The following is a 230686-nucleotide window of genomic DNA, read 5'->3' as shown; positions in this document are numbered from 1 at the left end:
AACCTGGCCGGAGCCGACGAACTAACATTCCTCGACGTCACCGCATCCAGCTCCGATCGCGAAACAACTTTTGAAGTTGTACGACATACTGCGGAAGAAGTTTTCATTCCGTTGACCGTTGGCGGGGGAGTACGCGCCGCAGAAGATGTAGATCGTCTGCTGCGCAACGGTGCCGATAAGGCCTCGATCAACACCGCAGCGGTGGCTCGCCCTGAGGTCATCAACGAAATTACCGAACGTTTCGGCTCGCAGGTATTGGTTCTGTCGCTCGATGCACGTCGTACCGATGATCCAAACATCGCTTCCGGCTACGAGGTCACCACTCATGGTGGCCGCAAAGGCACCGGTATGTGCGCGGTGGCTTGGGCCAAAGATGCGGCAGAGCGCGGCGTCGGTGAGATTTTGTTGAACTCGATCGATGCCGATGGGACCAAGGACGGGTTCGATCTGGAAATGATTCGTGCCGTGCGTGCCGCGGTGAAGGTTCCACTGATCGCTTCCGGCGGCGCGGGTAAGCCCGAAGACTTCCCGCCTGCGATCGAAGCTGGAGCGGACGCGGTATTGGCTGCCTCGATCTTCCACTTCGGCCCAACCGACATGATCGCCAAGGTCAAGGATAAGATTCGCGAAGCCGGTTATCCGGTCCGCTAATAGGTGCTTCTAAGATGGGTCAGTTTTCCGTGAACTGGCCCATTTTTTATACGCTGATCATTGTTGCTGTTGACCAACTAGTCTCGTGCGATGAGTTCTTTCTTGGTTCTCCAGACATCGATTTCAATTGGGTCGCTAGGCACCGCAGCTTGGCCTGGGATTGACTGCCAGGGGCCGCCATCAACACTAAATTCGCCTCGGAACAATGTCGTGAGACCGACACTGTAAGTGCCGGTTTCCTTGTAGGAATGGCTTGTTGGTGTCTCGTCGCGGAGCGTATGGTTTGGAGCCGGCTCACCGGGGAAATCTAGATTCCTCGTAGTCCCATCGCCGTACTGCCAATTCCACCCGTCAGGAATTGCTTTCACTCTTACTGGTTCACCATTCATACTTATATTGAAATTTTGGCGCACAGCATCGGCCCAGAAATGTGAGTTTCCATTGCGAAGAGAGAACTTTTCGGGATCACTTTTAACCTTGGAAGCTAGAATCGGTAAACTTCGAAATTTCGAAGGACTGATTATGACTTGTTCTTGGCGCAACTCAGCGTCGGGAATATTTGGCGGGGTTTCCTCTCCCGGACAGAGCCCGTGGGTGATTATCTGTTCACCTTTTCGCGGCCCTTCTATGAAACGAATGATACGCGTGTATGGAGAAGAGCCGTCTTCGCACAAAATAGCGTCAGGGTTTTGGTGACACCCACGCATATGCTCAATGCCAACAGAGCAGGGGTTGAGATATTGGATTTCGTACAGCGGTTTTGGTGGATTTTTATCTCGCTTACGTTCATCATTATTGTCGTTGTAAAAACGATCCTTCTCAGGGAGAGTCTCGCGACATTCTCTCTTTTTTGTTTCTCCATGGTCCTCTATGAATTCAATTACTTCCTTACAATCACTGAGAGCGAGGTCTTGCTGGAATCCAGTGAAGTACGGTGTGGTAACCATTGCCATTAAGAGCAGGACTTTTAGCATTGGAGATCACTTCGAAAAATCTACTTGAGACATCATCCAAGCTTTATCCCACTGGAGAGTCGCGATCCCCAAAGCTTCCTTTTTCCTTGCAGGGCTGTTAGCAACTTCTAGCGCAGGCGCTGAATAAACTGCTACTTCGTCTGTTCTCGTACCGAACTCGACTAGGGCCTCATCATCAGAGGTTAGCTTTACCCCGTAAACATTGGTTCGGTACTCTCCATCAACTTGCCAGTATTTCTTTTTTGCGTGGCTCTGGATTGGATCGATAAAGTTATCGCCGCATATACGACAAGTCCGGTTCGTAATCGCGATCAAATCGTCGACTGAGTAGGTTTCCAACGAGTAGTTCATCACGTCAAAGTAGTACTTGACGAAAGCGATTGCGCCTTCCTCATTGTGTTCCTTAGCAAGCTTTGGCATTTCAGGCTTTGGAACATTCTTTGCGGGACCTTTAGCCGTCGCAGGCTGATACTTGGGCTTCGTCGGAGATGGCGATGGTGTCGGCGAGGGGGATTGTTCAACCGAGGGTGAAGCCGATTCTGGAGGCTGCGGTGGAGAAGCGCCACCGGTGCAGGCAGTAACCGTCAACGCACAGGCCAAAAGGATCGATTGTGCCATTGCATTTTTCCGAGTGTTCATCAGAACTCTCCGAGCATGTCGAGGATAGCGTGTGAGCGTTAGCCTAGACCCATTGCGCGGCTATTGGGAGAGTTAAACCGAAACCTGTGGATAGCGAAAGTTAGACCTTCGGCTAGGGAAAGTGCCCATCGGAGTTAAAGCGAAGGGTGATATCCGCGGATAATTTGCAACGCGCTCTCGCCAGCTTCGAAGGTGACTAGGGCTTCCGAGGTGCGACCCGAGGCATACATGGTCAACTCGGTCACCGGACCATTGACCGAAACCGCGTTAGGTGCTTTCTTCGCCACATGACGCTGCCCATCAGGGCGGCAAAGAATGATTCCGACCGGAGCCTTGCGGAAAAAGTAACGCGAGGTTTTGAGCAGTGACTGCCACAACAGCTCGGTGTATTCCTTGTCCAGTACGCGCGGGGCCCACTGACTGCGTGCGCGTCGAACATCTTCGGTGTGAATGAAAAACTCGTTCAGGTTCAGCGCCTTATCAAGTTTCTCGAATGCGAACGGAGAATAACTTTTGGGCCCAGAACGGAAACGTCGCACCAGAGCAGCGTAGCGTTCGGGGGTTTGCGATTCATCGGCGAGCTCTTGCAGGCGCGCTTCAAGTTTCGAAGCAACGGGCTTGAGCACAACGCCAGCGCTGAGCAATGAATTTTCGCGGAGAACGAGGTGCGCGGCGAGGTGCCGAGTCTGCCAACCGGCGCACAGGGTATCGGCGGTGGGGCCTGCAGCGAGCAGGGTCTCGGCCAACGCTAAACGGGAAGCTTGAACTAGGTGCATCACCTCTGAAACTAGCACGTGCAGCAGGTTCTTGCGCGTTCTATACGGCGGGTGTCGCCCAACGGTTAACTTTGGCTTCTAGCGGTGCGTCATGCTCGGGCACATGGTCGGTGAAACCCAGTATGCTAAAGGGGATGTCTACTTCGCATAGTGGCTCGAATTCGAGCTCCGAAACAGAAAAACTTGACCCGCAGATCGCGCAAAAATTAAAGCGCGATGCCAATGGGCTCTTCGCCGCGATCGTGCAGCAGCATGATACCGGGATGGTGCTCATGCTTGGCTGGATGGACGACGAGGCATTGCGCCGAACTCTATCTAGTGGTCGCGTCACCTTCTACTCGCGCTCGCGGCAGGAATATTGGCGCAAGGGCGATACCTCCGGGCACGCGCAGTATCTGAAGTCTGCCGCGCTGGATTGTGATGGCGACGCGCTGCTGCTCACGGTTGATCAGGTGGGAGCCGCTTGCCATACGGGCACACAATCCTGCTTCACCGATCGTGAGCTGCCGGCCACCATCGGCCACCGCCCGAGCTAGTTCTGCGCCGGTAGTACGGTCGCGCCCGGGCCGATTTCGGGCGGCATCACCAGGTTTAAGCGTTGAAAAGAAGTTGAATGAAAACCCTAGGCAAGATTTCCCCGTCCCGCGAAGCCTTTTTGGCCATGGCACCTACCCGCCGCGTCATTCCGGTCACCATTTCGGTGCTGGCGGATTCGCTGACTCCGATCGGTTTGTACCGTTCCTTGGCCGGCGGACGCCCGGGCACCTTCTTGATGGAGTCTGCCGCCCCCGGCGGGGTGTGGAGCCGCTACTCCTTCGTGGGGGTGAACTCTCCGGCGACGCTCAGCACCCGCGGCGGCGAAGCGTATTGGCAGGGGCACGTGCCCGAGGGGTTGCCCACCGGCGGGGTGAGTGTCGAGGTTTTGCGCGACACCGTGCGCGCGCTACACACCGAACCGATCCCGGGGATGCCGCCCTTGACCGGCGGCATGGTCGGCTTCATCGGCTGGGAATGCGTCCGGCACTGGGAGCATCTGCCCAATCCGCCGATCGATGACCTGAACATCCCGGAACTGAGCATGAACCTGGTCGCCGATATGGCCGCCCACGATGCGACCGAGGGGACCGTGACGCTGATTGCCAACGCGATCAACTTTGACGGCAGCGCGCAACGTGTGGAGCAGGCCTATGACGGTGCGGTGGCTCGGCTTCAGGTGATGCTCGATCAGCTGGGCAGCCCACTAGAAACGACCGCCACCACCTTGCAGGGTACCGATGTGCCCCGCGAAAAATTGATGGAAGAGGTCACTCATTCCTGGGCGGAAAACGAGTACCTGGACGCGCTCGCCAAATCAAAAGAGGCGATCGTGGATGGGGAAGTCTTCCAGATCGTCGTTTCGCGGCGCTTTGAACTTCAGACGCAGGCCGATGCGTTGGACGTCTACCGGGTGTTGCGGGCGACGAACCCGAGCCCGTACATGTACCTGTTTAACTTTGAAAACGAGGATGGCGAGGCGTTCCAGATCGTCGGTTCATCCCCGGAAGCGCTGGTCACGGTCAACGACTCCCACGTGGTCACGCACCCGATCGCCGGATCCCGGCCACGCGGGGCAAACTACGAGGAAGACCAGCTGTATGAAAAGTCTTTGCTGGCCGATGAGAAGGAACGCGCCGAGCACCTGATGCTGGTGGATCTCTCACGCAATGACCTGTCCCGTGTCTGCCAGGCCGGCACCGTGGAGGTCACCCAGTTTATGGAGGTCGAACGCTTCAGCCACATCATGCACCTGGTCTCCAATGTGGTCGGTAAGGCGCGTGCGGACGTCGACGCCTACGACGTGCTCGCCTCCACCTTCCCAGCCGGCACCCTGTCCGGGGCTCCCAAACCACGCGCCCTGCAGCTGCTCGATCAGTACGAGCCGTACCGCCGGGGGGTGTACGGTGGCGTGGTGGGTTATCTGGACTTCGCCGGCGACATGGATATGGCCATCGCGATCCGTTCCGCATTGCTCAAAGACGGCCGCGCCTATGTGCAGGCCGGAGGCGGCATCGTGAACGATTCGAATTTCGCCGATGAGGCGCTAGAAACCGTGAATAAGGCCGCGGCTCCGCTGCGTGCGGTATATGCCGCCGCGACGATGCGCCAAGCCCAAACCGAAATTGGTGAAAGCAAGTGAACAAACACCTATCTGCCCGCAATACCGCGCTGCTTGGAATGCTCGGTGCGTTGCTGGGCCTCTGGACCGCGACGCGCACCTGGATTACCGTCGACGTGGAATCGGGTACCGTGCAGGTCCCGCAAATTATCGTTGATGGGTCCACCGCCGCAGCCTCGGTCACCGCCGTCTGTGTGGCGGTGCTGGCCGGAGCGCTGGCGCTGCTGATCGCCGGAAAGATCGCCCGCTATGTCATCGGGGTCATCACCGTGCTGGCCGGTGCCTCGGTGATCACCTCCGGAATCAGCGCCTTGGCTAACCCGCAGGCGGCGGCGGCCAGTGCCGTGGCCGAGGCCACCGGGCTGACCACTAGCGCCGGAGAATATGCGGTGTCCGTGTGGCCCACGATCACCGTGCTGGCCGGGGTGATCATCGTGCTCCAAGGCCTGCTAGTACTGGTGATCAGCGGGCGCTGGAAGAAGAGCTCGAAGTACGACCGGAAGGTCAGTACCGCCGGGCAGCCGCCGGCGGATGCACAATCGCGTGGCATTTCCGATTGGGAGCAGTTGTCCAAGGGGGAGGACCCCACCACTGGCGAACGCTAAGTGATGCCCAACACCTGCTTGAAATGAAGCGCCGTGGAATAGGCCAACTGCGCGGGCAAGTGGCAGAATAGTATTCGAAGACCAAAGCGCTGACCGTCTCACGCGGACGGAGCGCACCCCCAGAAGAGCAAAGGGACACATCTAGTTATGTCGCAAAACACCGAGATTGATCCTGTCTACACCGAAGAAATCGGCCACGGCAACTCGATCGCAGCCTGGGCCTGCGTCGGCATTATGACCATCGGCTTCATCATCGGCGGGATCGCTTTCGCTTTCCACAACGCCACCGTGGTGTACGCGAGCATCGGCGTCGTAGTGCTCGGCTTGATCGTCGGCTGGATCATGAAGAAGGCCGGTTTTGGTGTGGGCGGTTCGCGCAGCGGAGCAGCACACTAAATTGAGCGTACTTGATGACATCATCGCGGGCGTCCGGGAAGACCTGGGCGCCCGTCGCGCCATCCTGAGTCTGGACTCGGTCAAAGCCGCGGCGCAGGACACCCCGGCAGCACTCGATGCCTACGCTGCGCTCGGTGGACACGCCGAGCCAGGCGCACGAGACACCACTTTAAAGGTGATCTCCGAGGTGAAACGCAAGTCCCCTTCCAAGGGCGCGCTCGCGCAGATCCCGGAACCAGCGGTGCTTGCCGCGGCCTACCAGGCCGGCGGTGCGTCGGTCATTTCGGTATTGACCGAAGCCCGGCGTTTTGGCGGTTCGTTGGCCGATCTGGACGCGGTGCGCGCAGCGGTGCAAATTCCGGTGCTGCGCAAGGACTTCACGGTCGATGAGTACCAGATTTACGAGGCCCGCGCCCACGGTGCGGACCTGATATTGCTAATTGTTGCGGCCCTAGATGATGAAACCTTGGCCAGTTTCCTACAATTAACTCACCAGCTAGGCATGAATGCCCTGGTGGAGACGCATACCGAAGAAGAAATCGCCCGGGCCGTGAAGGCCGGAGCGAAAATTATCGGTGTGAACGTGCGCAATTTGAAAACGCTCGACGTGAACGTAGACACCTTCGCACAGCTGGCTCCACTGTTGCCGCTCGACGCGGTGATCATCGCCGAATCCGGTGTGGAATCGGTGGCACAGGTGCAAACCTATGCGGCGGCCGGCGCCGACGGTGTTCTGGTAGGCGAGGCGTTGGTGAAACACGCTGACCCGCAGGCTACTGTTGCCCAGTTCATCGCCGCCGGGACAGCTGCCAAGCCGGCACGCTAACCACGGCGCATCCAGTTTTTGATGCCCCGCCAAGGAACGCTCCTTGGCGGGGCATCGCCCAACATTTTCAAGAAAGAGGGAGTCGATGAACGCATCGGATGACTCATTGAAACATGCAAGTGGACCTTACTTTGGCCAGTATGGGGGACGTTGGATGCCCGAATCCCTCATGGCCGCTATGGACGAGCTGACGCAGACCTTTGAGGATGCGAAAGCCGATCCAGCGTTCATTGAAGAGGTCAAAGAGCTGAACCGGAACTACTCCGGACGCCCCTCACTGCTCACCGAGGCAAAGCGTTTCTCCGCACAGGCCTGCGGCGGGGTGCGGATTTTCTTGAAGCGTGAAGACCTCAACCACACCGGCAGCCACAAGATCAACAACGTGCTCGGCCAAGCACTGCTGGCCAAGCGCATGGGTAAAACCCGGATCATCGCGGAAACCGGTGCCGGCCAGCACGGCGTCGCCTCGGCTACCGCAGCGGCCTTGATGGGGCTCGAATGTGTGGTCTACATGGGCGCCGAAGACACCCGCCGGCAGGCGTTAAACGTCGCGCGCATGCAGCTGCTCGGCGCCACCGTGATCCCGGTGACCGTAGGCTCCCAAACGCTAAAAGACGCGATCAACGAGGCGTTGCGCGACTGGGTCGCGAACGTTGATAACACCCACTACCTATTGGGCACCGCTGCCGGCGGACACCCATTCCCCGCCATGGTGCGTTACTTCCACCAGGTCATCGGCGAAGAAGCCCGCGAACAGGTGCTCGCGCAGACCGGACGCCTACCGGACGCCGTCACCGCCTGCATCGGCGGTGGCTCGAACGCCATTGGCATTTTCCACGGCTTCCTGGACGACAAAGACGTTGAACTCTACGGCTACGAGGCCGGTGGCGACGGTGTGGATACCGACCGCCACGCCGCGACCATCACCCTGGGCAAGCCCGGCGTGCTGCACGGCGCGAGGAGCTACCTGATGCAGGACGACGACGGCCAGACCATCGAATCACACTCGATTTCCGCCGGGCTGGACTACCCCGGCGTTGGCCCGGAGCATGCCTACCTGGCCGACATCGGCCGGGTGCACTACGAACCGGTCACCGATACCGAGGCGATGGACGCGTTTAAGATCCTGTGCCGCACCGAGGGTATTTTGCCGGCGATCGAGTCCGCTCACGCACTGGCCGGAACCATCCGTTTGGCCCAGCGCAAGCTCGCCGAAGGTGCAAAGCCCGAGGAAACGATCATCATCGCGAACCTCTCGGGGCGCGGGGACAAGGATGTCTCCACCGCCGCGCAATGGTTCGGAATGCTCGAAGACGACGCAGCTAACACCCCGGAAGGCAACTAAATGTCGCGTGTGACAAGTGCAGAAAAGATCGCGGCGGCACGTGCCGAAGGACGTCCGGCACTGATCGGCTACCTGCCAGCGGGCTTCCCAGATGTGGAAACCAGCATCGAGGCGGCCGTCGCGCTAGCCGAGAACGGTGTGGACGTCATCGAAATGGGCATCCCTTACTCGGATCCGGTCATGGACGGGGCGGTGATTCAGGAAGCCACGGTACAGGCACTGGCCAACGGTTTCCGCGTCGCACAAATTTTTGACATCGTACGCGGAATTACCGCGCGCACTAACGCCGCCGTGATGGTGATGACCTATTGGAACCCGGTGCTCAGCCTGGGCGTGGACGAATTTGCCAGGCGCTTCGCCGAAGCTGGCGGTGCCGGGCTGATCACCCCGGACCTGGTGCCCGACGAAGCCGATCAATGGTTTGCCGCCAGTGAAAAGTACGGTCTGGAGCGGGTCTTCCTGATCGCCCCAAGTTCCACCGAAGCCCGCGTGAAACGAACCGTCGAGGCATCCAGCGGATTCGTCTACTGCGTTTCGCTGATGGGTGTTACCGGCGCGCGCGCTGAGGTGTCCTCCGCCGCTCAAGCGGTAGTGGACGCGGCACATGGCGCCGGGGCAGAAAACGCCTGCGTCGGTTTGGGCGTCTCGCGCCGCGAACATGTGCAAGAAATCGGCAGCTACGCCGACGGCGTGATCGTCGGCACCGCACTGGTCGCCGCGCTACGCGACGGGGGAGTACCGGCGGTGGGCCGGTTGGCCGCACAGTTGAGCGGGCGGGCCTAAGAAATGTTTCCGGCTTCCATCCCGTCACCGCCGGTCGAGTTTTCAAAGTTTTCGATCGGCCCACTGACCATCCACGCCTATGCGCTGTGCATCTTGGTGGGCATCGTGCTGGCGCTCTGGCTGACCAGCCGGCGAATGCGCGCCCGCGGCGGGGACTCGGATCAGCTCTGGGACATCGTTATTTGGGCGATCCCTTTCGGCATCGTCGGCGGACGTCTTTACCATGTGCTGATTACCGACCCCGGCTACTATTTTGGGCTCGGCGGGCGGCAATCGCACTGGGCCGAGATTCCGCAGTTGTGGCTGGGCGGATTGGGTATTATGGGGGCGATCTCGCTGGGCATCGTCGGCGCCTGGATAGGTTGCCGGCGCACCGGGGTACGGCTCTCGGCGTTTATCGACGCGGTAGCGCCCGGCGTATTGCTGGCCCAAGCCGCCGGCCGCTGGGGCAACTGGTTTAACCAAGAGCTCTTTGGTGCGCCGACCACCCTGCCCTGGGGACTGCAGATCGACCCGGAGCACTACAATTTCCCGGCCGGGCTCCCGGCAGATACGCTCTTCCACCCCACGTTCCTCTACGAATCAATGTGGAATGTACTGGGCGTGGTGGTACTGCTCGCGCTGGACAAAAAGTTCAAACTGCGCCGCGGGGCGATGTTCTGCTGCTACGTGATCTGGTACGGCATCGGCCGCACCTTCACCGAGTCGCTACGTCTGGACCCGGCAGAAATCATCACCATCGGGCCACTGTCCCTGCGCATCCACCAGTGGTTGGCCATCGGCTTGGTAATTTTTGGTTCGTTGGCGCTGAGCTATGTGTTGGCAAAGCTACGCCCCGAGGGCAAAGATTCGCTGTTCGCCGAGGGCCGGGAACCGGCGGCGGTGCAAGCGTCCGCGTCCGCAGAGAAGCATAAATCTCCCGGAGTCGAGAAAAAATCGAGCTCCGACGATGAATCCCAACCGCTAGCCTAAGCACTAGGCCGCGGCGAAAACCGGGGAGCAGACACTGAGACAGGGTGTCGGCTCCCCGGTTTTTTGTGTCCGCTGCAACACGCATTAACATTTTCGAAACAAAACTGCGTGCCAGCAAGAAACATAACGCGCGTACTGTGAAGCTACACGTCCGGACGAGCCGCACCGTCGGTGAGCCCGATCGGACGTCAAAAAGAACCACAGCGCGGTGGATTCCTGCACCCTGCAATGCAGGTATGGCGAGCGGCAGTAATTACCGATCAACGATTTATCGGCCCGGCCCGGCTCGCCTTTCACCGTACACCCCACGAAAGGCACGCTCATGAGCACGACCGGAGTCCAGCTGAACGCCTCCCCAGGTTTAGGCGGGGAAGTTACCTCGCCCTACACCCGATTCTCCGCGATTCCACCGGCTCAGGGTTTATATGATCCGGCCGCGGAAAAGGACGCCTGTGGTTTAGCGATGATCGCTTCGCTGAAAAATGCTGCCTCGCACCAGATCGTCACTCATGCACTGACCGCGTTACGCCGGCTGGAACACCGCGGCGCGATCGGCGCCGATGAAGGCACCGGCGACGGAGCAGGCATTCTGCTGCATCTGCCCGACGGATTTTTTCGTGCGGTCACCGAGTTTGAACTGCCCGCCGCCGGAACCTATGCCGTAGGCATGGGCTTTTTGCCGGCCGAGCCCGGCGAAGCCGAATTTGCCCGCCACGAGCTGGAAGCGCTGGCAGCCGAAGAACAGCTGCGCGTGCTCGGCTGGCGTGAGGTGCCCGTTGATGCCTCGGTACTCGGCGCCTCCGCGCGCAAGGTGATGCCGAAGATCACCCAATTTTTTGTCACCGGCTCCGCTACCGCGTTGAGCAGTCGTGAGCTAGATTCCGCGGCCTGGCGTATCCGCCGCCGCGCGCACAACAAGATCGGCGTGTACTTCGCCTCATTCTCCGCGCAGACCATCGTCTACAAGGGCATGGTTTCCACCGCGCAACTCGAACCGTTTTACCCAGACCTGTCCGATGCGCGTTTTGCTAGCCGCTGCGCGATCGTGCACTCACGCTTCTCTACCAATACCTTCCCTTCCTGGCCGCTGGCCCAACCCTTTCGGAGCATCGCGCATAACGGCGAGATCAACACCGTGAAGGGCAACCGCAACTGGATGCGCGCCCGGCAGTCCACGCTGTCCTCGTCGCTACTTGGCGAGGTACCCGAGGAACTATTCCCGATCTGCACGCCCGGCGCCTCGGATTCGGCCTCCTTCGACGAGGTCGCCGAGATGCTGATGCTCTCCGGCCGCAACGTCAGCGAAGCGATCATGATGATGATCCCGCAACCATGGGAAAACGATGAGACCATGGACGCGGACCTGCGCGCCTTTTACGAATACCACTCGATGCTCATCGAACCGTGGGATGGCCCGGCCGCGGTGTGCTTTACCGATGGGCAGATGGCCGGCGCCGTGCTGGACCGCAACGGTCTGCGTCCGGCCCGCTGGTGGGTGACCGACGATGACCTGGTGGTGCTTGCCAGCGAGGTCGGCGTCATCGACACCGCAGAGGAGCATATCCTCGCCAAGGGCCGCGTGGCCCCGGGCAAAATGTTCGCCGTGGACCTAGCCGGTGGACGCATAGTCCCCGACGCGGAAATTAAGGCACAGGTGGCGGCCGCGAAACCCTGGCGTGAATGGGTGAGCGCAAACCTGAAGACGCTCGATGATTTTCCGGATCTTGAACATGTGCGCCACTCCTCGGCCTCGGTGCAATTGCGCCAGCTGACCTTCGGCTACACCACCGAGGAACTGCGCATCCTGCTGGCGCCGATGGCGAGCACCGGCGCCGAACCACTAGCCGCGATGGGCACCGACACGCCGATCGCCGCGCTAGCCGATCGTCCGCGACTGCTCTTTGACTACTTCACCCAGTCCTTCGCCCAGGTGACCAACCCGCCACTGGATGCGATCCGTGAAGAACTGGTCACCTCCATGGGCACCAGCATTGGCCCGGACGGCAACCTGCTCTCGCTGGATCGTGTGCCGCAGACCCATATCTCGCTGGACTACCCGGTGCTCTCCAACGACCAGCTGGCCAAGATCGTGAACCTGCGCGATGAGCAGGGGGAGAAGTACTCGCTGAAGGTGCGCGGGCTGTACCGTCCGGCCGGCGGCGAGTCCGAGCTACGGGCCCGGCTGCAAGAAATTTGTGAGAAGGTCTCTGCCGCGGTGAACCGCGGGGTGCGCTACCTGGTGCTCTCGGACCGTGATTCTTCCGCCGCGTGGGCTCCGATCCCGTCGTTGCTGCTGACTTCCGCGGTGCACCACCACCTGCTGAAAAGCTCAAACCGTACCCGTGTGTCACTGATTATTGAATCTGGCGATGCTCGCGAGGTGCATCATATCGCCGCGCTAATCGGTTACGGCGCCTCGGCAATCAACCCGTATCTGGCCCTGGAATCCGTGGAAGAAATGGCCGAGCAGGGCGAACTGTCCGGGGTTGACGGTGCACTAGCCAGCTCGAACCTGCGCAAGGCCCTGGGCAAGGGGGTGCTGAAGATTATGTCCAAAATGGGCATTTCAACGGTCTCCAGTTATTGCGGTGCGCAGACCTTTGAAGCCATCGGGCTGTCCCAGCGCGTGGTCGATCAGTACTTTACCGGTACCACCACGAAGCTTTCGGGCATTGAACTGGAGGTGGTGGCCGCGGAGGCTGCCGCCCGCCACGCGCGGGCCTACCCGGAAAACTCCGGTGGCGCCCAGCCCAACGAGTTGGAAACCGGTGGTGAATACCAGTGGCGCCGTACCGGGCCACCGCATCTTTTTGATCCGCAAACCGTGTTCCGCCTGCAACACGCAACACGCACCCGACGCTACGACGTGTTCAAGCAGTACACCCAGGCGGTAGATGACCAGGCAACGCAGCTTAAAACCTTGCGTGGCCTGCTGGAATTCGACACCTCCGGGATCACCCCGATCGACATCGACCAGGTGGAACCGGTTAGCGAGATCGTGAAACGTTTCGCTACCGGGGCGATGAGCTACGGCTCGATCTCCGCCGAGGCCCATGAGACGCTGGCCATCGCGATGAACCAGCTGGGGGCAAAATCTAATACCGGCGAGGGCGGCGAAGATCCCGAACGCCTGCTCGATCCGGCGCGCCGCAGCGCGGTGAAGCAGATCGCTTCGGGCCGTTTTGGGGTGACCAGTCTCTACCTGACGAACGCCGATGACATTCAGATCAAGATGGCCCAGGGTGCCAAACCCGGCGAGGGTGGCCAGCTGATGAGCCAGAAGCTCTACCCGTGGGTGGCGAAAACGCGTCATTCCACCCCCGGCGTGGGACTGATTTCTCCGCCGCCACACCACGATATCTACTCGATCGAGGACCTGGCCCAGCTGATTCACGATGCGAAGTGCTCCAATCCTTCGGCGCGGGTGCATGTGAAGCTGGTCTCCGAGTCAGGCATTGGCACCGTGGCCGCCGGGGTGGCGAAGGCCAAGGCCGACGTGGTGCTGATCTCCGGTCATGATGGTGGTACCGGTGCTAGCCCGATGAATTCGCTCAAGCATGCAGGAACCCCGTGGGAGCTGGGCCTCGCCGAGGCGCAGCAGACACTGATCCTCAACGGGCTGCGCGACCGGGTGACCGTGCAGGTTGACGGGCAGCTGAAGACCGGGCGCGATGTGCTGATCGGTGCGCTACTGGGCGCCGAAGAGTTCGGTTTCGCCACCGCCCCGTTGGTGGTTTCCGGTTGCATCATGATGCGCGTATGCCATCTGGACACCTGTCCGGTAGGCGTCGCCACACAGAACCCTAAGCTGCGTGAGCGCTTCACCGGCAAGGCCGAATTTGTGGTGAACTTCTTCGAGTTCATCGCCCAGGAGGTACGCGAGTTATTGGCCTCATTGGGTGCGCGCACGCTGCAAGAAGTGATCGGCCGAGTTGAACTATTGACCGGTTCCGCCACGCAGCTAGCCGCGCACGAAAAGATTCAGGGATTGGCGCTGGATGCGATCACTCATGTGCCGGGCGTGGAACTGGCAGCGCGCAGCCGCCGGATCGGCCAAGATCATGGGTTGGAAGCGCACCTGGACCAGAAGTTGCTAGCTGCCGCGCAACCGGCGTTGCGCGATCGGCTGCCGGTGGTGCTGAATGCACAGATCGTGAACACCGACCGTTCGGTGGGTACGCTGCTTGGCCATCACGTGACCAAAACCTTCGGAATCCAGGAGTTGGACGCAGACACCATCACGGTGAACCTGACCGGTCGCGCCGGTCAGTCGTTGGGCGCGTTCCTGCCCGCCGGGATCACCGTGCACCTGGCCGGAGACGCCAACGACTACGTGGGCAAGGGCTTGTCAGGGGGCCGAATCGCTATTCATCCGCCGCACACCACCTTGTCTCAACCGGAAGAGCAGGTGATCGCCGGAAATGTTGTCGGTTACGGGGCAACGAGCGGCGAATTGTTCATCAACGGCATGGTGGGCGAACGCTTTGCGGTGCGTAACTCGGGAGCGGTAATCGTTACCGAAGGCATCGGCGAACACGGTTGTGAGTACATGACCGGCGGTCAGGTCCTGATTTTGGGGCAGACCGGGCGCAACTTCGGCGCCGGGTTCTCCGGTGGTACCGCCTGGGTGCTGGACTTTGACCCGGCCAAACTTAACCCGCTGGCGGCCGAACAAGGCGATGTGCTCATCGGCGCCATCAGCGATGCGGAAGCTGACATCATTTTTGCGCTGCTCACCGAGCATATTGCGCTGACCGCCTCACCGTTGGCGCAACGTTTGGTGCTCGATTGGGAGCACACCCGCACCCGGCTAAGCAGTATTATCCCGCGCGATTTTGCCGCGGTTCAACAAGTTCGTGCCCAAGCCGAAGCGTCGGGGGAGAACCCCGATTCGCCGCAGGTGTGGAGCAAAATTCTGGAGGTGACCCGTGGCTGATCCACGAGGATTCTTGAAGGTGACCGAGCGTGTCACCCAACCTAAACGCCCGGTGCCGATCCGCCTGATGGACTACAAAGAAGTTCTGCAACGGCAAACGGCGGGCACGCTCACCGAGCAAGCTGGCCGTTGCATGGACTGCGGCGTTGCCTTCTGCCACAACGGCTGCCCGCTGGGAAACCTGATCCCGGAGTTTAACGACTTGACCTACCGGGGCCGGATGGACGACGCTGCCGCTAGGCTGCTGAGCACCAACAATTTTCCAGAGTTCACCGGAAAACTGTGTCCGGCGCCCTGTGAAGCGTCCTGCGTGCTGGGCATCAACCAGCCTGCGGTGACGATCAAGCAGGTAGAGGCCGAGCTGGCCGAACATCTGATGGAGCAAGGCGATTTTGTGCCTTACCCACCGGCACGTCATACCGAGCACCGCGTGGCGATCGTCGGTTCGGGTCCGGCCGGACTGGCGGCCGCGCAGCAGCTGACCCGCGCCGGTCACACCGTGGCCGTGTACGAGCGTGACGAGGCGATCGGCGGACTACTGCGCTTTGGCATTCCTGACTTCAAACTAGAAAAGCAGGTGATCGACCTGCGCCTGGCGCAAATGGAAGCCGAAGGGACGATTTTTCGCACCGGCATCGAGATTGGCAAGGACATCAGCTGGGAGCAACTACGCCGCGATTATGATGCGGTGATCGTTGCCACCGGGTCCACCGTTGCGCGTGAGCTGCCCATAACCGGGCGTGAGCTGGGCGGGGTGCATCATGCGATGGAGTACCTCACCGAGAGCAATCGTGTGGTTTCCGGTTCGCAGCAGAGCACCAGCATCGACGCCAAAGGCAAGCATGTGATCGTGCTTGGCGGAGGTGACACCGGTTCGGATTGCATCGGTACCGCGCTGCGCCAGGGGGCCGCCACGGTGACCACACTGGCGATCGGTGTGAAGCCGCCGACCGAACGTGGCGAAAATCAGCCGTGGCCGATGATGCCGTTGCTCTTTGAGGTGCAATCTTCGCATGAGGAAGGTGGGCAACGTAATTATCTTGCCTCAACGGTGAACTTCGTTTCCGGCGAGGGAACCGAGAAAAATAAGGTGATCGGTGTTACAGTTGCAGAGACAGAGATCGTTGCTGGCAAGCGCCTGCCGAAGCCTGGAACCGAACGCGTACTCAAAGCGGATCTGGTACTGCTGGCTCTTGGCTTTACCGGTCCGGAACCTTCCGGACTCACCGAGGCGCTGAGCATCGATTTTGACAACCGGGGCAACGTCGCCCGAGATGGCTACTACATGACAAATACCGAAGCGGTATTTGTCGCCGGAGATGCTGGTCGGGGGCAGTCGCTGATCGTTTGGGCTATCGCCGAGGGTCGCGCATGCGCCGCCTCGGTCGATAAATTCCTGACGGGAACGACTAACCTTCCTGCACCTGTTGCTCCAAATGATAGAGCCATCAGCATCATTTGAATGGCATAAGCTTTGATGCGACGAATCCACCACGGGTTCGTCGCATTTTGCCTATGTAAACATGAAAGGCATTTGGCTGACGGTATGAGACGCGCAAAAATTGTGGCAACATGGGGCCCGGCCCTAGCAAGCTATGAAAACACAGTAGCGGTACTCCAAGCGGGCGTTGACGTAGCCCGACTAAATATGAGCCATGGGGATTACTCCATGCATGCTCAATCCTTGGCGAATGTGCGTAATGCAGCCGCCGAGGTGGGACGTGCGGTCGGCATCTTCGCCGACCTGCAGGGCCCTAAAATTCGTTTGGGACGCTTCAAAGACGACGCCAAGTTCATCTTGGAGGTCGGCGAGAAGTTCACCATCACCATTGAAGACATCCAGGGCACACGCAACCTGTGCTCCACCACGTTTAAGGGCTTGCCAACCGACGTGAAGCCCGGAGACTTCCTGTTGATCAATGACGGCAAGGTCAAGCTCAAAGCACTTGAGGTGACCGACACCGAGGTTCGCTCCGAGGTTGTCGTCGGCGGCGAAGTATCGAACAATAAGGGTATTAACCTACCTGGCGTTGCGGTTAATGTGCCGGCGCTGAGTGAAAAAGACGAAGATGATCTGCGTTGGGCGATTCGCGCCGGCGTGGACATGGTTGCTTTGTCCTTCGTGCGAAACGCGAGCGACATCGAACGCGTGCACGAAATCATGGACGAGGAAGGCCGACGCCTGCCGGTGATCGCAAAGATCGAAAAGCCGCAGGCAGTCGCCGCCCTAGAAGAAATCATCCACGCCTTCGACGCGATTATGGTCGCCCGTGGCGATTTGGGTGTGGAGCTGCCACTGGAAGAGGTTCCACTGGTGCAGAAGCGTGCGGTCGAGCTTGCTCGCCGCTGGGCTAAGCCGGTCATCGTCGCCACCCAGGTGCTCGAATCGATGATCGAATCGCCAACCCCAACCCGTGCGGAAGCTTCGGACTGCGCCAACGCGGTGCTTGATGGCGCCGACGCGGTCATGCTTTCGGGGGAGACCTCCGTTGGTGCTTACCCGGTGGAAACCGTGGAGACGATGTCACGCATCATTTCCTCCACCGAACAGCACGGACTGGACCGCATCCCACGTCTTGGCTCGCAGCCAAAGACCCGAGGCGGCGCGATCACCCGCGCCGCGGTGGAGATCGCCGATCAGCTCGACGCGAAATACATCGTCGCTTTCACCCAGTCCGGTGATTCTGCCCGTCGCCTATCACGTTTGCGCCCGAAGAAGCCTGTGCTGGCTTTCACCCCGCTGCAGCAGACCTACAACATCATGACGCTGATGTGGGGCGTGCAGGCCCGTTTGGTCGCTTACGCGGATCACACCGATAAGATGACCGCGCAGGTTGACGAGCAGCTGCTCAGCGAAGGGTTGGCGCAGATCAATGATCTGGTCTGCATCGCTGCCGGTTCCCCTCCGGGACAGGCCGGTTCGACCAACTCGCTACGCGTGCACAAGGTCGGTGACCTGGCCGATGCCGGACAGCTGGTTGACGGTAAGCCGATGCCAGTACGTGAACATGTTGGGCCGTGGGCACCATCAAATGTTTCAACACCTAAGGACCTGTAAACAACCGTTTCGGGTAGTTAGCTAAAAACCTGCCCGCACGCCTTCAAATTTGAGGCGTGCGGGCAGGTTTTTCCGTTACCGCACAGTATTGGGTGTTTTTGCGAAATGCATCACATTTATGCTCAGAGGTTAACAAAAAATGCCGTCGAGCAAAGTTTTCACTTTGCCCGACGGCATCTGCCTTGTGCCCAAGGTGGGACTCGAACCCACACATCTTTCGATACTGCATTTTGAGTGCAGCGCGTCTACCGATTCCGCCACTTGGGCGAGCACATTGACGAGTTTACTAGAGGTTTCGTAGATTTCCTAATCGAGAACCTCGCGTCATCGCCTCGATAATCGTACATGCAAGTAGGCTTAGAAAGGAAACCGGAGCAACGCGGCTCGCGGAGAAATAATTCTTTACTTCTGTCAGCACCCCGGCAGAAACGCAGACCACGAAGGAAGGCGCCCTATGAGCGAGCTACCAGAAATCACCAAAATCCCCTCCAAGGCGCCCACCAGTGCGCGCCGGGTGCTCGTGGCCGAGGACGAGACGCTGATTCGCTTGGACATCGTCGAAATCCTCCGCTCCGAAGGCTACGACGTGGTCGCCGAGGTCGACAATGGGCAAAGCGCGCTAGAGAAGGCACGCGAATTGAAGCCAGACCTGGTTTTGATGGACGTGAAGATGCCGGTGATGGACGGTATCACCGCCGCAGAGGCGATCATTAAGGAACGCATCGCCCCGGTGGTTCTGCTCACCGCGTTTAGCCAGAAGGAACTGGTTGAGCGCGCTCGCGAGGCCGGTGCCATGGCCTACGTGGTTAAGCCCTTCACTCCGGCGGATCTGACGCCGGCCATTGAAATTGCGATCTCCCGCAACGATGAGCTGCGTGCCTTGGAATCCGAGGTGAGTAACCTTGCCGAACAGTTCGAAACCCGTAAATTGGTCGATCGAGCCAAATCGTTGCTGATTACCAAGATGGGGCTGACCGAACCAGAGGCGTTCCGTTGGATCCAGAAAACCTCCATGGATCGCCGGTTGAGCATGCGTCAGGTCGCAGACACCGTGATCGACCAGGTTAAGTAACCGAAGCAAAGTACCCCAACGCCGGGAAATCCGGCCATGTGCGCCAAGCCACCTATGGTTTGGCGCACATTTTTTGGTTAAAAAATAAAATAATCCGGCCAGTTTGCGCGAGTTTGATCAAAACCCACTAACTGTTCACCCAGATTTATACGTCTAGGAGTTGACAGTTCAGATTGACGTATCTGCTCAGGGGCATAAGATTGAAATTGCGCTTTGAGCCCAATCTGGCACGACACTATTTGCACCGGATTTTGTCACTCTAAGCCCAAGTTCTTTTTCCTTGCCGTTCGACCCTCAGGCTGGTATTCAATGGATTTGACGCTAATCGTCGTCCTTGTCATCGCCTTGGCGTTGTTTTTCGACTTCACCAATGGTTTCCATGACACGGCCAATGCGATGGCCACTCCAATCGCAACCGGAGCAATCACTCCAAAAAAGGCTGTAGCTCTTGCCGCAATTTTGAACCTTGTTGGAGCGTTCCTCTCCACCGAGGTAGCAAAGACAATTTCAGGCGGCATCATTAACGAAGACCCCACTACGGGCGTGCAAATCATGCCCGAAATGATTTTTGCGGGTCTGATGGGTGCCGTGGTCTGGAACGTATTCACCTGGTTGCTTGGACTTCCTTCGAGCTCTTCGCACGCATTGTTTGGTGGTTTGGTGGGAGCGGCGATCGTCGGTGCCGGGTTTGGCGCAATCGATTATGGCGTGCTGCTGTCAAAGGTGTTGCTGCCAGCACTGTGCGCTCCGCTGATTGCTGGTATTTCCGCCTACCTGTGCACGAAGCTGGCGTATTCGATTACCAAACGTCAGAACGGTGTCTCGCCTAAGCGCGGAGGCTTCCGTTACGGACAGATCTTTTCCTCGTCGCTCGTGGCACTTGCCCACGGCACCAACGATGCGCAGAAGACCATGGGCGTTATTACGCTGACCCTCGTGGCCTCCGGCCTGCAGACCGCAGGCACCGGCCCGCACCTGTGGGTTGTAGCAACCTGTGCGATCGCGATCGCACTTGGCACCTACACCGGTGGCTGGCGCATCATCCGCACCATGGGTTCGGGACTGACCGATGTTAAGCCAGCACAGGGCTTTGCCGCTGAGGTTTCCACCGCATCGGCGATCCTCACCTCCTCACACCTGGGCTTTGCACTGTCAACCACGCAGGTCGCCTCCGGTTCCGTGATCGGTTCCGGACTGGGACGAAAGGGCGCCGAAGTGCGCTGGGGTACCGCCGGTCGCATCGCTTTGGGCTGGTTGTTCACCCTTCCAGCGGCGGCCATCATCGGCGGCCTAGCAGCCTGGCTCACGCACACTGGTGCGGTGGGCGTGGGCATCGTCGCCGTAGTCGGTGTCGGAATGCTCTTGCTCTTCTGGTACCTGTCACGCAAAAACCATGTAGGACATGAAGACACCCTGTCAGACATCGATAATTCGGGTGCCGCGGTGAACATTCTGTCGAAGAAGGAGCGTCGTGCTCGTGCTAAGGCTGACGCGAAGGCTGCCCGCAAGGCTGCCCAGGAAGCCATGGACAAGGAGCCAGATAACTCATGATCGATTGGTCAGCTTTTCTTATCGTCGCGCTGGTTAGCTGGGTTGCGGCCCTTTGCATCGTGACTGCCTATTCCTTTGGCGTTCGGCTACTTGCCGTGGCTCGCGACGAAGACAGTAATACGTCGGTTAATAAGTTCGGCGCGTACCTGTGCTTCGGCGTGTGCGGCGTGATCGTACTCTTTGGCGTGGTGCTTATCGTTCCACAATTGAGCCGGGCAATTCTGGGTGCGTAGCAGCGCCTCACCGGTAGTGCGTAACAACTAAATATTGCCTTCGATGGAGGCACCCCTAGACTGGAGCTATGACTAGCTTCAAGTACTACGTGGGTGCCTCCATCGACGGTTTTGTGGCCGATGAGGCGGGCGATACGCACTGGCTCCGCCCATTTCGCGAACTCGCTGGCTTCCACGGCGACCTGCAAGAATTTTTTGACGGCATCGGCGCGGTGGTGATCGGCGGGAAAACCTACGAAACCATCGTCCGAGATGTCAGCGAAGGGCACCTGCAGTGGCCTTTTGGCACCAAGCCGGTGTGGATTTTCACGCATCACGAACTGCCTACGCTGCCCGATACCGACCTCACATTTATCCGCGGTGAGATTAGTTTCTGGAGCCGGGATATCGCCAAAAGTGCCGGGGCGGGAGATGTCTGGCTGGTCGGTGGAGCGGATCTGGCCGGTGGTTTCATTCAGGCCGGGATACTTGATGAACTGACGGTCATCACCGTGCCAGTGTTCCTGGGTAGCGGAGTGAACATCTTTGGGCGCAACGCTAAGGCGCAACTGTCGGAACTGAAAATTCGCGAGCTCGGAGACGACATCTTCGCCTCCAGCTACGCGATTTCCTAAGTACCAGTCAGCTCTCGATGGGCAGGAGCATGTTGGTGATTCGTGCGGTGGCCACCCGGTGGCCCTCGTCGTTGCTGATGATGATTTCATGGGTGGTGATGCGCCGGCCCAAATGTATCGGCGTGCACACACCGGTGACCAGCCCCGCTCGTCCGGCCTTATGGTGGGTGATGTTCAGATCAACACCGACCGGGTTGGCCTTGCCCGCGCCATGCAACGCGGCGGCCATCGAGCCTAAGGTCTCGGCCAAAGCGGCCGAGGCGCCGCCGTGCAAAATTCCCACAACCTGCGTGTTGCCAGCCACCGGCATGGTGGCCGAAACACGTTCGACGCTGAATTCGGTGAAGTGAATATCCAGCTTTTCTACCAGCGTGCCGACTCCGTGTCCGTGCAACGCAGGCCACATCGTTGCGGGCACACCGTGCGTGGTTAGTTGGGCCGCAAATGGATGTGCTGAAGATTGCTCGGCGTGAGAAGTGTAATTGTCGCTCATGACAACTAGGCTAAAAGGCGTGAGCGAAACTACCAAAACGACTTCTGCGTCGGATAAGAAACTGCTGATCATCGATGGGCATTCGATGGCCTTCCGCGCGTTCTATGCGCTGCCAGCCGAAAACTTTGCGACAAGCACCGGCCAGCATACAAATGCCGTCCACGGATTCGTCTCCATGTTGTTGACGATGATCCGCCAACAGAAGCCCACGCACGTTGCGGTGGCCTTCGACCTTGATACCCCCACCTTCCGTTCCTTGGAGTACACCGAGTACAAGGGCGGGCGCAATAAAACACCCGAGGAGTTCTACGGCCAGATCGACCTCATCGCGCAGGTGATGAAGGCGATGAACATTCCAAACATCACGCTGGAAAGTTTTGAGGCCGACGATATTCTGGCCACCATGGCCACCCGGGGTGAAGAAGCCGGCTTCGAGGTACTGGTGGTTTCCGGGGACCGTGACGCCTTCCAGCTGATCACCGACAGGACCTTAGTGCTCTACCCGAAGAAGGGTATTAGCGATATTCCGCCGATGGACGCCGAAGCGGTGGAAACCAAATACTTTGTACGCCCCGAGCGATACTCGGACCTGGCCGCATTGGTAGGCGAAACCGCCGATAACTTGCCAGGGGTGCCCGGGGTAGGACCTAAAACCGCTGCGAAGTGGTTAAACCTCTACGGGGATCTGGACGGAATTCTGGAGAACGCGGAATCTATCAAGGGCAAGGTCGGCGAATCTCTGCGCGCCCACGTGGATAACGTGACGCGTAACCGTCGGTTGAACCAATTGCGCCACGATTTAGAGCTACCGGTGAGCTTGGAGGAAACCGAGCTGGTGGCACCAAACCGCGAAGAGATTGAAAACCTCTTTGACGCGCTGGAATTTAACACCTTGCGTAAGCGCCTCTTTGACCTGTTTGCAGCAGACGAGGATGAAGAGCAGCCCGAAGCGGCGGTTTTTGAACGTCTGGAAGCGAAAGACGCGGGCGCTTTGGGTGACTTTATCGCTGCCGGTCAGGGCGCGCCGATTGCGGTGCAGCTGGCGGTGACCGGCGCAGAAGCCGTGGGTGTAGCGCTGTTCCGCGAAGGTAAGGCGATCTGGCTTGAACTGGCCGGACTGGATGAGGACAGCGAGAAGGTGCTGGCCGATTTCTTGGCCGATGCGCAGGCTCCGAAGATCTTCCACGATGCCAAGCTTGCCAAGCACCGGTTGATCGAACGTGGTTTTAACGTTGCCGGACTCGGCGATGACACGCTGATTAGCGCGTATCTGATTCAGCCTGATCGTCGCAGCCACGAGCTGGTTGATCTGGTGCAGTACCACCTGAAGTACACGGTGCCGGTGCTGAAGCCGGCGAAGAAGGGGGAGCTGGATCTGGGGTTGACCGCGGATCTGGCCGAACCGACGCTCGCGCAGGCGCAGGCAATCTTTGACCTCTCCGCGTTCTTGGCGATTAAGGTTGCCGAGAAGCATGCCGCGCAGCTTGCCGCCGAGATGGAACTGCCGCTGATCGATGTGCTCTTTGACATGGAACGTGCGGGTATTGCGGTGAGCCGTGAACGTTTAGATGAGCTCAACGCGCACTTCACCGGTCAGGTTGAACAGGCCACGAAGGAAGCTTACGAGTCGATCGGCCACGAGGTGAATCTTTCCAGCCCGAAGCAGCTGCAGGTGGTCTTGTTTGAAGAGCTGGATCTGCCGAAAACGAAAAAAATCAAAACCGGTTTCACTACCGATGCGGAATCCTTGCAGGATTTGTTGGTGAAAACCCAGCACCCATTCTTGGTCGCGCTGATGGCGTACCGCGAGGCGATTAAGCTACGTCAGACCGTGGAGGGTTTGCTGAAATCTATCGGCGACGACGGGCGGATTCACACTACTTACGCGCAGACCGTGGCGGCCACCGGACGGCTGTCCAGCCTGAACCCGAACCTGCAGAACATTCCAATTCGCTCCGAAGAGGGCCGGCGTATTCGCGACGTATTCATCGTCGGCGAAGGCTACGAAACCCTGCTGACCGTGGACTACTCGCAGATCGAGATGCGTATTATGGCGCACCTTTCCGGGGACGAGGGGCTGATCGAAGCCTATGAAAGCGGCGAGGACCTGCACCGCTATGTCGGTTCGCACGTCTTTGGGGTGAGCCCGGCGGAGGTGAGCTCCGAGATGCGCTCCAAGGTCAAGGCAATGAGCTATGGGCTGGCTTACGGGCTGAGCTCCTTTGGGTTGTCCAAGCAGCTGAAGATTTCCGTGGATGAGGCGCGCACGTTGATGAAGGACTACTTTGCACGCTTTGGTGCGGTGCGTACTTACCTGCGTGCGGTGGTCGATCAGGCGCGCAAGGACGGGTACACGGAGACCATCTTCGGCCGACGCCGGTACCTGCCGGAACTGAACAGCTCGGATCGGCGTTTGCGTGATATTGCCGAACGTGCGGCGTTAAACGCACCGATTCAGGGTTCGGCGGCGGACCTGCTCAAGGTGGCGATGCTGAAGATTTCGCAGCGGTTGCGCGAAGGATCGTACAAGTCGCGGATGCTCTTGCAGGTGCACGATGAGTTGGTGCTCGAAATTTCCGCCGGCGAGCTGGACGCGGTCCAGGAGTTGGTCACGCACGAAATGAGCCAGGCTGCGGACCTACTGGTGCCGTTGGATGTCCAGCCGGGCGTCGGCAAGTCCTGGCACGAGGCGGAGCACTAAAGCCCGTTTAACATATTCGGAGCCGCCGGGGTGCCCCTGTTATTAGGTGCGCACTGGCGGCTTTGAACTCATAGCAGTGAGGGTTGCCCACATGCTGGCCAGCGAAAGGTACAAACCATGAGTTCTGCGACACCCCAGGGCATTAACCTTGAATTTTTTGCTGCCGAACAAGCAGCGAAGGAACCTGAGCAGCGTTGGGTGTCCTTCTCGCGTGCCGTCGGGCGGGGTTTTCATGACCCTGGCACCGATGCGGACAGCGATAAGATTCTGGCCGAGATGGATCTCCAAGACGGTGTGCAGTACATCGGGGCCTACGATCGGTCGGCGCTCGCGCCAAGTTTGCATGTCAGCGACCCGGTGGGCACGTACCAGTATTATCCCGGCACGCTCAATGTGGGTGGGCAGAACTGCCTGACGGTGCACCAGATCACCGCGGTGACCGTGAGCCCGACACATCGCCGGCGCGGAATATTGCGCTCGATGATCACCACCCACCTGCAGCAGGCCGCTGGTGCAGGGGTGCCGGTGGCCGTGCTCACCGCCACCGAAGCCACCATTTACGGGCGTTTTGGGTTTGGGCTGGCTGCCGAGCAGTGCCGTTTTGAACTGAATGTTGAACATGGGGCACGGCTACGCCGGCCACACACCGGAAGCGTGGTGGCCGTGGAACCGGCGAGCATCAAAGAGCAGATGCTGGCGCTGCGCCACGAGCACCAGCAGGTCACAGTTGGAGCGGTCAGCCACCGGGCCTTCGACATCGGGCGCGATACCGGAGCGTGGGAAAACCACGGCAACCTCAAACCGGTCAAAAACCTGCGCGCCGCGGTGCATTATGATGCCCAGGGAACCGCCGACGGGTATCTGACCTACACCTTTGAGGGTTGGGCCAAGGAAACGGCCACGATGTCGGTGAAAACCTTGTGCACGACTAATGGTGCCGCGCGACTAGAACTGCTGGACTATTTGGGCGCGCACGATCTGATTAAACGCGTGACCGGCTCGGCTCCGGTTGATGATGTGCTGCCGATTGCGCTTGAAAACCCGCGCGCCTACCGGGTGCTTGGCCGTGATGATCATCTGTGGTTGCGTATTTTGGATCTGCCGGCCGCGTTTTCGGCGCGCAATTATCACGGTGACGCGCAGCTGGTGATCTCGGTGAGCGACGAGCTGGGTTATACCGCTGGTACGTGGCAGCTGCAGGTTGTCGACGGGAGGATGTCGGTGCAGCGTGTCGAGGGTCAAGACCCCGAGGCCTGGCTTGACTGTCGCGAACTGGCCAGCCTCTATTTGGGCACTCGCAGTGCCACGCAGTTGGCCGAAGCCGGATTGCTAGACACCGCTACACCGCAGCTTCTCACCGTGCTTGATCGGCTCTTTGCCGGCCGGCAAGCACCCTATTGTCAGGTGGATTTTTAACCCCTATGCAGTCAAATACACGAGTAGTGAACGCTGGGCTGTCACGTCGCCGGTTGTTACGCTTCGCTTTGGACGGCGGCGCCGGTGCGGTGGGACTGCTGGGTTTGGCGGCGCTGAGCGGATGTACCGAGCTGCCCGAAAGCTCAGCAACTTCAGCTACCGGGCAGGCATCTGCACCTGCGACAGCCAGTGGGTCTGCGCCGGCTTCCGGTCCGGCGAAGGCCAGCCCGAGCGCCGAACCGTTGTTTAGCCCTAATTTGAGTAAAAAGGAAGCGACGGCCGAGTTTGCTCGGCGTGCACCAGGGCAATTCGGACTGGAGGTGCCGGGTATTCAGCTCGCGCTACCCTCCGGGGCGCGGGGCGTGGCGCTCACCTTTGATGCCTGCGGGGGAGCCCATGGCAGCGAAATGGATCACCAGCTGATCGAAGTATTGCGCACACACAAAACCCCGGCCACGTTGTTCGTCAATCAACGGTGGGCACGGAGCAACCGGCAACTGCTCACCGAACTGATCGCGGATCCCTTATTTGAGATCGCAAATCACGGCACCAAACATGCCCCGCTCAGTATTGCCGGGCAGCAGGCATACGGGATACCAGGCACCGGGTCCGTGGCGGCGGCCTATGACGAAATTGTGCTCAATCAGCGGTACTTGGCGCAGGAATTTGGCGTGGAGGCGCGCTTCTTCCGTTCGGGGACGGCACATATGGATCGGGTGGGTGTTGCCCTCTGCCGAAAACTCGGGTTGGTGCCGATGAACTTCACCGTGAATATGGATGCCGGGGCGACGTTCCCGGCAGCTAGTGTGGCCACACAGGTGAGCGCGATGAAGGCCGGCGACGTGGGGATCGGGCACTTTAATCAGCCAAAGTCGGGTACCGCCCTGGGAGTGGATCGTGGGCTGAAGAAGCTGGCGGACACCGGGATAAAAGTTGTCCGGCTCACCTCTGCCTGAGTCGGCCGCGGCCCTGGTGGGTGAGTGGAGGCCTGAGGATCGGACGCCAGAAAAGCCAAAACGTAACGAACCTCACAAAGTGAGGCTGTCGATCTTAGACGTTTACGCTTTGACCCGCACTTAGCTCGGCGCGTAGACTGAGGAAGGCGTGTCATGGCTTTGTCATGTCCGCAGGTAAACTTTACCCACTCGAAACTCCGGGACTTCCGGGGTCTCGACTGATCAAATCTATCCACAACGGAGTCCCTACTACATGACCATCACCTCGAACGAGAACAACAGCGCACCAGTCGTTGCGATTAACGACATTGGATCTGCTGAGGACTTCTTGGCCGCAGTCGACGCCACCATCAAGTACTTCAATGATGGTGACCTCGTCGAAGGCGTCGTTGTTAAGGTTGACCACGACGAAGTTCTGCTCGACATCGGTTACAAGACCGAAGGTGTCATTCCTTCCCGCGAGCTTTCCATCAAGCACGATGTTGACCCAGGCGACGTTGTCGCTGTTGGTGACAACGTCGAAGCCTTGGTTCTGACCAAGGAAGATAAGGAAGGCCGTCTGATCTTGTCCAAGAAGCGCGCTCAGTACGAGCGTGCCTGGGGCGACATCGAGAAGATCAAGGAAGAAGACGGTGTCGTTACCGGTACCGTCATCGAGGTTGTCAAGGGTGGCCTCATCCTGGACATCGGCCTGCGTGGCTTCTTGCCAGCATCGCTCGTCGAGATGCGCCGTGTGCGCGACCTGGCACCGTACATCGGTCAGGAAATCGAAGCCAAGATCATCGAGCTGGACAAGAACCGCAACAACGTTGTGCTTTCCCGCCGTGCATGGCTTGAGCAGACCCAGTCCGAGGTTCGCTCGACCTTCCTCAACAAGCTGGAAAAGGGCCAGGTTCGTCCGGGCGTCGTTTCCTCCATCGTCAACTTCGGTGCATTCGTGGACCTTGGCGGCGTAGACGGTCTCGTCCACGTTTCCGAGCTGTCCTGGAAGCACATCGACCACCCATCAGAGGTTGTCGAAGTTGGCCAGGAAGTAACCGTCGAGGTTCTCGAAGTCGATCTGGACCGCGAGCGCGTTTCGCTGTCGTTGAAGGCTACCCAGGAAGATCCTTGGCAGACCTTCGCCCGCACTCACGCGCTGGGCCAGGTTGTACCAGGTAAGGTCACCAAGTTGGTTCCTTTCGGTGCGTTCGTTCGCGTCGAAGACGGCATCGAAGGCCTTGTTCACATCTCCGAGCTTGCAGTGCGCCACGTTGAGTTGGCCGAGCAGGTTGTCTCCGTGGGCGACGAGCTGTTCGTCAAGGTCATCGACATCGACCTGGAACGCCGCCGCATCTCGCTGTCGCTCAAGCAGGCTAACGAAGGCGTGGACCCAGAGGGTACCGAATTCGATCCAGCTCTCTACGGCATGGCCGCAGAGTACGACGAAGAGGGTAACTACAAGTACCCAGAGGGCTTCGACCCAGAGACCAACGAATGGCTCGAAGGCTTCGACACCCAGCGTTCGGCTTGGGAAGCACAGTACGCTTCCGCTCAGGAGCGTTGGGAAGCTCACAAGAAGCAGGTTGTTGCTGCAATCGCTGCCGACGCAGAAGCAGAAGCAGAACCAGCCGCTACCGGCGGTTCGTCAGCTGCTGCTCCAGCATCGTACTCCTCGGAGGCGCCAGCCACCGACGCAGGCACCCTGGCTTCGGACGAAGCACTGGCTGCACTGCGCGAAAAGCTGACCGGCAACTAATTTCGATTGGTGCTAGTGAGCTTGGCGAAGAGCTAAGTAAACGCTGAATGAAAAGGTCCAACCCATTGCGGGTTGGACCTTTTCTGCGTCATCAGGTGCTTAACCGCAGGGGTGGTGGTTCTTAGTCATCCTTCGTGCTGAGTGTGAAGCCTGCAGATCGACCCAAAGGTGCAGTGCCCGCAGAATGTAACAGTTATAGACTAAATCCTGTAGGTCTCCAAGTCGGGGCCGGTGAGGGATAAGCATGAAGCAGGCAAAGAGCGGCGACGCGTTGATTGGTGATCGTATCGGTGAAGGGAAAATGGTACCTTTTTACTCGGTCGGCATCGATGAGTGGCGCGAGGTCCCTGGTGCGCTGCCCAATATGCTGGTGATCCTTGCCAGTTGGGTTCCGCTAATAGCTTTGAACATCTACCTGTTCCGCTTCGCTTTCCCGCAACGACCAGAGATGGAAGTCGGAAAACTGCTGACTTTCTCGGTCATTGCAGCCTGCATCGCGATCATGTGGGCCGCCGCGCGGATCGCCCCGTGGTTGGCTTTAGCCGCGACCTCCATGCTCTACGTCATCTTGCAACCAACGGGAACCGCGCAACTGGTGGTGTTGGCATGTGCAAGCTGGTTTGCGCTCCTGGCCCTCAGCGGAATGATCAACCAGTGGCGACTGATCCTCAGACTGCGTCGATGGCGAGCTCATGCAACCTCCACGGTGCTCATCCCGAGCGAACAATTACGACAATTGCGCATCTACCGGCAGCTGCCGACCACGCTCTGGTATCTGGCTTTAGGCTCGATCCTCTACCCGCTACTGAAGCTCACCTGGCAGTTCCTCACCGACGCCGAGCAGGTATTTTCTAGCCTGGATCGGGAGCGCATCGACGGGTTCTTGATCGGAAGCGTCGCGCTGGGACTGTGCTTGATCGTGTTATTGGTGCGTTGGGTCGAACAAGGCATCGTGGGGCATATTGCTCTAGAAGTCCCGTTGACCAGCGATTTTGGTCCGCTAAGTTTTGTGGCGATCGGCGCCTCGGTGGCACGCGAACCGGAAAACGGTGCGCGATGTGAATGTACCGACCCAAATGAAGATTCCAAGAGCAGCGAATATGAGCAGTTTGTTGAATGTTTGGATCGCTGTTCGGTGCACGGGGTTGGTGCGGTCAACGCGTTGAGCGAGGCTGAATTTACCCGGATTGCCGATCAGCCTTGGGTGTACGGCGAACATGCCAATGACCGGTTGCTGCGCAAATCAGCTCGACTGGTGATCGCCGGGTTCAGCGGGTGGGACTCCAAGCCGGTGCGTTTGCAGGTAGACACGGTGTTCGGGCAGGGCAGCGTTGCACCAGCAAACTACCTCCCGAAACGGGCCACCGAACCGCTCTGCCGGGCCAAGCGCAGACTGTCGTGGCGAAACTGTGCTGATACCCCGCTGGTGGTAGAAGAGTTTAACCCCGCGACGATGCGGGTGTTGGATCAGATTCCACTGGGCACGCTGGGACTGACTGGCTATGCGGTGCGCGTGGCGGGTCGACGACCATTTCTTGTTGACCACCCGGTGCGCTAAACCTCGGGGCGGTCACTGATCGTGTTGCGACGTGGTCTTTGGGTGGGATCCATAAATTTGGGCAGGATCACCTGGGGTAGGCCGCCATTGGAGATGACCTTAAGGATTCCCGCATGCACGTCGTGATGATGCGCGGTGCACAGGCAGCAGCCAAGATGCACGGCGGTCGGCCCGCCAAGTGACCACCACCAAATATGGTGTAGTTCGCAGTGTTCGGGCACAACGGTGCACCCGGGCACAATGCAGCCGCGGTCTCTGGCCTTGATCGCCCGGCGCATATACGCCGGGAAATTTCGTTGTTGGCGGCCGATATCCAAAATTTCTCCGCGGCCACCGAGTACCAGCGGAATGATTTTTGCTCTGGCCAGAGCCTGGCGTAGTTGGGCGGGGCGCAGCGTGAAGCCATGTTCGGTTACCCCGTAGGTTGTGGCCAGGCCGGTGAGTTCGGCTAGGGAAAGGTGAACCATGATGGTGGGCTGGACTACCGGGATTTCTGCTTCTTCCGGTTCCGTAAGCTGCGCTGCGGCTGGAGTTTCGTGAATTTTGTTGAGCAACTGGTTCAGCTTTTTGCCGTTGACCTTCAGCAGCATCAACAAGGCCTGCAATCGTCGCCTGGCAACGCTTGCCTCGGTGAGCGGGTTCCAGGTGGCACTGGCAGCTTCGGCCTCGGTTACAAAATCAGGATGTTCGGCGGTGCTGCCTGGGGAATGCTCGGCGGCCACCTGCTGGCTGGCCGCACCGGCTGCGGTGCGTGGGTTATTGGCCTGAGTGAGCAGCGACTCGAAGCCGTCGGCGTCCAGCGGGGTCAGGCGCACCTCATAGATGATCAGACCGTCTCTTTCGCCTTTGCGATAGACCCCGGCTTCGGCTTGTGGGTCCGCTAATGCGTGTTGTTCCTTGGCGGATTTGATCAGCCGGTTCAGTTTTTTGGTGCGAGTTTTAGGTTCTGGCTCGGTCAGTACCTCAAGCGCTGCGTCTTCGAGCAGTTGGCCGGCGGCATTCTGGGCGCTGGCGGTGACGGGGGAATCAAATTCACCGGTAGTCGGTTCGAACTTTTCTAAGCGGCGAGCTGCGCTCAGCGACTCGCGCGGGTCCGGGCCAACGGTATTAAACCGCTGGGCAAGTGCCGTGAATTGTGCGGGGCAGCGGTTACCTTGGGCATCGAACTGGCAAATCATCAGGTGGGAGTCGTTCACCCTGCGTCGGGCTTCAAAAAAGTCTAGGTTCAGCCAAGCGGCGAGCACCTCGGGCGCGCCCTTAAAGCTGGGGCGGGAAGCGGTGAGAACCGGCGGCGCTGCTAGATCACAGGCGTTGGCACGCAAGGCGTCAAGCTCGGTGATGTCTAGTTGGTGGGCGCCGGTGGCCTCGATCAGGTGGGCGCAGTGAATTTGGGTGCGCACGGTCTCATGAGCTAGCGCCTCGGTGTCGGAGGCCAGTAGCAGTGCGGCCCGGGGCTCGGCCAAGGAAGTTAGCTTGGTGCGAATGGCGGATTGAAGTTCCGGGGCATACGCGGACAGGGCGAGCAGCTCGGAGGTGGAAAGCGCCTCCAAGTCGGCCAAGGTTGTGTGCAGCTCGGTGAGCAGCTGCATGATCCGCGTTGTCATAAAGCTAGTGTGCGCGCAGCGCCGAGCCTGGGATTTAGCTGCGCTGCCGGATGTGGAAAAGACTAACGGCGGCGGATAGAACGGGTCACGGTGAAGGTTGCATTGCGCGCCAGCTGTGTGGTGGGGCCGATGCGACGGGTCAGCTCGCTGCGGTAGCGCAGGTGTGAGTTGAACACGCACAGTAGCTCGCCGCCGTCGGCAAGGACGCGGGCGGCCTCATCGAACAACTTTAACGCGATCCCCGCGTGCACGGTGTTGCCGATGTGAAACGGCGGGTTCAACGTGATTAATGTGGCGCTGGCCGGTGCATGGCGGCTCAGTCCGTCGTCTTGCACCGCGGTGATCCGCTCGGATAGTCCGTTGGCGTGCGCGGATAATCCGGAGGAGGTGACCGCGGAGGCCGAATGATCCGAGGCGTCGATGAGCAACCGTGGGTGGGTGAGCGCCGCATAAACACCGATGGAACCGTTGCCGCAGGCAAGATCGAGCAAGCTGGCGTGCCCGCTGAGATCTGGAAGGTTTTCCAACAACAGTCGGGTGCCCGGATCCAAGCGTTGTGCCCCGAAGGTGGCGGCCCCGGCACGCAGCGTGAATTCGGTCCCATTAACCGTGTGGGTGGCGCTGCGTGGGTAGTCGCGGGTGGACGCGTCCGGCTGCGGGGTACTGGCGGAAAGTACGCGCGCCTTCTGCCGGGCTAGGGATACATCGAGCGTGGAAAAATATTTGCTGAGCGTCTCATTCATCGCGCGGTTCATATGCTTGAGCATCCCGCCGGCATGCACGATGACCGTGGGGTCGCAGGCGGCGGCGATGGCCGCGGCCTGCTCGTCGAGCACGTCAAGACCGCGCGGCAGGCGTAGCAACACCAACGACGCATCTTGGGCCACGGAATCGAGAGGAAAAAATTCCACGAAGTTGACCGCGTGCGGGGCGAGGGCTTGCAGATTGGCGGTGATCGCGCGCCGGGAAGTCAGCGAATCGGTATGCACCCGCAGCGCGGTGGCACCGGCCGCTAGGGCACCCAGGGTCAACGCGCCGTAGTGATCGCCGATGATGGACACGGTGTGTGGCCAGTGCGTGACGGTATCGAGCATAAGCCGGTCCGCGGCGTCGTGGGCAAAGAGGTTTTGTCCCTCAACCTCGGGCCAGCGGCGCAGTGTGTTCAGCAGTTCGTGAGTCATGAATCCAGCCAGGTGGTGTGGCCGGCGCGGAGCAATCCGGCGCCGGAGGTGAGTGTGGCGATAAAAGTGTGTAGTTCTTCGGTGGCGGCCGGTTCATCGTTGATGCCGATGCTCAGTACCGCATGGGCGTCGCCCCAATGGGTGTCGCCGAGTTGATAGCCGGCGGAGCGCAGCTCATTTTCCCAGCGTGCGGCCCACCCATGATCGGCGGACAGCTCAAAGATGCGTAGTCGCTGTACGGTGCAAAGGCTCGCGTGGGCTAACGCCTGAGAGACCGAATCCGAGTACGCGCGCACCAGTCCGCCGGCGCCGAGCTTGATGCCGCCAAAGTAGCGTACGGTCACCGCGAGGATATCGGAAAGATCTGTCCCACTGCCGGTGTCGCGTTTTGCCAGCGCTTCAAGCATCGGCAGCCCGGCGGTTCCCGAGGGTTCGCCGTCGTCGTTGGAGCGCTGAGTCATTCGATCCGGACCAAGAATGAAGGCGCTGCAGTGGTGGCGGGCGTCAAAATGGGTTTTGCGTAAGGCCGCGATGTGGGCGCGGGCCTCGGCCTCGGTCTGCACCCGGTATAAGTAGGTGATGAAGCGCGAACGCTTAATTTCGATCTCATGCACCGCGTCGACACGAAGCGTCGTGTAGCTAGTCGCGGCCGAGTCGTTGGTGTTCATCGTACTTAGTTTATAGGGTGGTAGACATGATCCATGTGGGACTGACCGGCGGCGTGGCTTCCGGCAAATCGGCAGTAGCAGCACAATTAGCCAAACTGGGCGCGGTAGTGATCGACGCGGATAAGCTCGCCCGTGAGGTTGTGGCGCCCGGAACTGACGGGTTAGCCCAGATCCGGCAGGCCTTTGGCCAAGCAGTTTTTAGCCCTGACGGTTCGCTGGACCGGGCGGCCCTCGGTGCGCTGGTCTTCAGCGACGAGGCGCAACGACTGACGCTGAACGCGATCGTGCACCCATTGGTACGCGCCGAGGCTAACCGTCTGCGTGCGGCCGCCGCCAACGAAGCGGTGGTGGTCGAGGACATCCCATTGCTCGTCGAATCTGGGCAAGCGGATCGTTTTGATCAGGTTCTGGTGGTGCAGGCACCACCCGAAGCACGGATTCGCCGGATGGTTGAAGACCGGGGGTGGAGCGTGGCCGAGGCCAAATCCCGGATGGCCGCGCAGGCCAGTGACGCGGATCGCGCGGCGATCGCCGATCATTTGCTGATAAATGATGGCACACTTGAACAACTCCAAGCGCACGTGAGCGAACTATTTGAGAAGGAACTAAACCGCTGATGCAGAAAATTTCGAAGTGGACGATGCTCGCCAGTTTTGCCGTGGCACTGGTGCTCTGGTTGGGCTTTGGCGGCCGCGCCGAATTTGTTGCCTCGGCCGGTCCTTACTCACCGGTGGTTTATATCTCCGGATGGATTGCCCTGCTCGGATTGCTCGCTGCCACCGTGCTTACCGTGGGTTTCTTCGGCGCTCAGATCCGCCGGACCGCTACGCGCAACGCGATTCGCACCGGAATGCGCCTCGGCGGCAAGTAATTTCACGTTCAGCGTGCACACAGGCGTAGGCGAGTGTCGGTTGCGCTGGTTATGCTGGAATCATGAGTCTTGCCCAGCCGATTAAACGTGTAGTAGCTCCCTTCGAAGTCATCAGCGATTATGTTCCGGCGGGGGACCAGCCCACGGCGATTAAAGAGCTGACCGAACGGATCAACGGCGGCGAAAAAGATATCGTGTTGCTCGGTGCCACCGGTACCGGTAAGTCCGCGACCACCGCCTGGCTGATCGAACAGGTACAACGCCCCACCTTGGTGCTGGTGCAAAATAAGACGCTCGCCGCACAGCTAGCCAATGAATTCCGCGAGCTGATGCCAAATAACGCGATCGAATACTTCGTGTCTTATTACGACTACTACCAGCCCGAAGCGTATGTGGCACAGACCGATACCTTCATCGAGAAAGACTCCTCGGTCAACGAAGAGGTAGAACGGCTACGCCACTCGGCGACTAACGCGTTGCTTACCCGCAGAGACGTGATCGTGGTGGCAACGGTCTCCTGCATTTACGGCTTGGGTACGCCGGAAGAATATGTGGCCGGCATGGTGACGGTGCGCAAAGGCGAAGAATTAAACCGCGATGCGATGCTTCGCCAGTTCGTTAACATGCAGTACACGCGCAACGACATGGACTTCCATCGAGGAACCTTCCGGGTGCGTGGGGATACGGTGGAGATCATCCCGATGTATGAGGAGCAGGCGCTACGCATCGAGTTTTTCGGTGACGAAGTCGAAGCAATCTACACCCTGCACCCGGTGACCGGTGAAGTGATCCGCGAAGAAACCGAGATGTACATTTTCCCGGCTAGCCACTATGTTGCCGGTGCCGAGCGCATGCACAAGGCGATTAAAACTATCGAAGATGAGCTGGCGGCTCGGCTTAAAGAACTTGAATCGCAAAATAAGCTCGTCGAAGCCCAGCGGTTGCGCATGCGCACCACCTATGACCTGGAAATGATGGAGCAGATGGGCTTCTGCAATGGCATCGAAAACTATTCACGGCATATTGATGGACGTGAATCGGGCAGTGCACCACACTGTTTGCTAGATTATTTCCCCGATGATTTTTTGATGGTCATCGATGAGTCTCATGTCACCGTGCCGCAGATTGGTGCGATGTATGAAGGTGATATGTCGCGTAAGCGAACCTTGGTGGAGCACGGCTTCCGACTTCCTTCGGCTATGGATAACCGACCTTTGAAGTGGGACGAGTTCTTGGAACGCATCGGGCAGACCGTGTATCTTTCGGCGACCCCGGGCAAATATGAGCTGGGCAAGGCCGATGGTTTTGTGGAACAGATTATTCGCCCAACAGGCCTGATCGACCCTGAAATCATCGTGAAGCCAACCAAGGGTCAAATTGATGACCTGCTCGATGAGATCCGCATGCGCGTGGAACTCAATGAGCGCGTGTTGGTGACCACACTGACCAAACGGATGGCCGAGGACCTGACTGACTACCTCACCGAACATCAGGTTCGTGTGCAATACCTGCACTCAGACGTTGATACGATCCGCCGTGTGGAGTTGCTGCGTGAATTACGCATGGGCTCCTACGACGTGTTGGTGGGAATTAACCTGCTGCGTGAGGGGCTGGATCTACCTGAGGTGTCCTTGGTCGCGATTCTGGATGCCGACAAGCAGGGGTTCTTGCGTTCGGCGACCTCGCTGATTCAGACCATCGGCCGTGCTGCGCGTAACGTGTCCGGCCAGGTGATCATGTATGCGGACAAGATCACCGATGCGATGGACAAGGCCATTGACGAGACCAATCGTCGACGCGAGATCCAGCGGGCACATAATACGAAGCACGGCATCGATCCGACTCCGTTGCGCAAGAAGATTGCCGATATCACCGATCAGCTGGCCCGTGAAGATGCAGACACTCAGGAGTTGCTGAACAACAACCGGCTGGCCAAGGACGCGAAGCGCACGAAGTCCTCGAAGATTCGTCAGGATGGTTTGGCGGCCGCCCCGGCGGAGGACCTGTTGGGTCAGATCGAAGAGATGACCGCTCAGATGCATGCCGCCGCGGCGGAACTGCAGTTCGAACTGGCGGCACGTATTCGCGACGAGGTGGGCGAGCTAAAGAAGGAATTGCGTCAAATGAAAGACGCTGGCCACGCGTAACACGATGTTAACCTTAGCTAGTTAAAGCGTGTTTGATAAGTGATTATACCGTTTTGTCAGGTTAACAGAGAGGAGCTGGAAGTGCGTGATGGCACGTATCACGCGTCATGGATAAGGCTTGTGCGCTAGACTTAACTCTCGTACGTAGGGGAGTATCCCAAATGCTGTGAACGTCAACACGCGAACCATCGAAGCTTCGCCGGGCGCAGCAGCCGAACAAGAACTAGTTCTTGACGGCGGAGAGACTTGCGAATCTTTGTCCTAACCTTACGACGAAAGGCTACTCTTCTATGGGTGCTTCAGGGTTAACACTCCAGTTTGAAATCATTGCCTTGGTGGCGCTCTGCGTTGTCTTGCTGCTTGATTTGCTCTATGTGGTCAAGCGACCGCACGAACCATCGATGAAGGAAGCCGGAATTTTTGTTGGCTTCTACATCGCTCTTGCAATAATTTTCGGTGGAATTGTCTGGTGGCAGGCAGGCTCACAGCTTGGTCAGGAATTCTACGCCGGCTGGATTACCGAATACTCGTTGTCGATTGACAACCTCTTTGTCTTTATTATCATCATGACCCGCTTTGCTGTGCCACGTAAGTACCAGCAAGAGGTGCTGATGTTCGGCATTATCATCGCGTTGGTGCTGCGCGCAATCTTCATTATTGCCGGTGCCGCGATGATCGAACACTTCTCCTGGATCTTCTACATCTTCGGTGCTTTCTTGCTCTGGACCGCTTGGCACCAGCTGAAGGACGACGACGACGAAGAAGAAGACAGTGATAGCGGCATCGTTAAGAAGCTCACCAGCAAATTGCCATTTGCCAAGGAATACGACGGCAACAAGCTGCGTACCGTCGTGGACGGCAAGAAGCTGTTCACCCCTATGGTGATGGTCTTCATTACCATCGGCATGACCGACCTGCTGTTCGCAGTGGACTCGATTCCAGCGATCTTCGGTCTGACCAACTCGGCGTTTATCGTCTTCACCGCGAACATCTTCGCGCTGATGGGTCTGCGTCAGTTGTACTTCCTGCTCGGTGGGTTGATGAACCGTCTGGTCTTCCTGAAGCACGCACTGAGCTTCATCTTGGCGTTCATCGGCGTCAAGTTGGTGCTCCACGCACTGCACACCAACGAACTGCCATTCATCAATGGTGGTGAAGGCTTCGCTTGGGCTCCAGAAATTCCAACCAGCATCTCGCTGATTGTTATTCTGGCGACCATCGTGATCGCTACGGTCTTGTCGCTGTGGACCCCGCTGGGTCGTAACGCGGCAGCCAAGGTCGAGGCAGCAGAGGCCGAGAAGGCAGCTGCTAAGGCTTCAATCGAAGGTGAGCAGGAGTCGGGCAAGTAACGACAACAAGCTATAAAGAATACCCACCGTAGCTGCTTCTCCAAGCAGCTACGGTGGGTATTCTTTTGTGTTAAATGAATCTGGAGCGTGACTCACCGATGCGGCTGAGTCACGCTCCAGACTGCTGTAAGCGGTGTTAGTTCGTCGGGGTGAGGATGATGCGCAGTGGTGCGAGCAGTGCCTCTTCCTCGGCTGGGAGTCCGAAGGTCTCGGCCAGCATCACGATGAACGCTGAACCCATGGTCGGGTGCAACATGTGGTGGTTGGTGTAGACCAACGGGATTTCGTCTTCGTCCTCGTCGGGGTCCACCTCGTAGGCTTCGGTGTCGATTGGACGTGCCAGCACCAAGTGGTCGCCGTTTTCTACGAACAGTAGTTCATAGCGGTAACCATCTTCGTAGAGCAGAATGCTGTTTGGCTTATCTGAGGGACCGAAGTACTCAGGGTTTTCGGCAACGAATGGCAGTTCGGAAACTTCTTGCCAATTTACCGCCAGGTTCACGAAGTCGGTGAGCCGCTCGGCGAAGTCCTCGGCGGTGAGTGGGTACTCAGGGTCGAAGGTGTATACCGGTTCAAAATCGGCGTCCGAATCGTCTAACGCTGGGGTGGTGACAAAGAATGCCTCGCCATGGAGCACGAGTGCGAAGTCGATGTCAGAATCTACAAACTTGTAGACCAATCCATCTTCATCGGCGCGGTCTAAAGCAATGTTGTATGGCACGTGGGCGGCTGCGATGATGCCGTCCAACTCTTCGACCTTCGAGACCAGATCGGCTGGAACATCGACACCATTAATACTGTTTCCCATAGTGTTCCTTTCGACCTTTATGACGGGCAAGATGCCCTTATGCGAAACCTAGCACGGCGGTAGTGGCAACGTGTAACAAGCCACTCCGTGCGCTTGGTCTGACGCGAAACAAGAACCGAGAAGTTGCCCCTCGCTCTTGCTTGTGTGCCAGTCTAACCATGTGCTGGCACCTGCGATAGCCACTAGCCTGCGTTGGCGGCCGCCTCGGGATCTTCACCGTTGGTCATTGCTAGTAGGCGGCGGAAGATTGCAGGTCCTTCGTCGCCGATTCCATCGTGGTGGAATTCCTCGGTGACCCAGGCCTGCAGCCCGTTGACTTGGGAAGCGGTGCGCAAGGAAAGTTCGCGGTCCACATAAACATCGTCGTGATAAACCGCAGCCGCCACCGGAACCGTATTCTGCGAAAGGACATCCAGATCGTAGAGTGGCCCGAAATGTTCGTGCTCAGCTAAAATTCTTGCCACCTCTTCGAAGGGCCGGAGTACCGGATCGTCGGTGAAATGCCAGCGATAGATCATCTCTCCGGTCAAAAGTGGGGTGTCCGAATGTTCTGTGAAATCCGGGAATTCTTCCATGACGGACTCGGCGGCCCAATTGGTAGCCGCGCCTTGCGCATAAATGGTTTCATGCATCAGTGCGTAGAGCGGGTTCGTAGCGAAAGAGGCCTGAGCGTAGAGGGTTGCCAAGAAGGTGTCGGAAAGTCGTTCTCCACCTGGAGTCGATACGAAGGCTTCTTCAAAGACATGGTGCAACAGGTGTACTCGAGTATTGCCACCTAAGAACATTCCCAGCATCTGCACCAAAGGCACGGTGACTTTGCGACCGTCGGGCAACAACTCGTCGTCGTTGTGCCTCAGGTGCTCATAAATTTTGTGCAACGTATCAAAATCCTGCGGGTACCAGGAGAAGTACTCACGGTTACGTTCGGCCATGCGCTGATAGGTGGAGCGGTAGACAGTCTGCGCATCACCGTCCAATGAAGCCAGGCCCCCGGTGACTAAACACCGCTCCAACGAGTGAGGGAACATGGAGAGATACGTCAGCGTGCAGAAGCCACCATAGCTCTGACCCAAGGTGCTCCACTTGTTGATAGCTAAGTGTTCGCGCAGTGCCTCTGCATCACGAACGATTGAGTCCGCGCGGAAGTGTGACAAGTAGCGGGCCTGAGCTGCTGCGTCGCCGCGAAGCCCCAAAGACTGGCGGTTAGCAGGGGTGGAGAGGCCAGTGCCACGCTGATCTAGTAGCAGTACGCGGAAGTTTTTGGCAGCTTCGGCTAGCCAGCCCGACAAGGAGCCGGGGCGCGGTGATTTACCGCCGGGGCCGCCTTGCAAGAATAGCAACCAAGGCTTTGACTCATCGGTGCTAATTTCGCGGGCGAAGACGGTGATTTTTTCACCGTTTGGGTCATGATGATCTAGGGGAACTTCAATACGGTGTTCGGTGACATCCATGCCGCGGTAGTGAATCATCGAGCCATCTCCTGTAGTGCGTCGCCGTCCAGCCGGCGGGTGCTCCAGCCGTCCATGGTGGACGAACCGATCGAATCATAGAATCCAATGGCTGGAGCGTTCCAGTCAAGAACGGCCCATTCCATTCGGCGGTAGCCGCGATCTATGCAAATTTGTGCGAGTGTCTTCAACAGTGCGGTTCCGGTTCCTTCACCACGTTCACTGTCACGAACGTAGAGGTCTTCCAAATGAATACCGTGACGCCCTTCCCACGTGGAGTACGTCAGAAACCACATCGCGATACCGACCAGCTGGCCTGACTCATCCTCGGCGACGTGCGTGAATACCTTCGGGTCTGCGCCGAAAAGGTGCTTTTCCAGCTCGTCGACGGTGTTTTTGACCGCGTCTGGTTCCTTCTCGTAGACCGCTAGTTCGTGGATTAATTCCAGGATCTGGGGGCAGTCTGTAAGGCGCGCTTCTCTGATTGTGCTCATGTGTTTAAGCTTACCGCCGTCATGTAGCTATATCGTCGGTGACCAGTCCTAAGGTTGAATTCATGATGGGTGGACACCACGCCATGAGCGGCGCGGCCGCCTGGCTTGCAATAACAACTCCGGTAACGGTTGGTTCGATGAATCTTGGATTCGGCGTACTCCATATGGAGCGGTGGGAAACCTTGGCCGGCGCGATCGTTTGCGCCGGGGCAGCGTTGCTTCCCGACGCGGACCATCACAAGGCGACGATTGCGCGTTCCTTGCCACCGATTTCAAATATGGTGACTCGGATGATCGGTAAGGTTGCTGGCGGACACCGTAACGGTACCCACTCAATCTTGGGGATCTTGTTCTTTATATTTATTGCCTGGTTGGCTGATTCTTGGTCAACGGAAGTGGACCAACTGGGGGTGGTCTATCCCGGGGCAGCGCTCTTCGCGATCTTGCTGATTTCCTTCGCGGTAAAGAGCGTGAAGTTCATGCCTCCGCTTTTGTGTTGGGTGATTGCGTTGGCTGCTGGCGCGTTTGTTGGAATGAACGCACCGGATGAGAGAGCTTGGTTTCCGCTGGCGGTCACCGTTGGGGTGATCGTTCACATCGTGGGGGATATGCTCACCATTGGCGGTTGCAACCTGTTGTGGCCGATCAAGATTGGCGCGCCTCGCTGGTTCCGCAAGCTACCGGTGATCGGTGACTGCTGGAAAGCGAACGGACGCGTAGCACTTCCGATCCTTGCCGAAACCGGATCGAAAGCGGAATGGATCCTTGCCAGCCTCCTGACTTCCTATGTCGCAGTTGCGATAATTCTGACCTAGCTTGAGCGTTCGTATTCGGTGATGCTGACTCCCGATTCGAAGTTTCGGGTACGGGTGTGGCTAAACGGAAACGGCTGGTAACTTGCCTGCCCGAACAGCGCAATGCCCGAGCCAAAAACCAACGGGTTGCGTTTGAGGACGAGCCGATCAATTTCAGGTAGCAGCTCGCCTGCTAGCGCTCCGCCGCCACAAAGGTAGATGTCCAAGCCGGATTCCTGTTTCAACTCGCGGATCCTGGCCAGTGGATCATGAGTAAGTTCGACATTCTCCGGCACGGTGCGCGCATTTCTGGATGCGACGATCTGATGCAAATGCGCGTAGGGGTTATCTATTCCGCCACTGATTTCTGGGTTGTAGGTATTCCACCCCATGATGACGGTGTCAAAGATCGTGTGGGGAGCAGCGAGCCCCAAAGCTTGCTGCACGTGGGAAGGAACGGCATCGGTGTATTCTCCGAGCACCACGTGCATATGGTCACCTTCGACAGGGAAAGCTGAAGGATCGCCATTAGGCGCGGCGATGTATCCATCGAGGCTCACCGCTACATAGTAAACGAGCTTGCGTGGCATTTTTGGCTCCGCCCAATAGTGGATAAAATCCACGACAAATCCTAGAGCAGGATTCTTAAGGTGTACAGAGAACGACAAAAAAGGACATCGATTTCAACTTTGACTTCATACCGTCCCGTTAAAGTTTCCACCTACGGCCGAAACCAGTAACGGTTGCGCTGGGCGGTGGAAACACCCTTAGAAACGGCTCAGTCTCAAGAGGAATTACGCCAACGTTCAGTAGCAGTTTGGCTTGACGGAGCCGCCACGCATCGAGGATCTATCGCGACCAAGATTAGAAATCTATATGCTGCCCGGGGCAGCGACTTTCGGTACTGTTCATCAGTCGATGTGCTGATAGTCCATGGCAGGATTAATCTTGTGAACAACATCTTTCTGACGGGACAGCTGATTTGCCACGACGTCGATGAAATTGCAATTGTTGTGGAATTTTTGCCTAAGCATATTGAGCTGACACGTGCTGAGCTTGGATGCGTCTTCTTCGAGGTGAACCAAACTGACGACCCGATGGTATGGGATGTCGCGGAGTGTTTTCGCGACGCAGCATCCTTTGAGCTGCATCAAAGCCGAGTGCAATCCAGTGATTGGGGACGAGCCACGACAGGAATGAAACGACAATACTCAGTGTCAGGATTTTAGAAGCAGTGTCCTCGCTGCCTGGCCCTTGTTGGAGGCTTCAGAATCTTCAGTGACCGAAATGGCTACTGGTTTGAGGCGTGCACGGCCGGTGAATTTGTCGCTCACAACGGCGCAGCTTAAAACCTGGTCGGTTGGCTTCGCCCGGTCCTCGTTGGCCCCGGAGTGCGAACAGCTAGCCATGCGTTGCCGAACTATGGAGAATCGAAGCGGCTCCTCTTGGCCTCATCAGAGTGTTCAGGAGCAGGAGTGCCTGCACAATTACTCGGATGGATCAATGACACGGCTGGGTCTTAGGAATGTCGCCGACCTGCTTTGCGTGACTGCCAACAGTTACGCTTTTAGAATGGTTCCTTTGATTCAGCCTGCCTTGGATGCTTCGGAATATCGGCTGCGTCCATTTACATTGCAAGATGCTGGATTGGTTCGGCAAGCTTCGCTCGACCCACTGATTCCGCTCATCACTACTGTTCCCGCCAACGCTGCAGATGAAGAAATAGTCGATTACATCGGACGGCAACATCAGCGACTTGTTACTCATTCCGGATACTCTTTCGCCATCGCGGATGCAAAAACCGATCAAGCCGTGGGCCAAATCGGCCTGTGGCTGAAAAACATCGATCAGGGTCGGGGCAGCGTTGGCTACTGGGTTGGTGCGGCTCACCGGAATAAAGGGATAGTCTCTAGTGCCCTAGATGCCTTATCAACGTGGGCAATTGCCCGGCGGGACATTCACCGTCTCGAACTCTATGTGGAACCATGGAATGAAGGCTCTTGGCGAGCGGCGGAGCGGTGTGGATACACGCGTGAAGGGCTGCTGCGTAGCTGGCAGGAAGTCGGCGGGCTGCGTAAAGACATGTACATGTACTCACGCCTCAAATAAAGAGCATTCAAGCGGTGCCACTTGAAAAAGCTTGAGTTCGTGCCATGGCCTTGCTGTCTAAAAAGTTTCCCTCCGTTTCCACTGGCTGCTCAGAAGATCCTGTGAGCCATTACGCAGGACCCTCAACAGAGGACAGTCTTCAGCGATTGATCTTGGCTGTAAAGTGAGGTGCTATGCCGCTGGGACGAGAGTATCGGAAGCTTTGGGCTGGAAACGCCGCTTCAAATTCCGGGGATGGCATAAACTTCGTTGCCATTCCACTTCTGGCTACCGCACTTACCTCTGATCCCGTGCTGATTGCAGGCCTATCGATGGCCTATACGGCGGCAAAGCTCATGGTGGTTCTGCCCATCGGCGCGTTTGTGGATCGGCTAGACCGCAAAACCATTCTGTGGATCGCCAATCTCAGTCGAAGCATTCTCTTGATCGCACTGGCGGTAGTAGTAGTAGTTAGCGGGGCAGGGTCAATCGCCGCACTCTACGTAGTCTTTAGCCTAATAGGCATCCTAGAGACAGCAGCAGACAACTCGGCACTATCGATATTGCCGTCAGTTGTTGGTAGCAAAGACTTGGATAAGGCCAACAGTCAGATTACGGCGACTCAACTTATCGCTGATGAATTCATTGGACCACCCACGGGGGGCCTATTATTTGCTGCCGCAGTATCGTTACCCATTGCAATCACGGGTAGCGCCTACGCTGCGGCGGCGCTATTTTTCTTGGGAATGACCGGCACCTTCCGAGCTAAGCCCCGAACGAAACAGCCTCCTTCGTTGCGCCGCGAAGTGTTCGAAGGTGGTGCATGGCTCGTTCGACACAAGTTATTACGTTCCTTGGCTATCGTCAGCGGGTTAGTCAGCATCGCATATATGATGCCGTTTTCTATCCTTGTCCTCTTCGCCGAGGACGTCTTGGGGCTTGGCTCCGCGGGCTATGGTCTTTTACTTTCTGTATCGGCGCTCGGCGGACTTCTTGGATCAGCCATTGCCTCAAGGCTGCGACGTAAATTCGGATACGCGGCCATGACGACAGGAAGCTTATGCCTTGGATCAGTTAGCCTGTTTGCCATCTATCTGACCGATATTCCATGGTTGGTGGCAGCGCTACTGGCCGTTTACATTTTGCATGCCGTGCTTTTTGGTATCTGTGTCAGTTCGTTGCGCCAACGGTTGGTCCCGGATGAACTACGTGGAAGGGTCAACGCCGTCACCAAATTGTTTGGACTTGCTGGTCTTACTATCGGCGCTGGTCTCGGAGGGATATTGGCAACGGTGGGCAGTCTGGCAACTCCGTTCCTCGCTGGAGCGCTTGTCTTTATCGTTTGTGCACTGGTTGTATGGCCGAGTCTGCGGAATTGGGAAAATAGAAGTTCTTCGCTCGAATGACATTCGTTCGACACGAAGGTTACTTGTAGCAGAGGAGGTTCTTAAATTTTCGGGGTCCCGATATTGACGAGATAATGGCTGAGGGAGACTCCCATGTTCTTTGGATCGAGATGAGGGCCACTCTGCGCGGGGTCTGACCACACAGGTGAAGCTGCGCCTCGTTGCAGTTCGAGTGCGGAAAGAATTCATTAGGCAGTCGCGCTCCGCATACGCATTGTCCCGGCGGTCTCCCTGGGGCAACACGGCGATATTGATAGCCACAAATGAAGAAACTTCCATGTGCCGCAGTAGCATCCGGGAGCCGCTGGTATCTACGTGTCATGTCTGAGAACGGTACCGGCCCTGTACCTTCGTCTAGAACACTACTGTTGTCTTACTCGTCCCCAAAAAACCGAGTTAAGAGTATGGCATGAAGCAACAACGGACATATCACGTTGATTCGTGGCGCCACCAGAGTAAGAAGTAGCTTCAGAGTCGGAAAAGCACCCGTCTGCCGCAGTCGAGTCCGGGAAGCCAGCGCCTTTACGGATCTCAGATGAGAACTGTGCCGGACGTATTTCTTCATGCCATAAGTATCTTCGAACATCTGATGCCGCGAAAATTTTTTTCGCGTGGGGACATCAAACGAGACAAGAGCACTGTTGGAAGGTAGCCGGCAAAGTCTGGGCAGATAGGAATACCGAGCACGAGAAGTAGCTCCTATATGCCGCAGCAGTCACCGGGATCTTACGTCCTTGACTAAGAAAGGTATCGGTCGCGTTGCTTCTTCATCCACGACTGTCCAAAACCGTGAAACGCCTAGCCCACGGGAGGGAGGCATAAATCCGGGTTTAAGGTTGGTTGCCGTCCACCTTCGGAGCCCAGCTCACATAGAGTAATCCGGTGCCAACGAGCACCAGTCCCACCTGGAGAAGCGTGGGGATGAAGCCTTCAACGGTGAAGAGCACTGCGTAGTTGCTGATCAGGGCGAGCCATGCGATAAACATGACGAGGCTGCCGAGCATGCGCAGTCGAATGCGATCCATGGCCACGACCATACCGTCGCGGAGGCACGAAAGTACTCCATATTAAGCGAATATTTCGTGAACTGTGAACGTCTAATCCATGCGTCCTACGCCGGTCACCGTGACCACCGGATATCCGGCCTCATCCGAGGCGTCTAGGGAGATGGTTGCGTTGATTCCCCAGTCGTGGTTTTCTTCCGGATCGGCAAAAATCTGACGTACCTCCCAGATACGATTTGGCTTCTCATTGATCACGAAGAGGTTCGAGCCGCGGCCGTTAGGGCCATCGTCGATATCTTCGTGTTCTTCGAAGTAGCTATCCAGCGCCTCGGCCCAGGCATCTGAATCAAAACCGTTGTGCCCATCAAGTTCGCCCAGCGCCTGATCCTGCTCGTCGGCGAAGAGCTTGACGCGGCGGAACATTTCGTTGCGAACCATCACCTTGAAGGCACGCACATTGGTGGTGAGCTTATCCGGTGCTGGGGGAGTGATCTCGGTTTCTTCGTGCAGCTCACCGCGCGAGAGTTCCTCCCACTCATCCAGGAGTGAGGAGTCGATTTGGCGGATCAATTCGCCGAGCCACTCGATGAGGTCTTCCAGATCTTCGCGCAGCGAATCCTGCGGCACCGTTTGGCGCAAGGCCTTGTAGGCGTCGGTGAGGTAGCGCAGTAGTACGCCCTCGGAGCGAGCCAGCTGGTAATACTGAACGAAGTCTGAGAAGCCCATGGCCCGCTCGTACATGTCTCGCACCACGGACTTCGGCTGAAGCTCGAAGTCTGCAAGCCACGGGGCACCGGACCGGTACTGTTCGAAGGCCGCTTCAAGCTTTTCGGCCAGTGGCTGAGGGTAGGTGACTTCTTCCAAAGCTGCCATACGCGCGTCGTAGTCCAGCCCGTCCGCCTTCATCGCGGCAACGGCTTCACCGCGGGCCTTCTTCTCTTGGCCAGAAAGCACCTGACGCGGCTTCTCCAAGGTTGCCTCGATGACCGAAACCACGTCTAATGCGTAGCTTGGAGAGTCGGGGGAGAAGAGCTCCAGCGCTGCCAGAGCGAAAGGCGAGAGCGGCTGGTTCAGTGCAAAGTTCTGCTGAAGGTGCACCGTCAGCTCGTAGTAGTTGCCGTAGACATCGGGTTCATTGCGGCGAACCACCACACCGGTGGCGATCAGCTCGCGCAGAATGCCTAGGGCGCGTAACTTCAGCTTCCGCTGAGACGCCGGTGTTTCATGATTCTCGGTGAGGATGCGCTTGGCTGCTTCGAAGGCGTTATCTTCGCGTTCCAGCAGGTTCAGTAGCATCGAGTGGGAGACCTGGAAGGAAGACTTCAGCGTTTCCGGATCCGCATGCACGATTTTGTCGTAGGTTTTCTCGCCCCAGGTGACGAAGTTCTGTGGTGGCTTTTTCTTGGGGATCTGCTTGAGTTTGGAGGAGCCTTCGCCGTGCTTCTTCAGCGCCTTTTCCATGGCTTTGTGATTTTCAATGGCATGCTCGGGAGCCTGCACCATTACGGTGCCCGCGGTATCGAAACCTGCGCGTCCGGCGCGTCCGGCAATCTGATGGAATTCACGGGCGTTGAGGGTGCGGGTACGCGTGCCGTCAAATTTGGACAGCGCGGTCATGAGCACGGTGCGGATTGGCACATTGATACCGACACCCAGGGTGTCGGTGCCGCAGATGACCTTGAGCAGCCCGGCCTGAGCGAGCTGCTCAACCAACCGGCGGTACTTAGGCAGCATGCCTGCGTGGTGCACTCCGATGCCATGGCGGACCAGACGGTTCAGCGTCTTACCGAACCCGGGTGCGAATCGGAAGCCTGCTACCAGCTCAGCGATGCGGTCTTTTTCCTCGCGGGTGCATACATTGATGCTCATCAGCCCGGTGGCACGATCGATCGCGTCCAACTGCGAGAAATGCACAATGTAGATGGGGACCTGCTGTGTTTTGATCAGTTCCTCGACGGTTTCCTGTACCGGGTCCAACGAGTAGTAGAAATGCAGGGGGATGGGACGCTCGGAGTGGGCAACGGTGACCGTAGTCTTCCCGGTACGCTCTTCGAGCTCCTTTTCGAAGCGCGAGACATCGCCCAAGGTGGCGCTCATCAGCAAGAACTGCGACTGCGGCAGTTCAATCAATGGTAGCTGCCAAGCCCAACCACGCTGTGGGTCAGCGTAGAAGTGGAACTCATCCATGATGACCACGCCGACATCGGCCCGTGAGCCTTCACGCAAGGCGATGTTAGCCAAGATCTCAGCGGTACAGCAGATGATCGGAGCGTCGGCGTTCACCGAGGAATCACCGGTGACCATGCCAACGTTTTCGGCACCGAAGATCTTACATAGGTCGAAGAACTTCTCCGAGACCAGTGCCTTGATCGGTGCGGTGTAGAAGCTGATTTCATCGCGGGCCATTGCGTAGAAGTGCGCGGCAATGGCGACTAAGGACTTACCTGAGCCGGTGGGCGTCGCCAAAATGACGTTGCTTCCGGCGGCCAAGGCCATGGATGCCTCGTCCTGGGCTGGGTACAAGTCAATGCCACGGGTGGTTACCCAGCGGCCAAATGATTCGTAAATCTCGTCGTCGGAAACGTTCTTGGCATCTGCAGGCAGGTAATCGGTGAGCAACATGATGTTCTAAGCCTATCTCGTTGAGAAGTGTGACCGGGCGCTAGTGCGGTAAGTAGTGTGGGGCTAGGCTGACAAACATGAAGTGGGATCCGAGCAAATACACCGAATTCGCCAATTACCGAGGACGTCCCTACGAAGACCTACTAGGTCAGTTAGGCGAAATCACACCCCAAAGGGTCGTAGACTTGGGCTGTGGGCCAGGCAATAAGACGAGCCTATTGGCGCAGCGTTGGCCCGCCGCACAGGTAACCGGGCTGGATTCCTCCCCGGAGATGATCACCCAGGCTCAAGACACGGCACGTCTAACCAATCTGGACTTTGAGCTGGTTGATGTCCGCCAGTGGCACCCCAACGACGAAGTTGATTTGCTCTTTTCAAACGCAATGCTGCAGTGGTTGCCTGAACACCGCGACTTATTAAAGACGTGGCTCAAGGATTTGAAGACCGGAGCCCACGTGGCTATACAGGTGCCGGGCAACTTCGGCTCTGCATCACACGTGGTGATGCGGCAGCTAGCGGACTCGCATAAATGGGCGGACAAGCTTTCCGGAATACTTCGCCACGACGACGCTGTCAGTGAGCCAGAGGTCTATCAGCGCCTGTTGCTGGATGCAGGCTTCCAGGCCAACGTCTGGGAGACGACCTATCATCAGGTGCTGCTGGGCGAAGACCCAATTCTTGACTGGGTACGTGGCACCGCACTGCTTCCGGTCAAAGCGGCACTCACCGAAGGTGACTACGTGGACTTCGAAGCTGACTATTCACGCGAGGTCGCTGGGCATTACCCGTCGGTTAGCGCACCAGACGGGGCGAAACTCACAAATTTCCCTTTTCGGAGAATCTTCATGATCGGGCGCAAACTGGGCTGAAGAGTGCCGGGTAAGAATATTGCCTGAGATAAGTGCCGGGGCCCGCGGATGAGAACATCCATGGGTCCCGGACTCTAGGTAGAAGTAGCGCTAAATTGGCGCTCACCGGTGGTTACCAGCCGCGCTGGCGCCACTCGTTCAGGTGCGGGCGCTCGGTGCCCACTGTCGTGGATTCACCGTGGCCGGGTAGTACACGCGTCTCATCCGAGAATTTCTCGAATATACGTTCGGATACGTCGTTGATCAGCGACTCGAAACGTTCCTGGTCTTTCTCGGTATTACCTACGCCACCAGGAAAAAGGCTGTCGCCGCTGAAAATGACCTGTTCGCCCGAAGAATCACGTAGGGCGTAGGCAATCGATCCCGGGGTATGGCCGCGAAGGTGAATCGCTTCCAACACCACTTCGCCTACCGTAACGCGGTCGCCGTGGTTCAAACCATGGGTAATCGACACCTCCGCCTCTCTGTTGATACCGGCAACGTCGTCGACTCCCGCATAGGTGGGTACCTTGTAGGTTTCGACGGCAGCGGATAACGCCCGCACATGATCCCAGTGCTGGTGTGTCGTGGCGATGCCTATGACCTGTGGCGGAGGGCCATCCGAAGCGGCGCTGGCAACAAGTCCTTGAATCGCCGGCAGGTCATCTGCAGCATCGATGATCAACTGTTTTCCGCTGGTACGCTCGGTGACCAGATAAACGTTATTATTCATTTCCGAAACGCTCACCGAACGAATCGTGACGTCAGTTAGGAGAAGTTCGCTCATAGGCTTTAGCCTACGCGGGGCAGCCGCCCGAACACGATAGGCTCAGTTAATCACCTCAAGCATTGCACCGAATGGAGCGCCCATGGCTAATCTGGATTTCATCCGCATCGACCCGACGTCGGCAGTGGCCCCATACCAGCAGGTACGCGAACAAATCTTAGCCAGCATCGCCCACGGTGACTTGGCGCCAGGAACAAAACTACCTTCGGTTCGGGCGCTCGCCGGCGAACTTGATCTTGCGGTCAATACCGTGGCAAAAGTCTACAAGGAGCTTGAAGCGCAAGGCGCCGTAGTGACCCGCGGCCGTCATGGCACGATCGTGCAAGCAACGCAAGACCGTGGCGAACAAGAGGTCAGCGATGCCGCCGCCGATCTGGCACGAGTATCCCAGACCTGGTCGGTAAATGAAGAGACCGCGGTAAAGTACCTGCGTGCTGCTTTTAGTTCGCTACCGCGCTAATCAGCTTCCTTCCGGTCACAGGCGGCATTTGAATGCGCCTAGTGCGCAGGCGCAACTTCACCAGTGGTTACCCTTTTTAAGATGCTCAGTTCACAAACGCCGCAGAACCTGTGGCTCATCGCAATTAAAAAAGTATGAAAAATGCTGGCTAACTAGCGGGTAATCAACGAGTACAAAAAAATTGAACCGGCTAACTGTGATCAGATAGCCGGTTCAATACTCGTTATAACTATTTTGCGTCGTGACGGATCTGTCCGACTAGTTCTTCGAGCAGGTCTTCTAAGGTGACCAAACCGGTGACCGCACCCGTCGTTGAATCTCTGACTAGTGCCAGGTGGGCGCCGCTGCGCTGCATTGACTGCAGTGCCGGTCGAACACTTTGCTCCGGAGCGAATTCAGGCAGCACACGGACCACTGCCTCTTCCAAAGGCAGCAAGCGCGAAGTGCCCTTGCGCCCTAGAACATCCTTAATATGCACATATCCAACAGGTTCCCCTGCGCCATCCCTTAGTGGGAAACGAGAGAACCCCAGAGCCGCTGCTTCCTCCACCTGCGCGACGGTCGCGTTAACTGGGAGGGTCTTCACCTGAGCGAAATCGATCGCGACTGAACCGATAGTTCTCGCATCAAAGCTCAACGCTCCCAGAAGCAGGCGTTCATCTTGCCCGTCCAACAATCCACCTTGACGCGATTCGGCAACCATATTGGCTACTTCGTCACGGGTAAAGGTGCTGGCCACCTCGTTCTTGGGTGTCACGCCCATGGCGCGGAGCACCAGGTTACCCATGGCGTTCATGGACCAGAGCACCGGACGCAGGACCTTGACCAAGACAACCATGCTGGGAGCAAGAATCAAAGCCATGCGTTCCGGTCCGGCCAACGCCATATTCTTCGGGACCATTTCCGCAAGAACCACGTGCAGGTATGTCACCAGAGCCAGGGCAATGGCATAGGAGAGCGGATCGATCCACGACACAGGAATACCGATCGATTCGAACGGTCCTGCCACCGCATATTTCACCAGCGGCTTGGTGACGTAGCCTAGCGCGAGCGAACAGACGGTAATGCCAAGCTGGGCGCCAGCCATGACCAATGAAACATTCTCAATGGCCCACAGGGTCATCTTTGCGCTTCGGCTGCCATGCTCGGCCTTCGGCTCGATAATGCTTCGACGTGCCGAGATCAGAGCAAACTCTGCCCCGACAAAGTAGAAGTTCGCTAACAAGAGCAAAATTGTGACGATTATTCCTGTCAGGTCGCTCATCGTGCCTCTTCCTCGTCGAATAGCTCAATAGCGGTGACGTCCAGCGTGGCGATTCTCGGTCCATCGGTGGCATGAACCAGCAAGGTCAGCTCCTTGTGGGGCCTTCCAGGTAAGCCGGGAACCGTGAGAGTTATTGAGTCGCCGATTTGTCCAAGCCGGCCCAGGTGTACCGTGACAAGGCCTGCAAGAGTTTCATAGTCGGAGTCATCCGGAATCTCGCAGCCAATGATTTCATTGGCTTCATAGGAGTGCAGTGAAGCGTCCAGGCGCCATGAGTTTTCAGACAGTGCTTCGGAGGTACTCTCTTCACGGTCATGTTCATCACGCACCTCGCCGACGATCTCTTCGACAAGATCTTCCAGCGTTAGCAATCCTGCGATATCTCCGGTTTCATCGATGAGAATCGCCATCTGGGAACCGGTCTGGCGCAGTTGGTCCATGAGGCCATCAAGTTCAACGGTGTCGGGTACCAAAGTGGCCTGATCCTGGTGTTCGCCTACTGCGGTGAGGTCTCGTTGGTCATGTGGGATGCCAAGAAGCGTACGAATATGTACCAGGCCGTGTACCTCATGCCCATCGGCATTAACCAGTGGGAAGCGAGAGTGGCCAGTTTTCGCGGCCAGCTCAAGCACCTGGTCGACGGTATGAGCGGCATTGACGGTGACCATTCGAGTTCTTGGGGTCATCACATCGTGCGCTCGCCGATTTCCAAAGGCGACCGTACGGCGCAGCATTTCTGCCGTTTCCGAGGGCAGGATTCCTTCGCGTGCCGAGTGTCCGACTAGAGCTACGAGTTCTTCAGCCGAACGCGTGGAAGCGAGTTCTTCCTTCGGTTCGATGCCAAAGCGTCGCACGATCCAGTTGGCGTTGCCATTAAAGAAGGACAACAAAGGTTTTGTCACCGTGGAAAATCCGCGCTGGAATCCCACTACTGCTTTGGCCGTAGCAAATGGTTTGGCAATAGCGAGGTTCTTCGGAACTAATTCCCCGAAGACCATGGTCAGAATGGTAGCAAGCACTAAAGCCAGGCCGATCGAAATTGAACGAGCCATTGCTTCGGAGAGACCGGCCGATTCAAGCGGCCCATCCAGAAGTGCTGCGATAGCTGGCTCGGCGAGAAAGCCGATACCCAGATTGGTCAGGGTGATGCCTAATTGTGCTCCGGAAAGCTGGGTAGACAACGTGCTCATTCCTTTGAGCACTCCGGCTGCGCGCCGGTCTCCCTGATCTGCGGCGTTTTTCACCTCATTGCGGTTGACCGTGATGAGGGCGAACTCGGCAGCTACAAAAAGTCCGCAGGCGAGAATTAGAACTACAGCAATAAGCAGTGAGAACCATTCCATTATTTACACCCCCTGCCGGATTGCGTTCCTGTGGTTTGCATACCTAACAGGGGGATCGGACTGTGATAGCGACTGTCGCTTGTAGCGTTCATCATTCCCTTCTGGTCGGAGTATCTTCCTCCGGCCCAATTACTGACATCTATTATCCGGTAGTTCCCTGTGCGATTCTCCAAAGGAAGCGGGAGTTAACCGAATACCCCACAACCTCACAGAATATTCATAAGTTGCGGATTCGAAGAGGAAGCCAAGGAACGCGGGCTACTTAGACATCAGCAGATAGTCGCGCCGCGCTTTGATCGGATTATGCCGCCGTCGGAGTTCGGGGGTTGCCTGGTGACGAGTCTGGCACCAACGGGGCCGCCCGTATCGACGGGAGGCTCATTTGGTCCGCGGACCCAGAGTCAGCAAGTCGAGCGCTAGTCCTTTGGCATATATGTGACGATTCGGAACACTCATGTGCCAGCGCGCAGAGCGACCGCCACGCTCCCTAAGGCTGCGCGGTTCTAACTGTGGCTCGGGAGCGCCCGGGCCCACCGCAAAGTTTCTTCCGATGGCTGGTCGAGATTCTGACCTGAAGGGTTTGATGTACAGGAGCGCCGCGGGGTTGGCGATCGGCGTGCTATCTCGGTAGTGATGGGGCCTAGAAGGACTCTCGTTGTTCCTGGCCATGGACGCCGGCTTCGGTGTGGATTGCGCGCGGTTAGTTGTCGTCGAAGACGTAGTTCGAATTGCAGGGGAAAGAATCTGTTGATGTTCGCGGGAATGCACCCCACCAAGCCTGCACAAATTGTAGATTCGACCTAGGCGGCACGTCGATTTTGACCCGTTAGCTACCCTAAGGCGGCCGGCAGCGCTTGCTCGAGTGTTTTTAGTGCTTACTCCTGAATTCCTGAAGCGGAGTCAATAAGAGGCAAACGACGCGTAGCCGGTGTCAGCTCAGGCACCAAAGCGATCAACGGATGCGTCCGAGTTTTCCTAAGCCTCGCTCAGATCCGAAGGCAGAGCAATTCAAAGCAGTGAGTCCGAGGCGTTCCAGAGTTGTTCTGCAGTCTGCGAATTGTGCATTTCCGGATTGACCTTCGTCGCAATCCTGCGCGATTCGTAGTAGGCGCCGGGGAGGAAAGTTACTCCAGGGGTACCTTCGGCTAGCCAAACGAGCTGATCTGAACCCTGCGCGGGAGTGACGGTAAAGAGACGCTTGAGCGGGCCATGGTAGATGTACCGCATGAAGTGTGTGGTTTCGCTGGCGAAGCTGCTGGCAACGATACCCGGGTGGAAAGCCACGGCGGTGATGCCTCGTGTTCCGAATCGGTGCTGCAATTCCTGGGTGAAGAGGATATTGGCGAGTTTCGCGTTGCCGTAGGCCCGCTGCGGGGTGTAGCCATCCGCGTTTTGCAGGTCTTCGAGGTTAAGCCGTCCGAAGATCCGCGCAGCCACACTGGCTGTCTGGATAATCGTTGCGCCACCGGCGATGAGTGCCGGCATGAGCAAACGAGTCAGCAGGAATGGGGAAAGGTGATTGACTTGGAAAGTTTTCTCATAGCCAGCGGTGGTCAGGGCGCGCTCGCCCATGATGCCGCCCGCGTTGTTCGCCAGCACGTTGATCTCCGGGTACATCTGAAGAAGTTCTTCGGCGAGCCCTCGTACTTGGGCCAGGTCAGCGAAGTCCGCAACATAACAAGGGATACCGAGCTCTGCGGCGATCTTTCTGGTTTTGCTTTCCGAACGGCCGACGATGACCACTCGATGTCCACGGTCAACCAGCGTGCGTGCAGCGGCCGCGCCTATGCCGTCGCTGCCACCGGTGATGATGATGGTTTTGCTCAAGTTAAACTCATCCCTCATGGTCGACTCTGAAACTCGGCCTCCACTTCCGGAACGACCAGCAGGATCATCCTAACCGAAGAGCGGAGCGGCGGTCAGCGCCCTGCTCCGAGTTTGCGGGCTTGGTCGTCAACGGTTGTTCGCTGCCTTTGGTCAGGTCCTCATGGCATTGCTGCGCAGTGGAGCCGATGCCAGAAGTGCCATTGGGCCAGCACTCCGCTGAACCCGGAATACCGACGAATATCGCCCTTCGTGAAAGTCACCCCGATATGTGCCACATGCCATGTTTATTCGAAGTAGTTTTCGATTAGTATTACCTCGTGGCTATTACTGCAGAAAGCAAAAAACTCGATTTGTCCCGTCTGATCGTTAAGGGTGCGCGCGAGCATAACCTGAAGAACGTGGATGTGGATCTACCTCGTGACGCGATGATCGTCTTTACCGGCCTGTCCGGTTCGGGCAAATCATCACTGGCCTTTGACACGATTTTCGCCGAAGGACAGCGACGCTACGTGGAGTCCCTCTCCGCCTATGCGCGCATGTTCCTCGGGCAGGTCGACAAACCGGACGTAGACTTCATCGAAGGTCTTTCCCCGGCAGTGTCGATCGACCAGAAATCCACGAACCGCAATCCGCGTTCAACCGTTGGCACCATTACCGAGGTGTACGACTACATGCGCCTGCTCTGGGCCCGTGTAGGACACCCACACTGCCCTGAATGCGGTGAGCCAATTTCTAAGCAGACACCACAACAGATTGTTGACCAGCTGCTGGAAATGCCGGAGAAAACACGCTTCCAGGTGCTCGCGCCCGTGGTTCGTGCGCGCAAGGGAGAGTTCGTTGACCTGTTCGCTGAGCTATCCTCCAAGGGCTTTGCCCGCGCGCGAGTAGATGGCAAAACTATTCAGCTTTCAGACCCACCGAAGTTGGGCAAACAGATCAAGCACACCATCGAGGTAGTGGTTGATCGCCTAGCGATTAACGACACGGTGCAACAGCGCTTGACCGACTCGGTAGAAACCGCATTAAACCTTGCCGAAGGCCGTGTGCTGGTGGACTTCGTTGATCTTGAAGAAGATGATCCGAAGCGGGTACGTGCATTCTCCGAGAACCTCGCGTGCCCGAATGAGCACCCGTTGGCTATCGACGAGATTGAGCCGCGCACTTTCTCCTTTAACAACCCCTTCGGCGCATGTTCGGCCTGTAGCGGCATCGGCACCAAGCTTGAGGTTGACGAGCATCTGATCATCCCGGATCCAGAGCTTCCATTGACCGAGGGCGCCATTGCGCCGTGGTCCCTAGGTAAGGCGACTACCGAGTACTGGAACCGTCTGATTGAAGGTCTAGGTAAGGAGCTGGGGTTCACCATGGACACCGCCTGGCAAGACCTTCCGGCTGCCGCGCGCCAGGCAATCTTGCACGGCAAGGATCATAAGGTGGTCGTGCAGTACAAGAATCGCTTTGGCCGCGAACGTAAGTACTCCACCGGCTTCGAAGGTGTCATCTCCTATGTTCACCGTAAGCATCAGGAGACCGAGTCGGATCACGCTCGTGACCGTTATGAGCAGTACATGCGTCAGATCCACTGCCCGACCTGTGGTGGGGCGCGACTCAACCCGGCCTCACTGTCGGTGCTGATTGGTGGCAAGTCGATCGCCGCGGTGGCAGCAATGGACCTGCGTTCGGCCGCAGAATTCCTGACGAGTCTGGAACTGAGCGAGCGCGAGGCGCAGATCGCCAACCAGGTTCTGAAGGAAATCGGCGCCCGCATGAAGTTCTTGCTAGACGTGGGGTTGGAATACTTGACCCTTGAACGTGCAGCCGGCACCTTGTCCGGTGGTGAAGCTCAGCGTATTCGTCTAGCCACACAAATCGGTTCCGGGCTGGTGGGTGTCCTCTACGTTTTGGACGAGCCATCCATTGGATTGCACCAGCGTGATAATCGCCGGTTAATTGAAACTTTGTTGCACTTGCGTTCGCTGGGCAACACTCTCATCGTGGTTGAACATGATGAGGACACCATCGCCGAGGCCGACTGGATCGTTGACATTGGGCCGGGCGCCGGTGAACACGGTGGCGAGGTAGTGCACTCAGGCTCGCTGGAAGATCTGAAGAAAAACACCCGCTCCCTGACGGGTGACTACCTCTCGGGACGTAAGCAGATTGAGTTGCCGGCCAAGCGCCGAAAGATCGATAAAAAACGTGTACTGAAGCTGGTGGGCGCGAAAGAAAACAACCTGCAAGATGTCACGGTGGACTTCCCTCTGGGCGTGCTCACCGCCATTACCGGTGTCTCTGGTTCGGGTAAGTCGACTCTCGTTAACGACATCTTGTACAAGGTGCTGGCCAATAAGCTCAATGGCGCCAAGCAGGTTCCCGGCCGCCACACCCGTGTGGTGGGTCTGGACCAGCTGGACAAGGTTGTGCATGTTGACCAGTCGCCAATTGGCCGAACCCCGCGTTCAAACCCGGCCACTTACACCGGTGTGTTTGATAACATTCGTAAGCTTTTCGCAGAAACTAACGAAGCGAAGCTACGCGGTTACCAGCCTGGTCGGTTCTCCTTTAACGTCAAGGGCGGACGCTGTGAGTCATGCTCGGGTGACGGCACGCTAAAGATCGAAATGAACTTCCTTCCTGACGTGTACGTACCGTGCGAGGTCTGCCATGGAGCGCGCTACAACCGCGAAACCTTACAGGTGCTCTACAAGGGCAAGAACATTTCAGATGTGCTGAACATGCCGATTTCAGAGGGCGCCGAATTCTTCGCTGCCTTCACCCCGATCGCCCGCCACCTGCGCACCCTAGTCGACGTGGGGCTTGGTTATGTGCGTCTGGGGCAGCCGGCCACCACGCTGTCCGGTGGTGAAGCGCAGCGCGTGAAGCTTGCCGCAGAACTGCAGAAACGCTCTAATGGTCGCTCCATTTACGTGTTGGACGAGCCGACCACTGGGTTGCACTTCGAAGACATCCGTAAGCTGCTCAAGGTTCTGCAAGGATTGGTCGACAAGGGTAATACGGTGTTGACCATTGAACACAACCTTGATGTCATCAAGTCCGCTGACTGGGTGATCGACTTGGGTCCTGAAGGCGGTTCCGGCGGTGGCACCATTCTGGCGACCGGTAGCCCGGAGCAAGTGGCGAAGGTTGCCGCTTCACATACTGGAAAGTTCCTTTCCGAAGTTCTCTAGTTCAACAATTCACTACTGAAGCGGACCCACTGAATATGCGATTTCAGTTATGGATTGCTTACGTGAGTCCGCTTCATGGGAAGATGTCTAGGTGAATATGTCGGTAACAAGTGTGCTCTTTGATCTGGACGGGACTCTCGTGGACCCGGCAGGTTCCATAACATCCGGAATTCGTCATGCCCTAGTGGCCAATGGCGTCACCGATCCGGGGGAGGAAGCTGTCGAAGCGTTAGTGGGTCCACCCCTGCAAATCGGGTTGCGCACTCTGGACGGTGTCACCGATGGGAATATCGACCAGATCATCGCCGATTACCGGGCCCGATACGCCAAAGTTGGCATGGCAGCGTCCCGGGTTTATCCGGGTATTCGCGAACTTTTGAAAGCTCTGCGAGAAGCCGGGATCTATGTGGCGGTCACTACCGCCAAGCCAGAACCTATCGCGCGAGAGCTGATTAGCAAGCAGAACCTCGGCCCGTCGCTAGATGCAATCTTTGGCAACGCATCAGAGCACGGTTCCATGGGATCGAGCAAAACCCATATTGTCCACGCCGCGCTCACCGCAGGTAAGCTGGACCCGGCGCGCTGCGTGGTTGTGGGGGATCGGTACTACGATCTCGACGCCGCTCGTGAAAATTCGGTTGCCTCTATTGGTGTCAGCTGGGGTTTCGCGCTTGAAAACGAATTAGACGTGGCCGACCACCAGGTAGCTACCGTGCAAGAACTTGCGGTGCTACTGCTTGGTGAAGAACGTGCGGCACGGTTTGAAGGACAATTGATGCAGGAGGGCCAGAAGTAATGAGTCTTTACACTATGACCCGCTCATCTATTCGCGGGATGCTGCACACCCTGTGCCGCCCGGAAATCACCGGCCTGCATAACGTGCCCAAGGAAGGCGGCTTCATCGTCGCCTCAAATCACCTCTCTTTTCTGGACTCGATTATCGTCCAGGCACTCACCCCACGAGATGTCGCTTTTTTTGCGAAGGCGGAGTATTTCACCACGCCGGGTCTTAAAGGCAAAGCCATGAAGACCTTCTTCGAGTCTGTAGGTTCTATCCCTGTGCAGCGTGGTGAGCAGGCAGCTTCCGTGGCAGCCTTGGACTCGTTAGTTGAGATCGTTGAAAGCGGAAGCGGAATCGGTATTTATCCAGAAGGTACGCGTTCCCGTGACGGGAAGCTGTACCGAGGCCGTACTGGCGTGGGATGGTTGGCGCTGACCACAGGTGTTCCTGTGATCCCCGTGGGATTGATCGGCACAGAAAAGCTTCAGCCTGCGGGTGCGAAGGGGATTCGCCCCACCAAATTCTCCATTCATTACGGCGAACCGTTGTACTTCGAGCAGTTGGGACGTAAACACCCGCTGCCGGAGCGTCGTCGTGCCACCGACAGGATTGTCGACGCAATTGCCGAACTAAGCGGACAGGAACGCGTCGACTCGTACAACCAGCTGCCACCGGACGCGAAGTAGTTATGGCAGATCCAGCCACTTACCGTCCCCAATCATCGGATATCCCCACTAAACCCGGTGTCTATCGTTTCCGCGACGAGCACGGTCGGGTAATTTATGTCGGCAAAGCCCGTGTGTTACGCAACCGGTTGGCCTCCTACTTCGTTAACCCACAGCGGCTAACGGCTAAAACTCGTGCGATGGTATTCACCGCGGCGAGTGTTGAATGGACCACCGTAGGCTCGGAGCTTGAAGCACTGCAGCTGGAATACACCTGGATCAAGGAATACACCCCACGCTTTAACATCGTCTTCCGAGACGACAAAACCTACCCGTACCTGGCAATAACGATGAATGAGAAGTTCCCTCGTGCCTTGGTGATGCGGGGAGACAAACGTAAGGGCGTCAAATACTTTGGCCCGTTTTACCCAGCCAAAGCAATTCGCGAAACGCTCGACACTCTTTTGCGTGTATTCCCGGTCCGCACCTGCGCACCGGGCGTTTTTAAACGCGCCGAAGCGTCGGGCCGCCCTTGCCTGCTGGGCTATATCGACAAGTGCTCCGCGCCCTGTGTGGGTCGTATCAGTCCCGAGGAACACCGGGAACTAGCAGATGACCTTTGCACTTTTATGGGTGGTGAAGCAGGGAAATTCACGCGCCAACTCACCAGTCAAATGCAAGAGGCAGTGGGTAAGCTCGAGTACGAAAAGGCCGCGCGCTACCGTGATGACATTGCTGCGTTGAATAAGGTCTTCGAACGTAATGCCGTGGTTCTTGCCGAGAATACCGAGGCTGATGTTTTCGGTATTCATGCAGATGAACTCGAAGCTGCCGTGCAGGTCTTCCACGTACGAGACGGCAGAATTCGTTCACAACGCGGCTGGGTCGTGGAAAAGGTTGCGGACCTAACCGACGCCGAATTTGTGGAGCAATTACTCACTCAGGTTTATGCCGATCATGCGGACCGGATCCCACGCGAGGTACTGGTCCCTACCTTGCCTGACGATATTGAAGACGTAACAACCTGGCTGACCGAACTGCGTGGATCCAATGTTTCACTGCGGGTCGCACAGCGCGGTGACAAAGCGGCACTGGCCTCGACCGTGGTTGAAAACGCCGAACAAGCATTACGTCTGCACAAGTCCAGACGCGCCGGAGATATTTCGACTCGTTCGGCCGCAATGCAAGAACTCCAGGAAGCCCTGGGTGCGGAAACTGCGCTCTTACGTATCGAATGTTACGACGCTTCGCATACGCAGGGAACCAACGTAGTCGCCTCGATGGTGGTCTTTGAAGACGGGCTGCCGAAGAAGAGCGAGTATCGAAAATTCTCTATCACCGGCGACGCGGCGAGAGATGATACGGCCAGCATGTATGACGTCATCTACCGTCGTTTCAACAGATATCTGAAAGAAAAACTTGACCCGGATACGTTTAGTACCGGGGAAGTTGAGGCTGGAACGACCGAGAAGAGAAAATTCGCTTACCCCCCGTCGTTAGTGATTGTTGACGGTGGTCCGCCACAGGTAGCGGCCGCTCAGAAAGCCCTAGATGACTTGGGTATTGATGATATTCCGGTGGTCGGTCTAGCGAAACGTCTCGAAGAGCTCTGGTTGCCTGAAGATCCGTTCCCGGTGATTCTGCCTCGTGCTTCAGCAGCTCTATATCTAGTACAGCGACTGCGCGACGAAGCGCACCGTTTCGCCATTACGTTCCACCGGGCGAAGCGTTCTAAGTCGATGATTTCTTCGGATTTGGACGCTATTAACGGTTTGGGCAAGTCCAAACAGGAAGCGTTGCGTAAACATTTCGGGTCCATGAAAAAGATCCGTACTGCGACGCTGGAACAACTTATGGAAGTCCCCGGAGTCGGGGAAAAACTTGCGACTTCCATCAAGGAATCCTTAGAAGATACTTCACGTGCGGGTGTGAACATGACTACCGGTGAAATTGTCGACTAGCCTTGAGTTATGACCACCGAGTATGAAGCTGTAAAACCTCCGGAATCCGAGCTCGTGATCGTCACGGGCATGTCTGGCGCGGGACGAACCACTGTTGCCCATGCGCTAGAAGACCTTGGCTGGTACGTGGTGGAGAACCTCCCACCATCGATGCTGGGCATGCTCACCGAGCTGATGAGTCGATCGCGTGGAACCATTGCACGGCTTGCAGTGGTCATGGACGTTCGCTCGAAGGATTTGTTCCCAGAGATTCGTGAATCTTTGGCCCTGCTGACCAGTGGCGGGGTGAAGTACCGCATGGTTTATCTGGATGCCAGCGACGAAGTCCTGGTTCGCCGGTTCGAACAGGGTCGCCGCCCGCACCCGTTGCAGGAAGACGGGCGTATCCTCGACGGTATTCAACGTGAGCGTGACGTTACAGGACCACTGCGTGAAGCTGCCGAACTGATCTTGGACTCGACCTCAATGTCGGTCCATGACCTTGCGCGTTCGGCCACCGAGCTGTTTGCTGAATCTGGGCCAATTATTCTGCGTATTAACGTGATGAGCTTTGGGTTCAAATATGGTCTTCCTACCGACGCCAACTACGTGGCGGATGTACGTTTCATTCCGAATCCACACTGGGTTCCCGAGCTACGCCCGCAGACCGGAAAAGACAAAGAAGTCTCAGATTACGTCTTGAGTCAGCCGGGGACCAATGAATTTATCACTAATTACCTGAAGGCACTTGAACCTGTATTTGAGGGCTACCGCCGCGAAAACAAGCACTATGCCACCATCGCTGTGGGTTGCACCGGCGGTAAGCACCGTTCAGTCGCGACTACCATCGAATTGGGGCGTCGCTTGGCGCAGCTGCCAAATGTGCGAGTGAATATCACGCACCGTGATCTAGGCCGGGAGTAGTCTTCGATGGCATTCGCAACGGGACCGATCCCGATTCAGGGTCTTACCCGGCCCGATGATATGCGCAACCCTTCGGTGGTTGCGTTGGGTGGAGGACATGGTCTGTCCGCCTCACTTTCGGCACTTCGCCGACTAACTACCGAATTGACCGCGGTAGTGACGGTAGCAGACGACGGTGGCAGCTCAGGTCGCTTACGCGGCTCCTTTGACGTCTTGCCTCCAGGAGATTTGCGCATGGCGCTCGCAGCGCTCTGTGACGATAATGACTGGGGCCGCACTTGGCGCGATGTCATGCAACACCGGTTTAAATCGGATGAGCATCCCGAAGAACCGCTCAATGGTCACGCGGTGGGTAACCTGCTGATTCTCGCACTTTGGGAACTGCTGGATAATCCAGTGGCCGGCTTGCGCTGGGCCGGTGCGCTATTGGGCGCACGCGGTCAGGTACTTCCGATGAGCACCGTTCCTTTGTCCATTCATGGTGAAGTCCTTGAAGCGGACGAAGTGACCGATACCTTAATTAAGAGACGCATTGACGGGCAAGCCCGACTGGCAGCTGCCGGGGGTGGGGGACTGGTCGCTAACGTTCATCTCGAACCAGTTGATGCGCCTGCTTGTTCCGAAGCGTTGGACGCGATTGAGCTGGCCGACTGGGTCATCCTTGGCCCAGGGTCTTGGTATACCTCGGTGTTGCCACATTTATTGCTACCCGATATGCGTCAGGCCCTTGCCGACACAACCGCTAAAAAACTGCTGACGATGAACTTGGCCACGGACACCGCGGAAACCAGTGGAATGGACGCTGCAGCGCATCTTGAAGTATTAGGACGCTACGCTCCAGAAGTAAAATTTGATGCGATTATCGCAGATGAAGCGCGGATTCGTAACAAGGAGAGATTTGAGCTGGCAGCGCAAAAACTCGGTGCGCGTGTCTTCTTTAGTAGAGTAGGGGTATCTGACGGTCGTGCCGAGCACGACCCGTTGCGCTTAGCGGCGGCCTATCATGAGGTGTTTACCGCAATAGGGTCCTAATCGGATCTATGTAAGGGAGTTTGATTCATGGCATTGACGGCTTCCGTCAAAGACGAGCTGTCGCGGGTTGAGATTCGCAAGCCATCGGTACGTAAGGCCGAGGTTTCGACCATGCTCCGCTTCAGCGGCGGACTACATATTGTCTCCGGGCGAATAGTTATCGAGGCCGAGGTTGACTTGGCTGCGACCGCTCGCAGACTCAAGGTCGCCATTGGCGAGCTCTACGGGCACGACGCAGAGATTGTCATGGTCTCTGGTTCCGGAATCCGCAAGGGTAGTCGATACATCGTGCGCGTTGCCAAGGATGGCGAAGTTTTAGCGCGGCAGACCGGCCTGCTAGATCAGCGTGGACGTCCCGTGCGTGGGCTTCCCTCGGTGATTGTTAACGGTTCCACCGCGGATGCGGAAGCGGTCTGGCGCGGTGCGTTCTTATCGCATGGTTCGTTGACCGAACCTGGACGCAGTTCCGCATTAGAAATCACTTGCCCTGGGCCGGAAGCCGCACTGGCTCTGGTCGGTGCTGCTCGACGTCTTGACCTCACCGTTAAAGCGCGCGAGGTACGTGGCGTGGACCGCGTGGTCATTCGCGATGGCGATGCTATCGCTCAGCTTTTGACCCGTATGGGTGCACATGATGCACTCATGGTGTGGGAGGAACGTCGGATGCGTAAAGAGGTTCGCGCAACCGCGAACCGCCTAGCGAACTTCGACGATGCTAACCTGCGCCGCAGTGCACAGGCCGCCGTAGCTGCCGGCGCCCGTGTAGAGCGGGCGCTAGAAATTCTTGGTGACGAGGTGCCCGAGCATCTGCGTTACGCCGGAGTCCTGCGTCTGGAGCACAAGCAAGCGTCATTGGACGAGCTGGGTCGCATGGCCGAGCCGCCGATGACCAAAGACGCGATCGCCGGTCGCATTCGCCGCCTTTTGGCGATGGCTGATAAAAAAGCCGGTGATATGGGAATACCTGGCACTGAGTCCAGTGTTCCAGTAGATGAACTGGAACAGTAAAAATTGTCCCCGCGGGAGACCTTCCGCGGAGATTCAACCAATTGAGAAGATTGAGGAGAATCATGGCTGTTTATTCACTGCCTGAATTGCAGTACGACTACGCTGCACTAGAGCCGAACATCTCGGCTCGCATCATGGAGCTGCACCACTCGAAGCACCACGCAACCTACGTTGCTGGCGCAAACTCGGCGTTGGAGCAGTTGGCAGAAGCTCGCGAAAAGGGCGAATTCGGTAACATCCCGAAGCTTTCGAAGGACCTGGCGTTCCACTTGGGTGGACACACCAACCACTCGATCTTCTGGAACAACCTCTCCCCAGAGGGTGGCGACAAGCCAGTCGGCGAGTTGGCAGCAGCCCTGGACGAGTTCTTCGGCTCGTTCGACGCTTTCCGCGGCCACTTCACCGCTTCGGCCATGAGTCTGCAGGGTTCGGGTTGGGCAATCTTGGCTTACGAGCCACTGGGCGGCCAGCTGGTCATCGAGCAGCTCTACGATCAGCAGGGCAACGTTCCAGTCGGAACCATCCCACTGTTGATGCTGGACATGTGGGAGCACGCCTTCTACCTGGACTACGTCAACGTTAAGGCTGACTACGTCAAGGCCTTCTGGAACATCGTGAACTGGGCAGATGTCCAGGCACGCTTCGAAGCAGCCCGCACCGGCGCCGCTTCGCTCATCGTTCCAGGTAAGTAATTTTCATTGAATTAACCTTCGGGTAATTCACCTCACATTTTCCGCGTTTATCGCGTAGAATGTTTCAAGTGTGTTGCGGACCTCGCGTCTAGCGAGGTCCGCAATCACGGCACAACGGAGTGTCCTCTTAGATAAGCAGGCCACCTCCGTGAAAAGCACGGTTGTGGCAACGTCATCCCATTTAGAGGAGATAGTCACGTGACAACTCGTGTTGGAATCAATGGTTTCGGTCGAATCGGACGCAACTTCCTGCGTGCAACTCTTGCACACAACGCAGACATCGACATCGTCGCCGTCAATGACCTTGGTTCAATCGATTCCCTTGCTCACCTGGTGAAATTTGATTCCGTGCTCGGCCCAGTCGGCCAGCCGGTATCCGTAGACGGCGATACCATCGTCGTCGGAGAACGTCGCATCAAGGTTCTGTCCGAGCGCGACCCGGCAAACCTTCCATGGGGCGAGATGAACGTCGATGTCGTCATCGAATCGACGGGCTTCTTCACCAAAGCCGAAGACGCCAAGAAGCACATTGCTGCTGGCGCAAAAAAAGTCATCATCTCGGCTCCGGCCAAGGATGAAGACATCACTATCGTGATGGGTGCCAACCACGAGAAGTATGATCCGGCAAACCACCACATCATCTCCAATGCTTCATGCACCACCAACTGCTTGGCCCCTATGGCCAAGGTGTTGAATGATGAATTCGGCATTGTTGACGGTCTAATGACCACCATTCACGCCTACACCGCAGACCAGCGCCTGCAAGATGCCCCGCATAGCGATCCTCGCCGTGCGCGTGCCGCAGCGCTGAATGTCATCCCAACTTCCACCGGTGCCGCCAAGGCCATCGGTGTGGTCCTGCCAGAGTTGAAGGGCAAGCTCAACGGTTACGCCATGCGCGTGCCGGTTCCAACGGGCTCAGCTACCGACCTGACGGTCAACCTGGCACGTACCGCCACCGTGGAAGAGATCAACGCGGCCTTCGAGAAGGCTGCAACCGAAGGCAAGATGGCTGAGTACCTTGAGTACTCGACCGATCCATTGGTTTCCTCGGATATTGTGACGAACTCTCACTCGGCTATTTTTGACTCTGGTTTGACTACGGTGATCGGCAATACCGCCAAGGTTGTGGCATGGTACGACAACGAGTGGGGTTACTCTTCGCGACTCGTTGACCTTGTTGAATTCGTGGGATCAAGCCTCTAGTCGATAACCTAGAGACATGACTTCTCACACTCTCGACGATTTACTCGCTGACGGTGTCCGCGGGCGGTACGTTTTGGTTCGTAGTGACCTGAATGTACCGCTCGACGGGGCGACCGTAACTGATGACGGACGCGTACGCGCGTCCCTTCCGGTGATCACCAAACTGACCGAGGCTGGCGCCAAGGTCATTGTGATGGCGCACCTGGGCCGCCCAAAGGGTCAGGTCGATTCGAAGTATTCCATCGCTCCGGCAGCACATCGGTTGAACGAGTTATCCGACTTTGAGGTCAGTGTAGCAACCGACGTTGTGGGCGATTCTGCTCGCGAGTCCGCTGCAGCGCTGACCGAAGGTTCGGTTCTCGTACTTGAAAACGTGCGTTTCGACGCTCGCGAAACCTCCAAGGTGGATGCCGAGCGCGAGGAATTCGCTAAGGCCTTGACTCTGCTGACCGGCGATAACGGCGCGTATGTGAACGATGCCTTTGGCGCGGTTCACCGTAAGCACGCTTCGGTCTTCGACATTGCGGCTTTGCTGCCTAGCTATCAGGGCGATCTCGTCGCTACTGAGATCAAGGTTCTCAAGACCCTAACCGAGGCTCCGAAGCGTCCCTACGTTGTCGTTTTGGGCGGTTCAAAGGTTTCGGACAAGCTTGCGGTCATTGACAACTTGCTTGGCAAAGCAGATCAGTTGCTGATCGGTGGAGGCATGGCGTTCACCTTCCTGAAGGCTCAGGGGCACGCTATTGGCGGATCCTTGCTTGAAGAAGATCAGATTTCTGTCTGCCAGGAATACCTGACCCGAGCTGAAAAGCTTGGCTGCGACATCATTGTTCCTAGTGACGTGGTGGTGGCCAGCAAGTTTGGTGCCGACGCCGAGCACGAGGTGCTTGACGCCGACAAGATCGAGGACGCAAGCTTCGGCGCTAACGGTTTGGGCTTGGACATTGGTCCAAAGTCTGCGGAACTGTTCGCCAGCTACATCACGAGTGCAAACACGGTGTTCTGGAACGGCCCAATGGGCGTCTTTGAAATCCCAGCTTTTGCCGAGGGTACCCGTACGGTGGCCCAGGCTCTGGCTGATTCCGAGGCGTTCAGCGTAGTTGGCGGTGGCGATTCTGCTGCTGCGGTACGTGCATTGGGCTTCTCTGAGGATGATTTCGGCCATATTTCCACTGGTGGCGGAGCGTCACTTGAATACCTTGAAGGTAAGACCCTGCCCGGTGTTGCCGCTTTGGAAGGCTAAATTATGACGATGTCGAATAACGGCGCCTATGTGCGTCAGCCGCTAATTGCCGGCAACTGGAAGATGAACATGGACCACGTCCAGGGCATCACTCTGGTGCAGAAATTGGCGTGGACTCTGAAGGATGCACAGCACGACTATGATCGCGCTGAGGTTGCGGTGTTCCCACCGTTTACCGACATCCGTGGTGTGCAGACCCTGACCCTTGGCGATAAGCTGGATGTCGTTTATGGCGCTCAGGATTTGTCCGCCCAGGATTCGGGTGCGTACACCGGAGAAATTTCCGGTCAGTTCCTGAACAAGCTCGGTTGCAGCTATGTGCTGGTTGGCCACTCGGAGCGACGTGAGTACCACAACGAGACCAACGCAGTGGTGGCCGCGAAGCTTACCGCCGCTTACCGCCACGAGGTGACCCCGGTACTTTGTGTTGGGGAAGGCCTTGAGGTGCGTCAGGCAAGCGAACACGTTGCTTACACGCTGACACAGCTTGCCGAGTCGTTGGAGGGCATTACCGCCGAGCAGGCAGCAACCCTGGTTGTAGCCTACGAACCGGTATGGGCCATTGGAACCGGTGAAGTTGCCGGACCAGCAGACGCTCAGGAAATGTGTTCCGCGATTCGTGGGGCACTGACGGAGCGTTTCGGTGAAGAAGTTGCGCAGAAGGCGCGCCTGCTTTACGGTGGCAGTGTCAAGGCTGCAAACGCCGCCGCAATCATGCGCGAACGAGATGTTGATGGCGTGTTGGTCGGTGGTGCTAGCTTGGATGCCGAAGAATTTGCTAATATTGTAAGGTTCGAGCACCATCTGGTCACCGACTGAATCTAATTAAGGAACCGTCGACTTGGATATCATCAAGATCATTCTGCAAGTACTACTGGGCATTACCAGTGTCTTGCTAACCCTCCTGATCCTGCTTCATAAGGGTCGAGGCGGCGGTATGTCCGACATGTTCGGTGGCGGCATGACCAGCTCGATGGGTTCGTCAGGCGTTGCCGAGCGCAACCTGAACCGAATCACCATTATTTTGGGTCTGGTCTGGGGCGCCGTCATTATCGGTCTGGCGCTAGTGATGCGATTTAGCGTCGAGTCATAAGCGACTAAAATTTGAGGGTCTCACGTAAGTGGGACCCTCAAATTCGTTAAGCTTGCGTGCATCCTGTTAACGTAGCTGCCCAAATCGATCAGTATCTACGGTGGAGCCGAGCACCAGCACCCGATCGCCTTCATTGAGCACGGTGTCTACATCGGTGTTCTGCCAGATACCTGTTCCGCTGGCCTTGGCCGCGATGGTCACCCGGTACTTTTTTCTTGTCTGAGTTTCGCTCAACGGAATCCCACAGAGAGACTTTGGCGCCAGCATCTTAACCATGGCGTATCCGGGGTCCACTTCCAGGTAATCCATGATTGACCCGCGGACCAGGTGGGCCACCCTGCGGCCCATGTCTTTTTCTGGATAGACGATATGGTTAACGCCGAGTTGCTCAAGTATCAGCCCATGCCTGTCATCTTGCGCCTTCGCCCAAATCAGCGGAATCTTCATGCTCACAAGTAGAGAACAGCACAAGATTGAGGACTGCAGGTGGCTGCCCACGGCAACAACTACTCGGTCAAAGTCATGGATGGCTAGCTGTTCAAGAACCTCCCGGCGGGAGGCATCGGCCTTGACTACCTGCGTCAATTCGCCATTGAGCGCCTGAACATTGTCCTCATGCTGGTCAATACCCAATACATGAGTGCCGGTTTTCATCAGCTCTAACGCAAGTGAACTGCCAAAGCGGCCCAACCCAATGACAGCCACCGAATCGGCAGTGGCGGCAATCTTCGATTCTGAACGGAAATTTAGTAGCTTAGCCAATGGCCGGCCTTTCTTTGGGGAGCTCATAGAGAGCGTTTCGATTGCGCAGGGCTAGTGCAGAGCCTAGGGAAAGCACTCCCACGCGCCCCAGATACATCAGAGTTATCAACACTGCTTTGGCCGCGTCGGGCAGGTCCGCGGTGATGCCCGTACTCAGCCCGACGGTACCAAAAGCCGACGACGCTTCGAAGAGGCAACGATCCAGTGAGTAGTCGGTAAACAACACCAAGCACATAGTCCCGGCAAAAACTGCTGCGGCACCCAGTAATGCAACGGTGAGCGCTTGGCGATGGACCGAACGTGAGAGACGTTTGCCCAACACGTTCACGGCAGCATCTCCACGTAGCTCAGTAATGATGATGAATGCCAAGACCGCAACCGTCGTGATCTTTATGCCACCAGCAGTACCAGCCGGTCCGGCGCCGATAAACATGAGCACATCCATGCCTAGCCAGGTTGCCGGATGCATGGCTCCGATGTCGATGGAGTTGAAACCCGCGGTACGCGTCTGCACTGATTGGAAGAATCCGGCCAAGAGGCGGCCTGCTGGATCCAGTGCTCCGAGCGTCTTGGGGTTGTTCCATTCCATTATTGTGATGAATGCGGTGCCGCCGACGAGCAGAATCGCTGTCATCAGCAAGACCAGTCGAGTATTCATACTCCATTTCAGGGTGTTCGAACCGTAACGGCGCAGCTGTACGAGCACGGGGAATCCTAGACCGCCGAGGATGATGGCAAAGCTGATCGGTAGGCTAATCCACGGGTCGTCAACAAAGCCCATGAGATTATCCGAATACAAGGCAAAGCCGGCATTGTTAAAGGCCGAGATCGAATGGAATGCGCCATGCCACAGGGCCAACGGCAAGCTGTGGTCGTAGCTGAGCCAGAACCGGATGGCCAACACACAGGCCGTGAGTGCTTCGATGGACAGGGACAGGAATAACACCGTCTTCGCGGCGGTGCGGATATCCTGCCCACTGAGTGCGCTGCTTTCGCGTTGACTGGAGAGCCGGGTAAGCGTGCCAATTTTTCCCATCAACAACATGCTCAACAGCGACGCGACGAGCATGATCCCTAAGCCACCGAGCTGGATGAGCACAATGATGATGATTTTGCCGAAGAGCGTGTAGTAGGTCGCCGTGTCCACCACGGTCAGCCCGGTCACGCAGACTGCGGAAGTCGCGGTGAAAATCGCATCGACCAAGGAAGTGAATTGGCCTTCGCTGTTCGCCCACGGACTAGCTAGCAATAAGCCGCCAACAAGAATCGCACCTAAGAATCCCAATGCGACGACCTGGGCTGGTTGTGCCAGTGAAATTTGTCCCCGGCTGTGCGGGGGTCTAGATGAATTTGCGCGCATAGTTTCACATCGTTCGAAGTTGCATCGTGCTTATGCGCGTGCGGGAGTAACGAATGAAATACTACGCCTGAACCGTGTTTTGTCTAGTGTGATTTGTAGCGCATATTAGCGGCTCAAAAAGCGAAGGGACCAAGCGTAGCGGAAGCCCCGATTGTCACCCCTCTGGGTTGTTTTCGAGGGGTGACTAATCGTCGGTTTTGTGCCCGACTACGCCGCGGAGACACGCTTACCAGGGCCCATGTTGTGGGTCAACTAAGTGCGCTGTCCACGAGTTCAGCAACGCGTTGTGCCGTACCCCAGGAGAGGGTCACTCCCGCACCACCATGGCCGTAGGCAGCCACCACTGGCAGCGGGTGGCCCGAGACGAGTTCTAAACGGATGCTCGCTCGTGCCGGACGCAAGCCAACCTTATGCTCGAGAACTTGTAGTCCTGCCAGTTCCGGCACCAGCGCGGTGGCACGGCACAGGATTTGTGTTGCGGTAGCTGGGTCAACTTCTTGGTTCCAGTCATGGGCGGTGTCGGTGCCGCCGACAATAATGTCGTCACGCCGCGGAATAATGTAGCTAACCCCATCCGGATAGTCATCGTCGCACAACCAACTTCTCAGGTTATTCGGGTTCGCCAGTCGGAGGACCTGGCCACGAATTGGGTACACCGTATCGTCATCGCCCAGTAGCTCGCCGCCACGCAAGCCGCCGGCGATCACCACTACGTCGGCGTCATGCTCCAGCTCTTTAAGTTCCTTGATGGTCTCATGGATGAAAGTCACTCCCAGCTTTTCCACCTCGTGTTTCAGCCACAACAGATAGGTGCTCATTGTGATGATGGGAACCGTTGCATAGGCTCCGGCGAAGGCGCCTTCGGGCAGATCTGCTGGGGGTGCCTCACTCACGTTTGCCACGATTTTTGTCCATGAGCGGTCGGCTCCAGGCACATGGTCGACGTTTAATCCGGTGCGCAAATCCACCCCGGTCTCGGCGATGTCAGCTAGCTGTTCAAAGCGCGCCAGGGAGCGGGCAAGTAACAGGTCCGCGGCGGGGGAGTTCTCGGAATGGTAGGGGAACCAGATGGCGGCGGCTACCGCCGAGACGGTTTCTAAGCTGTCTTGATCGGCGATCACGGTGACTTGGTGGCCGGCACTTGCTAACTCATGGGCGCTGGATAACCCGATGACGCCGGCGCCGATCACCGTAATTCGAGTTGGCTGTTCTGAATGTGCGAGGGAACTCAAGGGAAGTCCTTTCAAATCACAAAAACCGGTGCTTCCCACACATGGGAAACACCGGTTTTTGTCTGTGCTTAGAGTAGCGTGGCCGCGCTACGGTCAATCAACCAGCGAGTTGCTTCGGTGCCTTGAACGGCGCTAGCCGGCACCGCCAGCTCGTTAACCTCGTGCTGGGCTGCTGCCAAGGCCGGGGCTTTCTCCGCACCGGAGACCAACAACCAAACCTCACGGGCGGTGTTGATGGTGCTCATGGTCAGCGACACCCGATGAGGTGGTGGCTTAGGGGAGTCATGTACCGCAATCGCGCCGAGCTCATCGGAACGAGTGTGATTCGGGAACAGCGACGCCACGTGCGAGTCCGGGCCCATGCCCAACATCAATACATCAAACACCGGATTTGCGGCACCATCGCTGGCTTCCTCGGCCAGCAACTGCGTGTAGGCAGCTGCCGCGTCCTCGGCACTAGCGTAGGAGTCACTGTCACCGGTCATGTGCACGTTAGCCCGCTCAAGCCCTAGTGAGTCTAAGGCAGCGAATAACGGTTCGGCCTGCACCGCATTGCGGTCCGCACTGTCGGCAGCGACAAATCGTTCATCACCCCACCAGAAGTGGACGGCGGACCAATTCACCGCGATGTTTGCAGGGTTTTGTGCCACGGCAACCAACGTCGCAATGCCCAGCGAACCGCCGGTCACCACCACGTGGGCCACTCCGCGAGCGGCAATAGCGTCGGCGATCGAGGTGATCAATCGCGCGGCGATACCTTGCGCGGTCGCATTAGCATCTTCATGGATGACAATTTGTCTAGCGATCACTGGAACGGATGCTCCTTAGGTTGGTCAAGGCAAGTCCACGGGTGATGACTTCGCCAAAGACGTCGTCGGCGTCGAGTCGGCGCATTTCTTCGGCCAGGCACTCGGCCACCGAACGCCGTGGCAGCGAGATTCGCTGGGGAGCTGAGCCAGGTAGGTACAGGTGAGCCACCGCACCGGAAGGACGCGAAAGTTCCACGTCCCCGGCCTCGCGGGTTAGTCGGACACTAGATAGACCACCGGTGGACTTATCTGCCGCGATGGTTACCGGAACCTCCAAGCACATAGTCAGCCAGGCTGCCAGCAGTGAGGTGGACGGTGAATTGTCCGAACCCTTCACGGTGATGCCGGTCAAGCCTTCGGGGCCGATCAAATCAATGATGCTGGCCAGCTGCGCGCGCCACAGGGTGATGCGTGTCCACGCAAGGTCGGTGTCTCCAGCCCGGTAGGTGCTGGCCCGTTGGAACAGCGCCTCGGTGGGGTCACTAGTCTCGTTGGAGTCCGTGATCCGTCGGTGTGCAAGTTTGCCCAGCGCGGTGTTATACGGATCTGCTGGAACCCCATGTGGCCACCAGGCAACAATGGGGGCATCTGGCAGTAACAGGGCCGAGATCAACGCTTCATCCGCGACCATATTAGGGCCGTGCGTACGCATCACGATGACTTCGGAAGCTCCGGCGTCTCCGCCGACGCGGATCTGCACGTCTAGGCGATTTTCGCCCTTTTCCGAACCGCGCACCACCACAATAATTCGGCAGGGGTGCTCGCGGCTGGCCAAGTTGGCCGCCTCAATGGCATTCTCAGCGAAACCCTCACGAGTAATGACCACCAAGGTCAGTACCCGAGATAGCGCCACCACACCGTGGGTGCGGCGCGAGGAGATCAACTTCTTGGCCACCTTATTGGTGGTTGTATTGGGAAGATCAATCATCATGGTCGTCGCCACGTCCTTCCATCTTTAGCCATCAACTCATCCGCGCTGGCCGGTCCCCACGAACCTGGCAGATAAGGATCTGGCTGTTCGGGTTGCGCGGCCCAATACTCTTCGAATGGGTCAAGGATGCGCCAAGACTGCTCAACTTCTTCGTGGCGGGGGAACAACGGTGGTTCACCCAGTAGCACGTCGAGGATCAAACGCTCGTAGGCCTCGGGGGAAGACTCGGTGAACGCGTTACCGTAGCCGAAGTCCATGGTGACATCGCGGATCTCCATCTGGGTGCCGGGTACCTTGGAGGAGAAACGGATAGTTGCCCCCTCATCTGGCTGGACTCGGATGACAAACGCGTTCTGACCAAACTCGTCATCAGCGTGATCTGTGAACAGCAGGTTTGGTGCCCGCTTAAAGACCACCGCAATCTCGGTGACTCGGCGGCCCAAACGTTTGCCTGCACGCAGGTAGAACGGGACACCATTCCAACGACGGGTATTGATGTTCAGCCGGACCGCAGCGTAGGTTTCGGTTTTGGAAAGCGGGTTAAAGCCTTCTTCATCCAGGAATCCGACTACTTCCTCGCCACCCTGCCAACCGGAGGTGTACTGGCCGCGAGCGCTTGCCTGCCCCAGATCCTCGGGTAGCTGAACCGCGGTGAGTACCTTTTCCTTCTCGCTGCGCAGATGATCCGCATTGAAGGAAATAGGTTCCTCCATGGCGGTCAGTGCGAGCAGCTGGAGCAGGTGGTTCTGGATGACGTCGCGGGCTGCGCCCACACCGTCGTAGTAGCTTGCACGTCCACCGATGCCGATGTCCTCGGCCATGGTGATCTGCACGTGGTCCACGTACTTGTTGTTCCACAGTGGCTCAAACATCTGGTTGCCGAAGCGCAGTGCCAGTAGGTTCTGCACTGTTTCTTTGCCCAGGTAGTGGTCAATGCGGAAGACCGAATCGGCGGGGAATACCGATTCAACGATTTGGTTCAGTTCCCTGGCACTTTGTAGGTCATGGCCGAAAGGTTTCTCAATGACTACGCGTTCCCAACCCGGGTTCTCATCCTTGGCGAGTTTATGCTCGGAGAGCTTCTGGCAGACTACGTCGAACCAGCTCGGTGGGATGGAAAGATAAAATGCGTGGTTTCGTCCGGTGGACCGGGACTCTGCCAGCTCGTCGAGGGTTTCGGCGAGCTTTTCATAGGCATTGTCATCATCAAAGGCGCCGGAAATGAAACGCATTCCAGCGGCCAGCTGGTCAAAGACCGTCTCGTTAAACGGGGTTCGCGCGCTGGCCAAGATCCATTCGCGAGCCTGATTGGCGAAGTCTTCTGCCGTCCAGTCGCGGCGGCCGAAGCCGACAATGGCAAAGTTTGGGGGTAGTAGGCCGCGGTTGGCCAGGTCATAGACCGCGGGCATAAGTTTTTTGCGGGCCAGGTCGCCGGTGATTCCGAAGAACACCAGCGCGCCCGGACCGGCGATGCGGTTAAGCCGCCGGTCGCGGGCGTCGCGAAGTGGATTACTCATATTTTTTGTTAGCTCGCAGCCTCAAGCAGCGCCGCGATACCCGCGGCGCGGTCGGTTAGATTCACGCGCAGTACCGGACGGCCATGTTTTGCGTCCGAGAGCACCGCACCATCACCGGTCGCCTGAGCGGTAATTAAACCGCCAAAGCTGAAGGGACGGCCCGGGATCTCTAGATCCTGCTCGTGGTTTGCGGTGACCTGCAGGAAGACTCCCTGACGGGGGCCACCCTTATGGTACTGGCCGGTGGAGTGCAAGAACCGTGGACCCCAGCCGAAGGTCACCGGGCGTCCGGTGCGTTCGGCCAGTAGGTCGCGTAGCGCTTCTAGGCCAGCGTCCGCATGGCGGTCCAGATAAGCGTGGATGGATAGGTATCCGTCCTCACCCAACTGTGCAGTCAACTCGTTCAAGGCGCCAGCTAGGTTAGTGGCTTGCGTGCCGAACAGTTCAACGCTGCCATCCACCGTGTCCGGGGAACCGGCGGTTGGAGCGTCCAACAGTGAACGAGCGGCAACCTTAGCTGCCTCCACATCTGGCTGGTCGAACGGGTTGATGCCCAGCAGGTAGCCGGCGACCGCAGTTGCATATTCGAAGATCATGAAGCTGGTACCCAGTGGCGCACTGATGTGAATCGCCGTGGCTGCTTCATCAACTTCTTCGGGCAACTGCTCGTGGAGGTAAAGCGGCAGGATGTCTGCTGCGATATTCTTCAGCTCCGGTGCGTTCGCGTCAGCGACCACTGGAAGAACACCCTTGCCGAGCTTGCCGGTGGATTCTGCGATGAGCTGTTCGGCCCAGTCGCCGAAGCCCGGAAGCGCGTCACCAATTTCTGCAATGACTAGCTTGTCGCGTCCTGCGGTCACCAGCGCTGCACCCAAGTGCAAGGCGATATTGTCTTCGTCGTCGCTGCTCAGCAGGTCGGAGATTAATCCTGCCTCCTCGATAAGCGCTTCAATATCTGCCCCGGCAAGACCGCTTGGTACTAGACCAAAAGCGGTGAGCGCCGAGTATCGTCCGCCAACGTGAGGGTCGGCATTGAAGATCGCGCGCACACCTTCCGGGTTATCCATGGGGGAGCTCGGATCGGTGACCAGCACTAGCCGCGTGGCAGGATCGATGCCTGCGGCTTCGAAAGCCGTGGTGAAGGCCCGACGCTGTGAATCAGTTTCCACGGTGGAACCCGACTTGGAGGCGACAACCACTACGGTGCGCTCCAGATCGGTGTTCACGATGGTCGAAACCATTTGTGGGTCGGTCGTGTCGCAGATGACCAGGTCTACCTCGTCATGCGCGGCAATCACCTCGGGTGCTAGCGAGGAGCCACCCATACCGCACAAGGCGATCCGAGTAAGACCTTCAGCCAGCAACTGCTCGCGCAGCTCCAAGATTTGTGGAAGCAACTTTTCGGCCGCTTCGAAGGGCTGTGCCCAGCCCAAACGGATTGACGCCTCAGACTTTGCTGATGCACCCCACACGGTTGGGTCCTGATTGGCGATACGGCTGCCAATCCGGGCTTCGATCAGCTTCGGCAGAAGCTGGTCAACCGACGCGAGGGCCTCCCCGGAAGTTACCAGGCCCAATTCCATTTACTTGGCCTCTTTCAAGGCCACCGACATGTCTTCCAACAGTTCGTTCCACGCGACGTCAAACTTCTCAACGCCCTCGACCTCAAGCAGAGACACAATCTCGCTGTAGTCGATGCCCTGGGCTGCCAGTGCGTCCAGCACGCCGTTAGCCTGGGCGTAGCTGCCCGAAACCACGTTGCCGCGAATCTCAGCCTCGGCCGCGGTAGCGTCCAAGGTCTTCTCCGGCATGGTGTTCACGGTCTGCGGTGCCACAAGTTCGGTGACATACAGGGTGGACGGGTAGGCAGGATCCTTCACGCCGGTCGAGGCCCACAGTGGGCGCTGGACGTTGGCGCCGGAGGCAGCCAGTGCCTCGAAGCGTGCGGAAGCGAAGGATTCTTCGAAGACCTGGTAAGCCAAACGGGCGTTAGCCACACCGGCCTGGCCGCGAAGGGCCAAGGCTGCTTCGGTGCCAATCGCATTCAGACGCTTGTCGATTTCGGAATCCACGCGGGACACGAAGAAGGAAGCAACCGAGTGAATCTTGGACAAGTCAAGGCCCTTAGCCTTGGCCTTCTCCAGGCCGATCAGGTACGCGTTGATGACCTCGCGGTAGCGTTCCAGCGAGAAGATCAGGGTGACGTTGACGCTGATGCCCTCGGCGATGGTTTCGGTGATTGCTTCGAGACCGGCCAGTGTTGCTGGGATCTTGATCAGTACGTTTTCACGGTCTACACGCTGGTACAGGGCCTTGGCCTGGATGATGGTCTGTGCGGTGTCGTGGGCCAGACGAGGGTCAACCTCGATGGAGACACGGCCGTCAAAACCGTTGCTGGAATCGAAGATCGGACGGAACAGGTCGCACGCTGCGGCCACGTCGTCACTGGTGATCTCGGTGATCGCGTCCTCGACGGACTTGTGACGCTGCTCGGCGATAGCTTCGCCGTACACGGTCGCGTTGGACAGCGCCGCGGCAAAGATGGACGGGTTGGTGGTGACACCAACTACGTTCTTCTCTTCAATGAGCTTGGCTAGCGAGCCGCTGGTCAAGCGTTCGCGGGAAAGGTCGTCGAGCCAGATGGATACGCCGGCGTCGGACAGGGCCTGGGTGTTTGGGTTAGACATATTGTGTACCAGTTCCTTACTTAACAACTTTTTGGGCGGCTGCGACAACTGCTTCGGTAGTGATACCGAATTCGCTGTAGAGCTTCTTGTAATCTGCGGAGGCACCAAAGTGATCCAGCGAGATAATCTCGCCTGCGGAACCAACTAGTTCACGCCATCCCTGAGCGACTCCGGCTTCCACCGAGACGCGGGCGGTGATGGCTTCCGGAAGAACTTCTTCACGGTAGGCGGCGTCCTGCTTGGCGAACCATTCGAAACTTGGCAGTGAAACCACGCGGGCTGCAATACCCTTGGTTGCCAGTTCTTCGCGGGCTTCAACGGCCAACTCAACCTCGGAGCCGGTGGCCAGCAAGATGACATCTGGGGTGACTTCTGCGCCGTCGCGGACAGCTTCGGCCAGAATGTAACCACCCTTCAAGGTGCCCTCGGCGCCGCGGAAACCGGCGGCCGAACGGTCGTAGATTGGCAGGTTCTGACGTGAAAGCACGATGCCCGATGGGGTGTCGGTCAGTTCCAGCATTCCGCGCCATGCGTAGGCAACCTCGTTGGCGTCCGCTGGGCGGACGACGTCGAAGTTCGGGATGATGCGCAACGATGCCAGCTGTTCTACTGGCTGGTGGGTTGGGCCGTCTTCGCCCAGTCCAATGGAGTCGTGGGTCCACACGAAGATCGATGGAACACCCATCAGCGCTGCCAAGCGGATAGCCGGGCGCTGGTAGTCCGAGAAGATCAGGAAGGTGCCGGAGAATGCGCGAGTCGGCGAGGACAGCACGATGCCGTTCACGATCGAAGCAGCAGCGTGCTCACGGATACCGAAGTGTAGGACGCGGCCGTATGGGCTGGTATCCCACGAGTCCGTGGAGCGACGCTCTGGAGCGAAGGACTTCGCGGTATCGATGGTGGTGTTGTTTGAGCCTGCCAGGTCGGCCGAGCCGCCCCATAGTTCTGGCAACTCGTCGGCAATGGCGTTGATGACCTTGCCTGAAGCCGCGCGGGTAGCCATCGTGGAACCTGGTTCGAAGGTTGGGATCTTTTCGGTCCAGCCCTCGGGCAGTTCGCCAGCCTGCAGACGCTCAAGTAGAGCAGCCTCTTCAGGGTTGGCGCTCTTCCAGGCGTTGAAGGTTTCATTCCACGACTCGTGCAGTGCCGCGCCACGGGTAACAACCTCGCGGGCGTGAGCCAACACTTCGTCTTCGATATGGAATGACTGTTCTGGGTCAAAGCCTAGAACCTTCTTGAGCCCTGCAACTTCTTCAGTACCAAGCTTTGAACCGTGAATGCCGCCGGTGTTCTGCTTGGTTGGTGAAGGCCAACCGATAATGGTGCGCAGAGCGATGATCGAGGGACGCGAGGTCTCTGCCTTGGCGGCACGGATCGCTGCGTCTAGGGCTGCCATATCTTCGACGTACTCGCCGGTGACGGTCCAGTCCACACGCTGGGTGTGCCAGTTGTAGGCGTCGTAGCGACCCAGAACATCTTCGGTGAACGCGATGTCGGTGTCGTTCTCGATAGAAATTTTGTTGTCATCGTAAATTACGACGAGGTTGCCAAGTTCCTGGTGACCTGCCAACGAAGATGCCTCCGAGGTGACACCTTCCTGCAGATCGCCATCGGATGCAATTACGTAAACCGTGTGATCAAACGGGCTGGTGCCAGCTTCTGCGGCAGGATCCAGCAGGCCGCGCATGCGACGCTGTGAGTAGGCGAAGCCAACGGCTGAGGCAAGACCCTGGCCCAATGGGCCGGTGGTGATTTCCACGCCGGCGGTGTGACCGACCTCTGGGTGACCCGGGGTCTTAGCGCCCCAGGTGCGTAGCGCCTCAATATCTTCCATCTCTAGGCCGTAGCCGGAAAGGAAGAGCTGTAGGTACAAGGTCAGCGAAGTATGACCGGGGGAGAGCACGAAGCGGTCGCGACCGATCCAGTTCGGATCCTTCGGGTCGTGGCGGAGGTGCTTCTGGAAGATTAGATATGCTGCCGGAGCCAAGCTCATGGCGGTACCTGGATGGCCGTTGCCAACTTTTTCTACGGCGTCGGCTGCCAAGACACGGGTGGTGTCGATGGCCTTACGATCCAACTCGGTAAGTGAGAACTCTTCTACTAAGGATTCAGTCGCCACTGCGGCGTTCCTTCCATTGAGGCTTGGACGGGGATAATCCCGCTGACACGCAATACGCCGTCGACCCTCCTACCCGAAGTCGAGCTTATTTGGGGTATTTGGTGGCGACGGCGCGATTACTGTCCACTCTATCGCGAATCGGGCATTGTCTGTATGGCTTGAACAAACATGACACGCAGAATTTGAATCTATCTTTGACCCCTCGAACTTCGCGGAGCGCAGAAACCTGGTGTCCTAACTCGAACCTTGAGCCCGCCACGGCAGTAGTAATTTCGACCGAGAGTTGAGAAAAGCCCGCCACAGAGGTGTTGCGTCATGCTAAATGGAGGTTGGAGAGTCGGTTATGGAACCGCCAAACGCCATCAGCCTACAAATTGTAAACTTTGTTGAAGGTCAGATAACAAATCTATAAGCATGTGATTAGCGTGCAGTGACTGCGGAACTGAAAACCCAGTGGCCCGGTGAAAGTCACCCTGTATACACCTGAGTATTGGGAAGTCAGTGACTGCGCGTTGATGTATAAGATGACTGGAATCACGCCGATATTCGGCAATACTTCCTCAAGGCAACTACCGCCCGACTTCTATTCGTCGTAGAATAAAAGATGTCTGTCTTGTACCCGTGTAGAACTGAGTGCGTTTAATTGAAGACTCTTAATGTCACCGGAACGTCAGTGCCGCGCTCGTCGCGTCAACCTGATGAAAGCACCGGGGATTTTGTCAAGCGTAAGGCCGGTTCCTATGTGGCGTTGACTAAGCCTCGCGTCATAGAGCTGCTCCTGGTGACCACCCTGCCCACGATGATTTTCGCGCAGCGCGGTTTCCCCGATGTCTGGCTGATGATCGCAACCCTTGTAGGTGGCGCAATGTCCGCAGGTGCGGCAGGATCGTTTAACTGTTATCTGGATCGCGACATGGACAAGCTGATGAAGCGGACCAAGGGTCGCCCGTTGGTTACCGGTGATGTCACCCCTCGCGAAGCATTAATCTTCTCTTGGGTATTGGCAATTGCTTCACTCGCGGTGTTCTGGTTCGGCACCAACCCGCTCACCACTGCACTTGGTCTTGCCGCGATTCTTCTATACGTGGTTCTTTACACGATGATTCTTAAGCGTCGCACCTCACAGAATATCGTCTGGGGCGGAATTGCAGGCTGCATGCCAGTGCTGATCGCCTGGGCAGCTGTGACCGAAACCGTCGAGTGGCCGGCGATCATCTTGTTCCTGGTGATCTTCCTCTGGACTCCGCCACACTATTGGCCATTGTCAATGAAGTACGCCGATGACTACAACGCTGCTTCGGTGCCAATGCTTGGTGCTATCGCCAATGCACGTCGAGTCTCGGTTCAGGTTGTACTCTACGCATGGGCCACGGTCGTTTGTTCGTTGCTCTTGCTTCCTATGGGCTATGCAGGCATCGTCTACACTGCGGTTGCCGGCGGGGCGGGCATTTGGTTCGTTTATGAATCGCACGTTCTTTACCGCGAGACCCAGCGTGACCATAGTCCTGCTGAGATGAACCGTAAGGCCATGAAGGTCTTCCATATCTCGATTACCTACTTGTCACTGGTCTTCGTGGCTCTGGCATTCGACCCATTCGTGGGCAGTCCGCTGTTTGGCTAAAAGTCCTGAATAGATCCCCGTTTCCGTTGCCGGAAGCGGGGATTTTCCATTTGCCCTGGTTACTGTCTGGAAAATCGGCGTAGTGGCAACGGACGTGGCGCTGATGAGTTGGTAAAGAATAGCTAACGTTTAGCTCTCTTGCTATACAAGACTTGTTACGCAAGGTAAGTTCAATGTATGAATCTCAACGCGGAAAAGATCGCCACGAACCTGCGCAAGGGAGTGCTTGAATACTGCGTTCTTGCGTTGTTGTCGGAGCGGGATATGTATGGGCTTGAGATTGCGAATCAGCTCGTTGAGTTGGAACTGACAGCCAGTGAGGGGAGCCTTTACCCCCTGCTAGCCAGAATGAAAGACGCGGGAAGTGTTGCGACGCGCTGGGAACAAGTCGACGGTTCACGCTCTCGCAAGTATTACGCAATTACCGGCAACGGTAGGCAATCACTAGAACTCTTTGGCTCGGTCTGGGGTCAGCTGAGTTATCAGGTGGACGGTTTATTAGGAGGACATCATGTTTAGTACCAAGCCGGATGTGACTGCCAAGCGCTATGTACGTCAACTTAGCGGATACTTGGCGGACCTGCCTGAAGCTCAGCGACGAGTCATTCTCCAAGACATCTCCGAGCATATCGAGGAGTCAAGACTGAGTGGCCGTACCGAATCGGAAGTCATCAGTGCCTTGGGGGAGCCCAGAGAAGTGGCCAAGGCATCTCGCAGTGAGCTGGGGGTCCCCGAACCGCGTGGAACGGGTCCCTGGCCGGTAGGGAATACTCTCATTGGCGTTGCTATCGCACTGGCAACTTTTACCGCGGCGATTGTAAGTTTCTTTCTTCGTAACGCGGAGGGCCAGCATCCGGACTACACGAGTTCAACCGAACGTTCGCTAACAGCGCTTGTGGAACTTTATGGGCCCGGAATAGCGGTGCTCACACTGGTGCCGGCTGCTCTGCTAGCGGTGCTCTTACTGGTGCCATTGAGGATGCGTCGCTGGGCAACATTGATCTGCGCCGTGGCAGCTTCCGCATTAGTTGTTTCTGATCCAATTGACGCTGGACTGTTCTATGTTCCGATGGCAATCGTAATTTGGTTGGCCACGATGCTGCCCTTTGCTAAATCTTTGCAGGCGGGGAGAAGAGAATCGCTTGTCCTGCGAATTATCGGTGTGCTGATTATGCTTCTTCCCGTTGTGCTCGTCGCAAGTGGGGTCGAACGCGGCAATATTGGAGTTTTCATGCTTCCCGCGCTGATCTGGGCCGTTGCTTGCTTGGCGATAGCAGTCGGGATCATACTCAATTTGCGTATCTCTTACTGGGCCGTGTTGGCATACGGAGTGTTGGCCCTGATCGTCGCGGTATTCGATAGTGGAATGCTCGTGGGGGCGATCTGGCTGTTTGGCGGGATTGTTTTGTCTTTCGGAATTTATGGGCTGCTGCGACTGCGCCCTAGAGCAGGCATCACCCGCTAGAACGACCACAGCGGCAGGGCAAAGCAAAAGCGGCTGGATCCCCCCGGGGATCCAGCCGCTTGAGTCTTAGATAGCGTTTAGCGCTGTTCTACGCGTTCGCTCCGAGGAAGCCGGACGGCACAGTCCCACAGGTTGGTGGCCGCCACCAGCAGCAGGCTAGCGCCGAGCATATGTAGCAGTACCAAGGTGATAGGTAAGCCAGTGAAGTGCTGGGTGTATCCGATGGCCGCCTGCGCGAGGATGACCACTACCATCCACCAGGCAGCTGTACGGACCTTTGAGTTGCCATCGGCGCGGTAGGCCAAGACGAGTACTGCAATAGTGGCCACAATCAACAGGTATACCGGTGCGGTATGCATGCGAGTGACTAGCAATGGATCAAAGAGGTGACGAGGTGCAGAAGCGTCACCTGCGTGTGGGCCGGTGCCGGTGACGATGGTGCCCATAATGACTGCGAGCATGGACAATATCCAAGCGGCGGTGGCGAACTGACCAACCGATTTCGTCGAAGCTTGGTGATTTTCTTGCTTTAGCTCTCGTCGGGTGCGGTTGACCAAAATGGTGGCCAAGCAGACCAGCGTTCCCGAAAGAATGAAGTGCAGGGACACAACCCAAGGGTTTAGGTCGGTCAATACGGTGATGCCACCGATGACGCCCTGAGCGGGAATGCCTGCCAAAAGAACCCAAGCAAGGGTGAAGATCGAGCGATGAGTTTTGCGCATATTCCAGACGGCGATAAAAAACGCCACTGCAATAGCCAGCAACACAAAGGTGAGTAGGCGGTTACCGAACTCAATGAGGCCGTGCACGCCCATCTCAGGGACCGGGGTCATGGAACCCGGGACGCAGTTTGGCCAGTGTGAGCAGCCCAAACCAGATTTGGTCAGTCGTACTGCGCCACCGGTGATGATGATGCCAACCTGAGAGATCAAGGAGGCGATCGCCAGACCGTGAACAAGCCGGGTGACGTGCGTCGGCAACCTATCGGCCCAGCTTGGGGTGACTAGGTTTGAAGACATGGAAATCTCCCTTACTTTGTGTTGGTTAGTTCCATTTGAAAAGTTTGATGGCGGCAAAGGAGCCGGCAGCGGCCCAAAGCACCAAGAAGATCACGCTGGCAAGGCTGAAATGCCCCTCGATGAGCGCCGCGCGAAGGGCGTCACCGAGTGCAGCCGAAGGCAAAGCATCTAGCGTTGGCTGAAGCCAGGCCGGGGCCATCGTTAAGGGGAACAGCACTCCGCCGACTCCGGCGAGGAGGACCCAGGCCAAGTTGGTGATAGCAAGTGTCGCTTCGGGGCGAACCGTACCGGCAATAAGCAATCCCAAAGCAGTAAACGTCGCAGCGCCAAGGAGTAGGAACAACACGGCGGGAATGATTCCCAAAAGGTTTGGCTCCCAGCCCAGAAGTAAGGCCACGATGGTAATCAGTACTACCTGGATAGCTAATACGGTGAGTACCGCAATTACCTTGCCGAAGATCAAGCCTGCTTTACCCAATGGGGTAGTAGAGAACATTCGCAGTACGCCGTAGCGTCGGTCAAAGCCAGTGCCGATGCCTTGACCGGTGAAGGCTGTGGAAATGACGCAGAGGGCCAACACTCCGGGCACTGCTGCATCAATGCTGCGTGGTGCCACACCTTCCAGAATATCCGTGAAGGTCAGTCCAAACAGGGCAATAATGGGCAACACTACGGCGAGTACTAACTGCTCACCGTTGCTGAGCATCATCAGTGTTTCGTATTTGCCCTGTAAGGCGATGCGCTTGGGCATGGACACGGCGTTGGATTGGCTCATTGTCGGGCTCATACCGTTTCCTCTTTTTGCGCAAATTCCAAGAAGACATCTTCGAGGCTGCGTGCCTGCAAGTTCATGTGGGTCGGCAAGATACCTTCACGGGCCCACCAGCTTGTCAGCCAGTTAAGATGCTCCGCCGAACTGACGCCTGTTAGATGGTATTCGCCAGGTGCGGTCTCGCTCAGATGTAGTCCGGCTGGCGGTTGCGGCAATTCTAAGGATGGGCTCGCGCCAAAGTTCACCGGACGGTTTTCGTGCTCAGAAGCGGCCAAAGTTGTCAGCTCGGTGACGGTGCCCTGTGCAACGCTTCGGCCCTTGTCGATAATGTACACATAGTCACTTAAGCGCTGTGCATCATCCATCAGGTGTGTGGTCAGTACGATGGCTTTACCGAGGTCGCGTTGTTCGCTGATTAGATCAAAGACGACCTGACGTGATTGCGGGTCTAATCCGGCGCTCGGCTCGTCTAAGAAGAGGACTTCAGGGTCGCCGGCTAGCGCGAGGGCTAAGGCGACACGTTGTTTTTGTCCCCCAGAGAGCCGGCGAATAGTGCGGCTACCGAATGATTCAAGATCCAGCCGAGTGATCAGCGCATCGATATCGATGGGTTTTTTGTACATTCCAGCCACGTGGCGCAAAAGCGGAATCGGTCGCATTGACGGAGGCAATCCTCCATCTTGCAACATCACGCCGACCCGCGAACGAAGGTCGGGGTTGTCGCCAAAGGGATCTTGGCCGAGCAATTCAATCGTTCCACCCTCGGGTCGCAAAAGGCCCTGAGCGCAGGCGAGCGTGGTGGACTTGCCGGCACCATTAGAGCCCAAAAGGGTAGTGACTTGGCCGGGGAGGGCTTTGAGGGAGACGGAATCCAGGACCCTGAGCATGCGATTATTCAGCGCAGGAACCGGTCCCAAATCCTTGCTCAGCTCACTAATAATGAGGCTGGGAGTAACTGAAGACACCACAGCATTCTACGTCATGTCGAAGTCGTAAGGGCTGAGTCTTTAGTCACGAAGGCTCGATTTAGGTTTCGGCGCGGAGGATGATAGCCATAGGGCACGAAATCCCTGAGATTCCCGGAATGACTAGCCCTACCTTAGTAAGTCCTTCCTTACTAGACGTGGGGGAAAAATATAGGCATGCTTGTGTTGTGTATTCATCTAATTCAGACACAGCTAGTACCGCAACCGGCACTACGGTTGGCACGGTTGGGGATACTGAGGAGCGCACGCGAGACCGAGTTCTAAACGCGGTGCTCGAAGACGGACCGGTCAGTGCGGCCGAGCTTGGCAGCAAGCTCGGGTTCACGCCAGCAGCGGTTCGCCGTCACCTTGACGCGCTGTCAAAAGCAGGGCTTGTTGAGGTAAAGCTGGTAGCAAATCAGAAGTCGGGCGCAGGTCGGCCGTCCCGCAGGTACGTACTATCGCACCGCGGACAGACGAAGCTGGGCAACGATTACCTAGACATCGCCACCCAAGCACTGAAGGTGCTGGGAGATGCGGCCGGCGAAGATGCGATTCGCAAATTCGCGCGGGACCGCTTCGCGACGATGGAAATCCGTTATGCGAAGGCAATGGACGGTATAGAAGGACTTGAAGAACGAGCAACGAAGCTTAGCGAGTTGCTCAGTTCCGACGGTTTTGTGGGGTACACCCGCAATGTCGAAGCGAAAGTTTCGAAAGCACTAATGCGCAGCGTTCAGCTGTGCCAGGGGCATTGCCCCATACAAGATTTGGCACGCGAGTTTCCGGTGTTTTGCGACATGGAGACTGAAATGTTTGCTCGACTGGTCGGTGTTGATGTGCGAAGGCTCTCGACATTGGCCGGTGGCGGACATGTGTGCACGACCCACATTCCAGTGGGTCGCGGAAAGGCGCCGTTACGCGCTGAGAAGAGAACTCGAATTCAGTTCACGAAGATGGAGAGGCCGCGATGACGGATCAGATTGCACAGGAGTCTGCTGACCCAGGTGTAATTTCCGAAATTCTGGAGAAGAACCCCGAACTCCAAGGAATCGGTAATTACGAATACGGCTGGTCAGATAAGAACGACGCGGGTGCAAATGCACGCCGTGGCGTTGACGCTGAAGTTGTAGCCAACATTTCCAACCTCAAGTCAGAACCTGAGTGGATGTTGGAACTACGCCAGAAGGGCTTGAAGTACTTCGATCGCAAGCCAATGCCAACCTGGGGTCCAGACCTCTCGGGCATCGACTTCGACAACATCAAGTACTTCGTTCGCTCGACCGAGAAGCAAGCCACCTCGTGGGAAGACCTTCCGGAAGATATCAAGAACACCTATGACAAGCTGGGAATTCCAGAGGCTGAGAAGCAGCGTCTGGTTTCCGGCGTTGCCGCGCAGTACGAGTCCGAGGTTGTTTATCACCAGCTGCGTGAAGACCTTGAAGCTCAGGGTGTGATCTTCCTCGATACCGATACCGCGTTGCGGGAACACGAAGATGTCTTCAAGGAATACTTCGGCTCGGTCATCCCGGCAGGCGATAACAAGTTCGCTTCGCTGAACACCGCGACCTGGTCCGGTGGCTCCTTCGTGTACGTTCCTAAGGGCGTCCACGTAGAGATCCCACTGCAGGCCTACTTCCGTATCAACACGGAAAACATGGGTCAGTTCGAACGTACTTTGATCATCGCCGATGAAGATTCCTACGTTCACTACATTGAGGGTTGCACCGCTCCGATCTACCAGTCGGACTCGCTGCACTCGGCAGTAGTCGAGATCATCGTGAAGAAGAACGCTCGCGTTCGCTACACGACGATCCAGAACTGGTCGACCAACGTGTACAACCTCGTGACCAAGCGTGCCATCTGTGAAGAAGGCGCCACCATGGAATGGGTCGATGGCAACATCGGCTCCAAGGTCACCATGAAGTACCCAGCCGTATACCTGGTTGGCGAGCACGCCAAGGGTGAAACCCTGTCCATCGCCTTCGCCGGCGAAGGCCAGCACCAGGACACCGGTTCGAAGATGGTTCACATCGCTCCGAACACCTCTAGCGCCATTGTCGCTAAGTCGGTGGCCCGTAACGGTGGCCGCTCCGCATACCGTGGCTTGGTCCAGGTCCGCGAAGGTGCCAAGGGTACAAAGAACTCGGTCGTGTGTGACGCGTTGCTGGTTGACCAGATCTCGCGTTCGGACACTTACCCATACATCGACGTCCGCGAGGATGACGTGACCATGGGCCACGAGGCGACGGTTTCCCGTGTTTCTGAAGAACAGCTGTTCTACCTGATGTCCCGCGGCATGGCCGAGGACGAGGCGATGGCAATGATCGTGCGTGGCTTCGTTGAGCCAATCGCACGTGAGCTTCCAATGGAATACGCGCTGGAACTGAACCGCCTTATTGAACTCCAGATGGAAGGATCGGTCGGCTAAGAATGTCGGAGACCACCACTCAGATTCCCGAAGAGAAGGCGCGCATTGGCGCCCCATCGATTCCGGGCTTCACCGAAGAGGGCGAAAACCTTTCGCCACTAAACGACAGCGCTTCCTCACCACTAGCCGGGGCTTCTTCCAAGAGCCACAGCCATGGTGGCGGCGAAGGTGTCACGGATTCTTCGCGTGCAGGCCGGTTGACCAGCTACAACGTTGAAGATTTCCCAAAGCTCACCGGTCGTGAAGAAGACTGGCGCTTTACCCCGCTGAAGCGTATCGGTTCACTGCACACCGCAGAACTGACCGGTCAGGCACCAAAGGTCGAGCTGACCGGCTCAGAGAACGTCACGCTGCGCACCGTCGCGGCAGATGACGCGATCCGCGGCAACGCTTTCACCCCCGATGACCGCGTGTCGGCCAACGGCTGGAAGTACGCCGATGGCGCACAGGTTCTTACCATCCCGGCTAACGCCGAGAACACCAAGAGCATCCTGCGCATCACCGGTGAGTCGCTGGAACCTGCAGCTCAGCACCTGATCATCGTGGCCGAGGAGAATTCCGAAGCCATGGTCGTTATCGACCACGTTGGTTCGGCAGTGCTGGCACAGAACATCGAATTTGATGTTCGCCAGGGCGCGCGCTTGCGTGTTGTCTCCCTGCAGGCTTGGGAGTCGGATGCAATCCACGCTTCCTCGCAGCAGGCTGTGGTAGCCAAGGACGCAACCTTCAAGCACATTGTTGTCACCTTCGGTGGCGACTTGGTGCGTGTGAACCCATCGGCTCGTTTTGCTGGGGAACACGCAGAGATCGAGCTGTACGGCCTGTACTTCGCCGACGCTGGTCAGCACCTGGAACACCGCTTGTTCGTTGATCACGCGGTTCCTAACTGCAAGTCGAACGTGCTTTACAAGGGTGCCTTGCAGGGCAAGGGCGCACACACGGTCTGGGTTGGCGACGTGCTGATCCAGAAGGCCGCTGTGGGTACCGACTCCTACGAAGCAAACCGCAACCTGGTGCTCACCGACGGTACTCGTGCCGACTCGGTTCCTAACCTGGAAATCGAGACCGGCCTCATCGACGGTGCCGGACACGCTTCCACCACCGGACGCTTCGACGACGAGCACTTGTTCTACCTGATGGCCCGCGGTATCGATGAGAAGACCGCCCGCCGCTTGGTGGTTCGTGGCTTCCTGAACGAAATCGTCCAGCAGATCGGTGACGAGCAGCTCGAAGAGCGCTTGACCGACACCATCGAAGAAGAATTGGCAGCTACTCACCTTTAAGTAGCGCCGGTTCTACCAGCCTTTTAGATATAGAAACGGAACGACGTATGTCTACTCTGGAAATCAAAGACCTGCACGTCTCGATCGACACCGAGCAGGGCGAGAAGGAAATTCTCAAGGGTGTTTCGTTGGTAATCAACACCAACGAAACCCACGCAATCATGGGCCCTAACGGCTCGGGCAAGTCCACCTTGGCTTCGACCATCGCCGGTCACCCACGCTACAAGGTCACCTCGGGTTCGATTACCCTTGACGGTGCCGACGTACTGGAGATGAGCGTTGACGAGCGTGCCAAGGCAGGCCTGTTCCTGGCCATGCAGTACCCAGTTGAGGTCCCAGGCGTGACCATGACTAACTTCCTGCGTACCGCCAAGACCGCAATCGACGGCGAAGCGCCGAAGCTGCGTACCTGGACCAAGGACGTCAAGGAAGCAATGGCGAAGCTGAAGATCGATGCGGACTTTGCTAGCCGTAACGTCAACGAAGGCTTCTCCGGTGGCGAGAAGAAGCGCGTTGAAATCTTGCAGATGGAACTGTTCAAGCCTAAGTTCTCGATTCTGGATGAAACCGACTCGGGCCTTGACGTTGACGCGTTGAAGACCGTTTCTGAGGGTGTCAACCGCGCTCAGGACGAAAACCAGATGGGCACCTTGCTGATCACCCACTACACTCGCATCCTGCGCTACATCAAGCCAGACTTCGTGCACGTGTTCGTTGATGGTCGTATCGCTGAGCAGGGTGGCGCAGAACTCGCAGACCGTTTGGAAGAAGAAGGTTACGACCGCTTCCTTAACGTTCAGGCCTAGTAAGGTATAACCCATGAGTGAAATAACCGAACAGAGCACAGGAGCCAAAACGACTCCGCTGGAAGATGTCGAAGAGGCGCTCAAAGACGTGATTGACCCGGAACTCGGCGTCAACATTGTCGACTTGGGTCTGCTTTACGGAATGAAGTATGCCGAAGACGGCGTGCTAATTCTCGATATGACGCTCACCACCGCAGCATGCCCGCTCACCGATATTATCGAAGAGCAGGTCGCCCAGGCTATGGAAAGCGTTGTCGACGAGCATCGTCTGAACTGGGTCTGGATGCCACCTTGGGGCCCAGAACGTATCACCGATGATGGTCGCGACCAGATGCGAGCACTTGGTTTCAACATCTAAGTTGTATTGCTAAAGGCGCCTTTCGAAATCCGCTACGGATTTTGGAAGGCGCCTTTTCTTTGCGTTTAAAGTGCTTATCGCAAGCCTTAGCGATCTGGTGTGTGTACCGTTTCAAAGGCCATTGCGGTGCCGGTACCACCGGCTGCCGCCATCAAAGCCAAGCACAGCTCGTCTTGAATCTTCTTTTCTTTAGCCTGCCAGAACAGCCTGGTGCTCAGAATGGCACCACTGGCCCCGTAGGGGTGGCCCAGTGCCAACGCCCCACCCTCACGATTTACATCTTCAGGGGCTATGCCAAGTTGAGTCAGGCAGGCGAGGGCCTGTACAGCAAAGGCTTCGTTAAACTCAATGAGTCCAGCCTGGGCCAGTCTGCGTTTGCCCAGGAACAGCTCGAGTTTTTGATACGCGGGAACGGCTGCCATGCCCAAGATTTGTGGGTCGCACGCGCCACTGCCGGTGGACAGATAACGCAGCGCAAAATTTGCGCCCAACTGATTGAAATACTCGGCGTCAACGATTAGCACCGCTGCGGCGCCATCATTAATGGGACAAGAATTACCTGCAGTCACCGTGCCACCCGGAACAAACGCCGGGCGCAACGCCCCAAGCTTTCCCTCCGTGAGTCCCGGTCGCGGACAAGTATCGCGGTTGACCAGACCGGTAGCGGTGTGAACTTCCACTATCTCGTTATCGAATCGCGCGGTTTGCTGAGCCTGGACCGCACGTTGGTGGCTTCGTAATGCAAAATCGTCTTGGGCTCTGCGTGAGATGTTAAACTCTGTGGCAATGTTTTCTGCCGCGACGCCCATATCTGGGTCCGCGTGAGGGCGTGGGGTAAAACGAGCTCGTGAATAGATGCGTGGGGGAGAGCCGGGCACAACATTCTTTTCCATCCGCCACGGCGCAGTACTCACCGATTCGACGCCTCCGGCGATGACTGCGCGCGCTTCGCCACACTGAATCATTCTTGCGCCAGCAGCAATGGCTTCTAAAGCGCTGGCACACTGCGCGTCTAGCGTGGTGGCTGGAACGGACAGGGGTAGACACGATGCCTGAGCGGCTACTCGGGCTATATTTCCGCCCGGGCCGGCAGCGTTTCCGGCAAAAACGTGCTCTACCGCGGCAGGATCTAAGCCTGAATCTTCGAGCAACGCGTTAAAAACCTTTGCTAGCAGGTCCTCGGCGCCTAGCTGCGCGAACTCTTTATTCGACCTCACGATGGGCGTGCGCCGAGCTGCGATAATCAATGCTTCATTCATCGTAGACGCAGCTTTCTTAGACCCGCGGTCGTCGGTAAGGGAAGGTTGAAAACATCCCGCTTTCCACTGTTCGTTAGTGGCCAGTCAGATAAAAACACAAGGTCATGGGGAATCTTGTAGGTAGGAAGTAAGTTTTTCAGCTCGCCGTGCAGTTCCAGCGTATCGGGAAGCGTTCGTGGATCAGGAAGTAGACAATAGGCGGTAATTCTTGCCTTGTCCGTAGCATCGCGATAAGCCTGAACCACTGGTTGGATAAGCCCGCATTGTTCTAGGGCGGCGCTAATTTCTGCCGGGTAAATATTGTTCCCATTAATATTGAGCATCTCACCGTGACGCCCCAATATTTGGACCCGGTTTTCCGGTAGTAAGCGGGCAAGATCTCCCACCCCGGTTGACTCTTTGCAGCGTTCCAACTCGCCTGGACCTCGTGGGTCATAACCGGTGGCATTAAAGTCGCTAGCAATCATGAGCCGTCCAACGCCGTTGCGTTGTGGCGCATGTAAATGAGCTCGGACGCCGTCGAAGAAGGTCCCGATGAATTCGGGCATCGAATACCTGGCCGAGCGTTGATGCGCCCGATAGGCAATGAGGCTGTGCTCACTACTCCCGTAGTATTCGGTGCAAGTGATCTGTGGAGAGACTCGCAAGATCCGTTGGGCCAGCTGCGAAGCCAACGGTTCACCGCCAGTAACCACGTGACGAAGCGTGGCAAGTAAATTCGACTCGAGCTGGTCAAGCATGAGCCGTACCAGCGAAGGAACAGCGACGACCCTATTGCAATTTTCGGTTTCTAATAGCGTGGTCACGTCCTGAGCTTTCCAGCGCCCGGGTGCCACGATTGTTCCCCCGGTGGCGATCGATTCCACAAGAGCGTAGAGGCCAAGCCCGTGGGCCAGTGGGCCGGGCACCATCGTTCGTGCGTCCTTGGTGGCACCGAGGGTCGTGGCACACCTAGCGATCGACTGCTCCCACGAATCGCGACTGCGCATTACTGCCTTCGGAGATCCGCTAGATCCAGAAGTGAACACGACCAACAGCTCGCACTGTGCGTCGTAGGAGGCCGTTAAAGCCGGTACGGCAGCTACGTCGTCAACATCTGATGGCACTCGCACCGGGTTCTGGCCTAAGGCCCGCAGAACTGCCTCCCCGTCGCGGTCGCAAAGCAGGGTGGGTGAGTCGAAGAGTTCCAGCATTTGGAGAAGCCGTGCCGAAGGCCATGCCGGATCTAGGATGATCGCGCTAATACCTGCCAGCATGCACCCGTGGAAGGAGATAGCCAGGGCGATGGGGTCGGTGCAGTAGATACCAACACGGTTTCCGGGTAAAACTTTCTGGCGTAGCTTGCCAGCCAACGCATTGCTGCTCGCAGCTAAGGAAAGATAATCCAAAACGTGAGTTGTGCTGATGACCGCGGGGTGTCTTGGACGGGTCCGCGCGTTCTGTTGCAGCTGGCTGGCAAGATCCATCGGATTAGCTCATCAGTGCCCGGTAGCTGCGGTGCACGGTGACGGCCACCAGCGTGGTGACCACGGCTTTGATTAGATCACCCGGAAGGAATGCGATGGCGCCAATCGCGGAGGTACCAAGATCAAGCCCTGTCACTGCGGCCGTCCATGGAATTCCGAACAGGTAGATCACGCCGATACCGCCAATGATGACCGAAACCAATCCTGTGATGATACGACCGGTTTGACCCTTTTGGCGGAGTACCCAGAATTTGAACAGCGCGCCGATTACCAAGGAACCAAAAATCCAGCCCAGCAGGTAGCCGCCGGTTGGGCCTAGCAATACGGCCAGCCCACCGCGGCCGCCAGCTAACAGTGGTAAGCCGGCTAAAGCAAGGACAACCACAATCAGACTGGAGAGCATGCCGCGTACCGGGCCAAGGAGTGCTCCAGCGAGCATGACGCCCAAAGTTTGCAGTGTAATGGGCACCGGCACAATGCCGATCACGATGGGCGGAACTAAGCCCATAGCGGCGATCATGGCCGCAAATATTGCAACATAAACAGTATTTCGGGTTTGCGAACTAGTGGCAGTTGCCATTGGAGTGTCCTAACGAATGATTGTGCGAGAGAGTCTGGGTAGGATTATTTGGAATGTTCGGCGGAGTCGTAACCGCGTGCTTCTAGCGCCTCGGCCGTATCTTCAGCGATCCGTAGGGATCGAATCACCAGAGGGACTGCTACGGCGAGAGGATTATTTGCTAGCCCGCGCGCATGTTGGGCTTCGCGGACTTCAAGATATACGCGCTTGAGTTCTGGAATGAAGCGAATAGCCAAAGATAGCCCTAAGGAAATTTGTGCCGGGTTGGCGCCGACATGCCGTAGGGGAGATGCCACCTGTTGAAAGAGTTCGAGCATGGCATCAAAGGTCGTCGTCAAGCTGACGGCATAGGCAAACATGCACATGGTGAGCAGGCGAAGCACCGACACTAGCGCGCTGTCCCATGTTGTCTGGATCCCTAAGGAGACAAAGACGATAGCAAGGATGAGAAGCAAGGTCACCAGAGGCATGCGTAGCTGGTGCAGGTTCACCCGGGCACTGAGCAAAACGAGGACGCTCACAAGGAGTAGCACCGAGAGGATCTGCCAACTACCGATCAGGTATAGACCGATGCTGACGACCAGCAGTGCTCCAAATTTTAGTCCCGCTGGTAATTTGGCGAGGTACGAGGTGTTGTGTGCGGCGATCATACGAGGCTCCACTGGCGGTAATGATCAATAGCGTCCGCAGGCTGACCATCAAAGTCTATGATCCCGTCAGTTACCACCAGGACACGATCAAAGTCTTCTAGCAGTTCTAGATCGTGAGTAATGACGATGGCTCGTTGCGGGAGTTGGGCGATTTCGCGTTGGAAGCGGAGCCGATTTCGTAGATCAAGCATGGTTGTTGGCTCGTCAAAAACAATCGTGCGAGGTTGCATGGCCATCACTGCTGCCAGAGCCACCATTTGCTGCTCGCCTCCGGAAAGCGTATGGCTCTCACGATCTGCCAGATGGGCAATGTTCAGTTCCTCGAGGGTCTGCGTGACTCGAACCTTGCGTTCGGCTTTGGACAAGCCGATGTTTTTCAGACCAAAAGCTATGTCGTCTGCAACCAGTGGCATGATGATTTGATTCGCTGGGTTCTGGAAAACGAAACCCACATCGCGGCGAATCTGTTTCGCGTTTTTGGACGTATCTAGTCCTCCCACACGGACGGTTCCAGTGGTAGGAATTACTAGTGCGTTCAGTAATCGCGACAGTGTGCTTTTACCGGCTCCGTTTGCCCCGATGATTCCGATGCGACGTTCATTGAGCGTCAGGGTGATATCAGTGAGAACCGGGCGGTCTTCAAAGCTGACAGTGACTTGCTCAAGTTGGATCTCTGGTAATTCCACAATGCTCCATCGCGACGTACTTTTTCATCCAGTAGGTCACCGTTGGTTGTTCGGTGTCTGGATGGCGTTCCTAGTGGAGTTTTGTACCACTGAGAAAAGAGCATACTTGATCACTGTTCAATTGTCTTGATCAGTGTTCAATAAATTGTGGTTAGCCAAAGAATTGATCATAGATAAGTGCTAGTGAAAGCCCAATCATGATGATCCCCGAACATGCAGTCACAATTCTTGCGGCAAGTGGTCTGGAGCGTAATAAAAGACGTGCGGTTAAGGCAACGGCAAAGTATACGGCGACCGATACCGCGAAATGGGTGAGGCCAAGTGCGCCGGTCTGAACGGACAATGGCCAGCTTCCGGCCGGACTGATGAACTGCGGAATCAGCGCCAAATAGAGTAGTAGCGCTTTCGGGTTGACCCCGCTGGTGAGCAGTCCCTTGAAGAAAGGTGCGCGCCAGTGGGCACTCAAATTGTCTTGTGGCGGAGCTTCAGTCAGAAGCGCAAGGGACCCGGGGGGTGCATTGTGCGCGCCACCGGGTTGGTCGTTAGTCGACGCAAATTCTGCGCGGTCCGCAGAGGGAGCTGGGTAGAATTTTGCCGACCTCCAGCTAGTGAGCGTAGTAATTCCGAGCCATAGTAGATAGGTGGAACCCGCCATGGTTAGCCAAAGGAGCAGTTGTGGCGAACTGGCTACTAACGCTGCCACGCCACAGACAAGTAGCGCGGTGTGGAATAGGTAGCCTGTCAGCAGTCCCCATACTGCCGCGCGGTAACCTTTGGGGCCGATAGCCGAGGAAATTATATAAGCCCAATCGGCGCCAGGTGTGCAAGCTAGGGTGACGGAGACCAAGAGGAAGCCGGTTAGTTGAGTGATTTCCATGGTGTCTCCTCATAGTTCCTGACGTGCTTATATAAGGTTAGGGAAATTCTGTCGAAAAGTGCTTGCTGTTTTTGCCTAAGAAGCGCCGATGTAAGCAATATTTTCTTGATTGATTGGTGAAATACGCAAAAATATTGCGTTGTATGCTGGGTTCATGGATAAATTGGACCGGGCTATCATCGCTGAATTGCAGCTGGACGGCCGGATGAGTGCAACTGCGGTAGCAAGTAAAGTTGGACTCTCGGTTGCCCCTTGTCATCGACGTATTCGCGAGCTCGAGCGAGCGGGGGTCATTGCCGGCTACCAGGCTGTCATTGCTCCTGAACGCGTTGGCTTGGCATTCGAGGCCTTGGTCTTCGTTACACTCAAGGATCGTGCGCAACTCAAAGCCTTCGAGGCGGCAGTCGAAAAAGATGAGTTGATCGTAGAAGCACAACGACTCTTTGGGGAACCAGATTTCTTGTTGCGTGTTTACGCCAAAGATCTGAGTCATTATCAGCACCTTTACGATGAGGTGTTAGTTGAACTGCCCGGAGTGGAGAAGCTAACTAGCACTATCGTGATGCGAAATATCAAAGAACGAGCAATCCTACCCGTTTAGCTTTTTACTCGAGAGACTGGCCGGTTTGGGCTGCTCGTGGAGTAATGATCAACGAAATCACCAAGATCGTGACAATGAGCCAAAGGGCTTGCGGTAATCCGATGACGTCTGCGACGAACCCAATAACCGGCGGTCCGCTGAGCATAGCTCCATAGCCAAAGGCGCTGATAACGCTCACGGCACGTGGGCCAAGATGATCACTGCGCGAGGCTGCAATGGACATTCCCACAGGGAACCCGAGTGAACTGCCCAGCCCCCAAAGTAGCGCCCCAGCTCCAAACATCCAGATGTTGTCTCCGAGAATAAACAAGACAATCCCGACCAGACCGATCAGACCCATGATCATCAGGGAACACTTGGTTCCAATGCGATCAACAATTGATCCGCCGGTGAATCTGCCGACGGTCATAGCGCCGGTAAAGAGGGTAAACATCAGCGCACCGCTGGGATGGCTGAGCCCATGCCCGTCGACAGAAGCCACTGCAAGCCAATCGTTGGCAGCCCCTTCCGCAAAGCTGAGCCCGGCAACCATAAGACCCAGTAGTAACAACAGTCCGCGCCGTGAACGTGCACCGGAGGCCTTCAGCTGGGTTTTGTCTCGTGGTGCCGAGTAATTGTAATTCCAGGTTTTAAAACCGGTCTGTGCAAAGAGTGTTAAGCCAATAATTACTACGGCGACAAAGCTGAAATGCCAGATAGTTTCGATTTCTAGGCTCAGGGTAGCCGTTGCGATGCCTGCGCCGAGTAAGGAACCGAGACTGAAAAATCCATGCAATGAGGGCATGATGCTTTTGCCGAGCTTCCGTTCAACCTTGGCACCGTTAACATTCATGGTGATATCAAGGCAGCCGAATATTAGCCCGTTGAAAAATAAGATTATGAAGGCGGCGATACCACTTTCCAGAATCGTGACAGATACGCCAAGGGTCACCAATATCGCAGCCAGGAAGATGGGGAGCACGAGTAGAAGGTTTTTGGCTGAGAACGTCCGGCTAAGGGTCGGAGCCAATGCAATTCCGGCTAAGGTACCAGCCGTCATGAAAAAGAGAAAAGCACCTAGCTGTGAGCCTGAGAAGTCAAAGACCATATCGATCACCGAAAGTCTTCCGGCCCAAGAGGCGAAAGATAATCCTGCGATCAGGAAAATAAGGTTAACGCTGGAGCGTTCGCCGAGTAGCGGCTTAGCTAAAGCGGGGGCGATAAGCGCCATCTACCTGTTCCTCCTGATTTGTACAGCACCTAGAGTTTATCCCACATTAGGAAAAGTTGAAACTAAAAACATCGACTACAGGTGCACTGCTAGCGCACTTCTAGGTGTTGCATATGAAACTCCAAGTATCGGGTACCTGCCTAGTTCGAGTTCGGCTGAGTACTTGAAGGTGAGGGGCGGTCATGAGGCCACTTTGGATCGACTTTTAGTCAAAAACCCCTGGACAATGACCTGAGGAAATTTCACTATCAAATACATGCGCGAGACCTGCAACCGAAAAATCCTTTTAGCAAGGATCGGCAAATCTAAGCACTAGGAAATGCCAGGCCCGACCTGAGCGATCGCGTTACACGTGCGGTGGCGCAGCACAGAATTCTGGAGCCGAACGGTCGGCCAGCGAAAGGTTTCTACGACGAGGGCGAAACCAGTGGGTTCAAGAGTCGATGAAACGTATAGATATAACGTGCGAGAAGGTTAGCTTCTTTGGCGGTTGTTTGTTTAGGGATGTCAAACTTGAGGCCTATTGCAGACTCGTAGTTTTGAATTTAGTGCCGGAAGAAGTCCTGACGGAGCCTTCGTGTCCATAAAGCATGCCCCCAAGCGGATCGTGGTGTCGCTTGGAACTGATTGAGAAAGCAAAAAGAACCGCCGTTCACTCGTTTTGCTAAGTGAACGGCGGCTCTAAGTTGGTACCCCCGGCCGGATTCGAACCGGCGACCTAGAGATTAGAAGGCTCTTGCTCTATCCAGCTGAGCTACGGAGGCGTAACCGAAAATTAGTTTAGCCCATTCGCAAGCAAGATCTCCAACTGAAAACGCTAGTCTTGTATGAAGTCAAGTTCATGAGCGGTTGAGTAGGAGAATATTTGTATGCAGCACTGGAGAATTGATGGTCTGAAAAGTATCTCCTGCTTTACGGTTCTCAGTTTTGCTTTGGCATGGTTAGTGGCCCTCCCACTATGGCAAGGAGGTGGCTTACACCACCCACAATTCACCTGGATAGCCATGGCAATGATGGTAACGCCGACTATCGCAGCAGTGGCCGTTAGTTTGCTTCAGCGCCGAGGAAAACAGTTCATTAAGGAATCAGGTCTCGCTCCGATCCGTAAGCCCAAGCGATTTCTCCTCGCTGTCCTCCTTGCGTACCTAATTCCCATTCTGCTTATCGTTCAAGCACCATTTATCGGCACGTGGCTCGGGGTCTTTCCGGGCGACTTTGATCAGTTCATGATCCTTAACTTTGTGTCGGGAACCGACGGGCCTGTGAGGTATTTGCTTGGACAAGCCGGGCTCATTCTTGTCGCCGGATTTCTGAATTTGATCCCGGCGCTCGGTGAAGAAATTGGTTGGCGTGGGTGGCTCTGGCCAAAATTGCAGCCATTGGGTCAGGTGCCAGCACTGCTGATTTCGGGCGTGATTTGGGGACTATGGCACTCCCCGCTGATCTTGTTGGGCTATAACTACCCCTTTGCCAAGGACGGTTGGGGAGTAGTGATGATGTGTGGAATGTGCATCGTTGTCGGAGCGTTTTTTGCCTGGTTAAGGACTCTGAGTAATTCCGTTTGGCCTGCAGCCTTTGCTCATGGAATCTTCAATGCCAGCGTCGGGCTGGTATCCCTATTCATGATCATGGGATCCATGCTCGACACAACGAAGGCCTCTATTCTCGGTTGGTCGGGTTGGATACTGCCAGTTGTAGTCATCGTGTTGATGGTATTAGCCGGCGCTTTCAGAGCCACCAAGAGTTATCCACAAATGGAATCGAACGAACCGAGCAACTAAGCTTCGAGGTTCAGCATGGATTGAAACCCGGTAACCGTACCGGTCAGATCCAAAGGAGAACAACGTCATGAGTGACCTTGTGACTATTCGTGCCGTTATAGGCACCGAGCCTAAGCTGAGCATCACACCGCAAGGACTGGCAGTGCTGAAGTTTCGCGCAGTTACCCACGAGCGCAAACGAGACCCTGAAACCGGGCAGTGGGTCGACGTGGGAACCAACTGGTATTCGATTAGCGCCTTCAGGTCCTTGGCCGAAAATGGCATGGAATCTTTTGAGCAAGGTGACCACATAGTGGTGACTGGCAAGCTTCAAGTTCGGCAATTTGAACGAAACGATGGAACGCGCGGGACCAGCGTAGATATCGAAGCATTCTCATTTGGGCACGATCTCAAATATGGAACTTCGACCTATACGAAGGTGCGCAATGGCGGCGGCGAATTTGAACGATCAACTCGTGGCTCCCAGTCCGATGAGACGGAACAAGTAGATGATAAGAACTCCACTGCACCATGGCCTGAAAGGGACACAGAAGCCGCCTAAAAGTTCCACATTCGGTGGTGTCACGGACAAACGTGTGAAACCGGGCACCACTGAGGCGAATTAGTGGTGTGTGGATTCGGAATTGCGGCTACTGAGCGACTAGCCTTAACCCCATGGCGGAATTCATTTATACGATGACCAAGGCTCGCAAAGCCGTTGGTGACAAAGTCATCCTTGATGATGTCAGCATGTCGTTTTTCCCGGGCGCCAAAATTGGTGTGGTGGGCCCTAACGGCGCTGGTAAATCAACGATCCTAAAGATTATGGCGGGCATCGATACCCCGTCCAATGGTGAGGCGCGTCTATCACCCGGTTACTCTGTAGGCATCTTGCTGCAGGAACCACCCTTGAATGAAGAAAAGACCGTCCTGGGTAACGTCCAGGAAGGTGTTGGCGAGATCTACCAAAAGATCACCCGCTTCAACGAGATCTCCGAGGAGATGGCTCAAGAAGGTGCCGATTTCGACACCTTGCTCGACGAGATGGGCAAGCTGCAGGAGGCTATTGACGCCGCCGATGCTTGGGACATCGACAACCAGCTAGAGCAGGCTATGGATGCCTTGCGTTGCCCACCAGGCGACGAGATGGTCACCCACCTCTCCGGTGGCGAGCGCCGACGTGTAGCACTGTGTAAGTTGCTGCTACAGAAGCCAGACCTGTTGCTCCTCGATGAGCCTACTAACCACTTGGATGCTGAGTCTGTACTGTGGCTAGAGCAGCACCTGTCGGCTTATCCAGGCGCAGTATTGGCCGTGACTCACGACCGTTACTTCCTGGACCACGTCGCTGAATGGATCTGTGAGGTTGACCGTGGTCGACTGCACCCATACGAGGGCAACTACTCCACTTACTTGGAGAAGAAGCGCGAGCGCATGGAATTCCAAGGCAAAAAGGATCAGAAGCTTGCAAAGCGTCTGACCGAAGAGCTCGAATGGGTCCGCTCCAACGCGAAGGGGCGTCAGACCAAGTCGAAGGCTCGTCTGGCTCGCTACGAAGAAATGGCAGCGGAAGCCGAGCGCACTCGCAAGCTTGACTTCGAAGAAATTCAGATTCCACCAGGCCCTCGTCTGGGACAGGTTGTTATTGAAGCTGAGAATCTCAAGAAGGGCTTCGGAGAGCGTGTGCTCATCGACGGACTTTCCTTCTCGCTTCCACGTAACGGCATTGTCGGCGTGATTGGTCCCAACGGTGTCGGTAAGTCGACGCTGTTCAAGACCATCGTGGGCATGGAAGAAATTGACGGAGGATCGCTGAAGATTGGCGAGACCGTCAAGATTTCCTATGTCGACCAGAACCGCGAAAATATTGACCCGGAAAAGTCCCTTTGGGAAGTTGTCTCTGAAGGCAACGACTACATCCAGGTCGGTCAGGTCGAAATGCCTTCGCGTGCATACGTCTCGGCTTTCGGTTTCAAGGGTCCTGACCAGCAGAAGAAGGCAGGTGTGCTCTCCGGTGGTGAGCGTAACCGTCTGAACCTGGCGTTGACCTTGAAGCAGGGTGGCAACCTGTTGCTGCTCGATGAGCCTACTAACGACTTGGACGTTGAGACTCTTTCGTCCTTGGAAAACGCGCTGCTCGACTTCCCAGGTTGCGCAGTGGTCGTCTCGCACGATCGCTGGTTCCTGGACCGAGTGGCCACTCACATTTTGGCTTACGAGGGCACCGAAGAAAATCCTTCGAGCTGGTACTGGTTCGAAGGTAACTTCCAGTCTTACGAAGACAATAAGGTTGAGCGTTTGGGAGCCGATGCAGCTAAGCCGCACCGCGTGACCCACCGTCGACTAACTCGCGACTAAGAATAAAGCGAAGCTCCGAGGCCACCACGAAATATTCGTGGTGGCCTCGGCGTTTTTTACTGCTTAAAAGTCAGCGTAGTCTAGCTACTATCCTTGGGCTGCGCCGGGGAGAAGAGCTGGTAGCTTCAGATATTTACGGTTCTGGTGCACCAAATGCTGTACGGGTTCTCCCTTGATGACTTCGAGAATTTCAGCCGCTATGAGACGCGACCCACCGACGCTAATTGACGAATGAATTTGTGCGCGCAACGCCGCCGGCGCCTTATCAAAATACGGTTCCCCTGTCGACAGGAAGGTCCACCCCTGATCTGTGGTGAACCGTGGAGCTCCAGGACGGGCGAAATTATCTGCCAATTCTTCATGATCTTCGCCGAGCATATGGATCATGAAAGTACTGGCAGCTAGCACCGCTCCAGCGGCCCCGGATTCTTTAGTCAGCGAAAAGGAAACGGCCACGGGATCGATCGATAGCGAAGCAAGACTTGAGATCGTCAGTCCGTAAGGGCTGCCATCAACAGTGGCGGTAATAAGCGCTACACCCGCGGGGTGAGTGCGAAATGCATCGCGGAAATCCGCGGACAAGCTCTGCATACGTGAATCGTCCTTTGCTTTTGAGTCACTGAGATTCAATCTCCCGCACCGAAATCCCTTGGTGTCGGGCGCCAACTATGTTCAGCCTAGAACCTCAAGTAAGCTTGAGGTCAATTTGCTGATCGGTGATACTTCACACAAGGAGAAAGTTTGAGCGACAATAACAGTCCTGGACAAGAGCTTCTAGGCATCGGACAAGTCAGTGAGCGCACAGGGGTAGCGAAGTCGGCTCTTCATTATTATGAAGACATTGGATTGATCCATTCAACACGTAGTACAGGTAACCAGCGGCGCTATCCACGGCATATGTTGCGGCGGATCTCGCTCATCTCCGTCGGCAGTAAACTCGGAATTCCACTGGCGGACATCGGTCATGCGCTCGAACCAGTGCCGATGGATACTATTCCTTCTGAAGCTGATTGGAAACGCGCGTCTACCGAATGGAAGCGTGTACTAGAGCATCGTCGTCGGGCCATCGAAGAACTCGAAGACCGGCTGATGGGATGCATCGGATGCGGTTGCCTATCGATGGAGGCGTGTTCATTGCTGAATCCGGAGGATGCCCTTGCAAGCCAAGGCGCGGGAGCCCGACGCCTAGAATCTGGAGACAGTGTCAGCTAGGCACGAAGTCCTGTGACCTGCTTCCGTGCGCTGTAACTTCTTGCAGAAAAGCAGAACAAGCGACAATCTCCGCCATAACAATTGGCGCAAATTGTCGCTTGGCATGCTTAGCTGACCTTACTCAGGGTTCGGATCCAGTCTTAGACTTACTCTAGATCCGCATCAAACTCTGGAAGTCGGACCATTCCTTCTTGGGCTACGGTAGCTACCAGCTCACCCGCCGCATTGAAGATTTGACCTGTTCCCAGACCGCGAGCAGAAGATGCGCTGGGGGAGCGCAGTACATAGAGCAACCATTCATCGGCGCGGAATTCTCGGTGCCACCACATTGCATGGTCCAAACTGGCGATACTCAAACCTCGATGAATCCAGCTGATGCCGTGGCGGCGGATGACTGGTTCGAGCAGCATATAGTCGCTGGCGTAGGCCAACGCGGCGCGGTGGAGTACCGGATCATCTGGCATCGGAGCGGTGGTGCGCATCCAGACGGCAGCCATCGCTTCGTTTTTCTCGTAGCCGGGAAGGTAAACCGGCTCGGTGATATGGCGCATGTCGAACGGTCGTTCGTAGGCCCATTCGTGGGCCACCGGGTGGTCGAAGTGACCGATGATGTCAGCCGTCTTGAGCAGAGTTTCTGGAGCTGGGACGTCAAAAGGTACAGCATCCGAGTGGTCAAGCCCTTTGGCCGGTTCTTGGAAGGAAGCGATCATCGAAAGAATCGGCACGCCATTTTGGTAGGCATGGACTCTGCGAGCAGAGAATGAACGACCATCACGCAACCGTTGAACCCCAAAGGTGATATTTTGTGTGGGGTCACCCGGGCGAAGGAAATAGCCATGCATGGAGTGGATCGCACGCCCCTCAGGGACCGTGCGTGAACCAGCAATGACAGACTGAGCCAATACTTGACCGCCAAAAACCCTCGTTCGGGATTGGCGAGGAGTTTTGCCGATAAAAATATCTTCATCGGTGCGAGCTTGCTCGGCTCCATCCAGATCCAGCAAATCCAGCAGGATTTGTGTAGTGCCCAGTTCCTCGGTCACGATATTGAACTCCTTGACGTGCTGACGATGACTTTGAAAACTCTATCGTGACAAGTTCGAATATTCACGTGACGGCACCGGGCAGGAACTGTCATATGTGACGAAAACCGATGAATGCGCCGGAAAGTTAGGCCCAAGCCATGAGAACATTAGGCTATGGCCAGTGATTCACTTGTTTTTGAAGACTCCAATTCAGTCAGCGATTTAGCTAACTTCCTCAGTCGAGCCAAAGCTATCGAAGACGATGGAGCATTGCTCACCGTCCGTGGAACTGCGCTGGCAGTTTATGTCCCGGTGCTGGTTCCTGCACAACTTGGACAAGGCGACTACACCATTCTAGGAATGCGGGTGCATCGCCTGGCGAAAGAAGCCCAGAGCAATGCCTGCTACTCCATTGCGGCTATTCAAGATCGTCTGGCGCGAATGGGGCAAACAAACACCGAGTTTATTTTCCCTCCGGTGGAAGAAAATCCGGTATGGGCCGGCATTACCGTGCCGATGTCCGGCTGGGTAGAAGCCGGAAGTGTTGCAGATACTGAGCTGGCCGCAGCAGCGCAGTCGGGAATCGATGCGGTCGCTAAGGCTTTGCCGGAAAATCCAGGCAAACCCGTTGTTGCTCAAATACGCCAGCGCATCTGGTCTGCCGAGATGGAAAACACGAAAGTCAGCCTCCCATTGGGAGCCGCCTTCGCTATGCACGCACTAGGTTTCTTGTCGTCAGATGGACAAAGTAGAATCCTGCTTCAGGGAAACTGGATCCGTGTCAGCAATGGCCTAGGCCATGTTCTCTTGCGCCGTTCGGCGTCACTGCTCTGATAACAGAAAGCTCCGCACCGGCTAGACCAGTGCGGAGCTTTCTGTTGGTGGTGTTTAGCTTGACGCGTTGAGCAGAGAATGCGCAGCGCGGTCGAAGTATTCCCGTAGCGTTTCGGCATGAAGCATCGGCAGTTCCAACTGGTCGATTGCCTTGTTCATATGTGCCAACCAGACATCGCGGTTATGTGGGTTAACTACATACGGCATATGGCGCATGCGTAGGCGAGGGTGTCCTCGATGCTCCGAATAAGAAGTGGGGCCACCCCAATATTGTTCTAGAAACAGTTGCAGGCGGATCTGAGCGGGGAACAGATCCTTTTCTGGGTACATGGCCTTAAATTCTTCATCTTCGGCAACGGATGCATAAAAATTCTCACTCAATCGGGCGAAGACCTCGCGGCCACCCACTTCTTCATAGAAAGTCCCCGCGTAATCGGAAACATCTACTGGTTCCTGAGCTAGCTTAAGGAACTCAACGGAAGATGGGCCGGTGACTACTGGGTTACTCATCGGATCGCGTTTCACGGTGTGAGGCAGCGGGTTTATTTCACTCATTAATAGATTCCTAAATTACGCGGTGACAGGTTCGTGGAGAACCGGAAAATTCACGGACCTGGCGATGAAGCAGACCCTATTGGCTTGTTGATGCAATGAATCTGCGAGTTCTCGTTGAGAATCGTCGGCTAAAGAAACCTGCGGACGGAGAACCACCTGGGTGAACTCTCCGCTATTGTCTCGGTTTAATCTTAAGGTGCCCGAAGCCTGATCTTGATAGCCGGTGACCACTACGCCGTGGGTCACCGCTACGTGGAGATAAGAGAGCATATGGCATTGGCTTAAGGCAGCGAGCATAAGTTGCTCAGGGTTCCAGCGATCTTTATCACCGTGAAAGGTTGGATCTGCAGTGCCGGCGATGTCCGGCAACCCATCCGCACGGATGATGTGGTCCCGGCCATAACCACGGTAGGTGTCGGTACCAGTCCCACGATTACCGGTCCACTCGATGGCGATCTGATAGTTGTGCTGCGAGAGGTCCATACTGCTATTCTTCCACCCTTTAAGAAGCTTATGGTGTGCGTTGAAGCACGAAACCTACGTTCCCTAGCTATTAGGTACCGTACCGATATCGAACAACAACGCACACCATGGGTGCAAACTAAATATTAGGCCTTAGCATCCGTGGACTGGGCAGCCAAGGCCCTCAGCACATCGGCACGACATTCAATCAATAGGCGGCGCATCGCGGGATGCTTCTCGCCGAGACCCGACAAAAACTCATCAGTGAGATCAACAGTCTTCTGAGAAACTGCCGAACTTGGGTAGAAGCCCAAAACGATCTGCTTCGCCATCTCATGCGAGTAGCTCTCCCATGCCTTGACCAGCAGACCAAAGTAAGGCTCCGTGAAACCATTAAGAAGCGACTGGTCATGAGAAATATTGAAGCCCGAAATGACTGCGCCTTGCTGTACGTTGGACAGCGTTGCTGACGTGGCAGCCGTAAATGCTTCATTTTTCGCTTCGGCAGAGGGACGCGCGGCCCGGGCAGTGTGCCAGCTGGCTTTACCCTTGGCGGTGTCATCCTTGGCGAGCATCTCATCTAGCTGGGCAGCATCCATTCGCGCCCCGGCGGTCAATGCGATCGCCAATGACCAGCGCAGGTCGGTGTCTAGCATCAGATTATCTAAGACCACGGAACCATCGAGCAGCCCTGAAACCTGATCAAACTGCTCAGTGGTCCGCGAACGGTGAGCAAATGCTTTAGCGAACTGCAGCTGAGCATCGGAACCTGCATCTGCTTGCTGTGCCAATTCCCAGAGGCGATCGGCTGCCCGTACCGAAAGTTCACTGCTGTGCTTGGGAGTCACATAGTAGTCCAGGGCGGTATTGAGCTGACGCAAGAGAACCATGATGACCGAGGAATCAACTTCGTGACCGATGTTATTTAGCAATAGCTGGACATAGTCACTGGCTGGACTCTCGGCATCGCGTACCGCATCCCAGGCCGCACTCCATACCAAGGTGCGTGGCAGTGATTCGACGAAGTCTTTCAAATGTTCGGTGGCGGTAGCCAAGGATTGCTTATCAAGACGGATCTTGGTGTAGGTCAGGTCATCATCGTTGAGCAGGACCAAATCTGGACGCTGCATACCGATGAGTACTGGAACATCGGTGCTGGCACCCTCGACGTCTAGCTCCTCGCGGTGTACTCGCACTAGCTTGTTCTGTTCATCGAGGCTGTAGAAGCCCACTGCTAGGCGGTGCTTGCGCAATGTAGGGAATTCTTCGATAGCACTCTGGTTGATCGTGAATCCGGTGATAATCCCGGTCTCATCGCTCGCTATTTCAGCCTTGAGTGTGTTGACACCCGCGGTTTCCAACCAGGAGGCGCCCCAGTCGCTCAAATCCCGGCCGCTAGCTGCTTCCAGCTCGGTGAGGAGGTCTGGTAGTTCGGTATTGGACCATGCGTGTTTCTTGAAGTATTCGCGTACTCCTGCCATGAACTCTTCTTGACCAACAAAGGCAACCAGCTGGCGGAGCACTGAAGCGCCCTTGGCATAGGTAATCCCGTCGAAGTTCACCTCAACATCTTCGAGATCATTGATCTCGGCAACAATGGGGTGGGTACTTGGAAGTTGGTCTTGGCGGTAGGCCCAGTTCTTTTCCAAGGTATTAAAAGTGGTCCATGAGCTAGTGAATTCGGTGTTCTGCGCCGCAGCCAAGGTAGACATGAACTCGGCAAATGATTCATTGAGCCATAGGTCGTTCCACCACTTCATGGTGACTAGGTCGCCGAACCACATATGTGCCAACTCGTGCAGGATTGTGATCGCGCGGCGTTCGACCATTGCATGGGTTGGACGGGAACGGAACACGTACTCTTCTAGGAAGGTAACGGCCCCGGCATTTTCCATGGCTCCGGCGTTAAATTCTGGAACGAAAAGCTGATCATACTTTTCAAACGGGTAGGGGGTACCAAAGTTCTTTTCATAGAATTCGAAGCCTTGACGGGTGACCGTGACGATATTCTCCACGTCTAAGTACTGCATCATGGAAGCGCGCGCGAAGACTCCCAATTCGACGGTTCGACCGCTGGAGGAAACCAGTGAATCGCGAACTACCTGATAGGGGCCAGCGATCAGTGCAGTGATGTAGCAGGAGATGCGCTGGGTAGGTACGAAGTCCCAAGTGGCCGCTTCGCCTTGCTCAACAGGTGCTGGTGTTGGCGCATTCGAAACCACATTCCAGTATTTCGGTGCGGTCACCGAGAATTGGAATGTGGCTTTAAGGTCTGGCTGCTCGAAGACGGCAAACATACGTCGGCAATCAGCGACCTCGAACTGCGAGTAAAGGTAGACTTCTTGATCCACCGGATCCACGAAGCGGTGCAGGCCTTCGCCGGTATTCATGTAAAGCGCATCGGCGTCGATGATTAAGACGTTCTCGGCTGCCAGTGCAGGCAGCTGGATGCGGATGCCGTCGGAGTGCTGGGCCGGATCAAGTTCGACACCGTTGAGGTTGATGGACCGGACAGAGTCGGTAACGGCATCTATGAAGGTTGATGCGCCTTCGGTGGCAGTGAAACGCACAGTGGTGCGGGAAGTGAACACACGCTCGCCACGTGTTAGGTCCAGGCTCACCTCGTAACCATCGACGTTGATCAAGTTCGCGCGATCGGCTGCCTCAGCGCGCGTGAGGTTCATTCCTGGCATAGTGCTCTCCGTTTTAAGGTGCTGAAAGATTATCGCCACAGATTCTGAAACGATTATTGAATAACTTCTCCCATTGTGTCACCGACACCGGGGGAGCATGCAAGCCCTAAGCCACAAAATCTTTATTTCTTGCCCAAACCTTATCCTCTCGGCCGAGACGTCACGGACACTGCCAAAGGTTATAGAGTTCGATTCTGAAGGTAGTTGGTCGCTAAGCTAAGAAGAGCATCAACCGTTCTTTCCTCCTAATGAATGAGGCAATAAAGCATGCGCGTACACATCGCCACCGATCACGCAGGTCTGGAACTCAGCGACTACTTGGTAAAGCACTTAACAGCCAAGGGATACGAAATGGTCAACCATGGCCCTAAATCGTATGACCCGCAAGATGATTACCCCGCATTCTGTATCAATGCTGCCAAGGCAGTGATCGACGATCAGCGCGCCGGCGTAGATGCTCTGGGGATTGTTCTTGGAGGATCCGGTAATGGTGAACAGATCGCAGCGAACAAGGTCGAAGGAATTCGTGCGGCTTTGGCATGGAACTTGGACACCGCCAAACTAGCTCGTGAACACAACAACGCAAATGTTATTGCCGTTGGTGGGCGTCAGCATTCGGTAGAAGAGGCAGCGCAACTGATCGAGGCATTCCTTGCGGAACCATTTAGCGACGACGAACGTCACGTGCGTAGAATCGGCAAAATAGCGTCATACGAAACTACCGGCGAGGTCATCGACTAACTGTGCCCGAAGGACATTCCCTTCACCGTCTGGCTCGCCAATTTGATGATGTTTTTGGTGGGCAGACGGTTCAGATTACTTCGCCGCAAGGCCGCTTTGTCGCAGATGCCGAACGTATCAGTGGCAATGAGCTGGAGCATGCCTTCGCTAAGGGGAAGCAGCTATTCTGCCGCTTTTCCAATGACCTATACCTGCGAGTGCACCTAGGGCTTTACGGCGCCTTCGAGTTTGGCGGCGACGATAAGTTCATTGGCGCATCCTCAATCGGTGCGCCGCGTCGCATAGGTGAACGCGAAGGCAACATGCAGGAGCCTGGCGAATATTCCGGCCCACCGGAACCTGTCGGTGCCGTACGTGCCCGTATTGTTTCCGAGCATGGATGGGCTGACCTGCGAGGGCCGACAGCGTGCGAAGTCTTGGACTATGAGCAGGTGCAAGCAAAGCTCGATAAGTTAGGTCCGGATCCCTTGGTTGGTGCCGCTGCGCGATTCCAGGCTGCTAAGGGACAGGTACGCGCTGGTGAAGACCTTGAGCTCTTAGAGCTAGGACGCAAGGAGTTCCGGGCGAATCTTGCGCGCACTAGTACCGCGATTGGCGTGGTGTTGATGAACCAAGACTTTATTAGCGGGGTCGGGAATATCTACCGAGCCGAAGCGCTTTTTAGAAATCGTATTTCCCCGGATCTTCCTGCCAATCAGCTTTCCGGACGTAGTGCGAATAAATTGTGGTGGGACATCGTGGCCATTATGGAAGATGGCGTCCGTGACGGAAAGATCATCACTACTCGTGTTGAGGACAGGGATCCGCTGGGGGTGGTGTGGCCTGATAACGCTTACTACGTGTACCAGCGTCAAGGGATGGGATGTCGTCGTTGCACCGGGACGGTCTCTCTGGCGGAAGTTGCTGGAAGGAAACTGTACTGGTGCCCTCGGTGCCAGAAGTTGCCGCGCAAAAAGGCTTTGCAAGTCGGCGTGTAGGGCGTTTGGGCCCAAGATCACTTTCCCGACCTTCGCGAAACCGCGTGTTTTGTAACGGCAGCAGAACAAAGTGATGCTATATGAGATGTGTCCAAGTCGGAACGGGAATCACCTGATTTGCATCGACCTAGATTTATGGTCTAGACTAAATTCTGTTCGCGGCAATGAAGTCACGAATCGTGGGGATGTAGCTTAGTGGTAAAGCCTTAGTCTTCCAAACTAATGATGCGGGTTCGATTCCCGTCATCCCCTCCACGAAAAAGGCCTCGCTGATGCGGGGCCTTTTTGCATATCCAAAATAAGTTTGCGAACGAGCAAGCTACACGACGCAGAATTCATTCCCCTCGGGATCTGCAAGCACTACGTGATCTAGATGTCCGTGCATGAAGTGTTTGGATAGTTCCTTAGCCCCGAGCTGTATTAGCTGCTCGACTTTCGCTTCAACTCGAGCCCCGCGTTGCTCGGCGGGTTGGTCGCGACCCAGTCCTATTTTCACGTCCAGATGAATACGATTTTTCGCGATTTTGGCTTCGGGCACCTTGAGCATTGAAATTTGCGGGCCGACACCGGTCGGGTCGCAGATGACTGCACCGTCATCCCATTCCGCTGGTGGCACTTCGCAAGCAATCAGCCAGTCCTCCCAGGAGACGAAGCCGGCGGGGGCTTCAGCGTCCACATATCCCAGCGCAGCCTTCCAGAAGCTAGCAAGTTGTGCAGGAGCTGCGCAATCAAAAGTCAGTGTCCATGTAGTCAGCATGGCTAAAAGGGTACTATTCACCGCTGTGTGGGCAGTGGAAGGCTACCAACAAACCCGGAAAGCACAGTTCGAAACGTAGGTCGGAGAGTTGACTGTGAGCGTTCCGGGCCATTTCTGTGAAGAACATGGAAAAAGCTTGTTACTCAACTCACCTTTTTCGGTGTTTTACCTCAAAAACAGACGTCAACGCCAGAAAACCCGCGTAAATTCGCAGAAGTTAGAAGTTTTGAACACGAGGAAGCCGATTTTGCTTTTAGCTCGAACCCGTGTAAATTTATTTCTTGTGATCACGCAGGGATAACAACTTCCCAGCAAAGATTCACAAGACGTTGGCTCAGGTGAAAAGCGATTTTCACACAGAGTACAACGGGGTATAGCTCAGCTTGGCTAGAGCGCGCGCTTTGGGAGCGTGAGGTCGCAGGTTCGAATCCTGTTACCCCGACTCATGAGATAAGTTCTTCGGAAATTGTTGCATGATAAAAAGATCTAAAGATAATTTAGTTCTTGTGATCACCGGAAACAATAAAAAGTATCTGGCAAGAATCGCAAACGATTAGTGGATACAGGATGACTCGGGTTAGACTGTTCACTGCTAATCGGGGTGTAGCTCAGCTTGGCTAGAGCGCGCGCTTTGGGAGCGTGAGGTCGCAGGTTCGAATCCTGTCACCCCGACTCTGTCGAACAACCCCGCAACGCCACCATGTTGCGGGGTTTTTTGCAGATAAAACCTAATTCTTAGACACTCAGGAGTACAACGCTGTGAAGAGCGCCGTCGAAAACGTCAACCCGACCCGGGTGAAACTGACCGTTGAGGTTCCTTATGAGGAACTGAAGCCCCGCGTCGATGAGGCGTACAAGACCATCGCTCAGCAGATTCAGGTTCCAGGCTTCCGTAAGGGCAAGGTGCCGACTCGTATGATCGATCAGCGCGTTGGTCGCGGATACGTCATCGAAACCGCTGTGAACGAGGGCCTGAACGACTTCTACCAGAAGGCTATGGTCGAGAACGAACTGACCCCGCTTTCCCGCCCAGAGGTTGACATCACCGAACTTCCTTCCATCGAGAAGGAAGGCGAAGGCCAGTTGGTCTTCACTTTCGAAGTAGATATCCGTCCGAAGGTTGAACTACCTGACTACAAGGGTATTGAAGTTTCCGTCGAGGCTAAGGAAGTTGCTGACGAAGACATCGATAAGGCCCTTGATGACCTGCGCGGTCGCTTCGGCACCCTGAAGGATGTTGAAGCACCAGCTGCTGCAGATTCCTTCGTCACCTTGGACCTGACCGCAGCGGTCGAGGGCGAAGAGGTAGACGCAGCTCAGGGCCTGTCCTACCAGGTTGGTTCGGGCAACATGCTTGAGGGCATGGACGAGGCTGTCACTGGCCTTTCAGCAGGCGAAGACGCCACCTTCGAGACCACCCTTGCCGGTGGCGAGCACGCAGGCAAGACCGCGACCGTCAAGGTTGTTGTCTCTGCGGTCAAGACCCGTGAGCTGCCAGAAGCAAACGATGACTTTGCTCAGCTAGCTTCCGAGTTCGACACCCTCGCAGAACTACGCGAATCGCTGTCCAAGGATGCTGCCGAAGGCAAGATCACTGAGCAGGGCGTAGAAGCTCGCGAGCTAGTTCTCGACAAGCTGGTTGAACTGGTTGAGGTTCCTGTTCCTGCTTCCGTAATCGACGAGCAGATCGAACAGCACTTCAACGCACCAGATGCTGAAGCTGACCACGACACCGAAGAGCACCGCGCAGAAGTTCGCGAGAACACCGAGCGTGCTTTCAAGAACGAAATCATCCTTGACGCCGTTGCTGACGCCGAGGAAGTTGGCGTTGAGCAGTCCGAGCTGATCGACTACATCGTGCAGACCGCAGGTCAGTACGGCATGGAGCCAAACCAGTTCGCGCAGATGCTTGACGGCGCCGGCCAGGTTCCAATGTTGATGGGCGAAGTTCGCCGTCGCAAGGCACTTGCCAAGGTTCTTGAATTCGCAACCGTCACCGATTCGAACGGTGCCGCTGTGGACCTGACTTCATTCGTGAAGCCAGCTGGCGAAGAAGAAGCTGTAGAGGAAACCGCAGAGGCTAAGTAGTCTCGCAACCTCGGTAGCCACCTACCCACTTGGAAACAAGTTGGTAGGTGGCTACTTTTGTGTTCGCTGTCGGTATAGTCATGCGCCGTGAGCGAAACAAGGGCATGAAACCGCGCATCTAGCAGTTGAAGTCAGTAATCTCAAAGTAACCAGTTGCAGCTTTGGGATTCGAAAAAGAATTTCAAAATCTGATCTACACGTTTGGAAGAGGTAGAGAACATGTCAAATGATTCGCGCACTCCCACCATGGCCTCCGTTGACCCGGCCGGCCGTGAGGATTACATCTACAACCGCTTGCTCAAAGAGCGCATCATCTGGCTGGGCTCCGAAGTCCGCGATGACAACGCGAATGCGATTTGCTCACAGCTGCTCTTGCTCTCTGCGGAGGATACTGAAAAGGACATCTACCTTTACATCAACTCCCCAGGCGGATCGATCACCGCAGGCATGGCTATCTACGACACCATGAACTTCATCCCGAACGATGTGGTGACCGTGGCAACCGGTCTGGCCGCATCGATGGGCCAGTTCCTGCTGTCCTCGGGTACCCCAGGCAAGCGCTATGCGACCCCTAACGCTCGCATCCTCATGCACCAGCCTTCGGGTGGCATTGGCGGAACTGCTTCGGACATCAAGATCCAAGCAGAACTGATCATGCACATGAAGAAGGTCATGAGCGACCTGACCGCGGAGCAGACCGGGCAGAGCGTCGAGCAGATCCTGATCGACAACCAGCGTGATAAGTGGTTCACCGCTGAGGACGCGCTGGAATACGGATTCTTCGACCAGATCGCAAAGCATGCCGGTACGGTCACCGGTGGCGGCGGCGTCGACGCCGGCAAGTAGTCGGCCTTAGCTATCGCCCTGAACCCCAAAGATTTGTCCAAGGAGAAAACCATGAACTTCAATCCGGAAGCCGTTAGCGGTCAGATGCCGTCGGCTCGCTACATCCTGCCACAGTTCGAAGAGCGCACCCCGTACGGGTTTAAGCGCCAGGATCCATACGCCAAGCTGTTCGAGGATCGTATTATCTTCCTCGGCGCGCAGGTCGATGATGCATCGGCAGATGACGTCATGGCCCAGCTGCTGGTTCTTGAGTCGATGGACCCAGAACGCGATGTCACCCTGTACATCAACTCACCAGGTGGATCCTTCACCGCGATGACCGCGATCTACGACACGATTCAGTTCATTCGCCCAGAAGTACAGACGGTCTGCCTCGGCCAGGCGGCCTCCGCCGCGGCCGTACTGCTAGCCGCCGGTACCCCTGGCAAGCGTCTGGCCCTGCCAAACGCGCGCGTGCTAATCCACCAGCCATCGATGGGTGGCGGCGAACGCGGTACCGCGACCGATCTGCAGATTCAGGCCGAAGAAGTTATGCGCATGCGCTCGTGGCTCGAAGAAACCATTGCAAGTCACTCGGGCCAGAGTGTCGAGAAGGTCCGCGACGACGTTGAACGCGATTTGTTCATGACTGCTGCCGATGCCAAGGAATATGGCATCGTCGACGAGGTGCTTACTCCACGTAAGCTCACCCGCGCAGTTCTTGGTCACTAGGACTTACTCGGAATAATTACTGAGTACTGGCGGTTTACCTTGTAGGTGTGTTCTCCACAAGAGGATTGCACCACGCAGGTAGACCGCCATATTCAGCTAATTTGGGGGTTATCTGACCTAGAATTGGGATAGTCCACGGCAACTCAAGCAAACAGGAGATCGGTGCGATGGGACGTATGGGCGAAGGCTCGGATCTGTTGAAGTGTTCTTTCTGCGGAAAGAGCCAGAAACAGGTAAAGAAGCTAATAGCAGGCCACGGAGTCTACATCTGTACCGAATGCATCGAACTGTGCAATGAGATCATTGCCGAAGAGTTTGCTGAAGAACAGGTCTCCGAAGATTTTTCGTTGCCAAAACCACGAGAAATCTTCAATTCCTTGGAAGAGTACGTGATCGGTCAGGAGAACGCTAAGCGTGCTCTATCCGTCGCCGTGTACAACCACTACAAGCGAATTCATGGTACTCAGGAGCATTCTCCTGTTGCTGCCTTGAATAGCGAGAACCCTCTAGATGATGTTGAGGTTTCGAAATCTAACATCATGCTAATTGGTCCCACCGGTTGCGGTAAGACCTACTTGGCGCAGTCGTTGGCTAAGAAGCTGAACGTTCCGTTCGCCGTAGCCGATGCAACCAGTTTGACTGAGGCCGGTTATGTCGGTGAAGACGTTGAAAATATTTTGCTGAAGCTGATTCAAGCCGCAGACTTTGACGTCAAGAAGGCCGAAACTGGCATTATCTACATTGACGAAATTGACAAGATCTCACGAAAGAGCGAGAACCCTTCAATTACTCGGGACGTTTCCGGTGAAGGCGTTCAGCAAGCTTTATTGAAGATCCTTGAAGGTACCGTCGCAGCAGTTCCGCCTCAGGGTGGACGCAAACACCCACATCAGGATTTCTTGCAGCTGGATACGACGAACATTCTGTTTATTGTGGCTGGTGCCTTTGCAGGACTCGAGGAAATTATTTCCTCCCGTGCTGGTCGAAAGGGTATCGGTTTCGGGGCGCCACTGACCGCAATTAAGTCTGAGGCTCCGTCTTATTCCGATGTTCGTCCCGAAGACTTGCTGAAGTTCGGGTTGATTCCAGAATTCGTTGGACGCTTACCGGTGATTGCTACGGTAGAGCATCTTGACCGTGGGGCATTGATTCGAGTTCTCACGGAACCCAAGAATGCACTGGTCAAGCAGTACCAGAAAATGTTCCGTATGGACGGCGTTGAGCTGAGCTTCGAACCACAGGCCTTGGACGCAATTGCTGAACTGGCAATTGAACGTGAAACCGGCGCACGTGGGCTTCGCGCAATTTTGGAAGAGACTTTGGGTGGCATCATGTTTGAGCTGCCTAGCTTGGAAGATGTAGCAGAGGTAGTCGTGACTCGTGGAACTGTCTTGGATAAGGATGAGCCGTTGCTCCTTTCCCACGAACTTGCAGCGAAGCGCAACAAAAAATCCGCATAGTTTAGAGTTCCATTAATTTTTCGTAGGAAGTTGAAGGTTCATGCCACAACGCACACAAGTTGATTTCTGGTTCGACCCAATCTGCCCCTTCGCTTGGGCCACTAGTCGTTGGATCAAGGAAGTTGAAAAAGTTCGTGACATCGACGTTCGGTGGAGTGTGATGAGCCTTTCGGTGCTCAACGAAGGTCGTGACCTTCCTGAAGATTACCGCGCATCAATGGATAACGCCTGGGGTCCAGTACGAGTGATCATCAAGGCCGCGCAAGAGCATGGCGATGAGGTTATAGACCAGCTCTACACCGCAATGGGCGAACTAATTCATTATGAGAAAGTTGAAGACCGCGCTGATGTCATATCCCGCGCGTTAGCAAAGGTCGGGCTTCCAGCTGAACTAGCGCAAGCTGCCGGCACCGATGCCAATGATGCAGCACTACGGGCAAGCCACGAAGGTGGTATCTCCAAGGTTGGTCAAGACGTCGGCACCCCAGTCATCGCAGTGGACGGAGTAGGGTTCTTTGGTCCGGTCATTACCCGAATCCCAACTGGCGAAGACGCGGGCAAGATGTTTGATGCTGCGGTGCAGCTGGCATCTTTCCCTTACTTCTTTGAAATGAAGCGCAGTCGGACCGAAAGTCCAGTCTTCGATTAATCCGCGCTCTACAAGCCTCGTGCAATCTGCTCAGTCATATTATGGCGGGTCTGATTGTACGAGGTTTTTGTTTAATTAGTGCCAGCAACAATCTTCGTAGACCTGTTATGCGTTAGTTAATGAAGTTGACCTATCATAAACGAGAGATAACCGGGGGAGCGCTCTCACTGACTACTTGAGAGTTAATGTTTCGCTCAGTGGTAACTTTTCGTGAATAAATTTTGGCTGACTTTCGAATTGCCAGAATATGAAGTGCGTCACTGTTGTTTCACAAATTTTAATTGCTTCAAGTCTTGCATGGTGCGTACACCTACTGATAAGTAGGTTTCATTTTCCAAGCGATTTCTTGCGCAGGATCGAGAGACTCCCGCAAATGAGATGCCCGTGCTCCGATTTTTTGTTGGGATCGCTCCTAGTTTTTTGTTACAAGAAATTCGTAGCTTCATAGTTTTTACCAATTAGCGTGTTGAATGTATAAAATTCTTCGCGAACGGTCCTATGTATTACTTGAAAGATGTGTTTGACTAACTCCCACAGGTGCTCCGGCACATGCTTTCGACGGCGGCCCCCATCCGCCACACAGGGAGAAATCGTGCAAGACAAAATCCAAAACCATGCCCCCAAGGCAAGCCTGCGCAAAGGTCGAGCAATAGCTGCACTTTTGCTTGCCGGCGGACTGATCGGTGGAAGTGCTTCAATGGCCATGGCTGCCCCCACAGCCCCCACCGACAAAGTCGAATCAACAACCATCAGCCAGGCAAAGGCTGAAAATGCGATGAACTACTGGACCTCCTCGCGTATGAAGAACGCCAAGTCCGCTGACGTTCTCACGCACGGGAAATCCGCTACCAAGGGTGCACAGAAGGCGGGGGAGTCAAAGAAGATTTCCGGCCAGAAAGCAACGAACCCGAAGAATAAGGGTCAAAAACCGAAGAAATCATCATCGGTCACTCCGGTGTCCCACATTGGTAAGGTGTTCTTCACCCTCGGTGGCTCCGATTATGTGTGCTCGGGTAACTCAGTTGTTTCGGCCAATGAATCAACAGTTTCCACTGCTGGTCACTGCGCCAATGAAGGCCCTGGTGCCTTCGCAACCCGCTGGGTCTTCGTGCCTGCGTACGAAAACGGTAACGCACCGTACGGATCTTTTGCCGCAACCGAATTGGTGACCCCCACCCAGTGGAGCAACGGCGGAGATATTACCTTTGACACTGCCTTTGCCGTGGTCTCCGATAATAGTGGAGTCAGTTTGGCTGATCAGGTCGGAGCTTCTGGCGTTGCGTTCAACCAGGCTCGTGGATTAACATACACAGCTTTCGGTTACCCGGCAGCGAGCCCATTCAATGGCGAGACGTTGCAGTCATGCTCTGGTTCGGCAATTGATGATCCATATGGACAGAGCGATTCTCAGGGCATCCCATGCGATATGACCGGCGGATCTTCGGGTGGTCCGTGGTTCCTTGGCGGATCCAGTGCCTATCAGAACTCAGTCAACAGTTTTGGCTACAGCGGAGTGCGTAACACGATGTTCGGGCCCTACTGGGGCACCGTCATCGAGCAGGCATATAATTCTGCACAAAACTAGCAGGAAGTGAGTTGGGCGGAATGTCGAAGAAGACATTCCGCCCAGCTTGGTTAAGGATGAAGTGATGGAATCACGAGACGATGACGCGGTGACAGGCGAGAACGATTCAACTATCGTTCACAAGATAGCCCAACCGGTTAGTGAACAGGTTGCCCATTTTAACGAAGTAAACCGACGCAAAGCGAAGCCGATGCAACGGATAATAGCTTGTTCTGAAGAGTCAGATAAACCTGCCTCTGAGAAGTGACCCGGGGCCGCACCAATTCCCGTATCCGGCCAACGAGAGGCAATAACCGATGCTCGGCGACGAACAGTTTCGACAGTTTTAGCTTACAAACGCGAAATTAATTGGATACTTGTACGCGCGTCCGGCCTGGTACTCATCTGGTGCTTTGACTGCGGCCATAATAGCAATAACAAAGCAGACGATGCCGCCGAGGACACCAATCACCCATCCAATGACAGGTATGAAAGCTAGCAAGCCAATAATTGCGCGAATGATGCTGAAGTTCAGTGTCTGCTGATGAAAGTCGCGAACCAGCGGATTGCTTCGTTCCTTATCGATCACAAAGAAAATGAGTGCCGGAATGATTCCAAAGAATGCCGAAAGCCATCCATTAAGTTGAATGCGTTGGAGGCTGTCGTCTGCGATTTGTCCTGGCTGAGGAGCTGGAGGAATACCTTGCTGTCCATAATATGTACCGGTCGACTCAGCGCTGGGATTCCCAGTTGGTGAATTGTTTGTTGGGGGAGTTGTTGAACCGCCCTCATCATCTGGTTTGAACTCGTTGGGGTCTTCCGGTGTGGTTGTCATTTGAGCCTCTCAAGAGTCGAGCCTGATTGCTTACTCTGACCGTACACCGTTAAACCAACGTTCCGTTTAATAGAGATCAAATCGTTATTACACTTGATTTTGTCGTAGTTCAACAGCTGTTAAACTACGAGGAACGAATCGTGAACTATCTCAGAAACAACGAAGGCCGCCGAGAAGAAAATCTCGACGGCCTTCGTGTCGTAGCTAATGAAGATTAATCTTCTTCGGCAGGAGCCAATTCCACGTTCACAACGGTGAGATCGCCCTCGGCTTCAACCAAAGTCAGTTCACGTGCGTTTCCGGCGGACTTTAGGTCGGTGAAGCCTGCACGCAACTGCTCAATCGCAGCTGCTGGTGCGTGGATTTCACCAGAAAGCACCTCGGTGCGTTGTTTGACCTTAGCGTCTGACTTAGCCTTACGGATACCCGACAGTGCGTGGCCAACGGTCGGAAGAACCATGGCATCAGCACCTTCGGTGGCTGCGCTGAGATGAGCAACGCTTGGCCACTGCGACAGGTGAACCGAACCGGTGCGCCACCAGCCCCAAACTTCTTCGGTAGCAAACGGCAAGAACGGTGCAAACAAGCGCAGTACCGAGTCAAGGGTCGTTGCGAGCGTTGCGAGAACGCTGGCCTGTTCAGCTTCACCATGACCGCCATAGGCGCGATCCTTGATCAATTCAACATAATCGTCAGTGAACGACCAGAAGAACGACTCAGTGATATCCAGAGCACGCGCATAGTCGTAGTTTTCAAAGGCACGCTGAGCATCCTCGATCACGGTCGACAGACGTAACAGCAATGAACGATCCAGACCGTTGGTGACCAATGATGCGTCATTGGTCAGCACATTTGCCTCGGTGGCACCCAAGTTCAAGACGAACTTAGAAGCGTTAAGAATCTTGATCGCCAGGCGGCGGCCAATCTTCATCTGGTTGATTTCGTAGGCGGTATCGGCGCCCAACTTGGCACTAGCGGCCCAATAACGAACCGCGTCGGAACCAAACTTCTCCAACACCTCGTTTGGTACCACTACGTTGCCCTTGGACTTGGACATTTTCTTCCGGTCTGGATCTAGAATCCAGCCGGAAATGGCAGCATGCTTCCAAGGAACATCGTTGTGCAGCGCATCGGCACGCACCGCAGTTGAGAACAACCAGGTGCGGATGATGTCGTGGCCCTGTGGGCGTAGATCAAACGGGTATACCTTGGAGAAGAACTCGTCATCGCGTCCCCAACGGCCCACAATCTGAGGGGTCAGCGAGCTCGTTGCCCAAGTATCAAGCACATCGGCATCACCGATGAAGCCGCCAGCTACACCACGCTGGTCTTCGGTATAACCGATTGGCGCATCAGCTGCCGGATCAACCGGAAGCTGTGCAGTCTCAGGCAAGATCGGAGCGTCATAGTTAGGCTCGCCATGCTCATCAACCTTGTACCAAACGGGTACAGGTACGCCGAAGAAGCGTTGGCGGGAAACCAGCCAGTCACCATTTAGGCCAGAAACCCAGTTCTCATAGCGCGAGCGCATGAACGATGGGTGGAATTCGATCTCCTGCCCGCGGGCAATCATTTGCGTACGACGCTCTTCGTCACGGCCACCATTTCGGATGTACCACTGACGTGAGGTGACGATTTCCAAAGGCTTATCGCCCTTTTCGAAGAAGTTCACCGGACGTGAAACTTTTTTAGGTTCACCATCTAGTAGATCTGCTTCGCTGAGCATCTTGACGACGGTTTCCTTCGCGGAGAACACGGTTTTCGCCGAGATCTCTGCGTAGGCTGCCTGACCGGCCTCGGTGGTGATCCACTCCGGGGTGTCTGCCAAAATACGGCCGTCACGGCCAATGATGGCACGAGTTGGTAGCTGCAGTTCACGCCACCAAGTTACGTCGGTCAGGTCGCCGAAGGTGCAGACCATGGCGATACCCGAACCCTTGTCTGGCTGAGCCAGTGGGTGTGGGTAAACGGTAACCGGCACGCCGAAGATCGGCGAGGTGACGGTTTTGCCGAACAGGTGCTTGTAGCGCTCATCGTCTGGGTGAGCGACCAGGCCGGCACAGGCTGCGAGTAGTTCCGGGCGAGTGGTCTCGATGAAGACCTGTTCGCCACCGTCAGCGTTGAATGCGTAGCGGTAGTAGGCGCCTGGCATTTCGCGGTCTTCGAGTTCTGCTTGGGCCACCGCGGTACGGAAGGTGACATCCCACAGAGTCGGAGCTTCGGCCATATAGGCATCGCCCTGCTTTAGGTTTTCCAAGAACGCTCGCTGAGACACCGCACGGGCGTTGTCGTCAATGGTGCGGTAGGTCATGCGCCAGTCAACGGACAGGCCAAGGGTGGAGAAGAGCTGTTCGAAGACCTTCTCGTCCTCTACTGCTAGTTCTTCACAGAGTTCAATAAAGTTTTTACGGCTGACCACATCCCAGTCGCGCTGGTTTTTGGCCGGCGACTCGGGCGGGCGATAACCCTCGATATATGGTTTGGTCGGGTCGCAACGAACACCGTAGTAGTTCTGTACGCGACGCTCGGTTGGAAGACCATTGTCATCCCAACCCAGTGGGTAGAACACGTTCTTGCCGCTCATGCGCTGGAAGCGGGCCAGCACGTCGGTCTGCGTGTAGGAGAACATATGTCCTACGTGCAGGGAACCGGAAGCGGTTGGTGGGGGAGTGTCAATGGAGTAAACGTCCTCGCGGGTCGTGTCCTCGTTGAAGTGATAGGTGCCCTCGGTGCGCCACCGGGACGAAAGACGTTCCTCTAGGCCTTCCAAAGCGGGCTTGTCAGGAACGGAAACCGTTGCGGGCGTGTCTGTGCCCAAGTTGTCTTCTGCCATGTTTCTATTCTTTCATGTTTCATAGGCCAAGGAAGCATTGAAGTTCATGGTCTGGGCCACTTGAGCCAGGGATACATGACTAGCGTAGACAAATGGGCGAAACTTAATCTGTAGGGCGTCATCTCGAGGCCGGATAAACGGCTTACGTAAGAGAAATTCATCGCTTCGCATACGGGCACCCCAAAGTTCTAAAGTGGGCATATGACTAATTCTCAAAATCAGAACAATTCACGCTCTGCCATCGTCACCGGTGCTTCGAGCGGCATCGGTCAGGCCACCGTCCGTGCCTTGCGCGCACAGGGCTGGAACGTTTTTGCAGTGGCACGTCGTGCAGACCGGCTGGAGTCCTTGGCCGCCGAAACCGGCGCAGTTGCACTGACTGCAGATGTCAGTGTTCAAGCCGATGTTGATGCGCTGGTCAGCGTCGTTGAAGCACAAGGCGGGGTCGATACGCTCATCAACTGTGCTGGCGGAGCACGCGGTAGTGATCACTGGGCCGAAGCAAAAGATGAAGACTGGGAATTCATGTGGCAGGCAAACGTCATGGGAACCATGCGGTTGACTCGCGCGCTATTACCTTCCTTGCGTACCAGCGCAGGCACCATTTTGAACGTTACCTCGACCGCCGCACTTTCCAGCTATGAGGGAGGTAGCGGATATAACGCCGCTAAAGCAGCGCAACGAGCCATGACTCAGGCGCTGCGCCTGGAAGAAGTTGGCAACGGGGTCCGTGTCATTGAGGTTCTTCCAGGACTCGTCCACACCGAAGAATTTGCGTTGCGCCGACTCGGAACGAAAGAAGCGGCCGAGAAGGTATATGCAGGGGTCGCCGAACCGCTCACGGCCGAGGACGTGGCAGAGGTGATCCGCTACGCGGTCAGCGCCCCGTCACATGTGAACCTGGACGAAATCGTGATTCGGCCACAGGCTCAAGCCGCCAATCACAAGCTGATCCGCCAGAGCTAATAAACCGGTGATGAAGAAAACCCACGTCCTCGCTGCGTCCCATGGCACCGATAATCTTCGCGGTCAACAACTGATCCACGACTTACGTACACAGCTCGAAGAACTGGCACGTAGTGAGATACACACCGAGTTGGTCTGGCACGAGGCGTATGTTGATGTTCAACAGCCGCAACTTGCTCAAGTGCTCGCCTCATTGCCCGAGGGGGAAGCCGCGGTAGTACTGCCGCTGCTGGTCGCCGACGGAGTACATACGACTCAGGACATCGCCCAGGCAGTAGCAGCACGGCAAAACACGGTCGCGGCCAGCCCGTTAGGTGCTTTGCCAGAACTTGCTTACCTACTAAGTCAGCGCGCCATGGCTCAGCTGGAGCCGAATCAGAAGGTTCTCCTTGCTGCGGCCGGGACCCGGCTAGAGCAAGGCCAAGAGCAACTCAGGGACTTAGCAGCGCAGATCTCAACGCATCTGGGTCAGGAAGTTCAGGTGACCTACTGTGCTGGGGCCAAACCGCTGATTAATGAACTGCTTTCCGAGGAACTGAAGCCAAAGACGCTGGTACTTAGCGCGTTGTTGGCCGATGGACTCTTTCAAACACGGCTAGTTAGCATGGGTGCCCGGATCACCACAAGCCCATTGCTCCCTGACGTCATGATCGCTAAATGTTTCCTCATAAGACTGCAAGAGGCCCTGAAACAGAGCTCATAATTGTCCTCAGATGACGAAGTTCGCGGTGATTAAGTAAAGCGCGTTCATGTGACTACTCGTGGTTGCCAGCCCCCGGGGGCTGGTTTCTACGCTGGCTTACATGACGCAAACTACTGCACCCGGTCGCCCCAAGCGGGCAGCCAAACCCCAAGGTCAATGGAAGATTGACGGCAAAGCACCGCTCAACCACAACGAGGAACTCAAAGCCGCCGACGACGGTCTGAACGTCCGCGAACGGATCGAGCAGATTTACGCGCTTAAGGGTTTCGACTCAATTGATCCAGACGACCTGCACGGGCGCTTTCGCTGGTGGGGCTTGTACACCCAACGAGCCCAAGGCATTCCCGGTGGTAAGACCGCCACGCTGGAGCCGCACGAACTTGAAGACAAATACTTCATGCTTCGGGTGCGCATCGACGGCGGAGCACTAAGCACCGATCAGCTTCGGGTGATCGCCGGGATCTCTACCGAGTTCGCCCGCGACACCGCGGACTTCACCGACCGCCAGAACATTCAGTTGCACTGGGTAGATGTGGTGGATGTACCCGAAATCTGGCGCCGACTCGAAGCTGTGGGGCTGAACACCACCGAAGCCTGTGGAGACGTACCCCGAGTCATCCTAGGTTCGCCCGTGGCAGGCATCGCCAAAAATGAGATCATCGACCCAACTCCCGTGATCCAGGAGATCGCTCGGCGCTATGTGGGCAACCCGGATTTCTCCAACTTGCCGCGCAAGTACAAGACCGCCATTACCGGCCACCCAAACCAAGATGTCGTCCACGAGATCAATGACTTCGCGCTAATCGGCGTTGAACATCCGGAACTCGGCGTCGGCTATGACCTCTGGGTCGGTGGTGGGCTCTCCGCCAACCCACGCTTGGGCGAACGACTCGGCACATTCGTCCGCGCAGAAATTGCTGCCGACGTTTGGGAGGCAGTCACTTCCATCTTCCGAGACTACGGCTATCGGCGGCTGCGCAACCGGGCACGCCTGAAGTTCCTGCTCGCCGATTGGGGCACCGAGAAATTCCGTCAGATCCTCCAAGACGAGTACCTGGGGTTTGAACTTCCCGACGGGCCGCCGGCGCACAAGCCACAGGACGCGGGAGATCACTGCGGAGTGCACGAGCAGAAGGACGGCCGGTTCTTTATCGGGCTGACTCCGCCGGTTGGACGCGTCTCGGGAACCATTCTGAACAAGCTGGCGGACCTGGTTGAAGCGACCGGTTCTACCAGGCTGCGTACCACCCCACACCAGAAAATCATCGCCCTAGACATCCCCGCAGACCACGTTGATGCCTTTACCAGCGCGGTGCAAGAACTGGGCTTGGACCCGTTTCCCGGCTTAATCAAGCGCTCCGCTATCGCTTGCACCGGCATTGAGTTTTGCAAGCTAGCCATCGTGGACACCAAGGACACCACCATCGAGGCGGTGAAACAAATCGAATCAAGGCTGGCGGACCACAAAGGAAAACTTCCCAAGGCCCTGTCCTTGCATGTTAATGGTTGCCCAAACTCCTGCGCGCGCATCCAAACCGCCGACATCGGTTTGAAGGGGCAACTGATCACCAACGCGCAGGGCGAGCAGGTTTCCGGCTTCCAAGTACACCTAGGTGGAACACTGGCCGGATTTGAAAACGGTGAGGCTGGCTTAGGCCGCACCGTTCGCGGACTGAAGGTCGCGGCAGATGAGCTTCCCGAGTACGTGGAACGAGTTGTCAAAAGCTATTCAAGGAAGTCAGAAGAGAACGAATCTTTCGCTGCCTGGGCACACCGCGCCGACGAGGAGGACCTGGTATGAGCACCGTGCAACGCAGCGAAGCAGAATTGCGGAAGATCGCCGCAATCGGAGCCGAAGAGCTTGGTTGGGACTCTACCGCCGAACAGGTCATCAATTTTGCGGCCAACCATTTCGCGGTCCGTGAGATCGCGGTTGCCTGTTCCATGGCTGACGCGGTCTTACCGCATTTGGTTTCGGCCGCGATTCCAGATGTTGACGTGCTGTTCCTTGAGACCGGGTATCACTTCGCCGAAACCATCAGCACCCGCGACGAGGTCGCCCGGGCTCTGCAGGTACGCATCATCGAGGTACTGCCAGAACTCACGGTGGATGAGCAAGATGCGAAATTCGGCAGGGAGCTCTTCGCGCGTGACGCGGCAGCCTGCTGCCAGATGCGAAAAATGGATCCGCTGAAAAATTCCTTGAAAGACTATGGCGCCTGGTTCACCGGGGTGCGTCGCGAGGAGGCGCCGACCAGAGCCAACACGCCGCTGGTGGGCTTCGACGAAAAACACGGGCTGGTGAAATTCAACCCGCTGGCCGCCTGGTCCTTTGACGAACTGATTGGCTACGCCACCGAGCACTCGGTGCCGGTGAACATGCTGCTCACCCAGGGATACCCCTCCATTGGATGTCAACCATGTACCAGGCCGGTAGCCGAGGGCGAAGATCCCCGCGCCGGCCGCTGGGCAGGCCTAGCAAAAACTGAATGCGGCATACACATCTAGTGAAGGAGAGAAGCAAATGACCATCACAGTCAATGCACCCAGCCAAGCACGGCGCAGCGTCCTCGACGAGCTCGAAGCCGAATCAATTCACATCATCCGTGAAGTGCTCGCCGAATTCGATAATCCCGGTTTGCTCTTTTCCGGAGGTAAAGACTCGGTGGTAGTACTACACCTGCTGGCTAAAGCAGTGTTTCCGGCCCGTGTGCCGATTCCTGTAGTGCATATCGATACCGGCCACAACTTCGGCGAGGTACTGAAATTCCGCGACCAGGTCGTGGCTCGCTACGGGCTGAACCTCGTAGTTGGTTCGGTACAGGAATATATCGACCGCGGGGAGCTGACAGAACTGCCAGATGGCACCCGAAACCGTTTGCAAACCCGGGTGCTATTAGACACCATCGAGGCCAACCGCTTCGATGTGGTCTTCGGTGGGGCCCGCCGCGATGAAGACAAAGCCCGGGCCAAGGAACGCATCTTATCGCTGCGCGATGAATTCGGAGTCTGGGATCCACGTAACCAACGCCCGGAAATCTGGAATCTCTACAACGGGCGCCACGCACCCGGTGGGCACGTCCGCGCCTTCCCGATCTCCAACTGGACCGAACGCGATATCTGGGCGTACATCAACCAAGAACAAATCGAGTTACCGCCAATCTACTTTGCCCACAAGCGCCAGGTCTTTGAACGAGACGGTATGTGGCGAGCGGTCACCGGCGTCTCGCTGCCGGCCCAGGGAGAAATCGTCAGCATTCGCCAGGTGCGCTATCGGACCGTAGGAGACGCCAGCTGCACCGGTGCGGTGCTCTCGGCCGCCGACACCGTACCGAAGGTACTGGACGAGTTGGCCTTGGCTACCGTAACCGAACGCGGCGCCACCCGCGCCGACGACCGAATTTCAGCGGCTGGAATGGAAGACCGCAAGACCGAAGGGTACTTCTAAAATGACCACCACACTGTTACGTATCGCCACCGCTGGCTCGGTAGACGACGGAAAATCAACGCTTGTCGGACGGCTGCTCCACGACGCCAAAGCAATTCTCGCCGACTCGCTAGATGACATTGCGCGCACCAGCGCTGAACGTGGTTTTGGCGGTGAAACCCCGGCGCTGGATCTGGCGTTGGTCACCGACGGACTACGCGCCGAACGCGAACAAGGCATCACCATCGACGTGGCCTACCGGTATTTCTCCACCGCCAACCGCTCCTTCATTCTGGCCGACTGCCCGGGGCATGTGCAGTACACCCGCAATACTGTCACCGGCGCCTCAACCGCAGACGCAGCGATTGTGCTGGTGGACGCGCGACACGGAGTACTGGAACAAACCCGCCGCCACCTTGGCGTGCTTTCCCTACTGCGGGTGCCGCAACTGGTAGTAGCCGTGAACAAGATGGACCTCGTGGATTGGAAAGAGCAACGCTTCAGCGAAATTGAAACGCAAATTCTGGATATCACTGCCGAATTGGGCATCAAGCGCACCGCAGTCATTCCCGTGTCGGCGTTGAATGGCGACAACATAGTTGATGCCTCGGCGCATAGTGACTGGTATGCCGGGCCAACGTTGCTCGGATTACTGGAAGCCTTTGAACCCGAACGTGGACAAGGGACTGCCCGTCTTGACGTGCAGTATGTCATCCGTCCACAGGGTGCATTGGCTCCTGGACTTGATGCAGAACAATATCGCGACTTCCGCGGTTACTCCGGCACGCTAGCCGACGGAGAGTTGAGTGTGGGCGACACCGTCCAGATTATCTCCAACGGGCAGCCAGCAACCAGCACCATCAAGTCCATTCGCAACTCGCACGGCGAAGTGACCACGGCGCTAGCTGGAGAAGCGGTGCTTGTGGAACTAACCGGTGAGATCGACATTGCCCGCGGCGACACCATCATTGCGGGGGAGCCCGAGGTGCCGGTTCGTCAGATCGAAGCGAATATTTGTGTACTGTCCCCGAACAAGATCACCGCCGGTCAGCTGGTGCTCATTAAACACGGCACCAAGGTTGCTCGGGCGAAGGTTCAAAGCCTTGATCACGTGATCAATGTGGTTGATTTCTCCCGTAGTGCGGCCACCGAATTGCAGCTCAATGATTTGGCACGCATCACGGTTCGTAGCTCCGCGGCTCTGGCCGTGGACGAGTACCAAAATTCACGTACCGCAGGTTCCTTCTTACTAATTGACCCCAATAGCGGAGCCACTTTAGCTGCAGGAATTATTGAGGCCCAGAATGCCGCCGCTTGAGCGAGAAACTCCAAGACGACAGCGGTTCACCTCTACTGCGGAAGCTACTAACTCTCGGGCACGCAGGGCGGCTCTGTGGATCGTGGGGTTCTTGGCAATTTTTGCCGTGGGTACCGCGTTTGTTCCGCCCCTGGGTGAGGCGAAGGCTCAGGTCTCGGCGTCAAGTGCCGCGAAGGAACTTCGTCTGGGATATTTTGCCAACGTCACCCATGCTCCGGCGCTCATTGCGGACCACCAGGGCTTTCTAGAATCCGCCCTAAAAAGTGACAATACACAGTTGGAAACCCAAATTTTCAACGCTGGTCCGGCAGCAATCGAAGCGCTAAATAGTGGGGCACTGGACGCGGCTTACCTTGGCCCGTCACCGGCATTGACCAGCTACCTATCCAGCGCGGGAAAGTCATTAAAAATCGTGGCAGGGGTGACCAATGGGGGAGCGAGTTTAGTGGTCTCCAAGGACATTAGAAGCGTTGAAGATTTGCCGGGAACCGAGCTGGCAACGCCGCAATTCGGTGGAACTCAGGACGTGGCGTTGCGTCATTACCTCTTGGACCAAGGACTGGGCGAGCAGGTGACTGTGACCCCAAGTTCAAACGGTACGGTGCCGCAACTATTTGCTCGTCAAGCTATCGACGGGGCCTGGTTGCCGGAACCTCACGCTTCTTTGTTGGTTAAGGAACACGAGGCTCACCGGTTGATCAATGAATCGTCGTTGTGGCCCAAAGGCAAGTTCCCCACCACGGTATTAGTCGTCAGCCAGGATTTCTTGGCCGAACACCCACAGAGCGTCGCGAAACTTGTGGCAGCCAATGCGCAGTCTATTCATTGGCTCAACTCGGTTAGCGCCGCTGAACGGCTCAGTGCAGTACAAGCGGCCTTGAACAAGATCAACGGAAGTAGCCTCTCTGACGAGGTAATCAATTTGGCGCTGGGCCAGGTGAGCTTCGATGAGATCCCGCTGGAAGATACCTTCAAAACTCTGGTCGCGCATCAGTCCGCGGTGGGTATTGGAGAGCCTGGCGAGGTAACAAACATCGTGAACGACCAATGGATTGGACAACGTCCATGGGAGTAGAACTTCACGAAGTCTCACTGAGCTATCCAGGAACCGATCTGGTGATCGATTCGCTCACCGCACAGATTGACGATGGCGAGTTTGTTGCCATTCTTGGTGCTTCAGGATGTGGTAAATCTTCGTTGCTGAACATGATTGCCGGGCTGTTGCAGCCCACCTCCGGGTGGCTTGAAGTTCCACAGGATGGGGCGGCCTTCATGTTCCAAGATGCAAACCTGCTTCCGTGGCTGAGCGCGGCCGATAATATTTCGCTCGCATTAAAACTTGGGGGATACCCGGCCGACTTACGCGATGCGCGTGTAGCGCAGTTGCTCAACCTAGTTCAGTTGGGGCATGCAGGACAGAAAAAACCTCATGAGCTCTCCGGGGGGATGCGCCAAAGAGTGGCCTTGGCTAGATCCTTGGCTCAAGACCGTCAGGTGCTGCTGATGGACGAGCCCTTCGCGGCGCTTGATGCGATTACCCGCGACATGTTGCATGAAGAGTTACGCAGCCTCTGGCAACAGACGGGCAAAACCATCATCTTCGTCACCCACAATGTACGCGAAGCGATTCGGCTCGCCGGACGTATTTTGGTGTTGTCCTCCCACCCGGGACGAATCCTTGAAACCCGACGGATTTCGGCGCAACTGCGAAACGATCCAGCCCAAGCGGCGGCTTTGGCCGACGAACTGACAACAATCCTCAGAAAGGAGCAACGAAAACATGAGCGCACTAGCGCAGCAGGCTAGCGAACCGACGGTCAAGGCCGACAAGTTACGGCTGCCAAAGACTTCACTTGATTCGGTCCTTGCGCCGGTCATCACCGTCATCGTGCTCCTGAGCCTGTGGCAGATTGCTTCCTGGGCTGTTCCCATCCGTTCAGACCTATTCCCGGGGCCCGGCGCCATCGTGGCCAAGCTGCCCGAGATGTTGGACAACGGATCACTACTCGGTGCCGTAGGAACCTCACTTTTTAGGGCGCTGTCCGGATTTTTGCTAGCTGTGCTGATCGCAACCCCCATCGCGTTACTGCTGGCGCACCAACCCTTACTGCGTAAGGGACTAGGGCCGCTGATTTCAGCGATGCAGGTACTTCCATCCATCGCATGGGTACCGGCTGCGATCATCTTGTTTGGGCTGAGCAACGCAACCATCTACATGGTGCTCCTCCTTGGTGCGGTGCCCTCGATTATCAATGGACTGCTTTCTGGCATTGACCTGATCCCGCACCAGTACCGGGCGCTATCCCAAGTCTTGGGCGCAGATAAGCGCCAGCATATTTGGCATGTTGAACTGCCTGCTGCGCTACCAGGCTATGTGGCCGGGTTACGTCAAGGCTGGGCCTTCGCCTGGCGCTCCCTAATGGCCGCCGAATTGATTGCGGTGGGCGGGTCGCTCGCCCTTGGTGTGGGCTCGTTGCTGCAACGTGGACGGGACCTCGCAGATTTACCGTTAGTGATCTTAGTCATACTTGTTATTTTGCTGGTTGGCGTCTTGATTGAACTTTTATGTTTTGCACCCGTGGAACGCAAGCTTTTGCGCGACAGGGGCATTAACCGCACTGGAGGAAAAAATGTCTAAAGGAAAAATTACGCTCATTGGAGGCGGGCCGGGTGATCCTGAGTTGATCACGGTTGCTGGCTACAAGGCTCTGCTTGCCGCGGATGTGGTGCTTGCGGACCGACTTGGACCCATTGCATTGCTGGAGGAGCTGCGTCCCGAAGTTAAAGTTATTGATGTGGGAAAGGCGCCGGGTTGCCACGTAAAAACACAGGATGAGATCAATGATCTCCTAGTCAAATATGCTTCTCAGGGTCTGGACGTGGTCCGCTTAAAAGGTGGGGATCCCTTCGTGCTAGGGCGTGGTGGCGAAGAAATGATCTTCGCCGCGGAACATGGGATCGCTACGCGTGTAATTCCCGGAATTACTAGTTCCATTTCCGTGCCGGCCGCAGCCGGGATTCCGGTAACCCACCGAGGAGTCGCCGCCGGTTTTACCGTCATTAGTGGGCATGAGGATCTTAGCGATGTTCCGCTACGCGCCGACCACACCCTGGTAGTGCTCATGGGGGTGTCGAATTTGGCACAAATTGTTGAGACATTACTTACCCGGGGTTTACCGTTTAGTACGCCAATTGGGATAGTGGAGCGAGGTTACTCACAGACGCAGCGGACAACTATCGGTACGCTAGAGGAGATTGTAGTGCGCGCCCGTAAGGCCGCCGTGGCGAATCCGGCCGTCATCGTAATTGGTGACGTTGTACGTCTGGCACCTGAAGCTTCAACCCAGTTGGTTGAGCTTCAGCCGCTGGACACGGTCGACGTCACAGCGTCGGTCTCATTCGCTGACTAAGAAAGTAGATGTTGTTTGATGAGTGAAGTTCACGTACCTGAACATTTGACCTCCCGCGCCCTGCGCGTTGCCATTGTCGGTGCCGGTCCCGCAGGTATCTACGCCGCGGACATGCTCAATAAGAGCGAGCCGGTTTCTTCTGGCGAACTATCGCTGAAGGTAGATCTCTTCGATGAGCTACCTACCCCGTTCGGCCTGATCCGTTACGGCGTATCCCCGGACCACCCACGCATTAAGGGCATTATCAATGCCCTGCATAAGGTGCTGAACAACGACTGGATCAACTTCTACGGAAACGTTGGACTGGGCCGGGACATCACCCTTGACGAATTACACGAGCGCTATGACGCGGTCATTATCGCGACAGGTGCCCAAAAAGACGCCGACCTGAACATCCCAGGCATTGAACTTACCGGCTCTCACGGTGGCGCAGACTTTGTATCTTGGTACGACGCGCATCCGGATGCCGCGAAGGATTGGGACCTTTCCGCCACTGAAGTAGCAGTGATCGGTAATGGCAACGTAGCTTTGGACGTCGCTCGTATTCTCTCCAAACATGCTGACCAGCTGCTAGAGACCGAAATTCCAGCTCACGTATATGAGCAGCTGAACGGCTCCGCGGTCACCGATGTACATATCTTCGGCCGCCGTGGCCCCGCACAGGTGAAGTTCACCCCGCTGGAGCTTCGCGAACTATCGCATTCCAAAGATGTAGACATCGTCTTGTACGAAGAGGACTTTGACTTCGACGAAGGTTCGGAAGAAGCAATCCGCACCAGCAACCAAACGAAGACCATGGTCTCGACCCTGACCAACTGGTTGATTGAACAGGAAGAGACCGAGGAAACCGCAAGTGCTTCACGTCGACTGCATCTGCACTTCCTGCAGACCCCGGTTGAGGTGCTCGGTGAAGACGGCAAGGTCACCGGTCTGAAGCTTGAACGCAACGAACTAGACGGCACCGGAAATGTGAAGGGCACCGGTGAATTTACCGAGTATCCAGTACAGGCCGTATACCGTGCAGTTGGCTACTTCGGTTCTGCCGTAGACAACATCGAATACGACGGAAACCGCGGTGTCTTGCCAAACGTTGAAGGCCGAGTCTTGAACGCTGAAGGCACCCACATCGATGGTTTGTACGCGACCGGTTGGATCAAGCGTGGCCCTATCGGACTAATTGGCCACACCAAGGGTGACGCCTTGGAGACCATCAACCACCTGCTTGAAGACTTGGCGAACCTGCCGGTTCCGTCCTCGAACCAGAGCATCGAAGAGCTGCTGGAGTCCCGTGGCGTGGACTACGCCGACTGGGATGGCTGGATGAGCCTGGACGAGCAAGAAAAGGCTCTGGGTGCCGAAGCCGGTACCGTGTCGACCCGCTTCGGTGAGATCACCCGCGACCGCATCAAGCTAGTTGAGCGCGAAGAAATGCTGGAGTTTGCACGAGCAAAAAAATTAGCTAAGAGCCTGTAAGCAAAAAGACAGGTTCAGGAATAACTGGCGCCCGTTGATCTTCAGATCATCGGGCGCCATTTTCCTTTAATCCCATCAACTGAATACGTTGTCGAGCCAAGGAGACCACTGATCTGTAGACATCCGCAATCGGGCGCCTCCTATTGGGCTTGCACACATTGAATCCCGTCTGCGCGGAAGCTAATCACCGGTATCGGGCTGACTAGCGCGATGCGATCGCGATTGATTTCTGAGCAGATACACCTGTGGGGAAGAGCCGAAGCACTTCCCCACAGGTGTATCTGACTGAAGCTTAGACGCCGAGCTTCTGAGCCTGGTCGTTCTTCATGCTGGCCGGAACGCTGCGACGCAACATGATGAACAGCAAGATCATTCCAGCGGTCAATGCCATGTGGCCAAGGCCTGCGATTCCGGAGATCATGGCAGAGGATTCAATGTCCAACACCGTGAGCATTCCGTGGGTGAGCTGCATTCCCGCGGTGATGATGACACCGGCATGGTATGTGCCCATGAACCATGCGTAGAGCTTGCGGTGGGAGCTAAGGTTGAATGCCTTCTCCAGCAGTAACACCAGCAAGGTGACGATGAAACCAAGGACCAGCAGGTGTGTATGGACTACCGAAAGCTGGGTCCAACCACCTTCGGGGAAATCGTTCATCTTGGTGAATTCGCGGAAGAACAGTCCGGAGGCGACGCCTACGAGCATGTAGGCAAAGGCGATGTTGATGAGCTTACGCATGAGTTTCACTTTCAATGAGTTTGGTGTTTGAAGAATTTTCTTTGGTGTTGCTGTTGCCGCGGTATCCGAAGACCGGAGATTTTGTGCGGCCCAACAAGATGAACAACGCCGGCAGTAGCAAGGTGCGTACGACGAACGTGTCCATAAGTACTCCGAGACCAACGATCAGACCAAGCTGCCCCAAGACCATCAGCGGCAGACTGGACAAAGCCGCAAACACTCCTGCCAAGACCACGCCTGCGCTGGTGATGACCGTTCCGGTCCGGCTGGTGGCATTGATGATTGCATCCGCCAGAGGCATGCGAAGGGCATCTTGTTTGACTCTCTGTGTCAGGAAGATCGTGTAGTCAACGCCGAGGGCGACAAGGAAGACGAAGGCAAGTAGCGGAACCTGAACGTCCAGAGCAGAGGTGTCAAAAACCATGGATCCGATTAGGGATCCCAAGCCCACCGCGGCGGCGGCACTGAGCAAGTTCGTCAACGAGAGCAGTAAGGCGGTGCGGAACTTTCCGGTGACAATCCACAGCATGATGAGGCAGACCAGCAAGATCAGTGGCGCAATGACCAGGAAGTCACGCAGGTGGCTTTGGTGCGAGTCGTAGGCTTCGGCAATGGTTCCGCCAACGAGGGCCTCAGCGCCGGGAACCTGCTCGAACTCGGTTCGCAGTGACTTGATCAGTTCGAAGCTTTCCGGAGAACCTGATTCGCTGTTGCCGATTATCATGATGCGGTCAGATCCGCTGTCTGGCAGTGCTGGCAATTGTGTCGCGCGTTCTACTCCGTGGACAGCTTTAGCTGCGGTAGTGACCGCTTCGCCGGTACCAGGGGAAGCAAGGACGGTGATGGGCGCGGTCTCTCCGACGGGGAAGTGCTCGGCCAGCCGTTGGGCCGCCGAAGTCGATTCGGTGGACGTACGGAACTGTTCGGTTTGGCGTAGTCCCACGCTGGTAGCACCTAGCGCGGATGCCAAGATGCCAAGAATGAGTACCAGTGCGCTCAGGTTGACTACCGGACGCTTGATGACCGCTGCTGCGGCTTTACCCCAGATGGAACGTTTAGCAGTTTCATGATCCGGGCGGGGAACTAGCGGCCAGAAAACTTTTCGGCCACACAGTGCCATCACTGGGGTCAGTACGAACAAGTTGAACCCGGCAGCGATCAGTAGGCCTACAGCGCAGACAATACCCAAGCCGCGGGTGTCCTCCATAACGGCCAGGGCCATCGTGGCCAGCGCCAAGACTACGGTCAAGTTTGAGGAAACAATCGCTTCAAAGCTGTTGCGCCAGGCGCTAGCAAGAGCAGCTCGGTGATCGGTGTGCTGGTGTAGCTCATCACGGTAGCGGGAAATGAGCAATAGTGCATAGTTGGTGCCGGCGCCGAAGACCAGGACGCTGAGCACACCGGAATCAAAGTGTAGGTTGAAAGGCTCGCTGAGTGCGTTAGCGATGAGGCTCGCACTGCGATCTGCTAGCCCAACGACAGCCAAGGGAATTAGCCAGAGAATCGGCGAGCGGTAGGTGAGAATCAACAGTACCGCCACGATGCCGATGGTCACTGCCAACAAGGTGAAGTCTGCTCCGGCGAAGGTTGCCGACAAATCCAGCCCAAAGGCTGGTGCTCCGGAAACCTCGATGAGTATCCCGGCGTTTGCATCGGTGCTGATCTGCTCACGCAGATCAGTGACCATCGCACGGTCAGCGTCGGTGCCTGCGCTGTCCCAGGAGGCGGTCAGCAAAGAAAGCTTGCCGTCCTCGCTGACTAGCGGCTTGGAAATCTCGACATTTAGTTCATTGCTGAGCTTGCTGGACAGGTTGTTTAGTCCTGCGAGGTCTGTGTTGCTCAGCTGTTGCTGATCGGGGTGTCCGGCAACGAGTAATGCTGACTCTTTACCGGAATCGGGGATTTGTTCGAGAAGCTTGGCCACTGTGGCTGAGTCAGAGCCTGCGACTAATGAACTGGTGCTGCGTTCGGCTGCCGGAATGGAACTGAGCAGACCGAAAACGGCAAGGATGACGGCGAGCGCCCCGAGAAGCCAGAGGCGTGCACCGCGACGTGAGGTGAGCGAATTCGCTATCGATGTGAGAACTGGAGATTTCATACTTCTAGTCAATGCCAAATTGAGGTTTAGCAAATCGTGAAAGCGTTCGAACTCGATCTCAACCCTTCGGTTGATACGCCTACTAGGAGCGGGCTGCTAAATTAGTCCGTGGTTGCGTGCAGCCTGCACCGCGGCGGTGCGTGTAGGAGCCTGCAGCTTGTCAAAAATATGCACCAAGTGAGTCTTCACGGTCGCCTCTGAGACAAACAGTGTCCGGGCTATTTCGCGGTTACTCAGTCCCGTGGCTAAGTGTTTTAATACTTCTGCTTCACGGCTGGTCAAGGCAATTTTTGGTTTGCGCAACCCGGCTACTACACGTTGGGCCATCTCCGGGGCTAGCACCGTGTGCCCGGCAGCCGCCTGGCGGACCGAATCGATGATCGTTTGGGAGGCGACATCCTTGAGCAAGTAGCCCGCGGCTCCCGCCTCGATGCACTGTAGGATCTCGGCATCCTTGTCGAAGGTGGTCAAAATGAGCACTTGGGGCGGCTTGGGTAAAGTGCGAAGTGCCGCGGTAGTAGCCACACCATTCATGCCATCTCCCAGCCGGAGGTCGCATAAGACCACATCTACCGCGGTTCGGGAGGCTAGCTCCACTGCTTCTTCACCGCTGCCAGCTTCGCTGAGTACGGAAATGTCTTCATAGTTTTCAAAGAGTGCGCGCAATCCGGTGCGCACGATTGGGTGGTCGTCAACCAGCATAAGGTTAATCAATTTCCGGCCTCAGGGTTCTTCAGTGGGACATAGGCCGACAATGCGGTACCTTCGCCCAGCGTACTTTCAATGTCTAGTCCTCCGCCTAATTCGCGTAAGCGCTGGCGCATGGCTGGTAAACCGAATCCACCGGATTCCAAGTTCTTTCCCACGTTGGATTGCCAATGTGCAAGGCTGAATCCAATGCCGTCATCAACGATATCCAATCTGATGGCATCCCCGGTATCTGCCAACGAGACTACCCTACCGTGCGGGTGGCCTGCGCGTGGCGGCGCACGTTCGCAAGCGCCGACTGGGCGGTGCGTAGCAGGGCCACCTGGATTCCGGGATCCAGCACTGGAAGGTCGGCATCCACCCGTAGCTCGCTGGAGACCGCACAGTCCTTTTCAAAGTCTTCGAGCATACGCCGCAGTGCTCCGGCGAGCGCTTGGGAATCTAATTCGCTCGGGGACATGGCGGCAATGATCCTGCGCAGGTCCGAGAGCCCTTGCCCGGAGAGCTCTTCGATTCTTTCCAAGGCGTTGGTTGCTTGGCCAGTTTGCTGCGTGTGGAGGGCAGCTTTGGCATGGAGCCCAATGGAAGAGAGCTGTTGCGCGATGGTGTCATGGATTTCTCTGGCCACTCGGGTACGTTCGGCCAGTGCTCCGGCTTCATGCTGGGAGCGCGCCAGTTCCTCTTGGAGGTCAGCCATTTCGTGATGCGCGCGCAAGAGCGAGGAGACAAGCTCGTTGCGTTCGGCAATATCGCGCTCGAGCTGTAAATATCCGCGGGAGATGCCCCAAGCGAAGGTGCCACCGACCAGTGGGCCAACTACTCCGGAGACTGTGGTTTCACCATTGTGCAGGAAAGGCGCCACAACGGTGAGCACATATACAGCCGCGGACCAGACAATGGAAAGCCCTAAAGCTAATTGGTGGCCTATGAGCAGCCAGAGGCTAAAGGCAACCCACATGAATTCCGGTGAGGCGCTCATTCCGAGCGCCCAGATGGCAACGAGCACGGCGAGCCAATATCCCGGTAGCCGGGTACTTCCCTTGGAACGGAGAATCAAGAATCCGAAGAGGTACCACAGAGCAAAAAGTCCTGCCGCGGCGATGGCTAACCAGAGACTGGATGCTGCGGTCGATGCTGCCCGAAGCAGCGCGACAAGGAGCAGAACCGCCGTAATCAAGTGTTGGCCCCAGCGCAGAGCTCGTACCGAGAGTGCTCGTTGTTGTGCGGCTTTCGGTGAAAACTTCGATGTTCCGGACAGTGGCACGGTGGCTTCGCCGGGCATGTTCATGACTTGCCTGCCCATGGTCTAAAACTCATGAGTCTGACTCTATCGAAAGCATTTGCCCCAATGGCGTTGCGTGTGGACCTTTGATGACGTGGCGGGGGACTGAACAAGACTTTAGCTCTGCTTCATCTTGTGTTTGAGATCGAGTTGTTTCCATCGGGAAAGGTGAATCGCGAAGCATTCTCAAGACAAAGGATATTGAAGAAATGAAATTCCGTTCCCTAGCAGTGGGCGCCTTGACCGCCTGTTTAGCCGCCACCGCAGTAAGCCCGGTACTGGCAGACACTCCGAAGCACAGCGGTGAGACGATCTTGATAGGTCATCGTGGTGCCGCAGGCGTCGCGCCGGAAAACACGATTTCGGCCATTGAAGCCGGAAGCCGCTCTGGAGCAGGGTTTGTGGAGATTGACATCCAGCTCTCGGCAGACGGCGTGCCGTTCATTTTCCACGACGAGACTCCCGCACGCACCAGCAACGTGGCTGAGGTTTTCCCGGGCCGTGAGAATGACCCGATTACCTCGTTCACCTGGGATGAGCTTCAGCGCCTGGATGTTGGTTCGTATTTCTCAGCGCAGTTCGCAGGCGAAAAGATCCCGCACTTTGACGATGTGGCTGATGCACTGACCGGCGAAACGGGAGTGTTCATCGAGATCAAGTCGCCGGCGAAGTCCCCTGGGGTAGAACAGGTTGTGGCCGATTACCTTAAAACCGATCCGCAGTGGAGCGCACTGGAAGCGGGAGGAAAAATCGAGGTTCTCAGCTTTGATGCAGCCTCGAACAAACGATTCGCCGCGCTCGCTCCAGAGGTACCGCTGCAGCAACTGCTTGGATCCGTGCCGAGTGCTGCGGAACTGGAAGAAATTGCCAGCTACGCAGATTCCTTCGGTACTAGCTACCGCACCCTTGACGCTGCCGGATCCGAGCGCGTGAAAGCTGCCGGACTGGGTCTAGGGGTCTACACCGTCAATTCTGTGCAGGCCGCCGAGGCTTCTTTGGACCTTGGCGTGGAGCGCTTGACCGGTGATTTCCCCGCACAGATCCACCGTCACCTGAAGGGCCAGAAAGTCTTCCCCTCGAACAACGGTGTGCTGATCACAGACTCGGTCAACGATGTCCCGGGCAATGACGTTCAAGCCGAGACCGGTGAACATGTGGTGCTGGCCAACAAGTCCAAGCGCACGATTGACGTATCGGGATACCTGATTCGGGATGCCGGCAATAACGTGCTGTCCATCGGTGAAGGGTATTCGCTGCAGCCAGGCCAAGAGCTGCGGGTCTACACCGGCCCGGGGACTAACTCTGCACAGGCGTACTACAACGGCGGCACTGCGAGTGTGCTGAACAACGGTGGAGATTCGGTGGCGTTGTGGACGGCAAAAGATAAGCTGGCCGATACTTTCGCCAACTAGTCGCCGGTTCAGGACCGTTCGCCGGGCAATGGAGTTGATTATCCGTTGCCCGGTGAACACGTTCTGCCGGCTAACGCGGCTCGTCGGAAAGCACTACGAGCAGTGCGGTAGCACGTGTCATCGCAACATACCTGTGCACCGCTCCCGCGATTCCCTTGCCGAATCTTTCTGGCCGGTTCAGAATGACCAGATCGAATTCGAGGCCTTTTGACTGTGCCGGACTGAGCGAGCGGATCCTTTGCGTCGCGGCAAATGCCGGGTCGCCAATGACCACGCCAACGCCCAAGGGATTTTCGCCCAGCCACTGCTCCAATAGTTCGGTCTGCTGGTTGGGGTTTGCGTAAATGACCTGGGCACCGTCGGTACGAATTGACCTAGGGACGTTAGCATCCGGTAATTCTTGGCGTATGACGGTGGCGGCCGCATCCATGATCTGCTGCGTGGTGCGGTAATTCACCCCGAGTGCCGACACCCGGCAGTGGGTAATGCCGGCCCGACCCAACCGTTCCTCCCAGGACTCGGTGAATCCGCTGGCGGCCTGGGCTCTGTCTCCGACAATGGTCAGGCTTCCAGACGGGCAACGCCGTAACACCATGGCCCATTGGGCATCAGTGAGATCTTGCGCTTCATCGATAATGACATGCGCAAAAGGGCCGGCGAGAACATCGGCGGATGATTCGACATCCGTGCGCTGTTGGACGAGTTTTTCTTGGAGATCCTCATTGCGTAGCTGCGATGACAGGTCTTCGGTGTCATCGGCCGCGGCGACCAGATCGCCGATGACTCGAAGCATCATCTCTCGCTCTGCGGCAAGCACACTCTCGCGGCGGTGTCTGGCTATTTCAACATCGGGCTCACCGACCAGATGCCGGGCCGCATCCAGCAACGGGCCGTCTTCGATGGTGAAGGCGCTTTGTTGTTCGCGCAGCAGGCTCTCTAGCTCCGAATTGGCGAACCACGGTGCACTGAAGCGCAGCAACGTCGGGATGGAATACAAGGCACGCAGCAGTTTTTGCGGATCTAGTATGGGCCAGTGGTCCTCGAATGCTTGCGCTAACTGTGGATTGCGGGCTAACTCCGCATGGATCTGTGCCGCAGGGGCACAGTCCTTCGGCAGCTGATCGATCAAGATCTGCTCAAGTGCATCCCGAATCTGGGATCTGGATTCGTTGTGGTTGGTTCCTGGCTCTACCGATGCCACGGCATTCATCCACTGCTGTACCGTCACACTCACATCTGCCCAGCTAGTCTCAATCTCTAGATCTTGAGCCGGTGGTTGCTGGAATACCGTCACGGCACGTTGCACAACTTCGAGCATCCGCCTAGAGGATTTCAGCTTCGCCACAGAGCAGGACTCTTCAAAATCCGCACCGTGAACTTCAGGAACCAAATTCTGCAAGGTGCTGACCAGTACTTCTTCCTCGCCGAGGTTGGGCAGAATGTCCGAGACATAGGCGGTGTAGGCCGCATGCGGGCCGAGTACCAATACCCGTCCGCGGCCACTGGGCAGCGGGGCGTCGGCGTGCAGCAAATAGGCGGCGCGGTGTAAGGCAACTACCGTTTTCCCAGTTCCGGGACCGCCATCAACCACTAACGCACCCTTGGCCGAACTGCGGATGATGGCGTCTTGGTCTGCCTGGATGGTTGAGAGCACGTCCTGCATTTTTCCCGCACGATTGGCGCCGAGCGAAGCCAAGAATGAGGAATGCTCATCCAAAGATGGGCTTGCGGCCAGTTGCGCCAGGTCAAAAACTTCATCCCAGAAATCGACAACTTTCCCCTGCCTCCAACGGTAGCGGCGACGACTGGTCAGGTTCAGCGGATGTGCATGCGTCGCAGCGAAAAACGGCTCGGCGGCCGGGGCCCGCCAATCGACCAGCAGTTGGCCAGAGTTTTCATCAGCGAGTCCGACTCTGCCCACGTAGGTGCGTGCCCCGGTGGCGGCATTGACCATGAAGCCCAAGCAGGCATCTGGTCCCATCCGATCCAGCGCGTGCAAGCGGCGGGCTAATTGATTTAAGTCCACGTCTCGTTCCAGAGACTGCTGCAAGATCCCCGCTCGGTCTTGGCCCCGCCTGGCTAGGCGCTCAGTGACCTCGTGGCGTTGAGTGGTCAATCGTTGGGCGATGCGGCAAAGATGTTCTTGGTCTTCTTCAACTGCCGTGTAAATCTGTGGGTCCTCCAAGGAATCTGATAGCTGGAAGTAGCTGGGCAAGGGATCGGTACTCATCCGCTGTAGCTCCGGTCTGTGTTTGCGGGTAATCAAGAGGCAAGAACCCATTGTGAGCCCTGCTGGGGGCCTTGCGGCAAGGGCCCCAGCAGGCTATATTCTGAAAATGAAGGACCTAATAATTCTTCCTTGAACCCGCGCTGACCAGACACCGGATGACGTGGGAACTACTCATTTTCGGCCATCAGGATCTGTTGCACGGCGCCGAGTTCCGCGCCGGAAGACACTGGCGAAGCGTGCAGGCTGTAGCCCGAATAATTTCCGCGGAAGTGATCCGGCTTTCATGAGGCTGGATTGAGTTTTCAGCGTCGTCAAGACGCGCTAGACTGGTAGATGTAAGACATTGATCCGGATATCACCGGGGAGTCCTTGGAAGAAGAATCAAGGTGCAGCTTTGCACATGATCCAGTAGAACCAAGCGGGACCAGCCCGTCATAGCTGATGAGAAGCGGTTTTTCACTTTTTGCGTGAGCATCACGGTGGGAAATAAGCGGGGTGGTACCGCGGCCAAGTGTCGTCCTCGTAGGCAAGATTTTTTGACCCTACGCTTGAAGGATGGCCATTTCGATGAGCTTCTACCCAAAGGTCACTACCGACCCGACCGGTTCAACCCCGGCCTCACCGCGTTTCCCAGAAATTGAGAAGCGAGTCCTCGAATACTGGAAGAATGACGGCACCTTCCAGGCCTCCATTGACCAGCGTGAGGGTGAAGAGTTCGTCTTCTACGATGGTCCTCCTTTCGCTAACGGCCTGCCGCACTACGGCCACCTGCTCACCGGCTACGTCAAGGACCTGGTGGCCCGCTACCAGACCCAGCGTGGCAAACGCGTAGAACGCCGCTTCGGCTGGGATACCCACGGATTGCCAGCCGAGCTGGAAGCCATGAAGCAGCTGGGCATGACCGACAAGCAGCAGATCGAGTCGATGGGTATCGACAAGTTCAACGATGCTTGCCGCACCTCGGTGATGAAATACGCCGATGAGTGGAAGCAATACGTCAACCGCCAAGCACGTTGGGTTGACTTCGAAAATGACTACAAGACCCTGAACGTTGAGTTCATGGAATCGGTCATCTGGGCCTTCAAGCAGCTTTCGGACAAGGGCCTGACCTACCAGGGCTTCCGCGTCCTGCCTTACTGCTGGAAAGACGAAACCCCGCTGTCCAACCACGAGCTGCGCATGGACGACGACGTGTACAAGAACCGCCAGGACCAGACGGTCACCGTCGGCTTCACGATTCTTGCCGGGGAAACTGAAGTTTCCAAGGAACTTGCCGGCGTTCAGGCATTGGCCTGGACGACGACCCCTTGGACCCTGCCGACTAACGCGGCCCTGGCCGTGCACCCAGCGATCGAATACGTTGTTGTGCCTGCAGGTGAGGCCGGTGTGAAGGCTTCCGCTGCCGCCGGACCATTCTTGCTGGCCAAAGACCTACTTGGCTCCTATGCAAAAGATCTTGGCTACAAAGACGCGAAGGAAGCCGCCTCGGCGATCACCGCGAGTTTCCAAGGCTCCGAACTTGCGGGGGTCCGCTACGAACCACTGTGGGACACCTTTACCGATACCGAAAAATACGGTACCGAAAACGCTTGGCAGATTGTTACCGCTGACTACGTCACCGTGGGTGACGGTACCGGTATCGTGCACCAGGCCCCGGCTTACGGCGAAGACGACCAGCAGGTCTGTGAAGCACACGGCATCCCGGTAGTGCTCTCGATAGACGAGGGTGCGAAGTTCCTTCCACTGTTTGCTGGCGGCCCACTGAACGACATCGCCGGCGTGCAGGTTTTCGACGCTAACAAAACCATCACGAACGTACTGAAGGAAGACGCCCGCTTGGTTAAGCAGGCTTCCTATGAGCACTCCTACCCACACTGCTGGCGCTGCCGTACGCCACTGATCTACCGCGCCATCTCCTCGTGGTACGTGGAAGTCACCAAGATCAAGGACCGGATGGTCGAGCTCAATGAGCAGATCAACTGGATCCCAGGCAACGTGAAGCACGGCCAGTTCGGTAAGTGGCTGGAAAACGCCCGCGACTGGTCCATCTCACGCAACCGCTACTGGGGTTCGCCAATCCCAGTATGGGAATGCTCGGGCGTTGAGTGTACCCACCGCGAGGTCTTTGGCTCGCTTGAAGAGATCAAGAACTTCTTCGGACGCCTTCCGCTGAATCATGAAGGACAGCCAGACCTGCACCGACCATTCATCGATGAGCTGACCAAGGCTCACGAGGGTTGCGCCGTAGGCGGCACTCTCTCACGCGTTGAAGACGTGCTTGATGTCTGGTTCGACTCAGGTTCCATGCCTTACGCACAGGTCCACTACCCATTTGAAAACGGTCAGTGGTTCGACTCAGGTCACCACCCAGCAGATTTCATCGTGGAGTACATTGGCCAGACTCGTGGTTGGTTCTACACCATGCACGTGCTGTCCACCGCACTGTTTGACCGCCCGGCCTACACCAACGTCATCTCCCATGGCATTGTGCTCGGATCCGACGGGCAGAAGATGTCCAAGTCGTTGCAGAACTACCCGAACGTCAACGAAGTTTTGGACCGCGACGGTTCCGACGCGATGCGTTGGTTCCTGATGGCCTCACCAATTCTGCGTGGTGGCAATCTGGTAGTGACCGAGCAGGGTATCCGCGATGGCGTGCGTCAAGTCCTGCTGCCCCTATGGAACGTCTGGCACTTCTTCAACCTGTACACCAACTCCGCGAATAACGGAGCCGGCTACGAAGCTAAGCGTTCAACCAGCTCTACTGACCCACTGGATCAGTACATGCTCGCGGCCACCGGAGAACTCGTTCGCGAAGTCACCGAAGCACTGGACTCCTATGAAGTATCGGATGCTACCGAAGCTGTTCGTCACTACATGGACACGCTGACCAACTGGTACGTGCGCCGTTCGCGCCAGCGCTTCTTCGACGAAGATACTCAGGCCTTCGACACGCTGTACACCGCGTTGGAAACCCTCGTGAAGGTTTCGGCATCGCTGTTGCCACTGGCCAGCGAAGAAATCTTCCGCGGGCTGACCGGGGAACGCTCGGTGCACCTGACCGACTGGCCAGATGCCAATGATTTCCCAGCCGATACGGTGTTGCTGGAAACCATGGACACCACCCGAAAGATCTGCTCTGTAGGCTCCTCACTGCGTAAGGCCAAAAACCTGCGCGTACGCTTGCCACTGGCAGAGCTGAAGGTAGTACTCACCGACGCAGCGCGTCTAGAAGGCACCTACGCTTCGATCATCAAGGACGAACTGAACCTGAAGTCAGTCACCCTGATCGATGCTGCCGGAGTGGACACCGCAAGTTATGGCATCAGCCAGCAGCTGGTGGTCAATGCTCGTGCTGCCGGTCCACGCTTGGGCAAGAACGTCCAGCAAGCTATCAAGGGCGCTAAGTCCGGGGACTGGTCGGTGACCGCTGGCGTGGTCACCGCTGGAGGCCTAGAACTGGCCGAGGGTGAATACACCTTGGACACCGTAGTTGATGAGGCGGCCGAAATTGCGGCAGCCGTCATCGACGGAGGCTTCTTGGTATTGGATACCGAGGTCACCGCGGAACTTGCTGCCGAAGGTACCGCCCGCGATATGGTTCGCGCCATCCAGTCGGCCCGCAAGGAAGCAGACCTGCAGGTTTCGGATCGTATTCGTACGGTCATCACCGCTACCGCGCAGACCGTTGAAGCGTTGGAAAGCAACCGCGAACTGATCAGCAGTGAAACCTTGACCGACGTCTTGGACCTGGTCATTGATGAGTCGCAGGTTGAAACGAAAATTGAAGTGGAGCGCACCGTATGAGTGATCTAGAGCGCGTCTACGCCCAGTTACTGGCTCGCGCGCCAGAAAACAAGATCGAACCACGCATGGACCCGATGTTTCGTGCCATGGAAATCTTGGGGGAGCCGCAAAAGGCTGCGCCGGTTATACACATCACCGGTACCAACGGAAAAACTTCCACCGCACGCATGATCGAGTCGCTGCTGCAGGCACACGATATCCGTACCGGACGCTACTCCTCGCCACATCTGCTGAAGGTCACCGAACGAATCAGCATTGACGGGGAACCAGTTGATGACGAGACGTTCGTGCGCGTCTGGGATGAGATAGCCCCGTTTCTGGACCTAGTCGACGCGGAACTTGCCGAGCAATCAGAGAATCGGCTGACCTACTTCGAAGCGGTGACCATCCTCGCCTTCGCGATTTTCGCCGAGGTACCGGTGGAAGTTGTTGTGTTGGAGGTAGGCCTTGGCGGAATTACCGACGCGACTAATGTGGCAGATGCCCAAGTGTCCGTGTTCACCCCGATTTCGTTGGATCATACCGATTTGCTGGGGGATACCACCGAGCTCATCGCCGAAGAAAAGGTTGGAATTCTTAAGCCAGGCGGTTACCTAGTCTCCGCACGGCAACCAGAAGACGCGGCCGAGGTATTGGTTTCTAAGGTGCGTGAACTGGAAGTTCCCATGGCCTTTGAAACCAGGGACTTCAAACTCATTGACCGCACCATGGGCGTTGGCGGACAGGTATTGTCCATAGAGGGGCAGGCGGGTCGTTACGACGAGATCTACCTGCCGCTATACGGTGCACACCAAGCACAGAACGCTGTCGTTGCACTGGCTGCCGTTGAAGCTTTCCTCGGAGGTGGCGAACGCGAACTCAACGTGGAACTTGTCCGTGATGGCTTTGCCGCCACCACCAGCCCGGGCCGACTAGAGCTGGTGCGCAGTGCACCGAGCATCTTGGTTGATGCCGGACACAATCCCGATGGTATTAAAGCCAGCGCGGAAGCAATCAAAGAATCCTTCGGCTTCTCCCGCTTGGTGCTCATGGTCGGCATCCTGCAGGAAAAGGACGCCGAAGCGATGCTTTACACCATGCGTGAAGAGTACGGTGATCTGGTTGATGACCTTTGCTTGACCCAGTCCTCTTCACCACGCGCAATTCCTGCTGGCGAACTGTCCACCATGGCTATCGAGGCTGGGTGGCCAGAGGAAGACCTACACGTCACCGAAAATCTTGAAGACGCGGTGGAGTGGTGCGTGGGACGCGCCGAATCCGGAGACGACCTGGCCGGCGGCGTACTTGTCACTGGTTCGATTACACTGGTGGGCGAAATCTCACTACTGCTCAAGGGAGGGCAGAGCTCCTAATGGCCAAGCTAACTAAGGCACAGCGCGAGTGGCGTCCGGGGATGAAAAAGAAGCCCCGATCCACCAAGGTGATGTTTGCTTCCACGGTGTTGACCTGTGAGGCGTTTCTCGCCATCTTTGTCACCCTGGCAGCTTTCGGGCTCAAGCGCGCGGAACCTGCGGTAGTGCTTAGCCTGGGTGCCGCGATGGCAGTACTGTGCATCGTCACCTGCGCGCTATTGCGTAAGCCTGCCGGCTACTTAATCGGCTGGATCCTTCAGGTGCTGTTCTTCCTGACTGGCTTCATCCTGGTAGACATGTTCTACCTGTCGGTCTTCTTTGGCCTGTGCTGGTGGTACGCGCTGAAGAAGGGTGGCGAAATGGACGTTGAAGACAAACGCCGAGCCGCTGCACAAGCCGAGTGGGACCGCGCCCACCCAAACGTAGAATCTTAATAAACCAAAGTATCTAGGAACGAAGAGGTAGAAACATGACCGAACGTACTCTCATTCTCGTCAAGCCAGACGGTGTGAAGCGCGGCCTAACCGGCCAGATCCTCGCTCGCATTGAAGCGAAGGGCTACACCATCGCCGAGTTGCAGCAGCTGAACGCAACTCGCGAGTTGCTGGCCGAGCACTACGCAGAGCACGAGGGCAAGCCATTCTACGAGCCACTGGTGGAATTCATGCTCTCGGGCCCAGTTGTTGCGATTGTTGCCGAAGGCCAGGGAGTCATCCCAGGTTTCCGCTCGCTTGCAGGTACTACCGATCCAACCAGCGCAGCACCGGGCACTATCCGTGGTGACTTCGGACGCGACTGGGGCCTGAAGGTTCAGCAGAACCTGGTTCACGGTTCGGACTCGGTTGAGTCTGCAGAACGTGAAATCGGCATCTGGTTCGCCAAGTAAGCCACGTTGTATCGCTCTTCGACGAGAGCAAAAATCCCTGTCTGCCCTCTAAAGGGCGGACAGGGATTTTTAGTATCCAGCCCGGGCTAAGCAACGCTAAGAAGCGCGAGCAGAAAAGAAATATTAAGCTGGACGGCTGAGGAAGGAGCAATGTTGCAAGCACTCAATTCACTGCTTCATGCTCAGGAGCTCCGCTGGAACTTAGAACCAGTCATCCAGGGAGTTATGCGAATGCGGTACAAGTGATGCGCTTGGAGCGGGGGATGAGCTCCATGAAGCATGAGCCGAGGCCGGTACCGAAGACTGACGAATGGAATCATAATCATCTTTGGAGAGCATGACGACAGATTCTTTGGGGGACCTGGAAACAGAGACAACTGCATGTTCGGTCACGACATTATCGACCAAACTAGAAAAATTCTTTAGTGCATCCTCATAGCTGAAATTCAGCATGAGTACCTCCTAAATATCGCAGTGAGCGCTCAAAGGCACTTCGTTGGTGTAGTCAAGCGTGGCCTGCGTTGAGATCAGATCTAACTAAAAACCGGATCTTGTTGCTGTGACAACGATTCTCCAGGCGCCGCACTTGTCACATAAAGCCGCTTCTTTCACTTGAGTCACATTAAACACATCACTAGAAGAAAGCGCAACGTTGCAGGTCTCCAGATGACGGCCCTAATCAGTTCTGAGCTTTGCGAATAGCAATGAATCGCGGCGCTGAGAATTGATGAGTTTGTGTCCGCGTAACAGCCCCTCATAGTTCAAGCCAGCCTTTTCCAAGACCCGGCGGGAAGCGGTATTCTGTGGCGCGCACGTGGCAGTGAGGCGATGCAGATCAAGAGTGCCAAAGCCTAGTTCAAGGAGCAACTGTGCCGCTTCGGTAGCGTATCCGCGACCCCAGTAGCGCTGGTTGAGGCTGTAGCCAAGCTCGCCGCACCGGTGTCGCTCGTCGGTGGTCCACACGGCCGCGGCCCCAATGAGCTGACCTTCGACGAGCATTGCCAGAGTTAACGCCTCTGTGGACGGCGTACAGGCGTCCAACAGGTACTCGTGAGTCTGCGCTTCGGTGTTCGGGCCCCATTCGGCATATCGATAGACCAGCGGGTCGGTGGCGTACTCATGTACGGCAGCAAAGTCCGAGGGCAGAAAACGACCTAGGGACACCGTTGTATGCGTGGTGATGATTTCACGTTTTATTCCAGGCACGTCTACTCCTTTCAATACAAAAAAGTCTTGGCCCCACCACAATCGGTGAGGCCAAGACAATGCACTATCGAGTTCTAGCTTTCGGCACCTCGGGGGGTGCCTTCGGGAAGAGAATCGTCGGTGTCCAGCGATTTTTTATTATCTTCTGGTTTGACCTCCGCCTCGATGTCCTTCTTGGCATCATCAACGGCATGCGAGTTATCTCTATCCGTCCAGACCTTGACCACTGCCCAAGCAGCTGCGGTCAATGGCACAGACAACACGGCGCCGATAATGCCTGCCAGCACGGTGCCGGCGGCCAGAGCGATCAAGACTACAAGAGCATGCAAGTTCAGCGCGTTGGCCATGACCACCGGCTGAAGGAAGTTACCTTCTAGCTGGTTGACGATGATTACCGCTGCCAGCACGATCAATGCGACGACTGGACCGTTGGTTACCAAGGCGATCAGCGTAGCCAAAATACCGGCCACGGTGGCACCAACCATCGGAATGAACGAACCGAGGAAGACAATAACCGCCAGCGGCAGAGCCAAAGGAACTTGCAAGATCAACAACGTCGCTGCGATACCCAGAGTATCTACGGCGGCGACTGTTGCGGTTCCACGAATGTATCCGCCGAAGGTGCGCAGAGCACGATCTCCGGAAAGAATCCACTTGTTGCGGTAGTGCTTTGGCGTCCAAGAGACGGCAAAAGCCCAGATCCGGTCGCCGTCCTTCAGGAAGAAGAACAATATCACCAGCAGTAAGACCAGTCCGGTCACGAAGCTACCGGCGGCACTGAGCGTGTTGAGCGCGCCTGTTCCGAACTGCGAACTTGTCAGGAACGAGGTGACGGAATTTACGACACTATCGATCTGCGATTGATCAATGGATAGTGGCATATTGCCAATGAAACCTTGGACCATGTCGTTGAGCTGATTAAAGCCCTCGACCGCCTGATCAACAAGCCTAGGCCATTCTTTGATGACCGAGAAGACTAAGCCGGTACCAATTCCGCCAAGCACCAATAATGAACCGAGGAAGACAATCCATGCGGAAAGCAAGGGGGAGAAGACCTTGCGCAGTTTCAGTACCAGTGGCCACAATGCGCAAGAAATAATCACCGCGAGCAGGGTCGGGATAACGATCACTGTGAGGCGCAACAAGCCAATAATAAAGAACGCTGCTAGTGTTCCGACGATTAGCAACTGTGCGCTGCGAATACCCAGACGACCGAGCATGTCCGTCCATAGCCCGGGTACTGTGAAGTTGGGCTTAGCCGCTTCAGACTCGTTGAGAAGTTCACCTACCGGAGGCTCTGGGGATGCTGACGGAGCGGCTTTTGGCTGACGCTGCGGCAACTTAAGTTTACGGAGAAAATCCATGGGTACTCCTTGTAACTGACACTAACTAGCTTCAACAATAGGCTAACGAGTGGATTAGCAATCGCCACAACGCCGAGAGAAGCTAATTTCGGGTCTGGCTTTTGTGTTTATAAGCCACTGGAGCAACAAAATGGGGTGTTTATCCACGAAAACGTGGACAAGCACCCCATCAGAGCTAGTTTGAGTCAGTAGGGGATTAGTTCCCGAAATACTCCTCGGCGAGCAAGCTCATCAGAATACGGTCATGGAATGCTCCATCGTGGAATCCTGCCTGACGGTGGCGGCCTTCCTCGCGGAAGCCGGCACGAGAGAACGTGCGCAGTGCGCGTTCGTTGTATGCCCAGATTCCCAAGCCGATTCGGTTCAGTCCCATTTCTCGGAAGCCAAAGTCAACGATCATCTTCGTTGCGACGGTGCCGTATCCCTGGCCGACGTTTGAGCCGCCAATCATCAGCATGAGTTCAGCCGAACGTGCCGGAGCGTTGAAGTTATAAAGTGCGGTGTGTCCAATCAAAGTGTCATCTGGCAGCGTCACGGACAGACCCACACCATCTTTGGTCCCACGGTTCAGGCTCCAGCTCTTAAAAAGGCTGGCAGCTTCAATTCCTGGATGAGGCAGGACAATATTTCCTTGCAGTGCCATGAATTCTGGACTGTTCCACCACTGGGTCAGGATTGGTAGATCATCGTCTTGTAGCTCACGGAGCCTAATTGTGTCCGAGATCAGTAGATTGATGCCGTAATCTTGGGCATTTTCTGTATTCCAATTGTCGCTTCCCATGACCCTAATCTAGTCGCTTTGAACTCGCTTGGGGTGATTTGGCTCATGGTGAGCAGTCGATGCGGTATTGGGCCTAAGCGAAAAATTCCCTGATTGCGCGGGGGAGTAAGCGAAAATTCGTGGGGCACCGGTGCATCAAGGTTTTCGCTAATAGCGCGAATTGGTGATTCATCGTTGCCAAATCAAATCAACTAGAAACGCGAAAAGCACACCGAAGAAGTAAGCCACTAGATCGGTTGGCGCAAAACCGGTCCCCAAAACTAACCGTGCGGGTGGGAATAAGTCCGCCACGGAGCTTGGGAAAGCAGTTAATTGCAATAGTTCCACCGCTACGCACCATCCCAGTGCCCACAATCCCACGGTAATCTGTGTGCCTGTCGGGACTAGGAACGCCACCAAAACATAGATTAAACTCGCGTAGAGAATTCCTCCGGATAGATCCGAGAGCAAACCCCAGGGCTGAAAGCGCAGGAATAAACCGATGGGAATCAGCGCCACGGCACTGATCCCCATCATGAGTCGACGCTGGCTGAGACTAGCCAAAGAAGGCATTCGGGAATCGCATGACGATTGAGGCCACAACCAGGACCCAGAGGATTGCGGTGATAATCCAGCTCCATTCGGTGACAAACTTTTTCAGTCCTGCCGAACCTGGGATGATGCCTCGGACAATATTATGTGAGGTGGTGAAGACGAAGAGGGGAATCATGACCGCCCAAACCACCATGCAGTAAGGGCATAGCGCGTTAATCTCGTAAAGTGCCTGAGACCAGAGCCAAATTACGAATACCATGGCGATGGTTACGCCGGCTTGGATGCCAATCCAGAACCAACGCTGGAATTTGGCGCCTGCGAGCAAGGCCATGCCGATGGTGATCAGTACGCCAAAGAGCACAATTCCCAGAAATGGGTTGGGGAATCCTAGGAGTGCCGCTTGGCTGGACTTCATTACGGTGCCACAGGAGACCCATGGGTTGAAGTCACAGCTGGTGATGTAATCGGGATTCTTGTAGAGCTCTAGGCGCTCTAAGACCAAAATGCCTGAAGCGATCCATGCGATCGTTCCGGTGAGTACAGCGAATATTCCATAGCCGCGCTCTTTTGCCCACCAGGGCAACACGCCCGAGTTCTGCGGACTCTCAAGTGATGAAACCATATCTTGACTATTCCATATGTTCAGTCGAATGCGGGTCAACGCGCAACTTGCATAGCTCATACTATGGAGCTTTTCTGTGCAATATATATGTGTTTGTGAACTTGCAATGAACTAAATATGAGAGAATGGAAATGGTTGTTCGCGGATCCACAGTCTGCTTTCAACCCGACGACAGACTTTTGAAACGACAGATCGTCTTGCGATGCATCGCTTCGGTTGAGTGCCCATTACGTGCGCCTCCCGAGGGAATACCGCGGATCGTAGGGCTGCAAAGGAAAGCAGCTGGTTTTCAACGGCCACGTTGAGCCGCAGCAAGTGCATATCGGATCAGTTAAATGGACCGGCATGAAACAAGCTGCGGAACACACAAGGACTTTTGTGTCTGGCCGACTCATCGAGGACGGCCTTAAGACACGTGACGAATGTTGTTTCAGCCTAGGCACCGTCTGTGGAGGTCGCCGAAGCGGGAATTTAAACTAGGAGTACGCGAATTTAAATGAGCGCATCAAATCAGCGAAAGGGAGGGGCGCAGTCAAATAAGCGAGGCAATCGTTCGCGAGCCCGCCGTACCACTGTAGCCACCACCCCCTCACGTCCACTGCGACGTGCATTAACTCTGGCCGAACTCAATGCCGCAGCCGGCGTAGAGGAAAGCCCGTTCCGTTGGCGCGCCACGCGCCGCACACAGGTATCCACTCCTGACTCGGTCAAGCGCCTGAGCCGCCAAGCCGAGCGCCGCCAGCAAGTGGCTCGTGACGCCGTCGAGCAAGCAGCCGCAGCGTCTGAAGAGAAGATTGCCTCACAAGAGACAGCAGTCGAGGTTGAGGTTGAGCAGGTTCCGGAAGAAACCGGTCCGAAGCTTGCCGCGGCAGTCACCGAGCCAACCAAGGGATCCGCGGCCAGCGAAGTTTCGCCCGAGGACCACACCGGTGCCTTGCTTGCAGAGCACGGCAACACGATGATCATGAACCCGTTCGCAATTCCAGAGGCAGCTCACACGGTAGTGCAGCATGCGGTGGCTAAGACCGCTAACCCGGTGAAGACGCGAACCCCACGCCAGCAGCACAGTGAAGAGACCGAAGACGAAGATGTCACCTCGCGTCGTCGTCGCCGTCGCCGCCGTGGAGATGTCGATCTTGAGGTTGAAGGCGGCTCGCAGGATGATCCGCCAAACACTGTGACCCGCGTTCGCGCCCCACGCGCCAGCGTTGAGTCGCAGATTCCAGCATCGGACCGCGTGACCTCGGTTCGCGGTTCCACCCGTCTGGAAGCAAAACGTCAGCGTCGCCGCGAATCGCGTGAGACCGGTCGTCGTCGTCAGGTGATTACCGAAGCCGAGTTCTTAGCTCGTCGCGAATCGGTAGAGCGCAAGATGATTGTGCGCCAGCGCGAAGATCGTATCCAGATCGGCGTGATGGAAGACGGAGTGCTCGCCGAGCACTTTGTCTCCAAGACTCAGCAAGATTCATTGATTGGCAACGTTTACCTGGGCAAGGTTCAGAATGTGTTGCCTTCTATGGAAGCTGCATTCGTGGATATTGGCCGCGGCCGTAATGCGGTGCTTTATGCCGGCGAAGTGAACTGGGATGTTGCAGCACTTGAGGGCCAGCCACGCCGCATTGAAAATGCGTTGAAGGCCGGAGATTCGGTCCTCGTGCAGGTCACCAAGGATCCAGTGGGCCACAAGGGTGCACGTCTGACCAGTCAGGTGTCCCTGCCGGGTCGTTACCTGGTTTATGTGCCAGGTGGCTCGATGACTGGTATCTCCCGCAAATTGCCAGACGTGGAACGTCAGCGCCTGAAGAAGATCTTGAAGGATCACCTGCCGGAAAACGCTGGCGTCATCGTACGTACCGCGGCCGAGGGCGCATCTGAAGAAGAGCTGACTAACGACATCAACCGCCTGCGAGCTCAGTGGGAAGGTATCGAAGCACAGTCTTCCTCAACCAAGACCCTAGCTCCAGAGCTTCTGTACTCGGAACCTGACCTCACCATCAAGGTGGTTCGTGACGTCTTCAACGAAGACTTCACCAAGCTGATAGTCTCCGGCGAACAAGCTTGGGACACCATCGAGGCTTACGTGATGTACGTGGCACCGGATCTGATGAGCCGCTTGGAGAAGTGGGAACAGTCTGAGGATATCTTCAACAATTTCCGCATTGACGAACAGATCAACAAGGCTTTGGATCGTAAGGTCTTCTTGCCATCGGGCGGTTCGCTGGTTATTGATCGTACCGAAGCAATGACCGTTATTGACGTGAATACCGGTAAGTTCACCGGCTCTGGCGGAAATCTGGAAGAAACCGTCACCAAGAATAACTTGGAAGCGGCCGAAGAAGTTGTCCGCCAGCTGCGCTTGCGTGACATTGGTGGCATTATCGTCATCGACTTCATTGACATGGTTTTGGAAGCCAACCGCGATCTGGTGCTACGCCGACTGGTCGAGTGTCTTGGCCGTGACCGCACTAAGCATCAGGTAGCTGAGGTCACCAGCCTAGGACTGGTACAGATGACGCGTAAGCGCATGGGTACAGGTTTGCTGGAGGTCTTCGGTGAAGAATGTGAAGCATGTTCCGGTAGTGGCTTCATCACCCATGAAGAGCCAGTTGAACACCGCAAATCCTTCAACTCTTCCGGTGAAGCTCACGCAAAGAAGTTCCCGGAGAAGTCTTCGTCTCAGCGTCCGGAGCGTCGTCGCCGTCGTGGCAACGAACGTGAAGACGTGAAGCCAGCAGAGCATAACGCCGAGCATCATGAATCTGAACCTAGTGAGAAGAACGAAGTTACTCGCCACGCGTTAGCCAATATTGCTGCGGCATCGCACCTTGAGCAACCTGTTGAAGCTGGTTTGAAGATTGACGGAACGAACGTCCCGGTCACTAAGGGTGAAGCTGCACAGGCTTCCTCCGAGGAGAACTCGGTAACTCTGGAAGCCTTGGAAGCCGCCCTTCCGGGCGGAGCCGAAGGGGAAGATCCGGAAGGCCTTGAGGCTGGTCGCAAGCCACGTCGCCGTTCACGATCACGTTCACGCGGACGTGGCCACGCGGACCAAGGACACGGATCCGAGCAGGCCGAAGTACAGGCATCCGCTCCAGAAACCGAAACTGAAACCTCTCAGGTTCCGGTTGCCGAAAAGCAGCCAGAACCAAATGCACGCAAGCGTGGCTCACGCCGAGCTACTCGCGCGCAGAGTGAATCCGTAGCTGTGCCCAGCTCGTCCGGACAGCCAATGCTGACTGGGCTTGCAATGCCAGCCTCGCAGGGAGCGCAGGTAGCCCAAGCTGCCGCAGCCGCTCCAGCAGCCGCAGCAACCGCTGTGGCCCCACAGAGTTCCACTAAACCAAAGCGACGCAGCCGTCGGGCCACCTCGGTCCAGGGCGATGCGCACGCAGAGGTTAGTGTGGCCGAGGTATCTGCTGCCACCGGTTCGGTGGTTCAGATGGATATCAGCAGTGCACGAAACGTAAAGCCAACAGCGGCTGCCGGGCAACCGGTAATGCTTGGTGTTGGAGTTCCGGTTCGTGAACTGAAATAAGATGAACTTGATCACGCTTCACCCGCTGGGGCAGTTTCTATTTGCCCCGGTGGTGTTGACTAGCGTAATCTGGTTGATCGGTGCTAAACGCCAAGATCACGGATTTCTGATCCGCTCGGCGTCAAGGCACAAGCGCATGAGATCCCTGATTCAGGCATCTAATTTATTAGATGTTCGGGTTGATTTCTGCGCCGGTAAGACAATAAACGTCGAGTAGAAGCGAGTACCCACGTGGTGTACGCAATTGTCCGCGCAGGCGGCCACCAGGAAAAGGTCTCCGTTGGAGACCTCATCACCGTAGACCGTCTTCGGGCTACCCCAGGTAGCTCTATTGAGCTTCCAGCCTTGTTGTTGGTAGATGGCGAGAAGGTAACTTCCGCCGCTGCTGACCTGGCTAAGGTCAAGGTTTCCGCTGAGGTTGTAGAAAACCTCCGCGGCCAGAAGATTGTTATCCAGAAGTACAAGAACAAGACCGGTTACAAGAAGCGCCAGGGCTTCCGTGCCGCTCTGACCAAGGTCAAGGTCACCTCGATCGCCTAATTTGGGCTGATCGTAATAACCAATTTTTGTAGCGAAAGAGGCTAAAAGGCATGGCACATAAGAAAGGTGCGAGTTCCACTCGCAACGGTCGCGATTCCAACGCACAGTACCTAGGCGTAAAGCGCTTTGGTGGACAGGATGTCAAGGCAGGCGAAATCATCGTCCGCCAGCGTGGCACCCACTTCCACCCAGGCGCCGGCGTAGGCCGTGGCAAGGATGACACCCTGTTCGCATTGGCTGCTGGTGCAGTCGAGTTCGGCACCCGTCGTGGTCGTCGCGTAGTGAACATTGTGACTGCTGCCTAACTTTAGGCGACAGACAATTATTTCAGTGCACAAGGGGTGGGCCGATTTCGGCCCGCCCCTTGTGTGCGTATAGATAGACTTTAAGCGAGCATAAGCTCGCACCCCGTTATAGGAGAAGATGGCCCCGTGGCTGCATTCGTTGATCGCGTAACTCTAGATGTCACCGCAGGTAATGGTGGCCACGGTTGTGTGTCCATCAAGCGTGAGAAGTTCAAACCGCTCGGTGGGCCAGACGGTGCAGCAGGCGGCAATGGTGGCAACGTCTTCTTGCGCGTTGACCCACAGGTCACCACCTTGCTGGACTTCCATCACCTGCCACACCGCAAGGCTGCCAATGGCGAGCCAGGTAAGGGCGATCTGCGCCCGGGCAAGCAGGGTGAGGACCTGATCCTTGGCGTCCCAGCGGGCACCGTGGTGAAAACCAAGGATGGCGACATCATTGCAGACCTAGTCAAGGTCGGTGACGAATACCGTGCTGCCGTAGGTGGCCTCGGTGGTCTGGGCAACGCGGCTATCGCCTCGGATAAGCGTAAAGCACCGGGCTTCGCCCTACTTGGCACCCCAGGTACCAGCCAAGAAGTAGTGCTGGAACTGAAGTCAGTGGCAGATATTGCCCTGGTTGGCTTCCCATCGGCCGGTAAGTCTTCGTTGATCGCCGCCGTATCGGCTGCCCGACCGAAGATTGCTGACTACCCATTCACCACCCTGGTGCCAAACCTTGGCGTCGTCATGGCAGGCGAAATTCGTTTCACCGTAGCCGATGTCCCTGGGCTGATCCCCGGTGCGTCCGAAGGCAAGGGGTTGGGTCACGAATTCCTACGCCACGTTGAACGCTGTGCCGCTATTGTGCACGTGCTTGACTGCGGTTCCCTAGAGTCGGATCGCGATCCCATTGGCGACCTGGAAACCATCGAAGCCGAATTGGCGGCCTACGAAGCCGACTCGACTTTCGCCGGAACCGACGGCAATATTATTCCTCTGACCGAGCGTCCAAAACTTGTTGCGCTCAACAAAGTGGATATGCCTGATGGTGCCGACATGGCCGAGTTTGTGCGCCCAGAGCTCGAAAAACGTGGCTACCGCGTCTTTGAAATCTCGGCTTTGGCACGTAATGGATTACGTGATTTGACCTTCGCCATGGCTGAATTGGTAGAGAAGGCACGCTCCGAGCGTGTCGAAGAATCCCCGGTTGTGGAAGTTCCGATGCTGCGTCAACGCACCGGAAAGAAGACCGAATTTGTTATTCGCCGTGAAGAGGTGAGCAACGAACCGCTCTGGCGTGTCATTGGTGAAAAGCCTGAACGCTGGATCGTGCAGACCGACTTCCGTAATGACGAAGCAGTCGGCTACCTGGCAGACCGCCTAGCGAAGCTGGGTGTTGAAAACCAATTGTTTAGGGCCGGGGCAAAGCCTGGCGACGCCGTCGTGATTGGCTCCGAAGAAAACTCGGTGGTCTTTGACTGGGAGCCAACTATGGCTGCCGGTGCAGAATTGCTCGGCTCACGCCGTGGCGAAGACATCCGTCTGGAAGACCGAAACCGTAAGACTCGTGAACAGAAGCGCGCAGAGCACGAAGATCGCCGTGCCGCGAAGGCCGAGGCACGTGCGGAGCTTGAAGCTGAACGTCGCGCTGGCATCTGGACCGAGTCTGTACATGCTAAGAATGCTGAACGCGCTGCGAAGGATCGAGCAGCAGAAAAGGAAGACTAAGTATGAATGTGCGAGCAACCAAGACATTATCTTCAATTTCCTCACTTCGAGATCTACCTCAAGCACGAAGACTAGTAGTCAAGGTGGGATCCAGCTCGCTGACAACCGTCAGCGGGGGAATCTCCCATGAGCGGCTGAAGTTCCTGGCCGACACTCTCGCACAAACCGTGCACGACGACACTCAAATCGTTTTAGTCTCCTCCGGCGCTATTGCCGCTGGACTGTCGCCGCTGGGATTGGACAAGCGTCCTAAGGACCTTGCCACCCAGCAGGCGGCAGCAGCCGTAGGCCAGGGGTTACTGCTAGCGCAGTACACCCAAGAATTTGCCAAGTATGACCTGAACGTCGGGCAGGTCTTGTTGACTGCCGATGATCTGATGCACCGCACCACGTACACCAACGCGCTGCGTTCACTGACGCGCCTGTTGAATCTGGGCGTCTTGCCGATTGTCAACGAAAATGATGCGGTAGCCACCCGAGAAATCCGTTTTGGCGACAATGATCGTTTGGCCGCCCTGGTAGCCCACCTGATCAAGGCCGATGCGTTGCTGCTGTTCTCCGATGTTGACTCGGTTTATGACGCGCACCCGAAGGACGGCGGAAGCCGCATTTCGCATGTGGGCCACCCCGACGAACTTGATACCGTCGACCTGGGCACCCCAGGGTCGGCAGGCGTGGGCACCGGTGGCATGATCACCAAGGTGGACGCAGCCACCATGAGCTCCGCCGCGGGCATCCCTACCCTGGTGACCAGCACCGACAACGCCGCCCGCGCACTTGCCGGCGAGGACGTCGGAACCTGGTTTGCGGCGCGCAACACCCGCCGTTCGGCCCGTGACGTGTGGCTTGCTCATCTGGCCTCCGCCGAAGGTCGTTTGATCTTGGACGCCGGTGCGGTACGTGCCGTCGCCGATGGAACGAACTCATTACTTGCCGCAGGCATCACCGCAACTCGTGGAGAATTTGAAGCCGGAGACGCGGTAGAAATCTGTGATGCAGACGGAAACATTATCGGACGAGGCCTAGTGAATTACTCCTCCGAAGAACTTCCCGCAATGCTAGGGCGCACCACCGGTGAGATCGCCGACTCCCTCGGTGAAGGTTACGAAAAAGCCGTCGTGCATATCGACGATCTGGCTTTGATGGACGTGGGTCAATAGAATGGCAAATATGAGTCTAGATTCAGCCGAAACCAAGACCGAATCCACCACCGACGTTGCTACGTCGGTCAACCAGCTGGCAGATCGGGCCCGCCGGGCATCGCGAACACTTGCGCGAGCAAACCGTGATTGGAAAGATAAGGCGCTCCGCGCCATCGCTGACACCATCGATGCTCACCGTCAGCAAATTATGGCTGCAAACGCCAAAGACCTAGAAAATGGTCGGGAGCGCGGCACGAGTGCTGCGATGCTTGACCGACTCAAGCTTGATGATCAGCGTATTGACGGACTGATCTCAGCCCTTGAAGAACTTATTGGCCTACCCGATCCCGTCGGACGTGTAGTGCGTGGAGAGACCCTCCCTAACGGCTTGCGAATGCGTCAGATCAACGTTCCAATGGGCGTTATTGGCACCATTTACGAGGCGCGTCCCAACGTGACCGTAGATATCGCGGGGTTGTCGCTAAAGAGTGGCAACGCGGTATTGCTCCGTGGTGGTTCCGCTGCGCTGAACTCAAATGTCGCATTGGTTAACTACATCCGCAACGCCTTGGAGTCTGTCTCCTTGCCACGAGACCTAGTGATCTCCGTGGACGAATACGGACGCGAAGGCGCCGACGCGATGATGGCAGCACGTGGCCGTATCGATGTGTTGATCCCACGTGGTGGTCGAGAATTGATCCAGCGTGTAGTGACCACGGCCAAGGTTCCAGTGATTGAAACCGGCGAAGGCAATGTGCACATTTTCATGAGCGCAAGCGCCGATGAGGAAATGGCTACCGACATCTTGCTCAACGCGAAGACTCACCGTCCCAGCGTGTGCAATACGGTAGAAACCCTGCTGATCGCTAAAGATGCTCCGGCAGCACCGGCGGTATTGAAAGCTCTCGCGCAGGCTGGCGTCACGCTGCATACCGACGCACGTGTTGCCTCCTTGGTGCCAGGGATTGAGACTATTGCTGCCGGAGAAGATGACTGGCGTAATGAGTACTTAGACCTGGATATCGCGGTCAAGCTCGTAGATACGATGGATGAGGCGCTGGAACATATCCGCGAGTACTCCACCGGGCATACCGAAGCAATCATTACTTCATCACTGGCAGAGTCCGAGAGATTCATTGCGGAGATTGAATCTGCCGCAGTGATTGTTAATGCTTCGACTCGATTCACCGACGGTGGACAGCTGGGCTTAGGCGCCGAAGTAGGTATCTCCACACAGAAGATGCACGCCCGCGGTCCTATGGGTCTGACCGAACTGACGACAACTAAATGGATCGTTCAGGGCGACGGGCATATTCGTAAATAGTTTATGTTCTGTGTTTTCGGTAGGATGTAGAAGAATCGTACCGTTACTTTTCGGACCAGTGTTTGTCGTACAGGCATGGTCTCGTTAAAACGTTTGGAGAAATAAGTTGAACGCGTTGATTATGGCTTCTGAAGCTGCATCCACCGGCATGGATCCGCACACCATGGCAATCATCATTGGTGGTGGCATCTTCCTTACGCTGATGGTGTTGTTGCTGGTCGCCGTTTCCTACACCAACGTGGGTATGCGTCACGCGGATCACGCTGAGGGTGAAGATGTTCACCGTCAGTTCAAGGTTCACGGCGACAAGCACTAGCTTTGGCTGATCCAAAAGACAAGAACCGCCCATTGCGCCTCGGCGTGATGGGCGGTACTTTTGATCCTATCCATAATGGTCACTTGGTAGCAGCCAGTGAGGTTGCTGCTGAATATGATCTGGATGAAGTGGTGTTCGTTCCTACCGGACAGCCTTGGCAGAAGTCCACACGAGATGTGTCTGCCGCCGAGCATCGTTACCTGATGACGGTTATTGCTACCGCTTCGAACCCGGGTTTCACGGTGAGCCGAGTCGACATTGACCGTGAAGGCGCAACGTATACGCACGACACCTTGCTTGATCTTCGTGCCGAACGTCCCGAAGCGGAGTTGTTCTTTATCACCGGTGCCGATGCGCTGAGTCGTATCGCCAGTTGGAAAGACATAGATCAAGTCTGGGACTTGGCGCATTTTGTCGGTGTAAGTCGTCCAGGACATGTGCTTCCGGAACTTCACCAAGAGAACGTTTCATTATTAGAAATCCCAGCATTGGCGATTTCCTCCACAGATTGTCGCGGTCGAGTAGCCCAAGGCAAGCCTGTCTGGTACTTGGTTCCGGATGGTGTGGTGCAGTACATTGCAAAATATGGGCTCTATACCGAGTCGTAACCTCACATTGCTACCTCTAACACGGCATAATCTCTAGGTAAGGGTGACGGTATTTTGTCTACGCGGTCGGGAGAAGAACAGGATGAGCGATAACACGCAGCCGGCTTCAAGCCGGCGAGCATTGCGTGAAAAGCGGCGCGCTGAAATGGAAGCCATGCTGGCCAGTAGTAAGGCCGAGCAGGAAGCCAAGAAGCTAGCCGATCAGCAGGCAACTGAAAAGAAGGATGTCAAGCCTTCGGCAGGTGCCAGCCCAGCTGACCCGAAAACTGCCGCTCCATCTGATTCAAAGCCTTCGGCGAAACCGGAAGTAAAGACACCACCGGCTAAAGCACCAGCGAAGCCTGCCTCGGTAAAAGCGCCGGTTGGTAAAATCTCATCCGGCGTGCCGGACAAGTCATCCACCGAAGCAAAGAAGCCAGCAGGTAAGCCTGCCGTTGCTCCAAAGGCCGGCGCAGCCCCCAAACAGGCCACGGAATCCAAGACGGCTCCATCAGCTCCCAAGCCAGCTGTAAAGCCGGCTGACAGCGTGGTCAAGCCTGACTCGGCTGCAAAGCCTGACGAATCGGCAGATAAACCAATGGGGGAGCGCGCCTCCCTGCGTCGTGCCCGTGATCGCGAAGCACTACGCGAACGCCGTCGCCTTGAAGAAGAAGTCGGTGCGCTGACCACAAACGTTCCCACGGTGGAACCGGCCGAAGAGCCAAAACCGTTGACCCGACGCCAGCTACGCTTGCAGTCGCTGGCGGACCAGAATCCTGGCTCGGCGAATCAGAAGCCCAATGTGGCTAAGCCGGCTTCGAAGCCGAATTCAACCGACGATTCACCGGAAACCACGGTGATGAGTGTTGAAGAGGCCTTAGCCGCTCGACGCTCCCACGATCCCAAGACTCCAGTTGATCCGAATCTTTTGAACGAAGATGATGGTGAGATTGATCTCGAAGTGCTGGCTCATCAGCGCGAAATGGCAGCTCGTGCTGCGATTATTTCACGTCGCGCTGCAGAGCGTGAGCGACTACGTATTGAGAACGCAAAGAAGGGTAAAGAGCAGCCGCTCTCCGATCCTTTTACCGGAGCCCTGGGCAATATTCGCGAAGTCGAAGACCGTATCGCAAAGACTGGCGTGCAAGGTCCTAAGACTGAAAGCGTCTCGCTGGACCTCGATTCCAGTGGAAAACTCTCTGACAAACTGAAGCATAATTCGCAGGCATCCAAGAAGCCTAGCGTCGGCAAGTTGCCCCCAAAACCGGCCCCGAAAACTGTTAAGCCGGTGGTCAAGCCAGGTTCAAAGGTTTCACCGGCTAAATCAGCACCGGCGCCAGCGAAACCACAAGCCGTACCCGCACCTAAACCTGCGACTACGCAAGCGGTCAAGCCAGCGGCAAATCCGCAAGTAAAAAACGCTGACTCAAATAGTCAATCGACTGCTCAAGCTTCGGCGCCGCAAGCGAATGTGGAAATGCCACGTATCGAGGCGGTTAATGCTCAAGGGCTGCAGCCACTGGATGCTCAAACTCACGGCGTTCGGCGTGCAAACAACATGCTGATTGCTATGATCGCTGCACTCAGCGTGGGCGGTGCCGCACTCATTGCGGGTATTGTCATGTTGATCAGTTCGCTGTCTTCGTAGGACAATTAAGTTCTCGATCTATACCTCTATAAGGAGACACCCCACTTCATGGGAGCACACGCAGACTCTATCGCCCTCGTTCAGGTGGCCGCTCAGGCCGCATCTGACAAGTTGGCAGAAGACATTGTGGCACTTGATGTCGCCGAACGAATGGGCGTAACTGACGCGTTCCTGATCGTCTCCGGTGGCTCTGAGCCACAGGTCAACGCAATCGCTGACGAGGTTCAGGCAATGGTCCTCGGAAAGTTTGACCTTCGTCCCGTTCGCCGCGAAGGATTCGGCTTGGGCCGTTGGGTTCTTCTGGACTACGGTGACGTGGTCGTCCACATCCAGCACCAAGAAGACCGTGTCTTCTACGCTCTGGACCGACTGTGGTCTGACTGCCCGATCATCGAAATCACTGCAGAAGCCAAGTAGTCATAAGCAAAAATAGGATTTGCTTCCTAGATTAGCGCTCACTTATGATTAGTGAGTTGCCTGATCAGGAAGCAATCCTTTTGGGGGTATGGCGCAGTTGGTAGCGCGTCTGCATGGCATGCAGAAGGTCAGGGGTTCGAATCCCCTTATCTCCACAAATTAAATTCACGAATCCCATCTCGTTACGTGCGAGGTGGGATTTTTGTGTTCCACCGGGTATGAGATTTGTGTTTCGGGAATTTCAGAGGAATGAGCGGTCTGGCATAGGGCACACAGTCTGCCTGTGTCATCGGTGGGGATGAATCATCCGGAATGAAATTTTCAGGAGTAAGGTCAAAGGTATCGCGGGGCTATAGCTCAGTTGGTAGAGCGCTTCGTTCGCAACGAAGAGGGCAGGGGTCCGATTCCCCTTAGCTCCACTGCCTGTAATGAGTCGCAAGTTTTTTGAATATGTTCAGATACATTGCCATTAATCTGTTGTGGAACCGGTTTATGGCCTCCCAAGCGCGGTCTTCATACCTAGCTGAACTAGCAAGCGTAACCTTGAAACGAGTCGGACAAGACTAGTTTGGCTTGCTCCATCCTTCTAAGGCTTGCACCCACGGACTAACGCGAATCTTCGCACCGTCGAGAATATCTAACGAGGTGTCTGTACCTTCAATTTGTGGTGTGAGCTTAGTCGGTTCCAGACCTGGCAGTAAAGCGATTTCCAGACTGGTAGTTTCATCGGGATCCTGGGACGTCGACATGGCACCCCATTTCATTGTGGTCATCGCCGTTTCTCCTACGGGGATAACCACTGATTCTGGTGAGATTCCTGGGTCTGCTGTCACGGTAACATCCGTCTGGGGGTGACCCTCTTCGTTGAAAAACTCCAGATTCGCTACGCCTTGGACCGCACAAGGTGTGTCCGAAATGTTCGTGGCATACACCGATAGGTATCGGGAGCCAACAGCCGCGTCAGGGGCGCTGAGTTCGAACTTCACATCGTCAGTCGTACAGTAATTAGCGTTTGGATCTTGCTTCCACGCAGTGGTTCCCTCGGGTAATGGTGCAGGCACAGGGATTAACGAATCCGGGAGTGCTTTGCCAATCCACCCCTCAAGGATTTCTGCGTAGCCAGGGGAGGAAACGGAATATCTTAATGGATCATTGTGTGGAGGCGTGCGCTGCTCCAGCCACTGTTGAATGGCGCTAGTTTCCACGGTGCTATCGGCAGTGATGCTGTGAACGGAAAGCCTCTGACTGCCGTAAAGGGCTGTTTCTACGTTGGGCAAAGCTCCGGCATCGATGACTAATGCCAGTTTTTCCATATCGATCTTCGGATCGGGGGTATAGCGCACTTTTTGGTCCTCGGTTTCTAGACTGACGTCGAAACCGTGTTCCTTGGCGAAACTGGCTACCTCTTGCAAGTCGTGTGGATTGGCAACGACCACGGACGAGTTGGTGACGCGCAAAGCACCGGCATTTCTGAGCATGAAAGCTTGGTGCAGTTCGCTTTGAAGGTCCTCAAAGGGGGAAATATTCAGTGCATAATATTCCCCGGTTGTCGCTTCGGTTTTGACGACCTGTGGCTGTCCGAGCACGTACTGAGAGTAATTTTGTAGCTCTACGGCGGGAACTACCGTTGTCTGGAGGATCTCTTCTGCGCGTACCGCAGATTCAATTGCTGCACTATCTTGTTGATTCTCTGACAGATTCACAGTCCATGTGGCGGAGGAGCTACCCCCATCCTTGCGGTCAATGGCCATAGTCGCGTAGTCAACTTGTACCGAGGCTATGCCGTCTAGGTCCTGAATCTTTTCGAAATTTTCGCATATCGGTTTAGGTGCATCACAAGGATCCCAAGGATTCCAGATGACAAGCCCCACGGCGACAATAAAGAGCGCCGCGACCAGAGCGAGTATTCGAGACTTCTTCACTTGGTTACCGTATCAAAGGTTCACAGTCAGACGGTCGTTGGAATACCACGGCGGACGCCCGATGGCAGCAGCATCGGCATGAAAATGATATTTGTATGCCGACCGGCCTTCCCATGGGTGTTTATGGTGCTGAAGCGCAATGTGGCACGCTCCTGAATCAGGAACGGGGTGCATCGAGTTGGGGAGTTTGAACAGCGAGTTATGCCGAAGCTACGAGCTCATCGGTACGTGAGGCACGTCGAGTCGCAACACATACCGATGAGCAGTGCCAAGACATCCAGAGCCAACGGAATAATGAAGACAAAGTAGTTGTCTGCAGGAATCCATCCCGCATCAACTCTGCAGCTGTCACGATAGGGCTAATCACGCCACCGGCACGTCCGATGCCGCCGATCATCCCGGCAGCTGCGGCGCGAACGTTAGCGTCGTAGCGAGTCCGAGCCAGCGAGAACATTTCTGCGATCGCGCCGTTAGCAGAGATACCCAAGAAGGCTGCCACAACAAGTGCATCAGTGATGCCATCGGTGAAATATCCGAAGGCGAAAAATGACTACTAACAGTCGAAAAGACGCGTGTAGCGACGTCAATTGACCCATTAGCGCTATAGGTTAGAGGGATAAGATACGTTGAAGCCCGTTTGGTTCACTGGCATGCCGCGGAATTCGCCTACGCCCAAGTTTCGTTGGATTTTGGACAGGAGCCCAGATGAGGGAACCAACCCGCAAAGTATTACACCGTACTAATCGAGCCAAAGATGCTCTGAAGTATGAACATGCGCCTTTTATGGTGAGATTCGTTGAAAACGGTTCGGTGCGAGCGGCGCCAGCTGCTACTTCCGCTACCAATGCACTGGAATATGCGGATAGTGCCACAGGACGCGTGTCACTGAGCCTATACCCGACGCCAGATGAACAAGATATTCACGACCTCACTGAAGCCTGGGAATTGCACCCGGTCCTGGTGGATGACTTGATGCATGCGCGGCAAAGGCCAAAACTAGAACGCTATGGCAACGTGCTGCTCTTGGTGGTTCGTTCGGCACGATACTTAGACGATCTTGAAGAAGTCGAGCTTTCGGAATTTCACATCCTTCTTCGACCTGGTTCCATCGCGGTGCTTTGCCAAGACCATCGCTGGATTGATGGCACACCTGGACTAGAGCTTGAAACCTCGGTGGCAGACGAATTTGTGGCCCGGGACCGAACATTATTAGCAGATAACAAACTATTGAGCATGGGTGCCGAAGCGGTGCTCTACAGGCTGCTAGATGAGATTGTCGATGGCTACGTGCCCGTCTTACAGGGCTTGGGGATAGATAAAGAACAGATCGAACGTCAGGTATTTAGCGGCGATGCAGCGGTCACCGAACGTATCTACCGGTTGAGCCAAGAAATTATCGATATGCAGCACGCGACGGCCTCTTTGCTTGAGGTAGTTCGTTCGCTATCGGATGGCTTCAATAAATACGACGTTCCCAATGAGTTGCAAACCTATCTCCAAGACGTCACCGATCACCTGACTCGGGCACATGTGCAGACCGTGGAATACCGTGATGCGCTCTCGCAAATCCTGAATGTGAATTCAACGCTGGTGGCGCAACGTCAAAACGAGGATATGAAAAAGATTTCCGGGTGGGCTGCGATCTTGTTCGCGCCGACCCTGATTGCAGCGATCTATGGAATGAACTTTGACGTGATGCCCGAATTGCACTGGGCTTTGGGTTATCCTGCGGCAGTAATCTTGATGATTGGGTTCGCAGCGATCCTCTATATTGTCTTCCGACGCCGTGGATGGTTCTAAGACGGGGCGCAACCGATGGCTGAGAAAGTCGACCTGAAGAAAAGTTTGCTCGGGTATCAAGCGAAACACGAAGAATTCGCACTACTTGAGCTACCCGAACGCAGCTACCTGATGATTGAAGGGTACGGGGATCCGAACACTTCGCCGGCCTATGCTCAAGCGCTGCAGGCGCTGTATCCGGTGGCCTACAAGCTGAAGTTCTTCAGTAAACGTGAACTTGGCCGGGACTACGTAGTGATGCCTTTAGAAGGGCTCTGGTGGGCGAAGGATGTGACCTCCTTTACCGAGCGCAGGGACAAGTCTTTGTGGCACTGGACCATGATGATCATGATGCCTGACTGGATAGAGCGGAGTATGTTCGAGAGCATCAAAGAAGACTTAGGTCGGAAAGATCCGCCGATAGATCTCGCTAAGGTGCGATTCGAAATTTTCGCCGAAGGGTTATGCGTACAAACCCTACATGTCGGTCCCTATGACGATGAGGCCCAGACGTTACGCCGTATGCACCAGGAATTCATTCCAGAGCGCGGGCTGGAACTAACCGGAAGGCATCACGAGATCTACCTGAATGATCCGCGACGTGTTGCACCGGAAAATCTCAGGACAATTCTTCGTCAGCCGGTGCGCAGTACCAGCGGTAACTAGAAGACCTGATGTGTAAGGAACCAGAAAGTTGGGAACCACAGGAGTATTTGGTGCGTTTCCCGGACGGACGTCAGGTTCGCGGCAGCAGCTTGAAACGAAGTGAATCGTTGGTGCCTCCAGATTTTGGGGTATACCTTCTGGGGCGGGACCCGAAGTGTACCGACCGTGAATACCTGTGGGTCAAATGGCGTGACTTTTCCGCGCCAGCAGTCACCGAAGACGCCGTGGCATCGCTGCGCGAGGCCTACCGTCGGGCCGCGTATCAACGCGTCGAGGTGGGTTGCCGTGGGGGAGTTGGCAGGACAGGAACCGCGCTGGCTGTAATGGCTGTGCTCGGCGGTGTGGAGCCAGACGCCGCCGTTTTGTGGGTCAGAACCAACTATCATCCCAAAGCTGTCGAAACTGCGGGGCAACGACGATGGTTGAGCGAATTGCTCCCCCAACTAGGTGGACCAGAGAACCGGAGATCCTCAAAGTAACGGCTCCGGTGCTTTAGAGACGAAAAAACATTGATGAGGGAAGATAGTTGCATGAGCACCGAGATTGAACTGAATTCTTCGAGCAACGTTGCCGACGTCCAACAGGCGCTGGAAGCCCTGGAAGATCCGCGCATACGGGCAGTCAACGAAAAACATGGCGACGATTACGGAGTTAATCTTGGCAAACTGCGTGCCTTGGCCAAGGCCCTGAAAAGTAATCACGAACTGGCATCCGGACTGTGGCAGACCGGGCAAACCGCATGCCAGTTGGTAGCCATCCTTATCTGTAAACCACGGACTTTCACAATTGATGGCCTTGAGCAATGGGTGAGGGAGTCTAGAACGCCTAAGGTTCAGGGATGGTTCTTGAATTACGTGGTGAAGAAAAGCAAGCACCTCGAAGAGCTTCGTCGCAGACTCGTACAGGACCCAGACTCGGTGGTTGCTAGTGCAGGATGGGAGCTGACCGCACACCAAGTGGTCAAAGCTCCAGAAAACCTGGACCTGGTTCAACTGCTTGACGTTGTCGAAGCCCAAATGCTGAAAGCCCCGGAGCGTCTGCAATGGGCTATGAACAATACTCTGGCGCAAATTGGTATCGAAAACGAAGAGCTGCGCCCACGAGCGTTGAGCATCGGAGAGTCCTTGCAGGTCTTAGCGGACTATCCAACCCCGCCCGGATGCACTTCTCCCTTTGCGCCGATTTGGATCAACGAAATGGTCAAACGCCGTTCGGCCTGATCAACGCATGCAAAACCCGGGAAGCCGGCGGAACCCTAAGGTTCCGCCGGCTTCCCGGTTAAAAATTGAGCGGGGTTTTACCGCTGATGCGAGTCAGCACCCAGCTTCAAAGCCTTCGAGCCCAGCCACAGTGCAGCGGTCAGGCCAAGGGTGAGCAGCAGCTGAGTGCGTGCCACCGCGTCGGTCATCGCGATACCCACAATGACCAACATCATGGCAATGGTGAGCAAGGACAGGTATGGGAAGCCCCAGAGTTTCAGCGGCAGGTCGGTACCTTCGCGTTCGGCCCGTCGGCGCAGGATGTACTGCGTGAGGGCAATAAAGCACCAGATCACGATGATCGTTGAACCGACGACATTGAGCAGAATCGGCATGACCGCATCGGGCCAGATCCAGTTCAAGCCAACGGCGATGAAGGAGAAGGCGACCGAGCTGAGCACGGCCTTAGCCGGAACACCCTTCCCGGTGACGTGGGTGACCGAACGCGGAGCCATCTTGCGCGTACCGAGCGAATACAGCATGCGTGAGGCACCATAAATGTTTGCGTTCATCGCGGAGAGCAAAGCGATGACCACCACGGCACTCATCACCAGTTCCACACCAGGCACGTTGAGCACTCCCAATACTGCGGAGAACGGGCCGTCGATGATGGCCGGGTTATTCCATGGCAATACCGCGACGATCACGATGACCGAGCCTAGGTAGAAGAACATGATTCGCATCATCACGGACTTGATGGTGCGTTTGATGTTGCCCTGCGGGTCATCTGATTCGGCGGCGGCAATGGAAACCACTTCGGTACCGCCGAAGGAGAAGATCACGATCAGCAATGCGGCTGCGATACCGGTCAGGCCGGCCGGAGCAAATCCGCCGTGGGCCGCGAGGTTCGCCAGGCCTACGGGTGCATCGGTAGGGATAATTCCGACCAAGACCAGCGCGCCCACTGCCAAGAAGACGATGATTGCGGCGACCTTGATGAAGGCAAACCAGAATTCGAATTTTCCGTAGTTGCCGACGCCCAACAAGTTTGCGCCGGTAAAGAGCACCACAAAGCCCAATACCCAGGCCCATTGCGGGAAGCTGGGGAACCACGCGGCGACGATCGCTGCAGCACCTGTGGCTTCGGCGGCAATGACGACGACCAGTTGGATCCAATACAGCCAACCAACGGTACTTCCGGCGCTGCTACCCATCGCCTTGTGCGCGAAGGTGCTGAACGCACCCGAGGACGGATCTGCGGCGACCATCTCGGCGAGCATCGACATGATCACGATGACCACTGTGCCGGCGATCAGGTAGGAGAGCAGCACCGCTGGGCCGGCAATGGAGATTGCTTGGCCCGAACCTACGAAGAGGCCGGCACCGATAGCACCGCCAAGACCCATCATGGAGATCTGGCGCTGCGTCAGTCCCGCATGAAGCTTCGGAGAGTCCTCGCTTTGCCGGGAATTGGTTTGCGTACTCATAGGCTTTTTACCTGTACCTTGTTGTTCACTGCGGCCAAGACGCGGTCAACGTCTTGGGCACTACCGGAAGATATGCGCAGGCCCTCGCCTGGGAAGGCTCGCACCACCACGTTTCCTTCGTTTAATACCGATTCCAGCTCCGCGGTGTGATCGCCGGCGGCTACCCACACAAAGTTGGCTTGCGAGGGTACTGCCGGATAACCGGCGGCCAATAGTCCTTCGAGCATGCGCTCACGTTGGGCGACTACTTCGTCGATACGAACGTTGAGTTCTGCTGTGGCAGCGAGCGAGGCGAGTGCCGCACGCTGAGCGAGGTCGGTGACGCCGAAGGGCACGGCCACCTTGCGCAGGTTCTGCGCGACCTGTGTCGGGCTGACCGCGTAGCCAATACGCAATCCTGCCAGGCCATAAGCTTTGGAGAAGGTATGCAATACCGCAACGTGCGGGTATTTGCGCAAGAGCTTTAGTCCGTCGACACGGATGTCCGACCGGTCAAAGTGCACGTACGCTTCGTCGATGACTACGAGGATGTTTTCGGGAACTGCCGCCACGAACTTTTCCAACGCGTCTGCGGCAACGACGGTTCCGGTGGGGTTGTTGGGATTGCAGATGAAGATCAGGCGGGTGCGCTCGGTAATTGCCGCGAGCATTGCAGGCAGATCGTGTTTGAACTCTGCATCCAAAGGGATCTCTACGGGCACTGCACCGGCGATACGAACCAAGGATGGGTACGCTTCGAATGAGCGCCACGCGAACATGACCTCGTCGCCTTCGCCTGCCACTGCATGAATGAGCTGGGAAGCTACTTCCACCGAACCGGCGCCCAAAGAAATCTGCTCCGGATCCAGCCCATATTCTTTTGCCAACGCCCCGATCAGTTCGGGTGCGGCCATATTCGGGTATCGATGAATATTTTCTAAACCCTTAGCGATGCTTTGAACTACCGAAGGCAACGGTGCGTGCGGTGATTCATTGGATGAGAGCTTCGAAGCACCCGGTGCGGCAGATTTTCCCTGGCGGTAAGCCGGTACTGCGGCAAGGGAGGGGCGTTGATTGATGTTCATGGATTCCTCTCTAAAAGTCATGAATCGCCGTGGGCATTGCGGTGGTGTGCGGTCTGCCGAAATTTTGATACCCAGGACACAAACCTAGGTGAAGCGAATCACAAGAAGCGACTGTAGGTGAGAGCGATCACGTGATGCAATCGATCAGCAAAAGGCTGTGCACGCTGTATACCGTTTGGACTTCGATGGTCTTCTTTACTGATCGATCTGCATAGTCTTTTCATCCAGTGGCGAATTTTTTGCATAGGCTTTAACCAATGGCAGGGTGCGGCCCTGAAAATGCTCTCGTAGCGCCAGTGAGGAGGAAGTGCGAGCCACCCCTGGTACCTGATTGATGCGGTCGAAGATTGCTTGCAGGTCGCCGGCGTTCCTGGCGACAACACGTAACTGAAGGTCGGAATTGCCGGTAACCGTATACATGTCGACAATCTCCGGGATCGACTCGGCTAATGCCGAGGCCACCGGTTCATGGCCGAACTTTTGAATGATCTCCACCGAACAAAAAGCGACCAGCTGATAATCAAATCCGGCTGGCTGTACCTGCGGGATGATTGCCTTGATCACGCCGCCGTCGTGTAGGCGTGCCAAGCGGCTGGTTATTGTGCCACGCGCTACGCCAAGGCGCCGGGCGCATTCCATGACGGGGAGCATGGGGGACTCGGTGAGGAGTTCAATTAGATCAGCGTCAAGACGGTCGATATGCACTGCGTAGGTCCTCTGCTGGAGGTAAACATCGGAAGCGGTGGTGAGGCGGCGCAGAAATAGTGGGGCATCCTGCTCCGCTCTTCAAGGGTAGCGCGAAGAACTATGTGTGAAGATCCTTCAAATGTTGGTGTGAGTCGCAGATTGGGGGATCGACGCGACCGCGCGGAGCGCAATGTAACGCGCCTCACGTTATAGGGTAAGTTCCACTTGGCCATTAGCTACATAACCATGAGGGGAATATTGATGAGTGAGAGTACACGCTTGGAATCGGTGGCGGATCTGACAGTGTTGGTTACCGGAGCAGCCCAAGGAATGGGTGCAATATTTGCCCGTAGCGCTTGCCTTGAAGGTGCGAGGCGAGTGATTCTCTGGGATATCTCCAGTCAGCAGCTCCTCTCCCGCGCCGAAGAGCTCAAAGAATTAAATCCGGCCTGCAAGGTTGAAACTCAGGTCGTGGATCTACGTAATCAATCGGCTATCACCGCCGCCGCTGACCAGGTGCTGGCCGGTGGGAACGTAGATGTGCTGGTGAACAACGCCGGAGTTGTTGCCGGCGCAACGTTTAAAGAGCACCGCACGGCGCAAATCGCGGACACCATGGCGGTAAATTCTCTGGCACCGATGTTTTTGACTCATGCGCTACTTTCGCAGATGGGGGTTCATGGACGACCTGCAAGAATCCTCACGATTGCTTCGGCTGCCGCCCTGGTCTCAAACCCAAATATGAGTGTTTATGCCGCGTCCAAAGCCGCGGTCATGAGTTGGAGCGACTCATTACGTCTGGAACTGGAACGAGAAACCGACAGGGACATTAAGGTCACCACCTTTTGCCCAACCTACGTGTCCACCGGGATGTTCGCCGGGGCGAAAAACATGCTGCTGACCCCAATCATGGATCCGGACTATGTGACCTCGAAGGCGTGGGTGGCCATGCTGCGCGGAACGCCATTGGTGTTGTTGCCCTGGACCAGCAAGCTCGGACAGGCCATGCGCGGCGTACTGCCCCGCGCGGCCTGGGATCTGATGGCGGACAAGGTTTTCAGAATCTATGGCTCGATGAACGAATTCACCGGGCATACCAAAGAATCTGCAGTTGACGAAACCGTGTCCTAAGCCAATCCGCGGTTAGCGCACATTCACCGCTGCCCTATTTACCTCAACGTTCTGCCGGAGTAGCGTGAACGGGGCAACCGGAGTGTGGCTTCTGGTCATCCAAAAGCTGAATGTGCGGGCACTGTGACCGGTTTTCTTACCACCAGGAGTGACCGAGCATGCAAAAGTTCATCCCCAACCTCTGGTTTGCCGGCAACGCCGAAGAAGGCGGTCAGTTTTACAGCGGAATTTTCCCTGATACCTCCTCTTTTGTGGAGTCCCGGTACCCCACTGAGGGGCTGCTCGAATTCCAGGAGCCGTTAGCCGGACAACCACTCACCGTGACGCTGAACATCGCCGGAACGCAACTTGCGCTGGTCAACGCGGGCAATCACTTCACTCCCAACCCGTCTATTTCATTTATGCTCAGCTTTGATCCGGCTAACTATTCCGATGACGCCGAAGCTGCAGACAAAGCACTATCCCAAACATGGGAGAAGCTTGTTGACGGGGGCACTGTATTGATGGCGCTGGATACTTACCCATTTAGTGGGTTGTATGGGTGGGTGCAAGATCGATACGGAATTAGTTGGCAGCTCATGCGGACCGAAGCCGGACAGAGTGAAACCTTCGTTACCCCGGCGCTGATGTTTGGGGGAGCCGCCCAGAACCAAGCGGTACCGGCGGTTGATTTTTACGTCCAGGTTTTTGCCGACGCTCAAGTGGGCAGCCGTTTCCCTTATCCTGAAGCAACGGAAGTCACTACCGAGGGCGCCGTGATGTTTAGCGACTTCAAAATGGCGGGGCAGAATTTTGCCGCCATGGACTCTGCCGTAGCTCAACCATTCACCTTCACCCCAGGCATATCCCTTGAGGTTCAATGCGAAGACCAGTCGGAGATCGACCGGCTCTGGGAGGCTCTTTCGGCCGTGCCCGAAGCGGAGCAATGTGGTTGGTTGCAAGACAAATATGGGGTGAGCTGGCAAGTCGTTCCGAATAACATGGGCGAGCTGATGTCTCGTCCCGGCGCCTTCGAAAAGTTGCTGCAAATGAAAAAATTGGTGATCGAAGACTTCTAGCAATTGTGCTCTCGGGCAGCACCGGTGATAGCTTGACACCAAGTTGCGGTTCCCACCGTGCCGCGGGATGGAGACCACAGGATGTCGGTACGTCGTGCAGTAATCGCAGGGGCTTCCGGGTTCATCGGAGAACGTCTGCGCAGTGAGCTCTCGGGCCAAGGCTACGAGATAGCGATTATTGGCCGCAGCGGGCCAATTTGTTGGGATGACCAGGACGCCATTGACTGCGCGGTCAATGGCGCGGAACTCTTGATTAACTTGGCTGGGAAGAACGTGGGTTGCCGGTACAGCTCCAAGGCACGTAACGAAATTCTGAATTCACGAGTGCAGACAACTCGGATATTGCACGATGCGGTTTCCAATGCCACGACACCACCAAAATTATGGCTAAACGCCTCCACTGCGACCATTTATCGTCACGCGATGGACCATCCCAATACTGAAAGCACCGGGCAACTCGGTGTCGGATTCTCCGTGGACGTCGCCAGAAACTGGGAGCGGGAGTTTTTGCGCGGTGAGCTTCCGAGCACTCGGCGAGTCGCTCTTCGCATGGCGATTGTGCTCGGTGATGGACCGGCTACGCAAAAACTCGTGTCGCTAGCCAAGTGGGCAGTGGGCGGTCCGCAAATCGACGGTTGGTGGCCATCGCATACGCGCTACCGTGGCATTGGACCAGACCCCACCGGGCCGAGGCGGAGCGGTTTTTATCGCACGCAAGGCCAGCAACGATTTAGCTGGATCCACCTTGATGATGTGATCGGGGCAATTTGGCATATTCAGGAGAATCCAGGAATTTCCGGCCCGGTAAATCTCAGCTCGCCTCAACCAGTGACCAATACCGAACTTATGGCGGGTTTGCGACGAGTCGCTGGCAGAAGGTTCGGCTTACCGGCGTATCGTTGGATGCTTGAACCTGCGATGTTCGTGCTCCGGGTTGAACCGGAAATGCTGTTGAAGTCTCGGTGGGTACTGCCCGAGGTTCTTCTACAGTCGGGCTATAAATTTAGCTGGCCGGATCTATATCCGGCGCTGGTAGACATTGCAGACTAAAGGACGTGCATCGTGATTGAATATCACGGTGCGCTTGTGAGAGGAACCTAGGCATGGCCCGTGGAAAGACAACCGGGGCTGCCCCGCGTATCAGAAACTTCCAACTACCTGATCTTGAGGTAGGAACTATTGAAGACCTGTTGGGTGGTGGATATGTTGAGGTATTACATTTCACCGGCTTTGATCAGTCCCTACTAGATTTAACCGATGGGCGGCTCGAAGATTGCTTGCTCTCAGAGATGAACATCGGCGAGCTGTCCATGCGTAATGCACGGTACATTCAATGCGAATTTAAACAGCTCAGTGCACCGATTCTTGAGGGAGCGGGCTCCACGCTCAACGATGTGCGAGTGTCCCATAGTCGTTTTGGATCCGCAGATTTCTCAGACTCTTCGCATGACTCGGTGGTCTTTGAACACTGCAAATTTGGCTGGGTAAACCTTCGCACGGCACAACTTCGCGATGTTGTTTTTCGTGATTGCAGCTTTGATGAAATAGATCTTCAACTAGTTAAGGCGCAGCGCGTCAAATTTGAGAATTGTCGTACCGGAGCATTAAATGTTGAACGCGCTGGCCTCAGTTCGGTTGATTTGACTGGCCTTGAAATTGAGCAAGTCCAAGGCATCGAAGGGTTACGCGGTGCGTTGATCAGTGAACAGCAACTCATATCCCTCTCTCGCGAGTTTGCCGCTCATCTTGGAATACGAGTTATGGACTGAGTTAGTCACCGAGCTGCAAACTGGTGATTCTTGGCTGCCGTGAGGCGAGCATAGTAGTGGTGTGAAGAATGATCTCCTGCATGGCCGCTGCCGCGCGAGTTAAGCTGACGTCCTTGCGATGGGCTAGTCCAATGGTTCGCGTCAATCGTGGATTTTGAAGCGCAATAGCTGTCAGCCCGGGACGGTCCACAAGTACCGTGGCTGGCACAATTGCGACCCCTAACCCGACCTCAACAAAGCGTAGTACCGCGTCCATTTCGCCGCCCTCTAGCACCGCGTTCGGCGCGAGATTCCGAGAACTGTAGGCCTCCATGGTGCTTGCTCGTAGGTCGTAACTTTGCGAAAAAACGATCTGGGGTAGTCGTGACAGGGTTTTTAGATCAATGGATTCTTTCCCTAGAAGCCGTGGGTTGCTACTGGAGTCGATGACAACGAGTTCTTCGGCGAGTAACGGCAGGCTTTCCAAGTTTTTCTGCGGGACTGCGTGTTCCGAAGTGACGATCAGTGCAAGATCAAGTTGTCCACCGTCTAGCTCATCCAGCAGGTTTTTTGACCCTGCTTCGCTCAAATGAAGTTCAATGCCAGGGTACTGGCGATGAAATACGCCAAGGACTTCGGCGACCAATGAGACGCACAAGGTCGGAGGGGCGCCCAGCCTGACGCGACCCTTGCGTAAACCGGCTAACTCGGCCATTTCCAAACGGACGTTTTCTTCATCGGCCAGCATCCGCCGGGCCAGGGGCAATAATGCTTCGCCGGCCGCCGTCAGGGTGATATTTCCCCGTGCCCGGTGAAAGAGTTCTGACCCCAAATCCTGTTCGAGGGTTGCAATCTGACGGCTCAATGAAGGTTGCGTCAGATGCAGGTCTTCCGCCGCTCGCGTGAAGTGCCCCACCCTGGCGATGGTTGTGAAGCCCCGCAATTGCTCTAGATTCATAGTCCATAGCATACGGCTATTGAAATCATGATAATAATTCATTGGACACATGACACTTGTGGGCAGAAGCTTGAAGACATGAACTCATATACCAGCAAAGAACAGCAAATCTCAACCAGCGTTCTTGTCATCGGCACCGGTGGATCCGGATTGCGTGCGGCCATAGAACTAGCCGAGCTCGGCGTGGACGTGCTGGCAGTTGGCAAGCGTCCGCGGCATGATGCCCACACCTCCCTGGCGGCCGGCGGCATCAACGCGGCTCTGGGCACCATGGACGAAGCCGACAGCTGGCAGCAGCACGCGGCGGACACCATCAAGGAAAGTTACTTCCTTGCCGATCCACGCACGGTGCAAACGGTAGCACAGGGAGCGCAACGCGGAATCGAAGATCTAGAGCGCTACGGCATGAATTTCGCAAGGGAAGAAGACGGCAGGATTTCACAGCGTTTCTTCGGGGCCCATAAATTCCGCCGGACCGCATTTGCCGGGGATTACACCGGCCTAGAAATTCAGCGCACACTGATCCGACGTGCTGAACAACTTCAAATCCCCATCCTGGACACCGTGTACATCACCAGATTGCTGGTCAAAGACAATCAAATTTTTGGCGCCTACGGTTTCGACATCAACAACGGAACCCGATACCTCATTCATGCAGACTCGGTGATCTTGGCCGCCGGAGGGCACAACCGGATTTGGCGGCGCAGTTCATCGCGCCGAGACGAAAACACCGGCGATTCATTCCGTTTGGCCGTCGAAGCCGGTGCTCGACTGCGGGACCCGGAATTGGTTCAATTTCATCCCTCGGGCATCATCGAACCAGAATCGGTCGCCGGAACTTTGATCTCCGAAGCGGCCCGTGGCGAAGGCGGCATCTTGCGTAACGCGCTGGGGGAACGATTCATGGAAAACTACGATCCACAGCGCATGGAACTTTCCACTCGTGACCGGGTGGCGCTGGCAGCCTACACAGAGATCCGCGAAGGCAGGGGGACCCCCAAGGGTGGTGTTTGGCTCGACGTTTCACATCTGCCACGGGCAGTCATCATGGATCGCTTGCCACGGGTCTATCAGACGATGCTTGAAGAACAGATGCTCGATATTACCCGCGAACCTATCGAAATCGCACCCACCGCCCACTACTCGATGGGCGGGGTCTGGGTGGACCCCTATGATCATTCAAGCGAGGTGGATGGACTGTACGCCATTGGCGAGGCCTCCAGTGGGTTGCACGGAGCCAACCGGCTAGGCGGTAATTCCTTGATTGAACTTCTGGTCTTTGGCCGCATCGTGGGCCAGGCGGCCGCAAAATACTCGCGGTCGTTGGATTCCCAGCCTCGCAGTGCCGAAGCGATCAACACTGCACGTGCCGATATTGATGAGCTGCTTGCCAGTGACGGAGCCGAAAATGTCCGCGCTTTACAGCGTGCCATCCGCGATCTGATGACTGAGCACGCTGGGGTAGTGCGTGACGAACAAGGCCTGCTCAGCGGTTTGAAAAAACTTGACGACGTGGAAGCACGCATGGACAACATAGGTATACATCCCGATATCGCAGGTTTCCAAGATCTTGCGCACGCATTCGATTTGAAGTCCGCGGCGCTTTCGGCTCGGGCCACTTTGGAAGCAGCCTTGGAACGGCGCGAGACTCGCGGATGCCATAACCGAAGCGACTTCCCGGACATGGATCCACAACTACAGGTCAATCTCGTGTGGTCAGCGAAGTCGGGAATAACTCGGGAACCCATCGTGGATGTCCCTGACGAAATAGCTGAGCTCATTGAAGAAGTTTCAAGCGCCGGCAAACTTGTTGAATGATCGATCCGAATAAACAGTCGCCCACGAATACCTAGAAGGTAATCGCGGGCGACTGTTTTTCGGGACAAACTAGTGGTGAACTACCGATCTCGTTCTACACGTTTTTCGTCCCACACGGGAGTATCGGATTCGTAGACCTTGCCGTCTGAGCCGAAGACGAGGAAGCGGTCGAAAGATCTCGCAAACCAACGATCGTGTGTCACCGCAAGCACGGTGCCTTCAAATGAATCGATGGCACGCTCCAGCGCCTCGCCAGAGTGCAGGTCCAAGTTATCGGTCGGTTCATCGAGCAAGAGCAGGGTGGCTCCGGAGAGTTGCAATAGCAGAATCTGGAAGCGTGCCTGCTGTCCACCGGAGAGTGACTCGAATTTCTGCTCGGCTTGGCCAGCTAATCCATATCCATCCAACGCCCCAGAGGCAGCCTCACGGGCCATACCTGAACGATGTTCGTCACCGCGATGCAAGATCTCCAGCAAGGTGCGGCCAAATAGATCTGGGCGGGTATGCGTCTGGGCAAAGTAGCCCGGACGGATACGGGCACCGAGCTTGACCGTACCTTCATGGGGTACCTCGGCGAGCTCGACGTCCGAAACGGGAAGGTGTTCGCGTTCCGGATCGGTACCGCCTGCAGCTAATAGGCGCAGGAAGTGAGATTTTCCTGAACCGTTGGACCCCAGCACACCGACACGGTCGCCGAACCAGATTTCATTGCTAAAGGGCTTCATCAAGCCGGTGAGTCCAAGTTTCTCGGCGACTATGGCGCGCTTGGCGGTGCGTCCACCCTTCAAGCGCATCTGCACATTTTGTTCCAGGGGGATAGCTTGGGGTGGACCAGCCTCTAAGAACCTGTCTAGCCGTGTTTGCGCCGCATGGTAGCGGTTGGCCATGTCGGACCGGAACGCGGCTTTGGTCTTATACATGATGACCAATTCCTTGAGTTTGGAATGCTCCTCATCCCAGCGCTTGCGCAGTTCTTCGAAGCGCTCATTGCGTTCCTTGCGTGCCTCGACGTAGGAACCGAAAGAGCCGCCATGGATCCACGCCGTGGCACCTCCATGACCTGGTTCTAAGGTAACGATTCGGGTTGCAGCGTTGTTCAACAGTTCACGATCGTGGCTAATAAAGAGCACAGTTTTGGGGGAGCGAGCCATCATTGCCTCAAGCCAGCGTTTGCCCGGTACATCGAGGTAGTTGTCAGGCTCGTCGAGGAGTAGCAAATCGTCGTTGCCTTCAAAAAGGGCTTCTAAGACGAGGCGTTTTTGTTCGCCGCCGGACAAGGTGCGTGCCAAGCGTTCTTCTGCCTTGTCGAAAGGTATGCCAAGCGCTGCCATGCAGACTTTGTCCCACGTGGTTTCGAGTTCGTAACCACCGGCATCACCCCAGGCAATGATCGCTTCGGCGTAGCGCATATGGACTTTTTCATCATCGCTCACCAGCATCTTGGCTTCACAGGCGGAGACCTTGGCAGCAGCAGCGGCTAGCTCTGGGGCGGCCGTTGAAAGTAGTAAATCCTTGACCGTAGATTCATCGCGGACTTGCCCGACGAACTGACGCATGATGCCCATCGAACCCGATCGGTTGATGGCACCTTCATCGGCCTTCAGATCACCGGAAATGATCTTGATCAAGGTAGTTTTGCCCGTGCCATTAGGACCGATCAACGCGGTTTTGGAACCCGCACTGACCTTGAAAGTGACTCCGCCCAGCAACTGTGTGCCATCGGAGAGGAAGTATTGGATTTCGGTAACGTCGATATGTGCCACCAAGCCATCCTAACCGTGATTGGCTTTGAGACTCATTTGAGCACAGCGGACAGGCTAAGCGGAGGCTGGAAGTTTTGGCTATATCCCGCTTGCCCTTCAGGCACTAGATTGAGTACATGCAGATCAAGGCAAATATCGATGGCTGGGCTCACGCCTGTTGCGGTCCGGCGTTTAGTACTGGAGACACCGTTGAATGGGTGATGGCGCAGCTGCGTTCGCCGCGGGGCGAGGTGAGCTTCGAACTAGATGATCATGACCAGCTCAGCGATTCGGGTGTCCCGGTTAGCTCGGTGACAGCCCGAATTGTGTCCATTGAGCTTGTAGATAGACACTACGTCGCGGCCATCGGCGATCCGCGTCAAATGATTGCCTCCGAGGAGCCTGCCCGGATCACGGAAGTTATCCATATCCCCGCGGGAACGGACTTTGACCACGATTCGATCATCGTCTGCTTAGACGTTCTAGATCCTGCTTCGCTTCCACCAGTTCATGAATGGGACCCGCAAATGGAGTTCGAAGTTCCCGACGAAATTGAGCAGCAGCGTTCCGCTCGAACCGCCAGTTACCAGGAGTCCGAACTTCGAGAACAATTTGCCAAACTTCTCGAGCGGTTAACAAAAACCTATGAAACTGTGGCCTCCGTACGCTTTGATCAGCTAGGTAACGCCTCGTTGGTCCCCACCAATGAAGAAGCCGCATCTGTTCACTGGATTCTGGAATTTGCGACGGACAAGCCGCGGATCATCGCAGACATCGCGCAAGCCGAATGGGAATTTGAACTCGATGAACAACACATTGACCTGCTCGGGCAGATCATCGAGGCAGCAGCCAGAGGGCAGATTACCGACCGCCGTCGTGGATGGCGGATGAAGGCGATGTTCATGGAAATGGTGATCGAACTTGATTCGGGTCAGAAGCTTAAACAGCACCAGAAAATCGAAGGCTACTTCGGCAAGGGAAACTTCGGCATCGTCGGGTCGATGGGAGATCGTATGGAACGTGGAAATCATCGGTATGCGCCCTGGCGGTAGGACATAGGTGGAGGACATCGGTACCCCGATTCGCTTTGCACATGTTCGTCTCGGTTAACTTCGAATTCATCAGCTGGTAGCTATGGTTTGCCAATCTTAGGAGGGCATTGCAAGCAAACACTAAGCATTATGGGGGAACAACTCACGTGAATCGAGCTGCAAGAAAATCAGTGGGCGTCCTCGCCGCCGCGATTGTGGTCGGTGCTGCCGGTATTGCACCATTAACTTTGGCGGACACTGCAACCGCGGAGTCAGGAAACTACTTTGAGCGCATCTCCACCTATCCGGTTTACCAGAACCATCCGGAGGGCGTAGCGGCTGAAACTGCCTCGGAAATTTCCACCGTCTCCGAGGACGGGAAAACGCTGATCTACTCGGACGCGCTGTCGCGTCAGGTTGGATTTCTGGATATTTCTGATCCGTCCAACCCCCAAGGGCTGGGAACACTTGCACTACACCAGCTCGGTAGCCCGGAAGACGAACCCACCAGTGTTGCCGCGTACGGTGACTTCGTTTTTGTCGTAGTAAATACCTCGGAAAGCTATGCGAACCCTTCGGGGCGGGTTGACGTTGTGCGCATCGCCGATCGTAGTCTGGTCCGCAGCATCGAGCTTGTAGGGCAGCCGGACTCGATCGCAATTTCTAAAGACGGCGCCTACGCCGCGATAGCCATTGAAAACGAACGTGATGAGGATGCTGGCGACGGCGGCCTGCCCCAGGCTCCAGCTGGATCCGTCCAGATTCTTGACTTGGTCGGTGCCGAACCCGACGGGTGGAACATTCGCGAAGTAGCACTCACCTCAGGAACCCCAGAAAAGCCCGACGCATTGCCGATCCTTACCGAAGCCGGAATTGACACCCCACAAGATCCGGAACCCGAGTACGTCACCATTAATGCCAACAACCAATTGGCGGTAACCCTCCAAGAAAACAACGGCGTGGTCTTGATCGACCTGCCCAGCGGCAAAATAACCAAGGCTTTTAGCGCCGGCAGCGTTGATCTCAAAGATATTGACATTGAAGAAGACGGAAAACTAGATCCTACCGGGTCACTGCAGGACGTGCCGCGCGAACCAGACGCCATCGGCTGGATCCAGGACCGCTACCTAGCCACCGCCAACGAAGGGGATTGGAAAGGTGGAAGTCGCGGTTTCACAATTTTTGATTCCCACACCGGAAAAGTTGCCTGGGATGCGGGAAACAGCTTCGAGCACCTTGCACTTTCTCAAGGTCTGTTCCCGGAGAAGCGTGCAGGCAAGAAGGGGACCGAGCCAGAAGGCCTAGCCGTCGAGACCTTCAACGGCGTCGACTACCTATTTGTTGCCTCCGAGCGCGGCAACTTTGTGGCCGTCTACGAACTGAGCGATCCCACCAGCCCCAAGTATCTCCAGAGCCTGCCAACTACCAATGGGCCAGAAGGAATCCTCCCGATTCCCGGTCGTGATCTGCTGGCGATAGCCTCGGAAACCGATGAAGCCGACAAGGGTGTGCGTTCTGCGATGACACTATTCAAATTCGGGGCCACCGGCGCTCAGTTCCCAACCATCGAATCCGACATTGAAAATCTGGTGCCTTTCGGCGCATTGAGCGGCCTGAGTGCCAACCCAGCACAGCCGCACAAGCTTTTCGCGGTCAGCGACAGCGCGTATGAACCTCGTATTTACTCAATCGATACCCAGAAGTCTCCCGCGTTGATCGAAAGCTCCATACCCGTCACCCAGGATGGAGCTCCCGCCAGCCTCGATCTGGAAGGTATTGCAGCCCGCGCCGACGGTGGATTCTGGGCTGCCCACGAGGGTAAGGAAGGCACAGAAAACGCGCTGATTCGGATCGATGAAGCAGGTGCGGTCATCGACGAAGTGTCACTGCCAGAAGATGCGGTTGCTCAGCTAGAAGGCCAAGGACTCGAAGGAGTGAGTGTTCAGGGCAGCGGTGAACAAGAAGAAGTCATCTTTGCTCTGCAACGAGAAGTTCCGGGCGAGGACTTCGTTCGGATCGGCAAGTACACCCCAGCTAGCGCAGAGTTCGTCTGGTACGGATATCAGCTTGAACCTGCGGGTGAAGATGATTCGTGGAATGGACTCTCAGAAATCACTGGATTACCTGACGGGAAATTCGCTGTAATCGAGCGTGACAAACGCATCGGCGAAGATGCGCAATTGAAGGCCATCTATCAGTTCGAGCTCCCCGAAGTAGCTTCCGACGAGGTGACCATTCTGGACAAGTCCTTGGCAAAAGACGTCCTGCCGGTGCTCGAAGCAACGCACGGCCGCACTCAAGAGAAGCTTGAGGGGCTAACAATTTCCGGTGCTGGTGATGTTTTTGTTGTTACCGACAATGATGCCGTGGATGACGCGAGCGGTGAGACAGTATTTGCTAATTTGGGTTCCGTAAACGAGGTGTTCGGAACATCCGAGCAGCCAACCGAATCGGAGTCCCCATCTGAGTCCCCACGGCAGAGCGGGTCTCCGCAGCAAAGCGAGACTCCAGAAGGTAGCGAGCAGCCGACACCGTCGCCGGTGCCGTCTTCTTCCCTTGAAGCTACGCAGAGTCCGGAAGTTGTGGACAGCGAAAGCGAGTCGCCGCCAGCTGGAAGCTCGCAGCCAGAGCCGAGCTCGACTCCCACGGATGAGCCAGCGAAACCGGAGAGCGAGCGTCTAGCCGACACCGGCGTCAACAGCTTGTGGCTGATTCCTGTCGGATTGGTGATGGCAGGCCTTGGAGTGGCCGCTGCCATGAAGACTTCGCGGGCACGCCGGCAACGGTAGGTAGAAACTCAACAACTATCAGGGTTACTCAGGATCATCCTGAGTAGCCCTGATAGTTGGCGCTGGTGTACCGCAAGAGAGCCGCTGCGCTACGCTGATCGCGTGAGCATTTTTCTCGTGGGTGGCGGCGTACCTGATACGCCTGTATATGAGCCAATCTTGGACGCATTTGTCCAGGATGTTCTCGAGAACAGAACGCATGAGGGTGAGCCAATTCTGGCTCTGGCCCTTTTTGACTATGAGGGCAGTGGTCAACATTTTCTTCCTGCCTACTCGACACCCATAGAAGAACGTATCCCTTGTCAGATCCGGCCAGTATATCTGCGTCTCGGTAGGCCTACCGACCCTGCGAGCTTCGAGAATGTGGATGGAATTATTGTCTGTGGCGGCCCCACACCAGAGTATCTAGCCAGTTTGCGCACTTGCGCGGAGACTATTCGAGGAGCCGTAAATCGGGGGATTCCGTATATGGGGTTCTCTGCCGGCGCGATGATCGCTCCCAGAAATGCACTGATTGGCGGATATTTTTCTGACGGGATTGAAATCTGCTCGGAAGAATCCTCAGAGAACCTGAAGGAGATCACATTTGCGGACGGGCTTGGGCTGACCCCGTTTACCGTCGAGGTGCACGCGGCCCAAGCGGGGACACTGGGACGAGCCATAGCTACCGTTGAAAGAAATCTTACCGAGATGTCCATGGCGATTGATGAAGACACCGCGGTTGTTGTCGAGTCGGCGAATCCATCGAATCTCAAAGTTTTGGGCGCTGGGCATGTCTGGGTTGTGACACGCAATGCGGAATCAATAAATGTGGAGCTACGCACCAGCAACTGAGCTGGTACGGAATTCAGAGCTTAAGACGTACTCGACACGAAGCGTTCAGCGGCGGCGGGCGCTGAACGCAAAAACCGTGGCCCTGAAAAATCAGAACCACGGTTTTTGCGACGTTTAGGTCATGCAGACATTGTTAGTGCGCGGCACTCTTCTTGGTGCTCGCAACTACTACAGCGATGATAGCGGCAACAATGGTGCCCACTAGCAGAAGCTTGCCACTCTTGCATGAAGACTTTTGTGGAGCACCCAGTTTCTGCTGTGCGGTCTTCACTGCGCTTTCAACCGATGAACGGGTGCGCTTCGCGGCCTTTGAATTGCCGGTGACGTTTTCGATCAGGCTGGCGCCTGCGTTGCCGATAGCTTCACCGTTGACTCCGGAGATGGCGTTATTCCAAGTCTCGCGAAGATCCTTCGGGAGTTCTGCCTTGGCTGACTTCGCTAGTTTATTCAGCGATTTCTCAACTTCTTTGAAACTCTTAGCAGTCTTTGACATCTTAAACCTACTCTCGTCGAGGATCCCGGGGTTGTTACTTGTGGTAACTCGGGCCACTCAATCTACCCTAGCCAGCCTAAAGATAACTCTCAATAGCATAGGGTTTAGCTCACCGCGAACTCACAGGAAAGTGGAGCCAGCAGCGTAGCCCTGACACCTCGGTTTTTGACCAAGCCGGTGCTGATCGCAAGCCAATAGACTAGAGATAGAGTAGGTGCGTGACTGAGCAGATAAGCAAACCAAATCATTGGGTCCGGAACGCTATTGCATTGCTTGACGCGGATGCCAATCGTAGCGCCGATACCCACCTTCACGTTTTTCCCCTACCTAAAGAGTGGGGGATAGACCTCTATCTCAAAGACGAGTCGGTACATCCCACCGGGTCCCTTAAACACCGTTTAGCTCGTTCGTTGTTGCTCTATGGTTTGGTCAACGGAAGAATTGGTGAACACACCACGCTGGTGGAAGCATCCAGCGGATCTACCGCGGTTTCTGAAGCCTATTTCGCTCGCATGCTTGGGCTGCCGTTTATTGCTGTGGTCCCCAGAAGCACCAGTAGCGAGAAAATCGAACTTATCGAGTTCTACGGGGGACGCTGCCATCTGGTTGAAAAAGCAGGCGAAGTAGATCTTGCCGCTCGCCGACTGGCTGAAGAATCTGAAGGTTACTACTTAGACCAGTTCACCTATGCCGAGCGAGCAACTGATTGGCGCGGAAACAACAACATCGCGGAGTCGGTCTTCTCGCAGCTTTCCGCCGAGCGGCACCCGATCCCATCATGGATTGTCGTTGGTGCAGGTACCGGAGGCACCTCGGCAACCTTTGGCAGATATGTGCGTTACCGCCAACATGATACCCAAGTGGCCGTGGCCGACCCGGAAAACTCGTCTTTTTATGAAGGATGGCGTACCGGAAATATGAGCCACTCAACCGGCCTTGGCTCACGCATCGAGGGAATTGGGCGACCAAGCGTCGAACCCTCTTTTGTGCCCGGAGTCATCGACCATATGATCCAGGTACCTGATGCAGGATCGCTCGCTGCCATGTACCTGCTGCGGGCACATACCCGACACTGGACCGGTGGGTCCACCGGAACGAACCTCTACGCGGTCTTCCAAATTATTGCTGGCATGCTCGAACGCGGTGAGCAAGGAAGTATTGTCACGCTCATTTGTGACTCCGGCGAGCGCTATGCGAACACCTATTACAACCAGCAATGGTTGGATGAGCAAGGACTAGATCTTGCCCCGCACCGGGTGAAGCTTGAACATTTTCTGGAAACTGGACGTTTCGAGGCTTAGTCGTTCTTTGTTCGCAGCGTAGGCATAAGACCGAGCGTCTTCTTGCGCTGGTGAACCGAGAAGTATTTAAGTCCGTGTACGCCTGCCACGAAGTGTCTCCGGGAACGCGCCGGAAGGTAGAGCACGTCACCGAGATTTAAGGAGATTGAATCTATTTCGGTGTGTAAGGTGCCGGTGCCTTCAAACACGTGGATGAGCACATCAAGGGCTGGTCCGCGGTGTTCGCCGATTTCCTGGTTTGGCTGCAGCGCGATGATATTCGCGTCGAGGTCTCTGGCATCGGGTTCGAGTTTCCAGATGGCTCCGTCGAGCGTGTTTTCTTGTTCCCCTAGCCATGCGGTGTTTGTCATGATTCGTGGAGCCGGGGTGCTGGCGAGTTTGGTAATGATGATTTCCCAGTCCCCACCGATTCGTTCGGTGGCTTGCCAAGTGTAGGTGCCAGGCAGATTCCGTTCGAACTCTTTGTGCAGGTTTACCGGCTCATGATCGTTGAGCAGGCTCAGGTAGCCGCCGGCCGGTAGGGCGTTGTAAGCTGCCATGATTTTTGGGTGGCGTTCTGCTTTCGGGATGTTTCGCACATCCACTACTTGCCCGCCGGTCTGCTCGTCCATCGATACCTCCAAAGTGCTGTGTCTGAGTAGATGCTCGTCTCCAGCCTAGTAGCTCATCAGCCTTATCTGCCTAGGGGTATTACGATGAAGTGAGATTTGGAATTTACGTCGTTAGTACTAGGAGCAGTATCTTCATGAGCCAACCAGCCTCGAATTCAAGCGCAGCGAGTTCGGCTAGTACCGTCGAGGACTTCAAAGCTAACCTCGCATCCATTCGCGAGCGGATCGCCGCAGCTGAGCTGGCCGCCGGGCGAGCGACAGGTAGTGTGCGCTTGCTGCCGGTGACCAAAACGGTACCGGAGGACCGTCTGCGTCTGGCCATTGAAGCTGGTGTGGAATGGTTGGGTGAAAACAAGGTGCAGGAAGCCGCCCGGAAAGCCGAAAATCTGGCCGATATCTCCGGACTCAAATATTCGGTAATTGGGCATCTGCAGACCAACAAAGCCAAGGACGTGGCCCGTTTTGCTCACGAGTTCCAAGCCTTGGACAACCTGCGCCAGGCTACCGCTTTGCAACGGCGTCTTGAACTAGAAGATCGCAGCTTAGACGTTTTTGTTCAAGTGAACACCTCTGGTGAAGAAACAAAATTTGGTCTGGAGCCCACGGCGGTATCAACATTCCTCAAATCCTTACCCGGGCTTGACCGTTTGCGAGTCAAGGGACTGATGACTCTGGCGATCTTCTCCACTGATCATCAGGCGGTACGCACCTGCTTCACCATGTTGCGTGAGCTACGTGATCAGGTGCGACAAGATGCGCCCGAAGGAATTGGTCTGGACGAATTGTCCATGGGCATGAGTGGAGATTTTGAGCTGGCAATTGCCGAAGGGTCCACGGTGGTTCGTGTGGGGCAAGGAATCTTTGGTGCTCGCGCGCTACCTGATTCGCATTACTGGCCAGGGTTTGCCGGATAGTCGCTAGCCAGCGAGGCGTTTTTTCTCGTAGGCTGGCGATACCAACCGGTAGAAGCCGGCCCCTTGTTTGCAGGAGGAAATTAATGCCTACCGTCGCCGAACACTTGATCGATCAGTTCTACACCCAGGGTGTTAAACGTATTTACGGAGTCCCGGGGGATTCACTCAATGGGCTGACCGACGCACTGCGGGAAAATGGGCAGATTGAATGGGTTCATCATCGCCATGAGGAAGGTGCGGCCTTCGCGGCTGCTGCCGAGGCCGAAATTACCGGAGAGCTCACCGTATGTGTGGGCTCCTGCGGACCAGGAAACCTGCACCTGATCAATGGGCTCTACGATGCCCAGCGCTCTCGGGTCCCGGTACTGGCCATCGCGGCACAGATACCCACCGAAGAAATCGGGTCGAACTATTTCCAGGAAACTCATCCGGTAGAAATTTTCCGTGGTTGTTCCGTATATGCCGAGCAGGTCTCGGATGCTAAGCAACTTCCGCGGATGCTACGTATTGCGATGCGTGAAGCAATTGAAAAGCGTGGTGTTGCGGTACTCGTCATTTCCGGTGATGTGGCCCTGTCCCAAATGGACCGTGTTCTCACTCAAGAAATCATCAAAACAAATCCGCGAGTGGTGCCCAACGAGGTGGAACTTGAACGGGCCGCGCAGCTCTTGCAGTCCTCGGCGAAGGTCACCATTCTTGCCGGAGCCGGGACCGCCGGGGCGCACGCCGAAGTCATGGAGTTGGCTGACAAGCTCGCCGCTCCTATCGTGCATTCGATGCGCGGTAAAGAACATATCGAATACGAGAACCCCTTCGATGTAGGAATGACCGGGTTGTTAGGTTTTGCCTCTGGCTTCCGAGCTATCGATGAGTGCGAGGTGCTATTGATGCTTGGCACCGACTTTCCGTATCAACAGTTCTACCCGCAGAACGCGAGCATCATTCAGGTCGATGTGCGCGGAGAGCAGCTTGGCCGCCGTACCAAGGTCGATGTCCCCTTGGTGGGTACGGTCAAAGACACGGCAGCCGCGCTCGCCGCCGTTCTGCCGCGACAGAAGAAACGTAAGCACCTAGATGACGCGTTGGCGCACTATGCAAAAACTCGCATTAAACTCGACGAGCTAGCCACCCCATCCAAGGGCAAGGCGGCCATCCACCCGCAATATTTGGCGCGGCTGATCGATCAGGCGGCGGACCCCGACGCGATCTTCACCGCAGACGTTGGTTCCCCAGTCATTTGGGCTGCCCGTTATGTGGCGATGACCGAGCAACGCCGGCTGTTAGGTTCCTTCAACCATGGGTCGATGGCCAATGCGCTCTGCCATGCGCTGGGTGCTCAGGCTATCGACCGCAACCGGCAGGTGATCGCGTTTGCCGGCGACGGGGGACTGGCGATGATGCTCGGCGAGTTGCTCACCGCGACGCAAAATAAGTTGCCTATCAAGATTGTCGTGTTTAACAACTCCTCGCTGAACTTCGTAGAACTTGAAATGAAGGCCGCAGGATTTGTCACCTACGCGACAGATCTAGAAAACCCCGACTTCGGTGCGGTCGCCAACGCCGCCGGGCTCAAGGGATACCGGGTGGAAGACTCGAATCTGCTAGAAGCCACGGTTGCTGAATTCCTTGCCTTTGATGGGCCCGCCCTCCTTGACGTGGTCACCGACAGGCAAGAAATGTCCATGCCGCCTAGCATCAAGGTGGAACAAGCTAAGGGATTCGCGCTCTACGCCATCCGAACGGTGCTTTCCGGGCGTGGCGACGAACTCTTTGACCTTGCCAAGACGAATTGGCGTCAAATGTTCTAGAACGTGAACTATGCCTATGCTTAAAGCCGGACTCGAGCTCTCGAGGCCGGCTTTTTGCAGGTAGTTTCACCAAACTGAAAGAGGCATAGGCGTTTTATGACTTCGCAACCGGCCGCAGCACAGGCGGTAACCACCGAGGATTTCTCCCGGAACTTGGCAACTGTGAATCAGAAAATCGCCGAGGCCGCATCGCGCAGTGGCCGTCAGGCCAGCGCCGTGCGACTGCTACCGGTGACCAAAACCATTGAACCTGAACGGCTGCGCCTGGCCATCGAAGCCGGTGTGCAGACGCTGGGGGAGAACAAGGTTCAAGAAGCGCTAGCTAAATCCGAGGAGTTCGCTTCCGAATATCCGACGCTACGCTACGCGGTTATTGGGCCGCTGCAAGCAAATAAGGCAAAGTTCGTGGCACGCTTTGCCCACGAATTTCACGCTCTGGATTCGCTGAAACTTGCCCAGACCCTGCAACGCCGCCTTGAGCTTGAAGAGCGCACCCTAGAAGTTTTTATCCAGGTCAATACCTCCGGTGAGGACAGCAAATCAGGTATTGCCGCCGGCGAGGTGGCCGAGTTGCTCGAAGCTATCGCACCGCTGGACCGCCTGGTCCCGCGCGGATTGATGACTATGGCTGCTAACACCACCGACGAATCAACTATTCGTGCAAGCTTCGCGTTGCTTCGCACTACCTTAGAAGAGTTGAGGGATTCCGGTGCACCGGAAGGATTTGATCAGCTCTCCATGGGCATGAGTGGTGACTTCGAACTGGCTATTGAAGAAGGAGCCACCGTAGTGCGAGTAGGCCAGGGAATCTTCGGAGCCCGCAGCTACCCCCAGGCATCGGCGTGAGCGGCTTCGAACTAGATGCTCGCCCCGTAGCCGCCGTGGTGCTCAGCTCTCAGCTAGCCTATGGCGCCGTGGGAAATAACGTCATCGCACGGATGATCGAGCGAGCAGGCCACCGAACAGTGGCGGTACCTACCGTGCTCTTAAGCAACCTGCCGCATTACCCGACGGTTTCCGGTGGTGCAATCAGTGACCAGTGGCTCTCCGGCATCTTGACTGACCTGCTGGACCGCGAGGCCTTAGCTCAAGCAAGCTACGTTGTGGTCGGCTATCTTGGGTCGCCGAGCCAAGCACGGATCATTGCCGAATGGTTCCTTGCTGCGCGCGGCCGCTACCCGCAGCTTCGGCTGATCCTGGATACCGCATTTGGGGATTCGGATGTTGGTCTTTATGCCAGTGAGGAAGTCGCTGCCAGTTACGGAGAATATCTGATTGAGCATGCGTGGCTGATGACTCCGAATGCCTTCGAACTGGAGCTGCTCACCGAGTCAAAAATCCATGATGAGCAAGACGCTGCTAACGCGGCCTTGGATTTGATGGATGCCGGACCCGACCACGTGATCGTAACCTCCGCTCCCACCGAGGACGCCGATTTTATCGGTTGCCTGTTAGTTATCGATGAGGAGAACCTAGAACAGTTCGACACTGGCCGAGTCCAGACCGAGGCAAAGGGGGCAGGAGACTGCTTCCTGGGCATGCTTACCGGTGCCTTGCTCAGTGACGTCTCACTGATCGATGCAGTGGCACAATCGGTCGCCGGGACTTCCGAAGCCCTGTCCGGGGTACACCCTGCCTTCACTGTGACTTGCGCCGAATAGGTGTTACCCACAAATCGTGTTTTACCGCGCCAAATGTCGGAAGGTGGGCGGACACTACATGTAGAGCACAAGAAATGTGGTCCGTCTAGACAGACGAAGCTGAACACGCCGAGGAACATCTCACATGAAGAATTTTTAAACCACATTGACCATTCCCAAGGTTGTGGACAAGTTTTGGTCGTCCGCGGGAAATCGCGGTTTAAATGACGGTTAATATCCACAGCTCCTGTGGACTGGCCGGTGGATGAATGACATACTTGTAATACATCATCTAGTGGCTACTTGACCGACCAAACACAAGATGTAGTATTGAACCCGTTGGTGAGTGAAACACCGAAAACACCCCAGAGACGATATTTTGGGGCATCCGCGAGGATGGCCGGGAGCGCCGAAAATGGTGCAGTCCGAGCCAAAACAAGGACTTTTAATAAGGGGAAACAGGCAAATGGCAATCACCGTTTACACGAAGCCGTCCTGCGTGCAGTGCAACGCTACATACCGCGCTTTGGACAAGCAGGGCGTCGAGTACAACAAGGTAGACATCTCGCAGGATGCCGCCGCCCTGGAGCACGTACGTGGCCTTGGCTACCAGCAAGCTCCGGTTGTTATCACCGACAACGATCACTGGTCGGGTTTCCGCCCAGACAAGATCGCTAGCTTGGCAGTAGCCAACTAGTCGGCAGTCGGACCCCACCACGGGTCCTAAGAATTATCTCGTCGAGCATCTCGCGGAGGCGACAAAAATGCCACCAACAGCCGTTGCCGATTATCGGCAAAACGCTGAGGCGAATGAAGTCACGGTGACTACCGATAGCACGCTGATTTATTTCTCCTCGGTATCGGAAAACACCCGGCGCTTCGTTGAGAAATTAGATGTCACTGCGGCTCGTATCCCGGTTTTTGCAACTGAGCCGCAACTGATCTCCACAGCACCGTATGTATTGCTCATACCAACCTACGGTGGTGAACGCGGAAAGCGTTCGATCCTTCCCCAGATCATGAAATTTCTGGGTCACGAAGCAAACCGCGCAAACTTGCGCGGAGTGATCGGCGCAGGGAACACGAACTTCGGCGAGTACTACTGCATCGCAGCTAAAAAAATTGCGGCGAAATGCAACGTACCCGTTTTATACACATTCGAACTTATGGGAACGCCAGAAGATGTTCTCAACGTCAATGAAGGGCTTGAAACCTTTTGGGCACCAGCGTCGCACAAGAAGAAGTAACGATGAGCGAAACTAAAGAGCTCCCCGCAAACATGCAGGGTCTGAGCTACAACGATCTGAACGCCATGCTGAACCTTTACGGTCCAGACGGCAAGATCCAATTCGAGGTGGACCGCTACGCAGCCCGCCAGTATTTCTTGGATCATGTTAATAACAACACCGTCTTCTTCCACGATTTGGATGAGAAGCTCGAATACCTGGTCAAGCACGAATACTACGAGCGTGAAACTCTCGACCAGTACTCGATGAACTTCATCCGAGATCTGTTCAAGCGCGCCTTCGCTAAGAAGTTCCGCTTCGAGACTTTCCTCGGTGCCTTCAAGTTCTACACCTCCTACACGCTGAAGACCTTCGACGGTAAGCGTTACCTGGAGCGTTACGAAGACCGCGTGTGCATGGTTGCCCTGCACCTAGCCCGTGGCGACGAGCAGTTGGCCACAAGCCTGGTTGATGAAATCATCGGCGGCCGTTTCCAGCCTGCAACCCCCACCTTCCTCAACGCCGGCAAGGCACAGCGCGGAGAGCTCGTCTCCTGCTTCTTGCTTCGTATCGAAGACAACATGGAGTCCATCGCTCGTGCGGTGAACTCCTCGCTACAGCTGTCCAAGCGTGGCGGTGGCGTCGCATTGTCGCTGACTAACCTGCGTGAGCACGGCGCACCGATCAAGCAGATTGAGAACCAGTCCTCCGGTGTCATCCCAGTGATGAAACTTCTCGAAGATTCCTTCTCCTACGCTAACCAGCTCGGTGCACGTCAGGGTGCTGGTGCGGTGTACTTGAACGCCCACCACCCAGACATTCACCGCTTCTTGGATACCAAGCGTGAAAATGCCGACGAGAAGATCCGCATCAAGACCCTTTCCCTTGGTGTGGTTATCCCGGACATCACCTTCGAGCTTGCCCGCAAGAACGAAGATATGTACCTCTTCAGCCCATACGACGTGCAACGCGTCTATGGCGTGCCGTTCAGCGAAATCTCCGTTACCGAAAAGTACGAGGAGATGGTCGATGATTCGCGCATCAAGAAGACGAAGATCAGCGCCCGCGAGTTCTTCCAGACTCTGGCCGAGATCCAGTTCGAATCCGGTTACCCGTACATCATGTTCGAAGACACCGTAAACCGTGAGAACCCAATTGAGGGTCGTATTACGATGTCGAACCTCTGCTCGGAGATCTTGCAGGTATCTTCGGCTTCCGAGTTCGCAGATGACTTGAGCTACTCCAAGGTCGGCAAGGACATCTCTTGCAACCTCGGCTCGATGAACATCGCCAAGGCTATGGATGGCAAGGACCTTGAGGGTTCAGTTGATATCGCGATTCGTGCCTTGAGCGCGGTCTCGGACATGTCATACATCGGTTCGGTGCCATCGATTGCTGACGGAAATAAGAAGTCGCACGCCATCGGCTTGGGCCAGATGAACTTGCACGGCTTCCTAGCCCGCGAGCACATCTACTACGGCTCCGAAGAAGGCATCGACTTCACCAACATCTACTTCTACACGATTCTGTTCCACGCGTTGACCGCGTCGAACAAGATCGCCATGGAGCGCGGCGAAACCTTCGACAACTTCGAAAATTCAAAGTACGCATCCGGTGAATTCTTCGACAAATACACCACTCAGCAGTGGGCTCCGGCCACCGCGCGAGTGAGCGAACTCTTCGACGGAATCCACATTCCTACCCAGGAAGACTGGAATGCGCTGAAGGCTTCGGTCATGAAGCACGGCATCTACAACCAGAACCTACAGGCTGTACCGCCAACCGGTTCGATCTCGTACATCAACAACTCGACCTCCTCGATCCACCCGGTCGCAGCAAAGATCGAGATCCGCAAGGAGGGTAAGATCGGCCGCGTGTACTACCCGGCTCCTTACATGAACAACGAGAACATTGATTTCTACGAGGATGCGTATGAAATCGGTTACGAGAAGATCATCGACACCTACGCCGCTGCAACTCAGCACGTAGATCAGGGCCTGTCCCTGACGCTGTTCTTCAAGGACACCGTGACTACTCGTGACATCAATAAAGCGCAGATCTACGCATGGCGTAAGGGCATCAAGAGCCTGTACTACATCCGCCTACGCCAGCTCGCGTTGGAAGGCACCGAGGTTGAAGGTTGCGTTTCCTGCGCACTGTAATACCTCTAGTTTGTGACCGATTAGCTGGTCATTAACATCACGCAACAGCTGCCGCTTGGTCTGACTAAACGGCAGCTGTTGCGTATGAAATACCACGTCAGATCGTCACAGATCTGGCAATAACTTTATACTTCGCTGCATCTGTAGGGTTCGAAAGAACGGTAGAGTTGTAAGCAAAGTTCTTAGCACGATTTAGCGTTTCGATGAGGGGCAATGACCGAGAAGATTAAGCTCGCCAACAAGGTTGAAGCAATCAACTGGAACCGCATCCAGGATGATAAAGACGTAGAGGTTTGGAACCGTCTCGTTAATAACTTCTGGCTACCGGAGAAGATCCCGCTGTCCAACGACATTCCGTCGTGGGGGACTCTGACCGAGGCCGAGAAGCTGCTTACCATGCGCGTTTTCACCGGTCTGACTTTGCTCGACACCCTACAGGGTACCGTCGGCGCTGTATCGCTGATCCCGGATGCGCTAACCCCTCACGAAGAAGCCGTGTACACCAACATCGCATTCATGGAATCGGTGCACGCAAAGAGCTACTCTTCGATCTTCTCCACCTTGGCTTCCACCAAGGAAATCGATGAAGCTTTCCGCTGGTCCACGGAGAACGTGAACCTGCAGAAGAAGGCTCAGATCATTGAGAGCTACTACCACGGCGAAGATCCACTCAAGCGCAAGATCGCTTCGACCCTGCTCGAATCCTTCTTGTTCTACTCCGGCTTCTACCTGCCGATGCACTGGTCCTCACACGCAAAGTTGACCAACACCGCGGATCTGATCCGTCTGATCATTCGCGATGAAGCCGTCCACGGTTACTACATCGGCTACAAGTTCCAGAAGGGACTTGAAGGAGCCAGCGAAGAGCGCAAGCAGGAGCTGAAGGATTACACCTTCGAGCTCATGTACGAGCTGTATGAAAACGAAGTTCAGTACACCCATGATCTTTATGATCCGGTTGGCCTGTCCGAAGATGTCAAGAAGTTCTTGCACTACAACGCCAACAAAGCCCTGATGAACCTGGGCTACGAGGCAATGTTCCCGGCAACCGTGACCGACGTATCGCCAGCGATTTTGGCTGCGTTGAGCCCGAACGCCGATGAGAACCACGACTTCTTCTCCGGCTCCGGCTCCTCCTACGTCATCGGTAAGGCAGTAAACACCGAAGATGAGGACTGGGACTTCTAGGAGATTCTCCTAATTCGTCTAGCTGAAAAGATTTGATAAGGCTCGGATCCCCGCGAAAATGCGTGGGGTCCGAGTTTTTTCTATGTTCTTGGGCAATTGTCTAGTGCCAGCTGGTCTGACAACGCCAGATGGTGGAGCATGCCGTGAGTTCTACACGGACCACGTTGGGTGGCTGAATGAGGAATGGGTTTCAGCTGACTACAGCGATTGCTTTATGAAAACGGTCAGCTAGCTGGATTTGCAAGTCTTCCCCGAAGATTATCCGCTGTAAACTTGCGCCAACTTAGAGTATCAAGGCAACGAGTGACGCCTGATAGGCAACGGATCGACGATACTTGAAAGGTACTGCTACTAACGGGCAATGATCGCGGGGACGAAAGTGCAACTTCAGTCATCGAAGAATGACTTCAGCTCATTGGGCGAAGCGCGAGTCCAACATATTCGACGTAAGTCAATTTCGGTCCTTGCCGCCGGACAGATCCTCGGTGGATTGGGTAGCGGTGCCACACTAACTCTGGGCTCATTACTTATCGTCAGTATCTCAGGTCTAGACTCGTTGGCAGGAATGGCTGCCACCATGAATACGCTTGGTGCAGCAGTCATGGCCATTCCGTTAGCTTTAATGGCGCAGAAACATGGTCGCCGGGTTTCACTCTCCAGCGGTGCACTATTGGCCGCCAGTGGCATCGTGGTTATTGTTTCCGCAGCAATATTGAGCTTTTGGCCATTGCTGATGCTTGGAATGCTAGTACTTGGCACTGGATCGGCGATGAACCTCCAATCGCGTTTCGCGGCGACCGATCTATCTAGCAAAACTACTCGGGGCCGTGACCTTTCGGTGGTCGTCTGGTCAACAACTATTGGTGCCGTGATTGGGCCAAACCTCTTCGAGCCAGGCGAAGTTGTTGCCCAATACCTCGATCTTCCTGTCTTTACTGGTGGATTTCTTATAGCGATGGTAGCTCAGCTAGCTGGGGCACTGGTTTATTTTCTTGGCTTACGTCCTGACCCATTACGGGTAGCGCAATATCGAGCATCCGCCCAATCAAAAGTTGGCCAGCTTCACCGCCGAGGCTGGAATATTCTGCGCAACACACCTATGGCCCGACGTGCGGTGTTGACCGTGGCACTATCCCATATGTATATGGTCGCCATGATGTCGATGACCCCAATTCACATGCAACACCACGGAGCAGAACTAACGCTCATCGGTTTTACCATTTCTATGCACGTGGCTGGAATGTATGCTTTATCTCCAGTTTTTGGTTGGCTTACCGATAAACTTGGTGCCCGACCGATCATTCTTCTGGGGCAAGTATTGCTGATCTCGGCGAGTGTTCTAGTTTGGGTCAATCCATCAGACCATACGATGACAACCATCGCACTGCTTTGTTTGGGCCTCGGATGGTCAGCGTCAACAGTGGCCGGTTCCACCATGATTTCGGGTGCCGTAGAAGTCTCCGAGCGGCCACAACTACAGGGAACCTCCGATTTGTGCATGAGTTTAGCTGGGGTCATTGGTGGGCTTAGCGCTGGTCCAATTCTCGCTGCTGTCGACTTTGAAGGCTTGGCAGTGGCCTTATTGGCTCTCGCAATAATTATGATTGGGCTCAATCTGCGGGCAACCGGAACTGAGACTATCCGCGCCTGAGAAATAGTGCCAAGCTGAAAGTAGCTAGAAGCTTCCTAAGGAATGGTAATTATGGACTCCTCGACTCGATGCATCATAGTTGGTGGTGGCCCTGCAGGCATGGTGGCCGGTTTGCTTTTGGCACGGTATGGAATCCCAGTGACTGTTTTTGAGAAACACCGCGATTTCCTCCGCGATTTCCGCGGAGATACCATTCACCCATCGACACTTCAGTTACTAGATGAACTGGGACTGATGGGTGAATTCGAGAAAATAAACTACTCCAAAGTGACTCATGCTGAATTCCCTTGCAAAGACGGAACCCTCAGCACGGTGCTCGATCTGTCCAGACTTAAGCACCCCTATCCTTATATTGCTATGGCTCCGCAGTGGGATTTCTTAGACCTCTTAGCGCGTGCTGGCGCCGACGAAGACTGCTTCGAACTGCGCATGAACTGCGAGGTGACTGATTTACTCATCGAGGGCGGTCGTGTAGTTGGGATTCGCTATTCCGGACCGGAGGGTATAGGGCAGATGCGAGCGTTGCTGACGATCGCTGCAGATGGCCGTTGGTCGAAGGTTCGCGAAGTTGCAGGAATATCCATGAAAGCGTTTCGCGTGCCACTAGACGTTTGGTGGTTCAAAGTTCCGGGCCAGCTGCAGGGTGAAAACGTGCTTGCGCCAGCCTTTGCGAAAAATCGTGCATTCGTTCTTATTCCGCGTAATGGTTATGTCCAAACCGCAATGCTTCTATCCAAGGGTGCGGACGCACAGTTGCGTACTTTGGGTTCCGAAGTTTGGCATCAGGCGATTGTCGCTGCGGCCCCTGAGCTGCATGAGGGTGTTCAGGGTTTAAAGCTTGAGGATGCAAAACTACTGGATATAAAAGTCAACCGGGCAATACGTTGGTGGCGTCGAGGGCTGCTGTGTATCGGAGATTCGGCTCATGCTATGAGTCCAGTGGGGGGAGTAGGTGTAAATCTTGCGGTTCAAGATGCGGTGGCGACCGCACGCATTCTCGCAGGGCCACTAAAGTCAGGGACAATTTCGGATCGCGACGTGGCCGCCGTGCAGAAGCGCCGAATTATCCCTACGATACTGGTTCAGAGTACTCAGCGGCTGATGCATTTGGGCTTGGAACGTCTGATGAAAAGCAATGAAGAAGTTGCTATGCCTGTACTCGTGGCAAAATTCTTGAAGGCGTTTCCTAGTCTAACTTCGATTCCGGCCAGGTTACTAGGTGTCGGCATTCTGCAGGAACGACCACCGGCAGCTGCACGGAGCAGGGTAATAAAAAGGTAAAGCGGGGTTAAACACCAATGGTGCAGCACCATCCGAATCGGACGGTACTGCACCAGAAGTTTGGCAGTGCTAAAGCTTAGCGAGCCTGGATGTTGGTTGCCTGTGGGCCCTTTGGACCGGCTTCCAAGGTGTATTCTACGTTCTGGCCCTCTTCGAGGCTACGGAAACCGAAGCTCTGGATTGCGGAGTAGTGTGCGAACACATCTGCCGATCCATCAGAAGGAGCGATGAAGCCGAAGCCCTTTTCAGCGTTGAACCATTTAACAGTGCCAGTAGCCATGTTGTTATTTCCTTATTTATTCATTGGCCACTACGTGACCTTGTTGCCGAGTCGAAATCCGAAACGGAAAATTAGTGGTTACCTCGAGCAGTACTATATTTGGCGAATTCCATGCCGTCGGTATCAGCTATCGAATGCTGATTTTGCCGATACCGGCCAAAACGGAGGTCGCTACGCACGCTAGATGTCCTTGCGGTCCATAGAAATGACTGTGGAAATGCCAGAGTCAGTGGAGTAGAATTTGGAAGCCGCATCGTGGAAACGCTGAGAAGCGTCTGGACGAGCTGTAAGCGGTGAAGAAGAGAAGATGAAAATTCGTTTCGATAGGAGTTCGCTAATTCCGAAGAATCATTGAACCGATTTGCTGCACAGACGATTTGCTTGTCTTGCTACAAATCTAACTGCTAACGTTTGCTGGCGGATGACTCACACCTGCAAACGTCGAGGTAACAAAATAAGCGTACCATCATTTTTGCCGCTTTGCCTACCGCCGGTCTCTCGAACCGAGTTCGGCGGTAGGCAAGACGCCATGATCTATAGATGCGAGTGCCAGTGCGCGAACGGATTGGTGGTTTTCTCCAAGTCGCTGTCATCGTCTTCAAGTCGGAGGATGGACTCATCAATCACGCCGCCCTGATAAGCGATAAAATCACCGTCATACCGCTTGTTTTTTCCGTGACGCACAAAGAAAGGTCCACTCGGTAGGGCCCCTTGTTCATACATTTCATGATGAACATGCTGGATCATTTGGTTCCATTCGGCAGTGCCGAAAGCTGAGAATTCGGGTACGGCAAAACCAATCTCAATGTTTTCAAAATTATTTTTCACGGATCCAGGAATGGCTGGTAAATTTTCGCTCTCTTCTAGTCCTGCATGCATCCGGAAGGGAGCATCGTCAGGATCTTCGGCGGTCTCAACCCAGTACCAAACCTGTCCCATCAACTCTTCGCTAAGTGCTTCTGAAAGAAGTTTCTTCTCAAGTCGCTGGGTCGCTTGCTTGAGGTTGACGGAGCTTCTTGACGCGAGAGGGGTTGAAATACTCAGTAAAGAGCGCGACGGGCCGTACTCGGAAGCAAGACTCTCAATTTCTGGTGGCGGTAGCAACATGCAGTCGATGAGTGTTGGAGGCGGCACTAGATCATAAATAACCGAGGTCATTTGTTTATACATTTCTGCAAATTTTGAGAGTTCGTCCTGCTCCTCGAGTTGCGCGGCAAGCGCTCCATAGGTTTCTAAGTCCTTGGAAATGCGACCGAGCAAGACACGTTGACTGCTTCTCAGGATGGCCTCATAGGTGTCATCATCCACGTCATCAACAATGACACGTTTGATACCTGCCAGGGTGAGTCCCAGTGCGCGATACTGACGAATCAGCATCACCGTTCCAAACCGGGCCGAAGTATATTTTCGGTATCCAGTGAGCTGATCAACCCGTACTGGTTTGAGTAGGCCGATTTTTTCATAGTGGCGAAGCGCCTTCACCGTCACGTTCATCAACGTGGCAAATTCCCCAATGCTGTACTCCATATGGTTATCGTATGGTCTGCCCCTAGGGGAGGGTTCAAGCCTGAACCTCGTTTTGTCCCATTTTTTTCTTCACGGTTTCCATGGCTAATTCAGCATTAATGAACGCACCGGCCATGGTTCCGGCAGCAGCTGATGCGCCAATCATCGCGCCGATACTAGCAACGTTTCCTGCAGCATAGATTCCGGGGATGCCTGTGGCCCCCGTTTGTTCGGCTGAAATGAACGTGCCCATCGGGTTTTCGCTGAGTTCGCCACCCAGCTCCAAATAAATTGAGGCGTTCGCAGTAACCTGGCTCGCTACAACGACAGCTTGAACTTCAAAGTCCGTACCGTTTTCCAAGCTGAGCGAGCTGACCTGACCACTATCGTTGACCGCTAGCCCGGTCACTGAGGAATCAATCACCTCGATTCCGAGCGCGGTTAGAAGCTCACGATTTTCAGCACTGAGTTTTTCTGGGGTGTGGTTGACGAAGGTGACTTTGTCGCTGAGCTGGCTGAAAAGCAGGGCCTGATGGGTGCTCATTTCACTCACTCCGAGGATTGCAATTTGCTGATCGCGCACCTCCCAACCGTGACAGTAAGGGCAATGTAGCGCGGAGACGCCCCATGCTTGTTGAAGTCCGGGGATCTCGGGCAAGATATCGCGTGCGCCTGTTGCCAAAACGATGCGTCGTGCGGTCCACTGCGATGATGGGGTAGATATCTTGAATCCCTCTTCAATCGAGCCCTGAACCGATTCGATGTGCGCGGAAACGAATTCGACACCGTAGTTAACAGCTTCGGCGTGACCCAAGGCGATCAAGTCCTTCGGGCTAATTCCCTCATGTCCAAGAACATTGTGAGCATGTGCTGAAACGGCGTTGCGGGGATTGCCTTCATCAACCACGAGCACTTTCCTCCGTGAGCGGCCTAGCGCTATGGAAGCTGCCAGTCCTGCGCTGCCTCCGCCGACGATGACTACGTCAAAGTTTTCCATGGTGTTCTCCTTGCGTTGTGATTACTTGTTCATGGTCAAAACTATCGACTTCTTGCATGGATCGTGTATCTTTTTGCGTATGACGCAAGAAATAGATTTGGACTCGGTAATTCGACAACGTATTCGCGCATTGCGGCAAAGCAATGGCTGGTCTTTGGATTCGTTGGCCAAAAGGGCAGGTCTCAGCGTCTCTACGCTAAGCCGAATCGAAACTGGGAACAGACGTATAGCCCTAGACCAGCTAGTTCCTATTGCTAGATCATTGGGTACAACCTTGGATGAATTGGTAGCCCCAGCCGATGGGAAAGGCGTAATTATTGGCCCTGAGCCCATCACAGTTCCAGGTATGACGATGTGGAAGCTTTCCGATGACGACGCCGTCAACGGGGTGGTGGTCACGAAGATCCGCTTTGATCCGGAGCAACATATCGCACCAACCGAAGCCCGAGTGCACCCGGGTAAGGAATGGTTCACAGTACTGTCAGGCGAAATTCAACTCACCTTGGGGGATCGGGTATTCCATGTGAAATCCGGGCAAGCGGCGCAATTCGACACCATGACTCCGCACGTCATTCGCGCCATCGGTGGTGTCTCCGAGGTGTTGAGCATGATGGATAGTGCCGGGACTAGAGCACACCACGACGACGGGCGAGAGAGCTAAGCCACTTCTCTGTCCAAGTTTGGTTAGGCTGTGAGCTAGGACCCACAAGTTTGTAGATCGGGAGATTGATTCATGACACACCAGCTCGAAGAGGAACTGGATAAGATCCTCGCCAACGGCGACTTCTACTTTGAAACGTTGGGAGACGGTCGTTATCGTTCGTCGTGGCATACGCAGGGCGCATGGAACGCTCACGAGCAGCATATGGCCCCTGCTTCGGGAATCCTGACCCATGCTTTGGAGAACTTTCAGCCCCGAGATGACATGCGTATCGCTCGGCTGAGTTTTGAAATTCATGGGTTGATTCACGCAGGTGAATTTGAAATCACGACTCGGATGATCAGGCCGGGGCGCACCATTGAACTGATCGAAGCTGAGATGACCGCTAAGGGGCGCACCAGTATCGTCGCCCGAGCTTGGCGCGTCATCACTGCTGATTCCACCGTGGTCGCGGGAATCGAAGACGCGACGGTTGTAGGACCTGAGGAAAGTGAAGTGCAGGACCTCTCTGCGCAGTGGCCCGGTGGCTATATTCGTTCCATTGAAATGCGTGCCGCCCCAGGGCACCGCCCCGGTAAAGGGATCGCTTGGCTACGCACCCCATATGCTTTGGTCGACAGCGTGCAAGCTTCGCGTTTGGCCAGTCTGATTGGTTTAGTAGATACCGCCAACGGCGTGGCACCACGCGCTGAACCTGGAAAAGGAAACTGGATGTTCCCCAATTTGGATCTACAGATCCACATGTATAGGGAACCTGAAGGCCAATGGCTGGGGCTAGAAGCACAGCAAAGCTACGGTACCGACGGCATTGGGCTAACCTCTACCGTGTTACACGATACTTCGGGACCTTTTGGCCGTGCCGAGCAGATTCTGACTGTTCGCCAGCTCTAGCGCGAGGTTTCAGCGAGCTGCGCTAAGAGCTTCTTTAACTGTGCCTTCGGCATGATGGTGAAGCCCTTAGCGCGGTAAGTTTCGCGATCTGCGCCGTGCGCCCGAAACAGGGCATAGCCGCGCTTGAATAAAAACAGGACCGGCTTGCGACGCTGGGAAACATCTCGGATAAAACGCCGGATTGAGGTCAAGAGTGCTGGCTCATCGACGTAGTACGCCTGAACATTGATGCCCTTGGCTCGCAACGGCTCCAGTACCTCGGACAGGAATATCCCCTCGGCGATAATCGGGCCGCCGGTTCCGTGCACTTCACGGTGTCCGGTGTAGCTGGAGGTAGCGATCGAGTAGTTCGGCACCATGGTGTGGCCTTGGACTAGGAGTTCGCCAACCGCGTTCAGTGCTGCCTGCATATTCCAGGTGTCGGGATGATCCCAATCGATTTCGCCATACCCGGTGCGTGGGAATTCTTCCGGGCGTCCATCCTCGCTGATCTGTCGATAGAACTCATCCAAGGGAAGATGCGGATTGCCAAATCGGTTGGCAAGGTATGACTTACCCGAGCCGGAAGGCCCGCCGAGGAGGATCACAGGGGTGGAAGAAAGAGGCACCAGATTATTATCACGCAGAACCTTGGGTAATTCGAATCGGGCGATTGTTTTCACGGCTCTCGCAGGTCGAGATAAGCTGCGGTGGGCGGGCGTGTGTAGCGAACTGAATTAGACTCGGAACATGACCCTTTGGAATCCCGAATCGAGCGCGCCGTTGTCCTATCAGTTTGAGGATGCTAGTGGGGATCCCGAAGCTGACTTGGAACGTGGTGTGCAACTACTGCGAGAAGTTCAGGCCGGAACCAGGGGGCCACTATTAAGGTTTTATCGACCTGATCCAACGCTAGCCTTTGGGCAGCGTGATATCCGGCTACCGGGATTTGAACGTGCCGCCCAAGCAGCCCAGGCAGCTGGCTACGCCCCACTGGTACGCAAAGCCGGGGGACGTGCGGCTGCATACCACCGCGGCACATTGATCGTGGATCATATCGAACCACACTCCGAAGCAATTATTGGGCAGCAACAACGTTTTAAAGTATTCGCAGATCTTTATGCCCGAGCTTTTCGGAAGCTGCACGTTGATGCCCATGTGGGACCGATTGATGGCGAGTACTGCCCTGGGGACTACTCGGTACATGGGGTCCCTACAGACAGCTCGCGTGCCAGTTCTGCGGTCAAACTTATCGGCACCGCTCAACGGGTGATCTCCGGTGCCTGGCTATTTAGCAGCGTATTTGTCATTGAAGATTCTGCCCCGTTGCGTTCGGTACTCGACACGGTCTATCGCGCATTGGAAATCCCCATGGATCCATCCACCGTTGGCGCCGCGGATGACTTGGTCTCGGGCCTTACCGTAGAAGACTTCGTTCTGGCGTTGCTAGAGGTCTATCGCGAACATACAGAACTTCTCGACGCCTAACAGCTCCGTAACGATCAACTTAAAGAAGCCTGCTACCTCCCTTTGATGGGAAGGTAGCAGGCTTCAAAAGTTTTGTGCGGACTGCAACTAGGAAGTTAGGCGCCTACGCGCTCGACAACTTCTTCGATTCGTGGGTTGGTGGCTGCGGTACCGTCTGGGAAAATCAAGGTCGGCACGGTCTGGTTTCCGCCGTTAACGGATTCCACGATCTCGGCGGTGCCCTCAACCTCTTCGATATTGACCTCGGTGTACGCCACACCCTTCTGATCCATCAGACGCTTGAGGTTACGGCAGTAACCGCACCAGCTAGTGGTGAACATGGTGACCCCGCCAGCAGCAGGAACATACTTTTCAAGATTTAATTCGTTGCTCATACTTCATGTAACCATGTGAGCTTGCTGTTTGTTCCGCTTTACGGGGCGCAAGCCAGAGGAATTTTCTTAGCTAAGCGAGGAACGCACCAACAACAGTCATGCGGACTACACTGGTGCCCAACGACCAAGGGCGACAGGAAGTGAAAACATGTGTGGACGATACGTGATGGCCAAAGCCATTGGTGATCTGGTCGCGGAGGCAGAAGCTGAAGCGGATGATAATTTGCAGCTACGTCACTCATGGAATGTCGCACCCACCACAGATGTGCCGATAGTGCTCGAAAGGCTCATCGCTGACCAGCTGCACCGCGAAATCCACGTAGCGCGGTGGGGCCTAGTGCCTGGATGGGCTAAAGAACTATCGGTGGGCGTGCGCGCCTTCAACGCACGCAGTGAAACCGCTGCCAGCAAACCAACTTTTCGTGCGGCCGTCAAAAAGCGCAGGGCGGCCGTGCCCATGCAGGGATACTACGAGTGGAAGAAGGAAGGCAGCAAGAAACGGCCGTTTTTCGTTCACCGTGAAGACGGCAAGCTCATGTTTTTCGCCGGACTCTATGAGTGGTGGAAAGACGAGAACGGCGACTGGATCTTATCGACCTCGATCCTCACCATGGAGTCGCCCTCCGCCGAGGAATCCGGTGTCCTCGGAGAACTAGCCGGACTGCACGACAGACTACCGATCCCGTTGGATAAGGCAATGATGTCCCGCTGGCTTAACCCCGATGAAGAAGATGGCGAAGGGCTGATCGGAGAAGTCCGCGCTCAAGCCTATGACGTGGCGTCCACCTGGACCATGTATGAGGTCGACTCAGCCGTGGGTAACGTGCGAAATAATTCAGCTGAACTCATAGAAGAGCACACTAACGCGCTCTTCTAAGCCAGGCGCTCGCCGGTTCGGTCACGCCGGCCCCAAGCTAGGCCGCCAGCAACACCCAACCCAAGGAAACCGAGCCCCAAGGCGATCTTTCCAAAAATTGGGGCTGCGCTCGCCGTCAGCTCTCCCTGAAGCTCCGCGTTACTCAACGGTGCGTAAGCAAACCAGCCGAACTCCTTGACCTGGTAACTATCCCACCACAGCAGGCCAACTCCGAGAAGCAATAACAGCATGCCGAGCCCGATGATCAACGCAGAGGAAATCTGCCGAATTTGTGCTCGGTTGGAGTAGCTGAAACCGGCGGCTACACCGCACGCTGCGATTCCGAGCCCGATCATCAGTTGGCCCAGGATCATGGCGAGGCTGGGTCCGAAATAGAACGTGTCCTCACGTAGTGAGACGTAAGAGCCAGTGTAAAGCGTGACCATTTGCCTGCTATCCCACCACACCAGCATGATGCCTGCGAGCAATAATAAAATTCCGAAGCTAAAAGCACTGCGCGGTATTCTTCGCGAAGGCTGGCTAATACGTTCTGACATGGGAACTATCTTGCCACGTATTTATCAGCTGAGGGTGAGAAGGAGGAAAAAACTGCCGGTCAACTCTCAAAGAGTTAACCGGCAGTTAGAAGAGCAACAGCGGGGTTAGTGCCCGCGCTTGATCCATTCATCTAAATTAGGTGCCTCGGCACCAATAGTGGTCGCATCGCCGTGACCGGTGTGCACCACTGTCGCTTCTGGCAAGACCAGTAACTTGGTACGAATCGACTCGACGATCGTCTCGAAGCTCGAGTAGCTGCGCCCGGTGGCACCTGGGCCACCATTGAACAGCGTATCGCCACTGAACAGCACGCCGAGGTCCGGAGCATAGAAGCAGGTCGAACCTGGCGAGTGCCCTGGGGTGTGGATTGCGGTCAGGGTAGTGTCACCGATGGTGAAGGTGTCGCCTTCCTGAATTTCTGCATCGACCTTGCGCTCGGGGTAGATGGCGTCCCAGAGCATTAAATCGTCAGGGTTCAGGTACAACGGTGCTTCGACCTCGTCAGAGAACTCTGCAGCCGCGCGAATGTGGTCATCATGCCCGTGGGTGAGCAGCACTGCCATCACTTCGCGGTCACCGACGACCTCAAGGATCTTTGCCACATCGTGGGCCGGGTCGATAACCATAACCTCGGAATCATCACCGATGACCCAGACGTTATTATCAACATCCCAAGTGCCACCGTCTAGGGAGAAAGTCCCCGAGGTGACGACGTTTTCAATCTTCACAGTCATTAGAGCTCCACTACTGATCGCAGTACGGTGCCTTCATGCATCTTGTCGAAGGCTGCTTCAATTTCGTCCAGCTTGATGCGCTCGGTGACAAACGCATCCAAGTCCAGGTTTCCCTGCTTGTACTGCTCAACGAGCATTGGGAAGTCGCGGCTTGGCAGGCAATCGCCGTACCACGAAGACTTCAGCGAACCGCCATGTCCGAAAACATCCAGCAACGGCAGTTCCAGCTTCATTTCTGGAGTTGGCACACCTACTAGAACTACGCGACCTGCAAGGTCGCGTGCGTAGAAGGCCTGTTTGTAGGTTTCCGGGCGGCCTACCGCGTCAATGACGACGTCCGCGCCGAAGCCACCGGTCAGCTCCTTGATGGCTTCCACCGGATCGCCCTTCGAAGAATCAATGGTGTGGGTAGCGCCCAGCTGCTTGGCGGTTTCCAGCTTTTCCGGGTTCAGATCCACTGCAATGATGGTGGTTGCGCCGGCCAGCTTGGCGCCGGCGATTGCTGCCACACCCACACCGCCGCAGCCGATAACTGCTACGGATTCGCCACGCTTGACTTCACCGGTGTTGATTGCCGCGCCGATGCCTGCCATGACACCACAGCCGAGTAGGCCTACTGCCGCGGCATCTGCTTCCTCGTCCACCTTGGTGCACTGTCCGGCGGCCACGAGGGTCTTCTCCGCGAAGGAACCAATGCCCAGCGCGGGGGAGAGCTCGGTGCCGTCTTCCAGAGTCATCTTCTGGGTGGCGTTAGCGGTATTGAAGCAGTACTGGGCCTGGCCCTTCGCACAGGCGCGGCACTGGCCACACACTGCACGCCAGTTCAGGATCACTCGGTCGCCGACGGCTACGTTGGTTACGTTCTCGCCGATCTGGCTGACTACCGCGGTGGACTCGTGGCCCAACAGGTATGGGTAGTCGTTGCCGATGCCGCCGAGCTTGTAGTGAAGATCGGTGTGGCAAACGCCAGCGGTCAGTACATCGACGATGACTTCTCCCGGACCTGGATCCGGGACGATAATGTTCACGACCTCTACCGGTGCGTCTTTGGCACGGGAAATAACGGCTTTGACCTTATGCGGCATTGATCTACTCCTGAGTTTATTTGTATGTATGTCTCGATGCTATCGGTGTGTTCCAAGCTAATCGAGTATTAGAGACACCGTGACGTAAGAAGTTTCGCGCAGAGCCAATTTGGGGGTGTGCTTGGTAGCTCTTCTTGAGGTCGAACCTGACGGTTTAGATGTTCTGCTAAAGAGGAGGGCACCGACGCCCAAGGCTTTTAAGAGATTTGACTCTACGCACGCTAATCCCTGACCTCTTATAAAATTAGGGACGCAGAGGAGACGTCGTGGTTCTGTGGCGGTATAGCAGCACTTGGCCGCTCACCTCTTATTTTTCAGGCCATGCCAGGGCCCGTCTAGGTCCTGAGTTCGCCCACCCCTTTATGAGGATGGACGGTTTTCTGTGTTAAACCCAATCTGCATTGAATTCGATGAACGTCATTGTTATCTCTGCCTGAGTGCTACTAAAACACAGCGAAGTTACAGAATTGAATCAGAGCCGACCCGTGGGTACCCGAGGCATCCGCCGATGATTGCCACTATTAGTCCGAAGATGGCGAGGCCTGCTAAGGCTGTGTTTTCGCGTTCATCTAAAACTCAAATTTTGTGATGCGCGATGCATGGCGGCGGTTGGTTCATGGTCCGGGATGCTTCATGCTGTTTCGGAGGTTGATGAAATGGAGCGTTAAACCACACAGCGAACCCGGTTACATCCCTTATGGACGCTGTAAATTCGCGGAGGAAGTAGCTGAGGGGTTGGTGTCTATCCATCGATCGGCAGGTTGATGGTGTCCTCATTGACACTGTAGGCGGCATAGAACAGCGTAAGGAAAGGTCGTCTCCCTTTATGCCGTTCCTATAGCTGGTTAGTTCGCAAGGACAAAGTCTGCTCGCTTCGACTCAGCAGCAGTAAGTACATGGAAGTTTCCTTCGCCCTCCACTGGAGTGGTGGCTGGGGCGTCCTTCTGGGAGATCTGGGTGACACGTCCTGCGCTGATCTGTAGGAGTTTTGCGACTTCGCGGACTGATAACCCGGTGCGATTGCGCAACTCGTTTACAGCATCGAAGCTGGCTTTGGAGGCGGCTGCTAGTTGCTTCTGGGCTTCGCGCATTTGAGACACTGCCTCTTTGACGGTGTTGGCGATTTCATCGTCTAGGACGACTTTGACTTCGACTTCCACGGTTTCGGGCTTGATTTCGAGTACGTCTACGACCAGTGAGCGGGCCATATTTTCGATTTCGGTAAGGCGTTTGGCTTGGGTCATGAATCCAACCTCTGGGACCTCGATGGCCCACCAACCCTCGGACTGGGTTGCAATGGCGGTAATTTTCATTTGGTGACCTCTGGGGTTTCTTCTTCTAATTTTTTTTGGTGTGGCTAGCTACGGCTTCTTCAGCGGTCTTGAGGATACCCTTTGCCGTGAGTTCATTTATCTCGCGGTGGCGGGGAACGACGATTTTTTTGCCGCCTAGCTCGTAGATGGTGTGGTTGCCACCTTCGCGCTTCAACTCAAACGACAGGTCGACTTCTTTGGCCATCTTGCGAACCCTTTTTACCAGGTCTGCCTGTTTCATCATAATACTAGTTTATAGCCCTAAACGCAATCAGTATATACCCCTAAACAGTTTTGAGTACTAGATAAAGTTTGCGTGTGAGTACTGCTTATTTCTGTAGTCGCAGGCGCAAATGCGTACTGCAGATTTTTAGCGGGATCCAAGCCGACACATTGGGTATCACCTGTTGACTCTCATGCCTTTTACGTATTACGCCCCGCTTGCCGAATTTGCGAAATTTTGGTAGGAGGTTGACCGGCAGTGCGCCAAATGGCGTTAGTCTGTGCCATCATCGCCGTCTACCTAAACTGTCCGTCGGCCTGACTAGCGTAACTGTTGTTCGAATACGTATTCGAATATAATGGTTTTAGCGGGACGAAGGAGCTACACGTGGGCATGTTTACCGAATCGGTTCAGGTTTCCTGTTCTCCGAGTGGGGTGCCATTGCGGATTTCTTGGGATGGGTGCGACTACCGGCTGGTTGCCGAGCCTCAGCGCTGGTTCGAGCGCCGCAAGTGGTGGGATGAAAACCTGCGCATTCCTCGTGGAATTGGCGCCGGACTGGTGGATTATGAAATCTGGCGGCTTGAAATCACGCCCGCCACGAGCCGTGGGCCGATGCGGAGCGTAGATGTTAGTTTTGATCCGCAATCGACTCGCTGGCGCCTGATTCGCGTTAATCAAGAGATGCCCATTGGCGCCTGAGTAGTACTAAATGCTTAACTTTCGAAACTTTGTTCTAATAGTATTCCACGTAGTTTCGAAGGACCCCGACCATGAGCTTTACCCACCTAAACGTCACCTCCTCCTATAGTGCACACTATGGGGTCTCTAGCCCCTCACAGCTAGCGGCGACTGCTCGTGCGCAAGGAGCAGATGCGTTAGCGCTCACCGACCGTGATGGGTTGTTCGGCGCGGTGAAGCATGTCGGAGCATGCCTGGCCGAAGGGATCCGGCCAATCCTCGGAGTCAACCTAGCGGTACTTGATGATGCGGGAAAACCTAACGGTCGCATCATCCTGTTAGCTCGCGGAAATGCACAAGGTCACGGGTATGCGGCCCTGTGTCGCGCGGTATCTGCTGCCCACCAAAATCCGCGCGGAATCATCGGACTGAGTCGAACAGAGTTAGCAACGCGACTTGCCGGTGGCCAGCTCATGCTATTAGTCGGTGCCGAATCCGATGTCTCGCGAGCCATCGAACGGCACAAATATAGCCACGCTAGAAACTTGCTGGCAGGCTGGAAAAAGCTTGCAGGATCTGCCCTACGCGCTGAAATCACTACCCACCTTTCCGAGCCGGGTAAACGTTACAGCCTAGGCTTCGCCAGCAAATTACTGCGCTTTGCCGCGGAGCTGAACATTACTCCGGTGCTGAGCAACGCAGTACGTTACGCCGATCCCGATGGGGCAGTCACCGCGGACATCTTGGATTCTGCGCGGGTGCTACACAGTTTGAAGGCATTAGACGAGCTGCAGCCTACGGGGCAAGGCTGGCTCAAACCTTCGGCTCAAATGCACCAACTAGCCCAAGACCTCTCCCGAGTGACCTCACGCTCTTGGTCACGCAAACTCCTACACAACACCGAACAGCTCGCCAATTGGGCGGCCTTGGACGCACACGCCGACTTGGGCTGGAAACAACCGGTTATCCCCGAAGCTAAGGTTATTGGCCTATACCGCCCAGCCCAGCAAGAGCTGACCGAAAGAGTCTTCTCCGCCGTTCCACGACTGCTACCAGATGCCAATCACAGTGCCGTTGAAAAACAGCTCGCACTAGAACTTGGTGTCATCGACAGGCTGGGCTTCGCCGGTTACTTCCTGACCGTCGCACAAACCGTGAAGCTGATTACCGATATGGGGGTGCGCGTCGCCGCCCGTGGCTCAGGGGCCTCCTCGCTGGTGAACTTCCTGCTAGGCATCAGCCAGGTCAACCCGCTACAACACGACCTGGTCTTCGAACGCTTCCTCTCCGATACGCGAACCACCTTGCCCGACATTGACATTGACGTGGAATCAGCACGCCGTCACGAGATTTACCACAAGATCTTCGACACCTACGGCTTAGAACGAGTGAGCCTGATGAGCATGCAAAATGCTTATCGTGCACGTGGGGCAGTCCGTGACGCCGGAGCAGCGCTCGGAATTGAACAGGAACAGGTAGATGAGATTGCCAAACAACTCTGGCGTTTCTCCGCCTCATCCTTCCGCGAAGCTTTAGAGCAGAAACCAGAACTCGCACCCTTAGCCAAACGCATTACCCAAGACGGGCAGTTAGACGTACTCATTGACGCTACCGAGCGCCTAGACCGGTTGCCCCGGCACATTTCTATGCACCCGTGTGGGGTGATCCTCTCCGACGCGAGCCTGCTGGACCGCACTCCGGTTCAGCCTTCCGGCATGGGATTGCAGATGAGCCAGTACGACAAACACGACATGGATGTCATGGGGCTCATCAAGCTCGACGTGCTGGGGGTACGCATGCAATCGGCGATCGCCTACACGCTAGAGGAAATCAAGCGCCTGCACCCTACCGCTCAAGGCGTTGCACGAGCCGGCGGACACCAGAACACGAAATACATCGAAGAAGACGGACATATCGATTTTTCCAAGGTGCCGCTAGACGATGCGATCACCTATGAGCTGATCCGCTCCACCCACACCCTGGGCTGCTTCCAAATCGAATCTCCAGGACAACGCGAACTGGTCGGCAAACTCGCACCACGCGAATTTAACGACCTTATTATTGACATCTCACTCTTCCGCCCAGGACCCATGCAATCCAATATGGTCAAGCCCTACCTAGAGCACCGCCACGGCTTCGCCCCCGAACAATATCTGCACCCAGACCTGAAACCTGCGCTCGCCGAAACCCACGGGGTTACCGTCTTCCACGAGCAGGTACTACGCATGCTCAACGTGATGACAGGCTGCAGCCTTGGCATGGCAGACGTATACCGCCGCCACCTAGGAAACCCAGAGAAAGAAGCAGCCCTTGCCAGCTTCTTCCGTACCAGCGCGACCGCTCGCGGTTATAGCCAAGAAACTATCGACAGGGTCTGGGAAGTGCTCTCCGGCTTCGGCTCCTTCGGCTTCTGCAAAGCCCACGGGGCAGCCTTTGCCGTACCCACCTATCATTCGGCCTGGCTCAAAGCCCATCACCCGGAAGCATTCCTTGCAGGCATCTGGGAGCATGACCCGGGAATGTATCCCAAGCGCTTACTGGTCTCCGAAGCCAGGCGCATGAACATTCCTATCCTTGGCTTAGACATCAACCGCTCCACGGGTCACTACCGAGTAGAACGCGTATTCGAATCAGCTGTACGCCCAGCGCCGGTGATTCCACGCGCCGCCGGAACTATTCGCCCCGGCCAATACGGCATCCGCCTCGCTTTCCGCGACATTCACCAGCTGAGCGAACGCGAAGTTAACCGTCTAGTCGCCGGACAGCCCTATGAATCCCTCGCGGATGTCCGCCAACGCGCTGGCCTGTCCAGACGCAGCTACCAAAACCTCGCGGCCCTAGGAGTCTTCGACTCACTGCTGACCGGAACCTCTAGAGCAGACACCATCGCCCATACCCAATCTATGGCGCATACCCACTTGCCAGCCAAATACCGCCCCGGTCCTGGACAACTCGCCCTACCCCTAGGAGAGATCGAACCGATCAAGGTCACCGGAGCACAGCTAAGCACCGAAGAAGTAGTACGCACAGAACTAGACCTACTGCACCTAGACGTTAGCGAACACCTGATCACCTCATACCGTCAACGGCTGGCACATCTACCCATCACCCAAGCGGCCGAACTGCTCCACCTACGCAACGGCACCGAGGTCCTTGTCGCGGGGGTACGTATTGCTACACAAACCCCGCCCATGCGCGGGGGTAAACGTGTCGTGTTCATTTCACTAGATGACGGCAGCGGCTGCATCGACGCCACCTTCTTTGACGACACCCAGCAACGCACCGGGCCGCTACTGTTCTCCACCCGCATGTTGCTCATTCACGGGGTAACCCGACGCACCGGACCACGCGGTATCTCGTTACAAGCGCTACATGCTTGGGACCTGCACCAACCAGAGACGCTGCCGACCGCCGGATACCTGGACGACACAAACCGACCACAACCCACCTATAGACCCAAACTTGGCCAAGCAGTCCCTGGGGGAGAAAGCGTCGCAGACCTCGCCAAGCGCATGAACGCCGAAGGACTAGATCAGCGTGGAGCCTAGCTACACCGAGGAGACTCGACCATCGGCTTCAATCACAAACGTCGGGTTATGCACAAAATCCCAACGAAACCCGTCAGGATCAGCCACACACGCACTCATCCCGCCCCAGGACTGCCTCGTCGGTTCATTGACCGAACTAGCACCGGCATCCAGCGCTCGCCGGTAGTAGATTTCAACTTCCTCATCGCTTCGCACATTGTGTCCGAGCGAGATCGGGGGATCGAGCCTCGAATGGCCAACTTCGCCATATTCACTGGGCATCTGGGCTACATCCCAGAGTGCGAGCATCAGCCCGTGTCCAGCGCGGACAAAAGCGATCTCGGGATGTGCCGGTTGCACCAGCTCGAATCCGATGCCCTCGGTATAGAACTTGAGCGAAACGCCGACATCACGCACGCCGAGGGTGATTGCGTTCAATGCTGGTGGGGCTGGCTTACTCATGGCTCTAGCGTAGAAGTCCCTGAGCGGGAAAGCTACAGGTAAATCCATTGCCCGTTGTTCAGCGTAGAGCGTTGGGTTTCGATGGTTCTGCGACTGCCTTCAGCGCTATTGAAAGTGGAACGGAAATAGCGAGCTTTACTGCTGAAAACTTGGCGTAATAGCAAAGGTTTGTTTAGCGACGGGCGGCTCTGTTCTGGTGTCGATTTCATTTCTGGTTCTCCTTATTAACTTGGTCAACTAACGCGCTGGACTCTGAGTCTCGGGAGGTTTTTGAATCGGAAATTTCACTCTTGGCGGGTTCTTCAAGCCAATGATCGGGATGCGGAATGCCGCGAACCTGCGGTGATAGCCAAGCTGACAGCATGGCCAATACGACCAATGATCCAAAGAACATCAGCGTCGGGCCCATGCCGAACCATTCCAGCCCGAAGCCGGTGGCTAATGGTGCCAATGGCATGGCCGCCAACGCCATAAACGTGATCAGTGAGTTGGCCCGGCCAGCCATTTCCTGCGGGACGATAGCCATGAAGTAGCCGCCGATAGCCGCGTTAAGCGCAGGGACGCTAAGGAAACTGATCAAAAGCATGACACCCATCCAGAGCAGGTGCGTGTTCAAACCGATGAGAATCATTGCGCCGCCCAGCACGCTCAGGCAAATGCAGGCCAGTAGGCCGGTGCGGAATTTATCGATCAGTGACGTTGCCACCAGTGAACCGATCAGCATTCCTGCGCCCATGAATGTTGAAACCAATCCAATGACCCAGGCATCTTCTCCGCGCTGCTGCAATCCGTAAATCAAGGTTGTCATCAATCCGCTAACTCCAATGTTGACGGCCATGATCAAGAGCAGCAGTGCGCGTAGTCGTGGTCGCGAAAAACACCAACGCATGCCGGCAAGAATTCCATGGTCCACCGTCTGGCCTGCACTGGAAGGATCCTCGCGGCGTTTCTGGGTGGTTTCTTCGGCCGCACGCAAGGGTTTGCGTAATGCAAAACCGGTAAATGAGGCAACAAGATTCAAGATGCTTACCACCAGCAGGGCAACCCCGCCACCCAAGCCAAGTAATAATCCGCCCAAGGGAGCGGAGCCGAGCATCAGCACGGAATCACGGCCTTGGTTCGCAGCGAGCGCTCGCCCCAACTGCTTCGGATGAACGATGTCTTTCAGGGCAGCATTTGTTGTGGAGCCAAAATATCCTCCGCGCAGTTCCATCAAGATATGTGCGACGCAAAGAACTGTGGCGGAAAGTGAACCCGTATTGCTACCCAGTGCTAAAGCTGCGGTGAAGAGTGCTCCGCAAAGCCCGCCGATGAGCATCATTCGAGCTCTGTCGGATCGATCGGCCATGGCGCCACCTGCCAAGGTGACACCAGCTCGGGCGGCTAATCCTAAGGCTGCCAAGGTCCCGGCCAGGACTGGAGAATTGGTCGTTGCCAGCAAAATGAGGGGGAGGACGAACCCGTAGATACCGCCGGCGAGCAACGCCGAGGAATCTGCCAGCCACCAAATCCGGTAGTTGCGTTGGGCGTGAAGCGCCGGCAACTGCGTGACTGAATTGGTGCCGGAGGCTGGCGAGCCTTTGGGCTGGGTGGTGTTCATGAGAACAACTGTAAACCCGCAACTAAAATTGCGCAATAGAATTTGCGCAATTAAAACTGTGGGATTGTTATGCTGAGCTTATGACCCAAGCGAAGCCACAAGTCACATTCACCTCGCCGATGCTCAAAGCTATAGCTAATCCGTTGCGTAGGCAGATTTTTGATGCACTCGGGGCCATGGGAACGGGTCGTGCAGCTGATCTGGGGGAGTTGCTGGGGATTGCACCTAATAAGGTGAGTTTCCACCTGCGTGAGCTTGCCAAGGCAGAGTTGATTGAAGAAGCTCCCGAATTGGCCCGCGACAAACGTGACCGGGTCTGGAAACCTACGGCCGGCGGATTCACTACTGGAGAACCCAGTGAGCGTGCTGGGGATGAATCGCCCAGTGCCATTAATGCCTATCTGGCTCAGGCCGTCCACGAGGAGCAACTGCGACTCTCGGCGATGCTTGCGCATGCTCAGTACTGGTACGCGAAGGGTGAAGACCCTAATAACTTAGCTTCGCTGAGCACCAGTAATTTACTGCTCACCGATGATGAGCAAGCGGAGTTACTACGCCGTTTCGCGCAGGTCGTCCCGGAATTCAGGGAGGATCAAAAGAACGGAAAAATCGAATCTTCACAACCGGCCTCCGAGCGGAAGCTGTGGCACTACGCCGGATTACTCTCAGCCGAAGAGCTGTTGAATTTGCCACACCCGGGCGATGAATCTTCGTAAAACCAGTAGTAGACAACGACTTGCACGCCTCGCTGAACTAAACTGGACTCTGGCTGGCTGTGGCCAAGGTATGCCACAAGCTATGAAGCCATCACAGATTGAAAGGCAGAACCCGATCTTATGAGCGAGCAGCGCACTCTCACCATCGACGGCGAGCAGGTCCAGGTCGACGCGGGAGCCACCGGTTTGCAGTTTTACGCCAAGGATAAAGACGTGGTTGTTATGCACGTCGACGGCGTACTTCGCGACTTGGCCCGTGAACTTGAAGAAGGCACCACCGTCACCCGTGTAACCATCAGCGATCCGGAAGGTCTGGAGGTGCTGCGCCACTCAACAGCCCACGTGATGGCTCAGGCTGTGCAACAGTTACGCCCGGATTCTAAGCTTGGAATCGGCCCATACATCACCGACGGTTTCTACTTCGACTTCGATGTTGAAGAACCGTTCACTCCGGAAGACCTCAAGCAGCTGGAAAAGATGATGCAGAAAATCATCAACCAGAATCAGCTCTTTGCCCGTCGCGAAGTAACCCCAGATGAGGCCAAGGCCGAAATGGCCGACGAGCCATACAAATGTGAGCTACTAGCCAAGGCTGACTCCGATGACACCTCAGGCGAGGGAGTCAATGTTGAGGTCGCCGCCGGCGAAACCACCATCTATGACAACGTTGATCGCAAGAGTGGCGACACCGTCTGGAAGGACCTGTGCCGCGGCCCGCACCTGCCAAACACCAAGCTGATCAAGAACGCCTTCGCGTTGACCCGTTCGGCCGCCGCCTACTGGTTGGGCAGTGAGAAGAACAAGCAGCTGCAGCGTATCTACGGCACCGCATGGCCAACCAAAGAAGACCTCAAGGCCTACCAGGAGCGTTTGGCCGAGGCTGAGCGTCGCGACCACCGCAAGCTCGGTGCCGAACTTGACCTCTTCTCCTTCCCGGACGAGTTGGGCTCCGGTCTGCCTGTGTTCCACCCTAAGGGCGGCATCATCAAGCGTGAGATGGAAGACTACGTGCGCGACCGTCACGTCGAAGAGGGCTTCCAGTATGTAGGTACCCCGCACATCTCCAAGGACGGGCTCTTCCACACTTCAGGTCACCTGCCGTACTACGCGGACACCATGTTCCCGGCGCTACACATCGATGAAGAGCGCGACGAAGACGGCAACATCACCAAGCAGGGCCAGGAATACCGGCTGAAGGCAATGAACTGCCCGATGCACAACCTGATCTTCCGCGGTCGTGGGCGCTCTTACCGCGAACTGCCATTGCGCCTCTTCGAATTCGGTCACGTATACCGCTATGAGAAGTCCGGCGTGGTTCACGGTCTGACTCGTGTACGCGGGTTCGCCCAGGATGACTCGCACTCCTACGTCACCAAGGAACAGGCACCAGCCGAAGTTGAGCACCTGCTGAACTTCATGCTTTCCCTGCTCAAGGACTTCGGTATGGATGACTTCTACTTGGAGCTGTCTACTCGCGATGAGTCTGACAAGTTCATCGGTTCGAACGAACAGTGGGACGAGGCCACCGCGGTACTCGAGCGCGTAGCTACTGAATCCGGTGTTGAGCTTGTCGCCGATCCGGGTGGCGCAGCCTTCTATGGCCCGAAGATCTCCGTTCAGGCCAAGGATGCTATCGGCCGTACCTGGCAGATGGGCACCGTGCAGTACGACTTCAACCAGCCTGCCCGCTTCGGTCTGGAGTACCAGGCAGCCGACGGAACCCGTCAGGAGCCGGTGATGATTCACGCGGCCAAATTCGGTTCCATCGAACGCTTCTTGGGCGTGCTTACTGAGCACTATGCCGGCGCTTTCCCAGCGTGGTTGTCCCCAGTTCAGGTTCGTGCAATTCCAGTGGCCGAGGCCTTCAACGATTACCTCGCCGAGGTCGTCGCGAAGCTCAAGGCACAGGGCGTACGCGTAGAACTAGATGACTCCTCGGACCGTTTCCCGAAGAAGATCCGCAACGCGTCCAAGGATAAGATCCCGTTCACCCTCATCGCCGGTGGTGAAGATGCCGACGCAAATGCGGTCTCCTTCCGCTTCCGCGATGGTAGCCAGGAAAATCAGGTTCCGGTTGACGACGCGGTAGCCCGCATCGTTGAAGCTATCAAGAGCCGCAACAACAACAACTAGGTCCGCCGGAAAATAGGAGTCCACCAACATGCAATATTCGCAGGACGAAAACGTCACCGACGACTTTGAACTCGCCGGTGTGCCCGATTCGTTCCAACGTTTGTGGACCCCTTACCGGATGGCCTACATCAAGGGCGGTCAGACGCAGGTGACGGACGAGGCAAGTTGCCCCTTCTGCGCCGGGCCTAACCGCACCGATGAAGAGGCTCTGCTGGTACATCGCGGTAAAACTTGCTACGTGATCCTGAACTTGTTCCCATACAACCCAGGCCACCTGCTTGTTTGCCCGTACCGGCACGTGCCGAACTACACGGATATTACGGTGGAGGAAACCGCAGAGATGGCTGCGCTCGCGCAGCAATCGATGCGGGTACTGCGCAAGGTATCTAACGCCTCCGGCTTCAACTTGGGCATGAACCAGGGCGAAGCCGGGGGAGCGGGTATTGCCGCGCACCTTCATCAGCACATTGTGCCGCGCTGGAACGGGGATGGAAACTTCTTCCCCATCATCGCGCAGACTAAGGCGATCCCGCAGACCCTCTCAGAGGTGCGTCAATCGATCGCCGAGGCGTGGGATAGCGAGAATCCGAGATAGATTCATCAATGCTTATGTCAGGGTGGTAGGAACATTTAGTTGTTCTACCACCCTGACTGCTTTAACCCGAACTATCTCTAAATCTCATATAGTGATTTTCTGGCTCAAATTCTTATGTGACATGGCTAGACTAAGGCTAAATATCTAATACTTACACGATTCTACGGAGGAACCGTGACAGGAAGCGTTGGTTATGGCTTCAAGGCCCTTTCCTTGTCTGCTGCTTTGACGTTACTGCTTGGTGCGTGCTCAGCACCCGGGACTTCGCAAGCGCAACCCACTCACTCTGAGGTAGCGGCAAGCTCCTCGGTGGCGGTCAGCCCCAGCGCCACGCCAACTCCTGAGGAAACAAAAAGCGTGGCACCCACCAAGCCAACTCCCACCGTGACAAAATCTAGCAAACCTGCCCAGCCATCCTGTGGACCAAAGTTAACGTCTGGTGCATTGACTCAACTTGCGACCAAGCTGCCGGCACCAAAGATTTCCACCGGAGAGATCATGGATTGGAAATGGGACGCTGAATACGCAGATCCGTCTACTTATGATGAATGTGCCGCATTATCGTGGGTTACCTTTCCCATTGAGGGCGCCACCGGCTCATCGCCCTACATCATTGCCCTCTTCCACAAGGGGAAGTACCTCGGCGTCGCCACACGGACCACGTTCGGTTTCTTCCCACAGGTTGTACGCGTTGACGATGCGCAACTGAAGGTGACTTATACCTATGCCAAAGATGGGGATTCCAACGCGGGAGCCTCAGGCCGAGCGGTCTCCACTTACTCTTGGGACTTGAATACTCAGTCCGTCAAGCATCATGGCGCATTCCCACCGGGCTACGCACAGTGAATCCGATCGGAACCCTGGACGAAATCCGCGACTGGATTATCAGCGGAACCGAGCACGAAATCCGTTTCGCTATTGAGGGTGCGGCACGATATTCGATTGGCATGATCAATCAGATGCTCGAAGAGCTGAGCTACGAGCACGATGAGAACTGTGATGTGTTCCTGCGCGGTTGGCTGGGTAGCCTTAGCCCGCTGGAACGTCTTGCCGCGGCCGAAGCCACAGAATCCCACTATCAATTGGGCCTGGTGGGAAGGCCGCAGGCCGAGGACAGGGCGCTGCTACAGGTGATGGAGTCGGTCAAGCCCGCCATCGAGCTGGTGGCGGAAATCTTCGAGTTTACCCATGGTCGCGCCAACGATCCGGATCCTTCCTATACCAAGCGCTTCACCCCACGGCTGTTGGCATATGCCGAGCAGCTGCGTTCGGTGGCCGAAGACATCAGTAATGACGTGCCATTGGTGCAGTTCATGTCCGCTGAGGTGAAGCGCATCGAGGCTGATAACCCCGAAGGTTACGGCCAGCCGGCAAAATATCAAGTGGCGGACGCTTTAACGCAGAACCTTAAGTTCCCAGCTAAAAAGTCGGATGACTAGTGAATTCATTGAGATTGACTATGTTACGCACTAACCCTTGACTGAGGGATAAATCCACTATCGGTCGATTGTGACGCAACACCGGAGGTAATAAAGTAAAGCGCTCCTACGATTACTGGCAGAGCACCACTGTGCTTGCCAGTGTTTGAAAGGAATAATACCCAACATGTCTTCTGCAGATCAGCGTCAGGACAACGTCGTCGGCTCCGAGCGCGTTAAGCGCGGTATGGCCGAAATGCTCAAGGGCGGCGTCATCATGGACGTTGTCACTCCGGAACAAGCCCGCATCGCTGAAGATGCCGGCGCCGTAGCCGTCATGGCTCTCGAGCGCGTACCAGCCGATATTCGTGCCCAGGGCGGCGTCTCGCGCATGAGCGATCCGGACATGATTGATAGCATCATCGCCGAAGTCTCCATCCCAGTGATGGCCAAGGCTCGCATCGGTCACTTCGTCGAGGCGCAGATCCTGCAGTCACTCGGTGTGGACTACATCGACGAGTCCGAGGTACTTTCCCCAGCAGACTACGAGAACCACATCGATAAGTGGCCATTCACCGTGCCATTCGTTTGCGGTGCCACCAACCTAGGTGAGGCGCTACGCCGCATCAACGAAGGTGCAGCGATGATCCGTTCCAAGGGTGAAGCAGGAACCGGTGACGTTTCCAACGCGACCGGACACATGCGTAAGATCCGTGCCGAAATCGCCAAGTTGGCTGCGCTTCCAAAGGACGAGCTGTACGTGGCTGCCAAGGAACTTCAGGCTCCATACGAGCTGGTCAAGGAGATCGCTGCGACCGGTAAGCTTCCGGTCGTGCTGTTCACCGCCGGTGGCATTGCCACCCCGGCAGATGCCGCGATGATGATGCAGCTGGGCGCCGACGGCGTATTCGTCGGCTCGGGCATCTTCAAGTCCGGCAACCCGGTTCAGCGTGCCGAAGCCATCGTGAAGGCCACCACCTTCTTCGACAACCCGGATGAATTGGCTAAGATCTCCCGCGGTTTGGGTGAAGCAATGGTTGGCATCAACGTCAACGAGTTGCCAGAACCGCACCGCCTCTCCGAGCGCGGCTGGTAAATATTTTTGCAATGTCCCCGGTGCCGAAGTCTGGCACTGGGGATGTTTTTATGGGTTACGGCGTGAGCCTTTTGCCTTCGCGTCCTTCCCCAGAGGCAAGCTACTTGTTTGCTCATACGCAGCAGGTCTACCGTGGGGGATTACCGGTGCCTTTGCCGTGGGGAATGAGGAACCATGTGTCGTTGGCTTGCCTATCTAGGCTCACCGGTAGAGATCGCAGATATTCTGGTGCGACCAAATCATTCGCTGATCGCTCAAAGCCTGCACGCCGGAGAACTGTTTCTGCCAAATGACCCGCTTGCCGCGCAATTCGCGCACCACGCATTTCCAACCAATGGAGATGGCTTTGGCATGGCGTGGGCAGGACGAGCCGGCACCTTGGGGCAATACCGGCAACTTGGAACAGCCTGGGATAGCCAAAACCTCAAGCACCTGGCGCAACAACTTGAATCAGGCTGCTTCCTTGCCCATGTGCGTGCCGCGCCGGGCGGCACGATCGCGGAACAGAACTGTCATCCTTTTGTGGATCACGGCTGGATGTTTCAGCACAACGGGTCGATACCCAACTTTCGTGAAATCAAACGCGAGCTGACCTTCGATGTGGACCCACAGCTCTACCCGGGTATTCTCGGCAACTCGGATACCGAGCTCTGCTTCTATCTGGCCTTGACCTACGGGCTTGAACACGATCCGGTGACGGCGCTTTCCCGCATGGTCGCCCGGGTCGAACGTGCCCGGCACGAGCAGCAGATTCAGGCTCCCTTTCGAGCGACCGTGTGCGCCTCGGACGGCAAGCATCTGGTGGTGCTGCGATGGGTCAGCCCTCAAAGATCAAACGAGCTGGCGCCGAGTTTGTATCACGCGGCGGGATCAACCATCTTGCACGGTATTGAGGGTGAAAAACTCTCCCTGCCAACCGATGCCCAGTTAGTCGCCTCCGAGCCGCTTTCCCTGCACTGGAGCAGGCATACATGGGTCGAGATCCCGCCCGGAACCATTAATGTCTTTGAACAAGGCCGGCCACCACATATTGAACCGGTAAATTTGGGGTTGTGAAAGGGGAATTTGGCTACGAGAAAGCGACTAATGAGAATTCTGGGAGGAAGCATTCCGCGCGCTCAGATGCACCATCGCCGCCTGCGGTTGGTTTGTGGAAGATGATGCGCGCGCTGCCATGGCGAGGTCCTGCGCGCAAGATTCTCGAACATCTGGCCGGAGAGCCAGCATCCAAGTAATACTTGACGATCGCTCCGCGGCTTTGAGGCTCATAAATCACGGGCAATCGGAAGCCCAGCAAATTTGAGACTACGCGCATCAACCGGTGGAACTTGTCGCCGCCTCGATGGCAAACTTGAGCCATGAGTGAAATCATCTTCGACGCGGCAGTGACGCTAAATGGCTTTCTGGCCGATGAGAACCATAACCTGCAATGGCTTTTTGACGTACCAGGCGCCGAAAAACCGGACCCGGAACTGCTGCCGAAGAACATCGGGGTACACGTTGAAGGAGCAAACACCTACCAGTGGATGCTGGAGCATGAAAACCTCATCGACGAACCGGAAAAGTGGCAACAGTTCTACCCGAACATCACCACCTTTGTCTTCACCCATCGCAACCTGCCGGTACCGGAAGGCGCCGACGTACGCTTCGTTTCCGGTGCGCTGCGCGATCATCTGCCAACGATCCGTGAAGTCGCCGGAGACAAGAATATCTGGGTGCTCGGAGGTGGGGAGCTGCTTGGCCAATTCCTCGACATCAATGCACTAGACAGGCTCGCGTTGACCATCGCCCCGGCCGCCTTGGCCAGCGGAGCGCCACTATTGCCGCGCACCCTAGGCAGCGAGAGACTGGAACTTATCGAAGCACGCCAAGCGGGGCCCTTTGCCCGTCTGGTCTACCAGGTTTTGACCGCGCACTAGCGTTAATAGTGGTTAAACATTGGTGGCGGGAGCCGCCGACATGCATCGGGGTCCCGCCACCATCGTTGGGTGAAGCCTAGCTCCAGGAACGCAGAATCATATGCCGCCCGCGTCCGAGCAACCGCAGCCCATTGGCGCTGAAGAAGTCCGCACTGCTCGGCGGGGACGCCGCGAGCAGTTCCTGGGTTGCATCCTCATCCGGTGGATCCAGTGGATTAATCAGTGACCGGGACAGCCCGTGCAGCAACGCGGTGCCGACACCCTGACGGCGGTGACCTTTACCCACCGCCAGCGAGTGCACCATCGCCTGGCCATTCAGGCCCTGCTGCACAAAACCACGACCGACGATGTCGCCTTCCTCGGTGCGTGCCAGTGCATGCTCTACCCGGCGCAATGCCGGGTGACCGCTGGAAAGCTGCGAAGAAGGATCACGCCACAGATTTGTCACCTTCAGTTCGGCGGCATCCGCTCCGGTGGCTTCTGGAACATTGTTGCCCAGACGGATCTTTCCCTCCCAACGTTCCATCGGGATCGCAAGTCGTCCTGCATGCCAGGCGATCTGCGCATTGTCGGTAAAGCCTGCGTCTTTGAGTCCTGCGGCATCGGATCCCGAATTCACCCAGGCTTCCACACGGCGCGCGCCCAAGCGCATACCCTCGGCAAACGCCGGGCGTAGGCCCGCGGAATCTGCATGCTCCGGAAAGAGCAGGATCAGGCGCTTACGTACCGGCTGCCAAGCCCAGGAGCATCCGTGGGTGGTAAAGATCTTGCCACCTGTAGCTACCGCGAGGGCCTGCTGCCAATGGCTAAGAGCTTCTTGCGCGGAGGCAATTGTCGTCATTATTCTGCGTTCACCAATCCTCGACGGCGCAGCAACGGTTCAACCCGTGCGCTGCGTCCGCGGAACATTTCGTAAGACTCTAGTGGATCGCGCGTATTTCCGCGCGAGAGCAGTTCCTGACGGAACCGCATTCCATTTTCTCGCATTAAGCCGCCATTTTCCTCGAACCACTGCACAGTGTCGGCATCTAGCACCTCACTCCAGATGTAGGAGTAGTAGCCGGCAGAGTAGCCATTGGCGAAAATATGCTGGAAGTACGCGGTTCGGTACCGTGGAGGGATCAGCTCGGGGGTGAAGCCAAAGTTGGTTAAGGTCTCACGTTCAAATGATTCCGGGTCCTCGATGCTGGTTCCCGGCTCGATGGTATGCCAGGCCCAATCCAGCACACTGGCCGCCAAATATTCGGTGGTCGCAAAGCCCTGACCCCACAGCTCCGCCGCACGGATCTTCTCGATGGTTTCCTCGGGGAGCGTCTGCCCGGTTTCATAGTGTTTGGCATAACCGCCAACCACATCCGGGTGCAATACCCACATTTCGTTGACCTGCGAAGGGAACTCGACAAAGTCTCGTGGTACCGACGTTCCCGAGAGGGTCGCATATTTTCCGTTGGACAGTAGCCCGTGCAACGCATGGCCAAACTCGTGGAACAACGTGTTCGTCTCATCTAAGGTCAGTAAGATCGGTTGCCCCTCACCCGGAGCCGCGATATTTAGCGTATTTGTCACGATGGGACGTTCATCTAGATCAGCGGCTGAATCGCGCATGGACGTCATCCAGGCGCCGCCCTTTTTCGTTTCGCGCGCCAAGAAATCACCACTGTATAGGCCCATGGCCGAGCCATCCGCGTCAAAAACTTCCCACACACGCACCGCTGGGTGGTACGTCGGAAGGTCAAAACGTTCGGTGAAGCTGAGGCCATAAAGGGTCTGTGCGGTGGCAAAAACACCGTCGTGCAGCACCGAATCCAGCTCAAAGTAGGGGCGCAGTGCTGCGGAGTCCACAGCAAAACGCTCGCGCAACACCTGGTTGGAGTAGTAAGACCAATCCCAAGCATTCAGCTCACCGCCGGCCAACTCGCGCAGGGTGTCCGCCTCAGCATGTGCGTTACGAACCGCGGCTTCGGTCAGTTCCTTCAACCGGGTGGCTACCGCTTCGGTTGAAGGAGCTGTCGCGTCGGCTAAAACAGTTTCGGCGTGGTTCGCAAATCCAAGCAATGCCGCCCGATCCGCACGCAGTGCCGCCATCTGCGCGGCTAACGGTAGTGTGGAATTCTCGCTGGACCCACGACTCAACGAAGCTTCAAAAACCTTGCGCCGCGACGCGGAACGCGTCAAGGAGGCGAGCACCGGTTGCCCGGTAGGGGAGACCAGCGGAAGCAGGTAGCAGGTGTTGTGCCCGGCGGTTTCAGCGGCCACCCGTGCCGAAGCAATGCGTGCCTCGTCTAGGCCTTCGAGCTGAGCTTCGTCAGTAAAAAGCACCGCGTGTGCATTCTGATTTTCTAAGGCTTTGGTGGAGAACTGCGTGGACAGCTCGGAAAGCTGTGCGTTCAGCGCCTTCAGCTTCTTTTTAGCGCCTGCATCCAAGCGGGCGCCGGCAAGCTCAAAAGTTTTTAGTGTCTCGCTAGCTAGCCGGGCGTCTTCGCCTGCTAACTTACTCAGATCCACCTCGCGCAGCCGTGCATAAAGTTCCGGATTTAGCTGAATCTCGTCACTCTGCGCGGTCAGGATACCGCTGAGCTCGGACTGGATCTCACGCAATTGATCGGTGCCGTGTGCGGAAAGCACACTGAAATAGGCCATCAGCGTGCGGCGTAACAGTTGACCACTGCGTTCGAGCGCGAGAAAGGTGTTCGCAAAAGTCGCCGGCGTTGCATCGGCCACGATGGTGGCGATCTGCGCAAGATGCTCCTGCGCGCCCGTACGGGCTGCCTGCAGGTAATCATCGGCGGTGATGTGGGCGAAATCTGGCCACTGGTAGGGCAGTTCGCTGGGTTTCAGAAGCGGGTTTGGCATAGTGCCAGATAACCACAGGACACGTGATTTTGCTTGCATTAACACGAGGTATCAGCCGATAGGGTGGAACCCATGAAGTCACGTGCGCTGCCCGCGGTCCTCGCATTACTACTGCTCGCAGGATGTTCTGCGGCCCCGCAGGAGGCTACGGCGGAACTTACGCCCAACCCAGTGCAGACCCAGCAGGACTCACTAAGTCCTAGCCCTACACCGAGCGAAACGCCGACGCCAAAGGAACTCTCCTTAATGGCCACCGGCGATGTGCTGTTGCACCCACAACTGCTCGCCGAAGCGAAAACTTCCACGGGCTACGATTTCCAGCCGTTGTTGAATGGGCTTAAACCCTATGTGCAGGACGCCGACGTGGCCTTGTGCAATTTGGAAACACCGATCGGCGTCCCACCCTACTCCGGATACCCCACCTTCAGCGTGCCGGCCCAGATCGTCGCGGACCTGGCAAGCATTGGCTACGATGGTTGCACCACCGCCACCAACCACACCGTGGATATTGGCACCGCCGGGGTCAAGCGCACGCTGGACACGCTAGAAAAATACAAACTCTTTGCCACCGGGTCCTACCGCACGCAGACCGAAGCACAAGCCCCACCGCTGCTTCAGGCCGAGGGTATCAAACTCGGTGTCATCGCCAGCACCTATTCGCTCAACGGTATGCGCGCCGATACCGACTGGCGGGTAGATACCGGGGTGGACGCGAAAAAACTGATCACCCGTGCCAAGGCCGCACAAAAATCTGGCGCGGAAATAGTGGTCGCGGCCATCCACGACGGCACCGAATACAGCACCCGTCCCAGCGACGCACAGCGCAAGCTCGGCCAAACCCTGGCCGAATCCGGCGCCTTCGATTTCATCTACATGCATCACACCCACTCGGTACTGCCCATTGAAAAGCATGAAGGCACCTGGATCGTCTACGGTCTGGGTAACTCGGTAGCCAAGCACGCCACACCGACGATCCTGAACCGTGAGGGAATCAGTATCAAGGCCACCTTCACCCGCACCGGAAAAGATCAGTGGAAGGTGGGGGAGCTGGTCTGGGTTCCACATCAGTTGAGCTCCTCACCGGTCAGGTGGTGTCAGGTATTCACCGCCGATGCCTGCCTGCCTGCGGCCGATGCCAAAGCCTCGCTGGCACGCACCAGCAAAACCGTCAACGCCTATGGTGCCTTCGACGATGGGCTGCAACCCTGGGAACTGGACTAGGCCCCGCGCAATGGCCACGGCGCCCACGCACCATCGGCCGGAAGCATGGCTCGCGCCCTGGCCAAACGCTCCGGTGAAATCTCCTCCACGCCATCGGAGATTTCGCGACCTGCTATTCCGTCCGAATCAAAACGGTGCGTCAGCAGGCCGGCTCCGGATTCATCAAGTATTTCGGTGAAGTGCCCGTTCACGACCGTTGTGATCTGTTCCTCTAAATCGTCCAAAAGTTCGTCGACAGAATCGTCGCAAGCATCACAACCGCAGATCGGAAAGTGCCACTGGTATAGCGCACCAACCGATAAGAGCACCCCGGGAAAATCAGTGAACACTAAACCCAATGGCGCACAGGCACGATCAACCGGAATTAGCCGTACCGACTCAACCACCGGCTGCATTGCATAACCCAGCTCGGCGGCTAAGCCCGAGTCTTG

209 protein-coding genes and 7 tRNA genes (2 of these 216 cut by a window edge) are annotated in these 230686 nt (G+C 56.1%); 134 read left to right on the top strand and 82 right to left on the bottom strand.

What is annotated here, in order from left to right; translation table 11 throughout:
* On the top strand, window positions 1–651 hold the 3' portion of the coding sequence (gene hisF / locus ACX5K5_RS09830) for an imidazole glycerol phosphate synthase subunit HisF (protein ID WP_096253822.1). The gene continues 120 nt to the left of window position 1, outside the view; the window shows 651 of its 771 coding nt (coding positions 121–771); its start codon lies off the left edge, out of view; the stop codon is at window positions 649–651.
* Between the two features lie 77 nt (window positions 652–728).
* Here the strand turns inward: hisF and ACX5K5_RS09825 are convergent, their stop codons facing one another.
* The 3 genes from ACX5K5_RS09825 to ACX5K5_RS09815 form a co-directional block, all read right to left on the bottom strand.
* Window positions 729–1625, bottom strand: a complete 897-nt coding sequence (locus ACX5K5_RS09825; RefSeq protein WP_459174348.1) for a hypothetical protein — start codon at window positions 1623–1625, stop codon at window positions 729–731.
* A gap of 6 nt (window positions 1626–1631) precedes the next feature.
* Entirely contained in the window at window positions 1632–2243 is a 612-nt protein-coding gene (locus ACX5K5_RS09820) for a DUF6318 family protein (RefSeq protein WP_443446589.1), read from the bottom strand.
* A 155-nt stretch (window positions 2244–2398) separates the two neighbouring features.
* On the bottom strand, window positions 2399–3058 hold the full coding sequence (locus tag ACX5K5_RS09815; RefSeq protein ID WP_443459961.1) for a TIGR03085 family metal-binding protein: 660 nt from the start codon (window positions 3056–3058) through the stop codon (window positions 2399–2401).
* A 116-nt stretch (window positions 3059–3174) separates the two neighbouring features.
* Here ACX5K5_RS09815 and hisI point away from each other — a divergent pair, with 116 nt between their 5' ends.
* The 11 genes from hisI (at window position 3175) to pyk (ending at window position 18116) form a co-directional block, all read left to right on the top strand.
* The gene (hisI, locus tag ACX5K5_RS09810; protein ID WP_188685798.1) at window positions 3175–3576 is read left to right on the top strand and encodes a phosphoribosyl-AMP cyclohydrolase; all 402 of its coding nucleotides are present in this window, start codon (window positions 3175–3177) and stop codon (window positions 3574–3576) included.
* A 77-nt stretch (window positions 3577–3653) separates the two neighbouring features.
* The gene (locus ACX5K5_RS09805) at window positions 3654–5216 is read left to right on the top strand and encodes an anthranilate synthase component I (protein ID WP_346059251.1); all 1563 of its coding nucleotides are present in this window, start codon (window positions 3654–3656) and stop codon (window positions 5214–5216) included.
* Complete coding sequence (locus ACX5K5_RS09800) at window positions 5213–5800, top strand: Trp biosynthesis-associated membrane protein (protein WP_459174347.1); 588 nt, start codon at window positions 5213–5215, stop codon at window positions 5798–5800. Before ACX5K5_RS09805 ends, ACX5K5_RS09800 begins: the two co-directional genes overlap by 4 nt.
* A 147-nt stretch (window positions 5801–5947) precedes the next feature.
* A complete protein-coding gene (locus ACX5K5_RS09795) occupies window positions 5948–6196 on the top strand; it encodes an HGxxPAAW family protein (protein ID WP_096253816.1) in 249 nt (82 codons plus the stop codon).
* Between the two features lies 1 nt (window position 6197).
* Window positions 6198–7022, top strand: a complete 825-nt coding sequence (gene trpC, locus ACX5K5_RS09790; protein WP_096253849.1) for an indole-3-glycerol phosphate synthase TrpC — start codon at window positions 6198–6200, stop codon at window positions 7020–7022.
* Between the two features lie 85 nt (window positions 7023–7107).
* On the top strand, window positions 7108–8367 hold the full coding sequence (gene trpB, locus ACX5K5_RS09785; RefSeq protein ID WP_096253815.1) for a tryptophan synthase subunit beta: 1260 nt from the start codon (window positions 7108–7110) through the stop codon (window positions 8365–8367).
* The gene (gene trpA, locus ACX5K5_RS09780) at window positions 8368–9150 is read left to right on the top strand and encodes a tryptophan synthase subunit alpha (RefSeq protein ID WP_188685806.1); all 783 of its coding nucleotides are present in this window, start codon (window positions 8368–8370) and stop codon (window positions 9148–9150) included.
* 3 nt (window positions 9151–9153) lie between these two features.
* Complete coding sequence (gene lgt, locus ACX5K5_RS09775; protein ID WP_459174346.1) at window positions 9154–10122, top strand: prolipoprotein diacylglyceryl transferase; 969 nt, start codon at window positions 9154–9156, stop codon at window positions 10120–10122.
* A gap of 322 nt (window positions 10123–10444) precedes the next feature.
* Window positions 10445–15058, top strand: coding sequence for a glutamate synthase large subunit (gene gltB, locus ACX5K5_RS09770; protein ID WP_459174345.1), 4614 nt, complete (start codon window positions 10445–10447; stop codon window positions 15056–15058).
* Complete coding sequence (locus ACX5K5_RS09765; RefSeq protein ID WP_459174344.1) at window positions 15051–16520, top strand: glutamate synthase subunit beta; 1470 nt, start codon at window positions 15051–15053, stop codon at window positions 16518–16520. Before gltB ends, ACX5K5_RS09765 begins: the two co-directional genes overlap by 8 nt.
* Before the next feature lie 84 nt (window positions 16521–16604).
* Complete coding sequence (gene pyk, locus ACX5K5_RS09760; protein WP_096253810.1) at window positions 16605–18116, top strand: pyruvate kinase; 1512 nt, start codon at window positions 16605–16607, stop codon at window positions 18114–18116.
* Between the two features lie 185 nt (window positions 18117–18301).
* Here the strand turns inward: pyk and ACX5K5_RS09755 are convergent.
* Window positions 18302–18383, bottom strand: a tRNA-Leu gene (locus ACX5K5_RS09755).
* A 187-nt stretch (window positions 18384–18570) separates the two neighbouring features.
* Between ACX5K5_RS09755 and ACX5K5_RS09750 the strand changes: the two genes are divergently transcribed.
* The 4 genes from ACX5K5_RS09750 to ACX5K5_RS09735 all read left to right on the top strand — a co-directional run bounded on the left by ACX5K5_RS09750 (window position 18571) and on the right by ACX5K5_RS09735 (window position 21586).
* Window positions 18571–19188, top strand: coding sequence for an ANTAR domain-containing response regulator (locus ACX5K5_RS09750; protein ID WP_459174343.1), 618 nt, complete (start codon window positions 18571–18573; stop codon window positions 19186–19188).
* A 309-nt stretch (window positions 19189–19497) separates the two neighbouring features.
* Window positions 19498–20739 (top strand): inorganic phosphate transporter, encoded by a 1242-nt coding sequence (locus tag ACX5K5_RS09745; RefSeq protein WP_096253808.1) that lies wholly within the window; start codon window positions 19498–19500, stop codon window positions 20737–20739.
* Window positions 20736–20972, top strand: a complete 237-nt coding sequence (locus tag ACX5K5_RS09740; protein ID WP_096253807.1) for a hypothetical protein — start codon at window positions 20736–20738, stop codon at window positions 20970–20972. The genes ACX5K5_RS09745 and ACX5K5_RS09740 overlap by 4 nt, the downstream gene beginning before the upstream one ends.
* A gap of 68 nt (window positions 20973–21040) precedes the next feature.
* On the top strand, window positions 21041–21586 hold the full coding sequence (locus ACX5K5_RS09735; protein WP_096253806.1) for a dihydrofolate reductase family protein: 546 nt from the start codon (window positions 21041–21043) through the stop codon (window positions 21584–21586).
* 7 nt (window positions 21587–21593) lie between these two features.
* On the opposite strand, the gene ACX5K5_RS09730 is transcribed toward ACX5K5_RS09735, so the two are convergent.
* The gene (locus ACX5K5_RS09730; protein ID WP_459174342.1) at window positions 21594–22079 is read right to left on the bottom strand and encodes a hotdog fold thioesterase; all 486 of its coding nucleotides are present in this window, start codon (window positions 22077–22079) and stop codon (window positions 21594–21596) included.
* A gap of 85 nt (window positions 22080–22164) precedes the next feature.
* Here ACX5K5_RS09730 and polA point away from each other — a divergent pair, with 85 nt between their 5' ends.
* From polA to ACX5K5_RS09705, 5 genes are all read left to right on the top strand, one after another.
* Window positions 22165–24780, top strand: coding sequence for a DNA polymerase I (gene polA / locus ACX5K5_RS09725; RefSeq protein WP_382412460.1), 2616 nt, complete (start codon window positions 22165–22167; stop codon window positions 24778–24780).
* Between the two features lie 117 nt (window positions 24781–24897).
* Window positions 24898–26196: a GNAT family N-acetyltransferase gene (locus ACX5K5_RS09720; protein WP_459174341.1), complete on the top strand. Its 1299-nt coding sequence runs from the start codon at window positions 24898–24900 to the stop codon at window positions 26194–26196.
* 5 nt (window positions 26197–26201) lie between these two features.
* A complete protein-coding gene (locus ACX5K5_RS09715; protein ID WP_459174340.1) occupies window positions 26202–27152 on the top strand; it encodes a polysaccharide deacetylase family protein in 951 nt (316 codons plus the stop codon).
* A 253-nt stretch (window positions 27153–27405) separates the two neighbouring features.
* Window positions 27406–28890: a 30S ribosomal protein S1 gene (gene rpsA, locus ACX5K5_RS09710; RefSeq protein WP_096253801.1), complete on the top strand. Its 1485-nt coding sequence runs from the start codon at window positions 27406–27408 to the stop codon at window positions 28888–28890.
* Window positions 28891–29134: 244 nt separating this feature from the next.
* Window positions 29135–30448: a hypothetical protein gene (locus ACX5K5_RS09705; protein WP_459174339.1), complete on the top strand. Its 1314-nt coding sequence runs from the start codon at window positions 29135–29137 to the stop codon at window positions 30446–30448.
* Here the strand turns inward: ACX5K5_RS09705 and ACX5K5_RS09700 are convergent.
* From ACX5K5_RS09700 to ACX5K5_RS09690, 3 genes are all read right to left on the bottom strand, one after another.
* Entirely contained in the window at window positions 30445–32052 is a 1608-nt protein-coding gene (locus ACX5K5_RS09700) for an HNH endonuclease signature motif containing protein (RefSeq protein WP_459174338.1), read from the bottom strand. The two genes, ACX5K5_RS09705 and ACX5K5_RS09700, sit on opposite strands and share 4 nt — an antisense overlap.
* A gap of 62 nt (window positions 32053–32114) precedes the next feature.
* Window positions 32115–33233: a class I SAM-dependent methyltransferase gene (locus ACX5K5_RS09695; protein WP_188685827.1), complete on the bottom strand. Its 1119-nt coding sequence runs from the start codon at window positions 33231–33233 to the stop codon at window positions 32115–32117.
* On the bottom strand, window positions 33230–33901 hold the full coding sequence (locus ACX5K5_RS09690; RefSeq protein ID WP_096253797.1) for a YigZ family protein: 672 nt from the start codon (window positions 33899–33901) through the stop codon (window positions 33230–33232). The genes ACX5K5_RS09695 and ACX5K5_RS09690 overlap by 4 nt, the downstream gene beginning before the upstream one ends.
* 26 nt (window positions 33902–33927) lie before the next feature.
* Between ACX5K5_RS09690 and coaE the strand changes: the two genes are divergently transcribed.
* From coaE to ACX5K5_RS09670, 4 genes are all read left to right on the top strand, one after another.
* Window positions 33928–34518 carry a dephospho-CoA kinase gene (gene coaE / locus ACX5K5_RS09685; protein ID WP_096253796.1) on the top strand — a complete coding sequence of 197 codons (591 nt, stop codon included), beginning with the start codon at window positions 33928–33930 and terminating at the stop codon, window positions 34516–34518.
* A complete protein-coding gene (locus ACX5K5_RS09680; RefSeq protein WP_096253795.1) occupies window positions 34518–34772 on the top strand; it encodes a hypothetical protein in 255 nt (84 codons plus the stop codon). Before coaE ends, ACX5K5_RS09680 begins: the two co-directional genes overlap by 1 nt.
* A gap of 62 nt (window positions 34773–34834) precedes the next feature.
* Window positions 34835–36919, top strand: coding sequence for an excinuclease ABC subunit UvrB (gene uvrB / locus ACX5K5_RS09675; RefSeq protein WP_346059262.1), 2085 nt, complete (start codon window positions 34835–34837; stop codon window positions 36917–36919).
* 290 nt (window positions 36920–37209) lie between these two features.
* Entirely contained in the window at window positions 37210–38268 is a 1059-nt protein-coding gene (locus ACX5K5_RS09670) for a TerC/Alx family metal homeostasis membrane protein (RefSeq protein ID WP_442346445.1), read from the top strand.
* 136 nt (window positions 38269–38404) lie between these two features.
* On the opposite strand, the gene ACX5K5_RS09665 is transcribed toward ACX5K5_RS09670, so the two are convergent.
* From ACX5K5_RS09665 to ACX5K5_RS09655, 3 genes are all read right to left on the bottom strand, one after another.
* Window positions 38405–39076 carry a hypothetical protein gene (locus tag ACX5K5_RS09665; RefSeq protein WP_096254557.1) on the bottom strand — a complete coding sequence of 224 codons (672 nt, stop codon included), beginning with the start codon at window positions 39074–39076 and terminating at the stop codon, window positions 38405–38407.
* Window positions 39077–39258: 182 nt separating this feature from the next.
* On the bottom strand, window positions 39259–40545 hold the full coding sequence (locus ACX5K5_RS09660) for an alpha/beta fold hydrolase (RefSeq protein ID WP_096254558.1): 1287 nt from the start codon (window positions 40543–40545) through the stop codon (window positions 39259–39261).
* Window positions 40542–41018, bottom strand: a complete 477-nt coding sequence (locus ACX5K5_RS09655; protein ID WP_096254559.1) for a GNAT family N-acetyltransferase — start codon at window positions 41016–41018, stop codon at window positions 40542–40544. Before ACX5K5_RS09655 ends, ACX5K5_RS09660 begins: the two co-directional genes overlap by 4 nt.
* A gap of 62 nt (window positions 41019–41080) precedes the next feature.
* Here ACX5K5_RS09655 and ACX5K5_RS09650 point away from each other — a divergent pair, with 62 nt between their 5' ends.
* Window positions 41081–41833, top strand: coding sequence for a metal-dependent hydrolase (locus ACX5K5_RS09650; RefSeq protein WP_096254560.1), 753 nt, complete (start codon window positions 41081–41083; stop codon window positions 41831–41833).
* Here ACX5K5_RS09650 and ACX5K5_RS09645 read toward each other — a convergent pair.
* Window positions 41830–42435, bottom strand: coding sequence for a dihydrofolate reductase family protein (locus ACX5K5_RS09645; protein ID WP_308422418.1), 606 nt, complete (start codon window positions 42433–42435; stop codon window positions 41830–41832). The two genes, ACX5K5_RS09650 and ACX5K5_RS09645, sit on opposite strands and share 4 nt — an antisense overlap.
* A gap of 327 nt (window positions 42436–42762) precedes the next feature.
* On the opposite strand from ACX5K5_RS09645, the gene ACX5K5_RS09640 reads away from it, so the two are divergent.
* The 3 genes from ACX5K5_RS09640 (at window position 42763) to ACX5K5_RS09630 (ending at window position 45306) form a co-directional block, all read left to right on the top strand.
* The gene (locus ACX5K5_RS09640; protein ID WP_096254561.1) at window positions 42763–43041 is read left to right on the top strand and encodes a putative quinol monooxygenase; all 279 of its coding nucleotides are present in this window, start codon (window positions 42763–42765) and stop codon (window positions 43039–43041) included.
* Window positions 43042–43384: 343 nt separating this feature from the next.
* Window positions 43385–43921, top strand: a complete 537-nt coding sequence (locus ACX5K5_RS09635) for a GNAT family N-acetyltransferase (RefSeq protein WP_188685836.1) — start codon at window positions 43385–43387, stop codon at window positions 43919–43921.
* A gap of 173 nt (window positions 43922–44094) precedes the next feature.
* On the top strand, window positions 44095–45306 hold the full coding sequence (locus ACX5K5_RS09630) for an MFS transporter (RefSeq protein WP_459174337.1): 1212 nt from the start codon (window positions 44095–44097) through the stop codon (window positions 45304–45306).
* A gap of 830 nt (window positions 45307–46136) precedes the next feature.
* Here the strand turns inward: ACX5K5_RS09630 and ACX5K5_RS09625 are convergent.
* Both ACX5K5_RS09625 and ACX5K5_RS09620 read right to left on the bottom strand, forming a co-directional pair.
* Complete coding sequence (locus ACX5K5_RS09625) at window positions 46137–46331, bottom strand: hypothetical protein (protein ID WP_141392867.1); 195 nt, start codon at window positions 46329–46331, stop codon at window positions 46137–46139.
* A gap of 72 nt (window positions 46332–46403) precedes the next feature.
* Window positions 46404–48932 (bottom strand): DEAD/DEAH box helicase, encoded by a 2529-nt coding sequence (locus tag ACX5K5_RS09620; protein WP_443450203.1) that lies wholly within the window; start codon window positions 48930–48932, stop codon window positions 46404–46406.
* Between the two features lie 77 nt (window positions 48933–49009).
* Between ACX5K5_RS09620 and ACX5K5_RS09615 the strand changes: the two genes are divergently transcribed.
* Window positions 49010–49801, top strand: a complete 792-nt coding sequence (locus ACX5K5_RS09615) for a methyltransferase domain-containing protein (protein WP_096254566.1) — start codon at window positions 49010–49012, stop codon at window positions 49799–49801.
* Between the two features lie 112 nt (window positions 49802–49913).
* On the opposite strand, the gene ACX5K5_RS09610 is transcribed toward ACX5K5_RS09615, so the two are convergent.
* Window positions 49914–50567, bottom strand: a complete 654-nt coding sequence (locus ACX5K5_RS09610) for an MBL fold metallo-hydrolase (RefSeq protein WP_096254567.1) — start codon at window positions 50565–50567, stop codon at window positions 49914–49916.
* Between the two features lie 82 nt (window positions 50568–50649).
* Here ACX5K5_RS09610 and ACX5K5_RS09605 point away from each other — a divergent pair, with 82 nt between their 5' ends.
* A complete protein-coding gene (locus ACX5K5_RS09605; RefSeq protein ID WP_346059266.1) occupies window positions 50650–51027 on the top strand; it encodes a GntR family transcriptional regulator in 378 nt (125 codons plus the stop codon).
* Window positions 51028–51256: 229 nt separating this feature from the next.
* Here the strand turns inward: ACX5K5_RS09605 and ACX5K5_RS09600 are convergent, their stop codons facing one another.
* The 3 genes from ACX5K5_RS09600 to ACX5K5_RS09590 all read right to left on the bottom strand — a co-directional run bounded on the left by ACX5K5_RS09600 (window position 51257) and on the right by ACX5K5_RS09590 (window position 55479).
* Entirely contained in the window at window positions 51257–52291 is a 1035-nt protein-coding gene (locus tag ACX5K5_RS09600; protein WP_096254569.1) for a hemolysin family protein, read from the bottom strand.
* On the bottom strand, window positions 52288–53634 hold the full coding sequence (locus tag ACX5K5_RS09595) for a hemolysin family protein (protein ID WP_443450209.1): 1347 nt from the start codon (window positions 53632–53634) through the stop codon (window positions 52288–52290). The genes ACX5K5_RS09600 and ACX5K5_RS09595 overlap by 4 nt, the downstream gene beginning before the upstream one ends.
* A gap of 1008 nt (window positions 53635–54642) precedes the next feature.
* Window positions 54643–55479, bottom strand: a complete 837-nt coding sequence (locus ACX5K5_RS09590) for an SDR family NAD(P)-dependent oxidoreductase (protein WP_459174336.1) — start codon at window positions 55477–55479, stop codon at window positions 54643–54645.
* 299 nt (window positions 55480–55778) lie between these two features.
* Here ACX5K5_RS09590 and uvrA point away from each other — a divergent pair, with 299 nt between their 5' ends.
* The 12 genes from uvrA (at window position 55779) to secG (ending at window position 69233) form a co-directional block, all read left to right on the top strand.
* A complete protein-coding gene (gene uvrA, locus ACX5K5_RS09585) occupies window positions 55779–58649 on the top strand; it encodes an excinuclease ABC subunit UvrA (protein WP_096254572.1) in 2871 nt (956 codons plus the stop codon).
* Window positions 58650–58746: 97 nt separating this feature from the next.
* Window positions 58747–59445 carry an HAD hydrolase-like protein gene (locus tag ACX5K5_RS09580; protein WP_240520457.1) on the top strand — a complete coding sequence of 233 codons (699 nt, stop codon included), beginning with the start codon at window positions 58747–58749 and terminating at the stop codon, window positions 59443–59445.
* Window positions 59445–60116 (top strand): lysophospholipid acyltransferase family protein, encoded by a 672-nt coding sequence (locus tag ACX5K5_RS09575; RefSeq protein ID WP_096254573.1) that lies wholly within the window; start codon window positions 59445–59447, stop codon window positions 60114–60116. The genes ACX5K5_RS09580 and ACX5K5_RS09575 overlap by 1 nt, the downstream gene beginning before the upstream one ends.
* A 2-nt stretch (window positions 60117–60118) precedes the next feature.
* Entirely contained in the window at window positions 60119–62056 is a 1938-nt protein-coding gene (gene uvrC / locus ACX5K5_RS09570; RefSeq protein WP_459174335.1) for an excinuclease ABC subunit UvrC, read from the top strand.
* A 9-nt stretch (window positions 62057–62065) separates the two neighbouring features.
* Window positions 62066–62959, top strand: coding sequence for an RNase adapter RapZ (rapZ, locus tag ACX5K5_RS09565; protein WP_096254575.1), 894 nt, complete (start codon window positions 62066–62068; stop codon window positions 62957–62959).
* Window positions 62960–62965: 6 nt separating this feature from the next.
* A complete protein-coding gene (locus ACX5K5_RS09560; protein WP_188685845.1) occupies window positions 62966–63991 on the top strand; it encodes a gluconeogenesis factor YvcK family protein in 1026 nt (341 codons plus the stop codon).
* Between the two features lie 27 nt (window positions 63992–64018).
* The gene (whiA, locus tag ACX5K5_RS09555) at window positions 64019–64999 is read left to right on the top strand and encodes a DNA-binding protein WhiA (RefSeq protein WP_096254577.1); all 981 of its coding nucleotides are present in this window, start codon (window positions 64019–64021) and stop codon (window positions 64997–64999) included.
* 62 nt (window positions 65000–65061) lie between these two features.
* Entirely contained in the window at window positions 65062–65691 is a 630-nt protein-coding gene (locus ACX5K5_RS09550; RefSeq protein WP_096254578.1) for a superoxide dismutase, read from the top strand.
* A gap of 198 nt (window positions 65692–65889) precedes the next feature.
* Window positions 65890–66897 (top strand): type I glyceraldehyde-3-phosphate dehydrogenase, encoded by a 1008-nt coding sequence (gene gap, locus ACX5K5_RS09545; RefSeq protein ID WP_096254579.1) that lies wholly within the window; start codon window positions 65890–65892, stop codon window positions 66895–66897.
* A gap of 16 nt (window positions 66898–66913) precedes the next feature.
* Window positions 66914–68140: a phosphoglycerate kinase gene (locus ACX5K5_RS09540; protein WP_096254580.1), complete on the top strand. Its 1227-nt coding sequence runs from the start codon at window positions 66914–66916 to the stop codon at window positions 68138–68140.
* Between the two features lie 3 nt (window positions 68141–68143).
* The gene (gene tpiA / locus ACX5K5_RS09535) at window positions 68144–68959 is read left to right on the top strand and encodes a triose-phosphate isomerase (protein ID WP_096254581.1); all 816 of its coding nucleotides are present in this window, start codon (window positions 68144–68146) and stop codon (window positions 68957–68959) included.
* A gap of 22 nt (window positions 68960–68981) precedes the next feature.
* Window positions 68982–69233 carry a preprotein translocase subunit SecG gene (secG, locus tag ACX5K5_RS09530; protein WP_096254582.1) on the top strand — a complete coding sequence of 84 codons (252 nt, stop codon included), beginning with the start codon at window positions 68982–68984 and terminating at the stop codon, window positions 69231–69233.
* Window positions 69234–69299: 66 nt separating this feature from the next.
* On the opposite strand, the gene ACX5K5_RS09525 is transcribed toward secG, so the two are convergent.
* From ACX5K5_RS09525 to tkt, 9 genes are all read right to left on the bottom strand, one after another.
* Window positions 69300–69995, bottom strand: coding sequence for a potassium channel family protein (locus ACX5K5_RS09525; protein ID WP_188685878.1), 696 nt, complete (start codon window positions 69993–69995; stop codon window positions 69300–69302).
* A complete protein-coding gene (locus tag ACX5K5_RS09520) occupies window positions 69988–71355 on the bottom strand; it encodes a TrkH family potassium uptake protein (protein WP_459174334.1) in 1368 nt (455 codons plus the stop codon). The genes ACX5K5_RS09525 and ACX5K5_RS09520 overlap by 8 nt, the downstream gene beginning before the upstream one ends.
* A 248-nt stretch (window positions 71356–71603) precedes the next feature.
* A complete protein-coding gene (locus tag ACX5K5_RS09515; protein WP_096254585.1) occupies window positions 71604–72587 on the bottom strand; it encodes an FAD-dependent oxidoreductase in 984 nt (327 codons plus the stop codon).
* Between the two features lie 68 nt (window positions 72588–72655).
* Window positions 72656–73396, bottom strand: coding sequence for a 6-phosphogluconolactonase (pgl, locus tag ACX5K5_RS09510; RefSeq protein WP_096254586.1), 741 nt, complete (start codon window positions 73394–73396; stop codon window positions 72656–72658).
* On the bottom strand, window positions 73386–74327 hold the full coding sequence (locus ACX5K5_RS09505) for a glucose-6-phosphate dehydrogenase assembly protein OpcA (protein WP_459174333.1): 942 nt from the start codon (window positions 74325–74327) through the stop codon (window positions 73386–73388). Before ACX5K5_RS09505 ends, pgl begins: the two co-directional genes overlap by 11 nt.
* Window positions 74324–75844 (bottom strand): glucose-6-phosphate dehydrogenase, encoded by a 1521-nt coding sequence (zwf, locus tag ACX5K5_RS09500; protein ID WP_096254588.1) that lies wholly within the window; start codon window positions 75842–75844, stop codon window positions 74324–74326. The genes ACX5K5_RS09505 and zwf overlap by 4 nt, the downstream gene beginning before the upstream one ends.
* Window positions 75845–75852: 8 nt before the next feature.
* A complete protein-coding gene (locus ACX5K5_RS09495) occupies window positions 75853–77427 on the bottom strand; it encodes a phosphoglucose isomerase-related protein (protein ID WP_459174332.1) in 1575 nt (524 codons plus the stop codon).
* Window positions 77428–78531: a transaldolase gene (tal, locus tag ACX5K5_RS09490; protein ID WP_096254590.1), complete on the bottom strand. Its 1104-nt coding sequence runs from the start codon at window positions 78529–78531 to the stop codon at window positions 77428–77430.
* 16 nt (window positions 78532–78547) lie between these two features.
* The gene (gene tkt, locus ACX5K5_RS09485; RefSeq protein ID WP_443458500.1) at window positions 78548–80650 is read right to left on the bottom strand and encodes a transketolase; all 2103 of its coding nucleotides are present in this window, start codon (window positions 80648–80650) and stop codon (window positions 78548–78550) included.
* 673 nt (window positions 80651–81323) lie between these two features.
* Between tkt and ACX5K5_RS09480 the strand changes: the two genes are divergently transcribed.
* The 3 genes from ACX5K5_RS09480 to ACX5K5_RS09470 all read left to right on the top strand — a co-directional run bounded on the left by ACX5K5_RS09480 (window position 81324) and on the right by ACX5K5_RS09470 (window position 83736).
* Window positions 81324–82271: a heme o synthase gene (locus ACX5K5_RS09480; RefSeq protein ID WP_188685879.1), complete on the top strand. Its 948-nt coding sequence runs from the start codon at window positions 81324–81326 to the stop codon at window positions 82269–82271.
* Between the two features lie 177 nt (window positions 82272–82448).
* Entirely contained in the window at window positions 82449–82790 is a 342-nt protein-coding gene (locus ACX5K5_RS09475; protein WP_096254593.1) for a PadR family transcriptional regulator, read from the top strand.
* Window positions 82783–83736, top strand: a complete 954-nt coding sequence (locus ACX5K5_RS09470; RefSeq protein ID WP_096254594.1) for a DUF1700 domain-containing protein — start codon at window positions 82783–82785, stop codon at window positions 83734–83736. The genes ACX5K5_RS09475 and ACX5K5_RS09470 overlap by 8 nt, the downstream gene beginning before the upstream one ends.
* Window positions 83737–83813: 77 nt before the next feature.
* Here the strand turns inward: ACX5K5_RS09470 and ACX5K5_RS09465 are convergent, their stop codons facing one another.
* Genes ACX5K5_RS09465 through ACX5K5_RS09455 form a run of 3 tightly spaced genes read right to left on the bottom strand, consistent with a single transcriptional unit; the run spans window position 83814 to window position 86492 of the window.
* Window positions 83814–84755 carry a COX15/CtaA family protein gene (locus ACX5K5_RS09465; protein ID WP_096254595.1) on the bottom strand — a complete coding sequence of 314 codons (942 nt, stop codon included), beginning with the start codon at window positions 84753–84755 and terminating at the stop codon, window positions 83814–83816.
* A gap of 25 nt (window positions 84756–84780) precedes the next feature.
* Window positions 84781–85542, bottom strand: coding sequence for an ABC transporter permease (locus ACX5K5_RS09460; protein ID WP_096254596.1), 762 nt, complete (start codon window positions 85540–85542; stop codon window positions 84781–84783).
* Window positions 85539–86492: an ABC transporter ATP-binding protein gene (locus ACX5K5_RS09455; protein WP_459174331.1), complete on the bottom strand. Its 954-nt coding sequence runs from the start codon at window positions 86490–86492 to the stop codon at window positions 85539–85541. Before ACX5K5_RS09455 ends, ACX5K5_RS09460 begins: the two co-directional genes overlap by 4 nt.
* Before the next feature lie 188 nt (window positions 86493–86680).
* On the opposite strand from ACX5K5_RS09455, the gene ACX5K5_RS09450 reads away from it, so the two are divergent.
* From ACX5K5_RS09450 to ACX5K5_RS09430, 5 genes are read left to right on the top strand one after another with little or no spacing between them, the layout of a single operon-like run.
* Window positions 86681–87466 (top strand): helix-turn-helix transcriptional regulator, encoded by a 786-nt coding sequence (locus tag ACX5K5_RS09450; protein ID WP_229677115.1) that lies wholly within the window; start codon window positions 86681–86683, stop codon window positions 87464–87466.
* Window positions 87463–88923 carry a Fe-S cluster assembly protein SufB gene (sufB, locus tag ACX5K5_RS09445; RefSeq protein WP_096254598.1) on the top strand — a complete coding sequence of 487 codons (1461 nt, stop codon included), beginning with the start codon at window positions 87463–87465 and terminating at the stop codon, window positions 88921–88923. The genes ACX5K5_RS09450 and sufB overlap by 4 nt, the downstream gene beginning before the upstream one ends.
* A gap of 2 nt (window positions 88924–88925) precedes the next feature.
* Window positions 88926–90206, top strand: coding sequence for a Fe-S cluster assembly protein SufD (gene sufD, locus ACX5K5_RS09440; protein WP_096254599.1), 1281 nt, complete (start codon window positions 88926–88928; stop codon window positions 90204–90206).
* Between the two features lie 47 nt (window positions 90207–90253).
* The gene (sufC, locus tag ACX5K5_RS09435) at window positions 90254–91012 is read left to right on the top strand and encodes a Fe-S cluster assembly ATPase SufC (RefSeq protein WP_096254600.1); all 759 of its coding nucleotides are present in this window, start codon (window positions 90254–90256) and stop codon (window positions 91010–91012) included.
* Window positions 91013–91025: 13 nt separating this feature from the next.
* A complete protein-coding gene (locus ACX5K5_RS09430; protein WP_096254601.1) occupies window positions 91026–91370 on the top strand; it encodes a metal-sulfur cluster assembly factor in 345 nt (114 codons plus the stop codon).
* Window positions 91371–91456: 86 nt separating this feature from the next.
* On the opposite strand, the gene ACX5K5_RS09425 is transcribed toward ACX5K5_RS09430, so the two are convergent.
* From ACX5K5_RS09425 to ACX5K5_RS09400, 6 genes are all read right to left on the bottom strand, one after another.
* Window positions 91457–92629 (bottom strand): thiolase family protein, encoded by a 1173-nt coding sequence (locus ACX5K5_RS09425; protein ID WP_459174330.1) that lies wholly within the window; start codon window positions 92627–92629, stop codon window positions 91457–91459.
* Complete coding sequence (locus ACX5K5_RS09420) at window positions 92626–94095, bottom strand: class I adenylate-forming enzyme family protein (RefSeq protein ID WP_459174329.1); 1470 nt, start codon at window positions 94093–94095, stop codon at window positions 92626–92628. Before ACX5K5_RS09420 ends, ACX5K5_RS09425 begins: the two co-directional genes overlap by 4 nt.
* Before the next feature lie 4 nt (window positions 94096–94099).
* Window positions 94100–94675 (bottom strand): biotin transporter BioY, encoded by a 576-nt coding sequence (locus ACX5K5_RS09415; protein WP_096254604.1) that lies wholly within the window; start codon window positions 94673–94675, stop codon window positions 94100–94102.
* Window positions 94676–94719: 44 nt separating this feature from the next.
* Window positions 94720–95325, bottom strand: a complete 606-nt coding sequence (locus ACX5K5_RS09410) for an energy-coupling factor transporter transmembrane component T family protein (RefSeq protein WP_459174328.1) — start codon at window positions 95323–95325, stop codon at window positions 94720–94722.
* Window positions 95322–96011, bottom strand: a complete 690-nt coding sequence (locus ACX5K5_RS09405) for an energy-coupling factor ABC transporter ATP-binding protein (protein ID WP_096254606.1) — start codon at window positions 96009–96011, stop codon at window positions 95322–95324. Before ACX5K5_RS09405 ends, ACX5K5_RS09410 begins: the two co-directional genes overlap by 4 nt.
* 151 nt (window positions 96012–96162) lie before the next feature.
* Complete coding sequence (locus tag ACX5K5_RS09400) at window positions 96163–96888, bottom strand: LysE family translocator (protein WP_459174327.1); 726 nt, start codon at window positions 96886–96888, stop codon at window positions 96163–96165.
* A gap of 154 nt (window positions 96889–97042) precedes the next feature.
* Between ACX5K5_RS09400 and ACX5K5_RS09395 the strand changes: the two genes are divergently transcribed.
* Complete coding sequence (locus tag ACX5K5_RS09395; protein ID WP_096254675.1) at window positions 97043–97489, top strand: Lrp/AsnC family transcriptional regulator; 447 nt, start codon at window positions 97043–97045, stop codon at window positions 97487–97489.
* 4 nt (window positions 97490–97493) lie between these two features.
* On the opposite strand, the gene ACX5K5_RS09390 is transcribed toward ACX5K5_RS09395, so the two are convergent.
* The gene (locus ACX5K5_RS09390; RefSeq protein WP_096254608.1) at window positions 97494–98699 is read right to left on the bottom strand and encodes an MFS transporter; all 1206 of its coding nucleotides are present in this window, start codon (window positions 98697–98699) and stop codon (window positions 97494–97496) included.
* Between the two features lie 687 nt (window positions 98700–99386).
* Window positions 99387–99463: transfer RNA gene (locus ACX5K5_RS09385), tRNA-Arg, on the bottom strand.
* A 240-nt stretch (window positions 99464–99703) separates the two neighbouring features.
* On the opposite strand from ACX5K5_RS09385, the gene ACX5K5_RS09380 reads away from it, so the two are divergent.
* From ACX5K5_RS09380 to ettA, 3 genes are all read left to right on the top strand, one after another.
* Window positions 99704–100480, top strand: coding sequence for a CPBP family intramembrane glutamic endopeptidase (locus ACX5K5_RS09380; RefSeq protein WP_205738244.1), 777 nt, complete (start codon window positions 99704–99706; stop codon window positions 100478–100480).
* Window positions 100481–100547: 67 nt separating this feature from the next.
* Window positions 100548–101021, top strand: a complete 474-nt coding sequence (locus ACX5K5_RS09375) for a single-stranded DNA-binding protein (protein WP_096254610.1) — start codon at window positions 100548–100550, stop codon at window positions 101019–101021.
* A gap of 113 nt (window positions 101022–101134) precedes the next feature.
* On the top strand, window positions 101135–102817 hold the full coding sequence (gene ettA / locus ACX5K5_RS09370) for an energy-dependent translational throttle protein EttA (RefSeq protein ID WP_096254611.1): 1683 nt from the start codon (window positions 101135–101137) through the stop codon (window positions 102815–102817).
* 87 nt (window positions 102818–102904) lie between these two features.
* Here the strand turns inward: ettA and ACX5K5_RS09365 are convergent, their stop codons facing one another.
* Window positions 102905–103408, bottom strand: a complete 504-nt coding sequence (locus ACX5K5_RS09365) for a flavin reductase family protein (protein ID WP_229677251.1) — start codon at window positions 103406–103408, stop codon at window positions 102905–102907.
* 150 nt (window positions 103409–103558) lie between these two features.
* Here ACX5K5_RS09365 and soxR point away from each other — a divergent pair, with 150 nt between their 5' ends.
* Window positions 103559–104029: a redox-sensitive transcriptional activator SoxR gene (gene soxR / locus ACX5K5_RS09360; RefSeq protein WP_096254612.1), complete on the top strand. Its 471-nt coding sequence runs from the start codon at window positions 103559–103561 to the stop codon at window positions 104027–104029.
* Window positions 104030–104175: 146 nt separating this feature from the next.
* Here soxR and ACX5K5_RS09355 read toward each other — a convergent pair whose 3' ends face one another.
* The gene (locus ACX5K5_RS09355) at window positions 104176–105072 is read right to left on the bottom strand and encodes an acyl-CoA thioesterase (protein WP_188687497.1); all 897 of its coding nucleotides are present in this window, start codon (window positions 105070–105072) and stop codon (window positions 104176–104178) included.
* A 156-nt stretch (window positions 105073–105228) separates the two neighbouring features.
* Between ACX5K5_RS09355 and ACX5K5_RS09350 the strand changes: the two genes are divergently transcribed.
* The gene (locus ACX5K5_RS09350) at window positions 105229–105888 is read left to right on the top strand and encodes a DUF8185 domain-containing protein (RefSeq protein WP_096254614.1); all 660 of its coding nucleotides are present in this window, start codon (window positions 105229–105231) and stop codon (window positions 105886–105888) included.
* 54 nt (window positions 105889–105942) lie between these two features.
* Here ACX5K5_RS09350 and ACX5K5_RS09345 read toward each other — a convergent pair whose 3' ends face one another.
* The 3 genes from ACX5K5_RS09345 to pepN form a co-directional block, all read right to left on the bottom strand.
* Entirely contained in the window at window positions 105943–106443 is a 501-nt protein-coding gene (locus ACX5K5_RS09345; protein ID WP_459174326.1) for a globin, read from the bottom strand.
* A gap of 15 nt (window positions 106444–106458) precedes the next feature.
* Window positions 106459–106926, bottom strand: coding sequence for an OsmC family protein (locus tag ACX5K5_RS09340; protein WP_096254616.1), 468 nt, complete (start codon window positions 106924–106926; stop codon window positions 106459–106461).
* Between the two features lie 125 nt (window positions 106927–107051).
* Window positions 107052–109598, bottom strand: coding sequence for an aminopeptidase N (gene pepN / locus ACX5K5_RS09335; RefSeq protein WP_096254617.1), 2547 nt, complete (start codon window positions 109596–109598; stop codon window positions 107052–107054).
* Between the two features lie 267 nt (window positions 109599–109865).
* On the opposite strand from pepN, the gene ACX5K5_RS09330 reads away from it, so the two are divergent.
* The 3 genes from ACX5K5_RS09330 to ACX5K5_RS09320 all read left to right on the top strand — a co-directional run bounded on the left by ACX5K5_RS09330 (window position 109866) and on the right by ACX5K5_RS09320 (window position 111571).
* Window positions 109866–110339 carry a ribose-5-phosphate isomerase gene (locus ACX5K5_RS09330; RefSeq protein ID WP_096254618.1) on the top strand — a complete coding sequence of 158 codons (474 nt, stop codon included), beginning with the start codon at window positions 109866–109868 and terminating at the stop codon, window positions 110337–110339.
* Between the two features lie 2 nt (window positions 110340–110341).
* Window positions 110342–111316, top strand: a complete 975-nt coding sequence (locus tag ACX5K5_RS09325) for an Fpg/Nei family DNA glycosylase (protein ID WP_096254619.1) — start codon at window positions 110342–110344, stop codon at window positions 111314–111316.
* Between the two features lie 181 nt (window positions 111317–111497).
* Window positions 111498–111571 (top strand) — tRNA-Gly (locus ACX5K5_RS09320).
* A 64-nt stretch (window positions 111572–111635) separates the two neighbouring features.
* On the opposite strand, the gene ACX5K5_RS09315 is transcribed toward ACX5K5_RS09320, so the two are convergent.
* Window positions 111636–112073, bottom strand: coding sequence for a VOC family protein (locus ACX5K5_RS09315; RefSeq protein WP_096254620.1), 438 nt, complete (start codon window positions 112071–112073; stop codon window positions 111636–111638).
* Between the two features lie 367 nt (window positions 112074–112440).
* Between ACX5K5_RS09315 and ACX5K5_RS09310 the strand changes: the two genes are divergently transcribed.
* The 8 genes from ACX5K5_RS09310 (at window position 112441) to ACX5K5_RS09275 (ending at window position 119412) form a co-directional block, all read left to right on the top strand.
* A tRNA-Pro gene (locus ACX5K5_RS09310) sits at window positions 112441–112515 on the top strand.
* Window positions 112516–112670: 155 nt separating this feature from the next.
* A tRNA-Pro gene (locus ACX5K5_RS09305) sits at window positions 112671–112745 on the top strand.
* 87 nt (window positions 112746–112832) lie between these two features.
* On the top strand, window positions 112833–114161 hold the full coding sequence (gene tig, locus ACX5K5_RS09300) for a trigger factor (protein WP_096254621.1): 1329 nt from the start codon (window positions 112833–112835) through the stop codon (window positions 114159–114161).
* 246 nt (window positions 114162–114407) lie between these two features.
* Window positions 114408–115007 (top strand): ATP-dependent Clp protease proteolytic subunit, encoded by a 600-nt coding sequence (locus ACX5K5_RS09295; protein WP_096254622.1) that lies wholly within the window; start codon window positions 114408–114410, stop codon window positions 115005–115007.
* Between the two features lie 51 nt (window positions 115008–115058).
* The gene (locus tag ACX5K5_RS09290; RefSeq protein WP_096254623.1) at window positions 115059–115718 is read left to right on the top strand and encodes an ATP-dependent Clp protease proteolytic subunit; all 660 of its coding nucleotides are present in this window, start codon (window positions 115059–115061) and stop codon (window positions 115716–115718) included.
* Window positions 115719–115885: 167 nt separating this feature from the next.
* Window positions 115886–117178, top strand: a complete 1293-nt coding sequence (clpX, locus tag ACX5K5_RS09285) for an ATP-dependent Clp protease ATP-binding subunit ClpX (RefSeq protein WP_096254624.1) — start codon at window positions 115886–115888, stop codon at window positions 117176–117178.
* 40 nt (window positions 117179–117218) lie between these two features.
* Window positions 117219–117827, top strand: coding sequence for a mycothiol-dependent nitroreductase Rv2466c family protein (locus tag ACX5K5_RS09280; RefSeq protein WP_188687444.1), 609 nt, complete (start codon window positions 117219–117221; stop codon window positions 117825–117827).
* A gap of 592 nt (window positions 117828–118419) precedes the next feature.
* Window positions 118420–119412, top strand: a complete 993-nt coding sequence (locus ACX5K5_RS09275; RefSeq protein WP_188687443.1) for a trypsin-like serine peptidase — start codon at window positions 118420–118422, stop codon at window positions 119410–119412.
* A 325-nt stretch (window positions 119413–119737) separates the two neighbouring features.
* Here ACX5K5_RS09275 and ACX5K5_RS09270 read toward each other — a convergent pair whose 3' ends face one another.
* Both ACX5K5_RS09270 and valS read right to left on the bottom strand, forming a co-directional pair.
* Window positions 119738–120226 carry a DUF4870 domain-containing protein gene (locus ACX5K5_RS09270; RefSeq protein ID WP_096254628.1) on the bottom strand — a complete coding sequence of 163 codons (489 nt, stop codon included), beginning with the start codon at window positions 120224–120226 and terminating at the stop codon, window positions 119738–119740.
* A gap of 214 nt (window positions 120227–120440) precedes the next feature.
* Complete coding sequence (gene valS, locus ACX5K5_RS09265; RefSeq protein WP_096254629.1) at window positions 120441–123059, bottom strand: valine--tRNA ligase; 2619 nt, start codon at window positions 123057–123059, stop codon at window positions 120441–120443.
* A 201-nt stretch (window positions 123060–123260) separates the two neighbouring features.
* Between valS and ACX5K5_RS09260 the strand changes: the two genes are divergently transcribed.
* From ACX5K5_RS09260 to ACX5K5_RS09210, 11 genes are all read left to right on the top strand, one after another.
* Window positions 123261–124025 carry an SDR family oxidoreductase gene (locus tag ACX5K5_RS09260; protein WP_459174325.1) on the top strand — a complete coding sequence of 255 codons (765 nt, stop codon included), beginning with the start codon at window positions 123261–123263 and terminating at the stop codon, window positions 124023–124025.
* A gap of 10 nt (window positions 124026–124035) precedes the next feature.
* A complete protein-coding gene (locus ACX5K5_RS09255) occupies window positions 124036–124728 on the top strand; it encodes a sirohydrochlorin chelatase (protein WP_443446969.1) in 693 nt (230 codons plus the stop codon).
* Between the two features lie 100 nt (window positions 124729–124828).
* Window positions 124829–126529 carry a nitrite/sulfite reductase gene (locus ACX5K5_RS09250; protein ID WP_096254677.1) on the top strand — a complete coding sequence of 567 codons (1701 nt, stop codon included), beginning with the start codon at window positions 124829–124831 and terminating at the stop codon, window positions 126527–126529.
* Entirely contained in the window at window positions 126526–127236 is a 711-nt protein-coding gene (locus ACX5K5_RS09245; RefSeq protein ID WP_096254632.1) for a phosphoadenylyl-sulfate reductase, read from the top strand. The genes ACX5K5_RS09250 and ACX5K5_RS09245 overlap by 4 nt, the downstream gene beginning before the upstream one ends.
* Window positions 127237–127252: 16 nt before the next feature.
* Entirely contained in the window at window positions 127253–128176 is a 924-nt protein-coding gene (cysD, locus tag ACX5K5_RS09240; protein ID WP_096254633.1) for a sulfate adenylyltransferase subunit CysD, read from the top strand.
* 1 nt (window position 128177) lies between these two features.
* Window positions 128178–129473 carry a sulfate adenylyltransferase subunit CysN gene (locus ACX5K5_RS09235; RefSeq protein ID WP_096254634.1) on the top strand — a complete coding sequence of 432 codons (1296 nt, stop codon included), beginning with the start codon at window positions 128178–128180 and terminating at the stop codon, window positions 129471–129473.
* A 91-nt stretch (window positions 129474–129564) separates the two neighbouring features.
* A complete protein-coding gene (locus tag ACX5K5_RS09230; protein ID WP_443449562.1) occupies window positions 129565–130548 on the top strand; it encodes an ABC transporter substrate-binding protein in 984 nt (327 codons plus the stop codon).
* Window positions 130539–131279 (top strand): ABC transporter ATP-binding protein, encoded by a 741-nt coding sequence (locus ACX5K5_RS09225; RefSeq protein ID WP_459174324.1) that lies wholly within the window; start codon window positions 130539–130541, stop codon window positions 131277–131279. Before ACX5K5_RS09230 ends, ACX5K5_RS09225 begins: the two co-directional genes overlap by 10 nt.
* Window positions 131254–132111, top strand: a complete 858-nt coding sequence (locus tag ACX5K5_RS09220) for an ABC transporter permease (RefSeq protein ID WP_096254637.1) — start codon at window positions 131254–131256, stop codon at window positions 132109–132111. The genes ACX5K5_RS09225 and ACX5K5_RS09220 overlap by 26 nt, the downstream gene beginning before the upstream one ends.
* Window positions 132104–132883, top strand: coding sequence for a uroporphyrinogen-III C-methyltransferase (gene cobA, locus ACX5K5_RS09215; RefSeq protein ID WP_096254638.1), 780 nt, complete (start codon window positions 132104–132106; stop codon window positions 132881–132883). The genes ACX5K5_RS09220 and cobA overlap by 8 nt, the downstream gene beginning before the upstream one ends.
* Window positions 132884–132901: 18 nt before the next feature.
* A complete protein-coding gene (locus ACX5K5_RS09210) occupies window positions 132902–134356 on the top strand; it encodes an FAD-dependent oxidoreductase (protein WP_096254639.1) in 1455 nt (484 codons plus the stop codon).
* 292 nt (window positions 134357–134648) lie between these two features.
* Here the strand turns inward: ACX5K5_RS09210 and ACX5K5_RS09205 are convergent, their stop codons facing one another.
* The 5 genes from ACX5K5_RS09205 to ACX5K5_RS09185 form a co-directional block, all read right to left on the bottom strand.
* Window positions 134649–135095, bottom strand: coding sequence for a DUF2871 domain-containing protein (locus ACX5K5_RS09205; RefSeq protein WP_096254640.1), 447 nt, complete (start codon window positions 135093–135095; stop codon window positions 134649–134651).
* A complete protein-coding gene (locus tag ACX5K5_RS09200; protein WP_459174323.1) occupies window positions 135088–137193 on the bottom strand; it encodes an MMPL family transporter in 2106 nt (701 codons plus the stop codon). Before ACX5K5_RS09200 ends, ACX5K5_RS09205 begins: the two co-directional genes overlap by 8 nt.
* A 96-nt stretch (window positions 137194–137289) precedes the next feature.
* Window positions 137290–137907, bottom strand: a complete 618-nt coding sequence (locus ACX5K5_RS09195; RefSeq protein ID WP_441663990.1) for a response regulator — start codon at window positions 137905–137907, stop codon at window positions 137290–137292.
* Window positions 137904–138140 carry an ATP-binding protein gene (locus ACX5K5_RS09190; protein WP_459174322.1) on the bottom strand — a complete coding sequence of 79 codons (237 nt, stop codon included), beginning with the start codon at window positions 138138–138140 and terminating at the stop codon, window positions 137904–137906. Before ACX5K5_RS09190 ends, ACX5K5_RS09195 begins: the two co-directional genes overlap by 4 nt.
* Window positions 138141–138145: 5 nt before the next feature.
* The gene (locus tag ACX5K5_RS09185) at window positions 138146–139204 is read right to left on the bottom strand and encodes a sensor histidine kinase (RefSeq protein ID WP_459174321.1); all 1059 of its coding nucleotides are present in this window, start codon (window positions 139202–139204) and stop codon (window positions 138146–138148) included.
* A 188-nt stretch (window positions 139205–139392) separates the two neighbouring features.
* Between ACX5K5_RS09185 and ACX5K5_RS09180 the strand changes: the two genes are divergently transcribed.
* Complete coding sequence (locus ACX5K5_RS09180) at window positions 139393–140595, top strand: glycerophosphodiester phosphodiesterase family protein (RefSeq protein WP_459174320.1); 1203 nt, start codon at window positions 139393–139395, stop codon at window positions 140593–140595.
* Window positions 140596–140665: 70 nt separating this feature from the next.
* On the opposite strand, the gene helR is transcribed toward ACX5K5_RS09180, so the two are convergent.
* Complete coding sequence (gene helR / locus ACX5K5_RS09175) at window positions 140666–142825, bottom strand: RNA polymerase recycling motor ATPase HelR (RefSeq protein ID WP_459174319.1); 2160 nt, start codon at window positions 142823–142825, stop codon at window positions 140666–140668.
* A 567-nt stretch (window positions 142826–143392) separates the two neighbouring features.
* Here helR and ileS point away from each other — a divergent pair.
* The 4 genes from ileS to ndk are packed head-to-tail and all read left to right on the top strand — an operon-like array spanning window position 143393 to window position 148870.
* Complete coding sequence (gene ileS, locus ACX5K5_RS09170) at window positions 143393–146632, top strand: isoleucine--tRNA ligase (protein ID WP_459174318.1); 3240 nt, start codon at window positions 143393–143395, stop codon at window positions 146630–146632.
* Window positions 146629–147984 (top strand): bifunctional folylpolyglutamate synthase/dihydrofolate synthase, encoded by a 1356-nt coding sequence (locus ACX5K5_RS09165; protein ID WP_096254646.1) that lies wholly within the window; start codon window positions 146629–146631, stop codon window positions 147982–147984. The genes ileS and ACX5K5_RS09165 overlap by 4 nt, the downstream gene beginning before the upstream one ends.
* Window positions 147984–148418, top strand: a complete 435-nt coding sequence (locus ACX5K5_RS09160; protein ID WP_096254647.1) for a DUF4233 domain-containing protein — start codon at window positions 147984–147986, stop codon at window positions 148416–148418. The genes ACX5K5_RS09165 and ACX5K5_RS09160 overlap by 1 nt, the downstream gene beginning before the upstream one ends.
* A 35-nt stretch (window positions 148419–148453) precedes the next feature.
* Window positions 148454–148870 (top strand): nucleoside-diphosphate kinase, encoded by a 417-nt coding sequence (gene ndk / locus ACX5K5_RS09155; protein WP_096254648.1) that lies wholly within the window; start codon window positions 148454–148456, stop codon window positions 148868–148870.
* Between the two features lie 201 nt (window positions 148871–149071).
* Here ndk and ACX5K5_RS09150 read toward each other — a convergent pair whose 3' ends face one another.
* From ACX5K5_RS09150 to ACX5K5_RS09125, 6 genes are all read right to left on the bottom strand, one after another.
* Window positions 149072–149323 carry a type II toxin-antitoxin system Phd/YefM family antitoxin gene (locus tag ACX5K5_RS09150; RefSeq protein ID WP_096254649.1) on the bottom strand — a complete coding sequence of 84 codons (252 nt, stop codon included), beginning with the start codon at window positions 149321–149323 and terminating at the stop codon, window positions 149072–149074.
* Between the two features lie 222 nt (window positions 149324–149545).
* Window positions 149546–150076 carry a GNAT family N-acetyltransferase gene (locus ACX5K5_RS09145; RefSeq protein WP_205738248.1) on the bottom strand — a complete coding sequence of 177 codons (531 nt, stop codon included), beginning with the start codon at window positions 150074–150076 and terminating at the stop codon, window positions 149546–149548.
* 74 nt (window positions 150077–150150) lie between these two features.
* Entirely contained in the window at window positions 150151–151440 is a 1290-nt protein-coding gene (locus tag ACX5K5_RS09140; RefSeq protein ID WP_188687431.1) for an AI-2E family transporter, read from the bottom strand.
* Window positions 151441–151636: 196 nt separating this feature from the next.
* Window positions 151637–152221 (bottom strand): GNAT family N-acetyltransferase, encoded by a 585-nt coding sequence (locus ACX5K5_RS09135; RefSeq protein WP_096254651.1) that lies wholly within the window; start codon window positions 152219–152221, stop codon window positions 151637–151639.
* A gap of 168 nt (window positions 152222–152389) precedes the next feature.
* Window positions 152390–152773, bottom strand: a complete 384-nt coding sequence (locus ACX5K5_RS09130; protein ID WP_229677242.1) for a ribosomal maturation YjgA family protein — start codon at window positions 152771–152773, stop codon at window positions 152390–152392.
* Window positions 152757–153377, bottom strand: a complete 621-nt coding sequence (locus tag ACX5K5_RS09125; RefSeq protein ID WP_096254653.1) for a vitamin K epoxide reductase family protein — start codon at window positions 153375–153377, stop codon at window positions 152757–152759. Before ACX5K5_RS09125 ends, ACX5K5_RS09130 begins: the two co-directional genes overlap by 17 nt.
* Before the next feature lie 496 nt (window positions 153378–153873).
* Between ACX5K5_RS09125 and ACX5K5_RS09120 the strand changes: the two genes are divergently transcribed.
* The 12 genes from ACX5K5_RS09120 (at window position 153874) to ACX5K5_RS09065 (ending at window position 165320) form a co-directional block, all read left to right on the top strand.
* A complete protein-coding gene (locus ACX5K5_RS09120; RefSeq protein ID WP_443437866.1) occupies window positions 153874–156912 on the top strand; it encodes an Rne/Rng family ribonuclease in 3039 nt (1012 codons plus the stop codon).
* Window positions 156913–157143: 231 nt separating this feature from the next.
* A complete protein-coding gene (gene rplU, locus ACX5K5_RS09115; protein ID WP_096254656.1) occupies window positions 157144–157452 on the top strand; it encodes a 50S ribosomal protein L21 in 309 nt (102 codons plus the stop codon).
* A gap of 50 nt (window positions 157453–157502) precedes the next feature.
* On the top strand, window positions 157503–157757 hold the full coding sequence (rpmA, locus tag ACX5K5_RS09110; protein WP_096254657.1) for a 50S ribosomal protein L27: 255 nt from the start codon (window positions 157503–157505) through the stop codon (window positions 157755–157757).
* A 126-nt stretch (window positions 157758–157883) separates the two neighbouring features.
* Window positions 157884–159467, top strand: a complete 1584-nt coding sequence (gene obgE / locus ACX5K5_RS09105) for a GTPase ObgE (RefSeq protein ID WP_096254658.1) — start codon at window positions 157884–157886, stop codon at window positions 159465–159467.
* A 2-nt stretch (window positions 159468–159469) separates the two neighbouring features.
* Complete coding sequence (gene proB / locus ACX5K5_RS09100; protein ID WP_096254659.1) at window positions 159470–160627, top strand: glutamate 5-kinase; 1158 nt, start codon at window positions 159470–159472, stop codon at window positions 160625–160627.
* 10 nt (window positions 160628–160637) lie between these two features.
* On the top strand, window positions 160638–161933 hold the full coding sequence (locus ACX5K5_RS09095) for a glutamate-5-semialdehyde dehydrogenase (protein ID WP_229677241.1): 1296 nt from the start codon (window positions 160638–160640) through the stop codon (window positions 161931–161933).
* A 121-nt stretch (window positions 161934–162054) separates the two neighbouring features.
* Window positions 162055–162249 (top strand): hypothetical protein, encoded by a 195-nt coding sequence (locus ACX5K5_RS09090; RefSeq protein ID WP_229677240.1) that lies wholly within the window; start codon window positions 162055–162057, stop codon window positions 162247–162249.
* 47 nt (window positions 162250–162296) lie between these two features.
* The gene (gene nadD / locus ACX5K5_RS09085; RefSeq protein WP_229677245.1) at window positions 162297–162857 is read left to right on the top strand and encodes a nicotinate-nucleotide adenylyltransferase; all 561 of its coding nucleotides are present in this window, start codon (window positions 162297–162299) and stop codon (window positions 162855–162857) included.
* Window positions 162858–162939: 82 nt separating this feature from the next.
* A complete protein-coding gene (locus ACX5K5_RS09080; protein WP_459174317.1) occupies window positions 162940–164484 on the top strand; it encodes a dihydrolipoyllysine-residue succinyltransferase component of 2-oxoglutarate dehydrogenase complex in 1545 nt (514 codons plus the stop codon).
* Window positions 164485–164532: 48 nt separating this feature from the next.
* The gene (gene rsfS, locus ACX5K5_RS09075) at window positions 164533–164901 is read left to right on the top strand and encodes a ribosome silencing factor (RefSeq protein ID WP_096254664.1); all 369 of its coding nucleotides are present in this window, start codon (window positions 164533–164535) and stop codon (window positions 164899–164901) included.
* 82 nt (window positions 164902–164983) lie between these two features.
* Window positions 164984–165056, top strand: a tRNA-Ala gene (locus ACX5K5_RS09070).
* 191 nt (window positions 165057–165247) lie between these two features.
* Window positions 165248–165320 (top strand) — tRNA-Ala (locus ACX5K5_RS09065).
* 144 nt (window positions 165321–165464) lie between these two features.
* Here the strand turns inward: ACX5K5_RS09065 and ACX5K5_RS09060 are convergent.
* Together ACX5K5_RS09060 and ACX5K5_RS09055 are read right to left on the bottom strand one after the other, a co-directional pair.
* Window positions 165465–166823 carry a DUF4232 domain-containing protein gene (locus tag ACX5K5_RS09060; protein ID WP_346059926.1) on the bottom strand — a complete coding sequence of 453 codons (1359 nt, stop codon included), beginning with the start codon at window positions 166821–166823 and terminating at the stop codon, window positions 165465–165467.
* Between the two features lie 199 nt (window positions 166824–167022).
* Window positions 167023–167322, bottom strand: a complete 300-nt coding sequence (locus tag ACX5K5_RS09055) for a hypothetical protein (protein ID WP_096254666.1) — start codon at window positions 167320–167322, stop codon at window positions 167023–167025.
* A gap of 206 nt (window positions 167323–167528) precedes the next feature.
* Between ACX5K5_RS09055 and ACX5K5_RS09050 the strand changes: the two genes are divergently transcribed.
* From ACX5K5_RS09050 to ACX5K5_RS09035, 4 genes are read left to right on the top strand one after another with little or no spacing between them, the layout of a single operon-like run.
* Window positions 167529–168623, top strand: a complete 1095-nt coding sequence (locus tag ACX5K5_RS09050) for a magnesium and cobalt transport protein CorA (protein WP_459174316.1) — start codon at window positions 167529–167531, stop codon at window positions 168621–168623.
* Between the two features lie 15 nt (window positions 168624–168638).
* Window positions 168639–169268, top strand: a complete 630-nt coding sequence (locus ACX5K5_RS09045; RefSeq protein WP_096254668.1) for a GyrI-like domain-containing protein — start codon at window positions 168639–168641, stop codon at window positions 169266–169268.
* Window positions 169269–169276: 8 nt separating this feature from the next.
* Window positions 169277–169747 (top strand): protein-tyrosine phosphatase family protein, encoded by a 471-nt coding sequence (locus ACX5K5_RS09040; protein ID WP_096254669.1) that lies wholly within the window; start codon window positions 169277–169279, stop codon window positions 169745–169747.
* A gap of 51 nt (window positions 169748–169798) precedes the next feature.
* A complete protein-coding gene (locus ACX5K5_RS09035) occupies window positions 169799–170488 on the top strand; it encodes a DNA alkylation repair protein (RefSeq protein ID WP_096254670.1) in 690 nt (229 codons plus the stop codon).
* A 77-nt stretch (window positions 170489–170565) separates the two neighbouring features.
* On the opposite strand, the gene ACX5K5_RS09030 is transcribed toward ACX5K5_RS09035, so the two are convergent.
* The 3 genes from ACX5K5_RS09030 to ACX5K5_RS09020 all read right to left on the bottom strand — a co-directional run bounded on the left by ACX5K5_RS09030 (window position 170566) and on the right by ACX5K5_RS09020 (window position 173723).
* Window positions 170566–171954 carry an amino acid permease gene (locus ACX5K5_RS09030; protein WP_096254679.1) on the bottom strand — a complete coding sequence of 463 codons (1389 nt, stop codon included), beginning with the start codon at window positions 171952–171954 and terminating at the stop codon, window positions 170566–170568.
* The gene (hisC, locus tag ACX5K5_RS09025; protein ID WP_096254680.1) at window positions 171951–173018 is read right to left on the bottom strand and encodes a histidinol-phosphate transaminase; all 1068 of its coding nucleotides are present in this window, start codon (window positions 173016–173018) and stop codon (window positions 171951–171953) included. The genes ACX5K5_RS09030 and hisC overlap by 4 nt, the downstream gene beginning before the upstream one ends.
* A 195-nt stretch (window positions 173019–173213) precedes the next feature.
* A complete protein-coding gene (locus tag ACX5K5_RS09020; protein ID WP_170947745.1) occupies window positions 173214–173723 on the bottom strand; it encodes an Lrp/AsnC family transcriptional regulator in 510 nt (169 codons plus the stop codon).
* 243 nt (window positions 173724–173966) lie between these two features.
* Here ACX5K5_RS09020 and ACX5K5_RS09015 point away from each other — a divergent pair, with 243 nt between their 5' ends.
* From ACX5K5_RS09015 to ACX5K5_RS09000, 4 genes are all read left to right on the top strand, one after another.
* Window positions 173967–174836 (top strand): SDR family NAD(P)-dependent oxidoreductase, encoded by an 870-nt coding sequence (locus tag ACX5K5_RS09015; protein ID WP_346059928.1) that lies wholly within the window; start codon window positions 173967–173969, stop codon window positions 174834–174836.
* 158 nt (window positions 174837–174994) lie between these two features.
* Entirely contained in the window at window positions 174995–175894 is a 900-nt protein-coding gene (locus ACX5K5_RS09010; RefSeq protein WP_096254682.1) for a VOC family protein, read from the top strand.
* 81 nt (window positions 175895–175975) lie between these two features.
* Window positions 175976–176944 (top strand): epimerase, encoded by a 969-nt coding sequence (locus ACX5K5_RS09005; protein ID WP_346059930.1) that lies wholly within the window; start codon window positions 175976–175978, stop codon window positions 176942–176944.
* A 53-nt stretch (window positions 176945–176997) separates the two neighbouring features.
* The gene (locus tag ACX5K5_RS09000; RefSeq protein ID WP_459174315.1) at window positions 176998–177663 is read left to right on the top strand and encodes a pentapeptide repeat-containing protein; all 666 of its coding nucleotides are present in this window, start codon (window positions 176998–177000) and stop codon (window positions 177661–177663) included.
* 1 nt (window position 177664) lies between these two features.
* Here ACX5K5_RS09000 and ACX5K5_RS08995 read toward each other — a convergent pair whose 3' ends face one another.
* Window positions 177665–178600 (bottom strand): LysR family transcriptional regulator, encoded by a 936-nt coding sequence (locus ACX5K5_RS08995; RefSeq protein ID WP_459174314.1) that lies wholly within the window; start codon window positions 178598–178600, stop codon window positions 177665–177667.
* A 78-nt stretch (window positions 178601–178678) separates the two neighbouring features.
* Here ACX5K5_RS08995 and ACX5K5_RS08990 point away from each other — a divergent pair, with 78 nt between their 5' ends.
* Window positions 178679–180418, top strand: a complete 1740-nt coding sequence (locus tag ACX5K5_RS08990; protein ID WP_441663962.1) for an FAD-binding protein — start codon at window positions 178679–178681, stop codon at window positions 180416–180418.
* An 80-nt stretch (window positions 180419–180498) separates the two neighbouring features.
* Here ACX5K5_RS08990 and ACX5K5_RS08985 read toward each other — a convergent pair whose 3' ends face one another.
* Window positions 180499–182181, bottom strand: coding sequence for an ABC-F family ATP-binding cassette domain-containing protein (locus tag ACX5K5_RS08985; RefSeq protein WP_096254686.1), 1683 nt, complete (start codon window positions 182179–182181; stop codon window positions 180499–180501).
* A 116-nt stretch (window positions 182182–182297) separates the two neighbouring features.
* On the opposite strand from ACX5K5_RS08985, the gene ACX5K5_RS08980 reads away from it, so the two are divergent.
* The 3 genes from ACX5K5_RS08980 (at window position 182298) to ACX5K5_RS08970 (ending at window position 186814) form a co-directional block, all read left to right on the top strand.
* Window positions 182298–183212: a DUF6578 domain-containing protein gene (locus tag ACX5K5_RS08980; RefSeq protein WP_188686124.1), complete on the top strand. Its 915-nt coding sequence runs from the start codon at window positions 182298–182300 to the stop codon at window positions 183210–183212.
* 170 nt (window positions 183213–183382) lie between these two features.
* Window positions 183383–185980, top strand: coding sequence for an esterase-like activity of phytase family protein (locus ACX5K5_RS08975; protein ID WP_459174313.1), 2598 nt, complete (start codon window positions 183383–183385; stop codon window positions 185978–185980).
* Between the two features lie 102 nt (window positions 185981–186082).
* Window positions 186083–186814: a Type 1 glutamine amidotransferase-like domain-containing protein gene (locus ACX5K5_RS08970; RefSeq protein WP_459174312.1), complete on the top strand. Its 732-nt coding sequence runs from the start codon at window positions 186083–186085 to the stop codon at window positions 186812–186814.
* Between the two features lie 133 nt (window positions 186815–186947).
* Here ACX5K5_RS08970 and ACX5K5_RS08965 read toward each other — a convergent pair whose 3' ends face one another.
* On the bottom strand, window positions 186948–187307 hold the full coding sequence (locus tag ACX5K5_RS08965) for a hypothetical protein (RefSeq protein ID WP_096254690.1): 360 nt from the start codon (window positions 187305–187307) through the stop codon (window positions 186948–186950).
* Between the two features lie 218 nt (window positions 187308–187525).
* Here ACX5K5_RS08965 and ACX5K5_RS08960 point away from each other — a divergent pair, with 218 nt between their 5' ends.
* Window positions 187526–188608, top strand: a complete 1083-nt coding sequence (locus ACX5K5_RS08960) for a PLP-dependent cysteine synthase family protein (RefSeq protein WP_229677138.1) — start codon at window positions 187526–187528, stop codon at window positions 188606–188608.
* Here ACX5K5_RS08960 and ACX5K5_RS08955 read toward each other — a convergent pair.
* Entirely contained in the window at window positions 188605–189219 is a 615-nt protein-coding gene (locus ACX5K5_RS08955) for a DUF2249 domain-containing protein (protein WP_459174311.1), read from the bottom strand. The genes ACX5K5_RS08960 and ACX5K5_RS08955 overlap by 4 nt on opposite strands.
* Window positions 189220–189353: 134 nt before the next feature.
* On the opposite strand from ACX5K5_RS08955, the gene ACX5K5_RS08950 reads away from it, so the two are divergent.
* The 10 genes from ACX5K5_RS08950 to ACX5K5_RS08905 all read left to right on the top strand — a co-directional run bounded on the left by ACX5K5_RS08950 (window position 189354) and on the right by ACX5K5_RS08905 (window position 201089).
* Window positions 189354–190133 carry a YggS family pyridoxal phosphate-dependent enzyme gene (locus ACX5K5_RS08950; RefSeq protein ID WP_188686122.1) on the top strand — a complete coding sequence of 260 codons (780 nt, stop codon included), beginning with the start codon at window positions 189354–189356 and terminating at the stop codon, window positions 190131–190133.
* Window positions 190134–190216: 83 nt separating this feature from the next.
* On the top strand, window positions 190217–191941 hold the full coding sequence (gene poxB, locus ACX5K5_RS08945; RefSeq protein WP_188686119.1) for a ubiquinone-dependent pyruvate dehydrogenase: 1725 nt from the start codon (window positions 190217–190219) through the stop codon (window positions 191939–191941).
* 96 nt (window positions 191942–192037) lie between these two features.
* On the top strand, window positions 192038–192787 hold the full coding sequence (locus tag ACX5K5_RS08940; protein ID WP_096254694.1) for a YggS family pyridoxal phosphate-dependent enzyme: 750 nt from the start codon (window positions 192038–192040) through the stop codon (window positions 192785–192787).
* Complete coding sequence (locus tag ACX5K5_RS08935; protein ID WP_096254695.1) at window positions 192784–193602, top strand: PfkB family carbohydrate kinase; 819 nt, start codon at window positions 192784–192786, stop codon at window positions 193600–193602. Before ACX5K5_RS08940 ends, ACX5K5_RS08935 begins: the two co-directional genes overlap by 4 nt.
* Window positions 193603–194047: 445 nt before the next feature.
* On the top strand, window positions 194048–194278 hold the full coding sequence (nrdH, locus tag ACX5K5_RS08930; protein ID WP_096254696.1) for a glutaredoxin-like protein NrdH: 231 nt from the start codon (window positions 194048–194050) through the stop codon (window positions 194276–194278).
* A gap of 67 nt (window positions 194279–194345) precedes the next feature.
* Window positions 194346–194828, top strand: coding sequence for a class Ib ribonucleoside-diphosphate reductase assembly flavoprotein NrdI (gene nrdI, locus ACX5K5_RS08925; RefSeq protein WP_346059938.1), 483 nt, complete (start codon window positions 194346–194348; stop codon window positions 194826–194828).
* 2 nt (window positions 194829–194830) lie between these two features.
* Window positions 194831–196969 (top strand): class 1b ribonucleoside-diphosphate reductase subunit alpha, encoded by a 2139-nt coding sequence (gene nrdE / locus ACX5K5_RS08920; protein ID WP_096254698.1) that lies wholly within the window; start codon window positions 194831–194833, stop codon window positions 196967–196969.
* 213 nt (window positions 196970–197182) lie between these two features.
* The gene (nrdF, locus tag ACX5K5_RS08915; protein ID WP_096254699.1) at window positions 197183–198157 is read left to right on the top strand and encodes a class 1b ribonucleoside-diphosphate reductase subunit beta; all 975 of its coding nucleotides are present in this window, start codon (window positions 197183–197185) and stop codon (window positions 198155–198157) included.
* A 379-nt stretch (window positions 198158–198536) separates the two neighbouring features.
* Window positions 198537–199808 carry an MFS transporter gene (locus tag ACX5K5_RS08910; RefSeq protein ID WP_096254706.1) on the top strand — a complete coding sequence of 424 codons (1272 nt, stop codon included), beginning with the start codon at window positions 198537–198539 and terminating at the stop codon, window positions 199806–199808.
* A 42-nt stretch (window positions 199809–199850) separates the two neighbouring features.
* Window positions 199851–201089, top strand: a complete 1239-nt coding sequence (locus ACX5K5_RS08905) for an FAD-dependent oxidoreductase (RefSeq protein ID WP_441663960.1) — start codon at window positions 199851–199853, stop codon at window positions 201087–201089.
* A 76-nt stretch (window positions 201090–201165) separates the two neighbouring features.
* On the opposite strand, the gene ACX5K5_RS08900 is transcribed toward ACX5K5_RS08905, so the two are convergent.
* The 3 genes from ACX5K5_RS08900 to ACX5K5_RS08890 all read right to left on the bottom strand — a co-directional run bounded on the left by ACX5K5_RS08900 (window position 201166) and on the right by ACX5K5_RS08890 (window position 203872).
* Window positions 201166–201369 (bottom strand): cold-shock protein, encoded by a 204-nt coding sequence (locus ACX5K5_RS08900; protein WP_096254701.1) that lies wholly within the window; start codon window positions 201367–201369, stop codon window positions 201166–201168.
* A 534-nt stretch (window positions 201370–201903) separates the two neighbouring features.
* Window positions 201904–202896, bottom strand: a complete 993-nt coding sequence (locus ACX5K5_RS08895; RefSeq protein ID WP_459174310.1) for a MerR family transcriptional regulator — start codon at window positions 202894–202896, stop codon at window positions 201904–201906.
* 34 nt (window positions 202897–202930) lie between these two features.
* A complete protein-coding gene (locus ACX5K5_RS08890) occupies window positions 202931–203872 on the bottom strand; it encodes an NAD(P)/FAD-dependent oxidoreductase (protein WP_346059942.1) in 942 nt (313 codons plus the stop codon).
* Between the two features lie 79 nt (window positions 203873–203951).
* Here ACX5K5_RS08890 and ACX5K5_RS08885 point away from each other — a divergent pair, with 79 nt between their 5' ends.
* Window positions 203952–204533, top strand: a complete 582-nt coding sequence (locus ACX5K5_RS08885) for a helix-turn-helix domain-containing protein (RefSeq protein ID WP_096257830.1) — start codon at window positions 203952–203954, stop codon at window positions 204531–204533.
* Window positions 204534–204605: 72 nt separating this feature from the next.
* Window positions 204606–205424: a thioesterase family protein gene (locus ACX5K5_RS08880; RefSeq protein WP_443449545.1), complete on the top strand. Its 819-nt coding sequence runs from the start codon at window positions 204606–204608 to the stop codon at window positions 205422–205424.
* Here the strand turns inward: ACX5K5_RS08880 and ACX5K5_RS08875 are convergent.
* Window positions 205421–206032 carry a uridine kinase family protein gene (locus ACX5K5_RS08875; RefSeq protein WP_096257829.1) on the bottom strand — a complete coding sequence of 204 codons (612 nt, stop codon included), beginning with the start codon at window positions 206030–206032 and terminating at the stop codon, window positions 205421–205423. The two genes, ACX5K5_RS08880 and ACX5K5_RS08875, sit on opposite strands and share 4 nt — an antisense overlap.
* A 121-nt stretch (window positions 206033–206153) precedes the next feature.
* On the opposite strand from ACX5K5_RS08875, the gene ACX5K5_RS08870 reads away from it, so the two are divergent.
* A complete protein-coding gene (locus ACX5K5_RS08870) occupies window positions 206154–206891 on the top strand; it encodes a lipoate--protein ligase family protein (RefSeq protein WP_240520586.1) in 738 nt (245 codons plus the stop codon).
* Window positions 206892–206986: 95 nt separating this feature from the next.
* Here the strand turns inward: ACX5K5_RS08870 and ACX5K5_RS08865 are convergent, their stop codons facing one another.
* On the bottom strand, window positions 206987–207265 hold the full coding sequence (locus tag ACX5K5_RS08865; RefSeq protein ID WP_096257817.1) for a mycoredoxin: 279 nt from the start codon (window positions 207263–207265) through the stop codon (window positions 206987–206989).
* Between the two features lie 148 nt (window positions 207266–207413).
* On the opposite strand from ACX5K5_RS08865, the gene ACX5K5_RS08860 reads away from it, so the two are divergent.
* Window positions 207414–208142: an SOS response-associated peptidase gene (locus tag ACX5K5_RS08860; protein ID WP_459174309.1), complete on the top strand. Its 729-nt coding sequence runs from the start codon at window positions 207414–207416 to the stop codon at window positions 208140–208142.
* On the opposite strand, the gene ACX5K5_RS08855 is transcribed toward ACX5K5_RS08860, so the two are convergent.
* From ACX5K5_RS08855 to ACX5K5_RS08835, 5 genes are all read right to left on the bottom strand, one after another.
* Entirely contained in the window at window positions 208139–208678 is a 540-nt protein-coding gene (locus ACX5K5_RS08855; RefSeq protein WP_443458643.1) for a hypothetical protein, read from the bottom strand. The two genes, ACX5K5_RS08860 and ACX5K5_RS08855, sit on opposite strands and share 4 nt — an antisense overlap.
* Window positions 208679–208783: 105 nt before the next feature.
* Complete coding sequence (locus ACX5K5_RS08850) at window positions 208784–209413, bottom strand: MBL fold metallo-hydrolase (protein ID WP_170947948.1); 630 nt, start codon at window positions 209411–209413, stop codon at window positions 208784–208786.
* Window positions 209413–210498 carry an S-(hydroxymethyl)mycothiol dehydrogenase gene (locus ACX5K5_RS08845; protein WP_096257813.1) on the bottom strand — a complete coding sequence of 362 codons (1086 nt, stop codon included), beginning with the start codon at window positions 210496–210498 and terminating at the stop codon, window positions 209413–209415. The genes ACX5K5_RS08850 and ACX5K5_RS08845 overlap by 1 nt, the downstream gene beginning before the upstream one ends.
* Before the next feature lie 845 nt (window positions 210499–211343).
* Complete coding sequence (locus tag ACX5K5_RS08840) at window positions 211344–211811, bottom strand: hypothetical protein (RefSeq protein ID WP_441663954.1); 468 nt, start codon at window positions 211809–211811, stop codon at window positions 211344–211346.
* A gap of 25 nt (window positions 211812–211836) precedes the next feature.
* Complete coding sequence (locus ACX5K5_RS08835; protein WP_443446988.1) at window positions 211837–212016, bottom strand: type II toxin-antitoxin system HicA family toxin; 180 nt, start codon at window positions 212014–212016, stop codon at window positions 211837–211839.
* A 411-nt stretch (window positions 212017–212427) separates the two neighbouring features.
* On the opposite strand from ACX5K5_RS08835, the gene ACX5K5_RS08830 reads away from it, so the two are divergent.
* Entirely contained in the window at window positions 212428–212736 is a 309-nt protein-coding gene (locus ACX5K5_RS08830) for a hypothetical protein (RefSeq protein ID WP_441663998.1), read from the top strand.
* A 71-nt stretch (window positions 212737–212807) separates the two neighbouring features.
* Entirely contained in the window at window positions 212808–216263 is a 3456-nt protein-coding gene (locus ACX5K5_RS08825; protein WP_346059951.1) for a DNA polymerase III subunit alpha, read from the top strand.
* Here ACX5K5_RS08825 and ACX5K5_RS08820 read toward each other — a convergent pair whose 3' ends face one another.
* Together ACX5K5_RS08820 and ACX5K5_RS08815 are read right to left on the bottom strand one after the other, a co-directional pair.
* Window positions 216264–216704, bottom strand: coding sequence for a VOC family protein (locus ACX5K5_RS08820; RefSeq protein ID WP_096257809.1), 441 nt, complete (start codon window positions 216702–216704; stop codon window positions 216264–216266).
* A gap of 205 nt (window positions 216705–216909) precedes the next feature.
* Window positions 216910–218304, bottom strand: coding sequence for an MFS transporter (locus ACX5K5_RS08815; protein WP_188686084.1), 1395 nt, complete (start codon window positions 218302–218304; stop codon window positions 216910–216912).
* 80 nt (window positions 218305–218384) lie between these two features.
* Between ACX5K5_RS08815 and ACX5K5_RS08810 the strand changes: the two genes are divergently transcribed.
* The 8 genes from ACX5K5_RS08810 (at window position 218385) to ACX5K5_RS08775 (ending at window position 226181) form a co-directional block, all read left to right on the top strand.
* Window positions 218385–219020: a winged helix-turn-helix domain-containing protein gene (locus ACX5K5_RS08810; RefSeq protein ID WP_096257807.1), complete on the top strand. Its 636-nt coding sequence runs from the start codon at window positions 218385–218387 to the stop codon at window positions 219018–219020.
* A 120-nt stretch (window positions 219021–219140) separates the two neighbouring features.
* Window positions 219141–221153, top strand: a complete 2013-nt coding sequence (gene thrS, locus ACX5K5_RS08805) for a threonine--tRNA ligase (RefSeq protein ID WP_459174308.1) — start codon at window positions 219141–219143, stop codon at window positions 221151–221153.
* A 28-nt stretch (window positions 221154–221181) separates the two neighbouring features.
* Window positions 221182–221748 (top strand): HIT family protein, encoded by a 567-nt coding sequence (locus ACX5K5_RS08800; RefSeq protein WP_188686080.1) that lies wholly within the window; start codon window positions 221182–221184, stop codon window positions 221746–221748.
* A gap of 444 nt (window positions 221749–222192) precedes the next feature.
* Window positions 222193–222594, top strand: coding sequence for an LppP/LprE family lipoprotein (locus ACX5K5_RS08795; protein ID WP_205738306.1), 402 nt, complete (start codon window positions 222193–222195; stop codon window positions 222592–222594).
* Window positions 222591–223187 carry a hypothetical protein gene (locus tag ACX5K5_RS08790; RefSeq protein WP_096257803.1) on the top strand — a complete coding sequence of 199 codons (597 nt, stop codon included), beginning with the start codon at window positions 222591–222593 and terminating at the stop codon, window positions 223185–223187. Before ACX5K5_RS08795 ends, ACX5K5_RS08790 begins: the two co-directional genes overlap by 4 nt.
* Before the next feature lie 166 nt (window positions 223188–223353).
* A complete protein-coding gene (gene pdxS / locus ACX5K5_RS08785; RefSeq protein ID WP_096257802.1) occupies window positions 223354–224262 on the top strand; it encodes a pyridoxal 5'-phosphate synthase lyase subunit PdxS in 909 nt (302 codons plus the stop codon).
* Window positions 224263–224436: 174 nt separating this feature from the next.
* Window positions 224437–225318 carry a class II glutamine amidotransferase gene (locus tag ACX5K5_RS08780; protein ID WP_459174307.1) on the top strand — a complete coding sequence of 294 codons (882 nt, stop codon included), beginning with the start codon at window positions 224437–224439 and terminating at the stop codon, window positions 225316–225318.
* Window positions 225319–225620: 302 nt separating this feature from the next.
* Window positions 225621–226181, top strand: coding sequence for a dihydrofolate reductase family protein (locus tag ACX5K5_RS08775; RefSeq protein ID WP_459174306.1), 561 nt, complete (start codon window positions 225621–225623; stop codon window positions 226179–226181).
* A gap of 76 nt (window positions 226182–226257) precedes the next feature.
* Here the strand turns inward: ACX5K5_RS08775 and ACX5K5_RS08770 are convergent, their stop codons facing one another.
* Together ACX5K5_RS08770 and ACX5K5_RS08765 are read right to left on the bottom strand one after the other, a co-directional pair.
* Complete coding sequence (locus ACX5K5_RS08770; RefSeq protein WP_096257798.1) at window positions 226258–227022, bottom strand: GNAT family N-acetyltransferase; 765 nt, start codon at window positions 227020–227022, stop codon at window positions 226258–226260.
* Window positions 227022–229034 carry a M3 family metallopeptidase gene (locus ACX5K5_RS08765; RefSeq protein ID WP_459174305.1) on the bottom strand — a complete coding sequence of 671 codons (2013 nt, stop codon included), beginning with the start codon at window positions 229032–229034 and terminating at the stop codon, window positions 227022–227024. The genes ACX5K5_RS08770 and ACX5K5_RS08765 overlap by 1 nt, the downstream gene beginning before the upstream one ends.
* A 72-nt stretch (window positions 229035–229106) precedes the next feature.
* On the opposite strand from ACX5K5_RS08765, the gene ACX5K5_RS08760 reads away from it, so the two are divergent.
* Window positions 229107–230255 carry a CapA family protein gene (locus tag ACX5K5_RS08760; protein ID WP_459174304.1) on the top strand — a complete coding sequence of 383 codons (1149 nt, stop codon included), beginning with the start codon at window positions 229107–229109 and terminating at the stop codon, window positions 230253–230255.
* Here the strand turns inward: ACX5K5_RS08760 and ACX5K5_RS08755 are convergent.
* Window positions 230252–230686: the 3' portion of a DUF6226 family protein gene (locus ACX5K5_RS08755; protein ID WP_459174303.1), read on the bottom strand. The gene runs 213 nt beyond the window's last position; the window shows 435 of its 648 coding nt (coding positions 214–648); its start codon lies off the right edge, out of view; it ends in the stop codon at window positions 230252–230254. The two genes, ACX5K5_RS08760 and ACX5K5_RS08755, sit on opposite strands and share 4 nt — an antisense overlap.

Source organism: Glutamicibacter bergerei (assembly GCF_054495185.1).
Note: the sequence above shows the minus strand (reverse complement) of the source record. Positions and strands in the feature narration are given on the sequence as shown.

Excerpts from the sequence above, each read along its gene's own strand:
- ACX5K5_RS09715 (WP_459174340.1), top strand. The coding sequence starts at position 26,202 with ATGCAGTCAAATACACGAGTAGTGAACGCTGGGCTGTCACGTCGCCGG.
- ACX5K5_RS09050 (WP_459174316.1), top strand. The coding sequence starts at position 167,529 with ATGAGGGAACCAACCCGCAAAGTATTACACCGTACTAATCGAGCCAAA.
- rpsA (WP_096253801.1), top strand. The coding sequence starts at position 27,406 with ATGACCATCACCTCGAACGAGAACAACAGCGCACCAGTCGTTGCGATT.
- ACX5K5_RS08880 (WP_443449545.1), top strand. The coding sequence starts at position 204,606 with ATGACACACCAGCTCGAAGAGGAACTGGATAAGATCCTCGCCAACGGC.
- hisI (WP_188685798.1), top strand. The coding sequence starts at position 3,175 with ATGTCTACTTCGCATAGTGGCTCGAATTCGAGCTCCGAAACAGAAAAA.
- lgt (WP_459174346.1), top strand. The coding sequence starts at position 9,154 with ATGTTTCCGGCTTCCATCCCGTCACCGCCGGTCGAGTTTTCAAAGTTT.
- pepN (WP_096254617.1), bottom strand. The coding sequence starts at position 109,598 with ATGCCAGGAATGAACCTCACGCGCGCTGAGGCAGCCGATCGCGCGAAC.
- trpB (WP_096253815.1), top strand. The coding sequence starts at position 7,108 with ATGAACGCATCGGATGACTCATTGAAACATGCAAGTGGACCTTACTTT.
- zwf (WP_096254588.1), bottom strand. The coding sequence starts at position 75,844 with ATGAGTAATCCACTTCGCGACGCCCGCGACCGGCGGCTTAACCGCATC.
- ACX5K5_RS09340 (WP_096254616.1), bottom strand. The coding sequence starts at position 106,926 with ATGGACCTCTCGCAGCACAACTATCAGATCGCCATCGAGTGGACCGGT.
- ACX5K5_RS09700 (WP_459174338.1), bottom strand. The coding sequence starts at position 32,052 with ATGACAACGCGGATCATGCAGCTGCTCACCGAGCTGCACACAACCTTG.
- sufB (WP_096254598.1), top strand. The coding sequence starts at position 87,463 with ATGACGGATCAGATTGCACAGGAGTCTGCTGACCCAGGTGTAATTTCC.
- ACX5K5_RS09690 (WP_096253797.1), bottom strand. The coding sequence starts at position 33,901 with ATGAACACCAACGACTCGGCCGCGACTAGCTACACGACGCTTCGTGTC.
- ACX5K5_RS09420 (WP_459174329.1), bottom strand. The coding sequence starts at position 94,095 with ATGGATCTTGCCAGCCAGCTGCAACAGAACGCGCGGACCCGTCCAAGA.
- ACX5K5_RS09630 (WP_459174337.1), top strand. The coding sequence starts at position 44,095 with ATGCCGCTGGGACGAGAGTATCGGAAGCTTTGGGCTGGAAACGCCGCT.
- ACX5K5_RS09475 (WP_096254593.1), top strand. The coding sequence starts at position 82,449 with ATGAATCTCAACGCGGAAAAGATCGCCACGAACCTGCGCAAGGGAGTG.
- ACX5K5_RS09620 (WP_443450203.1), bottom strand. The coding sequence starts at position 48,932 with ATGTTGCTCACCGATTACCTGCCTGCAGATGCCAAGAACGTTTCCGAC.
- ACX5K5_RS09280 (WP_188687444.1), top strand. The coding sequence starts at position 117,219 with ATGCCACAACGCACACAAGTTGATTTCTGGTTCGACCCAATCTGCCCC.
- ACX5K5_RS08905 (WP_441663960.1), top strand. The coding sequence starts at position 199,851 with ATGGTAATTATGGACTCCTCGACTCGATGCATCATAGTTGGTGGTGGC.
- ACX5K5_RS08950 (WP_188686122.1), top strand. The coding sequence starts at position 189,354 with ATGAGCCAACCAGCCTCGAATTCAAGCGCAGCGAGTTCGGCTAGTACC.
- ACX5K5_RS09315 (WP_096254620.1), bottom strand. The coding sequence starts at position 112,073 with ATGCTGACTACATGGACACTGACTTTTGATTGCGCAGCTCCTGCACAA.
- nrdH (WP_096254696.1), top strand. The coding sequence starts at position 194,048 with ATGGCAATCACCGTTTACACGAAGCCGTCCTGCGTGCAGTGCAACGCT.
- ACX5K5_RS09670 (WP_442346445.1), top strand. The coding sequence starts at position 37,210 with ATGGGTGCTTCAGGGTTAACACTCCAGTTTGAAATCATTGCCTTGGTG.
- ndk (WP_096254648.1), top strand. The coding sequence starts at position 148,454 with ATGACCGAACGTACTCTCATTCTCGTCAAGCCAGACGGTGTGAAGCGC.
- ACX5K5_RS09295 (WP_096254622.1), top strand. The coding sequence starts at position 114,408 with ATGGCCTCCGTTGACCCGGCCGGCCGTGAGGATTACATCTACAACCGC.
- coaE (WP_096253796.1), top strand. The coding sequence starts at position 33,928 with ATGATCCATGTGGGACTGACCGGCGGCGTGGCTTCCGGCAAATCGGCA.
- rsfS (WP_096254664.1), top strand. The coding sequence starts at position 164,533 with ATGGGAGCACACGCAGACTCTATCGCCCTCGTTCAGGTGGCCGCTCAG.
- nadD (WP_229677245.1), top strand. The coding sequence starts at position 162,297 with ATGGGCGGTACTTTTGATCCTATCCATAATGGTCACTTGGTAGCAGCC.
- nrdE (WP_096254698.1), top strand. The coding sequence starts at position 194,831 with ATGAGCGAAACTAAAGAGCTCCCCGCAAACATGCAGGGTCTGAGCTAC.
- ACX5K5_RS09730 (WP_459174342.1), bottom strand. The coding sequence starts at position 22,079 with ATGAGCGACAATTACACTTCTCACGCCGAGCAATCTTCAGCACATCCA.
- ACX5K5_RS09210 (WP_096254639.1), top strand. The coding sequence starts at position 132,902 with ATGAGTGAAGTTCACGTACCTGAACATTTGACCTCCCGCGCCCTGCGC.
- uvrB (WP_346059262.1), top strand. The coding sequence starts at position 34,835 with ATGAGTCTTGCCCAGCCGATTAAACGTGTAGTAGCTCCCTTCGAAGTC.
- ACX5K5_RS09365 (WP_229677251.1), bottom strand. The coding sequence starts at position 103,408 with ATGCAGAGCTTGTCCGCGGATTTCCGCGATGCATTTCGCACTCACCCC.
- ACX5K5_RS09165 (WP_096254646.1), top strand. The coding sequence starts at position 146,629 with ATGAGTGATCTAGAGCGCGTCTACGCCCAGTTACTGGCTCGCGCGCCA.
- ACX5K5_RS08835 (WP_443446988.1), bottom strand. The coding sequence starts at position 212,016 with ATGGCCAAAGAAGTCGACCTGTCGTTTGAGTTGAAGCGCGAAGGTGGC.
- ACX5K5_RS09330 (WP_096254618.1), top strand. The coding sequence starts at position 109,866 with ATGCGCGTACACATCGCCACCGATCACGCAGGTCTGGAACTCAGCGAC.
- pyk (WP_096253810.1), top strand. The coding sequence starts at position 16,605 with ATGAGACGCGCAAAAATTGTGGCAACATGGGGCCCGGCCCTAGCAAGC.
- ACX5K5_RS09720 (WP_459174341.1), top strand. The coding sequence starts at position 24,898 with ATGAGTTCTGCGACACCCCAGGGCATTAACCTTGAATTTTTTGCTGCC.
- gltB (WP_459174345.1), top strand. The coding sequence starts at position 10,445 with ATGAGCACGACCGGAGTCCAGCTGAACGCCTCCCCAGGTTTAGGCGGG.
- ACX5K5_RS09680 (WP_096253795.1), top strand. The coding sequence starts at position 34,518 with ATGCAGAAAATTTCGAAGTGGACGATGCTCGCCAGTTTTGCCGTGGCA.
- ACX5K5_RS08800 (WP_188686080.1), top strand. The coding sequence starts at position 221,182 with ATGCAATATTCGCAGGACGAAAACGTCACCGACGACTTTGAACTCGCC.
- ACX5K5_RS09465 (WP_096254595.1), bottom strand. The coding sequence starts at position 84,755 with ATGTCTTCAAACCTAGTCACCCCAAGCTGGGCCGATAGGTTGCCGACG.
- ACX5K5_RS09825 (WP_459174348.1), bottom strand. The coding sequence starts at position 1,625 with ATGCTAAAAGTCCTGCTCTTAATGGCAATGGTTACCACACCGTACTTC.
- ACX5K5_RS09740 (WP_096253807.1), top strand. The coding sequence starts at position 20,736 with ATGATCGATTGGTCAGCTTTTCTTATCGTCGCGCTGGTTAGCTGGGTT.
- ACX5K5_RS08980 (WP_188686124.1), top strand. The coding sequence starts at position 182,298 with ATGCAGATCAAGGCAAATATCGATGGCTGGGCTCACGCCTGTTGCGGT.
- ACX5K5_RS09095 (WP_229677241.1), top strand. The coding sequence starts at position 160,638 with ATGAGTCTAGATTCAGCCGAAACCAAGACCGAATCCACCACCGACGTT.
- ACX5K5_RS09290 (WP_096254623.1), top strand. The coding sequence starts at position 115,059 with ATGAACTTCAATCCGGAAGCCGTTAGCGGTCAGATGCCGTCGGCTCGC.
- ACX5K5_RS08830 (WP_441663998.1), top strand. The coding sequence starts at position 212,428 with ATGTTTACCGAATCGGTTCAGGTTTCCTGTTCTCCGAGTGGGGTGCCA.
- ACX5K5_RS09130 (WP_229677242.1), bottom strand. The coding sequence starts at position 152,773 with ATGCCTTCTTTGGCTAGTCTCAGCCAGCGTCGACTCATGATGGGGATC.
- ACX5K5_RS09225 (WP_459174324.1), top strand. The coding sequence starts at position 130,539 with ATGGGAGTAGAACTTCACGAAGTCTCACTGAGCTATCCAGGAACCGAT.
- ACX5K5_RS08775 (WP_459174306.1), top strand. The coding sequence starts at position 225,621 with ATGAGTGAAATCATCTTCGACGCGGCAGTGACGCTAAATGGCTTTCTG.
- proB (WP_096254659.1), top strand. The coding sequence starts at position 159,470 with ATGAATGTGCGAGCAACCAAGACATTATCTTCAATTTCCTCACTTCGA.
- ACX5K5_RS09255 (WP_443446969.1), top strand. The coding sequence starts at position 124,036 with ATGAAGAAAACCCACGTCCTCGCTGCGTCCCATGGCACCGATAATCTT.
- ACX5K5_RS08820 (WP_096257809.1), bottom strand. The coding sequence starts at position 216,704 with ATGAGTAAGCCAGCCCCACCAGCATTGAACGCAATCACCCTCGGCGTG.
- ACX5K5_RS08965 (WP_096254690.1), bottom strand. The coding sequence starts at position 187,307 with ATGTCAAAGACTGCTAAGAGTTTCAAAGAAGTTGAGAAATCGCTGAAT.
- ACX5K5_RS08955 (WP_459174311.1), bottom strand. The coding sequence starts at position 189,219 with ATGGACGAGCAGACCGGCGGGCAAGTAGTGGATGTGCGAAACATCCCG.
- ACX5K5_RS09035 (WP_096254670.1), top strand. The coding sequence starts at position 169,799 with ATGAGCACCGAGATTGAACTGAATTCTTCGAGCAACGTTGCCGACGTC.
- ACX5K5_RS09705 (WP_459174339.1), top strand. The coding sequence starts at position 29,135 with ATGAAGCAGGCAAAGAGCGGCGACGCGTTGATTGGTGATCGTATCGGT.
- polA (WP_382412460.1), top strand. The coding sequence starts at position 22,165 with ATGGCCTTCCGCGCGTTCTATGCGCTGCCAGCCGAAAACTTTGCGACA.
- ACX5K5_RS09665 (WP_096254557.1), bottom strand. The coding sequence starts at position 39,076 with ATGGGAAACAGTATTAATGGTGTCGATGTTCCAGCCGATCTGGTCTCG.
- ACX5K5_RS09820 (WP_443446589.1), bottom strand. The coding sequence starts at position 2,243 with ATGGCACAATCGATCCTTTTGGCCTGTGCGTTGACGGTTACTGCCTGC.
- ACX5K5_RS09125 (WP_096254653.1), bottom strand. The coding sequence starts at position 153,377 with ATGGTTTCATCACTTGAGAGTCCGCAGAACTCGGGCGTGTTGCCCTGG.
- ACX5K5_RS09805 (WP_346059251.1), top strand. The coding sequence starts at position 3,654 with ATGAAAACCCTAGGCAAGATTTCCCCGTCCCGCGAAGCCTTTTTGGCC.
- ACX5K5_RS09735 (WP_096253806.1), top strand. The coding sequence starts at position 21,041 with ATGACTAGCTTCAAGTACTACGTGGGTGCCTCCATCGACGGTTTTGTG.
- pdxS (WP_096257802.1), top strand. The coding sequence starts at position 223,354 with ATGTCTTCTGCAGATCAGCGTCAGGACAACGTCGTCGGCTCCGAGCGC.
- ACX5K5_RS09625 (WP_141392867.1), bottom strand. The coding sequence starts at position 46,331 with ATGGATCGCATTCGACTGCGCATGCTCGGCAGCCTCGTCATGTTTATC.
- ACX5K5_RS09010 (WP_096254682.1), top strand. The coding sequence starts at position 174,995 with ATGCAAAAGTTCATCCCCAACCTCTGGTTTGCCGGCAACGCCGAAGAA.
- ACX5K5_RS09205 (WP_096254640.1), bottom strand. The coding sequence starts at position 135,095 with ATGCGTAAGCTCATCAACATCGCCTTTGCCTACATGCTCGTAGGCGTC.
- tpiA (WP_096254581.1), top strand. The coding sequence starts at position 68,144 with ATGACGATGTCGAATAACGGCGCCTATGTGCGTCAGCCGCTAATTGCC.
- ACX5K5_RS08990 (WP_441663962.1), top strand. The coding sequence starts at position 178,679 with ATGAACTCATATACCAGCAAAGAACAGCAAATCTCAACCAGCGTTCTT.
- nrdF (WP_096254699.1), top strand. The coding sequence starts at position 197,183 with ATGACCGAGAAGATTAAGCTCGCCAACAAGGTTGAAGCAATCAACTGG.
- ACX5K5_RS09795 (WP_096253816.1), top strand. The coding sequence starts at position 5,948 with ATGTCGCAAAACACCGAGATTGATCCTGTCTACACCGAAGAAATCGGC.
- tal (WP_096254590.1), bottom strand. The coding sequence starts at position 78,531 with ATGTCTAACCCAAACACCCAGGCCCTGTCCGACGCCGGCGTATCCATC.
- ACX5K5_RS09605 (WP_346059266.1), top strand. The coding sequence starts at position 50,650 with ATGGCTAATCTGGATTTCATCCGCATCGACCCGACGTCGGCAGTGGCC.
- ACX5K5_RS08995 (WP_459174314.1), bottom strand. The coding sequence starts at position 178,600 with ATGAATCTAGAGCAATTGCGGGGCTTCACAACCATCGCCAGGGTGGGG.
- ACX5K5_RS09180 (WP_459174320.1), top strand. The coding sequence starts at position 139,393 with ATGAAATTCCGTTCCCTAGCAGTGGGCGCCTTGACCGCCTGTTTAGCC.
- ACX5K5_RS08815 (WP_188686084.1), bottom strand. The coding sequence starts at position 218,304 with ATGAACACCACCCAGCCCAAAGGCTCGCCAGCCTCCGGCACCAATTCA.
- ACX5K5_RS09345 (WP_459174326.1), bottom strand. The coding sequence starts at position 106,443 with ATGAGTGAAATAAACCCGCTGCCTCACACCGTGAAACGCGATCCGATG.
- ACX5K5_RS08900 (WP_096254701.1), bottom strand. The coding sequence starts at position 201,369 with ATGGCTACTGGCACTGTTAAATGGTTCAACGCTGAAAAGGGCTTCGGC.
- ileS (WP_459174318.1), top strand. The coding sequence starts at position 143,393 with ATGAGCTTCTACCCAAAGGTCACTACCGACCCGACCGGTTCAACCCCG.
- ACX5K5_RS08780 (WP_459174307.1), top strand. The coding sequence starts at position 224,437 with ATGTGTCGTTGGCTTGCCTATCTAGGCTCACCGGTAGAGATCGCAGAT.
- ACX5K5_RS09655 (WP_096254559.1), bottom strand. The coding sequence starts at position 41,018 with ATGAGCACAATCAGAGAAGCGCGCCTTACAGACTGCCCCCAGATCCTG.
- ACX5K5_RS09400 (WP_459174327.1), bottom strand. The coding sequence starts at position 96,888 with ATGGAAATCACTCAACTAACCGGCTTCCTCTTGGTCTCCGTCACCCTA.
- poxB (WP_188686119.1), top strand. The coding sequence starts at position 190,217 with ATGCCTACCGTCGCCGAACACTTGATCGATCAGTTCTACACCCAGGGT.
- ACX5K5_RS08825 (WP_346059951.1), top strand. The coding sequence starts at position 212,808 with ATGAGCTTTACCCACCTAAACGTCACCTCCTCCTATAGTGCACACTAT.
- ACX5K5_RS09590 (WP_459174336.1), bottom strand. The coding sequence starts at position 55,479 with ATGAGGGATGAGTTTAACTTGAGCAAAACCATCATCATCACCGGTGGC.
- ACX5K5_RS09650 (WP_096254560.1), top strand. The coding sequence starts at position 41,081 with ATGATGGGTGGACACCACGCCATGAGCGGCGCGGCCGCCTGGCTTGCA.
- ACX5K5_RS09380 (WP_205738244.1), top strand. The coding sequence starts at position 99,704 with ATGGCAATGATGGTAACGCCGACTATCGCAGCAGTGGCCGTTAGTTTG.
- ACX5K5_RS09245 (WP_096254632.1), top strand. The coding sequence starts at position 126,526 with ATGAGCACCGTGCAACGCAGCGAAGCAGAATTGCGGAAGATCGCCGCA.
- nrdI (WP_346059938.1), top strand. The coding sequence starts at position 194,346 with ATGCCACCAACAGCCGTTGCCGATTATCGGCAAAACGCTGAGGCGAAT.
- ACX5K5_RS09200 (WP_459174323.1), bottom strand. The coding sequence starts at position 137,193 with ATGAAATCTCCAGTTCTCACATCGATAGCGAATTCGCTCACCTCACGT.
- clpX (WP_096254624.1), top strand. The coding sequence starts at position 115,886 with ATGGGACGTATGGGCGAAGGCTCGGATCTGTTGAAGTGTTCTTTCTGC.
- ACX5K5_RS08840 (WP_441663954.1), bottom strand. The coding sequence starts at position 211,811 with ATGAAAATTACCGCCATTGCAACCCAGTCCGAGGGTTGGTGGGCCATC.
- ACX5K5_RS08895 (WP_459174310.1), bottom strand. The coding sequence starts at position 202,896 with ATGGAGTACAGCATTGGGGAATTTGCCACGTTGATGAACGTGACGGTG.
- ACX5K5_RS09615 (WP_096254566.1), top strand. The coding sequence starts at position 49,010 with ATGAAGTGGGATCCGAGCAAATACACCGAATTCGCCAATTACCGAGGA.
- ACX5K5_RS09520 (WP_459174334.1), bottom strand. The coding sequence starts at position 71,355 with ATGCGCGCAAATTCATCTAGACCCCCGCACAGCCGGGGACAAATTTCA.
- ACX5K5_RS09080 (WP_459174317.1), top strand. The coding sequence starts at position 162,940 with ATGAGCGATAACACGCAGCCGGCTTCAAGCCGGCGAGCATTGCGTGAA.
- ACX5K5_RS09150 (WP_096254649.1), bottom strand. The coding sequence starts at position 149,323 with ATGCTGAATTTCAGCTATGAGGATGCACTAAAGAATTTTTCTAGTTTG.
- ACX5K5_RS08810 (WP_096257807.1), top strand. The coding sequence starts at position 218,385 with ATGACCCAAGCGAAGCCACAAGTCACATTCACCTCGCCGATGCTCAAA.
- ACX5K5_RS09350 (WP_096254614.1), top strand. The coding sequence starts at position 105,229 with ATGGCCAGTGATTCACTTGTTTTTGAAGACTCCAATTCAGTCAGCGAT.
- ACX5K5_RS09600 (WP_096254569.1), bottom strand. The coding sequence starts at position 52,291 with ATGAGCGACCTGACAGGAATAATCGTCACAATTTTGCTCTTGTTAGCG.
- ACX5K5_RS08765 (WP_459174305.1), bottom strand. The coding sequence starts at position 229,034 with ATGCCAAACCCGCTTCTGAAACCCAGCGAACTGCCCTACCAGTGGCCA.
- ACX5K5_RS09495 (WP_459174332.1), bottom strand. The coding sequence starts at position 77,427 with ATGGAATTGGGCCTGGTAACTTCCGGGGAGGCCCTCGCGTCGGTTGAC.
- ACX5K5_RS09460 (WP_096254596.1), bottom strand. The coding sequence starts at position 85,542 with ATGAGCCCGACAATGAGCCAATCCAACGCCGTGTCCATGCCCAAGCGC.
- cysD (WP_096254633.1), top strand. The coding sequence starts at position 127,253 with ATGACCATCACAGTCAATGCACCCAGCCAAGCACGGCGCAGCGTCCTC.
- ACX5K5_RS09260 (WP_459174325.1), top strand. The coding sequence starts at position 123,261 with ATGACTAATTCTCAAAATCAGAACAATTCACGCTCTGCCATCGTCACC.
- ACX5K5_RS09220 (WP_096254637.1), top strand. The coding sequence starts at position 131,254 with ATGAGCGCACTAGCGCAGCAGGCTAGCGAACCGACGGTCAAGGCCGAC.
- ACX5K5_RS09660 (WP_096254558.1), bottom strand. The coding sequence starts at position 40,545 with ATGATTCACTACCGCGGCATGGATGTCACCGAACACCGTATTGAAGTT.
- ACX5K5_RS09090 (WP_229677240.1), top strand. The coding sequence starts at position 162,055 with ATGGCTTCTGAAGCTGCATCCACCGGCATGGATCCGCACACCATGGCA.
- ACX5K5_RS09550 (WP_096254578.1), top strand. The coding sequence starts at position 65,062 with ATGGCTGTTTATTCACTGCCTGAATTGCAGTACGACTACGCTGCACTA.
- ACX5K5_RS08885 (WP_096257830.1), top strand. The coding sequence starts at position 203,952 with ATGACGCAAGAAATAGATTTGGACTCGGTAATTCGACAACGTATTCGC.
- ACX5K5_RS09160 (WP_096254647.1), top strand. The coding sequence starts at position 147,984 with ATGGCCAAGCTAACTAAGGCACAGCGCGAGTGGCGTCCGGGGATGAAA.
- ACX5K5_RS09005 (WP_346059930.1), top strand. The coding sequence starts at position 175,976 with ATGTCGGTACGTCGTGCAGTAATCGCAGGGGCTTCCGGGTTCATCGGA.
- uvrC (WP_459174335.1), top strand. The coding sequence starts at position 60,119 with ATGGCAGATCCAGCCACTTACCGTCCCCAATCATCGGATATCCCCACT.
- rapZ (WP_096254575.1), top strand. The coding sequence starts at position 62,066 with ATGACCACCGAGTATGAAGCTGTAAAACCTCCGGAATCCGAGCTCGTG.
- helR (WP_459174319.1), bottom strand. The coding sequence starts at position 142,825 with ATGAGTACCGATCCCTTGCCCAGCTACTTCCAGCTATCAGATTCCTTG.
- ACX5K5_RS09430 (WP_096254601.1), top strand. The coding sequence starts at position 91,026 with ATGAGTGAAATAACCGAACAGAGCACAGGAGCCAAAACGACTCCGCTG.
- ACX5K5_RS09750 (WP_459174343.1), top strand. The coding sequence starts at position 18,571 with ATGAGCGAGCTACCAGAAATCACCAAAATCCCCTCCAAGGCGCCCACC.
- ACX5K5_RS09000 (WP_459174315.1), top strand. The coding sequence starts at position 176,998 with ATGGCCCGTGGAAAGACAACCGGGGCTGCCCCGCGTATCAGAAACTTC.
- ACX5K5_RS09580 (WP_240520457.1), top strand. The coding sequence starts at position 58,747 with ATGTCGGTAACAAGTGTGCTCTTTGATCTGGACGGGACTCTCGTGGAC.
- ACX5K5_RS09120 (WP_443437866.1), top strand. The coding sequence starts at position 153,874 with ATGAGCGCATCAAATCAGCGAAAGGGAGGGGCGCAGTCAAATAAGCGA.
- sufD (WP_096254599.1), top strand. The coding sequence starts at position 88,926 with ATGTCGGAGACCACCACTCAGATTCCCGAAGAGAAGGCGCGCATTGGC.
- ACX5K5_RS09250 (WP_096254677.1), top strand. The coding sequence starts at position 124,829 with ATGACGCAAACTACTGCACCCGGTCGCCCCAAGCGGGCAGCCAAACCC.
- ACX5K5_RS08850 (WP_170947948.1), bottom strand. The coding sequence starts at position 209,413 with ATGACTGTGAAGATTGAAAACGTCGTCACCTCGGGGACTTTCTCCCTA.
- ACX5K5_RS09610 (WP_096254567.1), bottom strand. The coding sequence starts at position 50,567 with ATGAGCGAACTTCTCCTAACTGACGTCACGATTCGTTCGGTGAGCGTT.
- ACX5K5_RS09635 (WP_188685836.1), top strand. The coding sequence starts at position 43,385 with ATGGTTCCTTTGATTCAGCCTGCCTTGGATGCTTCGGAATATCGGCTG.
- ACX5K5_RS09135 (WP_096254651.1), bottom strand. The coding sequence starts at position 152,221 with ATGGGAAGCGACAATTGGAATACAGAAAATGCCCAAGATTACGGCATC.
- ACX5K5_RS09410 (WP_459174328.1), bottom strand. The coding sequence starts at position 95,325 with ATGATCGCCGCACACAACACCTCGTACCTCGCCAAATTACCAGCGGGA.
- ACX5K5_RS09185 (WP_459174321.1), bottom strand. The coding sequence starts at position 139,204 with ATGGGCAGGCAAGTCATGAACATGCCCGGCGAAGCCACCGTGCCACTG.
- ACX5K5_RS09015 (WP_346059928.1), top strand. The coding sequence starts at position 173,967 with ATGAGTGAGAGTACACGCTTGGAATCGGTGGCGGATCTGACAGTGTTG.
- ACX5K5_RS09390 (WP_096254608.1), bottom strand. The coding sequence starts at position 98,699 with ATGGCGCTTATCGCCCCCGCTTTAGCTAAGCCGCTACTCGGCGAACGC.
- ACX5K5_RS08860 (WP_459174309.1), top strand. The coding sequence starts at position 207,414 with ATGTGTGGACGATACGTGATGGCCAAAGCCATTGGTGATCTGGTCGCG.
- ACX5K5_RS08770 (WP_096257798.1), bottom strand. The coding sequence starts at position 227,022 with ATGACGACAATTGCCTCCGCGCAAGAAGCTCTTAGCCATTGGCAGCAG.
- sufC (WP_096254600.1), top strand. The coding sequence starts at position 90,254 with ATGTCTACTCTGGAAATCAAAGACCTGCACGTCTCGATCGACACCGAG.
- ACX5K5_RS09560 (WP_188685845.1), top strand. The coding sequence starts at position 62,966 with ATGGCATTCGCAACGGGACCGATCCCGATTCAGGGTCTTACCCGGCCC.
- ACX5K5_RS09540 (WP_096254580.1), top strand. The coding sequence starts at position 66,914 with ATGACTTCTCACACTCTCGACGATTTACTCGCTGACGGTGTCCGCGGG.
- ACX5K5_RS09235 (WP_096254634.1), top strand. The coding sequence starts at position 128,178 with ATGACCACCACACTGTTACGTATCGCCACCGCTGGCTCGGTAGACGAC.
- ACX5K5_RS09425 (WP_459174330.1), bottom strand. The coding sequence starts at position 92,629 with ATGAATGAAGCATTGATTATCGCAGCTCGGCGCACGCCCATCGTGAGG.
- ACX5K5_RS09140 (WP_188687431.1), bottom strand. The coding sequence starts at position 151,440 with ATGGATTTTCTCCGTAAACTTAAGTTGCCGCAGCGTCAGCCAAAAGCC.
- cobA (WP_096254638.1), top strand. The coding sequence starts at position 132,104 with ATGTCTAAAGGAAAAATTACGCTCATTGGAGGCGGGCCGGGTGATCCT.
- trpA (WP_188685806.1), top strand. The coding sequence starts at position 8,368 with ATGTCGCGTGTGACAAGTGCAGAAAAGATCGCGGCGGCACGTGCCGAA.
- ACX5K5_RS09695 (WP_188685827.1), bottom strand. The coding sequence starts at position 33,233 with ATGACTCACGAACTGCTGAACACACTGCGCCGCTGGCCCGAGGTTGAG.
- ACX5K5_RS09270 (WP_096254628.1), bottom strand. The coding sequence starts at position 120,226 with ATGACAACCACACCGGAAGACCCCAACGAGTTCAAACCAGATGATGAG.
- whiA (WP_096254577.1), top strand. The coding sequence starts at position 64,019 with ATGGCATTGACGGCTTCCGTCAAAGACGAGCTGTCGCGGGTTGAGATT.
- ACX5K5_RS09505 (WP_459174333.1), bottom strand. The coding sequence starts at position 74,327 with ATGATGATTGATCTTCCCAATACAACCACCAATAAGGTGGCCAAGAAG.
- ACX5K5_RS09045 (WP_096254668.1), top strand. The coding sequence starts at position 168,639 with ATGGCTGAGAAAGTCGACCTGAAGAAAAGTTTGCTCGGGTATCAAGCG.
- thrS (WP_459174308.1), top strand. The coding sequence starts at position 219,141 with ATGAGCGAGCAGCGCACTCTCACCATCGACGGCGAGCAGGTCCAGGTC.
- ACX5K5_RS08890 (WP_346059942.1), bottom strand. The coding sequence starts at position 203,872 with ATGGAAAACTTTGACGTAGTCATCGTCGGCGGAGGCAGCGCAGGACTG.
- ACX5K5_RS09395 (WP_096254675.1), top strand. The coding sequence starts at position 97,043 with ATGGATAAATTGGACCGGGCTATCATCGCTGAATTGCAGCTGGACGGC.
- ettA (WP_096254611.1), top strand. The coding sequence starts at position 101,135 with ATGGCGGAATTCATTTATACGATGACCAAGGCTCGCAAAGCCGTTGGT.
- ACX5K5_RS09415 (WP_096254604.1), bottom strand. The coding sequence starts at position 94,675 with ATGGCAACTGCCACTAGTTCGCAAACCCGAAATACTGTTTATGTTGCA.
- ACX5K5_RS09030 (WP_096254679.1), bottom strand. The coding sequence starts at position 171,954 with ATGAGTACGCAAACCAATTCCCGGCAAAGCGAGGACTCTCCGAAGCTT.
- hisC (WP_096254680.1), bottom strand. The coding sequence starts at position 173,018 with ATGAACATCAATCAACGCCCCTCCCTTGCCGCAGTACCGGCTTACCGC.
- ACX5K5_RS09595 (WP_443450209.1), bottom strand. The coding sequence starts at position 53,634 with ATGGAATGGTTCTCACTGCTTATTGCTGTAGTTCTAATTCTCGCCTGC.
- ACX5K5_RS08855 (WP_443458643.1), bottom strand. The coding sequence starts at position 208,678 with ATGTCAGAACGTATTAGCCAGCCTTCGCGAAGAATACCGCGCAGTGCT.
- ACX5K5_RS09575 (WP_096254573.1), top strand. The coding sequence starts at position 59,445 with ATGAGTCTTTACACTATGACCCGCTCATCTATTCGCGGGATGCTGCAC.
- ACX5K5_RS08870 (WP_240520586.1), top strand. The coding sequence starts at position 206,154 with ATGACCCTTTGGAATCCCGAATCGAGCGCGCCGTTGTCCTATCAGTTT.
- ACX5K5_RS08940 (WP_096254694.1), top strand. The coding sequence starts at position 192,038 with ATGACTTCGCAACCGGCCGCAGCACAGGCGGTAACCACCGAGGATTTC.
- ACX5K5_RS09745 (WP_096253808.1), top strand. The coding sequence starts at position 19,498 with ATGGATTTGACGCTAATCGTCGTCCTTGTCATCGCCTTGGCGTTGTTT.
- ACX5K5_RS08845 (WP_096257813.1), bottom strand. The coding sequence starts at position 210,498 with ATGCCGCATAAGGTCAAAGCCGTTATTTCCCGTGCCAAAGACGCACCG.
- ACX5K5_RS08865 (WP_096257817.1), bottom strand. The coding sequence starts at position 207,265 with ATGAGCAACGAATTAAATCTTGAAAAGTATGTTCCTGCTGCTGGCGGG.
- ACX5K5_RS09040 (WP_096254669.1), top strand. The coding sequence starts at position 169,277 with ATGTGTAAGGAACCAGAAAGTTGGGAACCACAGGAGTATTTGGTGCGT.
- ACX5K5_RS09375 (WP_096254610.1), top strand. The coding sequence starts at position 100,548 with ATGAGTGACCTTGTGACTATTCGTGCCGTTATAGGCACCGAGCCTAAG.
- ACX5K5_RS09470 (WP_096254594.1), top strand. The coding sequence starts at position 82,783 with ATGTTTAGTACCAAGCCGGATGTGACTGCCAAGCGCTATGTACGTCAA.
- ACX5K5_RS08760 (WP_459174304.1), top strand. The coding sequence starts at position 229,107 with ATGAAGTCACGTGCGCTGCCCGCGGTCCTCGCATTACTACTGCTCGCA.
- rpmA (WP_096254657.1), top strand. The coding sequence starts at position 157,503 with ATGGCACATAAGAAAGGTGCGAGTTCCACTCGCAACGGTCGCGATTCC.
- valS (WP_096254629.1), bottom strand. The coding sequence starts at position 123,059 with ATGGCAGAAGACAACTTGGGCACAGACACGCCCGCAACGGTTTCCGTT.